The sequence below is a fragment of the Tistrella arctica genome (assembly GCF_039630945.1).
GTDB classification, from domain to species: domain Bacteria; phylum Pseudomonadota; class Alphaproteobacteria; order Tistrellales; family Tistrellaceae; genus Tistrella; species Tistrella bauzanensis.
The window spans coordinates 230,687-458,546 of sequence record NZ_JBBKTV010000002.1 but is presented as its reverse complement, the minus strand read 5'-3'; the positions used below and the strand labels follow the sequence as shown (position 1 = coordinate 458,546).

Sequence of the window (227,860 nt, the reverse complement as noted above, 5' to 3'; positions counted from 1 at the left end):
TGATTATATTGAAGACAGAAGCCTTGTCTGGAGCCCGTGCCATGTCTCGCACCACAACCATGACCGTCCGGCTCAGCGGCGCGTTGAGCGAGTTCGTCGCGGCGAATGTCGGCGAGGACGGATCGTATGAGAATATCAGCGAATATGTCCGCGACTTGATCCGGCGCGACAAGGAACGGGCGGAAGCGGCCGCTTTCGACCGCCTGAAGGCGGAACTGACCCGCGCCTTCGCCGCAGCGGATGAGAGTTACACGCCGCTCAGCGCCGCCGATGTCATCGCGCGCAACCAGACCGCCGAATGACGGTCCGCATCCAGGAGGCGGCATCCCTCCGGCTCGACGACATATACCGCTATACCCGCAGCCGCTGGGGCAAGGCGCAGGCCGATCAGTATATCACCGGCATGTTCCAGGCCTTCGAGGCGATCGAAAGCCATGGCGTCCGCTCGAAACCGGTTCCGGCCGAATTCGGCGTCGACGGCTATTATGTCCGGTATGAAAAGCACGTCGTGTATTGGCGGCGACTGCGCAACGGCGATATCGGCATCGTCACGATCCTGCATGAACGCATGCACCAGATGGCACGCTTCAGGGATGATGTGCCGGAGTGATCGTGAGCCCGACTGATGGTGGGCTCGATCAGTCCGGCTTATTCTTTCTCTGTCTCTTGCGCTCAAGCCATGAATGGCGGATGTCACCCTTGAAGGCGCCGATGAGCGATGCCCCGAGAACCGCGAGGATGCCGACGACGAGGTTCTCGCCAAGGATCGCCGCAATGCCGATGCTGATCAGAAGCAGGATGACGCCCGCCGTGAGGCGTGGCACAGATCGGCGTGTTACGGCAGACGGCATCGACATAGGCCTGCCAGATGCGTCTGACGCGTGACTGTGCTTCCGCCATGTCAGCCGGTCTCCACACCACGACCACGGAAAATGCGCTCCCCCACCAACACCAGCGCAAGCGCTGTCGGCAGGCCGATCGTCAGGCCGAGCAGGCCGGAGCCGGTGGCGAGGCGGGTGGCGTTGACGCAGGCGATCAGCAGCAGGCCCAGGGCAAAACCCAGCCGGGCGGCGCGACGGGCCGGGTTGCGGCGGGTGATGCGGGCCATGCGGCTGGCGAGCAGCCAGAGGGTCAGGAACCAGAGAAAACTGACGACCATGCCGGCCACAAGGGTTTCCCGTGGATAGGCGGTCTCTCGGGCGAGCGTCGGGCCCTGGATCAACGGCCAGTTGACCAGGGCGGTGGCCCCGGCGGCAAACCCGACCGCCAGGACGATCCGGCCGACACGCCGCCAGAGCGTGCGACGGCCGCGCTCGGCTGGGACAGGCATGGGCATGTGGTCTCCAACGGGGCTGAACGGCACGGAAAGCGGATATCGGCTGCGCCATCCTCAACCTGAAAGGGGATGCGGGCACGATATCCAACCGGTGCCGATCCGGTCAATATGCAAATGAGAATGAATTGCGCTATGTCATCCGCCGGGCCGGATCACCTGTCGAAGGTCCGGCCCGATCCGGCGCATGCCGCGCGCCGGCCCTGTCGGCGCAGATGGATGATCTGGGCGGTCAGGCCGATGACGAGAAGGACGAAGAGGCCGGCTTGTGCCCCCAGAAGAAGCGGCGCAGTCGGGTCGGTCACGATGGGGTGGCCGTCCGGAACCCGGCGCAGGGTTTCACTGACGGTCGGCACCATCAGCAGAAACGCCGTCAGGCTGAGGAAGACGGTCTCCAGATAAGTGCCGGCGCGTCCCAGGCGGGACATACGGCCGACGCCATAGCCGGCGAGCAGCAGCAGGATCGTTGCGGCACCGATGCCATAGCTCACCGGCTGATGCGCGACGAGAAACACCGTTGCCGCACCGATCAGCATCGCCACGAAATAAACCACGCCGGGGCCCGACCGGGGGACGATCCGTCCGTGGCGGGTGAACATGTAGATCGCCATCGGAATGGCGGGCAGGCTGCCAAGCGTATGCACCCAGCCAAGCGGTGAGATTCCGAACATCAGGGTCTCCATTGTGTTGATCATCTGCGTTGATCAGGTGCGGGGCCGGACCGGCCGCAACCGGTCCGGCGGTGTTCGGCTAGGACAAGCGGTCGACACATCCTTCATAGTTTGTCTACCTTCTAGTAGGAAGACAATCAAGCTTCTTGCGCCCGCCACACGACAAGCGGAGAGACCCGCGCCGTTCAGCCGAGCTCACCAAGATGCTGGCGGACCCATCCGGCCTCCTCCGAGGCCGTCCGCCGGAAGTGCCGCTTGAAGTCACGGCTGAACTGGGCGGGGCTGGCATAGCCGACCGCTGCGGCGACCTCGGCAATCGTCCCGTCCCGGCGCGCGATCATCAGCCGCGCCTCGTGCAGCCTGATCGCCTTCACATACTGGATCGGCGTACTGCCCGTCAGCGCCTTGAAATGGACGTGATAGGACGGAACGCTCATGCCCGCCTCGCTTGCCAGAGCGGCGACGGATATTCCGGACGCATAGTTTTCGCGCAGCCGGGCAAGGCTCTGCACGATCCTGCCGGACGGCCCCTGCTGCCGCAGGGCCCGGATCATCGCGCCGCCTTGCGGCCCGACCAGCACCCGATAATGCAGCTCGCGCAGGATGCCGGCACCCAGAACGGCACATTCGACAGGATCGCGCAACGCCCGCAGCAGACGCAGCACGACGGCCTCGATCTCCGGCTCCATCCGGCTCGACACCAGCGCCCGCGCCCTGCCCGCTGCCGGCTCGGCACGCAGCGCGCCCAGTTGCGGCGCGATCTCGGCGGCCAGTCGCATGTCGAACTCGACATAGACCGCGAGCAGCGGGCGCTCGGCACTGGCCATGGATTCCATCCGGAACGGAACCGGCACCGACACCGCCAGATAATGCGCCGCGTCGTAGAGATAGACCTCGCCGTCGAGAAGGCCCCGCTTGCGGCCCTGCAGCACGAACACCGCACCCGGCTTGTAGAGCACCGGGACATCGCGCAGCACCGCCTCGGTCCTGAGTATGCGGACCGTGTCGAGCCCTGTTGCGTTGTAGCCGTGGCTGGGCGCCAGACACCCGGCCAGCCCCACCAGCGCATGGCGCTCCGGCCGCTCATGCGTCGCATTCATAGGATCTGGCAAGATATTCAGACCTTCCGCAATGGCTGGCCGTCACTCTGAAGACTATCAATCATGGCACGGACGCATCAAAGAGAGGCGCAATCATGTCGGGCAAGACCATCTTCATCACCGGCGCGAATTCCGGCTTCGGCTTCGCGATCGCGGCGGCAGCGCTCCGCCAGGGCCATCAGGTCATCGGCACCGTCCGCTCGGAACCATCGCGGGCATCGCTTCTGGAGCGTTTGCCGGCAGCGCGGCCCGTGCTGTGCGACGTGACCGAGTTCGACCGGATCGCCGATGTGGTCCGGCAGGCCGAGGAGGATCACGGGCCGGTCGACGTGTTGATCAACAATGCCGGCTATGGTCACGAGGGGATTCTGGAAGAAACGCCGCTGGACGAGATGCGGCGCCAGTTCGATGTGAACGTCTTCGGCGCGGTCGCGGTCGCCAAGGCCTTCCTGCCGCGATTTCGTCAACGGCGCCGTGGCTTCATCGTCAATGTCACCTCGATGGGCGGCATGATCACCATGCCCGGCATCGCCAGTTACTGCGGCAGCAAGTTCGCCCTTCAGGGCATTTCAGAAGTCATGCGCGCCGAGATGGCGCCGTTCGGCGTCCATGTGACGGCGCTGTGCCCCGGCTCGTTCCGGACCGACTGGGCCGGCCGCTCGATGATCAGGACCGGGCGATCGATCGCCGACTATGACGCCCTGTTCGATCCGATCCGACAGGCGCGGCAAGCCAGAAGCGGCAAACAGCCGGGCGATCCCTGCAAACTTGCGGCCGCGGTTCTGGACCTGATCGCGTCCGACAACCCGCCGCCGCAGCTTCTGCTGGGCAGCGACGCCCTTGGTCTGGTGTCGGACAGGATCGAACGCCTGAAGCACGAGATCGCGGCGTGGGCGTCGGTTACCGTATCAACCGATGGCTGACCGCGGACCTACATCGCCCGACAAGGCTGATGCTTATAGCCGGCGCTCAACGCTCACATCCAGCGCAGCCGCGGCTTCAGAGAGTATCGGGGTGCCGGCATTGCCGGCACAGGTCACGGACATGGTGATCATGGCGCAGATCCTAGTTGTGCGTGTCGAACTCGGTCGCGATGGAGATGTCGCGCCAGGTGGCGATGTCGGCTTGGAACGCGGCCAGCTTGCGCGCCGCCAGCGCATGAGCGCCCGGCCCGATCGGGAGGTGCAGGGGCGGATGTTCGGCATCGACAGCCCGCAGCATCACGGCGACCGCTTTGGCGGGATCGCCGGCCTGCCGGCCGTTATTGGTCTGGCGATACCGCCGTCTCGCTTGCGCCGTTCCGGCATAAGCGGCGATCTCGCGCGCCGCCATCGCCATGGAGCGGCCGAGAAAATCGGTTCGGAACGGGCCGGGTTCGGCGATGATGACGCTCACGCCAAGCGGGCGCAGTTCATCGGCAAGTGCCTCGGACAGGCCTTCCACCGCGAATTTCGTGGCATTGTAGAAGCCGGAGCCCGCGGAGCCGGCGATTCCGGCACCGGATGAGAGATTGACGATGCGGGCACCTGCGCGCCTGCGCAGCGCCGGCAGGGCCGCCCGGGTCGTCTCGATCAGGCCGAAGACGTTCACCTCGAACATCGGTCGATATTCGGCGGGCTCGCCCTCTTCGATCGCGCCGATGAAGCCGAAGCCGGCATTGTTGACCAGAACGTCCAGCCCGCCGAATGCGCTTTCGGCCAGCGCCACGGCCCGCGCGGCCTCGCCGGCGCGTGTGACGTCGAGCGCCATGCCGCGCACCGTGTGCGGATAGCGCGCGCAGAGCGACTGCAAGGTATCGGTCGAGCGGGCGGTGGCGACGAGACGGTCGCCGCGCGCCGCGACGGCTTCGGCAAGCTCTCGGCCCAGGCCCGACGAGCATCCTGTGATCAGCCAGGTTTTCACGATGGTGTTCTCCTCCAACGTCCAGCGGGATGGGGAGACTTTAGACGATTGAATTTGTTCGGAAACTGACAGTACCGTACAATCTTCGTTCATTTTTGTAAGGGTGAGGCGATGGAATGGAGCGACGTCAGGATCTTTCTGGCCATAGCCCGGACCGGCACGCTGGGCGCTGCCGCCCGCGCGCTTCATCTGAGCCATCCCACGGTCGGGCGCCGCCTTCGGGCGCTTGAACAGGCAACCGGCCAGACGCTGTTTCAGAGAACCGCCGAGGGTTTCGTCCCGACAGACGAAGGACATGCCGTCATCGCGCTGGCCGAGCAGATGGAAGACGGCGCCCTGGCCATCGAACGGCGGCTGGCCGGGCAGGAGCGGGCCCTTCAGGGCACCTTGCGGATATCATCGGCCGACTGGTTCGGCGCCTATGTCCTGCCGCCGGTCATCGATGCGTATACGACAGCCTGTCCGCATGTCGATGTCGAGATTCTGACCGGCACACGCCTGTTCAGCCTCGCTCAGCGGGAGGCCGACATCGCCTTCCGGATCGTCCCGTTCGACAGCCCCGATATCATCCAGCGACGACTGGTCCGGCTGGCCTATGGGGTTTATCTGGCGGCGGACGCGCCCGAGCCGGTCTATGGCGACGGCGCCGGATTCCGGCTGATCACCCACGACACGTCGACGGGCCGGTTCCCGGATATCGACTGGCTGAAAGCGAGCTTCCCGAACGCGCGGCCGGTTCTGCGGTCGAACAATCGCAACGTCCAGGGGCGGATGTGCCGGCAGGGCATCGGCATCGCGGTGCTGCCGCAGGTCGCAGGCGATCAGATGACCGGCCTTCGCCGCCTCGATCTGCCGGCGGAGCCCCCCTCACGGGACATCTGGATGGGCTATCACCGGGATATGCGGCGCCTTCAGCGACTGCGCGCCTTCATCACCACGATAACCGATCACGTCGCGATCGCGCCGTTCCGGGCGGGGGCGCCGGATCAGGCGACGGTGCCGGCCGCATAGCGCGACGCGCCGTGTTAAGTCTCGGCGTGTATCGGCGCCGGCTGGAAAACCTGCTGCACCACATTTTCGCCCCGGCGCAACTGGACCTGACGATCGCCGACCGCTTCGGCAACCCGGTGCGCCCCCGGGAATGGTTTCTGGTGCCGCTGCCGGTGATCGACGATGCCGTGGGCCGCATCCGCGACGGCTCGATCACGGGTGTGGTCTATGATCCGGACACGGCCCGACTGGTCGCCACGGCACCCTGACCGGGGGCAATCGCGGCCTCGTCAACATGACAGAAAACGGGGCGGCAATCAGGCTTTGCCGCCCCGTTCGCATATCCAGCAGGCAGGATCAGGTCTGTGCCCGATCATCAGAGATCCGATGACATCGCCGGCCTGATCACGAAAAACTGTCGCCATCATCAGCGCCGACGGAGCCCAATGCCGTATCCTCAGCGGCCAGGCTGTCGAGCACAGGCATGTGCCAGACACGGCGATCGGTGGCGGCCAGAGGCGTGCCGGGCTGATACACCAGAGGATGGGTCTCGTTCATGATATCACGCTTTCTCGACAGTGGCGGATTTCCTACCTAGCGATATTTATCATCATACGATAGCAGGGTCTTGGGCTTTTTGACGAACCGGGCACGATCCTGTTATGTCAGGCCCACCCGATCAGGACGCCACCGCGTGAGGGGCTGGTGCGGCGCCGCCGTCGGAGGTGCGGGTGATATAGGCGCGCAGGCGGGCCAGACGGCTGGTCCAGTCGCGGTCCCAGGCCGCCATGATCTGATGGCGGGCGGTGTCGTCGTGGCCGTCCCAGCCGGTATGGTCGAGCAGCAGACGGGTGCCGTCGCCGGTCGATTCCAGCCGGATGTTCACCCGGGTCTGGCTGGCCCAGGCTTCATCGGAAAGTGCCAGTTCCAGCGCCGATGGCGGCGACCAGCGCAGCACCCGGCCGCGGATGTCGCGGCCACGGTCGCTGCCGTCGGCGCGGATCAACACGCCGCCGCCGGCACGCGGGGTCAGCGCCACGTGGCGCCCCCACCATGCCTCGATATGGCGCGCACCGGTAAGCACGTCCCAGACGCGGGCCGGGACAACGGGCAGATCTGTTTTCAATCGTATGATCTTGTCGGAAACCGTCACGAATATGACCTCCGGGCTGATGGCGCGGCAGGCGTCGGGGGTGTCACAGATGCGGCGGGCGGGGGCGCGCATCGCTGCGCCGCCCATGCCCCCGTCACCCGCGCTGCCGGCGGCCGGCGTGTGCCCGGCCGGGCAGATGCCGGATCATTTGCGCAGGCTGTCTCGCACGGTGTCCTTGGCCTTGCCGTATTCGCCCTGCACCTTGCCGGCAGTCTTCTCGCCGCGGCCCTCGGCCTCGGTCTGGCGGTCGCCGGTCACACGACCGGCAACTTCCTTCACCTTGCCCTTGGCTTCGCGAACGCCGCCTTCGATACGATCCTTGTCCATGATCAGACTCTCCGGGTTGTGGGGCCCGCCATTGGTGGTCGGGCCGGTGGGAGCGTCGGATGAACCGCCCGGTCGGGCGGCTCGTCCCGCTTCCCATCACAAGGTCGGCACGGAAGAGCCAATGCGCAAGCGGGTGGCGGACGAAGCCACGAAGCGCCCCCCATCCTGTCACAACCGCATCGCAAAACGCAGGACACGTCCGAATTAAGCCACGGCCACGCCCCGTCAGCGCCCGCACAGCACCTTCAGCGCCCGCCCAGAACTTTCAGCGCCTGAGCGGCGGCGGCGGTGCGGTTCTCCACCCCCAGCTTGGCGAAGATCCGTTCCACATGCTTGTCGACCGTGCGGGCGCCCAGTTCCAGGATCTCGGCGATCACCCGGTTGGGCTTGCCGTTCGCCACCCATAGCAGCACCTCGGATTCGCGCGCCGTTAAGCCGAAGGCCTCGCGCAGCAGATCCTCGTCGCGCACCAGCCGGCCCTCGGTCAGGCGCAGCAGGATTTCGTCGGGGCCAAGCCGGCCGATCAGGGTCAACTGAACGGCGCCGCCTGCCTCCACCGCCAGCGTCAACGGCGCCGCCTCGGCGGCACCCGGCACCGCCAGCCAGGTGGCGGCCTCGGGCCCCAGGCGGAAGCCGGCCGCCAGCCCCGCCGCCGGCCCCTGCCCCGGCGCGGCATTGCCGGCACAGGCGGGGAAAGCTGCCGCCAGCCGTGCCTCCGCCTGGGGCGTCGACCACAGCAGCCGGGCATTGCCATCCACCGCCAGCAGATGGCGGCCGGTGGCATCCAGCGCCGCCCGCGCGCTCTGCGCCAGCCGGGCATTCGCCAGATGGGTGCGGATGCGGGCGATCAACTCGTCGGGCACGATCGGCTTGGCGACATAATCCACCCCGCCGGCGGCAAAGCCACGCACCACATCCTCGGTTTCGGCCAACCCGGTCATGAAGATCACCGGCACATGGGCGACATGCGGCCGGGCCTTCAGCCGGCGGCAGGTCTCGAAGCCGTCCATGCCGGGCATCACCGCATCCATCAGCACGATGTCGGGCGTCACCCGTTCCATCAGATCCAGCGCCCGGCTGCCGGCGGCCGCGACCAGCACGGTCAGCCCCGCCGCCTCGATCGCGTCGGTCAGCAGGGCAAGCGTCTCGGCCCGATCATCGACCACCAGCACGATATCGCGCGGCCTCGTCATCATCATCCCCCGCTCTCCCGTTCCGCCACCGCCGGCGCCTGCGCCGGTGCCCCCGACCATTCCGCCAGCACCGCATCAAACCCCGCCAGTTCGAAGCGGTTCAGCATGGCGGTCAGCACCGCCGCGGTCTCCGCATGCTCGGGCATCTCGGCCGCCACCGCCTCCAGCCGCCGGGTCAGACCCCGGACATAGCCGATCTCGGCCAGCCGGCGCAGATCCACAACCACCCCCGGCGGCAAGGGTGCAAGCCTCGCCGCCGGGGGCAGCAGCACCGGCGCCGGCGCCACAGGCGGGACCGCGTCCGGCTCGTCCGGCATCTCGTCTGCCACCGCGTCATGCAGCCAGCGCAGGTTCAGCAGCCGGCCGATGGTGTCGATCAGCCGCACCAGATCGACCGGCTTTGGCACGAAGGCATCATGGGGCGGGGCCGCGTCATGCACGCCGCTGCGGGTGCCGGCCTGCATCGCCGCCTCGGCGCGGTCGATCAGCGCATCGGCCGACACCATGACGATGGCGGTGTGGTCGAGCCCCCCACGGCGCATCTCGCGCGCGGCCGTCCAGCCATCCATATCGGGCATCGAGATGTCGAGCAGCACCAGATCGGGCCGGAAGCGTTCGGCGAGCGCCAGCGCCGCCTCGCCATCGGGCGCGAACAGCAGCGTGAAGTCCAGCGGCGCCAGCAGATCGGCGATCAGCGCCCGGTGCGACGGGTCGTCATCGGCCACCAGCACCATGCGCCGGCGCCCGCCATAGCCGCGGATCGCGCCGGCGGGTATCGCGGTCTGCGGCGGCGCCGTGGTGCCATGCACGCCGGCATCCGACAGGAACAGCCGCACCCGGAACCGGCTGCCGCTGCCGGGCTGGCTGGTGACGGTGATGTCGCCGCCCAGAATCTCGGTCAGCAGCTTGGCGATCGTCAGGCCAAGGCCGGTGCCCGGCAACTCGCGGGCGCGCGCCGATCCGCCACGCTCGAACGGCTCGAACACCCGTGCGATATCGGCGGGCGCGATGCCGATGCCGGTGTCGATGATCTCGAAATCCGCCACCTGGCTGCGCCGGCGGACGCGGAAGGTCACCTGCCCCCGATCGGTGAACTTGACCGCGTTGGACAGCAGATTGATCAGGATCTGGCGCAGCCGCTTCTCGTCGGTCCAAACCTCCACCGGCGCACCGGTCGCGGGATTGCGGGCGATGTCGGGGCTGGCGTCATAGGTGAAGCCGATGCCCTTCTCGGCCGCCGCCAGCGAGAACATGCCGACCATCTGATCCAGGAAGTCACCCAGCCTGATCCGCTCGCGTGCCAGCGTGACGTGGCCGGCCTCGATCCGCGAGATATCCAGCAGGCCGTCGATCAATCCGGCCAGATGCTCGGCACTGCGCCGCACCACCCGCACCGCATCGCGTCGCGCCACCGGCATACCCGGGTCGCGCTCCAGAATCTGGGCATAGCCGAAGATCGCGTTCAACGGCGCGCGCAGTTCGTGGCTGATCCCCACGACATAGCGGGTCTTGGCCAGATTGGCCGCCTCCGCCGCTTCCTTGGCGCGCTGCAATTCGGCATCGGTCGCCTTGTGGGCCTCGATCTCTTCCAGCAGCAGCCGGGTCTGGCGGTTGCTCTCGGCCTGTGCCACCCGCCGGCTCTCCCGCGCCAGAACGAACAGCCACGCGGCAACCCCGGCGATGATCGACATCGCGGCGAAGGCCTTCCACAAGGTGCCGGCGGTATCGGGTGCCATGCCGCCGACCGGCGGGCCGCCGGACATCATGCCAGCAGGGGCCGCATCCAGATGCGCCTGCACCCCCACCAACGCCAGCGCCGCGCCGATCACCCCCAAAGAGACGGTTAATATGGTAATATACAACCCCAGCGGATGCAGGGTGCGGCTCTCGGCCATCCCCGGCAGCAGCCGGCGCAGCAGCCCCGCGAACTGGTCGGTCAGCCGGGCATCGGTCTTGCAGACATCATGACAGCGGGCGTCGAGCGAGCAGCACAGCGAACAGATCCGGCCGCCATAGGCCGGGCAGCGGGCCATATCCTCGGGCTCGAAACTGTATTCGCAGATCACGCAGGGCTGTGGCGCCGCGTCGTCGGGCACGTCGTCGGGCATGCGCGCCAGATAGTAGCGCCGCCCGCCCAGCGCCGCGATCACCGGCGCCGCCACCATCGGCACCCCCAGGGCGATGAAGGCCGCGAAGGGTTGAAGCGTATCGCCCAGCGCGCCGAAATGGCTGAGCATCGCCGCCAGAGCTGCCAATCCCATGGCCCCCAACCCCACCGGATTGACGTCGTAGAGATGCGCCCGGCGGAATTCGATGCGCTGCGGCGCCAGCCCCAGCGGCCGGTTGATCACCAGATCGGCGGTGATGCTGCCGACCCAGGCGATCGCCACGATGGAATACAGCCCGAGGATGTGCTCCAGCCCCTCGTATATGCCGAAGAACATCAGCAGCACGGCGATGGTGACATTGAAGATCAGCCACACCACCCGTCCGGGATGGCTGTGGGTGAGGCGCGAGAAGAAATTCGACCACGCGATCGACCCGGCATAGGCATTGGTGACATTGATCTTCACCTGCGCCAGCAGGATGAAGGCGCCGGTCAACCCCAGCGCCAGGGCCGCCTGATCAGTGCCGACCAGCTTGCCGAAGGCCACCAGATACATCCGCGTCGGCTCGTCGGCATGATCGGCGGGAACCCCGGCCTCCAGCGCCAGCACCGCCAGCAGCGAGCCGGCCAGCAGCTTCAACGCGCCGGGAATGATCCAGCCGGGGCCGGCGGCCACCATCGCCGCCCACCAGCGCAGATCGCCACGCCCGCGCCTGCGGGGCAGGAAGCGCAGGAAATCCACCTGCTCGCCGATCTGGCCGACCAGGGCGAACAGCACGCCCGATGCCGCCCCGAAGGCCATCAGGTCGAACCCCGGCGCCACGCCGCCCGAAGGACCGTCCGCCAGACCGCCGAAGTCCTGCCAGCGGCTGAACACATCCGGATCAAGTGCCGCGATGGCGATGAACGGCACCACCTGCAACACGATCCAGACCGGCTGGGTGACGTTCTGGAAACGGCTGATCAGGGTGATACCATGGGTGACGATCGGAATGATCGCCAGTGACGAGGCGATGGTGCCGATCCAGAACGGAATTCCGAACAGGTAATCCAGCGCCATCGCCAGAATTGCCGCTTCGATCGCAAAGAAGATGAAGGTAAAGCTGGCATAGATCAGCGAGGTGATGGTCGATCCGATATAGCCGAAACCGGCGCCGCGGGTCAGCAGATCGATATCGACCCCCCATTTGGCGGCATAGGCCGAAATCGGCAGGCCGGTCAGGAAGATCAGCACCACCACGGTCAGGATCGCCGCGACCGCGTTCTCGAAGCCATAGGCCAGGGTGATCGCGCCGCCGATGGCTTCCAGCGCCAGAAACGAGATCGAGCCCAGCGCGGTATTCGCCACCCGCCAGGCCGACCAGCGGCGCGCGCTCTTGGCGGTGAAGCGCAGGGCATAGTCCTCAAGGGTCTGGTTGGCGACCCATTGATTATACTGCCGGCGGACGCGAACGATGCGCTGCGGCGCGCCGGCACCGGCCGCACCCGATATCGGTGCCGCCCCGCCCGCGATCGTCTCCCGCCCCGCATCCGCCATACGCCCGCCTGTCCTCCCGCCTCTGCCCGCCCGCCCGGCCTCCCCGCCGGGCAGAGCGCCCCGGGGATCAGCGTAGCGGGCCGCAGGGACGGCTCCCATACGTTATTTCGCGTATGCAGGCGGAAACATGTTGCCGTGCAACATAAGCTGCACGGCTATGCCCGTCAGGGTTGCCGGGCCGAAGACGGTCATCATCTCCGGACCTCGATCTCCGATGCGATTGACTGAAAACGTCTACTTGCGGTAACTTTCATACGTAATTTGGTCAGAGTATGCCCGTGGCGCGTGAATGCATCGCGCTTCTCGCTCCGGCGATGATCGCTCTGGCAGACCGTCTGGGATGCTGGGCCGTCCGATTTTATCGAGAACAGCGATGCGGGCGCAGTTCCGGCTGGTTCAAAATTTCGACCAAAGGAATGAGCACGATGATGATCCGCGCCAAGGCGGTAGCCCTCGCGATTGCTCTGTTTGCTGCACTTCCCCAGCAGGGTTTCGCCCGCATCATCGACAATCCGCAGCCACAGGAAATCGACGTCATTTACAAGGTTCTTTCGGGAGCCTCATTTGATTTTGAAGCGGAAGCTCGAAAGTCGCGGATCTACATGCAGCGAACGAATTCGACAAGCCGGCCACCCTGCAGCAGGCGGTAGAGGAGTTGCGTCGTCAGTATCAGGGCGCCAAGGACATTACAGCCGTTAAAATGAGGCTTCGCGGAGCTTTCTCACAATATGATGCACAGCGCGGCGTCTACAGCTTCGACGTATTCAGGCCGGGCGTTCTGTTGACGCTTCATCGGCGTAATTTCGTCATCGAGAATGCCGACGCGTTCCGCGATTGGGCCTTGCCCGTCGAGGACGCCAAGGCAGTCCGTCAGAGAAACCCCAGCGGGAGCGTCGTCTACGAAATCGATCTGCGTCCGTTCGCGGTGTCCGACACTCAATCCAATACCATGCGCAGTCAGGTCATTGGATTGAAGGTGTTCACACCAGAGGGACAATTGCTCCACGAAGCGTCCCTCGCTCCATCAGAATATCGAGACCTTATTCGAAGCGGCGACACCGCAGATCAGCATCCACTGACGGCAGACATTCTGACACTGCAGGGGCTGAACCTGGGCGCCAGTCGCTCATATTTTGGGTAAGCGGATTAAATGGTTGATCTTACCTTTGCATGAGAGTGAGACAAACCGGCATCTCATCGGATTATCTGGTTGATGCTACACCTACTGCTGGTGCGTGTTTCCTTCGCTAATTCCAGCAAGGACCCCACACGCCTCAACTTCCCGGTCATTGTTGCAACTCGCTCTCAGTGAAACGAGTTGTTTCTCAAGCGCCTGCAGAGCGGTTATCTGCGACCGCACATGAGAGATGTGATCATCGAGCAAGGCGTTGACGGCGGTACAAGGCTGATGAGGGTCGTCCTGATAGCTCTGTAGTTTGTGAATCTCAGCCAGTGACAGGCCCAGGATTCTGCAGCGACGGATGAAGGCCAGCCCCTCACCATGCTTCTCGGTATAGACACGGTAACCGTTGTCCTGACGGCTAGGCGGCGGCAACAAGCCCTGCTGTTCATAGAAGCGGATCGTCTGTGTTTCGACCCCTACCAACTGCGCCAACTGACCAATACGCATCAGCCTCCTCCCCAACGGATTCTTTACTCTATTGACCTTATAGTAGCTTTATAGTTTTAAATGGTACCACAACATTGTTCAAGTGGAGTCGTATCATGAGCAAATCCTGTGGAGGCGCCCGTGGCGGTGATGCAACGTCCGCAGCGGATACCGATATACAGGCCTCCTCCGAAGCGCCGGTGAGATGGGTCAGCGTTTATGCCGTGCCGAAGATGGACTGTCCGTCAGAAGAGCGAATGATTCGCCTAGCCCTGAGCGGCTTTGAGGAGATTCGAGCGCTGTCCTTCGACTTGTCGAACCGCCGGCTGAAGGTCGTGCATGACGGCGAGGTCGAGCCCGTCACATCGAAACTGAAGACCTTGGGGCTAGGAGCCGCGCTTCAGGAAAGCGTTGCTGCAAATCCGGAGACCATCAAGGCCGCCGAGTTCTCGGCAGCTTCTGCTGAGCAAGAATCCGGGACCCTGCGCTGGTTGCTCGGCATCAATGCACTTCTGTTCGTGGTGGAAATTACTGCCGGTCTGATGGCTCAGTCAACTGGCCTCATTGCAGAGTCCCTGGACAATTTTGCTGATGCGGCAGTGTACGGACTCGCTCTTTATGCGGTTGGGCATAGCGTGAAAAGGCAGGTCCGTGTTGCGCACGTTGCTGGTGTGGTCCAACTGGTTTTGGCTGTTGGCGTACTCGTAGAGGTCGTGAGGCGCTTTGTATTCGGTAGTGAGCCTGAATCGCTGGTGATGATAGCCATCGCATTCGTCGCATTGATTGCCAATACCGCCTGTCTGCTGATGGTATCCAAACATCGAGGGGGCGGAGCTCATATGAAGGCTAGCTGGATATTTTCGGCCAACGACGTGGTGATCAACCTGGGGGTCATCACCGCCGGCGCCCTGGTCGCGTGGACCGGGTCCAATTATCCGGATCTGATTATCGGCACCATCGCGGGGGTCATTGTACTTAACGGTGCCAGACGCATTCTGGCGTTGAAGGGTTAAATAATGCTCATTATTGGCAAAAAGCTCTCGCCGTATGCCCTATTGTCCATATCGGGCCTGCTGGCAGCGTCTGATCAGGCTGTAAAGTGGCTGGTGCAGCAATCAATGGCCTATGGCGAGTATGTTTCGGTGACCCCGTTCTTTAACTGGGTGCACCTATGGAACACCGGTGCCGCATTCAGTCTTTTTGCGAATGGTGGAGGCTGGCAGCGCTACTTTTTTATCGGAATCGCGGTAGTGGTCTCGATTTTTCTGATCAACCTGATCCTTGAAAATCGTCATAAAGGAGAAGCCATCGCTTACAGTCTTATCCTCGGTGGCGCCATGGGCAACCTGATTGACCGGGTCTTTCGCGGCTATGTTGTGGATTCCTTTGATTTCTATTGGCGAGACTGGCATTGGCCGGCCTTCAACCTGGCTGATATTGCAATTGTCCTCGGTGCCTTACTTTTCGTTTCCAGCAGCTTGTTGGGTAAAAAAGCAAACACCAATGCCGAGCCGGATGGATCTGACTGACACCTACGCCTATACAACACCATGACCGAACTTCCCGACAACATCCTTCACCTGCCGCAATACCAAGTACTGGGCTGCAAATCAACCGACGACGAAATGCACTTCCAGGTGGACGTGCCCGATCCCATCGCCTGCGAGGAATGCGGCGTGCAGGGTGAGTTCGTACGGTTCGGCAAGCGTGACGTTCCCTATCGTGATCTGCCCATCCACGGCAAGCGGGTCACTCTCTGGGTGGTCCGCCGCCGATACACCTGCCGGGCCTGCAAGACAACATTCAGGCCCCAGCTACCGGAGATGGTGGACGGATTCCGTATGACACTGCGGCTGCATGAGTACGTGGAGAAGGAATCCTTCAACCACCCCTACACCTTTGTGGCGGCACAGACCGGCCTGGACGAGAAGACGGTGCGCGACATCTTCAACGCCCGCGCCGAGTTCCTGGGGCGCTGGCACCGCTTCGAGACGCCCCGCATCCTGGGCATTGACGAGCTATACCTGAACAAGCGCTACCGCTGCATTCTGACCAACATTGAGGAGCGAACCCTGCTCGACCTGCTGGCCACCCGCCGCCAGGACGTGGTGACCAACTACCTGATGAAGCTGAAAGACCGGCAGAAGGTCGAGATCGTCAGCATGGACATGTGGAACCCCTACCGGGCAGCGGTCAAGGCTGTGCTGCCCCAGGCCCGTATCGTGGTCGATAAGTTCCATGTGGTGCGCATGGCCAACGATGCCCTAGAGAAAGTGCGCAAGGGCCTCAGAAAGGAGCTGAAACCGTCCCAGAGCCGGACTCTCAAGGGAGACCGGAAAATCCTGCTGAAACGCGCTCACGAAGTCTCAGACCGGGAGCGCCTCATCATGGAGACCTGGACAGGCGCGTTCCCGCAACTGCTGGCCGCCTACGAGCACAAGGAGCGCTTCTACGGCATCTGGGACGCCACCACACGGCTCCAGGCAGAAGCCGCCCTGGACGAGTGGATAGCCACCATCCCGAAGAGCCAAAAGGAAGTCTGGAGCGATCTGGTCAGGGCAGTGGGAAACTGGCGCGAAGAGACCATGACCTACTTCGAGACGGACATGCCCGTCACCAACGCTTACACGGAGTCCATCAACCGACTGGCCAAGGACAAGAACCGTGAAGGGCGCGGTTACTCCTTCGAGGTGATGCGGGCACGAATGCTCTACACCACGAAGCACAAGAAGAAGGCACCGACTGCGAAGGTCTCTCCTTTCTACAAGAAAACCATCGGTTACGGACTGCCGGACTTCGCAGAGGAACTCAACTACGGAGTCGATCTATCAACCATCTGAGGGTGGTATCAGATTGATGGGGTGAAGGTGCCCCATCAACCATTAAATCCGTATACCCCATATTTTGAGCAGTGGGCCGCGGATAACAGCTACCAGACGAAGGACATGCTCGGACATACCCGCGTTGCCACAGGGGCGGACGCTATCGATTTTACTTTCAATCTGTCTGATTATAGCAGCTCTATCATCAGTGGCAGTCGTAATGTCGATAAGCCGGAGTTCAACATCTTTGGCCCGAAGCTCGATTGCAGGGCATCGAGCGGCCGCCTGGAGAGTTGCGGCCTCGTCTATTTCGGCCAGGACAAGAATGTCCAATCAGTCATGATCATGCAGTCGGCAGTCGGCGTGCAGCAGCAGCAGATCGTCGATAGCCTGACTGAACGGTACGGCCCACCGGCAGATCGCTTCCAGACCGTTCTTCTCGATCATTTCCGCGCCGAACAACTGGTGTGGGGCGTTTCCACCGACGGCTTGTCTGGCAAGGCATATCCGATGACGCAACTGTCGAAGAAACGCCATTGGCAGGTGGAAGCTGCGATCACGAAAATCGACGCACAGCGCCTTGTCGTCTTCGTCCAGCTCAATCGTATCGAAGCCGCCGGTGGCGCGGTTGCGGGAACGAACGGCAACAAGCCCCGCTTTTGATCGGAGCCGTTGCCGTCGATGTGGTCTCTGACCTTCGTTTCCTCGTCGCGTCCCATTGGACATGAGTCCGATGGATGTACGGGCCGCAGCAGGCAAGGCCTGCCAGGTCAATACAATCACAGACCAGCCAGAGCGCCGGCGCTGCCGCGGTCGAGGGCACCGCTGCGCAGGGTGAGCGCCATGGCGCCGGTAACCAGGATCGCGCCCACCCAGGGCGTGGCGCCAAGGCCCAATGTCGAGGTCACCACCAGACCGCCGACCCAGGCACCGATGGCGATGCCCAGATTGAACGCGGCGATGTTCAACGCCGAGGCGACGTCGACCGCGTCCGGACGATAGCGCCGCGCCAACTGCACCACATACAATTGTAGACCCGGCACGGTGGCGAATTGCAGAAAGCCCATCGCGGTCAGGGTGATCAGGATGGCGGGCTTGTTGCCGGCAGTGAAGGTCAGGGCCACCAGCACCAGCACCTGCAGGGCGAACAGCACCGCCAGCGCCCGGACCGGGTCGCGATCGGCGATCCGCCCGCCGACCAGATTGCCGACCGCGATCGCCGCACCATACAGCACCAGAATCAGGCTGACGCTGGATGGCTGAAAGCCGGTGATGTCCTCAAGGATCGGGGTCAGGAAGGTGAAGGTGACGAAGGTGCCGCCATAGCCAAGGGCGGTCATCGCGAACACCAGCAGCAGCCGGCCGCTGCCCAGCACACGCAGTTGGTCGATCAGCCGTGCCGGCGGCGCCATGCCGATCCCGCGCGGCAGCAGCAGCGCCACCCCGGCGAAGGCCACCACACCCAGCGCCGCCACCGCCCAGAAGGTCGCCCGCCAGCCGAAGCTCTGGCCGATCAGCGTGCCCAGCGGCACGCCGGTGACGATGGCGACCGTCAAGCCGGCAAACATCATCGCAATTGCCGAGGCGCGGCGGTTTTCCGGCACCAGACCGGCGGCGATGGTGGCGCCGACCGAAAAGAACACCCCATGGGCGAAGGCCGACAGCACCCGCGCCACCAGCAGCATCTCGTAACCGGGGCTGAGCGCGGCGGCGGCATTGCCGGCCACGAACAGGGCCATCAGCCCCAGCAGCAGGACTTTGCGCGGCACCCGCCCGGTCAGCGCGGTCAACACCGGCGCGCCGATGGTAACGCCAAGCGCATAGACCGATACGATCAGCCCGGCCAGCGGCAGGGTGATCTGAAGATCGCGCGCCACGGTCGGCAGCAACCCGACAATGACAAATTCGGTCGTCCCGATCGCATAGGCGGCGATCGTCAGGGCAAACAGGGCCAGGGGCATGACAGCCTCCACATCGTCCCACTCAGGCCCGTGATGGCCAGGCGGGACGTTCATTACGACATCAACGGATGCCGCAATCTGGACCTGTTATGCCTTGCACAAAATCCCGTGGATCGGACGATCATCTGTGATTTGAAGTCACGAGTAACGGCGCCACCACACCGGCCGTGTCATTGGCCAGCCGCGACGGCGCGCCGGTTATGACACCGCGAGAGGCCCGTCTTCCGTAGCGAGGCCGCCAACCGCCGTCTCGTCGGCAGGTAATGTGTCGAGTACAGGCTTGCGCCAGGATCGCCGCTCGCTCACAGGCTGAGACATCCGGGACTGCTGCAAAAGGGTCTTGTCCATGATGACATGGCCTCCATTCAGTGAATCATGTTACCCCTTGGCTTATACTATCAAGTCACGCCCGAGCGTGACAATAATAACGGCCGGTTGGGCAAATTGATCAACGGGCGGCTGGATCGTCGCGCCGACGGCGAACTGCGTCGGCATCACCCCATTGACCCGGGTCGAGGGGCAACAGACACTGTCTGCTATCGTGCCGCCTTATATCGTGCCGTCTCATGCCCATCTCATGAAGGTCGGATCATGACGCCCCCACCGGTTCCCGAGGCGACGGCGCGCGCGTGGTCGCGCCACACGACCACGGTGCAGGCGCGCCTGCTCGACATCCGGGCGATGATTTTCGCGGTCGCCGCCGAGACCGACGGCGTCGGTCCGCTGACCGAAACCCTGAAATGGGGAGAGCCCGCCTGGCTGACAGCGGCGAGCGGCAGCGGCACCACCATCCGGCTGGGTGTGCCGCGGCTGGCGCCCGATCATTGCGCGGTGTTCTTCAACTGCCGGACGACGCTGGTCGAGACCTTTCGCCAGCAGGTCGGCGACAGTTTCTCGTTCCAGGGCAACCGGGCGCTGATCATCGCGCCCGACGCGCCGCTGCCGGAAGGGCCGCTGGCGCTGTGTCTGCGCGCGGCGCTGACCTATCATCGCCGCGCAGCAGGCCGCCTTGCGACGTGACAGATCGTAGCGGCGGGCCACTTTGGCGCGACAGGCCGGTGCGGTGCCATGGATAGCGGGGCGCATGTCAAAGCAATACTCCAGAGGAAATTCCGTTCGCTCTGGCTCACGGAATTTCCTCTGGGACCGGATCAGGACATGCCGCTGCCGTCACCGCTGCCCGCTACGGAAAATTCCGTATCCTCAATGGTCAGGACATCGAGAACGGGCTTCTTCCAGAGCGGAGGCATATCGTCGCCTTCCCCCACGCCCATCGCCGAAATGGCCTTGTCGATGTACTGCATTGGGTGAAGCCTCCAAAAAGCTGCGCTGATGCTATTACGCTTGGACGAATTTTATCAGGTTCGGCGTGGAATGTTGAGCACGCATTTGCATGCCGGTGCACGGAAACTGCCGGCCGGCCATCGATCATTGATCCGGCTTCTGGTCCAGCAAACGCATCAGGCGTTCTGTCCACAACATTGCGGCACTGTCGCGCGCATGAAAGCCGTCGCGGAACTCGTCGTCGTCGGCGCTGTGGACAAGATCGATCGCCGCCACGCCATGTCTGGCGGCAAGAGCCCGCTCGGATCGCGGCCACATGGCCATCGCCGGCACGGCGCGCAAGACCTCGCCGGCCACCGGTGACTGGACCAGAACGACCTGTCCGCCCCGTGACCGCCACCGTTCCAGCGCCTGCGCCAGTTGCGTGAAGGCGGCCTCAGGGTCCGCCTCCGGATTGCCGGAATCCGCCGCCACCTGTCGGATCAATGTGGCGCGCGCCGCCGCCCTGTCGATCTGTTGCTCAACCGCGCCCATCTGCCGGCGCGTGACATATCGATCGAGATTGCCAAGAAGCAGACGACCCGCCATGACCGGCCGCATCAGAAACCGCATCACGCCGCCTGTCGACGGATCGGCGTAGCGGGGCGCGAGTTGCCAACCCTCCGCGCCCTCGACGAAAGCACCGGTCGCCGCCAGATGGCGCGGCAGGGTTAGAAGATCGGTCGGCTTGAAGGGTGGAAGATACACGGCGTAAAGACTGGCGACCGCCAGCCGGGTCCGCGCCGCCCGTTCCGGCGCAAGGCAGTTCGCCAGCAGATCGACGACGATGGCAAGCTCGGAGGCCCGTGTTCCGGGCAGGTGAATGAGATGCTGGTCGACCGTCGGCGCCAGAGCGGCCCTGTCCGCCGGCTTGTAGGCCGAGGCCCCCGACGCGCCCAGTACGATCATCTGGTCCCGGCGGCCAACATCGGTGCACAGCCAGTAGAGCGACCGGGCCACATGGGCGCGGGTATCGAGAAAGCGGTCGGCCGAGGTGTCGACGGGCAGCGCGCGGATCATGCCGCCGGCCACGGCCAGCATCAGCCAGAACATGCCCGTCGCGAGGGCAACCACCATCACCGGATGCCGGACAGGCCGGCGCGGCGGCTTAGAAGCGCGCATAGGTGAACTCCGGGATCGGCTCCACGCGCATCGATGCGATCAGAAGCAACACGCAGATCGCCGCGGCAAGCCCCAGACACGACCGCCAGTCAGCATCGATCCGCGCCGCCCATCCCTCAACCCGAACCGACAGATACCGCCAGACGATACCGCCCAGAAAGATCGCCGGCACCACGGGCACCAGAACCAGCAGAAACACCGGGCGCGGGGCCAGCGTCGGCGGCGGCGCATCGCCATAGAGCCACATATAGACGGCAACGAAGCTGGTCAGGAACAGATAGCACGCGATGGCCGAACCCGCCCGATACCAGGCCCGCCCCTTCAGCCGCTTCCAGGCCCCGGAGCCCAGCGCCGACCTCAGGCCCCAGCGCCAGGCGCGGTTCCAGATCATGCCGGCGCCGATCAACAACCCGATCGCCACGAAGTCCAGGCTGACGTCGTGCCACAATCCGACCACCACGAAGGTGACCAGCAGGCCGATCATGGCATGAACCTCCATGGCGCGGGCCGACGGCCAGCGCCGGCACAACGCCGTGACGACGGGCGTGAAGATATAATCCCTGTACCAGTCCGACATCGTGATGTGCCAGCGCGACCAGTAATCGAGCAGCGCATTGGCCCGGAAGGGATGGCGGAAGTTTTCGGGCAGCGACAGCCCCGCGAGCCGGCCCAGGCCGATCACGATATCCATATAGGCCGCGAAATTCAGATAGAGACGGATCGGGAACAGGGTCGCGGCCAACACCTGGAATGTCATCGTCACCAGTGCCGGGCCGTCGCTTCCCACGGCCGCGCCGGCAATCGCCATCAGGTCGACGCCCGCGACATTGCCGTCGGCCGCCTGTCTCATCAGCCAGTCCCGCGCCAGATCGATCAGCGGCAGCGCGATCAGGATCCTGGCATATCCGGCGGCGATCCGCCCCAGGGCGGCGACACGCGCGGCACCCTGGGCCGGCGCGCGCCGTTCAATGGCGTCGAGATGGTCTGGAAAGCGTTGCAGCGGCCCCGACAGGAAGGTCAGGAATGACAGGTTGACGTTCAGATAGTCGACAACCGTCACCCGTGGCATGCCCTTCGGGTCCACCGTCACGTCGATGAGGATATGGATCATCCGCGACAGCACATAGGCCAGCCCCAGAATGCCGACGATACCGATCAGGTCGGGATCGATCAGCAGAACGCCGCCGGCATGGACCGCCACGAATTCCGCCAGCAGCACGATCAGGCCCGGCACCGCCGCATACCAGCCGAACCGTCGTGCCGCCCGGGTCGCCACAAAGCCGGTCGCGACGAAGCCGGCCAGAAGCCATAACCGCGCGGGATCGAGCGACAGAGCCAGAAAAACGAGGCTGGTGGCCGCCAATATCAGCTTGAAGTGGCCGGGCCGCATCGGAATGGCGGCAAGCCCTGTGAACAGGGCGGCCAGAGCCAGGAAGACAGGCTGGAAGAAAAACATAGGCCCTCATCCTGACCGCTCGCACAGCCCGGCTTGTATTGTTGCCGGGCCAGGTCGGGAGCCTTATCATGCCCGCCGACACCCGTCCAGATTGGAGACGTCGACATCATGTCCCGCCTTGCACGCATCAAGGAAATCCTTGAAGAAACGCTCGACGTCGAAGACCTCGCCGTCACGCCGGAACTTTCCGCGGCGGATGTTGATGAATGGGACAGCCTCAATCACATCCGCTTCATCGTGGCGATCGAGGATGAGTACACGATAAAATTCACCACAAAGGAAATCGCCGACATGCGCAATATCGGCGATCTCATGGCCACGATCGACGCCAAGACCGGCGGATGACACCGATCACCGCGATCGTCAGCCCGGGCGGGTCGCGATGATCACGGTCGAGATCGTCGCCTTGATCCGCCGCGCCCGATCGAGGGTCACACCGGTCGCGGGCAGAAGATCCACACGGGTGACGTCGAGGCCCGAGGCGGCGGTCATCTCGACCACCGCCTCGGGGGTCTCGAACAGATAGATATGATCCGGCGCCGGGCTGTTGACCGGCACATTCAGGAACACACGCCCCCCCGGCGCCAGAAGATCGTGGATGGTCTCCAGCGCCAGATCGGGCCGTTCCAGATGCTCCAGAACCTCGCTCAGCACGATGTTGTCGAAGCCCGCATCCGGCCGCGCGTCCGGGTTGCCGATATCCACGGCCACAAGCGCCACCGGTTTTGTCAGGCCCAGACAGTCAAGCGCCTGGGCGCTGCGGGCAAGGCTGGTCGGGCTGACATCCCAGCCGGAGATGACGCCGCACGCCGGATCGGCCGCCGCCAACGCCAGCAGCAGCCCGTGCCCGGGTCCGATCTCCAGGTGGCGACAGCCAGGCCGGCTCCCCGCCAGGAAGACCGTGTGGTACAGCACGATCGCATCGGCATGATTGCGCCACAGCACCTGCGACAACAGAATGCCGTCCAGATACGGGCGCATCTCCTCAGGATCCGCATAGATAAGCGCCTCGACCTCGGCGAAACGCCGCAACCGATATCCACCTGTCCGGCGAAAATGAAGCTCCTCATCATTGATCATGCCGCACATCCGGCGATAACCGTCGGCAAAGCTTGCCAGCGACGCGCCACACATCGCGCGGATCGCCACCGCGACCGGGTCCAGCGCAACGATCCGCTCTGGCGTTTCCCCACGAAAGCGCCGATGCAGGAACCCCTCATGCCCGGGCCAGGCCACCAGCACGGCATCAACGAGTTCCGCGAGGGCAGGCGAGATGGTGGCAAGCTGAGCAAGGTTCATCGCGATCAGGGTCCAGTCGGTCCGGTGCTGCGTCACCCGATCATAGAGTACCGGCCCTCGACACAGAAGGACGGAGGATGACCCTCGACATCCTGCCATGGCTTCCCGCCCTGCCCGGTCGCCTGCGGCCGGAACTGGCATTGGTCGACGCAGCCGGCCATTCGCGGGGCGCAGGCCATTCACGGGCGGAAGGCCATTCGCGGGTGGAAGGGCTTCTCGCGCTCCGCCGGCTCGCCACCCACCGCCTGTCCCTGCCCCAGATGGCGCCGGTGGCCCGCCTGGCCGAGCGCTTGATCGGCGATGATGATCCAGCGCCCGTCTTCCGCGCGCTGCGGCTTGGCATCCTGTCCGACACCACCAGCGCGTTCCTGCCCGATGCGATCCGGGTCGCGGGTCTGCGTCATGGCCTCGACATCAGGGTGACGCCCGCGCCGGACGACCAGATACCGGCGACACTGAACGACCCGGCGGCCGCTTTCTTCCGTGCCGACCCGGAACTGGTCCTGCTGTCACTGGACCGGCGGCGGCTGCCCCACTGGCCCGGCGATGGCGCCCCCGACACATCCGACCATGCGCTTGACCGGGTTCTGGCGCATCTGGAGATGCTGCATGATCGCGCCGCCGCCACAACCGGCGCCACGATCATGGTCCAGACACTGCCACAGATGCCAGCAGGGCTCTTTGGCCATTTCGACCGGCGCATGGCAGTGTCGGCGCGCCGGCGCATCGATCAGGTCAACCAGTGGCTCGTCGACTGGGCGGAGGCCAACAATGCCATCCTGTTCGACCTCGCGGCTCTGGCCGAGACGGTGGGCACCGCCAACTGGCACGATCCGCGCGAATGGCACTGGTCGAAAAGCGCCATCTCAACCACGATGCTGCCGCTCTATGCCGATCATGTCGCGCGGATCGCCGCCGCGCGCGCCGGCCTTGCCCGGCGGTGCCTGGTTCTTGACCTCGACGATACGCTGTGGAGCGGTGTGATCGGCGATGACGGGCCGGAGGCAGTCGTGCTCGGTCAGGGCGACCCCGTGGGCGAGGCGTTCCTGTCGGTGCAGCGGATGGCGCTGGACCTGCGCCGGCGCGGCGTGGTGCTGGCCGTGTCGAGCAAGAATGACGAACATGTCGCCCGCGGGATGTTTCGCGACCATCCCGACATGCTGCTGCGCGAGAGCGACATCGCTGTCTTCGTCGCCGACTGGCGCGACAAGGCCACGCAGATCGAGGACATCGCGGCCCGCCTGGGATGGGGCGTCGATGCCCTTGTCCTGCTCGACGACAACCCGGCGGAGCGTCGGCAGGTGCGCGAGGCCCTGCCCCAGGTCGCCGTGCCCGAGCTGCCCGACGACCCGGCCGGTGTGCCCGACCGCCTGCTCGCCGCCGGCTATTTCGAGACGACCGCCGTGTCGGACGAGGATTACGGCCGCGCCGGGCACTATACCCGCCTTGCCCAATCCCGGCAGGCCCAATCCCGGCATATCGGCGCCGGCCATGTCAGGCTCGGCGGTTTTCAAGACTATCTGCGCGCGCTGGACACGCGGATCGACATGGCGCCTGTCGACGCCGCGTCACGTGGACGCGCGGCCCAGCTCATCAGCCGGTCGAACCAGTTCAATCTGACCACGAGGCGCCACGACGCGGCGGCACTCTCAGCGATGGAGGCGGCCGGGGATACGACCGCGTTCTGCATTCGCCTGCGCGACACCTTTGGCGATGCCGGCATCATCTCGGTCGTGATCTGCCGCGCCGCAACCGGCGAAGGCGCCACGCTGAGCTGGGCGATCGATACCTGGCTGATGAGCTGCCGGGTGCTGAACCGTCGGGTCGAGGCGGCGGTGCTGGCAAAGCTCGTGGACGTCGCGCGTGCCAAAGGCATCGCCACGCTCACCGGCCTGTATCTGCCGTCGGGTCGCAACGCCATGGTCGCCGGCCACTATGCGGCGCTGGGTTTCACAGCCGCGCCGCATGACGCATGGCCCCTCACGGCCGGCGCCCCGGCCCTGCCACCTGAGGCCACCGTCTGGCAATTGCGGGTGGCGGATCATGTGGTGCCGCCCGATCTGCCGATCACGATCAATGTGTGACTGGCAGTGCGTGACCGGCGGCCGGATCGCCGTCACGCGGTCATCTTCAACCGCGTCGGCGCCGGCTGACGGATCGCGGGCGGGTTCCTGTTGATCTGCGCGCGCCCGAATTCAAGCATACGCTGCATCTTGCGCATGGTGAACCGCTCGTCATTCAGCCATGACTGATAGGTGCGCGCCACATCCTCCTCATCAAGGAAGCGTCGCATCATCTCGTAACTGTTGACGATCCGCTGCGGATTGAACTGAACCTTCTGCAACCATTCAATCCGCAGCTCGGCGATATCGTCGGACGTCAGGGGAACCTTGTCCCGATCGAAGATATCGCCATAGAACACGAACGGATCCGTGGTGAACATGCGCGGCGTGGTGCGCATGCTGGTTTGTCCATCCAGACGCCGCGCCTGTTCCGGCGTGGGGTCCAGATGCGTCCACAGCAAGGTATCGCGGAACACACGCACAATATTCAATGTCGGATCGCACAGATGGTCGAAGGATGCGGCATAATCGATCGTCGCCCGCATCTCTTCCTTCGTCTCGGAGGGGAACCCGGCCATAAAGAACGTCGTGCAGATGAAACGCCTGGATGCGGCATCGATCATCTTCTGTGCGCGGTCGATCTTCAGATTCTTGCCGATGAAGCGTTGCAGCCTGGGCGTGACCGTCTCAACGGCCAGCGACATCATCACCGTGCCGGCGGCCTCGAACAGATCCAGCATCTCCTCGTCCATCTGATCGGCGCGCAGGCCGATCGGGAAATGCAGCCGCATGCCCGGCAGTTCCGCCGCGATCTTGCGCAGCACCGCCTTGGCGCGGGGCTGCGGGAAGTTGAAGATGTCGTCGACGAACATGAACGACGTGATGCCGTGGTCGTCGCGGCGCTTGCGCATCTCGTGGACCACCGATGCGGGTGAGCGCTGATGCGTCGCCTTCTCCGCCGCGATATGGCAATAGAAACAGCGATACGGGCAGCCGCGCGACGTCTCGATATAGCCGCAATGCGACGGCGGCACATGGGCCGCGTTGCTGATCCCGCGATACTGTTCAAGATCAATCAGGTCATAGGCCGGCAGGGGCACCGCATCCAGATCCCTGATCCGGACCCGCTTCTCGTTCCGCAGCGCCTTGCCGTCGACCAGGGCCGCGGTGCCGACCAGATCGACCGGCATCGGCTCGCCGCGGTTCAGGATGGTGAGCAGCGCCGAAAACGTCTCCTCGCCCTCACCGATCACCGCGAGGTCGATCTCGCCCGCCTCAAGCAATTGGTCATAGGCCGACGACACATGCGGGCCACCGCCAATGATCGGCCGGCCGGGCAGCGTCTGCCGGATGATCCGGCTGAGCGCCGAGAACTGGTCCCGAAAGAAGGACAGCGCGCGCAAGCCGATCAGATCCGGCTCGAACTCACGCAGGACACGCGGCAGGGCGGTTTCGTAATCGCGGCTGGTGAGTGTCTGAAAGATCCGGATTTCGGTGTCGGGGAATGCCTCGCGCGCCGCCGCGGCGATATACATCAGGCCCAGGGGGTGGCTGCCCCAGCGACTGGCCTGAAACGACTCTTCCGACGCATCGGCTGCAACGAGGAGAATACGACGGATCATGGTATGCAATTCCCTTTACGGTGCGCCCCACGCCGGCAAAACCGGCTTACTGTATTTTGGCTAAGCGTAGGCTGTATGGCCGGATACCGATAGGGATTTTGCGGCAGGAGGCCTGCACGAAACCTGTTTCGTCAATGGCGTCGGCCACGAGCCACGGTCCGGGCCGTGACAAATCGAAGCGGATGCCGATTTGGCGCCATCGCGGGATCGGGTGCCGTGGACAGCGGCACTGGTGGTGCTAGGCTGGTGATGCGGCTGTCATATCGGGCCGCCCGCGCCAAAATAGGGAGGCCCGCCATGGAGTTGTCCCGCGCCACTGAAGGCACGCTCACCCTGGCATTGTCCGAGCAGGAACTGTGTGTGATCCACGCCTGCCTTCAGGAATCGCTGACGGTGATCCACCCCTGGGAATACCGCCATATGGTCGGTGTGCCGGTGGAGACCGCGTCAGGCATCGCCGGCCGGCTGCATCATCTGATGCGCGTGGCGGGCATCGTCGACGGCCATGTCTGACACGGCCGACGCGGCCTCCATCCTGGGTCACGCGCCGGCGCAATCGGCGATCAGCCAGTCACGCAGCGCCTGAACCTCTGACGACGCCATGCGCGCCGCAGTCGCCACCAGATGATAGCCGGCGCCGGGGATCAGCGGGCCGAAGGGCTGGACCAGCACACCGCTGGCCAGTTCGTCGCGCAGCAGAATCAGGCTGCCGATCACCGCGCCCTCGCCGGCGATGGCCAGTTGCAGGGCATGGCTGTCATCGGTGAAGCGCAGCCCCCGGCCGGCGTCGAGCCAGGCTGCCCCCGCCAGCCGCCGCCAATGCGGCCAGCCGGGGGCATCGGCGCTCCGGTGATGCCAGTCGACATGCAACAGCGTGACATTGGCCAGATCGCGCGGGCATCGCAGCCCCAGCCTTGGGCTTGCCAGCACACCAAAGGCGTCATCGCATAAGTGATGTGACATCAGGCCTGGAAACGGGCCGGTGCCATAGCGCACCGCCGCATCGGCAGCACCGGTCTCAAGATCGGCGATCGCCTCGGTCGCCTGCAGCCGCAGGTCGATATCGGGATGGCGCGCGCGGAAACGGGCCAGCGCCGGGATCAGCCGCCGGCCGGTGAACAGGGTGGTCGCCGACAGGGTCAGCACCGGATGTGTCACCGGCGGCGGCCGCAGCGCGGCGACGGCAACCGCCATGCCGTCCAGCCCGTCGCGCACCGCCGGAAACAGCGCCAGCCCGGCGGCGGTCAGCGACACCCGCCGGACATGGCGGGTGAACAGCGCCACGCCCAGGCTGTCTTCCAGCAGGCGGATCTGATGGCTGATCGCCGTGGGCGTGACCGCCAGTTCGTCGGCGGCCTTCTGGAAGCTCAGCCGGCGGGCCGCGGCCTCGAAGGCGCGCAGGGCGCCCAACGGCGGCAATCTGCGCGGCGGCGGGGGGCGGCTATCCATGGCTGAATGCACATCATCTGTCTGGTGAGGGATCCGATTTTGTCGAGACCGTTTTATCAGCCTATTCCTTGCCCGTGAAGCCGACGCCGCATCAGGACGACTGATCCTGTCACATCCATGCGCGGCCATCACCCTCACGGAAAGGCCCCCTGTCATGGCTACCCTGCTTCAGATCGATGCCAGTGCCCGCGCCGGTCGCCCCAACGCCGACCCGTCGGGTATCGACCGGCATGGCTCCCACACCCGCCGGCTGACCGCGCGTTTCGCCGCCCGCTGGCAGGCCAGCCGGGCCAAGGACACCCTGCTCTACCGCGATGTCGCGGCAGAACCGCCCCGGCCGGTGGATGGCGCCTGGGTGGCCGCCGCCTTCACGCCACCTGCCACCCGCACCGCCGCGATGCGCGACGCGCTGGCCGAAAGCGACCGGCTGGTCGCCGAACTGCTCGCCGCCGATGTTCTGGTGATCGGCGCGCCGATGTATAATTTCGGCCTGCCCGCGCCGCTGAAGGCCTGGATCGACAATATCGTGCGGGTCGGCGTCACCTTCGGCTTCGATCGCGGCCGGGGCGCTGAGCCCTATTGGCCGATGCTGCCCCCCGGCAAGCGGTTGGTGATCGTCAGCGCGCGCGGGGATTTCGGCTATGACCCCGGCGGCCGCATCGCCCATCTGAACCATGTCGAGGGCGGGCTGGCGGCGCCGCTCGGCTATATCGGCCTGACCGATACCGCCGGTGTGGCGGTGGAGTATGACGAGTTCGGCGACGACCGGCTGCGCGCGTCGCTCACCCGCGCCGAGGCGGCGATCGACGCCCTGGCCGACCGTATGGCCAATGATACGCCCTGAGCCTGCCGACCAGACCCAGCCAGGGCTTGCCGTCGGCGCTGTCCCGTCCCATCATGCGCCGGTCCGGAGCCAGACGGCCCGCGACCGATGGCGTTGAGGAGGCGGTCCGCGCCCAAATGGACGATCCCATACCTGAGATGCCCACACCTGGCGTGACCGGCACCCCGGCCGGCGACCGCGACGGACCGTCGGCCGCCGCCGGCCGCGACTGGAGGCGGGCGCAGGCGGCACTCGACGACGATTTGCGCCTTCATCTGGCGGAGTTGGTGGCGGATGCGGCCGACGATCTGGCTGGTGATTTCTATCGCGTGCTGCTGGCCGATCCGGAGGCGGCACCGCTGTTGTCGCATGATCTGGTCCGCACGCGGTTGCGTGCCTCTCTGGCCGGCTGGCTGTGCCGTCTGTTCGCCAACGCCCCCCTGCCCGATTTCGACACCATGGCCGCGGGCCAGCGCCATATCGGCGAGGTCCATGCCCGGGTCCGCGTGCCGATCCATCTGGTCGGGCGCGGCGCGCGGCTGATCAAGGCCGGGCTGGCGGGCCGGCTGGCGGCGTCGCTGGACGATCGCGACCGGCTGGTTCAGGCGCTGATCCATATCGAGACGGTGATGGATATCGCCATCGAGCTGATGAACACCGCCTTCGTATCGGACCTGAAGCGCGAGACCCGCAACGAGGAAGCCTATCGGCTGTTCTTTCTGAGCCAGGATCTGACCCTTGAGCGGGAGAGCCAGCGCGCCGCCCTGCTGGAATGGAACCAGACCGTGCTTCTGGCGCTGGCCGGCGGCGCCCATGTCGCCGGTGCCGCGACCGGCACGACCCTGCCCGCGATCGGCCGGTCGGAATTCGGCCTGTGGTTCCATCATCGCGGCAGCATCATGTTCGAGGGCCTGCCGGTTCTGGACCAGGTGGCCCGGCTGATGCAGGCCATCGACGGCCGCGTTCTGCCGGACATCGATGGCGCGCGCGCCACCGGCGGCGATATCGCCGCCGGACTCGGCGCCCTACAAGGCGCGGTGGGCGAGATCCGCTTCGTGCTGAAACAGGCATTCGAGGGGCTGATCGGCATCGAGGCCGGCCGCGACGCCCTGACCCGCACCCTGAACCGGCGCTTCCTGCCCGCGATCCTGAACCGTGAGATCGCCCTGGCGCTGCGCCGCAAGCGCCCCTTCGCGCTGATCATGATCGATCTGGATCATTTCAAGGCGATCAACGACGCCCATGGCCACAGCGCCGGCGACGCCGCCCTGCGCCGCGCGGCCGAGACGATATTGGGCACATGCCGTGGCAGCGACATCGTGTTCCGCTATGGCGGCGAGGAATTTCTGGTCGTAGCGGTCGAGACCGATGATGCCGCCGCGCGCGAGATGGCCGAGCGCCTGCGCGCGGCCATCGCCGCGACCGACATCACCCTTGCCAGCGGCGCCCATATCGTCATCACCGCGTCGATCGGGATTGCGGTGTTCGATGGCCATCCCGATTACGGCCGGCTGATCGATGCCGCCGACCGGGCGATGTATGATGCCAAGCATGGTGGCCGCGACCGGGTCGTCTCGGCCCCAACCAGTCTCACCTGTCCTGAACCGGCACCGGCCACCACCGGCAGCGCCGCGCGATCCCCCGGACCAGTCCCCGCCCAAGGAGCGACCTGACATGTACCCGAATACGAGCCTCCACATCGACGGCGCCTGGACCGCCGGCAGCACCGGCTTTGACGAAGCGGTTCTGAACCCGGCGACGGCCGCGGAGATCGGCCGCGTCGCCCATGCGACCACCGCCGATCTGGACCGGGCGCTGGAGGCCGCCGACCGCGCGTTCAAGACCTGGCGCAAGGTTCCGGCCTATGACCGGTCGAAGCTGATGCGCAAGGCGGCCGGCCTGCTGCGTGAGCGCGCCGACAACATCGCCCGGATCATGACCCTGGAACAGGGCAAGCCCCTGGCCGAGGCCCGGGCCGAAACCATGGCCGCCGCCGACATCATCGAATGGTTCGCCGAGGAAGCCCGCCGCGCCTATGGCCGGATCGTGCCGCCCCGTTTCGCCGGCACCCAGCAATTGGTGACGCGGGAGCCGGTGGGGCCGGTCGCCGCCTTCACGCCGTGGAATTTCCCGATCAATCAGGTGGTGCGCAAGGTTTCGGCGGCGCTGGCCGCCGGCTGCACCATCATCGTCAAGGGCCCGGAAGAAACCCCGGCCAGTTGCGCCGAACTGGTCCGCGCCTATGTCGATGCCGGCCTGCCCGCCGGCGTGGTCAATCTGGTCTATGGCGTGCCGGCCGAGATTTCGGCCTATCTGATCCCGCATCCGGTGATCCGCAAGATTTCGTTCACCGGCTCGACCGCGGTCGGCAAGCAGTTGGCGGCGCTGGCCGGCCAGCATATGAAGCTGGCCACCATGGAGCTGGGCGGTCATGCCCCGGCGATCGTGTTCGACGACGTCGATGCCGGCCGCGTCGCCAAAGCGCTGGCCGCGCAGAAATTCCGCAATGCCGGTCAGGTCTGCGTGTCGCCGACCCGCTTCCTGGTCCACGAGGCGGTGGCCGACCGTTTCGTCGACGATTTCACCCAGGCCGCCGCCGCACTCCAGGTCGGCAACGGCCTGGACGACGGCGTGCAGATGGGCCCCCTGGCCAACAGCCGCCGGGTCGACGCCATGGAGGCGCTGGTCGCCGACGCGCTGGCCAATGGCGCCACGCTGCGCACCGGCGGCGAGCGCATCGGCAATACCGGCTATTTCTTCAAGCCCACCGTGCTGACCGGGGTGCCGCTCTCGGCCCGGATCATGAGCGAGGAACCCTTCGGCCCGGTGGTGCCGGTTGCAACCTTCAGCGATTACGACGCGCTGATCGCCGAGGCCAACCGCCTGCCCTATGGCCTGGCCGCCTATGCCTATACCAGCTCGGCGCGCACCGCCGCCAATCTGTCGGCCGATATCGAAAGCGGCATGATTTCGATCAATCAGGGGGCGCTGGCGCTGCCGGAAGTGCCGTTCGGCGGCATCAAGGAAAGTGGTCACGGATCGGAAGGTGGCAGCGAGGCGATCGAGGCTTATCTGAACACCAAGTTCGTGGCCCACAACACCGCGTTCTAAGGCCGCCCTGCCCTGCGGGGCGGCGATCCGGCGTGATGCCCGCCAGAGGAAATTGTTCTGCCGAGCATCTTCACCCGATCAGGTGGTTCCACCTGATCGGGATCTGCTCTCTGGCGGGCATCACGCCACCCCCTTAAACCGGAAGCCGTGCCGTCATGACCGATCGTACCGTTCTTCAGCCCGGTCCCGACCATCCGATCACCATCGAACCCGCCGCCGGCCGGGCGGTCGTCACCATCGCAGGCCAGGTGGTCGCCGACAGCCGCAAGGCGTTGTCGCTGCAGGAAGCCGGCTATCCGGCGGTGCTGTATGTGCCGCGCGCCGATGTCGACATGGCGGCACTCAGCCGCTCCGACCACACCACCTGGTGCCCCTACAAGGGTGAGGCGTCCTATTACAGCATCCCCATGGGCGGTACCGCCGCAACCAATGCGGTCTGGAGCTATGAAGCGCCCCATGACGCGGTCGCAGCAATCAGGGATCATCTGGCGTTCTATCCCGACCGGGTCGACGCGATCAGCCTGCGGGATGATGCCACGGACTGAACCATGATCGCAGGGCGCGCGGTTCAGCGGCGGGTTTTGCCGTTGATCTTGCGAGTGATTATCAATATCAATATGGATGTTCTGTCGCCGCCCAAGGATCACGGCCGATGCATCCAGCCCTGGACCCCGCCTTCAGCGGGCCGTTCGACCGCTTCCGCGGCATGGTCGCGGGGCCGGAGGACACGCGTCCGGCAGTGAGCGCCCGGGCGCTGATCGCGGACGAGGATCTGGGCGAGATGATGATCCGCCGCGCCGGCGGCAGTGCTGCGGCACCGGCGGCTCGGCGCGGTGCGGCATCGCTGTGGTCGCAATTCTATTTCGCGATCATCGCCGTGCCGGTGGTGGCCGGCGCCATGCTGGCCGGACGGCGGCTGGCGGTGGGGCTGGATGACGTGCGCTGGGTGATCGGCGATAACGGCCTGCCGGTGGCGATGCGGCTGGACGATCCGGGCGCCGCCCTGCCCGATCGCGATCCCCTGGGCGTGATCGTCGAGTTGATCGAAAACCATATGACGCCGCTGGTCGACACCGTCAGCCGCACCGCCCGGCTGGCACCCAGGCTGCTGTGGTGCAACGCGGCCGTGCGGCTGATCTGGGCGATGGAAACCGCGGCCCTTACCGTCAACGACACCGCCGCCAACGACACCGCCGACATTGCCAGCATCGCACAGGCAACGCGCCGGCTGCTGATCGAGGCCCCCACTTTGCCCTCCGGCGCCGCCAATCCGATGTTCGACATGCTGTTGCGGCCATCCAGCGGCGCCACCGCCAGCTATGCCCGCAAGGTCTGCTGCCTGCGCTATCTGATGCCCGGCGTGGCGGATTGCGGCGAGACCTGCCCGCTGCCGCCACGCAACCGCGGCTGAGCGACGGCGATGCCCTTTGCCGCTCCGGTCGCCTGACGGCATCTCGCGATACGGATCGATCAATGACCTTTACGGCGCGCGCGGTTCGGTTTATGCCCTGAACGGGGCAGACGAATGGCGGCGCATGACCAGGATACGGGCGACCGAGGGGCGGGAGACGGAGGGGCGGGAGACGGGCGGGCGGAAGACCGGGGGCCCGGACGGGAAGCCGGCCGCTGTGCCGCCCGGCAGCATTTCGGCCTATCTGGTCGCCGAGGCCCTGGCCGGCGCCCATCTGCGGCGGCTGGACACAGGACCGGTTCTGCGGGCCGCCGGCATCGATCCGGTGGCGTTGACGCGGCCCGGCGCCCGCGTGACGACCGATCAGTATGCCATGCTGTGGCGTGGCCTGACCCTGCTGCTGGATGATGAATTCTTCGCGATGAACCCAAGGCGGCTGAAACGCGGCAGTTTCGGCTTCATGTGCGCCGCCGCCCGCGAGGCGCCGGATCTGGCCGCCGCCTTCCGGATCATGACCCGGTTTCTGATGCTGGCCTTCGACGGCGTGGATCTGCGCCTGCTGCGCCATGGCGATCAGGCCGAGCTGGTGATGCGCGGCCGGCGCCCGTCGGCCACGGCAGCCGCGACGGAGTCGGCACAGCCCACCGATGCCGGCCCGCCGCGCGCCTTCGCCGATTTCACCATCTGGCTGATGCTGCATGGCGCCGCCTGCTGGCTGATCGGCCGGCGGATCGCCATTCAGCGCGTCGACATCCGGGCGAAGGCGCCGGTCTATATCGACGATTACCGGCGGCTGTTCTGCGATGATCTGCGCTTCGGCCAGCCGGTCAGCCGGCTGGTGTTCGCGGCCGCCCTGCTCGACATGCCGGTCGACCGGTCGCGCCGCTCGCTGACCCGGTTTCTGAAACAGGCGCCGGGCAATATTCTGGTGCGCTATCGCAACGCCGATGCCTGGCTGGTGCGGGTGCGCCACCAGCTGCGCGACCGCCACCCCGACGACTGGCCGGATATCGACCGGCTGGCGGCCGATTTCGGCGTGTCGACGGCGACCCTGCATCGCCGCCTGGCGGCGGAAGGCCAGAGCTATCGCAGCATCAAGGACGCGCTGCGCCTGGATATCGCCACAGAGGTGCTGCGCGACCCGGCGGCCAGCGTCGCCGATGCCGCCGCCGCCGCCGGTTTCGCCGACCCGTCATCCTTCCATCGCGCCTTCCGCAAATGGACCGGGGTCAGCCCCGGCCGCTATCGGCGCGACGGCGGCATCGTGGCACCATGAAGGCCATCCTGATCTATGCCCTGGCCGCCGCCGCCGAAATCGCCGGCTGCTTCGCCTTCTGGGCCTGGTCGCGGCTGGACGGGGGGGCACGGCTGGATCGCAGCGCCCTGTGGCTGGTGCCGGGCGTGATCAGCCTGATCGCCTTCGCATGGCTGCTGACCCGGGTCGACGCCGCTTTCGCCGGGCGCGCCTATGCCGCTTATGGCGGGATCTATATCCTGTCGTCGCTGATCTGGATGTGGGTGGCCGAAGGATCGCGCCCCGACCGCTGGGATGTGGCGGGCGGTGCCATGTGTCTGGCAGGCGCGGCGATCATCCTGTTCGCACCGCGCGGCCCCTGAGCGCGCACGACGCCTGGGCGCGCACGACGCCTGGGCGCACGCGGCCTTCTGCCGCAGGACGGCCGCCCATGTCGCATCGGAACCACGGCGCCCGGTCGCGCTCCGTAGCGATATCGCGCGGCATCGCACGCGCTGATCCCCGGCCACGACAAGGACTTACGCGCCAATCGCCGCGGCGGGTCTTGTCGGCATGCGGGCGCAGGCGATCGGCGACCGGGGACCGATCCTGCGACACTGGAACGCTTGAGCCCGCGCCCCGGCGGTGGTTGCATGGCCGCAACCGGATGCGCGGAAACATCGCCATTGCCGGAACGCTGGCGCGCGCAACCTTAACCCGCGTCACGTCGTTGGTTCCGTTGCGTCCATAAACCACCGAGATCGTCCGACAGGCCACACAAGACGCCTGCACCGGAAACCGTGTCCGAGGAGATGAGCCATGGCAGCCACACCAGCGAGGCCGATGGCCCGGCGACGGCGCCCCGGGGCCGTGCCGGCCAGCGGATGGGGAGGCACGCGTCATGTTTGAACAGGCAGACGCGGTGCTTCTGGCCCGCATCCAGTTCGCGTTCACCGTGTCGTTCCATTTCATCTTTCCCGCCTTCTCGATCGGCCTTGCCAGCTATCTGGCGGTGCTGGAGGCGTTGTGGCTGAAGACCGGCCGCGACGTCTATCTGACGCTGTTCAAATACTGGCTGAAGATCTTCGCCCTGGCCTTCGGCATGGGCGTGGTCTCGGGCATCGTGATGTCGTACCAGTTCGGCACCAACTGGTCGGTGTTTTCCGACAAGGCCGGCCCGGTCATCGGGCCACTGATGGCCTATGAGGTGATGACCGCCTTCTTCCTGGAAGCGGGCTTCCTGGGCGTGATGCTGTTCGGCATGAACCGGGTGGGTCGCGGGCTGCATTTCGTGGCGACCCTGGCGGTGGCCGTCGGCACCTTCATCTCGGCGTTCTGGATCCTGTCGGCCAATAGCTGGATGCAGACGCCTGCCGGATTCTCGATCAACGATGTCGGTCAGTTCGTGCCCGAAAGCTGGCTGGAGATCATCTTCAACCCGTCCTTCCCCTATCGTCTGGCGCACACGGTTCTGGCCGCCTATCTGACCACCGCCCTGGTGGTGGGCGCCGTGGGGGCCTGGCATCTGCTCCGCGATCGGGCCAATGAGGGCGCGCGGGTGATGTTCTCGATGGCCATGGGGCTGGTGATGGTGGCGGCGCCGATCCAGATCTTCGCCGGCGACATGCATGGCCTGAACACGCTGGAGCATCAGCCGGCCAAGGTGATGGCCATGGAAGGCCATTTCCAGAGCCATCGCGACGGCGCGCCGCTGATCCTGTTCGGCATTCCCGATCAGGAACGGGCGACGGTCGACTATGAAATCTCGATCCCCAAGGCGTCGTCGCTGATCCTGAAACACGATCTGAACGCGCCGCTCGACGGGCTGGAGACGGTCGACCGGGCGGACTGGCCCTATGTGCCGATCGTGTTCTGGTCGTTCCGGATCATGGTCGGGCTGGGCTTCCTGATGCTGGCCCTGGGCGGCTTGGGGCTGCTGGCGCGGCTGCGCGGCACCCTGCATCAGTGGCGCCCCCTGCACCGCTTCGCGCTGGTGATGGGGCCAAGCGGCTTCGTGGCGGTGATCGCGGGCTGGGTGACCACGGAAGTCGGCCGCCAGCCCTTCACGGTCTATGGCCTGTTGAGAACCGCGCAATCGGCCTCGCCACTGGATGCGCCGGCGGTGGCGGCGTCGCTGCTGGCCTTCATCCTGGTCTATTTCATCGTCTTCGGCGCCGGCACCATCTACATCCTGAAGCTGATGGGCAAGCCGCCGCAGATCACCGGCCCGGCCGGCGACATGGAAGACGACGCACAGCCGCCGGTACGCGCGGCCGGCATCACGCCAGCCAGTTCGGTCAGCCCCGGCCGGGCGATCGGCGGGCAGCACGGCACCCATGAAGGAGGGCCACGGCGATGACCGGTTTCTTCGACCTGCCGACCATCTGGGCCTTCGTCATCGCCTTCGCGGTGTTCGCCTATGTGGTGATGGACGGCTTCGATCTGGGCCTTGGCATCCTGTTCCCCGGCTTCGAGCCGGGGCCGGAGCGCAACCGGGTGATGAACACGGTGGCCCCCGTCTGGGACGGCAACGAAACCTGGCTGGTGCTGGGCGGCGGCGGGCTGATGGCCGCCTTCCCGCTGGCCTATGCCATCGTGCTGCCGGCGCTGTATGCGCCGATCATCGCCATGCTGCTGGCACTGATCTTCCGGGGCGTCGCCTTTGAATTCCGCTGGCGCGACCCCCGCCACCGCCGCACCTGGGACATCGCCTTCACCGCCGGATCGGTGGTGGCGACCTTCGCGCAGGGTGTGACGCTGGGCGCGCTGTTGCAGGGCATCGCCGTGGAAGGCCGCGCCTATGCCGGCGGCTGGTGGGACTGGCTGACCCCGTTCAGCCTGCTGGTGGGGGCAAGCCTGGTCGTCGGCTATGCCCTGCTTGGCGCCACCTGGCTGATCATGAAGACCGACGGCGTGCTGCAGTTGAAATGCTATACGCTGGCACGCAATCTGGGCATCGCGACCCTGATCTGCATGGCCGCGGTCAGCGCCGCGACCCCATTCCTGTCGGGCGCCTATTACGAGGCGTGGTTCGCATGGCCGCGGGTGCTGTTCACGGCGCAGGTGCCGCTGCTGGTGCTGATCTGCACGGTGGTGTTCTTCATCGGCCTGCGGCGCGGCTGGGAATTCATGCCGTTCCTGATGGCGCTGGCCTTCTTCACCCTGGGGCTGATCGGGCTGGGGGTGAGCATCTTCCCCAACATCGTGCCGCAGGCGGTGACCATCTGGCAGGCCGCCGCCCCCGATGACAGCCTGATCTTCATGCTGGTCGGCGCGGTGGTGCTGATCCCGATCATCCTGGCCTATACCGGCTATGCCTATTGGGTGTTCCGCGGCAAGACCGGCCATGAGGGGTATCATTGATGGCCGACAGGAAGACACGCCACGTGCCACATGCGCGGCAATGGCCCCGCGCACGGCAATGGCCCAGTGCCCGGCAATGGATCTGGTTCGTGGGGCTGTGGGCCGCCGGTGTCGGCGTGACCATGGCGGTGGGGCTGGTGATCAAGGCGTGGCTGGCCTGATCCCTCGCCCTGCGCGCTCTCTCCACCAACCTGCCCCTACCCTGCAAGCTCCACCAGCAGGGCCGCCAGAACCCGGGCGCCGGCGTGGATATCCGCCGGCGCCGCCCGCTCGGTGGGATGATGGCTGATCCCCTGGTGACAGGGGATGAAGATCATCGCCGAGGGGGCGACCGCGTTCAGATGGCGGGCGTCATGACCGGCCGCCGATGGCAGATCCATCGCGGCATGGCCCAGCACCGCGGCGATGTCGCGGGTGCGGCGGCGGAGGCTGTCGGGAAAGATCAGCGACGGCGCATCGACCAGCCGGTCGACCTGTACCGTACAGCCCTGGGCCAGTTCGGCACAAAGGCCGGCGACGGCATCGCCGAAGCGCTGCATCACGGCGGTGTCGAAATGGCGCAGATCGATCGAGAACACCACCCGCGCCGGCACCACCGAGGGTGCGTTGGGTGAGACGGTGAACCGGCCGACCGTGAACATCAGCGCATCATCGGCAGCCCGGGCGATGCCGTGCAGCCGCTGGACCATGGCGCTGGCGGCGATCAGCGCATCGCGGCGTTCGGCCATGGGCTTCGTGCCGGCATGGGCCTCCTCTCCGGTCACGGTGACGCGGAAGGTCTGCTTGCCCTGAATGCCGGTGACGGCGCCGATGGCGCAGCCTTGCGCCTCCAGCACCGGCCCCTGTTCGATATGGGCCTCGACATAGGCCTCGACCGGCATGCCCAGTTCGCGCACCGGCACATCGGGGAAGGCCGCGTTCACCTGTGCCAGCGCCTCGGCGACGCTGCAACCATCGGCATCAGTCACCGCCATAATTTCGTCCAACGGTCGCACGCCGGCAAAGGCTTCCGAGCCCATCATGCCGGGGGCGAAGCGCGAGCCTTCCTCGTTCATCCAGGCCACCGCCTCAATGCTGCGCCGGGGCTGATGGCCGCTGTCGCGGAGCGCTTCCAGAACCTCCATCGCCGCCAGCACGCCGAAGATGCCGTCGAACCGGCCGCCGGTGGGCTGGCTGTCCATATGCGAGCCCGACAGCACCGGCGGCAGATGCGGTTCGCGTCCCGCCAGCCGAAAGAACAGATTGCCGGCCGGGTCGGTGGCCACGCTCAGGCCGCGGGCACGGGCGATGGCGATCAGATGGTGGCGGGCGGCGATCTCTTCCGCCGACAGCGCCTGACGATCGACCCCGCCATCCTCGCGGGCGCCGAACCGGGCCAGGTCCATATGACGCTGCCACAGCCTGTCGGCCGAGACATGGCCGACCACGCGTTCCGCCGCCTCGGTGATCTGCTGCCCCACCGGCATCTGCTCATCTCCCTGCTCGCGGCGCCAATCGGTGCGGCGACGCCAGGCGTTGTCGTCATCATCGGATCCGGGCGCCGCACCGCCGCCGATCAGCCCGCCATCGCCCGCCATCATCGCCTCACGTGGTTTTCATGATCTGGCCAGCCTCGGCACGCGGATCGCGCGGCGTCCAGCGCCCGGCCTCGACCATGGCGATGAACTCGGCGAGAAGCTGGTTGAACAGCGCCGGTTCCTCAAGATTGAGCGTGTGGCCGGTCTTGGGCAGCACCGCCAGACCCGATGCCTGAAGACAGCGCTTCATGAAAATCCCCGGCTGAAGGCAGTGATCGTCTTCATCACCGACCATGATCAGCGCCGGCAGGGTGCAGGCGCGGATCTGGTCTTCCAGATCATAGATCGAGGGTCTCTGCGCCTGAACGCCGCGCATGGTGTTGGCGGCGCCGATGTCGGAATGCTGGGCCAGCCGGTCGGCGAAGGCCTGCCAGCCGCGCGGATCCTTGTTCTGGAACTGCACCCGGCTGGCGCCAAGCGCATAGGTCTTCGAGAACTCGACGGCACCGAGGGTGGCGAAGCGGTCGGCCACCTCCAGCGAGACGCCCCGGAAATAATCCTCATACTGCTTCTCGGCACCATAGCCGGCGCCGGCGATGGTCAGCGACAAGGCGCGCTCGGGTGCTGTGAGCCCGAAATGCAGGGTGGCGAAGCCGCCCATCGACAGGCCGACGATATGGGCACGCGCAATGCCCAGATGATCGAGCACCGCCAGCGCGTCGCTGACCGCGATCGCCTGCGAATAGGCGTCGACATCGGCGGGGATGTCGGATGGCGCATAGCCACGTGCCGAATAGGTGATGCAGCGATGCCGGCGGCTGAAATAGTTGAGCTGTGGTTCCCAGGCGCGGCAATCGCCGCCGAATTCGTGGATGAACAGGATCGGCGTGCCCGATCCCGCCTCTTCATAGTGAAGCCGGACACCGTCGGCGGCGGTTGCATAAGGCATGGGGGTCGTGAACCTCGGATGAGCGATGAACGCGGATCAGAACAGCGGCGGAATATCGTTGCGGCTGCGCGCCCGCCCGGCCATCTCGGGCAGCAGGGCACAGAAGGCTTCCATCCAGGCGACCGGCACGCTGGTCGAGACCTTGATGAAGCGGTCGCCGAAACGCGGGGTGTGATAGGCCCCCTGCCTGATCATGATGCCTGCGGTCTGGAATTCCGCAACCAGTGCTTCGGGGCGGATGCCGGCCTCGATGCATTCCACCACAACGAAATTGCCATGCGACGGATAGACCGGCATCGAAAAACCGGGCAACTGGTCGACCGCCTGCTTGATCAGATCCTGGTTGTGGCGCTGGATGCGCTGCACCTCGGCCATCCATTCGGCCTTGACCGACAGCCCGGCAAGGGCGGCGGCCTGGGCCACGACATTGGCGCCAAGCGGTGCCGTGGAGAACGGCGCGATCCTGTCCATCAGCGCCGGATAAGCGACCAGCGCGCCGATGCGCATGCCGGCCAGCCCCAGCCATTTCGAGAAGCTGACCACCGTCACCGCGCCTTCGGGATAGATCAGGCTGGCGGGGGTGTGGCCCTGGGCGAAATCGCGATAGGTGCTGTCATGGATGAGGATGGCGCCCACATCGCGTGCGATCGCCGCGAAGGCGCCGATCTCGTCGGCGGTATAGGTGATGCCGAGCGGGTTGTTGGGATCGACCAGATAGATGATCGCGGTGTTGTGGTCGACCTCGGCCGCCAGACGCTCAGGGCTGAGCCGGTAGTTGTAGTCCGGCCCCCAGATCGGGATCTCCACCACCTCGGCACCGGCCTGGGCTGCGAATTGCAGCGGCCATTTCCAGCCCGGATCGGTGGTCACGAAGCGGCTGCCGGGTTTGCAGAACACCCGGCAGATCAGCGCCAGTGCCGCGACCGCGCCATCGGTGACCAGGGCGCTGGCACCGGGCAGGCCCAGATCGGCGACGATGCCGGCGCGCAGCGCCTCAAGCCCGGCCGGCGGCGCATAGGCATGAAAGCGCTCGCCATCGATCGCCGCATGCATCGCCTCGGCAACCGCCGGATGCATCGGCACGTGATTGGTGTTCTGCCCCAGCCATTTCAGGTCCGCGTCGGCGAACAGCCGGTCGAAATAGGCGTTCTTGATGTCCAGCGTGCTCACGCCTCGATCTCCTCAAGGGCGCCGGCGACGGCGGCTGCCCCGCGACGGCCGCCATCCTTGATGATCGACCCGCGCGAGGCGATGCCGCCATCGATGGTCACGATCGTGCCACTGACATAGCCGGCGCGCGGCGAGGCCAGAAACACCATCAGATCGGCGACCTCTTCCGCCGTGGCCGGGCGGCCGCCGGGATAGCGGTCGAACAACTCGCGCCAGCGGCCTTCATCGCCGAACATGTCGACGGCGCGCCGCTTCATCAGCCGCACCATGCGGTCGGTTTCCACTGGCCCGGGGTTCACGCCCAGCACACGGATGCCGTAATCCAGGCTCACCCCGCCAAGCGCGCGGGTGAAGGCCATCAGTGCCGCATTGCCGGTGGAGCCGGCGATATAATTGGCATCCCAGTTCTCACCGGAATTGCCGATGTCGTTGATGATCACGCCATGGCCACGCGCCTGCATGCGGGCATAGACCACCCGGGTCAGCGACACATAGCCGAACACCTTCAGGTCGAAGCCGCGCCGCCAGGCGGTGTCGTCGACGGCGTCGATCGGGCCCGAGGGGATGTTGCCGGCATTGTTGATCAGGATGTCGATGTCGCCGGCGGCATCGGCCAGCGCCAGCATCTGCGCGTCGCTCGACAGGTCCATGGCGTGGATGGTGACCGAAACGCCGCATTCGGCCTCGATCAGCGCCTTCGCCTCAACCAGCGCATCGCCGGACCGCGCCGCCAGATGCAGGGTGGCACCCTCACGGGCGAAGCTCCAGGCGGCGGCAAGGCCGATGCCCTTTGATGCGCCGGTGATCAGAACCGTCTTGCCTTTCAGACCCAGCTCCACCGCTCAAGTCCCTCGCTTTTGTACGCAGCATGCGCGTCTATGAATGCAATATCGCTATTATTGTATCCGATAATCGGAATGTCAACCGCCGCCCTGTGCCGGACAGATCCTGCGCCGGGCGGCGGCGTGGTATCGGATCAGAGTTTCTTGTCGCTGGCGGGCACCTTCTCCCACACCGTTTCGTTGAAGGCGGCCTTCAGGTCGACCGGCTCCTTCAGCGCGCCGAAGCTGATCAGATCGGCCTGGACCTTCTCGATGCTGGCCATGTCGAGCGCGCCCAGGCCCTCTTCGGCGGCCCGGCCGGCGACCATCAGCCGTTCGATTTCATCGAGCATCAGCGCCTGATGGCCGCGCTCCAGCCCCTCGGACGCGGCCATGACGATGTCCAGTGCCTCATCCTTGTGTTCGAACGCGTATTTCCAACCTTTGAGTGTGGCGTTCAGGAAGCCCTGAACCAGCTCCGGCTTTTCGGCCAGCACCTTTTCCGAGACCAGAAAACTGTCCTGCTGGGTGGTGACGCCATAATCATCGGGCGTGAACACGGTCAGGTCATCGATGCCCTGAGCCTTCAGCGTGTTGAGTTCGTTATAGAAGGTGACGGTCGCCACATCGAACTGGCCATCGATGAACGGCGCCATGGTCACCGGCTGCGGCATGATCGTCAGCTCCGACTGGTCGATCTTGGCCGCCGCCAGCACCGAATACAGGGTGTATTGCGGGCCGGTGAACCAGGTGGCGACCTTGCGGCCCTTGAAATCCTCGATGGTCTTGATGCCGCTGGCGGCGCGGGCGACGAAGGCGAAGGGCGTCTTCTGCTGCGACATGCCGATGCACACCAGCGGCAGGCCCTTGGCACGCGCGTACAGCACAGCCTCGGTGCCGCTGCCAAGGCCGAAGGTATCGGCGCCCGATGCGACCAGCGCCTCGGCATTCAGATTGGGACCACCGGGATTGATGGTCATGTCCAGGCCCTCGGCTTCATAGAAACCCTTCGCCTTGGCGACATAGAAGCCGGCGAACTGGGCCTGGGGGAGCCATTTCAGCCGCACCGAAACCGCTTCGGCGGCGTTGGCCGGAGACGATCCGCCAAGTGATCCGCCAAGCGGCCCGACCACCGCCGCTGCCGCCAGACCGAGGGCGAGCAGCCCCTGTTTCGCAATCCGCATATACATGGGTTCAGCCTTCCGGAGCTTTTTTGTGTGCAAGGCGGGGGATTGGTGTGCATGAATGACCTAGCAATATGCATGCCATCATCTTCACAGCGGAAACCGGCCGGACATCCGACCATGCCACCGCCTCATATGGCCCATTTATTGGGCAATTCGAAATTCTGAGCACGAATTCGGCATTCTTGTATAATGGATGGCAGAGCCCGATCCCCACGCCCGCATCCCCATGGGAGATATCCGCCCCGATGTCCGCGACGGCACCTCTTCATCATCTGAGTCTGATCCGCCTGGCCTCCGAGATCCGCCATGGCGCCGTGTCGCCCGTCGATGCGGTTCAGGCGATGCTCGACCGGATCGCCCGCCATGACGGGCGCTTGCATGCCTACGCGACCGTCGATGCCGCCGGCGCCCTGGCCCGGGCCGAACAGGCGCGGGACGAAATCGCGCGCGGCCTGTGCCGCGGGCCGCTGCACGGCGTGCCGGTGGCGGTGAAGGATCTGTTCGACACCGCCGATATGCCGACCGAATTCGGCAGCCGGGTGATGCGCGGCCGCAGGCCGGCCACGGATGCCACCGTGGTGGCGCGGCTGCGCGCGGCGGGCGCCATTCTGCTGGGCAAGCTGACCCTGACCGAAGGCGCCTATGCCGACCACCACCCCGACGTCACGCCGCCGGTGAACCCGTGGGGCGCCGCCCACTGGACCGGCACATCCTCCAGCGGATCGGGGGTCGCCGTGGCCGCCGGGCTGATCTGGGGAGCGCTGGGCACCGACACCGGCGGCAGCATCCGCCTGCCATCCGCCTGTTGCGGCATCACCGGCATCAAGCCGACATGGGGCCGGGTCAGCCGCGCCGGCGCACTGGCGCTGGCGCCATCGCTGGACCATGTCGGCCCGATGGCACGCAGCGTTGCCGATGCGGTGGCGATGCTGGGGGTGATTGCCGGCCCCGACCCGCTGGACCTCACCGCCGCCCGCGATACCGTGCCGGATTATGCCGCCGAGATCGCCCGGCCGGTGCGCGGTCTGGCCATCGGCATCGACTGGCGGCTGCTGCGCGCGCGCGCCGATGATGCGGTGCTGGCCTCGATCGATCATGTGGTCGACGTCATGACCGGGCTTGGCGCCCGCATCGTGGATGTGCGCCTGCCTGAGATCGACCCGGTTCTGGAGGGCTGGGCCGTGCAATGCGCGGTCGAGGCCGCCATCGTTCATCGCGACGACTGGGCCACCCGCCCGGACGATTTCGGACCACGCCTGGCGGCGCTGATCGATCGCGGCCACCGCCACACCGCCTTCGAACTGGCCGAGGCGCAGGACCGCCGCCGGATCTTTGCCGGCGCCATGGAGGCGGTGTACGATGCCTGCGACGTGCTGCTGGTGCCGGGCCTGCCGGTGGCCGGCCCGACACTGGATCATATGGCGGGTCTGGGCGAAGACCCGGCGGCGATCCTGGCGATCGGCCCGTTCACGGCGCCCTTCGATGTGGCGGGCCAGCCGACGGTGACCGTGCCCTGCGGGATCAGCGCCGCCGGCATCCCGATCGGCTGCCAGTTCGCCGGCCCGCGCTTCGCCGAGGCCTTGGTCGCCCGCGCCGGCCATGCCTTCCAGACCGCCACCGACTGGCACACGCGGCGCCCCGCCGGCTTCGCCTGATCGCGTCGCGGCTTGACGGGACGCCATGGCTGATGCCAGGGTGGCCCGTCATTCAGGAGCCGCCCCCCGCGATGAGCACCACCAAAACCGCAGACAGATAAGCCGCAGCGACCCGTTCTTCCGGTTGTTGCGGCGCCCCCTTCCCCGGCCAGCGCCGCGCGTTTCCATGCTGCCATCGACGGGTCGGTGGCAGCTATCAAGGATATGGCGTGATGCGCGCGCATACCCCGCCGTGGCGGCTGTCGCTGACCACGACCGTTCTTCTGTTGTCGCCATTCGATCTTCTGGCCTCTCTGGCCATGGACATGTATCTGCCGGTGGTGCCGGTCATGGCCCAGGTGTTGAACACCGATGCCGGTACGGTCCAACTGACCCTGACCGTCTATCTGGTGCTGCTGGGTGCCGCACAACTGGTGTTCGGCCCGTTATCGGACCGGTATGGCCGCCGCCCGGTGTTGCTGACCGGCGCGGTGCTCTATGCCGGCGCATCGTTCGGGCTGGCCTTCGCCGATACCGGCGGCCTGTTCCTGGCGCTGCGCGTGCCGCAGGCGCTGGGCGCCGCCGCCTGTCTGGTGGCGGTGTTCGCCACCGTCCGCGACATCCAGGCCGATCGCCCCGATGGCGCCATGCTCTATGGCCTGCTGGGCGCGCTGCTGGCGGCGGTGCCGGCCGTGGGGCCGGTGCTGGGGGCGGTGGTCGACCATCTCTGGGGCTGGCGGGCGATCTTCACCGGGCTTGGCGGCGCGATGCTGCTGGCCGCCGCCGCCGCATGGCGGTTCTGGCCGGAAACCCGCATCCGCGTCACCCCCCGCCCCATCGCCCCCTGCCCCTGCCCCATCCCCCCCTGCCCACGGGGCCGCGCCATCCGCAATGCGCTGGCCCCCCTCTCGGGTCATCGGTTCTGGACCGGCACGCTGGGCTATGCCGCGGGCATGGGCTGCTTCTTCGTGTTCCTGTCGACAGCACCAGGATTGATGATCGGGCGTCAGGGCCTGTCGCCGATCACCTTCAGCCTGTTGTTCGGCACGGTCGCGGTGGTGATGATGATCACCGCCCGCCTGATCGGCCCACGGGTGCGGCATTGGGGCGCCATTGGCTGTCTGCGCATCGCCATGGCCTGCATCATCGCGGCATCGCTGCTGCTGACGATCGGCGAACTGGCGGCGCCGCACGCCGTGACGGCACTTCTGCTGCCGATGTGGCTGGCCGGCATCGGCATCGCCATCACCGCCACTGTCGCCCCCGGCATCGCGCTTCACGGCTTCGACCACATGGCAGGCACGGCGACGGCGCTGTATTTCTGTGTGGGCGGTGTGGTGCTGGGCGGCGTTGGCACGGCGATGATCGGTCTGTCTGCCGCCGGCACCGCCTGGCCGATCATCGGGTATGGCATCACCCTGCCGGCGACGGTGTGGTGTCTGACAGGACGTCTGTCACGCCGGCCGCAACACCCGGCCTGAACAGCGCCAGCGGCCGGATTTCATAGACCCCGGCACCATCGTCATTGGCGCGGGCAAGGTCGCGGGCGGTGGGCATCAGCCGCGCCACCGGTCCCAGGCGCCCCTGTGCGGCAAGCCCGTCTTCCACCGCCGCCAGCCGGGCCATGGTGCCCTGTTTCTGAACGGGGCTCCATGCGGCGACCGGATGGTGACCCGACGGTGCCGGGACAGTTTATGCAACCAGTTGCATGAATGCCGTGTCCCGGATAGGCTCAACGGCAACAGGTTCCAAGAAACCGTGATCCCGCGTTGATGAGGCAGGCCCGCCATGTACGACACCGAGGCAACCGGGGCGACGCCCCCCTCCCCTTCCACCACCTCCACCCCCTATCCCGCCATGATGGCGCCGCTGGATCTGGGCTTCACCACCCTGCGCAACCGGGTGCTGATGGGATCGATGCATCTGGGCCTGGAAGAAGCGCCCGACGGTTTCGCCCGCATGGCGGCGTTCTATGCCGAACGCGCGCGTGGCGAGGTGGGGCTGATCGTGACCGGCGGCATCGCTCCCAATGAACGTGGCCGGCCGATGGCGGGGGGCGCCATGCTGACCACGGCGGCCGAGGCGCGACATCATCGGGTGGTGACCGATGCGGTTCATGCCGAGGGCGGCCGTATCGCCATGCAGATCCTGCATTTCGGCCGCTATGCCTATCATCGCGATCTGGTGGCGCCGAGCGCGATCCGCGCGCCGATCAACCCGGCCCGGCCCCATGCGCTGACCGCGACCGAGGTTGAGCAGACCATCGCCGATTTCGTCCGCTGTGCCGCCCTGGCGCGCGAGGCCGGCTATGACGGCGTCGAGATCATGGGATCGGAAGGCTATCTGATCAACGAGTTCATCGCCGCGCGCACCAATCATCGCGACGACGACTGGGGCGGATCTTATGAAAACCGCATCCGGTTTCCGGTCGAGATCGTCCGGCGGGTGCGCGACCGTGTCGGCCCGGATTTCATCATCATCTACCGGCTGTCGATGCTGGATCTGGTCGAGGGCGGATCGACCTTCGACGAGGTGGCGATGCTGGCGCGGCACGTCGAGGCCGCCGGCGCCACCATCATCAACACCGGCATCGGCTGGCACGAAGCGCGGGTGCCGACCATCGCGACCCGGGTGCCGCGCGGCGCCTTCGCCTGGGCGACACAACGGCTGAAGGGTCATGTCGGCCTGCCGCTGGTCGCCACCAACCGCATCAACACGCCCGAACTGGCCGAAACGCTGCTGGCCGGGGGCGCCTGCGACATGGTGTCGATGGCCCGGCCCTTCCTGGCCGATGCCGCCTTCATGCGCAAGGCCCGCACCGGCCGCGCCGACGAGATCAACACCTGTATCGGCTGCAATCAGGCCTGCCTGGATCACACCTTCGGCGGCAAGATCACCTCATGTCTGGTCAATCCGCGCGCCTGCAATGAAACCGAACTGGTGATCGCACCCGCGACGGCGCCGAAACGGCTGGCGGTGGTGGGTGCCGGGCCGGCGGGTCTGGCCTTCGCCACCACCGCCGCCGAACGCGGCCATGAGGTGGTCCTGTTCGAAGCCGCCGGCGAGATCGGCGGCCAGTTCAATCTGGCCAAGACCATTCCGGGCAAGGAAGAGTTCCACGAGACCCTGCGCTATTTCCGGCGCCGGATCGAGACCAGCGGCGTGACCCTGCATCTGGGGCATCGGGTGAGCGTGGACGCGCTGATATCAGCCAGCTTCGATGCCGTGGTGCTGGCAACCGGCGTGGTGCCGCGCCAGCCTGCGATCGAGGGGCTGGACCATCCCAGGGTGCTGGGCTATCTCGACGTGCTGCGCGACCGCGCGCCCGTGGGCGAGCGGGTGGCGATCGTCGGTGCCGGCGGCATCGGCTTCGACGTCGCCGAATTGTTGAGCCACCCGGCGGGCGAGGGCCTGCCGGATATCGCCGCCTTCGCACGGGATTGGGGCGTGGATATGGACCCGGCCAGCGCCGGCGGCGTCACCAGACCTGCCCCGCAGGCCGCCGCGCGCCAGGTGCATCTGCTGCAACGCAAATCCGGCCGGCCCGGCGCCGGTCTGGGCAAGACCACCGGCTGGATCCATCGCGCCGCCCTGCAGGCCCGCGGTGTGACCATGACCGGCGGCGTCAGCTATCGGCGGATCGGCGATGACGGCGTCGAGATCGAGACCGGCGGCGCGCCCGCGACCATTCAGGCCGATACCGTGGTGATCTGCGCCGGCCAGGAGCCGGAGCGCAGCCTTGTGGCCGGCCTGGAGGCCGCCGGCTGCACCGTCCACCTGATCGGCGGCGCCGATCTTGCCACCGAGCTGGATGCCAAGCGTGCCATCGACCAGGGCACGCGACTGGCCGCCGCCATCTGACCCACAGACAAGAGACAAACCAAGGAGGAAGCACCCGTGACCACCCCGCATATCCCCAGTGCCGCCACCCCCGCCGTCGCCGCCAGCCTCGGCCTCTGGCATGAGATGATCGCCGCAGACGATCTGAGCCGGCTGCGCGAGATCGTGGCCGAGGATGCCATGTTCCGCTCGCCGATGGCCCATGCTCCCTATGCCTCGGCCGATGCGCTGGTGCTGGCCCTGACCACGGTGATCCAGGTCTTCAAGGATTTCACCTATCACCGCAGCTTCGTGTCGGATGACGGGCTGGACGTGGTGCTGGAATTCAGCGCCACCGTGAACGGCAAGTCGCTGAAGGGGATCGACATGATCCGCTTTGGCGCCGATGGCCTGATCCGGGATTTCGAGGTGATGATCCGCCCGATGAGCGGCATTCAGGCGTTGGGCGCCGAGATGGGCGCCAGAGTTGGCGGCAGCCTGCCGGCCTTCAAGGCCAAGGCCTGATCCCCTGCCCTGTCTACGATCCGGTCGAGGGCCGCTCCGTCGATGCGTCCACGGCCGGATCGCCCAGGATCTCCAGAGCTTCCGTACAGACGTCGATCCAGCTCCGCTCATGACGGATGCCGGTCTTCAGCACCAGATGGCGCAGCCGGCGCTCGCGGGATGCGGGCGCCGGCGTGAAATCGCGGGCCTCGATCGCGAGATAATTGGCCAGCATCTCGCGGTGAGATGCCAGACGTTGGCGCAGGTCGTCCGGCAGCGCGGTATCACCGAGCACCGCCGCCGCACGCAGCCGCACCATCAATTCATCACGCAGCGGCTTCGGCGCGGATCTGTCCTCCACCCAGCGCTTCAGCTCGGCGCGCCCCGCCGGCAGAACCCGATAGTCGCGGCGGCGGCCCCGGCCGCTGTCGGGCTCCATCGATCGTACCCAGCCCGCGGCTTCCAGCCGCGCCAGCTCACGATAGATCTGCTGATGGCTCGCCTGCCAGAAATAGCCGATCGACCGGTCGAAACGGCCGGCCAGTTCCAGGCCGGATCCCGGCCGTTCGATCAGGGCTGTCAGCAGCGCGTGGGGAAGTGACATGGGCTGGGCGATGACTTTCCTGGCAAGGGGCGCGGCCACTCTCCACGGCGGCAGGGCCGGCTGTCAAGACGCAAGCACGGCACCTGGGCCGGCATGATATGACGCCGTGACAAGTTCTGACGTCTGACCGGCAAGGCGGCGCTGAAGTTGATACGCCTGCCCCTGCTCTGCTGAGCGCGGCCTCAATGATATCGGATTATCGGGCACTGACGGCGTCTTGCATCGCCTTCACTGATCGAGGGCCTGACCCGCGCCCATCCCATTGGAGATGGTAGCGAGCGATCGGCCCGGAACGCTGAAGCTGATACGGCATCGCCGCGCTGAAGCTGATACGGCCCGGCTGGCGATTCGTACGGACCGCGGCGTGGCCCGTATGACCGTGGCCGATGGCGCCGCGTTTCGACTTCAGCGTTCATACCGGCGGCGCTCGTCCGACAGAGCACGATGATCCGCTGCGATGACGGCCGGGCCGGTTCATGCTAACGTATCGACTTCAGCGACAGGCTGCCGGGGGATCACGCGATGACCAGCGACCATTCGGAACCGACACCCACCGACCCGACGATGATGAACGCCACCAGCCCGGCCGCACAGGCAGCAGGTCTGCGACGGGCCGGCGTGACGGATGCAGCGACGATCACAGCATTGACCGACGCCGCCTATCGGCCGTGGATCCCGATCATCGGCCGCGAGCCCGGACCGATGGGCGACGACATCGCGGCTTTGCTGTCCGCACCCGGCACGGAGGTATGGATTGCCGATCTGGCCGCCGGACCGGGCGAGATACCGTCCGACGACGGGCCAGGGCAAGCGGCAGGGCGGGCAGCGGGGCTGGTGGTTCTGATGTCTGAACCGGATCATGTGTTGCTGCACAGCGTCGCGGTCGCACCCGTCGCTCAAGGCACCGGGTTGGGGCGCCGGCTGATGCGTTTTGTCGACGGCCGCGCCCTGGAACTAGGCCAGACCCAGATCCGGCTCTACACCCATGTGAAGATGGCGCGCAATATCGTGCTCTATGGCAGGCTGGGCTATCAGGAAACCGAGCGCCGGGTCGACGAGGGCTTTTCGCGCGTCTTCATGACCAAGCAGATCGGCTGAACCCGCCGGCCTGTATCGACTTCAGCGTCGACGGCACCGGTGCGGAGTTACATCGGCGCCGGTATATCGTTACGACTTCAGCGTATACCCGCAGCAGACGGCAGCCCCGCTCACGCCACCTCGGGACCAAGAAGCTGGTCGATGTGGCGACGCAGCGTTGCCAACCGTTCCCGCTCCGCCCGGCTCAACGGCGCATCACGACGCGCGGCGGCTTCAAGTGCTGCCGAAACCCGGTCGAGCTGGCGCAGAACCAGACGCGGTGGCGTCGGCTCCGCCGGCCCGCTCGGGGTCTCCGTATCGACTTCAGCGTCGCTGGCGGTGACAAGGGCGCTGTCCTCCGCGCGGGCAAGCTCGTCCTCGGCCCTGGCCGCACGCAAGGCCCTGACGGTCAGCCGGCCTTGAAATGCCAGCGCCACCAGACGATTGCGCACCACCGGGCTTTCGATCCGCGCCAGTTCGACCAGCACATTCTTCGACAGCGCCAGTTCGGACGTCAGAACGGCATTCAGCAGATCGTCGGGCAGGGTCAGGATGCGCAACACGCCGCTGATCTCGCTTTTAGCCTTGCCCAGCACGCCCGCCGCTTCCGACTGGCTCCAGCCGCGGCCTTCAATCAGCCGGGCCAGCCCCCTCGCCTCGTCGATCGGCGACAGATCGACCCTCTGCAAATTCTCGATCAGCGCTGCGATCTCAGGATCGGATTCATGCTCGATGGCTAGAAGCGCCGGCCAGCCGTTCTGCACGGCCGCCCGATAGCGTCGCTCGCCGGCAACGATGATGAAGCGTCGACGATCGCCCGGATCCCGCCGAACCAGGATCGGCTGCAACTGGCCGTGTTCGGCCATGGTGCGCGCCAGCTCGGTGATGGCGTCGTCATCGACATATTTACGGGGCTGTTCCGGATCGGGCGACACCCGGTCGATGGCGAGTTCGAAGGTATGGCGAAAGCGGCTGCTCTCGGTCACCAGCGTGTCGGATGCGTCGGCGATCATGCCGCGCACGGCGCCGAGGATCGGGGAGGGAGCCTTGCGTCGTGGCGCCATCAGACCTCTTCCTCCTCAAGACCGGCATAGGCCTTGTCAACATCGGCGCGGGGCAGGGGCGCATCGCCGATGATCCCTTCCGCCAGCCTCAGATACACGGTGGTGGCGACGCTGGATGGCGAGGCTTCCAGCGCGATACGGCCATTGCGGGCCGCATGGCCGAAGACGGCGCTGTTGGGCACCGGCTCCAGAACCGGAGCGATATCGCCCATGGCGGCGACCAGATGCGCCAGAACCTCGCGGTCGACCGATTTGCGCCGGCCATATTGCGTCGGCAGAATACCGGTCAGCCGCAGGGCCGGGTTCAGGCGGCGCTGGACCTTGTTGATCGTGCCCAGGATCAGGCCGACGCCCATGGTGTCATAGGGCTCGGTGCGCACCGGGATGAACACGTCATCGGCCGCGGCCAGCGACATCCAGGTCAGCATACCCAGATTGGGCGGGGCATCGATCACGATGAAATCATAGCGGTCGCGAACCTCGTCGAGCGCCTCGCGCAGCGAGATGTCGAAACCCGGCTCGCGGCGGCCATCGGTTTCCGACAGGTCGATATGGCTGGCGGCCAGATCGCAGAGCGGCGCGCGATCGGGCATGATCTCCTCGCCGGCACGGATGATGATCCGGCTGATCGGCGCATCGCCCAGAATGACCTGCGCCATGGTCTTGCCCTGACGATAGGCCTCGACGGCGCCCTCGGCGAGCAGGGCGACGGTGGCGGTCGCCTGCGGGTCCATATCGACCAGCAGCACCCGGTGATCGCCACGACTGAGCGCGTAGGCCAGATTCAAGGCGCTGGTGGTCTTGCCGACGCCGCCCTTCTGATTGGCGAAGACGATGGTTCGCGCCTCGCGGCCACGCCCTTCAACCAGGCGGCTGAGTGCCATCGACACGTCGGCCGGGATCGGGTCGCGGCCATTCTCCCACCGCGAAATTTTGGGCTTGTCATAGCTGCGCTGCAGCATGCGATTGAGGGCTTCCTTCAGATCAGCCTGACTGAAGCGTAGCTGCTGGCGCAGTTCGCGCATGCGTTCGCCATTCATCGGCAGAGCCTCATCAGTCTGTCTTTCAGGGAGTGGATCTTGGGCCGGGCCTGTGGATGCCGGACATAATGATGCGGATCAGGCCGTGGCGGTGTCGCCTGATCGTCATCCGGACACAGAATGACATGGCGGCGATCAACGCATCAATAGCGAAGTTGATGGTTGACTGGGATTCGGAGCGGGCGCGAGGGCCTCTGGTGGCTTGGCCGGCGAGATCGATGATCACGCACCGTTACATCTTCAGCGTTGGAAAGGCCGGGATCGGGATCGATCGGCGTTGTGGCGCCTGGGCGTATCAACTTCAGCGTAAGGTGGCCGGCGATCGCTGTATTCCGCAGAAATGCGGCAGCATCGACGCTGAAGTTGCAACGCCTGGACCGCTTGACAGCGCTGTGGCGGTTTGGGGAGCGTTACAAGATCAGCGTTGGAAGGCTGGATGCTGTCAGGTGCTCCACCGTATCAAACTCAGCGACACATCCGTCTCCGACCTGGGGACAGATTTTTGCGCAGGTGTGCGACCGAGAGGGCAGCAGGGTGGTGTGGACAAACATGGCTGGCCTCTTTTTGACTGGCAATACAGGCCGTTGTGGCAGATGGCTGTGATGCCGGTCGAGATTGAAGCGGCGGGCACCGGCCGCAGGCGAACGCGTCCTATCAGGTTTAGAAGAGCTATAGGATCTAGTCTCTATAGGAAGGGGTGTCGACTTCAGCGTGGATAACTGCGGCCGGCGTCGCGACTTCAGCGCTGCCGGCCGGGCGGGGCGTATCGAGATCAGCGTTGGCGCGTATCATCATCAGCGTTGGCCGCATGCCGGACCGCCAGGCGTTACGAGTTCAGCGTGGAAAAGCGCGGATAACCGCGGGTCACCGTCGGTCCGAGGCTCGCGGCGGCTCCCTGAGTGTTGCAACAACGCTGAACTTGATACGCAAAGCGATTGCGGCCCATGATGCGGCCTGTGGCGACATCGCCGCCAAGCCTATGATACGGCGGCAGGAATGGCGAAAGGTTCCGGATCGGCACGACCGGCCGGCAGGCGTCGCTGAACTTGCAACGGATTCGTGCCACATGAGGGCGGCCGCGCGCCGCGCGGTCTTTCCTGAGGCAGCAAAGCGTGTACAGTCGGATCGTGACGGATCAGGCATGAAATCGTCTGCCATTGACGGCAGGCATAACCGTGTCCGGAGGCGGGTGCACGCCTTGGAAACGAGCCCGGAGGTCGAGATGGCGGACGTGCATCAGCAGCTCATGCTCCACGGCCTGGATCAGGTCATGGCCACGGCCGACAGCGCCGCCGAACGGCGGCGGGTGCGCTGGGCGCATGAGATGATGTCGCTTGAGCACGAGACGATCAATTATCTTCATTCGGGCTTCGCTCAGGCGGCATTGCCCCATCGGGAGCCAAAGAACCCGCTGGAACCCTGGGTCCGCCGCAACGGCGCCTATCAGCTGATCATCCGGCCGGGTATTCTGCCGCTGAAGGACAAGATCGTCGACATCGGCGTGCCCTATGGCACGAAGGCGCGGCTGATCATGATCTATTTCCAGACCGAGGCGGTGCGCAGCCAGAGCCAGGTGGTCGATCTGGGGCCGACCATGGCCAGTTGGCTGCGCAAGATGGGGCTGTCGACATCGGGCGGCCCGCGCGGATCCTATGCCCCGGTGCGCGAACAGGCGCTGCGGATTGCGCGATGCGAATTCACCATGCGGTTCGAACGCGGCACCGCCGAAGCCCGGCTGGCCGACCAGCGGATCGTCGACGGCATGGATCTGTGGCGCGATGACAGCGACGCCGAAGACCTGTTCCGGACTGGCGGCGAATGGGTGCGGCATGTGAAACTGTCGGAGGCGTTCTATGAACACCTGATGGAACACTCGGTGCCGCTGTCGGAAGAAGCCATCGCCCGGCTGAAGCATTCCAGTCTGGCGCTTGATCTGTATGTGTGGCTGACCTATCGCCTGCACGCGCTGAAGCGCGAGATTACCGTTCCCTGGCACGCCCTGTCGGATCATTTCGGCAGCGAGAGCGGCCATCGCGTGCTGGCCTTCCGGCTGAAGGAAGTGCTGAAGGACGTGGTGGCGGTGTATCCTGAGGCCAATGTCGAGGCCAGCGGCCGAGGACTGGTGCTGCGGCCGTCGAAGCCGTCGGTGGCGGTATCGAGCGTGGCCGTGAAGCTGCCGGGCCGGCTCCGGCGGGCCTGATCCGCGCCCCTCCCGCGCGCCGTGGCCGTGTGATCCGGCCGTGTGATCCGGGCGGCACGGTTCCCGGTTCTGACATCTGAACGGCAAGGGCGGCGCCGCCCGCCCATCCGCCGCCGATCGCCCAGCCGCCGATCGCCGCCGCCGGCTTCAGCGCAGGCCTGGCAGATCGATGACCACCCGGGTCACGGCTTCATTGGCCCGCAACGTCATGCGGCCCCCATGAAGCTCCACCAGATCCTGTACCAGCGGCAGATCGATGCCGGTGCCGTCGCGACGATGGATGGTGGGATCGGTCAGCCGGGCCATGTCGCCCCCTGACGGATCATCGGCCAACGCCAGACAGCCATCGGTTTCAACCACGATCCGGCAGGCGCCCGTGCCCGGGCACGGAAGGCTGTCGCCTGTACCCGGTCGCTGCGGGTGGTCGTGGTCGGCGGTGCCGGCTTCTGTGTCGGCCGGCCGGCTGATGATCAGGCGAACGGTGCCACCCGGCAGGGCCGCGTCGATGGCGTCGATCAGCAGCCGCGTCAAGGCGCGGGGCAGGGCATCGGGATCGGCGCGGATCTCGGTCAGCTCCGGCGCAGCCTCCAGGCTGAAATGAACCCCGCCCTGGCGGGCCAGCTTGCGTGCGGCGGCAACCGGATGCCGCACGATCTCGGCCAGCGGACACAATCGGGCGCTGACATCGAAGCCGCCGGTTTCGATCCGCGCCAGATCGAGCAGATCATCCACCAGCCGCAGCAGGTGCAGACCGCTGACATGAATGTCGTTGACATATTCCATGTAGCGATCGATGGCGGCCGGGCCCAGCGCCTGATAGCGGATCAATTCTGAAAAGCCGATGATGGCGTTCAGCGGCGTGCGCAGTTCATGGTTCATGCGGCCCAGAAAATGGCTGCGGGCCGTGGCCGCGGCCGCTCTCTGCCGGCGCGCCTCCGCCATGTCGGCCGACCATTCGGCCGGCTGACCGGGCAGGGGGGTGGCCATAGGGTTCTGGGCGGCGATCAGCCCGATGGCGATGCAGAGATCTTCCCATGCCTCGGTCGCGGCGGCAACGGAGGCGGCATCGGGGATGGTCGCCCAACCGAAGACGGCGATCACATCGTCGGCATCCAGGCACAGCGCCGTGGCGTCGGGCGTCATCGGCAGGCACAGATTGCGTGGCACGCTCAGCCCGGACAGAATTACCGGTCTGCCGGTGATGTCGCGGATCATCCAGCTTGGGGGACGAAAGCCGCCATCGGCACCGGAGGTCGATGGTGGTTCGGCATGGGCCACCGGTTCGAGCCGGCCGCCGGCCAGCCTGCGCAGCACCACCACCTGACGGGCACCGGCACGCGTGGCCAGGCTGTGGACAAGACCCCGCAGGGCCGCCGGCGTGGTGGACATCGCCTGCGGTGTCATCCGTCTGACCCTTGCGGCCGCCTCGGGCGAGCCGGTGGCGGTATCGGGGGTGTCGGGGTCATCATGCTGTGGCACGCGGCTCATCAAAACGTTCCGACTGCTCATTCTTTGGTTCCGGCACCAGATCTTGCCACTTCCATTTCGTCGAGCGCGTCCATTCGCCGATAAAACGGATAAAATACACGACATAAAATATATAAATGCCATGTATATTCAAATCTGCCCGATTCGGGTCAGGTATCGAGTGGTTCCCTAAAATATGTCGGATCTCTATCCTTGTCTTCATATGATTTAATCTGCTTGGATACCCATCGGCCTTTGTTCAAATCCTGGCGGATGTAGGGGCGGCGGCCCACCGCATATCGGTATGACGTCGGGCCACCGCCGCTTGGCGCCAGACGCGGGCGCGGCTATGATCGGGGCGATGCTCACCCGTTCCGGACGATTGCCCAGATGACCACCGATCCCTCCGCCGCGCCGCCGGCGGATGCCGCCCATATGCCCACCAAGGCGCCGGCCCTGTCGGTATGGCGCCAGCGCCTGATTCTGATCGAAGCGGGGCTGGGGCTGGCGGCGGCGGTTCTGTCGGTGAAGCTGATCCCGTTCCGGCGCCTGGCGGCGTGGTCGTCCCGGCCGCTGCCCTCGGGCAAGGCAATGCCGCCGGTGACGGCGGATCCCGACACTCTGAAGGCGGATCCGGATTTCCGGACGGCGTGGCAGACCGGGCGTCTGGTCGCCATCGCGGCGCGGAAGGTGCCGTTCAAGGCGGTGTGTCTGCCGCAGGCGCTGGTCGGCCAGGGCATGCTGCGTCGTCGCGGCGTGCCGACCGAGATCGTCTATGGCGTGAAGCGCCAGGCACCCGGCGGTGGCATCGAGGCCCATGCATGGCTGGAGTATCGCGGCCAGGGCTTTCTGGGCCATGAGGTCGCCCCGGCGCATACCGAGATTGCGCGCTTCCCCGAAGGCGCCGGCGGCCGACCGCGCGGATCTGCCAAGGGCGAGGTGAAGCCGGGTTGACATCGACAGGCCCGAGCGGCCATGATCGATGCATGATCACGCGATATCGGGTGCCCGACGGCGCCCACGGCCGGCACGCGCTGCCTGCCGCCCGCCAGCAGCTTCGACTTCTCCGCCCGGCCTCCTGAGAGGCCGGGTTGTGGGTGCTTTGCACCGCCTGAGCTGTCGTTTCGCTGTTGGCCTTTGATCGTTATGTCCCCGATGATGATGCCTGAACCGGCCGGCCCCTGGCCGGCTGTCGCCATGTCCCGACGCATGGCCGTCGCCGATTATCTCTGCCGTTTCGATCTGGTGCTGCGACTTATCGCCGGCGGCACGCGCTGACGGCCGCCCCGCCGCCCGCCGATGCCCGCCCGACAGACATCCACACCGCCGCCCGCCGCCGATATGGCGGCGGCGCCTGTCATGGTTCCCGGGCCGTCACCGCGCGGCCCGGATGCGAGACTGATCCAGATCATGTTGCAGATGCCTCAGACCAAATACCGCCCGGCGCCGGCCATGGACATGGCCGACCGCCAATGGCCCGCGCGCACCATCACCAGCCCGCCGCGCTGGCTGTCGACCGATCTGCGCGACGGCAATCAGGCGCTGATCGACCCGATGAGCCGTGCCGCCAAGCGGCGGCTGTTCGATCATCTGGTCAAGATCGGCTTCAAGGAAATCGAGGTGGCGTTTCCGGCGGCGTCGGAGACCGATTTCCGGTTCGTGCGCGACCTGATCGAGCAGGACGCCATCCCCGACGACGTCACCATCCAGGTGCTGACCCAGTCGCGCGATGACCTGATCGTCCGGACCTTCGAGGCGCTGGCCGGGGTGCCGCGCGCGACGGTGCATCTGTACAACGCCATCGCGCCCGCCTTCCGGCGGGTGGTGTTCGGCGGCGGCGTCGCCGAGGTGACGGCGCTGGCGGTGGCCGGCGCCCGCCGCATCCTGGCGGAAAGCCGGCGCTATCCCGATACCGACTGGACCTTCCAGTATTCCCCCGAAACCTTCAGCAGCACCGAGCCGGACGTGGCGCTGGCGGTCTGTGCCGCGGTGCTGGATGTCTGGCGGCCGACGCCCGACGCCAAGGTGATCCTGAACCTGCCGGCGACCGTCGAGGTCTCGACACCCAATGTCTATGCCGATCGTATCGAGCATTTCTGCCGCCATGTGCCGATGCGCGACAGCGTGGTGATCAGCGTCCATCCCCATAACGATCGCGGCACCGGGGTTGCCGCCGCCGAACTGGCGGTGCTGGCCGGCGCCGAGCGGGTGGAGGGCTGCCTGTTCGGCAATGGCGAGCGCACCGGCAATGTCGATCTGGTGACGCTGGCCCTGAACCTGTACAGCCAGGGGGTGGCGCCGGGGCTGGATTTCAGCGACATCGACGCCACGGTGGCGATCGCGGCCGAGGTCACCGGCCTGCCGGTGCATCCCCGGCACCCCTATGCCGGCGAGCTGGTGTTCACGGCGTTCTCAGGCTCGCATCAGGACGCCGTCCGCAAAGGCTTCGCCGATCGCGACCAGCGCAATGATCCGGTCTGGGAAGTGCCTTATCTGCCGGTCGATCCGGCCGATCTGGGCCGGTCCTATGAAGCGGTGATCCGGGTCAACGGCCAGTCGGGCAAGGCCGGTGCGAGCTGGATTCTGAGCCGGACGCACGGATTGGAACTGCCACGGGCCGTCCAGGTGGATTTCGCCCACCGCCTGCAGATCATCGCCGACCGCAGCGGCCGCGAATTGAGCGGCGGCGATATCTGGGCGGTGTTCGCCGAGGCCTATGTCACGACCACGCCGTCAGCCCTGGCCGCCGCTGCCGCCAGCGCCGCGGTGGTGACGGCGGCGGAGGCCCATATACGGCCGGGCGTGGCCGGGCGCGGCGCGGATATGGCTGCCTATGTCACCGTCACCGACGCCGATGGCGGCCAGGCCTTTGGCGTGGGTTTCGGTGCCGACCGTGCGGCAGCGCTGGCCGCCGCCGAGGCGGCGGCACTGGCGCGGCTGTCTGGCTGACCAGTCCGGTCAGGCCTTGGGCTGGTCAGCCACAACGGCCTTTGGCCGGGTGGCCAGGCGCTGCAACTTTTCGTAGCGCTTGGTCAACCGGTCGCGGCGCAGCTTCGACAGATGCTGGGTCCAGAAGATCCCGTCCAACTGGTCGATTTCATGCTGCAGGCAGACGGCGAGCAGGCCATCGGCCTCGGCCGTCTCCCACGCGCCGTCCAGATCCTGCCAGCGCAGCCGGATGCGCGCGGGGCGTTCCACCTCGTCGCTGACACCGGGCATCGACACGCTGCCTTCCTCGTGCACCACCCAGTCATCCGACGACCATTCGATGATCGGGTTGACATAGGCGCGCACGCCCACGGGATCGTCCTCAAGCTCGATCACCACGATGCGCTGCAGGATGCCGACATGGGCGGCGGTCATGCCGATGCCGGGCGCGGCGCGCATGGTATCGACCAGATCGATGGTCAACTGGCGCAGGGCGTCGTCGAAACGCTCGACAGCTGCGCAGGGCATGCGCAGTCGCGGGTCCGGCACCTTGATGATCTCGCGCAGGCTCATGGGATCCGGCTCCTTCTGGCGGGGGCAGCCCTCGGGGGTGCGAGGGGGCACCCACCCGGTGTGCCACCGGATCGCCGTGGGTTCAATCATCTTGTGTCGCTGGATGCCGCGCCTTATGCAGCCGGTGTCTTATGCAGCCGATGTCTCATGCGGACAGGGTGGCGGTCGCGGGTCTGCCCGCCCGTGGCAGAGGGCCGCCGCCGCCGAAACTGTGCCGCCAGGCCGATGGGCTGGTGCCGGTGACACGGGTGAAGCGGTTGCGGAAGGTGACCGCGCTGTCGAAGCCGGCATCGGTCGCGATCTGTTCGATCGATCGTGTGGTGGTTTCCAGCAGATGCTGGGCGCGACGGATGCGGGCGGTCAACACCCATTGCAGCGGCGTGGTGCCGGTCTGTTCGCGGAAGCGGCGGGCCAGATTGCGCGGGCTCATCGCGGCACGCGCGGCGATGATCTCGACCGTCAGCGGGTGGTGGAGGTTGGCGGTCATCCAGGCCAGCAGCGGCGCCAGCCCGGCCGAGGATGCCGGCGGCTCGTGCAGGATGAACTGCGACTGGCCGCCGGCGCGTTCCAGCGGCATCACCGCGTCGCGTGCCGCGGCGGCGGCAACCGCAGCACCCCAGTCGCGCCGCACCATGTGCAGGCACAGATCCATGCCGGCGGCGGCACCGGCCGCGGTGAGGATCAGGCCATTGTCGACATAAAGCGCCGCCGGATCGACCCGCACCGCCGGATAGCGCGCCGCCATCAATGCCGATGCCTGCCAATGGGTGGTGGCGGCAAGTCCGTCGAGCAGGCCGGCCGCGGCCAGAACGAAGGCGCCGGTGCACAGCGACGCCAGCCGCGCGCCCCGGGCGGCCGCCGCCTGAAGGGCCGCGATCGCCGCCGGTGGCACCGGGGTCTGCGGCGTGTTGACGCCCGGCACCATCACGGTGTCGGCATCGCGCAACCCGTCGAGCCCGTGGTGAACACAGAGATCATAAGCCTGGGCGCGGATGCGCGGCGCCACACCGCAGACCCGCAGTTGATAAGGCGCGCTGCCATCGGTCAGGCGGACACGGCTGAAAATCTCGCACGGGGTGGCGAGATCGAAGGGCACGACATCGTGAAGGGCGAGCACGGCAACCAGATGGGGCATGGCATGCAGGCTGCCGCGCCGGCGGCCTGCCGGTCAAGATCCCGCGACTGGCGCTTGGCTGAATTTGAACGGAGATTGGCATTTCCGCCACTGGTACGGCGCGGACGCCCGGGGCATCGTTGCCGCCGATGACATCGACCCTGATATGTGGAGGACGGGACGGATGATGGTGGCGGCATCGGCGGGCGATCTGCGCCGCCTGCGTCTGGCATCGATGATCGAGGGCACGACCCTGGTGCTGCTGATCTGCATCGCGGTGCCGCTGAAGCATCTGTGGGGTATGCCCGAGGCGACGCGGATCATGGGGCCCATCCATGGCCTCGCCTTTCTGGCCTATCTGTGGGTGCTGACGACGGTGCTGTCGGCCGGGAGCTGGCGGCGGGTCGAGGCCGTGTGGCTGGTTCTGGCGGCGTTCATTCCTTTCGGCGCAATCGCGGTCGCCATTCTCTTGCGGCGCAAGGGGGGCTGAATGCTCTATGCGGTTGTGAAGGCGGCGCATCTGCTGGCGGTTTTCGCGCTGATCGCCGGCATGCTGGCCAATGCGCTGGTGCTGCGCATGGCGACGACGATGTCATCGCGGCAGCAGGCCGCGCCGATGCTGGCGACAATGACAGCCTGGGACAGCCGCGTCACCGGACCGGCGCTGGGCCTGACCTGGCTGTTCGGGCTGTCGCTGGCGGTGATGGGCGGCTGGTTTCCCGATGCCTGGCTGATGGTCAAGCTGGTGGCGGTGCTGGGGCTGTCGGCCCTGCACGGCATGCAGGCCGGCAGTCTGCGCCGTTTGGGTCGCGATCAGGCGCGTGAGGATCAGGCGGCGTTGTCTCCGCCACCGCCCTTGCGCCACGCGGCGGCCGTGATGGCGGTTCTGGTGGCGGTGATCGTGGTGCTGGTGATCATCCGGCCGTTCTGACCGCCTCGGCTTCGGTGTCGAAGCGGGCGCGGGCAGCGTTGATGTCCCCATGCATGGCTTCGGCCCAGCCGATCAGGGCGACCAGCGGCCCCTGCAACGACCGACCCAGCGGCGACAGCCGGTATTCCACGCCGGGCGGCTTGGTTGGAAAGACATGACGGGTGATCAGCCCGTCGCGTTCCAGGTCGCGCAGGGTCTGGGTCAGCATCCGCTTCGAGATGTCGGGGATGTTGCGCCGGATCATGCTGAAGCGCAGCGGCCCATTGGCCAGCGCGATCAGAATCAGCGTGCTCCACTTGTCACCCAGCCGGTCGAGCACGTCGCGCACCGGGCAGGTGGCGGGATTGAGGCGCACGGTCTGCCAGTCGCTGAAACTGGCCGCCAGGCTGGCGCCATCATCGTTGGGCACGGCCGGGGCCGATGCGGTGGCTGGACGGGCGAGCTGTGCTGACGCGGCGGACATCGGCTGGTCCTCGTGGTGAGGTGGTTCTGGTCGTCAGGTGGTTCCCTGGGCGTTACCTTGTCCCTGAAACCTGCCTCCTTACGCGGGCTCCAAGCGGTCTCTATCATAGACCTTGACCCGATGATGAACCAAGGCAGGATCGCACCCGATGTCCACCACCACCCCCCGTCTGCTCGTGACCGGCGCCGGCGGCCAGTTTGGCCGGCGCGTCGTCGAGCTGCTGCTCGATGCCGGCACCACCAATCTGGTCGCGGCCAGCCGTGATGCCGCCAAACTGGCCGACCTTGTCGCCCGTGGCGCCGAGGCCGTGACGGCCGACTTCAACGACACCGCGTCGCTGGATGCGGCCTTTGCCGGCATCGACCGGCTGCTGATCGTGTCGACCGACGCGCTGGGTGAACCAGGGCTGCGGCTGCGCCAGCATCAGGCGGCGGTGGCGGCGGCGGTCCGCGTCGGCGTGTCGCATATCGTCTATACCTCGATGCCCAATCCCGAACCGGCGTCGCCGATCGGCTTCGCGCCCGATCATCATCAGACCGAGCTGGCACTGGCCGCAAGCGGCGTGCCGCACACAGTTCTGCGCAATGGCTGGTATATGGAGAATCTGGTCGCGTCGCTGCCGCATGTGCTGGCGACCGGCACCTGGTGCACCTCGGCCGGCACCGGCCGCGTGGCCCATGTCGCCCGCGCGGATGCCGCCCGCGCGGCCGCTGCGGCGCTGACCGCGGCCACCGGCACCGCCACCCATACCATCACCGGCCCGACCGCCTATACGACCGACGAGGTCGCGGCGATCGCGTCCGAGGTCTTCGACCGGCCGATATCGGTGGTCCAGGTCAGCGACGAGCAACTGGCCGGCGGGCTGGCGGTCGCCGGCATGCCGCCCTTCGTGGTCGATCTGGTGGTGTCGTTCGACGCCAACACCCGTGCCGGCCGGATCGACATCGTCACCGATGCGGTCGAACGGCTGACCGGGCAGGCGCCGCAGACACTGGCCGCGTTCTTCGCGGCCAATCGCGCGGCGTTTCTGCCAGAGGCCTAGCCACTAGAGACGGGCGGGCCGGACGGTGGCACACTGCCGCCCGCCCGTCCCGCGCGTCGCCTGGCCCTTTGGCCTGCAATCGTGTGATGACGGCATGCTGTTCCCGAGGTGCCGGCGATGTCGCGATCAGAACGCCTGCTCGACCTGTTGCAGATCCTGCGCGGCCATCGCCAGCCGGTGAGCGGACAGGTGCTGGCCGACCGGCTGGGGGTCAGCATCCGCACGCTGTATCGCGACATCGCGACCCTGCAGGGCCAGGGCGCCGACATTCAGGGCGAAGCCGGGCTTGGCTATGTGCTGAAACCGGGCTTCATGCTGCCGCCGCTGATGTTCACGGTGGATGAGATCGAGGCCCTGGTTCTGGGCGCGCGCTGGGTGGCGCGGCGCGGCGATGACCGGCTGGGGCAGGCGGCGTTGTCGGCGCAGGCCCGGATCGCCGATGTGCTGCCACAGGCGCTGCGCGACGAGATGGCGGCATCGGCGCTGCTGGTCGGGCCGGGACCGGGGCCGGCCGCGGTCATCGATCCCGCCATGATCCGGGCCGCGATCCGGGCGGAGCACAAACTTGCGATCCGCTATGGCGACGCCGCCGGCGCGCTGAGCGACCGGGTGATCTGGCCGTTCGCGATCGGCTTCTTCGACCGGGTGCAGGTGGTGGTGGCCTGGTGCGAGTTGCGCGACGGCTTCCGCGTGTTCCGCATCGACCGCATCAGCGCCTGTTCCGATATGGCGACCCGATATCCGCGGCGCCGGCAGGCGCTGCTGAAAGCCTGGCAGATCGAGCGCGACATCGCGCCGCCGCCGTGACGCTCCGGCCCTGATCGTCCCGCTGTGCCGATATCACACCCGTGCCGCTGCTGCCGGAAACTGTCAGGGGGGGGCGGCTATGATCCGGTCATCGCCCACATGACCGGAGATGAAGACCGTGGCAACCCCGACCCATCTGCTGCTCTATGTCGACAATGCCGCCGCCAGCGGCAGGTTCTATGCCGATCTGCTGGATCTGACACCGATGGACGTCTCTGACACGTTCGTCCTGTTCACGCTGCCGAGCGGGATGTTCCTGGCCCTGTGGTCGCGGGACGCCGTGTTGCCAGCCACGACCACGACCGGTGGCGGCACGGAAATCCTCTTCCGCGCGCCGGATCATGCCACCCTTCAGGCGATGCATGACGATTGGGCAGCCCGTGGCATCGCGATTATTCAACCGCCGACCGATCAGGATTTCGGCCGCAGCTTCGTGGCCACCGATCCTGATGGCCATCGCCTGCGGGTGATGGTGCGGTCGGCCTGACGTCAGAACTCGGCCAGACCGGGAGGACGCTACACGCGGCGCCGCTATCCGGCGGCGTCGCGGCTGTGGTCGAATTGTGCCGCCGCCGCCAGCGCGTCGGCGGCATGTTCGGCCGAGGGGGCGGCTTCCTCGGGCAGATCGGTGGTTCCCGACATCGCGCGGGCGACGATCGTCATGTAGATCCGCTCAATCTCGGGCGGCAGGGGCCGCACCGACGCGCCGTCGACGCAATACCGCGCCAGCAGGAATTCCCGGGCGCCCATCAGCATATAAGCCATCGGCTCAAGATCCTCGGGGGTATAGCCCGGCAGTTCGCCACCGGCATGGGCGCGGCGCAGGGCGCGGACATAGCCGGTGGCCAGATGGTCATAGAATTCACGATGGGCATTGGGCGCGAAGAACTCGGCCTCGTTGGTCAAGCGGTGCAGATAGGGGTGGGTCGACAGATAGGCGAAATTGGCCTCAAGCCCGATCCGCTCACGTTCCAGCACGGTGCGGGCCTTGCCGGTGCGGCCGCGGATGAAATCGAGCATCCGGCGGCCCAGGGTCGGCAGCAGGCTGTCGAACAGCGCCTGACGGTTTTCGAAATGCAGATAGACCGAGCCATGGGCGATGCCGGCTTCCTCGGCGACGCGGGCGATCGAGGTCTTGTCATAGCCCTTGTCGCCGATGGTCCGGGCGGCTGCCTGGATCACCTTTTCGCGCACCACCTCCGCACGTTCGTTGCGCCTGCGCCCCGCCATGTCTTCCGGTCCCTCATCTCTGGAATGGTCGGCCCGCCCGGGATGGCGATCCGCTCCGGATCACGACCCGTCCGGCTGCGCCGCCACCAGCTTGCGGATGATATGCTTCTGGATCTTGCCCGACGCCGTGCGGGGGAAATCGTCGACCCATTCGATCCGTTCCGGTAGCTTTTGCCGCGCCAGGCCCCGCGATGCAACAAAATCGGCGATCATATCGCGATCCGGCAGCATTTGGCCGTCATGGGTGGCGTCGCGGGCGGCGTCCGTGGGGATCAGCCAGGCGCAGACACCCTCGCCGAGCCGGGCATGGGGCATGGCCACGACGGCGGCTTCCCGCACCAGCGGGTGTTCGTGCAAGGCGTCCTCGATCTCCTTGGCCGACAGGTTCTCGCCGCCGCGGATGATCAGATCCTTCTTGCGGCCGGTGATCACCAGCCGGCCGTCTTCGGCGACGGTGCCAAGGTCGCCGGTGCGGAAGTAGCCGTCGGCATCGAAGGCCTCGGCGGTGGCGGCCGGGTCGGTATAGCCACGGAACAGGGCCGGGCCGCGCGCCACGATCTCACCCTCGGCGCCCGCCGGCACGGGCTGCCCGGCCTCGTCGACCACCCGCACCTCCCAGTCATAGACCGCGCCATCGCTGGTGGCGGCGGCCTCGGCCGATGCCGGGTCGGTGCCGGGATAGCCCTGGGTGATCATCGGGCATTCGCTGGAGCCATAGACTCGAAAGGCCGCGAGGTTCGGCATCGCCTTGCGGGCGCGCCTGACCACTTCGGGCGGGACGGCGGCACCGCCACAGGCGAAGATCTTCAGGCTGGTGGCGACGGGTGGCCGGCCGGCGGCGCGCGCCGCCTCGGCGGCGGCGGTCAACTCCTGCAGGAACGGCGTGGCGCCGATCATGAAGGCCACGTCATGATCGGCGATCAGCTCCAACGCCTGCGCGCCATCCCAGCGCTCCATGAACACGGTGCGGGTGGCGTGATAGAACGGCAGTTCCATGCCATAGGAATAGCCGGTGACATGGGTGACCGGCGACGGCATCAGCAGCACGTCGCCGGCGTGGATATCCCAGGCGCGCATCGAACTCATCAACGCCCGGCGCGAGGTCTCGTGGGCATAGAGCACGCCCTTGGGCCGGCCGGTGGTGCCGGAGGTATACATCACCATCTTCAGCGACGAGGCATCGGCGCCGACCAGATCGGGCGCCAGGTCGGTGACCACGCGATCGTCGTCAGCGCCGTCGTCGCGGGGAGAGCCGTCGCGGGAGGGGCCGCCGGTCCAGTCGTCCCAACTGTCGCAGCCATCCGCCGTGCCGCGCACGGTGATGATCCTGTCGAGCGATGGCAGGCCGGGCTTCAGCGCCACGGCCATGGCGGCATAGTCGAAATTGCGCCAGCGCGCCGGCAGGATCAGCAGGCGGCTGCGGGCATCGTTCAGGATGAAGCCGACCTCGCGATCGCGATAGATCGGCACGATCGGGTTGATCACCAGCCCCGCCAGCGAACAGGCAAGGTTCAGCACCACCGCCTCGTCCCAGTTCGGCAGTTGAAAACTGACCACCGCGCCGGGGGTGAGCCCATGCGCCCGCATCCGCCGCGCCAGCCGCACCGCCCGGTTCCAGATCTGGCCGAAGCTCAGGCCGCCGGTCTCGGTGACGCAGGCGATGGCGTCGGGCGTGGTGGCCGCGCGGTTGCGGGCATCATCGGCCAGCGTGCGGCCGGTCCACACGCCGCTGGCCCGGCGGCGGGCGGTTTCATCGGCGGTGAAGCGCAGGCGGAAGCCGCTTGGGTCGTCGATCAGCGTTGCGGAGGGGGGCGACATGGCGGACATGGGCGGACATCCTGAGGCGGGGGCGCGGTCAGACGGCAAGATAGCGGGTCTTCAGCGTCGGATCGGCATCGAAGCCGGCCCAGTCGCCGGAATGAACCAGTTCACCGCTGTCGATCAGATGCAGGGTATCGGTGACGGCGCGGGCAAAGGACAGGTTCTGTTCGGTGACCAGCACGGTCAGGCCGTGATCGCGATGCAGCCGGCGGATCTCGGCCGCCATCTGGTCCACGATCACCGGCGCCAGCCCCTCGACCGGTTCATCCAGCAACAGCAGCCGTGGCCGGGCGATCACGCCCCGCGCCACCGCCACCATCTGCTGCTGACCGCCTGAGAGCGCATAGCCGGCGCGCTCCGCGAACGGCACCAGGGCGGGGAACAGATCCCAGATCTCGTCCATGGTCATCGGCTTCACGCCCGGGCGGGCGGCGTGCACGCCCAGCGCGATGTTCTCGGCCACGGTGATATGCGGAAAGACCCGCCGGTCTTCCGGCACCAGCATCAACCCGGCGCGGGCGCGGGCATCGGCGCCGAGGGCGCGGAGGTCGCGGCCATCCAGGCTGATCCGGCCCGCGACCAGTTTCGGGCCGGCATTCAGGATCGTCTTCAGCACCGTCGATTTGCCGGCGCCGTTGCGGCCCAGCAGCGCCACGGCGGCGCCGTCGGCGATGGCAAGGTCGATGCCGTGCAGGACGACCGCGTCGCCATAGCCGGCATGGAGTGCGTCGATGCGCAGCAGCGGATCAGCCATGGCCCAGATAGACCTCCTTGACGATGGGATCGTCGCGCACGTCGGCAGGCGCGCCGGTGGCGATGACGGCGCCGTGATGCAGCACGGTCAGCCGCTGGGCAAGGCCGAAGACCACGCCCATGTCGTGTTCGGTCAGCAGGAAGGCCAGACCATGGGCGCGCTGGGTGTCGGCGATCAAGGCCGCCGCATTGCTGCGGTCGCCCGGCGACATGCCGGCGGTGGGCTCGTCCAGCATGATCAGGCGCGGGCGCAGCGCCAGACTCATCGCCAGTTCCAGGCGCTTCTTGTCGCCATGCGACAGCAGCTTCGCCGGCCGGTCGGCCTGATCGCCAAGGCTCAGCCCGTCGAGCAGGTGGCGCGCCTCGGTCATGGTCGAGGCGCGCGGGTTGACCCGCAATGTCAGGGCGAAGCCGCCGCGCGCCCGGCGCTCCCGCGCTTCCACCGCCACGATCAGGTTTTCGATCGTGGTCATCTCGCCGAAGATCCGGGCGACCTGGAACGACCGGCCGATGCCGCGCCGCACCCGCTGCCAGCCGGCCAGCCGGGTGACGATATCGGCGCCCAGCCGGATCTCGCCCCCATCGACCGGGAATTCACCCGACACCGCCTTGAACAGCGTGGTCTTGCCGGCGCCGTTGGGGCCGATCACGACATGGGCCTCGCCCTCGGCTACATCGATCGACACGTCGTGCAGCACCTGGGTCTTGCCATAGAACTTGACCAGTCCGCGGGCCGAGAGGATGGGGGTGGCGGTCATGGCGTCTGCTCCTGTGGGCGGCCGGCGGCGGGCGACGGTGTCGCCGCCGATCGTGCGGCGACACGCCCGCGCAGCTTCATCACCAGCCCCATCACGCCGCCGGGGATGGCCAGCACCACCGCCAGCAGCATCAGGCCGGTGGTGATATCGGCGATGCCATGCATGGTACGGGTGGCATATTCGACGGCGCCGAACAGGATGGCGCCGACGGCGGGGCCCCAGAAACTGCCGGCACCGCCCAGCAGCGCATACAGCACCGGCCGGGTCGACTGGCTCCAATGGGCAAGTTCCGGCGTTACGATCTGGGTCCAGGGCGCGAACATGGCGCCGGCGAAGGCGCTGGCGGCGCCCGAAATCGCGAAGGCGATCAGCCGGTGGCGGTCGACATCCAGGCCAAGGAAGGCGGCGCGGACCGGATCCTGACGGATGGCGCGGAAGCTGCGGCCCAGCACGCCGTGCCCCGCCCACCACAGCGCCGCCGAGGCAAGCCCGCAGCCCACGATCATCGCATAGTAATAGGCATCGCCCCGGGTGAGATCGATGGTGATCACGCCAAGATCGATCACCGGCCGGGTGATGCCGACCAGCCCGTCATTGCGGCCCAGCCAGTCGGTCTTGGTGATGATCACATGCACCAGTTCGGCGAAGGCCAGGGTGAGCACGGCGAAATAGATCCCGCCGGAGCGGCGCAGCGCCACCAGACCGAAGATGATGGCGGCCAGGGCCCCCAGAAGGGTCGCGATCAGCAGCCAGCCCAGGAACGGTCCGCCGCCAAGCTGTTGCGGCCCAGCCGCCATGGTATAGGCGCCGACCGCGAAGAACATCGCCTGACCGAAGGACAAAAGGCCGGCATAGGCGAACAGCAGGTTCCAGGCCTGCGCGAAGACGATGTTGACCAGCGTCAGACCGGCCAGGAACACCAGCCCCTGGTTCAGCACGGCGGGCGCCAGCGCGAACAGCACCATGCCGAGCGCCAGCGGCCACAGCGCCAGCAGGGTGGTGCCGCCGGTACCGGCGGCTTTTCGAGTGCGATCGGGTGTCATCATGCCACCTGTGCCTTGCCCATCAGGCCCTGCGGCCGGATCAGCAGCACGGCCGCCAGCGCGATGAAGAAGAAGATGCCCGGATAATCGGGCACGAACACCGTGCCGAAGCTCTCGATCATGCCCAGCATCACCGCCGCGATCGCGGCACCCCGGATGCTGCCCATGCCGCCGACGATGATCACCCCGAAAGCCTGAAGCAGAAACACCCCGGCAAGGCTTGGCGACAGGCTCTGATTGGCGGCGAGCAGCCCGCCCGCCAGGCCGGCCAGGCCGAAGGCGATGACCACCGTCACCATCAGCACCCGGCCGACATTGATGCCCAGCAGCGTCGCCATCCAGCTATCCATGGCAACGGCCCTGATCAGCTTGCCGAAGCTGGTGCGTTCCATCAAAAGGTCGAGGCCGATGAAGGTGAGGATGCCGCAGACGATCACGAAGATGGCGAATTCGGGCATGATCATGTCGCCCAGGAACAGGGCGCCGCCAAGCTCGGCGGGGGTCGGCACCGACATGAAGTTCAGGCCCCAGATCAGCTTGACCGCGCCGTCGCAGACCAGTAGCAGGGCGTAGGTCGCGATCAGCACATAGGCGTCCTCCACGTCGCGCAGGCGACGGAAGATGGCGAAATCGGCGGCGACGCCCAGGGCCGCCACCGCCATGCCCGAGGCCAGCGCCACCACCATATACAGCCACAGCGGCACGGCGCCGCCGCCCAGCAACTGCATCAGCGTGAAGGCGATATAGGCGCCGATCATGAAGAACCCGCCATGGGCGAAGTTCAGGATGTGCAGGATACCGAAAATGAGCGTCAGCCCGGCGGCGACCAGAAAGGTCGCGGCAGCCCAGGACATGCCGTTGAACATGATCAGCGCCAGATCGGCGAGGGTCATCATCGCCTCCATGGGTGTGGCCGTCCGCCCGGCTTGAGCGATCGGACGACCACGGGATCGAACGGAAGACAAAGGACAGCCGCCGGAACACGGCGTTTCACCGGGGAGGCGCGATCACACAGGCCGGCCCGGCGGCTGCCAAGGTGCTCTCAAGGGGAGGCTGAGAGCAATCCTGTCGGCGGGATCAGAGCGTCTTCAGCTCCAGCTTCTCGCCCGGACGCGGCGGCTCGACCACGCTGTCGCCGGGCACCGAGATATAGTCGGTGACCTCGAAACCGTCGGCGCTGCCGGTCTTGGGCTGGATGCGCATGGCTTCGGCGTTCTTCACCGCCTGATTGTCTTCGGCGCGGAGCGTCCGCTTGCCGGTGGCGGTGTCGAAGGTCAGCCCCTTCAGGGCGGCGATGATCGCGGCCGCCTTGGTGTCGCCGCCGGTCTTCTCGATCGCGGCCTTGTAGGCATAGACCGCGGCATGGGCTTCCGCCGCCCAGCCCATCGGATAGTGGTTGCCGGTCCGCTCGACATAGGCGTTATACAGGTGATCCGACATCGGATTGCCCTGATTGGCCTTGAAATACCAATGGGTGCCGGTCCAGGTGTCGGGGGTCTGGTCCTTCATGGCCAGCGGCACCAGGAATTCATTGGCCGAATCGACCAGAACCTTGGTCTTGTCGAACAGGCCGAAGGGCCGGGCCTGCTGATAGAGGGTGACGGCATCGCCGCCATAGGCCGAGGTGTACAGGCCTTCGAAGGGCTGGCGCATCGCGGCGGCGATGAAGTTCTTATAGTCGCCGGAACCATAGGGGATCAGGATCGGGCGCGAAATCTCGGGCTGCTTGCCGGTGACCTGGGGGAACACGGTCAACATGGCGTCGACGAAGATCGCCCAGGTGGTGCGGCCATATTCGTGATCCGGGATGATGCCGCCCCAGCTCGTGATATTGGGATAGCGCTCGGCGATCATCCGGATCAGGCCGTATTGCCGCGAATAGGGGCTGTCGCCGATGCGGAACACATGCGGGTTATAGCCTTCATGGTTCAGCTTTTCGGTGCCGGCGCCGCAGGTGAGCACCACGCCGCCGGCGGCCTGCATCAGCGGCCCCATGGCCAGCGCCACCGGTGAGCCGATGGTGCCGAGCTGAAGGTTCACGCCCTGGCCCAGCAATTCACGCGCGGCCACCGTGGCGGCGGCCGGATTGGCCTTGCTGTCGCGCATCTCCAGCGCCAGCGGCCGGCCGTTCACGCCACCATCGGCATTGATCTTCTCGATCGCGATTTCGGCGCCATGGCGCACGAAGCTGCCGATCATCTCCTGCGCGCCCGACAGTGGCGTCACCAGGCCCAGCGTGATCGGGTTGTCGGCGGCGCGCGCGCCGGGGATCCACAAGCGGCCGAGCGGCGCCAGTGCTGCGGCTGCGGCGGTGCTCTTCAGCAATGTGCGGCGGCTGAACCGGTAGCCGTCATTCGAACGGGTCATCGTCGTCTCCTCCCAATGGCATGGGTAGCGGTGCCGTTATCGGCCGGGGCACGGGTTCCGTGGGGCCGGCGTGTCGGTCTTGCCGCGGCTATGTCATGCCTGTCGTGCTGTTGTCGATACGGGGCTGGTGTCGGGTGTGGGGTCGGTTTCGGGTGTGGGGTTGGGCGCCATTGCCAGGGCATAGCAACGGCGAAGCTCGGTCTTCAGCACCTTGCCCAGCGGATTGCGGGGCAGCGCATCGGTGATGAAGATCCGGCGCGGGGTTTCATAATCGGCCAGCACCGCGCGGGCGGCGGCGGTCAGCCGGGCAATGAACTGCTGGTCGGTCTCGTCGATGGCGGGCGCAGGCTCATGCGTCCGGCCGCGGACGATCACGGCGGCGACATCCTCGCCCAGCCGTGGATGGGGCAGGGCGATCACCGCCGCCTCGAACACGCCGGGCACGCGGTGCAGAACCTCTTCCACCCGGCGCGCGGCGATTTTCAGCCCGCCCCGGACGATCACGTCTTTCAGGCGATCGAGATGATGAAGGTGGCCATCGTCATCGATCATTCCCCAGTCGCCGGTGCGCACCCAGCCATCGCACAGCGTGGCGGCGGTCGCCGTGGCATCGCCGTGATAGCCGGCCATGTTGGCGGGGCTGGCGATCTCGATCTCGCCGGGCCGGCCGGCCGGCTGTGGCCGGCCCGCCTCGTCGGTGATCCGCACCCGGCACAGCGGCATCGGCCGACCGACCGACCCCGGATGGCTCAGCACCTCATCCGGTTGCAGCATGGTGCCGGTGGGGCCGGTTTCGGTCATGCCGTAATTCTGGCGCTGGTCGACATCCGGGAAGCGTTTGGCCAGTGCGATCACCGCTTCTTGCGGCATGGCGGCGCCGCCATAGTTCCAGATCCGGATGCTGGACAGGTCGGGCGCATCGTCGCCGCGGCGTTCCAACGCATCCAGGATATACAGATAGCCCGATGGCACCGACAGCAGCACGGTGCTGCGGCGGGCGGCGATCCGGTTCAGGATCGCGTCGGCATCGAAGGCGGGCTCCACGATCATGGTGGCCCCGGCCCAGAGGGCCGCCAGCGGGTTGAAATGCACGCCCGAACTGGTGAAGAACGGCACCGCGTGATGGTGGATATCGCCGGGGCCGAGCGTCAGCGCGGTGCCGAAGATGGCGCCGGTCGCCACGGCCGACCCTTGGGTGTGCACCACGGCCTTGGGCCGGCCGGTGGTGCCGGAGGTGAAGATCAGATCGGCGGTATCCGATGGCGTCGGCGCGGCCCAGGACTGCCCCGAGACGGCGTCACCGGCGGCCAGAAGAGCTTGCAGGCCGTCCGCGGCCGCGGCATCCACGCAGACGAACCCGCGCCCGCATCGCGCACGGGCGGCAGCCAGACGCGGCATCAGCGCGGTTTCGGCGATCACCATCCGCACATCGGACAACGCCAGGGCATGGTCCAGATCCTCGTCGCCATAACGCGGGTTCAGGGGCACGAGTACGGCGCCGAGCCGCGCCGCCGCGAACTGCACCAGATGCGCCTCGGTGATCGCCATGTTGGTGGCCAGCACCCCCAGCGCCTCGCCCGGCCGGATTCCGGCTTGATACAGGCCGCGTGCGAGCACAGAGGAGCGGGCCGCCATCTCGGCGAAGCTGGTGGTGGCAAGGCCGTCGGGGTCGGCCGGCATCAGCACCGATGGTGCCACCAGCATGGGGCCCGCGCCGAAGCGCGCCGCCTGCCGGTCCAGCAGGCGCGCAAGCGTGCCCGTCTCGGCGATCGCGGCCATGAGGGCTGCGTCGAGGGCGGGTCCGGTTACGGTGGTGTCGGCCTGTGGGTCGGTCATGGCGGGCACTCCGGCGGGGGCGCGTCGGGTCGGATAACGGGGTGTGGTCAGCGGCCGGTGAAGACCGGCTTGCGCTTGTCGCGGAAGGCGGCCACGGCTTCCTTATGGTCTTCGGTCAGGTTCGACATGCTTTCATAGCCGATGCAGGCATCCATCATCGAATGGGCGAGCTGCTTCAGCGCGATGTTGGTTGCGGTCTTGGTCCAGCGGATCGCCTTGGTGGCGCCGCCGGCCAGCCGGTCGGCCAGGGCATAGACCTCGGCATCGAGCTGGTCGGCCGGCACCGCACGGTTGATCAGGCCGATTTCGGCCGCACGGGGGGCTGTCAGCAGATCGCCGGTCAGCAGGAATTCCTTGGCGCGGGCAAAGCCGATCAATTGCGGCCAGATCACCGCGCCGCCATCGCCGGCGACCAGCCCCACCGACACATGCGGATCGCCGATCTTGGCCTTGTCCGACGCGATGATGATGTCGCACATCAGCGCGATGGTGGCGCCAAGGCCGGTGGCATGGCCGTTCAGCCGGCAGATCAGCGGCTTTTCAAGATCGAGCTGGCTGAACACGATGCGCTTGGCCTCGACGCCGGTGCGCTCGAACTCGCCGGGCACGTCGATATGCTCCTGCATCCAGTTGATGTCGCCGCCGGCGCAGAAGGCTCGGCCATGGCCGGTCAGCACGATGATGTCGCTGTCGGGATCATGGGCCGCATCGGTGAACACCCGCGAGAATTCCTCGTGCAGTCGGGCATTGACCGCGTTCATCGCCTCCGGGCGATTGATCGAGATGGTCAGCACGCGGTCGCGGCGATCGAAGGTGAAGCACTCGTAATCGCGGAAGGCGAAGGGGCGGGGGCCGGCTGAAGCGTCGGTGGTCAAGGCTTGGGTTCCTCCGTGGCGGATGCGGGCGGTTCGGGTGCCGCCGCGTCATTGTTCGCGGTTTCGGTGATGGGGCGGATCACGGGCCGGCGCTCAGGCGGCGGCATTGCTCTGGTCTGAGAGGGCGATGAAGCGGTCGAGATGCAGGTCGTTGCCGCCGAAGCCGGCCGCGATCACCTTGATGCGCTTGAAGCCGTGGCCGATGATCAATTCGTCGGTCATGCCGATGCCGCCGTGAAGCTGGATCGCCTCGCGTCCCACCTGCATGGCCAGTTCGGCCACATGCAGTCGTGCCGCCGATACCGCGCGACCGCGCGCCTGCGGCTCATCCCCCGCCGATGGCGCGCCGATCAGGGCGACACTGGCCATGATCACCATCGACCGTGCTTCCTCGCAGGCGATATGCATGTCGGCCAGACGGTGTTGCAGAGCCTGGAACTTGCCGATCGGCTGGCCGAACTGATGGCGGGTGCGGGCATAATCCAGTGTCGCGTCCTTCAGCCGCTCCATCACCCCCAGCGCCTCGGCGAGTTCGGCGGTGATGGCGGCGTCCAGCCGGCGGGCGAGGGCTGTGGTTGCGGCATCGCCGCGCAGCAGCAGGGCGCCGGCGGGCAGGGTCGCGCCTTCGAAGGCGATCTCGGCCGCGCGCATGCCGTCGAGCGTGGGATAGCCGGTGCGGTTGATGCCGGGCGTGGTGGCGTCGGCCAGGAACACCAGCGCCTCGCCATCCGGGCCGGTGGCAGTGACGATCAGATGATCGGCCTCGGCGCCGGCGCGGACCACGGTCTTCGTGCCGTCCAGCCGCCACGTCCCGGCTTCGCCGGGTGTCGCGCGGGTGGTGCGCGGCGCCTGCGGGTCGCGCAGGCCGGGTTCGTCATGGGCGAAGGCTGCGATCAGGTCACCGGCCGCGATCGCCTGAAGCCGGGGATCGTCGCCGGCGGCGGCGCTGTCGAGGATCAGCCCGGCCGCGATCACGGCGGTCGACACATAGGGCTCGGTCATCAGCCCGCGACCGATCTCCTCCATCACGATCATGGTCTCGATCGCGCCGCCGGCGCTGCCGCCGGCCATTTCGGGCAGCGCGACACCCAGCCAGCCCATCTCGGCCATGGCGGCCCATGCCGCGCGATCAAGGCCGGTCGCGGCGGCGGCCTTGCGCCGCTGAAGATCGTAGCGCTCATCGACCCAGCGGCGGGCCATGTCGCGGAGCATCGATTGTTCGTCGGTGTAGCGGAAATTCATCGGGAGCCGCCCTTGTCCGTCAGAGCCCGAGGGCGTGCTTGGAGAGGATGTTGCGCTGAACCTCGTTGCTGCCGCCCCAGATGGTCGGCGCGCGATGATAAAGGTATTCAGCCAGGATGCCGGCGGCGCCATCGGGTCCGATCTCGATACCCTCGGCCTCGGCCTCAAGCAGCCGGACATCGAACGGCACGCCATAGAGGCCAAGCACATCGGTCGACAGCTCGGTCACCGCCTGCAGCAGCTCGGTGCCGCGGATCTTCAGCAACGATGCCTCGGCGCCGGGGGATGCCCCCTCCATGGCCGCATCCAGCATGCGCAGCGTGGTCCATTCCAGCGCCATGATCCGGATCTCGATCCGGGCCACACGGTCGCGGAACCGCGCGTCATCGGCCAGCACACCCTGGCCGTTGGCATGGGGCAGGCGGGCGGCGGTGCGGCGCAGCTTGGCCAGCAGGCGGCGGGCCTTGCCGGTCTCGGCCGACAGCATCCGCTCATGCCCCAGCAGGAATTTGGCGTAGGTCCAGCCCTGGTTCTCGGCGCCGACGCGCTCGGTCACCGGCACGCGGACGTCATCAAAGAACACCTCGTTCAGATGGTGGGCGCCATCGATCGAGATGATCGGCCGCACCGTCACGCCCGGCTGCTTCATGTCGAGCAGCAGGAAGGAAATCCCCTCCTGCGGTCGGGCGGCACCGGGATCGGTGCGGGCCAGACAGAACATCATGTCGGCCCAATGGGCCATGGTGGTCCAGATCTTCGAGCCGTTGACGATGTAATGATCGCCGTCGCGAACCGCCCGGGTCTTCAGGCCGGCCAGATCGGACCCGGCGCCCGGCTCGGAATAGCCCTGGCACCAGAACACGTCCGACGACAGGATGCCGGGCAGGTGACGGGCCTGCTGGTCCTCATTGCCATAGGTGAAGATCACCGGGCCGACGTAATTGACCCCGAAGGGCAGCAGCCAGGGCGCGCCGGCGCGCGCGGTTTCCTCCTGAAAGATATAGCCCTCGACCGGCGACCAGTCGCAGCCGCCCCACGCCTTGGGCCAGAAGCCGGCGATCCAGCCGCGGTCATACAGGATCTTCTGCCAGCGGATATGATCGTCGCGGGTCAGGTGGCGGCCATCCAGCACCTTGGCGCGGATGTCGTCGGGCAGTCGCTCTTCACAGAACCGCCGTACCTCGTCGCGGAAGGCCCGCTCTTTGGCCGTGAACTCGGCGTGCATGCCTCGCTCCGAATTGATTAATGATTCATCAGTCACCATTGTTGTCGTTGAAACCGCGCGTATGCGCAAGATGAAATCTCATGCTGCGACGCAAAAGAAATTATGAGAATAATTGTGCGGCGCGACGGTGGCGGAGCGGCATCGGTGGACGATACCACTCCGCCGGGGGCGCGGTCAGATGGTCTGGCCGCCCGACACCTCGATCCGCTGGCCGTTGATCCAGCGGTTGTCGGCCGACAGCAGGCTGGCAATCATCGGGCCGATATCGTCGGGCACGCCGACGCGGCCCAGGGCGGTCATATCGGCGAACACCTTGTTGAGATCGGGCATGTCGCGGACGGCACCGCCAAGGAAATCGGTCTCGATCGCGCCCGGCGCCACGGTGTTGACGGCGATGCCGCGGCTGCCCAGTTCCCTGGCCAGATAGATGCCGAGCACCTCGACCGCCCCCTTCATCGCCGCATAGGCGGCAAAGCCGGGATAGGAAATGCGGGTCAGGCCGGATGACAGGTTCACGATCCGGCCACCATCGGCAAGCATCGGCAGCAGCGCCCGGGTCAGAAAGAACACGCCTTTGAGGTGGACGTTCATCAGGTGATCGAACTGCGCTTCGGTGGTGTCGGCGATCAGGGCCATGTCGCCATGGCCGGCATTGTTGACCAGATGGTCGAAGCTGTCGCGCTGCCATGTCGCGGCGAGTGCTGCCCGAAGCCGGTCTGCGAACGCCGCGAAGCCTGTGACGTCGCCGACATCGAGTTGCAGGGCCAGCGCCTTGCGACCCATGGCCTCGATCCCGGCGACCACGGCCTCGGCCTCGTCGGCGCGGCTGCGATAGGTGATGATGACGTCGCCGCCCTTGCGGGCGATGTTCAGCGCCGTGTTCCGGCCCAGCCCCCGGCTGGCGCCGGTGACGATCGCGATCCTGGTCATTGACCCGTCTCCGTGGTTTGGTGATGGGCACAGTATCGGTTCGGCCGGTGGGGTCGGGTTGCCGGAAGCTGGACGTTGTTTGCCTGATCCTGCAAAATCGCGGCGTGTCAGATGCGGGAGGCCCGGCAGATTCGGAAGGCCTGTCACATGAAGGATCGTGCCGTGACCGCAGCGCTTCTCGATGCCGTGCGCCGCCATGCCGAGGCCCATGCCGACCGGTCGGGCATCGCGCGGACCCCCGTTCCGGGGCTGACGGCGATCAGGGCCGCGGCGCGCACCGCGCTGGATTATGCCATCGCGCGACCGCTGGTCTGCCTTGTTCTGCAGGGCACCAAACAGGTCACGACCGGCAGCCGGTCGTTCACCTTCAGCGCCGGCGATCTGCTGCTGATCACCGCCGACGTGCCCACCGTCAGCCAGATCACCCGCGCCAGCGCCGGCATGCCCTATGTCTCGCTGGTGATGGACCTGGACGCGGCGGCCATCGCCAGCCTGGTGCCCGAGATGGCGCCCCAGGCCGCCGCCGATCATCATGGCGCCGTGATGATCGATCCGACCGATGCCGAGGTTGCCGATGCGGCGCTGCGGCTGATGCGGCTGATCGAGCGCCCGGCATCGGTGCCGGTTCTGCAGGCGCCGCTGGTGCGGGAGTTCCATTACTGGCTTCTGGCCGGGCGCCATGGCGCGGCCATCCGGCGGCTTGGCCTGCCCGACGGCCATGCGCAACGGGTGGCGCGCGCGGTGGCGCTGCTGCGGGCCGATTATGCCCGGCGCCTGCCGGTGGAGCGGCTGGCGGCGGCGGCGGGCATGAGCGTGTCGTCGTTCCACCGGCATTTCCGGGCCGTCACCTCTCTGACGCCGCTGCAGTTTCAGAAACAGCTCCGGCTGATCGAGGCCAGACGGATGATGCTGGCGGATGGCGTGAATGCCAGCGAGGCCGCGTTCCGCGTGGGGTATGAAAGCGTGCAGCACTTCACCCGCGATTACGGCCGGATGTTCGGGCTGCCGCCGGCCCGCGACATGGCGGCGATGCGCGACCGGCTGCAATCGGCGGCGTGACGGCGGCGAGCCGTCAGCCGGCGGTGTGTGCGGCCCCCGATCCGGCCACGCGCGGCCAGCCATCATCGTCGGCGCGGGCGTCGAAGCCGGCGCGGGCGGCGTTCACCTGGATGCAGATCTCGGGCGTGTAGCCGGCATCGTCCGGCACTGGCGGCATGGTGGCGGGAACCGGTTTCAAAAAAGTGCCTCCTTTCGCGGGTGATCCATAGCCATCAGGCTGTGATCCATCGATACACCGCAATCCGGGAGCGGACATGATGATTTCTGCAACAAGTAAAGTTGCCCTGGTCACCGGCGGCAACAAGGGGATCGGCTTCGAGATCGCGCGGTCTGGCCGCCGGCGGTGCCGGCTTTGCCTATAACGCCTCGAAAACCGCGCTGAACGCGTTCACGGTGCTGCTGGCCAAGGAACTGGCGCCGGAAGGCTTCAAGATGAATGTAATCAATCCGGGCTTCACCGCCACCGACATGAACGGCCATACCGGCACGCGCGCGGCGGCGGATGCCGCCGGCACGGTCTTGCGCTGGGCCCTGATCAGCCCCGACGGCCCGACGGGCGGCTTCTTCACCGAGGGCGGTCGGGTGCCGTGGTGACCAGCGGCTTCCGCCGAATGCCGATCCGTTACCAGACGCCGGTATTGGGCATCGATACCCAGGGCTCGGCCGGCGCCAGAGCATTGCCCTTCTGCAGCAGTTCGACCGAGATCAGGTCGGGGGAGCGGACAAAGGCCATATAGCCGTCGCGTGGCGGCCGGTTGATGGTGATACCGGCCGCCATCAATCGGGCGCAGGTGGCATAGATATCGTCGACCTGGAAGGCGAGATGGCCGAAATTGCGCGCGCTGCCATAGTCTTCCGGATCCCAGTTATAGGTCAACTCGATCAGGGGCGCGGTCTCCTCACCCGTGGTGATGTCGTCGGGTGCGCCCAGAAACACCAGGGTGAAGCGCCCGGCCTCCGATTCCTTACGGCGCAGCTCACGCAGGCCCAGATGAGTGCAGAAGAAGGCAAGGGTGGCATCCAGGTCGCGGACGCGGATCATGGTGTGCAGAAAATGCATGGCGGAGATCCCTCGGCATGGGGTCGATGATGGCGCAGCCGGATCAGGCGCCGGCAGCCTCGCGGGCGATGCGGGCGATTTCGGCCTCCATCTCGGCATGAAAGCCGTCGCGCGACCACAAGCGATCGTCGCCCTCGGCATAGGCTTCGGCGTTGCGGCGATAGAGGAAGGCGTTCAACCGGTTGGCGGCGCCGTTGTCGCGGGTGCGCACCACCTTGGCCGGCGTGCCGACCACGATGGAGTTCGGCGGAATGATCGTGCCTTCCTTCAGGCAGGACTGGGGCGCGATGATCGAATTCTCGCCGATCACGCAGCCATCCATCACCGTGGCGCCGATCCCGACCAGAACATTGTCGCCGATCTGGCAGCCATGGATGGTGACATGATGGGTGATGGAGCAGTTGCGGCCGACATGGGTGCCGGTATGGGACCCGACATGGACCATGACGAAATCCTGAATGTTGGAGTTCTCGCCGATGACGATGTCGAACATCTCGGCGCGGAACACCACGTTCATCCACACCGACACGCCGGCCTTGAGCGTGACCTTGCCGAAGATGGCGGCCGAGGGGTCGATGCGTGCCGTCGGGTCGACGACCACTTGGGCGCCGATCCGCAGACCGGCGGCCCGTGCCGCGGCGATATCCGCTCCACTGAACATGCGTACTGACCTTTCGCGTTCCGTCTGTTGCAACCTCCACCCCGGCGACACTCTGCCGATACGCGCGGCGATCTGCAACCGGCGCCGCTGCCGTCAGTCCGGTTCCTGGTCCTGGCAGGTCGTGGCGGTGGTTCCGTCGACGGTCCAGTTCGCTGCCCGGCCCTTGCCACGCAGGCTGTGGCCCGCATCGGCATAGCGGAAGCCCGAGCCGGAGACGCGTTGCGGCAGAACCACGGTTCCGCCGGTCGACGTGGCCACCGTGGCCGTCTCGCCCTGAAAGCGCACGTCGAGCACGCTGCCGTCATCGCAGACATAGCGGGCGGTGAAGATCTTTGGCGCCGATGTGGCGGTATCGGTGACCGAGACCGGGCGTTCCGCGCAGCCACTGAGGATGGCGGCACCGATGACCAGGCCGCCCAGAATCGGGCCCAGGTGATGCCTGGATCTCATCTGTCTCTTCCGATGGACTCAAAAGGGGGCCGTCGACGATCAGGCCTTGCAGGCCACCGGTCTGCCACTGCCGACAGTCCAGATCGCCTGATCGACGCTCTGTTGCAGGCTGTGGCGGTTGGTTGCATACAACCTTACGGAGTCGCTGGTCTGCAACGGCAGGATCAGCTGTTCGCCGTCGCCGGTGCGGATGACGGCCTGCTCTGGTTCGAACCGCACGTTCAACGTGCTGCCATCGCCACAGCTATACGATATCGACCAGGGCCCGGCCCTGGGTGCGACGTTCGAGGTGTCGTAGCGTTCCTTTCCGCAGGCCGCAAGTGCGACAAGGAGAAGAATACTGACTGCTAAGGGTGCCGTCCGCCGCATCATTGGCCTCCGTGTCGGGATTGTTCCCGAACCCCAAGAAAGCACTGTTTCGGCGACAATCGCCAGCACGATCCGATGAACTTGGCAAAAAGAAGCACAGTGCCGGCGGTCTTGCGCCGGCACTGTGATAACGTCAGTACAAGGTCGCCAACGCCTCGCGGCCGAAATTCATCAATTCATCATTGCGTCCGGCGCGGATCTTTTCAACCCAATCGGGATCCTGGAGCAGCGCACGACCGACCGCGACCAGATCGAACTCGTCACGGGCCAGCCGCTCGATCAGCCCGTCGAGTGACGCGGGCTCCGACCCCTCGCCACGGAAGGCGGCGACGAATTCACCCGACAGCCCAACCGAGCCGACGGTGATGGTCGGCCGGCCGGTGAGTTTGCCGGCCCAGCCCGCGAAGTTGAGATCGGAACCGTCGAATTCGGGCTCCCAGAACCGGCGCTGCGAGCAATGGAAGATGTCGGCGCCCGCCGCGGCCATCGGCTCCAGCCAGGCGGCCATCTCGGCCGGCGTTTCCGCCAGACGCGCCTTGAAATCCTGCTGCTTCCACTGCGACAGCCGGATGATGACCGGATAGCCTGGGCCCACCGCCGCCCGCACCGCTTTCAGAATCTCCACCGCGAACCGGGTCCGTTCGGGCAGAGTGCTGCCGCCCCAGCGATCGGTGCGCTGGTTGGTGCCGGCCCAGAAGAACTGATCGATCAGATAACCATGGGCGCCGTGCAATTCCACGGCATCGAAGCCCAGCCGCTTGGCATCGGCCGCTGCCTGCCCGAAGGCGGCGATGGTGTCGGCCACGGCGGCATCGGTCATCGGTTCAGCAAACTGCTTGCCCGGCGACGACAGGCCCGACGGGCTGTCGACCGGCCCCGGCGCCTTCCAGTCGGTCTGGGTGTTGCGCGCCGATCCGACATGCCAGAGCTGCGGCGCCATCAACCCGCCCGCCGCATGCACTTCGTCGATCACATGCTTCCAGGCGGCCAGTTCCTCGGTGCCCCAGAAGCGGGGCACGTTGGGATCGTTCAGCGAGGCGGGGCGATTGATGCCGGTGCCTTCCGACACGATCAGCCCGACACCGCCCTCGGCACGGCGCCGGTAATAGGCGGCGACCTGGGCGGTCGGCACACCGCCCGGCGAGAACGACCGGGTCATCGGCGCCATGACGATGCGGTTCGGCATGTGCAGGGGCCCCAGATCGAAGGGGCGGAACAGAAGATCGGTCGCGGCCATGCGGGTATCGCTCTGTGTGGGGAATGGGGTGCGGCGGCGGGTCTGCGGGGTGGTGTCGCGGGATCAACGAGCAGAGGACTTCCGGGATCAGAGGAATTCCGGGGTCAGAGGAATTTAGGCTCGGGCCACCACGGATAGACATCGGGCATGTCGGCGGAAACCGTGTTCGGGAACTGCGCCGGGCGCTTTTCCAGGAACGCCTTGATGCCTTCCTCGACATCGCTGCTGCGACCGCGGGAGACGATCGCGCGGCTGTCGATGCGGTGGGCGGCCATCGGATGGTCTTCGGCCTGCAGGCGCCACAGCATCTGTCGGGCCATGGCCACCGAGACCGGCGCCGCATTGTCGGCGATTTCACGCGCCAGCGCACGGGCCGCGGGCAGAAGATCGTCGGGCGCGTGCACCGATCGCACCAGGCCGCGCGCCAGGGCCTCGTCGGCATTGAACACGCGGCCGGTATACACCCATTCCAGCGCGGTCTGCATGCCCACCAGCCGGGGCAGGAACCAGGATGACGCGGCTTCCGGCGTGATGCCGCGACGTGCGAAGACGAAGCCGAAGCGGGCATTGCTGGCCGCCATGCGGATATCCATGGCGAGCTGCATGGTGGCGCCAACCCCGACCGCCGCACCGTTCACAGCCGAAATCACCGGCTTCAGGCTGTCGAAGATCCTGAGCGTTACCTGGCCGCCGCCATCGCGGTGCACCCCGGCGACCTGATCGCGGTTGCCGACCCGCTTGTCGAAATCGAAGGTGTCGCCGCCGCTTTCGAGATCGGCCCCTGCGCAGAAGGCGCGGCCGGACCCGGTGACGATCACGGCGCGGACATCGTCATCGGCATCGGTCACGTCGAACAGCCGCAGCAGATCATCCATCATCGCGCCGTTGAAGGTGTTCATCTTCTCCGGGCGGTTGAATGTGGCGGTGGCGATACCGTCCGCGACGGCATAGTCGAGGGTTCTGAACGCGGGCTGCTTGGGATCGGCGGGCATCGGGCGAACCTCCGGTGGTTTCTGGGGCATCAGCGACAGCCCGGCGCCGGTGGTCTGCGCCACCTGAAGCCGGCCGTGCCATCGTGACCCGCTTATGCCCGGTCCGACAAGACAATTCGAACGTTCGTTTTACTGCGCGGAAAATCATGGCGCGGAAAATGATCGCACGCAATCGATTACAGCCGGATGGCGTCGAACATCGTCTGAAGGTCGGGGGCCGCGGGCAGGGCGCCGGTGGCGGCGATCAGCACCAGCGCGCCCTGGCCATCATGGCCGATGCCACGGCCGGTCTTGCCGAGGGCAGGGGGGGGGCCGCCGAGGGCAGGGGCGGTGTCGCCGATGGGCGCGGCCAGCGGCGTCAGGCGCCAGCGGCGGCCGACCATCTGCACCACGGTGGCGGCCGGCCGGCCGTCGGCGCCGGCCACGGGTAGAACGCCCTTCACCCGCAGCACCCCCGGCGGCAGGGCGGTCAGCGCCGCCAGCAGCCGCCCCCGGTCGACCGGGCCGCGACTGGCCCAGCTCCAACTGCTGAAACGCGCATCGGCCTGATGGTCGATATCGTCGTCGGGCAGGTGCCGCGCCGCCGCCGTGCCCGCAGGCGGGCTAAGGCCGCCGCTGGCGACCAGGGCCGCGCCGAAGCCGCCATCATCCGGCGATGCCGCCGAGGCGGGGCTTGCGATCATCGCCACGCCCGGTGCCGCCCGGGCGATGGCGGCCTGGGCCTGGGCAAGCCCGGCCGGGTTCACCAGATCGGTCTTGGTCAGCAGGATCAGATCGGCGCGCGCAAACTGCCGGATCAGCGTGTCGCCCACCAGCCGGTCGGCCAGCAGCCCGGCTGCGGCCGAGGCATCGGCCAGGACCACCACGCCATCGATCAGAAGCGTCGGCTCCAGCGCCGCAAGCTGCGCCACACGCCGCGGATCGGCGACGCCGCTGGTCTCGATCACGATCTGATCGGGTGGGATGCCGTCGTCGCCGCCCTCGGCAAGTGCGGTCAGGGCGGCATTCTGGTCGGCGGCCGGGCCGCAGCACATGCAGCCATTGGTCAGGGTGATCATACGGGTGTCGCGGCGCCGGATCAGCGCCGCGTCGATGTTGATCGCGCCGAAATCATTGACCATGATGCCATAGCGCCGGTCGCCACGGGCCAGCAGCGCGTTCAGCAGCGTGGTCTTGCCGGCGCCCAGAAATCCGCCCAGAACCGTGACCGGTATCGGCTGCCGCGCGGTCATGAGCCCGGTGCCGGGAACACGCGGCCGCCAACGACGGTGGCATGCACGCCCACATCCTTCAGCGCCATCGGCTCCATCGTCAGCGGGTCGTCGTCGAGCACCGCGAAATCGGCGTATTTGCCGACATCGATGCTGCCGATCAGATGATCGAGCTTCATGGTATAGGCAGCCCCCAGCGTGACGGTGCGCAGCGCCGCTTCAACCGGAATGCGTTCTTCGGTGCCGAGCAGGGCGCCGGAGGCGGTGAGCCGATTGACCGCGCACCAGGCGGTGAACAGCGGCGCCACCGGCGTGATCGGCGCGTCTGAGTGCATCGAGAACGGCACCCCCAGCCGGAGCGCGGTGCCGCAGGGATCCAGCCGCTCGGCCCGCACCGGGCCCACGGTCTGGGCGGCATGGGCGTCGCCCCAGTAATAGATGTGGTTGGCGAAGATGTTGCAGCAGATGCCCAGCGTCTTCATCCGCCGCAGCAGCGCTTCATCCAGCATCTGGGCATGTTGCAGGGTGTGGCGATGATCGGCGCGGGGCGTGCGGATCAGCGCCGCTTCGATGGCATCGATGGCAAGCTCGCTCGCCTGATCGCCATTGGTGTGGATCTGCAGATGCGCGCCGGCGGCGTGATAGGCGTCCACCACCTGCATCACATCGGCCGGCGCCATGTACCACATGCCATTGGGCGCGCCGTTGTGATAGCCGGGCCAGCGCAGCCGGGCGGTGAAACCCTGGATCGAACCGTCGACCACCAGCTTGACCAGCCCGAATTTCAACCGGTCGGTGCTGGCGCCGGCCAGAACCTTCCAGCGCGCGACGCCGTCGTCCAGGCTGTGCATGCGTTGCGCCAGCGCCGGCGCCAGCCTGATCGGGAAATCATCGGCGCCGGTGACCGTCGTCAGCACCTCGACCGCCTCGGCCCCAAGCTGGTTCAGAAGATCGGTGCAGGTGGTGACGCCGCTGGCGCGGGCGATATCGGCGAAGCGGCGCAGAACCCGTTCGTCGGCGGCGCGCAGCAGCGGCACCCCGTCGATCTTGCTGCGCACCCAGCCCATCGCCTCCGGGCCCAGCAATTCGCCGGTCAGCCGGCCGGCTTCGTCGCGCACCAGCCCGTCGAGATCGGTATCGTCGCGCAAGCCCACCAGATCGAGTGCGGCGCTGTTGACGTTGAGGATATGGGCCGAGGCATGCAGCACCAGCACCGGCCGGGTGGTCGACACCCGGTCGAGGTCGCCGCGGGTCATCCGCCGGCCATCGAAATAGATCGGATCGAAGCCCCAGGCCGACAGCGCCTTTGCCGGATCGGCCAGCGCCGCCGCCTCGGCCGCCAGCACCTCGACCACAGCATCGATGCTGGTCAGGCCCGGCCAGACCCGGCCATCGGGGCCACGGCGATCGAAGAAGCCGACATAGCGGTCGTCCCAGACCATGCCTTCGAAGACATGGGCATGGCCCTCGACGAAGCCCGGCATCAGCACCTTCGAGGCGAAGCGGTCATCGAGACGGGCCGGCCCGAAGGCGGTCAGCATCGTCTCGTCGCCCATGCCCAGGATGCGGCCGTCGCGCACGGCCACATGGGTGGCGAACGGTCGATAGCCGTTCAGCGTGATGATCCGCTTGGCCTGGAAAACGCTGACCGGCATGGTTGTGATGCTCCCTGATCGCTGTAGCCTGATTGCCCTGGCCTGGTCGCTCTGGCCTGGTCGCTCTGGCCTGGTCGCTCTGGCCTGGTCGCTCTGGATTGGACGGGCTTGTGGAACCGATGCCAGATGGTGCGGCGGGTGCGTGGACGGGCACAGGGCCACCACAGCCGCATCGACCGGGCCAGGACCGGCCAGGATCAAAAAAATCGATGATGCAACACCATTACACGGCGAGGCGATGTGCGATACAAGGGCATTCTACCCAGGCGGCCGGAGGATGTGATGCCGATGCGGTTATCCTTGACCTTACAGGCGGCGGCCGGCCTGGCACCGGCCATCTTGGCCCAGTCGATCGACCCGATGTGGCCCTGTGGCGGTGCGGCGCCGCACCGCAGGATGAACAGGTCGGCAACCGGAACCGAAAGGCAGGACCGGCATATGCATTTCCACCGGAGCTGTGACGGGCGGCGCCCGTGCAGGGCATCGGCCACAGGTGGCGCAGATGCTGGCTGACTGGCTGGATCCGGCGCTGCTGGCGCCGGGGCTGACCGCACAGGATCTGTTCTGGGCGGGACTGGCCGTGTTCGGCGCGGCGGTGCTGCGCGGCTTCACCGGCTTTGGCTTCGCCCTGGCGGCGGTGCCATTGACCAGCCTGGTTCTGCCGCCTGAGGTGGTGGTGCCGGTGGTGATGGTGGTGCAGCTTATCATCGGCACCGGCGACGCGGTACGGGAACGCCGCGCCGTCGACCGCGGCGTCATCCTGTGGCTGACCGTGGGGGTGGCGCTGGCGACGCCGCTTGGCATGTGGCTGCTGGTCTGGCTGCCGCCCGCCACCACGCGGATCGCGATCGGCGGGGTGGTGTTGCTGGGGGTGGCCGCGTCGTGGCGGCCGCCGGATCTGGGAGATCTGGTGCGGTTGCGATCGGTCAGGATCGGCGTGGGAGCGCTGGCCGGGCTGTTTACAGGGCTTGCCGCCATGCCGGGGCCGCCGGCGGTGGCCTATATGCTGGCGGCCGAACGCGATCCGCGGGTCATCCGGGCCACGCTGATGGTGTTCTTCTTTTTCACCGCTGTCGCCGGAACGATCAGTGCCTGGGGAGCAGGGCTGATCGGGCGGACGGAGCTGGTGCTGACGGCAATCTCGCTGCCGTTGGTGATCGGCGGCAGCGCGATCGGGGCGGCGTTGTTCGGGTTGGGGGCCACGCGGTTCTATCGCCCGGCGGCGCTGATCATCCTGCTGGCGACCGGCCTGACCACGATCATCCGCGAGATCGTGATCTATTGAATGGCGGCCATACCGCCGGCGGGTGAATGGCGGCCAAGCCGCAGGCGGGCCTGCCACCAAGGGAGGCATGAGGGGGACAAGATGCGTATCTTGAAGACGGCCGCGATCGCGGCGATGACGGCGTGGCTGGCAGCGGGAACGGCGGTGGCCGAACCCAAGCCCGGCGGCGAGCTGGTGATTGCATCCAGCCAGGTGCCGCGGCACTTCAACGGCGCGGTGCAGTCGGGGATCGCCACGGCCGTGGCGTCGACCCAGATCTTTGCAAGCCCTCTGCGGTTCGACGACCAGTGGAACCCGCAGCCCTATCTGGCCAGATCCTGGGAGGTGGCGCCCGACGGGTTGTCGGTGACCCTGCATCTGGTCGAGAACGCGGTGTTCCACGACGGCCAGCCCGTCACCTCGGAAGATGTCGCCTTCTCGATCGGGGTGATCAAGGCGAACCACCCGTTCCAGACCATGCTGGCGCCGGTGGACACGGTTGAAACACCCGACGCGCACACCGTGGTGATCCGGCTGTCGAAGCCGCATCCGGCGCTGCTGCTGGCGATGTCGCCGCCGCTGATGCCGATCCTGCCCAAGCATATCTATGGCGACGGTCAGGACGTGAAAAGCCATCCGGCCAATCTGGCGCCGATCGGCTCCGGCCCGTTCAAGCTGACCGAGTACAAGCAGGGCGAGTATTTCGTCCTTGAGAAGTTCGACAAGTATTTCATGCCCGGCCGGCCCTATCTGGACCGGATCGTGACCCGGATCGTGCCCGACGAGAACAACCGGCTGATCATGCTGGAACGCGGCGAGACCGGCATGCTGAGCTATGTGTCGGGCGTGCGCGAGATCATGCGCATGAAGAAGATGGACAATGTCGAGGTCACGGCGAAGGGCTACGACGCCATCGGCCCGATCAACTGGCTGGCCTTCAACACCGGCAAGCCGCCGCTCGACAATGTGAAGGTCCGCAAGGCCATCGCCCATGCCATCGACCGGGGCTTCATCCTGGACAAACTGATGGGCGGCACCGCGACGCCGGCGCTGACCCCGATCATGCCCGGCACGCCGTTCTATACCGATGACGTCGAAAAATACCCCTATGATCCGGCCGCGGCCGAAGCCCTGCTCGACGAGGCCGGCTTCCCCAAGAAGGATGATGGCAGCCGCTTCACCCTGACCATCGACTATATCCCGAACAGCAACGACCAGCAGCGCAACCTGGCCGAATATATCCGCCCGCAGCTTGCCAAGGTCGGCATTACGGTGGTGGTGCGCGCGGCCCCGGACTTTCCCACCTGGGCGCAGCGTGTCGGCAGCCATGATTTCGACCTGACCATGGATCAGGTGTTCAACTGGGCCGATCCGGTGATCGGTGTCGACCGCACCTATCTGTCGAGCAATATCCGCAAGGGCATCATCTGGTCGAACACCCAGCAGTACAAGAATGCGCGGGTCGACGAGATTCTGGCTGAGGCGGCGAGCGAGATGGATGTGGAGAAGCGCAAGGCGCTCTATACCGAATTCCAGAAGATCGTGGTCGACGACGTGCCGATCCTCTATGTCAACGCCATCCCCTATCACTCGGCGTTCGACAAGCGGCTGCGCAACACCCCCACCACCATCTGGGGTCCGTCGTCGCCGATGGACGAGATGTACTGGGACAAGTGATCGCGCCGGCGGGGGCGCTGCCATACCGGCATGCCCCCGCCCGCCCGGACCTTCAGGAAGACGGGATATCCCATGACCATCGCGTTCGGCCTGCTGCGCCGGATCCTGAATGCCTGCCTGTTGCTCGCGATCGTGGTGGCGTTGAACTTCACCCTGATCCATGCGGCACCGGGCGACCCGGCCGAGGTGATCGCCGGCGAGATGGGTGGCGCCACGGCCGAGATCCTGGCCGAAATCCGCGCCCGCTATGGCCTGGATCAGCCGTTCACCGTGCAGCTCGGGGCCTATTTCGGGCGGATCATTCAGGGTGATTTCGGCTATTCGTTCTATTTCAACGAACCGGTTCTGTCGCTGATCCTGCAAAGGCTGCCGGCAACGCTGTTGCTGGTGAGCGCGGCACTGGGCCTGTCGGTGATCGTGGGTGTGGTGATGGGTGTGATCAGCGCCCGGCGGCCGCGCCATATCTTCAGCCATATCGTGACCGCGATTTCGCTCGCCGGCTATTCGGCGCCGGTATTCTGGACCGGCCTGATGCTGCTGCTGCTGTTCGCGTCTCTGTGGCCGATCTTCCCCACCTCGGGCATGTCGCGGGTGGCGGCCAGTTACGGCCCCTTCGGCTATGTGCTGGACGTGGCCCACCACCTGATCCTGCCGGCGGCGACGCTGGCCATCGTTTATGTCGCCCAGTACAGCCGGTTGTCGCGCACCGCGATGATCGATGCGCTGGATGCCGACTATGTCCGCACCGCCCGGGCCAAGGGGCTGGGCGAGGGGCGGGTCGTGTTCAAGCACGCGCTGCGCAACGCGCTGATCCCGGTGGTGACCGTGGTCGGCCTGCAATTCGGCCAGCTCTTCGCCGGCGCCGTGCTGGTGGAAACGGTCTATGCCTGGCCGGGCATGGGACGGCTGGTCTATGAGTCGATCCTGCGGCGCGACTATCCGACGCTGCTGGGTGTGCTGTTCTTCTCGGCGGTGCTGGTGATGGTCGTCAACATCCTGACCGACCTCGTCTATCGCCTGATCGATCCCCGCATCCGGACCGGTGGCTGATGACCATGACAGATCGCACCACGCCCGCCGCCGCAACCGCCGTGCCCGCCGCTCCCGACGTGCCCGCCGCCGTCTCACCCACCCGCGAGATGCTGAAGCGGATGGTGACCCATCCATCGGGGCTGATGGGCATGCTGCTGCTGACGATCCTGATCGCCGGCACGATCTTCGGGCCGATGATCTATCAGGTCGATCCGTTCGAGATCGCCGGCATCCCGTTCTGGCCGCCCGATGGCGATGCGCCGCTGGGCACCGATTATCTGGGGCGCGACGTTCTGGCCGGGCTGCTCTATGGCGGCCGCGCCACCCTGGCGGTCGGCGCGGTTGCCGCGCTGATTTCGGTGGTCATCGGCGTCACGGTCGGTGCTGTCGCCGGCTTCTTCGGCGGCATCGTCGATGCGGTGCTGATGAAGCTGACCGAGGTGTTCCAGGTGCTGCCGGCGCTGTTGTTCGCCATGGTGCTTGTGGCCCTGTTCGGGGCCAGGCTCGACATCATCACCATGGCGATCGGCGGGGTGAGCTGGACCCAGACCGCGCGGCTGACCCGGGCCGAGTTCATGCGCATCCGGGGTCTGGAATACGTGAAGGCCGCGACCACCGGCGGCGCCGACAGCCTGTATCTGATCCTGCGCTGCATTCTGCCCAACGCGCTGCCGCCAATTATCGTGTCGGCGACGCTGGCGATCGGCGTGGCGATCCTGTTCGAGGGCGGGCTGAGCTTTCTGGGGCTCGGCGATCCCAATGTCATGAGCTGGGGGCTGATGATCGGCCAGAGCCGCAATTACCTGCTGGACGCCTGGTGGTCGGTGACGGCGCCGGGGGCGGCGATCTTTGTGGCGGTGCTGGCGGTCAGCCTGATCGGCGACGGCATCAACGACGCGATCAACCCGCGTCTCAGGCGGAGGCGCTGACATGACGGCTGCTATGGCGGTGCCTGATCAGATGACTGCGGGCGCGGGCACGGGGCAGGGCACGGGCGCGCCGGTGCTGGAGATCGACGGCCTGACCGTGACGCTGGATCAGGGCCGTGGACGGGCACCGGTGCCGGTGCTGGAAAATCTCGGCGTGTCGGTGGCGGCCGGGCGCACGGTGGCGCTGGTCGGTGAAAGCGGCTGCGGCAAGAGCATGACCGCGCTCGCGATCATGGGCCTGCTGCCCGAAGGCTTCCGGATCGCCGGCGGTCATATCCGGCTGGCGGGCGAGGACATCACCCATGCGCCGGGCCGGCGGCTGCGGCGGCTGCGCGGCAACGCGATGTCGATGATCTTTCAGGAACCGATGACCGCGTTGAACCCGGTCTATACTGTCGGCGACCAGATCGGCGAGGCGTTGAGCCTGCATCAGGGGCTGGGGCGGTCCGAGGCGCGGGCGCGGGCGATCGAGATGCTGCGCGCGGTGCAGATCCCGGCGGCGGAAAGCCGGGTCGACAATTATCCGCATCAGATGTCGGGCGGCATGCGCCAGCGGGTGATGATCGCCATGGCCCTGGCCTGCCGGCCGAAGCTGCTGATCGCCGACGAGCCGACAACCGCCCTGGACGTGACGGTTCAGGCCCAGGTCTTCGATCTGTTGAAGCGGCTTCAGGCCGAGAACGACACCGCCATCGTCATGATCACCCATGATCTGGCGGCGGTGGCCGATATGGCCGACGAGGTGGCGGTGCTCTATGCCGGCCGCTGTATCGAGCGCGGGCCGGTGGCCACCATGCTCGAACGCCCCGGCCACCCCTATACCCGCGGGCTGATCGCCTGTGTGCCGCATCTGAAACTGGGGGCGGCGGCCGCCGCCGAGCCTGAAATGCTCGACGACATTCCTGGTCTGGTGCCGCCGCTGGGCCAGCGGGCCGCCGCCTGCTGCTTCGCGCCGCGCTGCCGCCACGCCGCGTTGGCGTGCACCACACGACCCCAGCCACCGCTTGAGGCGGTGTCGGCCGGCAGCCGCCATGCGGTTTCGTGCTGGCGGCGCGAGGAGATCGGCGCATGACCATGATGACCGCAGCGAACGGCCCGGCTGTGGCCAGGACCGCGCCTCTGCTTCAGGTCGACGATCTGAAGGTGCATTTCCCCGCCGGCCGCAAGGGCGCCTTCGGGCCGCATCGGGTGGTGCACGCCGTCGACGGCGTCAGCTTCACCGTGCCCCGGGGCGGCACCTTCGGGATCGTCGGGGAAAGTGGATCGGGCAAATCGACCACGGCTCTCGCGGTGATGCGGCTGGCGCCGGTGAGCGCCGGGCATATCCGGCTGGGCGACCAGCCCTTGTCGGAGCTGTCGGGCGCGGGCTTGCGCGCGGCGCGCCGCGATGTGCAGATGATCTTTCAGGATCCGTTCTCGTCGCTGAACCCGCGCCGGCGGGCGGCCGAGGCGATCCGCGAGCCGCTGGACCGCCTGGGCATCGGCACGCCGCGCGAGCGGGCGGCGCGGGTGGCATCGCTGATCGACGCGGTGGGCCTGCCGCAATCGGCCGGCGGGCTGTTTCCGCATCAGTTCTCGGGCGGGCAGCGCCAGCGGATCTGCATCGCGCGGGCGCTGGCCTCATCGCCATCGCTGGTGGTGTGCGACGAGGCGGTGTCGGCACTGGACGTGGCGATCCAGGCTCAGATCCTGAACCTGCTGCGCCGGCTTCAGCACGAGTTGGGCCTGACCTATGTGTTCATCTCGCATGATCTGGGCGTGGTGCAGCACATCTGTTCCGAGGTGGCGGTGATGTATCTGGGGCGCATCGTCGAACGCGCGCCGACCACATCGCTGTTCACCCGGCCGCGGCATCCCTATACCTGGTCGCTGATGTCGGCTGCCGCCCCGGCCGGGCCGCTGCGCGACGAGCTGAAGCGGCGCTTCCTGGTGGTGGGCGAACCGCCAAGCCCGATCGATCCGCCGCCGGGCTGCCGGTTCGCCGGCCGCTGCCCGTTTGCCGATGACCATTGCCGCACCGAAACCCCGCTGGAACGGGCGATGTCGCCCGGCCATTACGTCGCCTGCCACCATGCCGAGAAGATCGACGGGCCCACGATCTGAATGCCCACGATCTGAACGCCGGCCCGCCTGGCCGTTGGCCCGCCTGAATGGCGGTCAGCGCCCCCGCGCCGGCACCACCAGCGCGTCACAATCGATCGCGGCCAGAACCTGGCGGGCGGCGCTGCCCATCACCGCCTCGGCCAGAATGCCATGGCCACGCGTGCCGATGGCGACCAGATCGGCATCGAGCGCGGTGGCCTGATCGGGCAACACCGTCGCCGGCGTGCCAGGCGCCGTGATGCGCGCCATGCGGTCACGCAAGGGTGCGGCGATCGCCAGCCCGTCGATGAACCGGTCGAGGGCCGGGCCGGCCTCGTCGGCCTCGGCGGGGTCATGAGCATGGACGACCGTTATGCGGGCTGTGGCGAACAGCGCCAGCGCCGCCTCCACCGCATGGCGGGCGGGCTTCGAGAAATCGGTCGCGATCATCAGGTGCTGATAGGGGCCGGTCACCCGCCGCCGCACCACCAGAACCGGTGCCGGTGCCCGCCGCAGCAGCCGATCAACCGTGTCGCCCAGCAACAGCAGGCCGTGCGGCTCGGCGCGGGCGAGCCCCGTGACGATCACGTCGTTCCCCTCACGATCGGCCAGATCGGCGATCACATCGGCCGGCACGCCTTCCTCGATCCGTGTGGTGATGCTGAAGCCCTGGGCGGCCGCGCCATCGAGCAGCCCGGCCGGGAGGTCCGCCGCCAGCCGGGCCGCCGCCGCCCGCATCTGCTCTTCGGCCGACCCCTCGGCGCCGCTATCGGCTTCCGCGACATGCAGGATAGTCAGGCGGCCGCCGGTCTGGCGCGCCAGAGCCACCGCCCGGTCCAGCGCCCGGTCGGTCCGGCCGGTGATGTCGGTGGCAAGCAGGATGTTCGGCGCTGCGGGCGGGGCGGGGGGCATGGCTGGTCTCCGGGACGCGCGGATGGATGGATGGCCAGCCCTATTGAAACGCGGGTGGGCGGTGAATGCCAGCGGTGTCCTGTCAGACGTCACGGCCGAAATGCACCGCCAGCCACACCGTCGGCTCGCGGTCATCGGTCCAGGTGACCCGATGACGCAGCCGGGCCGGCAACAGGATGTGGTCGCCGGGGCCCAGCACGGTCTCGCCCTGGCCTTCGATCAGCAGCCCGGCGGAGCCTGTCAGCAGCACCACCCATTCATCCCAGCTCTGGTCGTACCATTCGCCCTCCGGGGTCGATTGTCCCCATGAGACGATGCGTTCCACCCGCACGCCCGGGCGATTGAGAAGCTCAGTGAAAACTTCGTCCACGGCACGCGGCGGCAGGGGTGAGAGCAGGTTCGGCATGGGTGGTCTGATCATCCGCTGAGAGTGAAGGGTGGCCCGAACCGGGCCTGATACCAACCCCCACAGCTTAATACGCGCGGCCTTCGACCGACATGGTTGATCGCGCGCCCGGCGAATGCCGGATCACTCGGGCGGGCCGATCAGCAACAGCCGGGTCGGGCCGGCAACCGTCGCCGCATGGTTGGTGCCGGCGGGGATCAGCGCATGCTCGCCTGGTCGCAGCACGCGTTCGGTGCCATCGATCCGGGCATGCAGTTCGCCCGACAGCACCACGACCAGTTCGGCCCCCTGGGCGGTATGGGCCGGAATGGCGCCGGTGACGTCGGCCTCGACCACCAGCAGATCGCCGATCCGGCCGGTAATGCGGCCATGGAATCCGGGCATCTCGATCACAGCACCGGTCGCGGCTGGCATCAGCGGCTTTCGGGCGGTGATCAGATAGCCCACCGCCCTGACCGGGCGCGCGGCGCCGGGCACCAGCCCCACCGTCCGCAGCCAGTCGGCCAGCGCCTCTGGCGCATCCAGGCGCATGCGAGACGCCACCGGGCCGAAATACCGCTTCAGAGCGGCGGCCTGTTCGGGCGGGGTGGTGACGATGGCAAGCCGGCCGCCCGGTGCCAGCACCCGCGCCATCTCGGCGACGGCCGCCTGTGGATCGGGAAAGAAGAAGAAGGCGTTGAGCGTTGTGACGATGCTGAAGGCGCCATCTGGAAACGGCAACCGGCCGACATCGCCCTGGCACAGCGTCAGCCGCCCGGCGGCACAGGCCGCGGCATTGCGCCGGCGGCTTTCACCGACCATGTCGGGCGAATGATCGAGCCCGGCCGCGCTGGCACCAGTGTTCAGCACCCGTTCAAGGAAGACACCACCGCCGCAGCCCAGATCGAGCAGGCGATCGTCGGGTGTGGGGCCGAGGGCATCCAGGGCCATGTCGAAGCTGGTCTTGTGACCGGCGGGATGGCGATAGAGCAGCCGGCCGATCATCCCGCCGGGGCGGCGGGCGATGCGGTCGACCAGCCGGTCCATGAAGGTCGCGCTCATGGGTCAGGGCCTTTGTCGAGACGATGGGAGCAGGTGATGTCGGACGGTGATGTCAGCCGGGCATGCGGCGCAGCATCAGGGCGATGACCGCGATGCCGGCAAGACTGGCCAGGGTGATGGCCGACAGCGCGCCGGCATAGCCCGCGGCCGCCGCCAGCGTGATCGCGACACTGCCGGTCATGGTTTCGCTGAACACATGCACGGCCTGGGCGACGGTGACGTCGGTGCCGGTCTGGTCGCCACCGGCCGCGAAGCGCATGATGACGGTGGAGGCCGCGACCGAGGCGACACCGCCGCCCAATCCCAGAACCAGGGCGGCCGGCAGCACGCCCGCGAGCGTGGCCGCCGTGATTCCGGTCACCGCCAGTGTCCACAGCAGCAGACCGACGATGGCGATGGCGAGGCCGCCGGCCAGGGTGCGGCCGGTCCCGAAGCGGCGGATGGCCTGCGCGGCCAACGGGCATCCCAGCGCCATCATCGCCAGACTGCCGGCGATGCCGACCAGCCCGATCCGGCCCAGCGCCATGCCGGCATCCGACAGCCACAGCTTCGACAGAGCGAGCCCGCCGGAATAGGGCAGGCCGAAGAACAGTGCCGCCGCCAGCAATGCCCAGCCGCCGGGGCGGCGGAAATAGCCGCCGACCCGCGCGGGCGCCGCCGCTGGCCGCGCGGAGGCGGGCGGCTCGGCCCAGCTCAGCACCGGCGCCAGCCCAGCCAGCAGCAGCACGGCGGCAAGGCCGATCGCCATGCCCTGGCCCAGATGGCCGGCCAGCCACAGCAGGCCGGGGCCGCCGATCATCACCCCGGCCATCATGCCGCCGGCCTGAAGCGCATTGGCGGTGGCAAGCCTGCGGCCGCGCAGCCGCTCGGCGGCAAGGCCGTCGGTGGCGATGTCCTGGGTGGCGGCGGCGGTGGAGGCGATCAGGGTCATGGCGACGATCCACAGCGCCATGCCGGCCGTCGCATCGATGACGGCAAGCCCGGCCATGGACGCGGCCAGGACAAGCTGCATCGGAATGATCCAGGCGCGGCGGCGGCCGATCCGCGCGCCGCCGTGATTGTCGACCAGCGGCGCCCAGAGCGGTTTGAGCACCCAGGGCAGGCCGGCCAGTGGTACCCAGGCGATCACCGCAAGCGGAATGCCGGCTTGACGCAGCAGCACGGGCAGGGCTTCGAAGGCGAAGCCGATCGGCAGGCCCTGCGCCAGATAGAGCGCGCCGATCAGGATCAGGCCGGGTTCGGCGCCGGAATCGGTTGCTCTGATTGTCCGCGACCGCATGGCGTTCACCACCGCGCGGTCAGTTGCAGGCCGAGCGAACGGCCGCGACCGGCAACGCCGATATCGGTGCCGCCCATCTGGTAGTAATAGGTCAGATAGTCCTCGTCCAGCAGGTTGCGCGCCCACAGGGTCGCCGCCCACGGGCCGGTGTCGAAGCCGATCCGGCCGTCGACCAGATGGGTATCGCCCTGGCGATAGCTGCCCGATGGCGTGAAGCTCATCGACGAACGCCACGCATAGTCGATGCCGGCGATCAGATCGACGCCATTGCCGGCCGGCCGGCGCAGATCGGCGCCCAGCGCCAGCGTGTGTTCGGGCGCATAGGGCAGGTCGCGGCCGGAATAATCGGTGCCCTGGACCGTGTCGATGAAATCATCGAAATGCGCATCCAGATAGCCATAGGCAAGACGAAGCCGCACGGCATCGGTCAGTTGCGCCCGGGCCTCGACTTCGGCACCTTGCGAGGTGGAACGGGCGGCATTGCGCAACACCCGGGTCAGCGGGCTGGTATAGATCACCACCTGCTGATCCTTCCAGTCGTTGTGAAACAGCGTCACGTCCACCGCCAGCCGGTCGTCCAGCCACAGCGTCCGGGCGCCCAGTTCCCAGGTCAGCACGGTTTCCGGATCATAGCGGTTCACCCCGCCATCCAGTTCGGGATAGGGGCTGATACCGCCGGATTTGAAGCCGCGGGCGACGCGCGCGAAGGTGGTGATGCCCTGGGGGCCAGGGCGCCAGCGGATGGTCATCTCGGGTGAGATGTCGTCGAAATCGGCCTTGCCCGACACATCCAGCGGCCCCCCCATCATCCAGTTGCCCGACGGGCTGGTGATTTCGGAACTGGTACGCTTCCATTCGCGGGTGTAGCGCAGCCCGGCGGTGACATCCACCGATGGCAGAACCCGCAACCGCGCCTCGCCGAAACCCGACGCGGTGTCGGTGGTCTGGTCGAAGGCGCTCCGGCTCCAATCGGCGTTTGGCACGGTGGTCAGGTCATAGAACTGCGCGCCGCTGAAATCCTCGCGCATGTAGAACAGGCCGGCGGTCCAGCCCAGCCGGCGGCCATCCTCGGGGCTCGACAGGCGCAGTTCCTGCGAGATCTGGCGCTGCTCCTCGGTCTGGGCCTGGACGTAATAGGGCAGGCCGGTGAAATCGCCGTCGAGCACATGGTCCATGTCGTGGCCGCGGATCGCGGTGATCGACCGCAGCACCACGCCGCCCGCATCATGGGTCAGCGTCGTCGATATGCCGGCGCTGTCGAGGCTGCGCCGGCCCTCGGTGTCGTGGGTGGAGCGATGGTCGAAGGCCTGCGACAGGGGCGCATAGGCCAGCCCGCCATCATCGCGGTCGCGGGTGACGTCGGCCCGGATCACAAGGTCGATTGCATCCCCCAGCATGCCGGCGAGGGCGACGCGCGCCGCCCGCCGATCGGCGCGGCCAAGGCGGGCGCCGCTGGCGTCGTCGCGGATGAAGCCGTCATCGCGGGTGAGCGAGACCGTTGCCCTGACCGCAAGGTCGCCGGCGGACCGCTCCATCAGCGGGGTATCGAGGGTGGCGCGCAGACCCAGCCGCCGATCGCTGCCGAGGCCGGCCGTGGCCGACAGGCCTGGATCGGCACCCGGCACCGGCGAGATCAGATTGACCGCGCCGCCGATGGTGTTCTTGCCATAGACGGTCGACTGCGCGCCGCGCACCACCTCCACCCGGTCCAGATCCTGAAACGCGGTGGGATAGCCGTTCGGGCGGGCGATATAGACGTCATCGACGAACAACCCCACCCCCGGTTGCCGGTCGACGCCGCCATCCATGCCCAGCGAGCCGATGCCGCGGATGGTCAGCGGGCCGCCCTGAAGGCTGAAGCTGGTGTTCGGCACCAGCTTTGCCGCATCGTCGAGATCACGGATCGCGGCCTCGCCCAGATGATCAGCCCCGATGACGGTGACGGCCACCGGGCTATCCTGAGTGGTTTCGGTGCGCCGCCGCGCGGTGACGGTCAATGGTTCCAGTGTCGATACGCCGCGTTCGGCCGGCGGGGCATCCTCGGCCAGACCGATGCCGGGCGATGCGGGCACGGCGGCCAGGCAGGCTGCGCCAGCCAGCAGGCCACGACGCAGGATGGAGAGGGCGGTCGAGGTCATGTCGGGTATCCCGCGAGGTCACTTGCGAATGGCTCGCATTCAACGCTCACGGCGACCTGACGGCAATAGCCCCGGCTTTCGCGATCCGGACTGACGCATGCGCATTCCGGGCTGGGCGCTCAGATCTGTTGGCGCAGCGCCGTGGGCACGACGCCATGATGGCGGCGGAAGGCGGTGGACAGATGGGCGGGGCTATAGCCGACCCGCCAGGCCGCCTGCGCCACGCCCAGGCCCTCATCCTCGATCAGCCGGCGGGCCTCTTCCAGCCGGCGGCTCTTGACGAAGGCATAGACCGGGCTGCCGAACAGCAGACGAAAGCCCTGGCCGAGCTTGCGGGTGTTGAGCCCGACCATCCGCGCCAGCATGGGAACGTCGGGCGGTGCTGCAAGATTGCCGAGCAGGATGTCGCGCGCGGCATGCAGCCGCTCGATATCGCCGGCAGAGAGCCGGGCGGACGGGGCAACAGTATCGGCATCGCCGATCGTGTCGAGCGCCAGCCCCAGCAGATGCAGGGCCATGGCGGTCAGATGCAGGCGCCGGCTGGCTGGCGGACCGGACGTGCCCAGCATCCGCCAGATCAGGGCCATGGGCAGGTCCACCACATGCGTGCCATCGGATTGCGGGCCATCCGGTCGCCCGGCGGTCAGCCGCTCGACCTCCGGCCCCAGAAGATCGGCAAGGGCGTCGGGCTTCACGCGCAGAAATACTCCCGCGACCATGCCGTCGCCGGTGGCGGTATGGTGGCTGGGAAACGGATCGGCGCTCCAGAACCGCGCCGCCATGCCCGGCGCCCAGGCGGCCGGCTGGCGGTCGATGGCGACGCTGCCCTGCGCCAGCGTCCCCAGCCACAATCCGGGGGCGACGGTCGATGTCCAGCACGCGCCCTGGTGGATGGTGGTCCGGTACAGAAAGATCTCCAGTCCCGCCGCCTCGATGATCTCCATCCGCGCCTCCCGCTACCAGGTCTCCGGTGAGCGTATCGCAAATGAGAGTTATTCGCATACAAGATCTTCCGCCGGCTATGCCGTGGCGAGCGCGTCATACACGGCCTTGCGCAGCGCCTGTTCGCGGTGATCGGCAAAGGGCAGCACGCCCAGGCGGTTGGGAACATAGGCATATCCGATGCCATGCTCCGGATCGCAGAAGCCGAACGATCCGCCGAGCCCGGCCATGCCGAAGGCACCGGCCGTGGGGCTGAAGCGGAAGCTGGCGCCGGGCCGCATGAAGCCCAGATTCCACAACAGGTCGATGCCGAACAGCCGGTCGGCGGGGCCGCCGGGCGGTTTGGCGGGCGGGCTGGACATCTGCTCCAGAAGCGCCGGGGCGATGCCCAGAGCCTCGCCGCCGGTGGCCAGACTGCCATAGATGGCGGCGATCCCCCGGGCGGTGGCGGCGCAGTTGGCCGAGGGGAAATCATGCCGCATCCAGTCGCGGTCGTTGACGTTCAGATCCGGCATCTCGCGGATCGCACGGTGCAGCAGCGACACCGGATTATAGACCTGGCATTGCAGGGCGAAGGGCGCGTGCAGCAGCCCGCTGCGCAGCCCGGCGGCCGAGGGGCGCGAAATCCGCGCCAGCCGGTCCTGCGGCAGGTCGTCGGACAGGCCGAAATGGACGTCGACGCCCAGCGGCCGCGCCACCTCGTCGGCGAAGAACTGGCCGAAGGATCGGCCGCCAGGGTCGGTGCGCCGGATCAGCTCGGCCAGCAGACTGCCGAAACTGCCGATATGATAGCCCCAGCGGCTGCCTGGCCGCCACAGCGGCACCATCTCTTCCAGGATGGCGGCCATGCCGCCCGGATCGGCCAGATCCTGGCGGGTGACGGTGCGGCCGAACAGCACCAGCCCGGCCTTGTGGTCGAGCACGCAGCGGAGGGTGATGGTGTCTTTGCCATGGCGGGCAAAGCCCGGCCAGATGTCGGCGATCGGCGCGTCCAGCGCCAGATGACCGCGTGACACCGCCACGGCGCAGGCAATGGCGGCAAGGCCCTTGCCGGTCGAGTACACCGGCACCAGCGTGTCCTGCTGCCAGGGCTCGGCGGTGCGGCGATTACGGCTGCCGCCCCACAGATCCACCACCTTGCGGCCCCGATGATAGACCGAGACCGCGGCGCCAAGCTCGCCGCGGCTGGTGAGATTGTGCCGGAAGATATCGCGCAGGTGCTGAAACGCGCCGTCGGTGGTGCCGTGTATGGTGGGGTCGCTGGCCATGCTTGTCCGATCATATGCCGGGGACGGGCGGATACCGATCGATGCATGGTGCGCCGCACCATGCCTGCGGCGCAACCCGCGCGTATGGTCCATGCCCGTCCGGAACACCGCGACGTCTGCCTTGTTGAGCGGAGAGGTATCTTTCCGACAGCACGAGGCAAGCATGAAGGCTCTGACCTGGCACGGCAAAGGCGATATCCGCTGCGAAAGCGTGGCCGACCCCGCCATTCAGCATGGCCGCGACGCGATCATCAAGGTGACGTCCTGCGCGATCTGTGGATCGGATCTGCATCTGTTCGACGGGGTGATGCCGTCGATGGAACATGGCGACGTGGTCGGCCATGAAGCGATGGGCGAGGTGGTCGAGGTCGGCCGCGACAACAAGGCGCTGACGGTCGGCGACCGGGTGGTTGTGCCGTTCACCATCGCCTGCGGCGACTGCTTTTTCTGCAAACGCGGCTTTCATTCCGGGTGCGAGCGGTCTAATCCCAACAAAGCCGATGCCGAGAAGCTGTGGGGGCATTCGCCGGCCGGGCTGTTCGGCTATTCGCATCTGCTGGGCGGTTATGCCGGCGGACAGGCGGAATATCTGCGCGTGCCCTATGCCGATAGCGGCCCGGTGAAGGTGCCCGAGGGGCTGGATGACGAACAGGTGCTGTTCCTGTCCGACATCTTCCCGACCGGATATATGGCGGCGGAGTTCTGCAATATTCAGCCCGGCGACACGATTGCCATCTGGGGCTGCGGCCCCGTGGGCCAGATGGCGATCCGCAGTGCTTTTCTGCTGGGCGCCGGCGCGGTGATCGCCATCGACGCGGTGCCGGAGCGGCTGGATCTGGCCCGGGCCGCCGGCGCCTGGACGCTCGATTTTACCGAGGAGGACGTGTACGACCGCATTCAGGATCTGACCAAAGGCCGCGGCGCCGACGCCTGCATCGACGCGGTCGGCACCGAGGCCAGCGTGGCAAGCGGGCTGGATGCCGTGGTCGACCGGCTGAAGGTGGCGACCTTCATGGGCACCGACCGGCCGCATGTTCTGCGCCAGGCCATCCAGTGCTGCCGCAATTTCGGCACGGTGTCGATCGTGGGCGTCTATGGCGGGCTGCTGGACAAGATCCCGATGGGGTCGGCGATCAATCGCGGCCTCACCTTCCGTATGGCGCAGACGCCGGTGCAACGCTATCTGCCGATGCTGATGGACCGGATCGTGGCGGGCGATATCGACCCGTCCTTCGTGATCACCCATCGCGCCACGCTGGAAGACGGGCCCGATCTGTACAAGACCTTCCGCGACAAGACCGATGGCTGCATCAAGGTGGTGATGCGGCCGTAAGCCCGATCCAGGCCAGAAACCCGATCCCGTCCAGAAAAAAGCCAGCCCCCGCATCGTGGAAACGCGGGGGCTGGCCTCGTCGGGGCGGCGACCCTGGTCGGGCCGCCGGGCACGCTATCAGCTGTGATAGGCGGCTTCGCCATGGCTCGACAGGTCGAGGCCCTCGGCTTCCGATTCCTTGCTGACCCGCAGGCCGATGATCAGGTCGACGATCTTGTAGAGGATGATGCTGCCGATGCCCGACCACGCGATGGTGACCAGAACCGCCAGGATCTGGGTCCAGACCTGATCGGCCATGGTGACGTCGTCGGCAAAGCCGATACCGCCGAGCGAGGCGCTGGTGAACACGCCGGTGCCGATGGCGCCGATGACGCCGCCGACGCCATGGATGCCGAACACGTCCAGGCTGTCGTCATAGCCGAACTTGTTCTTGATCACGGTGACGAAGAAATAGCACACCGCGCTGGCGATGACGCCGAGCACGATGGCGCCGACCGGGCCGATCAGGCCGGCGGCCGGGGTGACCGCGACCAGACCGGCGACGATGCCCGAGGCACCGCCCAGCATCGAGGCCTTGCCGCGTGCCAGGGATTCGATGACCACCCAGGCGACCAGCGCGCCGGCCGTGGCGGTGAAGGTGTTGATCATGGCAAGCGCCGCGCCGCCATTGGCTTCAAGGTTCGAGCCGGCATTGAAGCCGAACCAGCCGACCCACAGCATCGAGGCGCCGACCATGGTCAGCGTCATCGAATGCGGCGCCATCATGTCGCGGCCGAGACCGGCACGCTTGCCGACCATGATGCAGCCGACCAGGCCCGCGATGCCGGCATTGATGTGCACGACCGTGCCGCCGGCGAAATCCAGCGCGCCCCAGGCGAACAGCAGCCCGTCGCTGTCCCACACCATATGGGCGATGGGGAAGTACACGAAGGTGACCCACAGAACCACGAACACCACCACCGCCGTGAAGCGCATGCGCTCGGCGAAGGCGCCGACGATCAGCGCGGGGGTGATGCAGGCGAAGGTCATCTGGAAGCAGATGAAGACGTATTCGGGGATGACCACGCCATCGGTGAAGGTCGCGGCCATGCTGTCCATGGTGACGCCGGCCAGGAAGGCCTTGTCGAGCCCGCCCCAGAACAGGCTTGGCGCATCGCCGAAGGCCATCGAATAGCCCCAGAGCGTCCAGACGATGATCACCACGCCGGTGATCATGGTGCACTGCATCAGTACCGACAGCATGTTCTTGGCACGGACCAGACCGCCATAGAACAGCGCCAGGCCCGGCAGGATCATGAACAGAACCAGGATGGTGGAGACCATCATCCAGGCGGTATCGCCCTTGTCCATCGTGGCGGCTGCGGCGGCATCGGCCACGGCGGGGGTTGCGTCCTGCGCCCAGGCCGGCAGTGCCGACAACGCCAAGGCAGAGCCCGCGGCAAGAAGGGTTCTAACGTGCTTCATTACTATCCCCTGGTCCTCTAGGAACGGCTTGATCCAGAAGCGTCGATTGCGCGGTCTCGTCAGCGGGCAGCGCAGGCCCGAATCTGGCCGGGCCGGTGCTAAGCAATCTCCGCGCCAGTTTTGGGGATATGGCCAAGGCTTTGATATGATGTCATAAAAAAAACGACGACAGAGATCTGCCGTCGCTCAATATTTAAACAGTCGCCTAAATTCAAGGCATCGGCGCCTGACGGCGCCACCGCGTCAGGGCTTTGCCGCTGTCAATCGTGCCCCCACCGGCACAAGAGCCCCCACCCGGCACAGGAGCCCCAACCCGCCTCAGAGAAAATGGCGCGCGTCAGGCGGTGCCGCGGATCGGATAGCCCTTGGCCTGAACGAAGCTGATGCCGCGCAGCAGGGCAGCGAGATCGGGGCGCGCGAAGGGCGCGTTCGAAATGTCGACGATCTGCACCGCGCCGTCGGGGTTGATCACGAACACGCCCGGCTCGGCAAACGGGCGGTCGGTTTCCTGGGACGAGCGCGGCGCCGAGACATACAGGCCCAGACCCCGCATCTGATCGGGGGTCAGGTCATAGCCGACCGGGAAGGTCCAGCCCTGTTCCGAGGCTTCGGCGACGGCACGATCGGCCGGGTCGGCCGACAGCGCCGCCACGGCGATACCGGCCTCGGCAAAGGCGGGCTTCAGCTCTTCCAGCGTCTTCAGATAGGTCTTGCACAGCGGGCAATGGGCGCCGCGATAGACCACCAGCATCCGCCAGCCGGTCATGGCCGCCGGGTTCAGGCGGCCGCCATCGGTCTGCGGCCAGTCCATGGCGGGGAAGGCCATTCCGGGAAGAGCCCTCCCGGGAAGGGCCCTCCCGGGAGGGGCCGTGATGTTGGTTTCGGTCGGATCTGACATGCGAGGGCGCCTCGTGACCATCTGCCCCGGCGCCCGTTGCGCCGGGGGTATGGCTGTGAGGCTGGCCGCTGGCCCTGCCGATGTCAACGCGACCGCGCCTCGGCGCGGATCACATCTTGGTGAGCGGCCGGCGGTGCCGGTCACACCGGCCGGTCGGTGCCCTTGATGGTGGCGCGGTGCATGATCCGGCGATACTTCACATCGTCATAGGGCGTCGCCTTGTGCATGGTGCAGCGATTGTCCCAGATCAGCAGATCGCCGTCCTGCCATTGATGGCGATAGACGAAGGCATCGGACACCGCATGGCTGTTCAGGGTATGCAGCAGCGCCGCTGATTCGTCCGCCGGCAGGCCCTGGATCTCCTTGACGATGTCCTCGCCGACATAAAGCGACAGCCGGCCGGTTTCCGGATGGGTGCGCACCACCGGATGCACCACATCGGGCGTGGCCGCGATCTGGGCGGCGCTCAACGGTTCGCGATCGCCGAAGGCCTTGTTGTAATAGCCGCTATAGGAATGCACGGCGGTCATGTTGCGGATCCGCGCCTGCAATTCCGGATCCAGTGCCTCCCAGGCGGCATGCATCGATGCGAACAGCGTGTCGGCGCCTTCGGGCGGGCATTCACGGGCATAGAGCACCGATCCGAAGCAGGGGATGTCCAGATAGGACCAGTCGGAATGCCAGTTCCAGCCCTCCTTGTGGTTGCCGATGCTGCGCCCGGCTTCCTTGACGTTCGACAGCACATAGATTTCCGGATGCGCGGTCGTCAGGTACTGGGTCAGCACGTGGATCTGAAGGTCGCCGAAATAGCGCGAGAACGCGACATGCTGGGCCTCGGTCAGCGACTGGCCACGCAGCAGCAGCACCGAATGGGTGTTCAGCAGGTCGCGCAGCCGCACGACCTCGGCATCGGAAATCGGTGCCGAGGCATCGACACCCAGAATCTCGACGCCGATGACGGGCGAGAGTTCCCTGATCTCCATGGGGCTGGTCCTTCTGTCGAAACGATAGGGCGTGGGGGGGAGGGGTTTAGGGAGAGCGGGCGGTCAGTCGGCATAGCCGGGGGCAAGCGCGTCGAGCATGCGGATGAAGCCGGGCCATTCCCGGAAGCCCGGCCGCTTGATGTCGCCGGCGAATTCGGTGAACTGGCGGGCGGCCTTTTCGCAGACCTCGTGCGGCGGCAGCACCACCGGCCGGCCGGATGCGGCGGCAGCCGCCTGGGCCTGCAACTGGATGCGGGCGGCGCGCTCGAAGTAATAGGCCAGCATGAAGGCCTCGGGCACTGTCTGGCCCACGGTCAGAAAGCCGTGATTGCGCAGCAGCAGCACCCGGTGATCGCCGATATCGGCCACCAGCCGCTCCTGCTCCTCCAGATCCAGCGCCACACCCTCATAGGCATGGATGCCGATGCGGTTGTAGAAATGCATCGCGAACTGGCTGAGCGGCAGCAGCGCTTCCGGCAGCGCCGACACCGCGGTTGCGGCGTCGGAATGGACATGCAGCACACACATCGCGTCGGCGCGCGCCCGGTGGATGGCGGCGTGGATGACGAATCCGGCGCGGTTCACCTCGCCCGGCGTGTCGCAGATCTTGGTGCCGTCCAGATCGATCCGCAGCAGTGACGACGCGGTGATCTCGCGGAAGAACCGGCCGTAAGGGTTGATCAGGAAATGGTGACCGGATCCTGGCACCCGCGCCGAGATGTGGTTGTAGATCAGGTCGTCCATGCCGAAATGAGCGACCAGCCGATAGCAGGCGGCAAGCTGGCGGCGCAGATCGGCCTCGGTCCGCGGGCTGTCGGGCATGTCAGGCAGGGGGGCTGTCATGATCGTCTGTTCCTTGCGGGTTACTGCCACCAGACCAGCTTGCGGTCCACCCAGACCAGCAGCAGATAGAGCACCATGCTGGCCACCGACGAGGTGAGCACCGCCGCCCAGACCAGCAGGAAATCGACCTGTTGGGTTGCCTGGAAGATTACCCAGCCGATGCCGGAATAGGCGCCCAGCATCTCGGCGACGATGGCGACGATGATCGCGCGGACCACCGCGACCCTGAGGCCGTTGACCATCGACGGCATCGCCGCCGGCAGCCGCAGCTTGCGCATGATGGTGACCGGGCCGGCGCCGAAGCTGCGCATCAGGTCGATGGCGCCCTGTTCCGGGCGCTTCAGGCCGTGGATGGTGTTGATCAGGATCACGAAGCCCACGGCCAGCGTGACCATGGCGATCTTGGATGCCGGGCCGATGCCCAGCCAGATCAGGGCCAGCGGCGTATAGGCCACCACCGGCACCGAGTTGATCGCCACCACCACCGGCATCAGCACCCGTTCCAGGGGCGGCATGAACACCATCAGCATGGCCAGGGCGACGCCGATGGCGGTGCCGAGCGCATAGCCGGAGCCCGCCTCGTAGAGCGTTGCCTGAAGCGCCACCAGCATCCGCGGCAGGTCGTCGATGGTGGCGCCGAAGATCGCTGTCAGCGACGGCAGCACGAAGGGCTTCACGTCGAAGAACCAGATGGCGCCTTCCCAGATGATCCCGATCGCCGCCAGCCCCAGCACGACGGGCAGCACCCGTTCGCGCAGCAGCGTGAGTGAGGCTCGCCCAGGTTGTGACCTCAGTCCTGACGCCACCATATGAACCTCCTTTCGAAGAACGCCACCACCGCATACAGCGCCGAGCCCAGCAGCCCGCAGGCCAGGATCAGCGCCCACAGCCGGGGTACCGCCTCGGTGTACATCGCCTGGATCAGCATGACGCCAAGCCCGACGGTGTCGCCGAACCATTCACCCACGATCGCGCCGATCAGGCTGAGCGAGATGCCGAGCCGCAGGGCGACCGCGATCACCGGCAGGGCCGAAGGGAAGCGCAGCCGGGTGAAGATGGTCCATTCGCTGGCGCCGAAGCTCTTCATCAGCGACACCTTCTGCGGATCGCAGGCAAGCAGGCCGCGATGGGTGTTCACCGTGACCGGGAAGAAGGTCAGGTAGAAGGCGATGATCACCTTGGCCAGAATGGTGTTGCCGAACCAGATGATGATCAGCGCGCCGAAGGCGATGACCGGAATGGTCTGCGACACCACGAACAGTGGAAACAGCGCCCGTTCGAGCCCGCGCGAATAGGCGAAGATCACGCCGCAGAAGATGCCGAACAGCGATCCGGTGACGAAGCCCAGCGTGGTTTCGACAAAGGTGCGGCCAACGCTGCGCATCAGATAGGGAAACACCGACCAGGCATCGGCCAGCACCACCGACAGCGGCGGGAAGAACGAGGCCGGCACATCGAAGCCGCGGGCGATGCCTTCCCACAGCACGGCCAGGGCCAGCATGGTCAGGACCGGGCGTCTGAGGCCGATCAGCGGTCCGCGCAGACGGGCGGTAATGGCCATCACGCGTCCCCGCTTTCGGGCATGAAGCTCTTGCGGGCCTCTTCCTCGATCGCATCCAGCAGGCGGCGCTTGATGGCGATGAATTCGGGCGAGGTGACGATTTCGGGATCGCGCGGGCGGGGCAGGTCGATCACCTCGTCGCATTTGATCGTGCCGGGGCGGGCGGTCATCACCACCACCCGGTCGCCCAGGAAGATCGCCTCGTCGATGTCATGGGTGATGAACAGCACCGTGCGCTTGTAACGCGACCAGATATCCAGCAGCCAGCGCTGCATCATCGCCCGGGTCAGCGCGTCGAGCGCGCCGAACGGTTCGTCGAGCAGGATCATGTCACGCTCGAACAGAAAGGTGCGCATCAGGGCGACGCGCTGGCGCATGCCCCCCGACAACTGGTGCGGATAGTGTTTCGCAAAGCCCTTCAGGCCGAAATCTGGCAGCATCTCCAATGCCCTGGCCCGTGCCTTGGCGCGTGGCACACCTTCGACCTCAAGCCCCAGAATGGCGTTGTCGATGACATTGCGCCAGGCGAACAGCAGGTCACGTTGCGGCATGAACGACACCTTGCCCAGCAGCGCGCCGTCGGCCATCGGCCGGCCATGCATCAGGATCGAGCCGTCGTCATCGCCGGGCAGCAGGCCGCCGACCACGTTGAACAGGGTGGATTTGCCGCAGCCGGACGGCCCGACCAGGGTGACGAATTCGCCGTCGCGGATCTTCAGGTTGACATTGGAAACCGCGGTGACCTGCGACGGGCCGTCACCGAACCGCTTCCACAGATTGACCAGTTCCAGAAGCGGCGGCTTCTCCCCCGCCGCAGCCGTGGCTGTGGCGGGGGCGGGGCGGGTGGCCAGGAGATCGCGGGGGGAAACCGGCATCTTGCGCCCTTCCGTTCTCAGAGCTTCTTGTCGTCGACGGGGGCCTTCTCCCAGAAGGACGGGTCGAAGGCGGTCTTCAGATCGACCGGGTTCTTCATCACGCCGGCGGCGAGCAGGATGTCGTGCTGCTTCTGAAGCGTGTCGTAATCGATGAAGAACATGCCGTCGCTGGCGCCCTTGCCGGCGATCATCACGTCCTCGATGGTGTCGATCATCGCTTCCTGATGCTTGCGATCCATGCCCGGGTCGACCTTCAGCAGAATGTCGACCGCCTCGTCCTTGTGCTGAAGGGCATATTTCCAGCCCTTGACCGTGGCATCGAAAAAGCCCTGCACCAGTTCGGGCTTGTCCTTGATGGTCTCGGCCGTGGTGATCAGCGTGTCGCGCTGCACGACGATGCCGTAATCATCGGGCTGGAAGATCTTGAGATCGGTCAGGCCGCGGGCCTTCAGCGTGTTCAGCTCGTTATAGAGTGTGGCTGTGGCCACATCGACTTCGCGGTCGATGAACGGGTTCATCGACACCGATTGCGGCATGATGGTGAGGTCGCTCTCGGTGATGCCGGCGGTGGCCAGCATCGCCTTCAGGGTGTATTGCGATCCGGAATACCAGGTCGAGACCTTGCGGCCCTTGAAGTCTTCCAGCGTGTTGATGCCGCTGTCGGGATAGGTGACGAAAGCATAAGGCGTCTTCTGATGGGCGACGCCGATCGCCACCAGAGACATGCCCTTGTCGACCGCCGCCAGATGGCTTTCCACACCGCCGCTGAGGCCGAAGGTGTCGGCGCCCGAGGCGACCAGCGCCTCGGCATTCAGGTTGGGGCCGCCCGGATTGATCGTCAGGTCGATGCCCTCGGCCTCGTAGAAGCCCTTGGCTTTCGCGACATAGAAGCCGGCGAACTGTGCCTGCGGCAGCCATTTCAGCCGCAGCGAGGCCTTTTCGGCCGCGGCGGCGGCATCGGCGCCGCCCAGGCTGGCGGCGGCCAGCAGGGGGGCCGCCACCGCCAATGCGGCGATCGCCCGGCCTGCGGACCGGGTCCGGGCCCTGATCCGGCCGGCGCCGCTGGCACCGTCTGCGAAGATGGGTGCGAAAGCCATGTCAGTTGGTCTCCTCAAGCGTCCGGGGGCGTTCTCGGGGCCGATGGGCGATGACATCGACGGGGCGGGCAGATTGTGTATCGACGTATGTTCGATCACGGGTCCGGCACATGCGATGTCATGCAGTGCCGGCCAAGGCCGTTGCAACGCCCGTGCCAAGCGCCGGGCACTGTGACAGCCGGATGACGTCGCGGCCGGGCTGTGCGATCCTGTGGCCAGCGGTTCCGCCGGATACAGGCTGTCTCATTTCTGTCGTAATCCTAGCGCTGCGGATGCGCGACTGCCAGTCTCTGTATGCAAGATTGGCGTGAGGCGCATAATTTTTGCTCAGAAATCTGGTTTATGGCCTATTAAATGGGCAAACAGCCGGCTGTGGCGTCAAAACAGGCAGGGTGGATCGTGCGGGTTCTCGACAGGAACCCGGTCATCTGATACAAAAGGCCAGGATGTGCATGCAGGAGACGCGTCATGGCTGATGGAATGACGACCGGCGACGGGGTGGGGCTGCCTTTCACCGCCGATGAGCGCGCGCAATACCGCAGCATCCGCGAGAGCGTGGCCGAGGATTACGTCATCCAGGAGCGCCATATGGCCCGGCATCGCCAGACGACGCCGGATCTGTATCTGCGGCTTCTGGCCTCGCTGTCGACGCCGCATCTGGGCTTTCCGATCGACCGGCTGGAGCACTCGCTGCAAACTGCCACCCGGGCGCTGAAAGACGGGCGGAACGATTTGTATGTCTTCGCGGCGCTGTTTCATGACGTGGGCGACGCGATCGCCCCCGCCAACCATCCAGAGGCCGGTGCCGCCATGTTGCGGCCCTATCTGACCGAGGATCTGTACTGGATGGTCCGCCATCACGGCTCGTTCCAGGGCTATTACTATTGGCACTTCCTGGGGCGCGATCGGCATGCCCGCGACCGCCATCGCGATCATCCATGCTTCGGCATGACCGCTGAGTTCTGCGAACGCTATGACCAGACATCCTTCGACCACGACTACCGGGCGCTGACCCTGGGGGATTTCGAGCCGCTGGTGCGCGATGTGATGTCCCGGCCGCGCAATCTTGTCCCTGAATGAGTGGCGTCCCGGAACGCGTGGGGCATACCGGAATAGGCGGTGGCCTGCGGCAAAAGCGACATCGGCATGCGGATAGGGCTGTTCTGCGTGCAGCAGCGCCCGGAAACCGGTATTGTCTGCCGCAGAATGACGCGGCCGGCGCTTGTCAACCCGCGGTGCCGCCGCGACACCCATCACGATCGCAATCCATCACCATAGCAAACCGAGCAGGCCGACATGAAGATCAAGACGGTGCCCGTGGTGACCGAAACCCGCGCCGAGAACCTGCGCCGCAGCCTTGAACAGCAGATCGTGCGCGGTGAGCTGCGGCCCGGCGACCGGCTGGACGAGGTTGAATTGGCCGAGCGGTTCAATGTCTCACGCACGCCGGTGCGTGAGGCGCTGCATGCGTTGGCCGCGGGCGGGCTGATCGAGATGCGCTCCCGCCAGGGGGCGACGGTCTCGACCGTGTCGATCTCGATGCTGCTGGAAATGTTCCAGATCATGGCCGAGCTTGAGGGCTTGTGCGCCAGCTTCGCCGCCCGCAGGGCCAATACCGCACAGCGCCGCAACCTTCAGGCCATTCACGAACGCCTGGTCCGGGTGATCCAGGATGACGAGCCCGAGGTGTTCTATGAGGTGAACCGCGAATTCCACGAGGCGATCTATGACGCCTCGAATTCCGAGTTCATCGCCGAACAGACCCTGGCCCTGCGCAACCGGGTGTCGCCCTATCGCCGCTATGTCACCTTCCTGCCCGGCCGGATGGGTGCCACCCTGGACGAGCATGAACGGGTGTTGAACGCGATTCTGGCGGCGGATTCAGCCGGCGCACAGGCGGCGATGCGCGACCACGTCACCCTGCTTGGCGATAATCTGACTGATTTTATCGCGGCGATCCCGCCCAGCGTGCTCAAAAGCGCCTGATCTGCATACAAAAATGCGGATGCCCCTGCGGTCCGGCGGTCATATCCGGACCAGACGGGGACATCCGCATTTCCCGGATGCTGGACAGCCGGCCCGTTGAAATGGCCCGGCCCTGTCGTCCATCGCGGCCCTGTCATCCATCGCGGGCGGTGCGCACCCGCGATGCGGCCAGGCACCGTGGCGGTCAGCGGACCAATACCCGCCAGACAGCCATGGTTACAGGCAGCCATGGTCATCGGCACCCGAGACCCCGACCGCGGCATCGCCGGCGGCATGGAGGTTCGGCAGTGCTGTGCCCGTCATGCCCCGAACCCGGGCCTGCGTCTCGATCGCCGGCCCGCCCTGAGGGTGAAACGGGGCTCCAGTTACCTTGACAGCACAATACGGTGCAATACGCCGCGGCGCATCAGCAAAATTGCCTCAGAAGGCCTCCCGGGGCGCGTCGGTCTTCGGACCGACGATCCCGATCAATGTTTCGGCCAGCAAACCCGACGACAGACCATTGGCCACGACCTGCCGGGTTCCAGCATCCTGAGCGTGCCGATCGGGGCGCTCGGCTGATCGAAATCAGATGGAGAGGAGACGGCAAGGGCCGGAGCGGTCAGGCGTTGCCGTCGTGATGGTCGGCCCGATCGCGCAGATCGAAGCCCCGCTCTCGCTTCGGCGCGACATCTTTTCGGCCCCGACAAAGCCAGCAGGAACAGGGGCGGCCATGTGTCGAGGCGACCTTGCCGACCGCACGTGGTGACGGAGCGTCGTCGGTAGGGCCGTGCGTCCACAGCGTCATGACCCGGCGGGCCCGCGCCTTCATCCGCTCTGCGTCCTGTCTGCGTCGCGCCCGCATGGTTGCGCTCCGTTCAACCAGTCCATGATGCTGAAACACCAGGACGTCTCAATCCCGATACCACCAGTCTTATAGACTGTTGCCGGCACAACGGAAAGCCGTCAGCGGGTCTGGCCGGGATGTCGTGACGGTGGTGCTCGATCGAATCGCATCGCCATCTCGCAGCCTTCGGCTCCGATGCGCGGCGGTGTGCAGAGCTGCCCGTGCAGCGACACGACGATCTCCGCGCCGCGCAATGTCCAGCCCTGCGCATTGCCGCCCCATGCCACCGCATGGCCCTCGGGGCCCGACAGCCAGACGGTGACCGGGCATCCGGCGGAGCCGCAGAAAAGGCTCCAGGCATTGACGCATTCCAGCCCGGCCAGATCCGTGATGTAATCCGGCTGGCCATCGCCATTGAGCTCGGTCTGCGTCAGATATGGCGGATAGCCCGGCGGCGTCAGGCCGGCGCCGGGCATCGTCAGGCCTGAAAGATTTGGCGTACCGCCGACATCTTTGCAGGCAGCGATCATCTCCAACGTGACGATCCGGATGTCCGGCGGCATATCTGCAAACGCGGGGTACGCCGCCATCGTCAGACCGCAGGCCAGCACGAGGGCGCCGAGCCGTTGTGGTCTCCGCCGGACATGGGGGCACGCAACAGCCATCGGATCAACCCTCCCGCCTTAGCCCATGAACTTGGCGCCCATGAAGATCGTGTTCAGCCGGGCCTGCGCCTGGGGTCGCAGGCCATAGATGACGTGCTGGTTCGAGACGTCGAGCAGGATGACGCCGGCGATCATGCCGGCCAGATCCGACCACAGCCCGAAGATGGCCCAATCCGGCCGTGGGCGCCAGCGCTGCCGCTCGACCAGATCGCCGAATGGCACCAGCAGGAACAGGCCCGGTGCTTCGGCACCATCAAATCGGTACGGGAGGCCCTCGACATCGGGCCGGGGGCGAGGCGTTTGGTGATGCCTGGCCGGCTGACGGATCGGTTCCGGCCTATTTGAACAGGTCGTTGAGGTTGCCGCCGGGAACTGTGGTCTGGGTGGGCGGTGCCACTTCGATCCGCACCGATGCCGGGTCGACGAGAAATTCCGTCGTCGACTGAAGCACCAGCCGGGGAAAGGCCATGACCAGCGCGAGGACGACGGCGTTGATCGCGATGAAGGCGAGCGCGCCGAGATAGATCTCGGATGTCGCAATGCCGGTGCGGGTGTCGCCTGCGCCGAGGCGGCGTCGTGGTGCGACCGAGCGCAGATAGAACAGCGCGAAGCCGAAGGGCGGGGTCAGGAACGAGGTCTGCAGGTTGATCGAAATCAGGATCGCGAACCAGACCAGATCGATGTCGAAGGCCATCGCCGTCGGGATCAGAAGCGGGATCACGATGAAGGCGATTTCGAAGAAGTCGAGAAAGCAGCCGAGGATGAAGATCACCACCATGCAGAAGATGATGAAGCCGATCCGCCCGCCCGGCAGCGACGACAGGATGTCGTGCAGCCAGGCGTCGCCGTCGAGGCCATAGAAGGTCAGGCTGAAGACCCGCGCGCCGATCAGGATGAACATGACGAAGGCCGCGAGGCGGGCGGTGGTCTCCACGGCGTCGATCAGCACCGGGACGGTGAGCCGCCGCTTGATCAGCGCGATCGCCAGCGCGCCGACGGCGCCCATCGATCCGCTCTCGGTGGGCGTCGCGATGCCAAGAAAGATGGTGCCGAGGACGAGGAAGATGAGCCCCAGAGGCGGCACCAGCGCGAACACGGACTGGCGCGCCAGTGGCGTGAGCAGGTGCCCGCCGGTCGCCACGTCGGCAAGCGCGATCGCAAGCACGAAGACGCCGCCGGCGGTTGCCGCGGCAACGAGCCGGGGCTCGTCGCGGAGCCCGGCGAACCCGACATGGTAGAGTGCGATCGCAAGCAGGGTGGCGGCGGCGAACACGCCGATCAGGGCCAGGTAGTCTGCCGGGCGGGTCTGGTTGCCGGCAATGGCGGGCATCAGCCGGGGAAACAGAACCGCCAGCGCCGCGATATAGGCGAGATAGAGCCCGACCATCAGCGCGCCGGGCACGATCGCGCCCAGATAGATGTCGCTCACCGGCTGGCCCAACTGGTCGGCCATCACGATCAGGACGAGCGAGGGCGGAATGATCTGGGAGAGGGTGCCGGAGGCGGTGACCGCGCCGGCCGCCACCGAGGGGCTGTAGCCGTTGCGGAGCATGATCGGCAGCGAGATCAGGCCCATGGTCAGAACCGAGGCGGAGACAACGCCGGTGGTGGCGGCAAGCAGCGTGCCCACCAGGATCACCGCGTAACAGAGACCGCCGCGCAGTTTGCCGAACAGGCGCCCGACGACGTCGAGCAGATCTTCGGCGATGCCGGATTTCTGCAGCACGGCGCCCATCAGGGTGAAGAACGGGATGGCGAGCAGCGTGTCGTTGCTCAGCGTCCCGTATACCCGGTCCGGCAGCGCCTGCAGCAGCGACCAGGACAGTGAGATCGTGTCGGGTGCCAGGTGGGACAGCTCGACGCCGATGGCGAAGAAGAGAAGGCCACCCGCCGCCAGCGTGAACGCGACGGGGTAGCCGAGCAGCAGCAGCCCCATCACCGTGACGAACATGATGGGAGCGATGTTCTCTGCAATCAGCGCAAGCATCGGGCCTCGCAGACGGTGTGAAGGCGTGGGCGCCGGCGCGCGGTCACGGCGCGTCTTCGGGCATCGGACCCTCGACGATCTTGCGGATGATGGTGGCGATGGCCTGCAGCGCCAGGGCCACGAAGCCTGCGAGCACCACGGCACGCATCGGCCAGATAAGCAGGCCGCCGGCGTTCAGGGAGACCTCGTTCTGCGCGAACGAGCGTGCGAAATACGGATAGCTCAGCCAGACCATGACCACGGTGAAGGGAAGCAGCATCACCAGATGGCAGGCGATGTCGATCCAGTGGCGGAGCCTGAGCGGGAAACGGCTGGAGAGGATGTCGATGCGGACATGCTCGTTGCGCTGGAGCGTCCATGCGGCGGCGAACATCACCACCGTCGCGAACAGATACCACTGGAGTTCCAGCATGCCGTTGGAGGACAGGCTGAATGCCTTGCGGGAGATCGCGTTTCCCGCGCTGACGAGCACGGCCGCCAGGGTCATCCAGGCCGAAATCCGGCCGATCACCCGGTTCGACGCATCGATCATCCGTACCACGGCCGGAATGCGCGCATTGGCCATCGCTCAATCCAGCCCGGGCATGCCGACATAGCCGGGCAGCGCCTTCACGCGCGCCACCCAGGCTTTCACATGCGGCGTCGGGTCGAGGCTGAGCCGGGCATCGCCGCAGAGTGCGACATACGGAAAGCAGGCGAGGTCGGCGATGCTGGGTCGGACGACCAGCCATTCCCGACCGGCGAGATGGCTGTCGAGCACGGCGAGCACCCGTGCGCAACGGGCGTTCAGGGCCTGAATGTCGCCATCCTCGCCGATCAGGTGGTAGAGGCGCGCCGGCTGCAGGCTGGCCGCGATCGGAAAGGCCGCGAATGCCAGCCACCGGACCACCTGGGCGGCGTTCGGGGCCTCGGTCGGAAACCAGTCCGGCCCATATTTTCGGGCGAGGTAGACCAGGATCGCCTGACTGTCCGGGATGACCTCGGTGCCGTCTTCCAGCACCGGGATTTCAAGCAGCGGGTTCAGGCGTTCGAAGCCGACACCGATATGGGCATGGTTGACGACATCGATGAAACGCGTCTCCGCCTTCAGCCCGAGCATCGACAGGAGCATGCGGACCTTGTGGCAATTGCCGGAGAGGGGATGGTCGTAGAGGATCATGGGCACCGGCTCCACCAGGGAAAGCGCGCCGCGCGGGAGCAATCGCCCAGGCGGCAGGCGGCCGCTTTCGTTCACGCGTTCAGATGCGGGAATGGCGGCGACCATCCATGTGGACGAATGGCCGCCGGACTAAGCGGGATACCGGGCCAGCGGAAGCCGGCGGTCTAGCGGCCCCGGTTGGCGACGATGAAGTTTTCGGCCGCGAAGTCGTTCACCGAGCCCCAGAGCAGTTGTTCGTCGAGGAATGCCTTCCACGCCGTGTGGACGCGGCCGAAGGTTTCGTCCGTCGCCGACTGGTCGGCGAGGAGCCGGGCGGTGGCGGTCTGCATCGCCGTCATGATTTCCGGCGTCCACGACTTCAACTGCACACCGCTGGCGACCAGGCGGCGCAGCGCGCCGATATTGCGCTGGTCGTATTTGGCGAGCATGTCGGTATAGGATTCAGCGCAGGCGCTTTTCAGGATCTGCTGGAAGGTGGCCGGCAGTGCTGCGAAAGCCTGGCTGTTGGCGAGGAAGCAGAGCGACGCCCCAAGCTCCAGCACACCAGGGCCATAATAGTATTTCGCCACCTTCTGGAAGCCGAGCTTCTCGTCGTCATAGGGGCCGACGAACTCGACGGCGTCGAGGGTGCCGCGCTCCAGCGCCGAATAGAGGTCCGATCCGGGGATCTGCTGGGGCACCGCCCCAAGGGCGGCGTAGATCTGGCCAAGATAGCCGGCGGCACGGATCCGCAGGCCCTTCAGGTCGTCGACGCTCTCGATCGGCTTGCGGAACCAGCCGCCCATCTGGGCGCCGGTGTTGCCGCAGGGGAACTGTACCGCGTTGAACTGGCCGTAAAGCTCGGCCATCAGGTCATAACCGCCGCCATATTGCATCCAGGCCATGTGCTGGCGCGGGGTCATGCCGAACGGCACCCCGGTGTCGAAGACCAGGGCCGGCATCTTGCCGAGATAGTAGAAGCCGGCGGTGATGCCGCATTCGACCGTGCCGGCCTGCACGCCGTCGAGGATGCCCAGCGGCGGCACGATCTCGCCCGCCGCATAGGGCGTGATCTCGAACTGGCCGTCGGTCATGGTGGCGACCCGCTCGGCGATGAAGGCGCCGGCGCCGTACACCGTGTCGAGCACCTGCGGGAAGGAGGACGGCATCCGCCACCGCACCTTGGTTTGTGCCCGGGCGATCGCGGGGGCGGCGAGCGCGCCGCCGGCTGCGGTCGCGGCGAGGGCGCCCTTCAAGACGTCCCGTCGGTGCATGTTCAGCCCTCCGCTCTGGCATATTTGCTTATGAGGCAAATTGTTGCCTTTTGAACAAATCAATGTCAACAGCGATCTCGACCCGATTTAAAGACCTGATCATGTTCGCTTCGAAAGAGGGGGCGCCTGTGGCATGCGGGTGGACAGACAGAGGGTGATACCTCATAGTCGTCGCTCAATAGGCAACACGTTGCCTGTCTCGATGGTCTGATCAGAGAGGCCGTTGCCGCGACTGGGGAGCGAATTTATGGGGGCTGTCGTCGGGTTGCATCTGGCGCCGCGATCCTTCCTGCCAATGAAGGCGCAAGAGGAACTTGTGCTCGTGGCTGGCAGGGGGATCGTCGGCGACCGGTACGAGAAAGGTGAGGGGTTCTATTCCGACCGTCCGGAGGAGGGCCGCCAGGTCACCCTGTTCGAGGTGGAAACGCTGGAGGCGCTGGCGCGCGATCATAAGATCCGCATGACGATGGGCGATCACCGGCGCAACATCACCACCCGGGACGTGCCGCTGAACCATCTGGTCGGGCGCCGGTTCCGGATCGGCGAGGCGCTGCTCGAAGCCACCCGCCTCGCAACGCCGTGCCGGCATATCGAGCAGATCACCGGCCTTGAGGTCTTCACGCCGTTGCTGAACCGCAGCGGTCTTCACGCGAGAATTCTGACCGGCGGCACCGTTCGCATGGGCGACGTCGTGGAGATCCTGACATGAAGCTCATCCATCACGTCACCACGACCGTCGTGGACGTCCGTCGCGAGACGTCGCGGATCACGGTCTATGAACTGGCCGACCCCGATGGCTGGGACCTGCCGCCCTTCACGCCGGGATCTCATATCGACGTGTTCCTGGATGACCGCACAGCGCGCCAGTATTCGCTATGCGGACCGTTCAGCCGCCCGGACCGCTACCGGATCGCGGTTCAGCGGGAGGATGCCGGCCGCGGCGGCTCTCGGGCCATCCATGAGGGCTGGACGCTGGGGACGATCGTGCCGGTCTCGCTGCCCCGCAACACGTTTCATATGGACCATGGTCATATGGGCGACGGCGCCGAACACCGGATCCTGGCGGCGGGCGGCATCGGCATCACGCCGATCATTGCGATGGCCGAGGCCCTTGCCGGCAGTGGTGCAAGCTTCGAGCTTCACTATGCCGCGCGGTCTCCCGAGGAGGCGGCCTTCCGCGATGCGCTTGAGGGCGGGCCGTTTTCCGATCGGGTGACGTTCCATTATAGCGAGGGGCAGCACGGCAAGGGCCATGGCGGCAAGAGGGCCGGCCGGCTCGACCTGTCGGGACTCCTTGCAGCGGCCGCGCCCGGCACGCACAGTTATATCTGCGGGCCGAAGCCGATGATCGACGAGGCCAGGGACTTCGCCGACGCGACCGGCCGCGACGACATCCACCTGGAGCAGTTCGGGGCGCATGCCACGATCACGCCCGGGGCCGAGACGGCCTATACCGTCGATCTGGCCCGCAGCGGCGGCAGTGTCGAGGTCGCCGTCGGACAGACCATGCTGGAAGCCTTGCGTCAGGCCGGGGTCGAGATCGAGGCGTCCTGCCATGCGGGGGTCTGCACGTCCTGCAAGACGCGCTATCTCGCGGGCTCGCCCCTGCACAAGGATCTGGTGATGTCGCCCGCGGACCGGAGGGAATTCGTGACCCCCTGCGTCTCTGAAGTCATGGGCGCCCGCATCGTCCTCGATCTCTAGTTCATCGATATGTCGGCATGTGGGAGCGGACATATCAGGCGGGGTCAATGACCGAGGCAGTCCGGCTTCATCGAAGCCATCCGGATGGGGAGCGTTAAGAGATGACCAGGCACATCTTGCATGTCGACCGGACCGTTCGTCTGGCCGATGCCGCCCATGAAGGGCATAACCGGTGGCATCCGGACATCAGGCCGATGGCATGCGTGCGCGATGGCGACGAAGCCGAAATCCATACCCGGGATTCGTTCGATTGCCAGATCTGCCGGTCGATGACCGGCGCGGATCTTGCCGGCGTCAGCATCGGTCGCGCGCATCCTCTGACCGGTCCGGTTTTCGTCGAAGGGGCGATGCCGGGCGATCTGCTGGCGGTGGATATCCTTGATATCCACGCGCATAACGAGGGGTTCACCGTGATCGCGCCGGGTTTCGGCTTCCTGCGCGACAGGTTCACGGCGCCACATCTCGTTCATTGGCAGATGGCCGACGGCTATGCCACATCGCCGCAGATGCCGGGCGTGCGGATCGAGGGCAATCCCTTCTTCGGCGTGATGGGGCTTGCGCCGTCCAAACCGCTTCTCGCCACCATCCTTGAGCGCGAGCAGCGTTTGCACGACAAGGGCGGCGCCGTCTTTCTGCCCGATCCGGATGGTGCGGTGCCGGCCTTCGACGACGCGCTGCGCACGATCCCGCCCCGCGAGATGGGCGGCAATCTCGATATCAAGCAACTCACCAAAGGGACAACGGTCTATCTGCCGGTCTATGCGGAGGGCGGGCTGTTTTCGGTCGGCGACGCCCATTTCGCTCAAGGGGACGGCGAATCCTGCGGCAGTGCCATCGAGACCTCGGCCATCCTGCATGCCCGTTTCAGGGTGCTGAAAGGCGAGGCGGCGCGTCGGGGGCAGAAGGATGTGTCCTTCGGCAACGAGACCGCGCCGAGGCCCCCGCTTGACCCGTCGACCCGGTTCTATGCGACCACCGGCACCTGCATTCGCGACGACGGAGAGAACCTGTCCGAAGATCTGACGCTGGCCACCCGGAACGCGCTGTTGAACATGGTCGATCATATCTGCGACCGCTATGGCTTCACGCCCGAGAATGCGATCTGCCTCGCCAGCGTCGCGGTCAATCTGAGGATCAGCCAGATCGTCGACGTGCCGAACGTCACGGTCTCGGCGTTTCTGCCGCTCGATATCTTCGACTGAAGCGTCAGATCCGGTTCATATGTCGCCCGGACCTGACAGATGACGGCATGATTATGCCGGCCGCCACCGCCCTGCCAGTTGCAGGGCGGTGGCGATACCGGCAAGGGTCAGGCCAAGAGCGGTGACCGCCGTCCAGCCGCCACGGCTCCAGGCTTCGGTGGCCGCGGCGGAACCACCGGCGCCGCCCAGGAACATGGCGCCCATGAAGATGGTGTTGAGCCGGGCCCGCGCCTCGGGCCGCAGGGCATAGATGATGTGCTGGTTCGACACCAGCGCGCTTTGCACCGCGAAGTCGAGCAGGACGACGCCGGCGATCATGCCGGCCAGATCCGACCACAGCCCGAAGATGGCCCACGACACCAGCGTCAGCACGGCGCCGGTCAGGATGACCGGATGCGGCCCGCGGCGATCGGCGATGCGGCCGGCGATGGGGGCTGCCAGAATACCGACGGCGCCGACCACGCCGAACAGGCCGGCGACATCGGCACCCAGGCCGAATTGCGGTGCCTGAAGACGCAAGGCCAGGATGGTCCAGAAGGCCGAGAAGGCGGCGAACAGCAGGGCCTGGGTGATCGCGGCGCGGCGCAGGGCCGGGAATTCGTGCCACAGATGCAGCAGCGACCGGATCAACCCGCCATAGCCGAGCCCGCCGGCCGGGTGGCTTTTCGGCAGGCGGACCGCCAGCCAGCCGGCCATCCCCAGCGCCAGCGGCACGCCCAGCCAGAACATCGCGCGCCAGCCGGCATGGCTGCCGACGATGCCCGCCACCGTCCGGCTGAGCAGAACCCCGCAGAGCAGCCCCGCCATCACCGTGCCGACCGCGGCGCCGCGCCGTTCCGGCGCCGCCAGATGGGCCGCGAACGGCACGATCTGCTGCGCGGCGGTTGCGGCCACGCCGATTGCCAGCGATGCGATCACGATCAATCCGGCGGTGGGGGCCAGCGCCGCCGCCACCAGAGCCACCGCCAGCCCCAGGAACTGCACGACGATCAACCGCCGCCGCTCGACCAGATCGCCCAGCGGCACCAGCAGGAACAGGCCCAGCGCATAGCCAAGCTGGGTGGCGGTGGGCAGCAGGCCGATGGTGGCGCCCGGAAAGTCGCGTTCCATGATGCCCAGCATCGGCTGGTTGTAATAGATGTTGGCCACCGATACGCCGGCGCCGATCGCCATGGCGAGGCTGAGGCCCCGGCTGAGCCCGGCGGTGGTGGCCGAGGCCGCCGTCCCCGTCGTCGCTGTCGCCCTTGTCGTCTCTGTCGTCCCGGTCATCGTCGTCATCTTCCGCTTCCGGCAGCCATCGCCGCCTGTCGGATGACGATACGATCCTATCGATATAGTCTGTAGTCAGAGCTTCAAATAGGCCGGCATAACGAAAGACGATATGATGAACCTGGGCGACGTCGCGGTTCTGGTAGAGGCGGTTCATGGCGGCAGTCTGGCGGGTGCGGCCAGACGTCTGGGGGTGGCGCCGATGGTGGCGTCGCGGCGGCTGGCGGCGCTGGAAGACGAACTGGGCGTGCGTCTTGTTCACCGGACCACCCGCGCATTGTCGCTGACCACCGCCGGCGAGGCATTCTTTCCCTATGCCGAGGCGATGCTTGAGAACGAAGCCGACGGACGGGCATCGGTGAGACCATCGGATGCCGGCGCGTCGGGTCTGCTGCGGGTCACGGCATCGGTGCCGTTCGGGCGCAAGGTGGTGACGCCGATGATCGCCGGCTTCCTGACCGCCAATCCGGAGGTGCGCGTCGATCTGCTGCTGTCGGACAGCGTGGTCGACATCGTGGCACAGGGCGTCGACCTGGCGCTGCGCATCGCGCCCTTGCGTGACAACACGCTGGTCGCCCGCCGGCTGGCGCCCAATCCGCGCGCGCTCTATGCCGCCCCCGGCTATGTCGCCGCCCATGGCGCGCCGGGCCGGATGGCCGATCTGACCGGGCATGTCTGCCTTGCCCTGACCGATACCAGCCACTGGCAGTTCCAGTGCAATGGCGAGACCACACGCCAGCGGATCACGGGCCGCTTCACCGCCAGCTCGATCGACGCCCTGCACCGGGCCTGCCTCGACGGCATCGGCATCGCCCTGCTCTCGGCCTGGAACACCGCCGATGATGTATCGGCCGGCCGGCTGGTCGCGCTGCCGCTGGCCGATGCCGAGCCCGAGCCCTGGGCGATCTGGGCGGTCTATCCCACCAGCCGGTTCGTGCCACCCAAGGTGCGGCTGTTCGTGGCGGCGCTGGAGCGGCATCTGGCGACGGTGACAGGGCAGGCTGTGCCATGACATCCGTCCGGGATGGCATCCGTCCGGGCCTGCCCATGAAAACGGGGGCCATCGTTGCCGATGGCCCCCGTCTCACGACATCCCCTTCCCCCGAAGCGGATGATCAGCTCCTGTTCCGACGCTCACTGCTTGGCGTTGGCGTCGGCCCAGCTCTTCACCAGCTCGTCATAATTGACGGTCTGGGGCTGTTCCTTCTCGTTCTCGATCTTCATCTGCGGCGCGATGGTGCCGTTCTTCTTCGCCTGTTCGTTCCAGTAGGCGAGATCATGTTCCTCGTTCAGCTTGGGACCGAACTCGCCCTGAACGCCGGCGCGTTCCAGGCGGCTCATCACCTTCTCCTGCTCCTCGCACAGCGAATCCATCGCCGCCTGCGCGGTCTTGGCGCCGGACGAGGCATCGCCGATCGCCTGCCACCAAAGCTGCGCCAGCTTGGGATAATCAGGCACATTGGTGCCGGTGGGGGTCCACTGGACACGGGCCGGCGAGCGATAGAACTCGACCAGACCGCCCAGTTCAGGCGCCCGCTTGGTGAAGCTGTCGTGGCGGACCGAGGAATCGCGGATGAAGGTCAGGCCGACATGGCTCTTCTTCACGTCGACGGTCTTCGAGGTCACGAACTGCGCATAGAGCCAGGCGGCCTTGGCGCGATCGGTTGGGGTGGAGGTCATCAGCGTCCAGGAACCGGTGTCCTGATAGCCGAGCTTCATGCCGTCCTTCCAGTACACGCCATGGGGCGAGGGCGCCATGCGCCATTTCGGCGTGCCGTCCGCGTTCACCACCGGCAGGCCGGGCTTCACCATGTCGGCGGTGAAGGCGGTGTACCAGAAGATCTGCTGGGCGATATGGCCCTGCGCCGGAACCGGGCCGGATTCCGAGAAGGTCATGCCCTGGGCCTCCGGCGGGGCATAGGCGTTCATCCAGTCCAGATATTTCTGGATCGAATAGACCGCGGCCGGGCCGTTGGTGTCGCCGCCACGCGCGACGCAGGAACCGGTCGGCTGGCTGTTGTCGTTGACCCGGATACCCCATTCGTCGACGGGCTTGCCGTTGGGCAGGCCCTTGTCGCCATTGCCGGCCATCGACAGCCAGGCATCGGTGAACCGCCAGCCGAGGGACGGGTCTTTCTTGCCATAATCCATATGGCCATAGACCTTGCGGCCATCCTGCTCGCGCCCGGTGAAGAACTCGGCAATGTCCTCATAGGCCGACCAGTTCACCGGCACGCCCAGCTCGTAGCCATACTTCGCCTTGAAGTCGGCCTTGTTCTTGGCGTCGTTGAACCAGTCATAGCGGAACCAGTAGAGGTTCGCGAACTGCTGGTCGGGCAGTTGATACAGCTTGCCATCCGGCGCGGTGGTGAACGACTTGCCCATGAAGTCGTCGATGTCGAGGCCCGGATTGGTGACGTCCTTGCCTTCGCCCGTCATCCAGTCGGTGAGGTTGCGGACCTGCTTATAGCGCCAATGGGTGCCGATCAGATCCGAGTCGTTGACCCAGGCGTCGTAGAGATTCTGACCCGTCTGCATCTGGGTCTGGATCTTCTCGACGACGTCGCCTTCCTGGATCAGATCGTGGCTGAGCTTGATGCCGGTGATGGCCGTGAAGGCCGGCGCCAGCACCTTGCTTTCATACTCATGGGTGGTGATCGTCTCGGAGACCACCTTGATCTCCATGCCCGCGAACGGCTTGGCCGCGTCGACGAACCACTGCATCTCCTTTTCCTGGTCGGCGCGCGAGAGCACCGACTGATCGCCGATCTCCTTGTCGAGAAAGCTCTTCGCCTCCTCCATCCCGGCCCAGGACGGGCCGGCTGCCAGCAGCAGCGCGAAGGCCGCCGTGGACGCCATAAGATGCTTACGCATGTGGTTCCTCCCTCTTGATCAGCCGCGGACACCAGCAATGGGTGCCCGTCATTGCAGGCAAGGTTTTGGTCGTTGGTTCAGGTCGTCGGTTCAGGTCTGGCACGAACGTCCGGACAGGCGGTCCGGTTGGGGACCGCCGGCACGAAACGAAAGATCTAGACGAAGCGGAAGACCAGGACGGCATACACGGCCGAAATCAGGGTCGCCCACCACAGGCTGGCGCCACCGGCCAGGCCCAGCCACGCCAGGTGGATGAAGGCACTGCCCAGCAGGCTGACGAACAGCCGGTCGCCGCGGGTGGTTTCGAAGCGCAGAACGCCCACCCTGGGGCTGCCGCCCGGCCGGGCGTATTCCCACACCGCCATGCCGGCCAGGAAGGTGGCGATGGCGATGAAGAACAGGGCGGTCGGCCAGGTCCAGGCCATCCACGAGAAGTCGAGGCTCATCCCGGGTGCTCCCTCAGACGCGGCCCAGGGCGAAGCCCTTGGCGATGTAGTTGCGCACGAACCAGATCACCAGCGCGCCGGGGATCAGGGTCAGCACACCGGCGGCGGCCAGCAGGCCCCAATCCATGCCGGATGCCGAAACGGTGCGGGTCATGGTGGCGGCGATCGGCTTGGCATCGACCGTGGTCAAGGTCCGTGCCAGCAGCAGTTCCACCCACGAGAACATGAAGCAGAAGAAGGCGGCGACGCCGATCCCGCTGGAAATCAGCGGCAGGAAGATCCGGCCGAAGAAGCGCGGGAAGGAATAGCCGTCGATATAGGCGGTCTCGTCGATCTCCTTGGGCACCCCCGACATGAAGCCTTCCAGGATCCACACGGCCAGCGGCACGTTGAACAGGCAATGCGCCAGCGCCACGGCGATATGGGTGTCGATCAGCCCGAAGGCCGAATAGAGCTGGAAGAAGGGCAGGGCGAACACCGCCGGCGGCGCCATGCGGTTGGTCAGCAGCCAGAAGAACAGGTGCTTGTCGCCCAGGAAGCGATAGCGCGAGAAGGCATAGGCCGCCGGCAGCGCCACCGACACCGACACCACCATGTTGATCACCACATAGGTGATCGAATTGATGTAGCCCGAATACCACGAGCTGTCGGTGAAGATGATCGTATAATTCCTGAGGGTCGGCTCGTGAGGCCATAAGGTCATGCCGCCGATGATCTCGGCATTGGTCTTGAAGCTCATATTCACGAGCCAGTAGAGTGGCAGCATCAGGAAGATGATGTACAGAACCGGCACGGCCCAGGACCAGCGGGACTTGGTGCCCCGTTTGCGCATGCGGCGGGCGATCTGGTCGTCACGGGCGGTATCGGTGGCCACGGGGGCGGTGGCGGCGCGCGGCATCGGCGTCGTCGTCATGTCACGTCCTCGCGTCGTAATTGGTCATCACGGTGTAGAACACCCATGACAGCAGCAGCACGATCAGGAAGTAGACCAGCGACATCGCGGCGGCGGGGCCAAGGTCGAACTGGCCGATCGCCATCTTCACCAGATCGATCGACATGAAGGTGGTGGAATTGCCGGGGCCGCCGCCGGTGACCACGAAGGGCTCGGTATAGATCATGAAGCTGTCCATGAAGCGCAGCAGCACGGCGATCAGCAGCACCCGGTGCATCTTGGGCAACTGGATGTAGCGGAAAATCGCCCAGCGCGAGGCGCCATCGATCTTGGCCGCCTGATAATAGGCATCGGGGATGGAGACCAGACCGGCATAGCACAGCAGCACCACCAGGCTGGTCCAGTGCCAGACATCCATCACGATGACCGTCACCCAGGCCGAGGTCGGATCCTGGACATAGTTATAGGATATGCCGAGCGCTTCCAGCGTATGGCCCAGCAGGCCGATATCGGTGCGCCCGAAGACCTGCCAGATGGTGCCGACGACGTTCCATGGCACCAGCAGCGGCAGGGCCATCAGCACCAGACAGACCGGAACGCCCCAGCCCTTTTTCGGCATGTTCAGCGCGATGACGATGCCCAGCGGCACCTCGATCGCCAGGATGACCAGCGAGAAGATCAGGTTGCGGACCATCGAGTCCCAGAACCGCTGCGAGTTCAGGATCTCTTCGAACCATTCGGTGCCGGCCCAGAAGAATTCATTGCGGCCGAAGGTGTCCTGGACCGAATAGTTCACCACCGTCATCAGCGGGATCACCGCCGAGAACGCCACCAGCACCAGCACCGGCAGCACCATGAACCAGGCCTTGTTGTTCCAGGTCTTTTCCATGGGGTCAGGCTCCTGTGGCGGCGGGCGGGGTGGCAACCCGCCAACTGTCGGCATAGAGGTTGATGCCCTGCGGGTCGAACAGCACCCGCGGTTCGGCCGGAACTGTGTCGTCCTCCGGCAGCACCGCCGCGATCTCCAGCCCTTCCACCAGGGCACGGACGATGCGGTGGCGGCCGATATCCTCGACCTTGATGATCCGGGCGGGCATGCCGGTGGTGCCCAGGCGGACATATTCGGGGCGCACGCCAAGTTCCAGCACGGCGCCGGCCTTCACGCCCGGCGCGCCGGGCAGACCGATGATCTGGCTGCCCAGATGCGCCACCTGTCCGTTCACCGTCACCGGCATCACGTTCATGCCGGGCGATCCGATGAAATAGCCGACGAAGGTATGGGCCGGGCGTTCGAACAGTTCTTCGGGCGTGCCGATCTGCACGATCTCGCCCTGATACATCACCACCACCTTGTCGGCGAAGGTCAGCGCCTCGGTCTGGTCGTGGGTGACATAGATCATGGTGAAGCCGAAGCGCTTGTGTAGCTGCTTCAACTGGGTGCGCAGCACCCATTTCATATGCGGATCGATCACGGTCAGCGGTTCGTCGAACAGAATCGCGTTCACGTCCGACCGCACCAGACCCCGACCCAGCGAAATCTTCTGCTTCTGATCGGCGGTCAGCCCGCGCGCCTTCCTGGCGGCACCATCGGCCAGGTCGATCATGTCGAGGATTTCACGCACCCGCGTGTCGACCTCGCGTTCCGGAACGCCCCGGTTGCGCAAGGGAAAGGCCAGATTGTCATAGACCGTCATGGTGTCGTAGACGACCGGGAACTGGAACACCTGGGCGATGTTGCGTTCCTCGGTCGACAGATCGGTGACGTCGCGGCCGTCGAACAGGATGCGGCCTTCCGACGGTCGCAGCAGCCCTGAAATAATGTTCAGCAGCGTGGTCTTACCGCAGCCTGAAGGCCCCAGCAGCGCATAGGCGCCGCCATCGTTCCAGCGATGATGCACTTCCTTCAGCGCATAATCGGCATCGGTTTTCGGGGCCGGGCCATAGGCGTGGCGGATATGATCGAGGTCGATACAGGCCATGGGTCTCTCCCTCGCTCAGCCGGCACGGATGTTGACGGCGGGGGCATCAGCGGTGGCCCCGGCTCGGGCATGTCCGCCCACCGCCTGGCCGGCCGCGTCGAAGATCATGATGTGCCGCGGGTCCAGGAACACCTCGATCGGGTCGCCGATCTGATGATCATGGATACCGGGGGCGATCATCACCCAGCGCTCGCCGGCGAAATCGAGATGCACGAAGCTCTCAGACCCGTTGAACTCGGTGACGAAGGCCGTGGCCTGGAAGGCAGCGGCATCCGGGCCGGGGCGCCTGGCCACCAGATGATGCGGTCGAAACCCTGCCGTGTAGCGGCCATCGGCCAGCCCCGACAGGCCAACCGGCAGCCCGAGCGGCTGACCGCTGCGATCGAGGGTGAAGTTCGGCCCGCGTTTGGTGATCGACAGGATGTTGAGCGGCGGGTCCGAAAACGTCTGGGCGGTGATCAGATCGGCCGGGCGGCGGAAGACCTCGATGGTGGGGCCGAACTGGGTGATGCGGCCTTCCGACAGTGTAGCGGTGTTGCCACCCAGCAGCAGAGCCTCGGATGGCTCGGTGGTTGCATAAACGAAAATCGCGCCGGATTCGGCGAAGATCTTCGGCAGTTCGGTCCGAAGCTCTTCGCGCAGCTTGTAGTCCAGATTGGCCAGCGGTTCATCGAGCAGCACCAGACCGGCCTTCTTGACGATCGCGCGGGCAAGGGCCGTCCGCTGCTGCTGGCCGCCCGACAGGCTGAGCGGCGCGCGGTCCAGATAGGGCGTCAGCTTCAGCAGTTCGGCCGCCTGGCGCACCTCGCGGTCGATGGTGGCGCGGTCGGCGCCCGACAGCTTCATCGGCGAGGCGATGTTCTGATACACGGTCAGCATCGGATAGTTGATGAACTGCTGATAGACCATCGCGATATGGCGCTTCTGCACCGGCACGCCGGTCACATTGCTGCCATCGAACCACACCTGGCCCCGGGTGGGGCGGTCGAGCCCGGCCATCAGCCGCATGAGGCTGGTCTTGCCGGCAAGCGTCGGCCCCAGCAGCACGTTCAACGTGCCCCGCTCCAGGGCGAGCGAGACATCCGCGACATGGATGTCGTCCCCCACCTGCTTGCTCACGCCCTTCAGTTCAAGCATCGCGCTGTCCCATCCTCCCGGATCTGCGGTGTCGTCTGGCCATGTCGCCGGCCCCCTGCCATCAACTCGGCCATCACGGCCGCGCAGCCGGCATGTTCGGCGGCGGTCATGTGCAGGCCGTGTTTGGTGCGCCGCCACAGCACGTCATCGGCGGTGCGCGCCCATTCGTGGTCGATCAGATAGCGAAGCTCCGCCTCGGTCATGCCGGCACCGACATGGCGGCCCAGATCCGCCATCGACCGGGCATCGCCCAGGATCATCCGCGCCCGTGTGCCATATTGCCGCACCAGTCTGCGGCCAAGTGTCGCATCCAGGAAGCGGTAATCCGCCAGCAAGGCGCGAACCGCATCGTCATAGCCGGTGGCTGGAAAATCGCCGCCCGGTAGCGGGGCCTCGACGGTCCAGGCCAGCCCGCGGTGGCCCAGAAAACCCTCGATCTTCTCAAGCGCCGATTCCGCCAGCCGCCGATAGGTGGTGATCTTGCCGCCGAAGATGTTGATCAGCGGCGCGCCGCCATCGGGGCCCGCCTCGGCCTTCAGCACATAGTCGCGGGTGGCTTCCTGTGCCTTCGATGCGCCGTCGTCGAACAGCGGCCGCACGCCGGCATAGGTCCAGACGATATCGGCGCGACGCACCGGCTCGGCGAAATATTCACTGGCGGCCGCACACAGATAATCGATCTCGCCTTTGGTGATCGCGATCGTCTGCGGGTCGCCGGTGAAGTCCTGGTCGGTGGTGCCGATCAGGGTGAAGTCGTCTTCATAGGGAATGGCGAAAATGATCCGGCCATCCCGGTTCTGGAAGAAATAGGCGCGGGGGTCATCGAACTTGCGTCGCACCACGATATGGCTGCCCTGAACCAGCCGGACATTGTGCACGTCGTTGCGCGACAATGTTCCGGTGAGCACCTGATCGACCCAGGGACCGGCGGCATTGACCAGCAGGCGGGCGGTCAGCTCGCGGCGATCGGCGGGATCGGTCAGGCTTTGCAGTGTGACGATCCAGTGCCCGGCGTCTCGCCGCGCCGCCACTACCTTCGTGCGGGTGAACACCCGGGCGCCGCGCTCGGCGGCGTCGATGGCGTTCAGCACCACCAGGCGCGCATCGTTCACCCAGCAGTCGGAATATTCGAAAGCAGTTCGGAACAGCGGCTTCAATGGTTTCGCGGCGGGATCGGTTCGAAGATCCAGCGTGCGCGTGGCCGGCAATTGCCGGCGGCCGCCGATATGATCATAGAGGAACAGGCCCAGGCGCAGCAGCCAGCGCGGGCGCAGGCCCTTGTGATGCGGCAGCACGAAACGCATTGGCCAGATGATGTGCGGGGCGTTTCGCCACAGCACCTCACGCTCCATCAGCGCCTCACGTACCAGCCTGAATTCATAGAATTCCAGATAGCGCAGGCCGCCATGGATCAGCTTGGTGGACCCTGACGAGGTGCCGGAGGCGAGGTCGTTCATTTCCGCCAGCGCCACCGAAAACCCACGGCCCACGGCATCGCGGGCAATGCCGCAGCCGTTTATGCCGCCGCCGATGACAAAGATGTCATGGACCGGATCGTCCGCCACCAGTATCCCTCCCCAGGCTTTCGCAATGCAGCATTCTATGTGCTGTTCGAAAGTCTGTAGAGGTTATTGCGAAACAAATACGAATGTCAAACGAAAGAATGCACCCCAACCTCTCCCACGACCCCAAGCCGCCGGTTACGCGCCGCGGCGTATGGTGAACCAGGGATGGGGAAGCTTGCGGGCCGCGCGGCCCGCGGCGTGTTAGCCTGCGGCCGCGAACTGCCCGTCGGCCATGTGCAGCACCTGATCGGCCGTCTCCAGCAGCGCCGGGCGATGGGTGATCACGATCACCGTGGCCTCGCCCTTCAGGGCGGTCAGCATAGTGCGGATGCCGGCCTCGGTCGCTGTATCCAGCGCGCTGGTGGGTTCGTCCAGCAGCAGCAGCCTTGGCCGGCGCAGCAGGGCGCGGGCCAGGGTCACCCGCTGGCGTTCCCCCCCCGACAGGCGGTTGCCGCGATCGCCCAGCGGCGTGTCCAGCCCTTGCGGCAGCCCGGCAAGCACCGGGGTCAGGCCCGCCAGATCCAGCATGCGGATCAGTGTTCCGTCATCGACTGGATGGCGATCGGGGTCTGCCGACCAGATCAGATTGTCGCGCAGGCTGGCATCGGTAAGGAAGGGTTCCTGCGGCACCCAGCCCACCTGCCGCCGCCAGCTTGTGGCCAGCGCCTCGTCGAGCGGCGCGCCATCGATGCTGACCACGCCGCGATCCGGCGGCAGCAGGCCCAGCAGCAGGTCGATCAGCGTGGTCTTGCCGGCGCCGGACGGGCCGACCACGGCGGTGATCCGCCCGGCGGGGAACACGGCGCTGGCGCCGTTCAGCACCATCTGGCCCGCCGCTTCCGCCTCTCCCACCGTTTCTCCATCCATCGCTTCTAGCCCGGCGGCATCGGATCGGGTCGGGATATCGGACCGGGTTGGGGCATCGGGCTGGGCATGGGCATCGGGCCGGTGCGCCAGGAACACGGCGTCCAGTTGCAGGCGCGGCGCATGGTCGGGCACCGGCATGGCCTGCGGCAGATCGGTGGTTGGGTCGGCGGTGCCGTTCAGCCGCCGTTCGGCTGCCTCCAGCGCCACCAGCGCCGGCAGCATATGGGCGACACGCTGGGCGGATTGCTGGAATTCCTGTGCCATCGGCAGCAGCCGGGCGCAGATCACCGCCAGCAGGATCAGTTCCGGTCCCGGCAGTTTCAGCCCCAGCGCGCCGATGATGATCAGCACCGCCATGGCGATGGCGCCCACCGACTGCATCACCATCCGCGTGGTGGCGCTGTCGCGGATGAAGGTCAGCATGCCAAGGCCGGTATCGCGCAGCGCCGACGCCGAATTCCGGGCATGCCGCAGCTCCACCCCCTGGCCCTTGGCGGGCTTCAGGCCATCGAGGAAGTCGCGGACCTCGCGCGCGGCAACGGCATGGCGGGTGCTGAGCATGGTGCCCTGCTGAAAGCTGGCCCTCGACCGGCGCCGCACGACCATGGCGCTGAAGCCGCCGATCAGCAGCGCCGCCAGCGTCAGCGGCGGGCTGATCCAGGCCGCCACCGCGATCTGGGCCACGGCCATCACGGCCAGTGCCGGCAGGCGCAGCAGCATCGTGATGCCGTTGGAAATCCGGTCGACCTCGCCGGTCAGCAGGCCCAGCAGGCGGCCGCGCGGTTCGCGCGCCAGAACCCTCCATGGCGCGCGGGCGGCGGCACCGAACAGGCCGGCGCGCAGATGGGCCGCCATATCGACGCTGAGGTGAAACCCGTGCACCTCACGCGCGCGCAACAACAGGCCGCGCAGCAGGGTGATGCCCACGAACACAACCAGCACCGCGACCAGTGCCTGCGCCGGGCTCAAACCGCCCAGAAGCCGGTCGATCGCCGTCCAGCCGCTGCCGGTTTGGCCGCCGGCCGCGGTCGACGCGCCGTCGGTGCCCGGAAGCTGGATCATGCGCAGCAGCGGCAGCAGCAGCGCCAGGCTCAGGCTCTCCGACACGGCGGCGGCGACCTGAAGAATGGCCAGCCGTGTGATCCGGCCGCGCCCGCCGGCCGCGATCAGGCGGCTCAGCAGGCGGCGGAAGGCGGGGCCTGCGGTCATCGCCGCCATCCGATCCGTCGGCCGATCTGATGGCGGGCATAAGACAGGCCGCGCAGGGCCGGATGCATCCACAGCAGGCCGTCCGGCAGCGTGCTCCGATCCATCAGGGTCGGGTCGTTGAGCTGGCTGATCAACTGGCTGACACGATATCCCGGCCCCGTACGCAGCCGGTGACTGTGCAGGGTCATGCGCAGGGCAAAAGCGCGATCATGGGCCAGGCCGATGACCGAGGCATCCGGATGCGCCAGGGCATCCAGCGCGAAGCCGTCCAACGACGGCACCCGGCGATCGGCGGCGATCCGCGCCGTTTCGGAAGGATCCAGCGGGATCGAGAAGAACCGCACCGCCAGCGACAGGGCGTGGTTCAGGACCGGCAGCACCCCCAGCCTCCGCGCAAGCTCGGCCGCGGCCAACCGGTCGGCGAGCGGAGCCGCTGCCGCGACAGCGGCGAAATCAGCCACCCATTTCAGGCGGAACCAGCCGTGATTGGCGCCGTGCATGGCCAGATAGACCAGTTGCTGAACATCACCAATCACCGGAATGGCGGTGCCGTTCAGGCTGTCCATACGCCGCGCCGCCCACAGCGCCTCGAAGTCGAGCGGCAACAGGCGCGGATTGTCGAAGATGCGCCAGTGACACTCGATCATCGGACCCTGGCCGCGGTCGTGGGCCAGGAAGGCCGCGTCCTTGCGCCAGCGTCGATGATAGGCCAGCCGGGCGGGGCTGAGATCGGGCGCGGGACGGATACGGTAATAGCCATTGGCCGCGATCACCGCTTCGGCATCGTCCAGCCGGGCCGGGTCGACCAGAATATCGAGGTCATTCGACAGCCGCAGTTCCGGCCGTGCCATGAACCGCCGGCCGACCATCGGCCCCTTGATCGACATTGCCCGCAGGCCGGCGGCCTCAAGTGCCGCCATCATCCGTTCCAGCACCGCAAGCTGCGTCGACTGGATGCGCACGGCCAGCATGACCGCGCGCACGAGGTTCCGGCGCAGATCCTCGGGCAGTGCGGCGTCCTGGCGATGCAGCAATGCCGGGGCGGCGAGCGCCTGTATCCGATGACGGCTGAGCAGACGGGCGGTTTCGCCCCAGTCGGCAAGCGGACCGCTGGCATCAAGTGCGATGTCCGGCGCGACCTCGGCAAGAGGGCCACCAACGCCGCGCGCGACCGCCGCTGCCAGGCCGGCCAGTGCCGGACTGATCAGATCATCACCCATCACGGCCTCGCTGCTCACTGCTGTTGTTGCGGCGCACTTTGGCGCAAGCGACGGATCAGAGCAAGCGATGCGGCAGGCATGATGGTGACGACAGGTAATGCCCGACCACGTCTTGACGCCCCAGTGGCCGAGTGGCCGCGTATCCGCGGCCGCTTCGAGAGGATGCCCCCACGGACGGGCACATGTCGGTAATGACAGTGTGTTTCCCGGCGTCGCGCCACCCTTGTCGGAGGCAGGGCAGACCAGGCGTGGATGTTCACAGGCTGCGATCGAGCGAGCAGCCGGACCACGGGCACCTGAGCACAGCCCCGTCGATTCCGGATATCGGCGGATCATCTGCCCAGGCGCAGGATGGTTCTGACGAAAATGTTATCAACTATAGATGACTTATCTTGACTGAAAAATGAATCTAAAGTTGAGTTTCATTCTGACACAACCAAACATAATCGGCTCATCTGAGGGAGGGAAACAAATGCCTGGGGATACGCCGCACGCAGCGGTGGCGGAGGATATGCAGGCCGCCATCGTCACATTCATATCGCAGCTTTTCGCGCCTGAAGGCATTGAAATCAGGGGGGATGGCACGCAGGTGACGCTGCTCCCGGAGGGTGGGCACACCGTCAAGTACTGGGACGCCGGCCGGATGCCGAACGAGGGAGGCCCGTCCGAGAAATTCGAAGGCGGCGAGCATACCGCCATCGGCGATCAGGTCGTCCTGTACTTCTCGCCCACCGATCCTGGCACCCCGGCCTGGCAGATGCCCCTGCGCCTGGCCAACGGGCTTGCGTTGACCTATGGCCAGATCGTGGCGCTGGGTGGCGATTTCTATGGGCTTCCGGACCAGCCGATTTCGGACGGCGTAACGCCCGACGACCGCATTGCCCGTTTCACCGAAGCCTTCAATTCGCTTGCGGTGAAGGCATCGTCGCACGATGAGGCTCTTCAGATCCTGCGGGTCATGCAGACCGAAATCGACGCGGCGCAGAAGGCGGTACGCGACGGGCTTGAGCCGCATACGGCCTATGATGCGCTTGGCGACACCTTGTCGAAGGAATGGAACAAGATCACCGGCGGTGGCACAATTCTGCACCCGCTGGGCCGCTATCTGAAACTGGCACTGACCAATTGGGACCATTTCGGCGTCTGGGCGGTGTCTGCATATACGGCGGGCCATACCGCGGCCTTGCGCCAGGCCGTCGTCGCCGGCCGCACCGGCCGCCGCGAGGATCTGGTGCTGGCCTATGCGATGAATGCGTTCGCGGACCACTACCTCTCGGACCTGTTTTCCGCCGGCCATCTTCGCACGCCCCGGCGCCAGCTCTATTACGGCGTGGTCGGCGGGCGTTACCTCGGCTCGCAGCTTGCGCGTTACATGCACGACGAGGACTGCAAATTCGGCCTGAACGTGCAGAATGCCACGGGCGACCGGTGGCGGGCCTATGGCGATAAGCGTTATTTCGACACGCTCGACGTGGGCAACCGCAATCGCGTGAACTTCACGGTGCAGGCCTCGGCGGATGAAATCTGGGAAGCCTGCAACAATGGCAGTGCCGTAGGGCCGCAGGATTTCGCGGCGCTCAGCCTGATCCCCGATCTCACAGCCGTCATCAATCATCTTAATCCAGACAACTATGCGGCGCTCTTCTATGCCGGCGACAATACGATTTATTGCCGCAACACGCTCGCGAACCTGAACGACCACAGTTGGACAACGGTCTGGGTGGGTGCCACCACTGCGGCAAAACTCGCTCTGTACAAGCCGAACAACCCGACCGGCTATCTCGATCCGCCGACGACGGCGCCGGTTCTGGATCCATCCGGCTGGCAAAGCCGGACGCCGGTTCCGCCGCAATGGATGGACGGCCGGCGGGTGCGTTATGCGTTCAGTTGGACGAACGATCTGAACGAGTCCTATATCGGCCCCTGGTCCGACTGGATCACTTTGCAGGGTCAATATTTCCCGACGCTGATCGTGCCTGTTGATCCAACGGGCAGAGCGGCCGGTCGCAACGTGTTTCGACAGTTCGAGGGCGGTTTGCAGGAGCAGGCAGGGTCGATCGACGACAATGTCTCGACCCGCTTCGTCGACAACGCCGACATGCCCTGAAGAAGCCGACATGCCCTGAAGAATAAGGAGCTATTCACGATGTCTCTTACCGTGACCGTTCTCGATGCCGACGGCGATGCCGTCTCCGATCTTGCACTCGAACTGCTCTCGGCAGGCAGCCCTGTCTCTCGTGCCACGACCGACGGGGCGGGCAGGGCCACCTTTCCCGTCGCGCAGACGCCCCCCGCACCGCTCGCCATTCGCGCGGATGCCAGCACAACGAATTGACCCGGGAGCATAGGACATGACCACTGTTTCCGCTGTGCCGATCGTCGATGATTCGATCAGCATGACCTCCAACAAGCTCAGTGCCCAAACCCGGATCAATACCCGATATTTCCTACAGATGATGCGGGCCGGAGACCGGGTGGGTGTGGTGGCCTATTCCCGCGAGGCGTGGAATCTCTACGCTCCGCAGGGCGCGCTCGCGACGGTCGACCAGAACAAGACCGTGACCAGGAAGGCCAGTGAAAGCCTGGGGACCCTCAAATTCGACGGGCCGTCGACGGCGATCGGCCTGGGCCTGCAACAGGGGCGAAGCCTGCTCGACAGCGCGCCAGACCCGAAGGCGTGCGTTCTGCTCTCCGACGGCGAACAGAACTACGGGCCGAATCCGACGGATGTACTGCCATCCTATCGCGTGATGACGTGCGCGATGGGCGCCAGCTCCGACGAGGGATTGCTCCAGGAGATCGCCACGAAAACCGGCGGCCAATATTTCCTGGCGCTGCATGGCAGCGACATGGGCAAAGTCTATACTCAGATCCGCGGCGCGACCAGTTCCGCATCCGTGCTTGCAAACGATCTTGAGACGATCGACAGCGACGACTTCCGTCTGGTGTCGGTGATGATATCGCAGACCGACGGCGCCAACCAACTCGCCGCGGTGTGGAACGACGAAAGCATTGCCTATACCCGCTCGACGCCCTATGGCAAACAGATCGCGATCACCCTGGTTGATCCCAACGGCAACGTGTCGGATATCGAGCCGGACGTGGTCGGCGACGGCTATGTGATCTTCGATCCCGGCTCGCTCGCCGCAGGTGAGTGGAACATCCAGTTCGAATATGCCGGAAACGGTGTCGATGTCGACTCGCTTGGGGCGGCGCTGCTCTATCCGGGCCAGTCGCAGCGTTCTCTGGCAGCAGCTTCGCCAATCGACGTGGTCTTCCGGATTCCCCGGATGATCAAGGCCGGCGAGCCCATGACATTTGAGGTGGATGTCGTCGAAGGCGGGCAGCCGGTTCGCGGTGCGCTGGTCCGGGCGGCCGTCTCGCGGCCCACCACGACGATCGACGAAGCTCTGGAACGTTATGACGACCAGTTGGGCGCGGTGGCATTGCCCAAAGGGGTGGCGCCGGGGCGGCGCGGCGAACGGGTGCTCCGGTTGTCGGCCCTGCGTCAGAAACTTCTGCCCGAGATCGACATCCTAGCCTATCGGCGATCGCTGGTGTCGCTGGCCGAACATCCCCTCGGCTATGTCGGACGCTTGACCGAGACCCGGCGCCCTGGAACCTATAATGTCGAGTTCACCGTGACCGGCGAAAGTCCTGTCGCCGGCCTGTTCCAGCGGACCTGGCTGGCCTCGGTCGTGGTCAATGGCTGAACATCCACGGCCGTTTCGACGGAAAGGTCTTCATCGCCGGCTTGTCCGCGGTGGCGGTGAAGCCTTTCGCCGATCCGCCATGATTGCAGCCGGCGCCGCAGACATGGGAGGTACGGCGCGGTTCGTGCGATGCGCGTTCGTTGGTGGCGTGGGCAGCCAGCGATGCCTTTGACATGCCGGCGAGGCGCGGGGCGGTGATCCGGCGCGGGGCGGCGGCGCCGCAGCGCGGGCAGGTGCCGTGGGCGGCTGCCTCCGCCATCGGGCGGAAGGCATCGAAATCGGTGTCGCAGGCGGTGCAGGCGTAATCATAGAGCGGCATGGGCGGGTATCCCCTGTCGAAGAAGGCGGCGGCGCCGACCCGCATCCGGGGCCGGTGCCGCTTCGGTCAGTCTGTGTTGGTCAGGCCTTGTCCTTCCAGAAGGCGATCGGCAGTTCGGCGCCCTCGACCGCCTTGAACGGGCCGGCTGCCGTGGGCGAGGGGTCGAAATCGAAGATCTCGGTGGGCAGGAACAGGGTGGCGCAGGCATTCGGCACGTCGACCACGCCCGAAATCTTGCCCTCGATCGGCGCGGTGCCCAGGATGGAATAGGCCTGACCGCGCGAATAGCCGAATTTGGTCAGGTATTCGATGGCGTTCAGGCAGGCCTGGCGATAGGCGATGTGGACGTCGAGGTAATGCTGTTTGCCGGACTCGTCGACCGAGATACCCTCGAAGATCAGATAGTCGTTATAGGTCGGCTTGATCGGGCTGGGCTTGAACACCGGATTCTTGATGCCGTATTTGGCCATGCCACCCTTGATCAGATCGACCTTCAGATGCGCCCAGCCCGGCATCTCGATGGCGCCGCAGAAGGTGATCTCGCCATCGCCCTGGCTGAAATGCAGGTCACCCATCGACAGGCCGGCGCCATCGACATAGACCGGGAAATAGATCTTGCAGCCGCGCGACAGATCCTTGATGTCGCAATTGCCGCCATGTTCGCGCGGCGGCACGGTGCGGGCACCGGTGGCGGCGGCGGCTTCCGAGGCCGATCCCTTCAGCCGGCCCATATGGGCGGTGGGGGCATAGGGCAGGTTGGCGAGGCCGGGCACGCGGGTCGGGTCGGTGTCGAACAGTGCCTTTTCGCGGACATTCCACTCATCGAGCAGCTTGTGCGAGGGCAGGCAGCCGATCAGGCCGGGATGGATCAGCCCGGCGAAACGCACGCCCGGAATATGGCGTGATTTCGCGAACAGGCCCTCGAAATCCCAGATCGACTTGCGGGCATCGGGGAAGTGCTCGGTCAGGAAGCCGCCGCCGTTTTCCTTGGCGAAGACGCCGTTGAAGCCCCAATCGGCGCCGGGCAGCGTGCCGATGTCGAGGATTTCCACCACCAGCAGGTCGCCGGGTTCGGCGCCCTTCACACCCACCGGCCCCGACAGGAAATGAACCTGCGACAGATCGACGTCGCGGACATCGGCGGCGTCGTCGTCATTGTTGATCTGGCCACCGGTCCAGTCGAAGCATTCCAGCTTGAAGTCGTCGCCGGGGCTGACCCAGGCGACCATCGGAATATCCGGGTGCCAGCGGTTATGAACATTCTCGTTGTCATAAGCCGAGCTGGCGAGATCCACCTTGACGAGCGTTTCGGTCATGCGGGCGCTCCGTATCTGTCGGATTGCGGGATGAGTTGCGTGTGAGGGGTGGCGGAAAACTGTGTGGAAGGATGTGCGGACGAACCGGGCCGGCTCAGACCGACAGGTAGGCGGAAATCCGGGCCTCGTTCACCGCGTCGCGGCGGTCTTCATGAACCAGCCGGCCGTTCTCGATCACCAGGAAGCGATCGGCGGTGTCGAGCGCGAAGCTCAGCACCTGTTCCGAGACCAGGATGGTCAGGTTCATCATGTCGCGGATCTCGCGCAGTGACCGGGCCATATCCTTGATGATCGAGGGCTGGATGCCCTCGGTCGGCTCGTCGAGCAGCAGAACCGAGGGCTCCGCCACCAGGGCGCGGGCGATCGCCAATTGCTGCTGCTGACCGCCCGACAGATTGCCGCCCCGGCGGCGGCGCATCTCGTGCAGCACCGGGAACAGGCTGAAGATATCGTCGGGAATGCGGGTGCGGCCACGGGCGACCAGGCCGGTGCGGATGTTCTCCTCCACCGTCAGGGCGGGAAAGATCATCCGGCCCTGGGGCACGAAAGCGAGGCCATGGCGCACCCGTTCATAGGGTTCGGTGCCGGCAAGCTGGGTGTCGCCCAGCCGGATCCGGCCGCCGCGCGTGGGCAGGATGCCGATCAGCGACTTCATCAGTGTGGTCTTGCCCATGCCGTTGCGGCCCATGATCGCCACGATCTCACCCTTGGCCGCCGACAGGCTGAGCCCATGCAGCACTTCCGACTGGCCATAGGCGACGGTCAGGTCATCGACAGTCAACATCAGCGGTCTCCCATCATCATTCGGACATGAAGCAGGTTTCGGTACGAGCGATCCAGATTGCGCCCGGCGTGCAGAATGGCCGGCGTGATCAATGTCCGAGATACACTTCGATGACCTTCGGATCGGACTGGACCTTGTCGATATCGCCTTCCGACAGGATCCGGCCCTGATGAAGCACCGTGATCTTGTGGGCGATGTCCTTGACGAAGTTCATGTCGTGCTCGATGACGATCACCGAGCGGTTGCGGGTGATGCGGTTCAGCAGATCGGCGGTCTTGACCCGCTCGGCGACACTCATGCCGGCGACCGGCTCGTCGAGCATCATCAGCGCCGGGTCCTGGATCAGCAGCATGCCGATCTCCAGCCACTGTTTCTGGCCATGGGCGAGTTCGTCGCCGCGCCGTGTCAACTGATCGGCCAGGAAGATTTCCTCGGCGATCCGGGTCACCCGGTCCACCACCGCGGCATCGCGGCGGAAACCCAGCGCCTTGAACACATGGCGGGTGCCGGGAATGGACAGTTCCAGGTTCTCGAACACCGTCAGGTCTTCATAGATCGACGGGGTCTGGAACTTGCGGCCGACGCCTGAGCGGACGATTTCGTGTTCCGACATCTTGGTCAGTTCCCGGCCCTCGAACCGGATCGAGCCAGCGGTGGCGCGGGTCTTGCCGCAGATCAGGTCGAGCACCGTGGTCTTGCCGGCGCCATTGGGGCCGATGATCACCCGGATCTCGTTGCGATCGACATAGAACGACAGGTCGTCGACCGCCTTGAAGCCGTCGAAGGATACGGTCAGCCCCTCGACCGCGAGCAGGAAGTCGTTATTGGTGGCGGCGACACCGGTTGCGATGGCAGCGTTCATGGCAAAGGCTCCTTCACTCGCCCGGGGCCGGCGCCGTGGGGCCGGCCGGCTCCGTGGCGGACGGTTTGCGGCTGATCAGGCGGATCAGCGATGGCTGGACATATTGCTGCCAGAGCCCGGCCAGACCCTGCGGGAAGGCCACGACCACGCCGATGAACAGAGCGCCCATCGCGAACAGCCAGAGTTCGGGGAAGCTTTCCGAGAACACGGTCTTGGCGTAGTTGACGATCAGCGCGCCATAGGCGGCGCCCAGCAGCGACAGCCGGCCACCCAGCGCGCAGAACACCACCATCTCGATCGAGGGCACGATGCCGACGAAGCTTGGTGACATGAAGCCGACCTGAAGCGTGAACATCGCCCCGCCGATGCCCGAGAAGGCGGCGGCCACGCAGAAGATGAAGGTCTTGTAGGCGGCGACGTCATAGCCGGTGAACCGCACCCGGTCCTCCTTGTCGCGCAGCGCCACCAGGATGCGGCCGATCTTGCCGTTCTTGATGAACTGGCCGACCAGGATCACCGCGATCAGCAGGGCGCCGTTCAGGTAATAGAGAATGTATTTGGCGCTGTCGTCGCGGATGTCCCAGCCGAGCAGGGTCCGCAGGTCGGTGATGCCGTTGATGCCGCCGGTCAGGCCCTGCTGGCCGACGATCAGGATGGTGAGGATCGAGGCCACGGCCTGGGTGATGATGGCGAAATACACGCCGCCCACCCGGCGCTTGAACAGCATGGCGCCCAGGATGTAGGCGAAGATGGTCGGCAGGGCGACGATGGCGATGATGGTGAAGCCCAGATTGTGGAACGGTTCCCAGAACCAGGGCAGTTGGGTGATCTGGTTCCAGTCCATGAAATCGGGAATGCCGGGGGTGGACTGGATGGCGGTAGCCTCGGGCGAGGACGCCTCAAGCTTCAGGAACATGGCCATGGCATAGCCGCCCAGGCCGAAGAAAACCCCCTGGCCCAGCGACAGCACGCCGCCAAGCCCCCAGCACAGCACCAGCCCCACCGCCACGAAGGCATAGGTCAGGTATTTGCCGACATTGTTCAGCCGGAACAGGTCCAGCGCCGCCGGCAGCACCAGCAGGATCAGAATGGCGAAAATCAGCAGGCCGATCATGTCGCGCCGGGTGCCGAACATCAGCGCCAGCCGCGACGGCGTTGGGATGGCGGGGGCGGTTGCCCCCGGATGAAGGGTGCTCTGGCTCATCGCGTCAGGCCTTCCGCACTTTGAGGACGAACAGGCCCTGCGGGCGGATCAGCAGGATCAGGACCACGACCAGCAGCGTGAACACCTTGGCCATGCTGCCCGACAGGAAGAATTCCAGCGTCGACTGCGACTGCGAGATGGTCAGCGCCGATGCGATGGTGCCAAGCAGGCTCTGCGCGCCGCCGAACACCACCACCAGGAAGGTGTCGACGATATAGAGCTGGCCCGAGGTCGGCCCGGTGGAGCCGATCATGGTGAAGGCCGATCCGGCGACCCCGGCGATGCCGCAGCCCAGCGCGAAGGTCATGGCGTCGACCCGGCGGCCGTTGATGCCGGCGGCACCGGCCATCACCCGGTTCTGGGTGACCGCGCGCACCTGAAGCCCCCAGGACGAGCGGAACATCAGCAGGAAGACGATGCCGGAAATCACCAGGGTCAGCGCCATCACGAACAGGCCATTGATCGGCACCTCGATGGTGTCGGACAGCGGCAGCGCGCCCATCATCCAGTCGGGCAGCGACACGCCGACCTCGCGGGCGCCGAACACCAAGCGATAGGTCTGTTGCAGGATCAGCGACACGCCCCAGGTGGCGAGCAATGTATCCAGTGGTCGCTTGTACAGATGGCGGATCAGCGCCCATTCCATCAGCAGGCCCAGAGCACCGGCGGTGACGAAGGCAACCAGCATCGCCACGAAGAAATATCCGGCGAACAGGCCCGGAAAGTATTCGGCGGTGATCGTCGAGGTGAGATAGGTCATATAGGCGCCGAGGATCATGAACTCGCCATGCGCCATATTGATGACGCCCATCTGGCCGAAGATGATCGCGAGGCCCAGCGCCATCAGCAGAAAAACCGAGAAGAGGATCAGACCGGCGAAACCCTGCATGGCCAGGATCGAGACCAGTTCTGACGCCGTGTAGCCGTCGAACATGCGGCACCTCCCGAGCGAGCGGCCGGCGCATCCGGGTCAACGGGCGCGCGGCGCATCGTGGTGGCAAGGATATGGAGGAACGAGAGGGGGCAGGTCGGGTGCTGAAGATCGGGACGGCACCGGAGCGGCGCCCGAGACGGGGTGGCGCCGGAGACGGGAGGCAACCGGGGAGAGGCCGCCCGCGTCGTCCGGCGCCTGCCGGCCGCTTACTGATAGCCCTTGGGGAAGGGGTCGGGCTCCATCAGCTCGGCGGTTTCATACAGCACCTCGAACTGGCCGTCGGGCTTGGCCAGGCCGATCCGGGTCTTGCTCCACAGATGGTGGTTGGGGTGGATCTTGACGTAACCTTCGGGCGCCGTGGTCAGCTCGATGCCGGGGGATGCCTCGCGGACCTTGTCGACGTCGAAGGAACCGGCCTTTTCGACCGCGGCCTTCCACAGCCAGGGGCCCAGATAGGCGGCCTGGGTGACGTCGCCGATCACGATGTCTTTGCCCCACATCTCCTTGAACGCCGCCACGAAGGCTGCGTTGTTCGGGTTGTCGAGCGACTGGAAGTACTTCATCGAGGCATAGGCGCCGGCGATGTTCTCGCCACCGATGCCCAGCACTTCATCCTCGGTCACCGAGATGGTCAGCAGGGTCTGCTTCGACAGGTCGACACCGGCCGCCTTCAACTGCTTGTAGAAGGCGACATTGCTGCCGCCGACAATGATCGCATAGATCACATCGGGCTTGCGCAGCTTGATCTTGTTGATCGCCGAGTTGAACTGGGTATGGCCCAGGGCGAAATATTCCTCGCCCAGCACCTTGGCGCCGTTCATCTCGATATGCTTGCGGGCGATCTTGTTCGAGGTGCGCGGCCAGATATAGTCGGAGCCGAGCAGATAGAAGCTCTTGGCGCCTTTTTCCTTCATCACCCAGTCGATGCCGGCCAGAATCTGCTGGGTGGCTTCCTGGCCGGTGTAGAAGACGTTGGGCGACTCTTCCAGACCCTCATAGAAGGTCGGGTAATAGAGCAGGCCGTTTTCCTTCTCGAACACCGGCAGCACCGCCTTGCGGCTGGCGGATGTCCAGCAGCCGAACACGGCGGCGGTCTTGTCGCTGACCAGCAGCTTGCGGGCCTTCTCGGCGAAGGTCGGCCAGTCGCTGGCGCCGTCTTCCTGCACGACCTTGATCTGGCGACCAAGAATGCCGCCCGATGCGTTGATCTGGGCGATGGCCAGCTTTTCGGCCTGCACCGACCCGGTCTCGGAAATCGCCATGGTGCCGGTGACCGAGTGCAGGATGCCGACGGTGACCTCGGTATCGGTGACCGCGAGCCCGGTGGTGTTCACCTCGGCGGTGGGCGGTGCAGCATGGACGGCGCCGGCAAGACCTGCCAGAGCCCCCACGGACGTCATCACGGACACGGCCACAGCAGCGGCAAGCCGCTTCAGGCCGAACCGGGGCGCGTGGCCCGTTGAATGGGTCAGGGTCATGTCCCCTCCTGATCGATGGAGCCTCGGGACACGGCCGCCGGGGGAACGGTCCGCATCGCGCCATCAGATGGTCGGGGATTTGCTGCGCTGCGGAAATACGGGGGGTTGCGTACGTGGGATTGCGGAGGGGGCACAAATCCGCTGATATAGGTGAACTCATATGTTCCTGTGTTAGCGGCCTTGGCGTACGCCTCGTGAGGATCGAATGCAAACAGCGAATTTCAGCATCTCCGAGGTGCTTCGACGCGCTCGTGAGAAATCATTGACCATACCTCAGTTTCAGCGGGCATTTGTCTGGCGGGATAGCCAAGTTAAACTTTTGATCGATTCGATGTCGCGGTCGTATCCGATCGGATCAATTTTGCTCTTACCACGATCTCCATCCATTAATCTCAGTTCTAGAAGCATCCAAGCCGAGATAAGGGATGGAGTTCCTTCTGCAGACCATACAAGAATAGAAAATACTGAAGATGATCTTTCAAACGATCAATATTATATTCTGGATGGGCAGCAGAGGGTAACTTCTGTTGTCCGCGTATTTATGGATGCGCACCCGAAGAAGAGTTATTATTTTGATATAAAAAGCCTCGCCAATGATTATTTTAACGAAGATGAAGGAACAAAATGGATAGTTGTACGGCAGAAGGGGAAAGTAGAAACAGACCGAAAAGAAAATGGGCGCCTATTGCGATCGGACGTCATACTTGATCAGGCAAAATGTGATATATTCGTCTCGGAGTACATAGAGGATTCTCCAGAAGATTTTCCGGAGTTCGGCGGTGATCGTTCCAAGGCAAGGATGGCTGCCGCTAAAGTTAAAGGTATATTTGAACGTCTCAGAAATTACCAGTTGCCCGCTGTTACAATTGAACGTGACGCTCATATCGAGAGTGTCTGTCGAATTTTCGAGACCATTAACTCGACGGGAACACGCCTCACAACGTTTGATCTATCTGTCGCGACGTATTACCCACAGCCTGATCTGCGAGCGATGTGGGATAATGCCAAAGAAGAATTTCCAGTTTTGAGGGAGTTCGAGGTTGATGGTGAGCGAGTCCTTCAAGTCATTTCGCTTATCTCCTCCGAAAAATATCCCCAAGTTTCACGAAGCAAGCTGCTCACGATTGAACGTAGCGCTATCGAGGCATATTGGCGGACGGCCATTCAGAATTTGGCGTCGGCTTATGAATGGGCAAAGTATAATGGGGCTCGCCCGCCCAGTCCTCCCAGCCACAACATCCTGACGGCGATCGCCGCCATGATGGCGCTCACCAGTCCCGAGCGAAACTCCGTCTTCGACAATAAGAACGCGATCCTACGAAAATGGTATTTCTGTAAAATTCTTCAGCAAGGAGCACGGCAGGCTGGTAATTACAAAATGGGATTGTATTATTCTGAATTGAGAGAATACGTTAAATCGAATGTTCTCCCTGAATTTGACCGTGTTCATCTTAGCGTCGACAAGATCGTAAAATTATATCAGGGCGCGGACGTTAGGTATAAAGGGTTGCAGTCGCTTCTGTTTTCATCTATCCGGACAGATATGGTTTCAGGCGATCATCTGAAGCATGATGAACTTGAAGAACATCACATCTTCCCGCGGGCCATTCTCAAAAAGAACGGCTACGGTAATCATTCGATTGATTCTATTGTGAATAAGATACCCATCAATAAGACCACAAATCGCATCATCAGTGACAGGTCGCCATTCGAATACTTCAAAGAGTGCCTGTCCAATGCCAAGGCTCACGGAACGGTCGGCCAGTTCTCCGAAAATATGAAATCATGTCTGATGCCGGGGGATCCCACGGCACCGGATTGGCTTGACCAGTTCAAAGTTGAAAACTACGACCTGTTTCTCAGAAATCGCGCGCAGATGATCATTGAACGGCTGCATCTGGTGATCGGCGATGCCTACTCTGATGTGGTTGAGCCTGGTGCAGACGATATGGACGAGGATTGAGGTAACAGGGAAACTGGACGCCTCGAAAAACCGTCGCACTATCGGCGTTGCCATGCTTCCCTTGCCCTGACTGCGGAGGGTGACATTGGATGGGCGGGCAACCTGGGCTATTCGATCGTCAGGAGCGTGACGCCGAACTGGAGCGCTACGACCGTTCCAGGGCCAGTCGGCAGGTCGGCGACCGGGGCCCACTGTTTCCATTTGCGACGGTCTTCTGGTTGATCCTGTAGCGCTGGGCCAGACCCCTCTGGCTCTCTGGGCTATGCTGTATCGCTCGACGGACCGCCTCTGTCGTCGTGCCGCATCCATGGAGAACCTGACCCATAGCGCATCCTTCCATTTCTGCGAAAAGACTGCACTATCAAAGCTGGGGAGGACTATTCATCTGGCCCGGCAACCAGATGCTCAGTTTCAACCCGCTGAGCATGTTGGTCGCTCGTATTGTGCCGCCGTGCTTATGGATGATTGTGCGTGCTATCGAGAGTCCGAGGCCCACATTGCCGGTTTCCGTGTTTCTGGCTTCGTCGACCCGGAAGAATGGCTCGAAGATGTCGTCGAGCATCTCATCCGGTACACCCGGCCCCTCGTCGACGATCTCGATCGAGACGCCATCGTCGTCTGTATAGACCGTTAGTTGGGCTCGACTTGCGTAGTTCACGGCGTTTTCGAGCATATTCCGAATGGCACGTCGCAATGAGACGGGTCGACAGAGGTATATGTGGGTGTGCAGATCGGTCGAAAAAGCGACCCCTGGAGGCGGGAACTCTCTAGCGAGATTCGAAAGGGTCTCGACGAGATCGATCGTTTCACTTTTCTCTTCCTGGACGTCCTGTTTGGCAAAAGCCAGACAGCCTTCGACCATCGAGGCCATGTCCTCAAGCGTCTGGATCATCTCGGACTTCAGTTCTGGATCTTTGATGAATTCCACTCTCAATCGCAGGGAGGTGATGGGCGTCCGCAGATCATGGCTGACGGCCGCCAGCATTCTCGTTCGGTCGTCGACAAATCGGCTGAGACGTTCCTGCATGGTGTTGAACGCCGTTGTCGTGGATTTGAGCTCGTCAGGCCCCTTCACCTCAACGTAGCCGACGGCCTCACCTTGACCAAACCGTTCGGCGGCCAAAGATAGTGTCCGCAACGGCGCCGTGATGCGTTTGACGATGATCGTGACGATCAGCAAGATCCCAACGAGCGTGAGGGCAGCGGACAGAATGACTGGTAGAAGGATCACCAGTTCATCCACCGGCGACAAGACTCTGGCGTTGAGCCACTCCGTCTCATTCAATGGTATCGAGACGTAGTCAATCGGACAGGCGCTTCCTTGATTGGATTGCTCTGCTAAAACAAGGCAGTCCTCGAGTCTCTCCGCGAACCAGAATTCCCATATACTCAAAGGCGGTACGGTATTATCCGTGGCGAATATAGGCCTTCCAGAGAGAATTTCGGGCATGCTGACAATACTGTCGTCCGGGAGATCGAACCTGGTTTGAGTAAGTGGTCGATCTTCAATAGAGAACCGAATATCCGGATCGCTTGCCGCCCGTATGAGTCGCTCGCGTTCGGTACCCGATGTCGTACGCCCAATTTCATAAGCGGTAGCGACCTCCTCGATGATCATTCTGATCTGTTGTTCTTGAATACGTTGATCCGTTTTAACATAGAAGACGGCGAGGATGATAAATTGCGACAGCAGGACAGTTCCGATGATAAGAATCATCAATTGACCCGCAATTGTGGTGTGAAGCTTCCTCATCGGCGGGCCACGTCCAAAGTGAACATATAGCCACCACCCCAGACCGTTTTGACGATTTCCGGGTTCTTGGGGTCCACTTCGATTTTCTTGCGAAGCCTGCTGACCTGGTTATCTATCGACCGATCGAACACAGTGGCGGCGCGACTACTGACCATATCGAGCAACTGATCGCGGGACAGAACCATCTTCGGATGGCTGAGAAAGGTCATTAAGAGCCTGAACTCCACCGTGCTAAGCGCCGTTTCCTGGTCGCCGCTCTGCTTCTTGAGAACCTGCCGGTCCACGTCCAGGACCCAGGGCCCGAAACCGATCTGGCCCGCTTCAATTCCTGAATATTGCTTCGGTAAGCTATTTGCGCGTCGCAGCACGCCTTTGATCCGCGCCAGGAGCTCGCGTGGATTGAATGGTTTGGTCAAGTAATCATCCGCGCCGATCTCCAATCCAACAATTCGGCTGGTCTGGTCGGCAACGGATGTCAGCAGAATGACCGGTATGTCACGTGTTTCTCGTATACGCCGGCAGATTTCCAACCCGCCTTCGCCAGGCATCAGGATGTCGAGAACGATCAGGTCGATCGACGCAGCTTTAATGACAGTATCCATTTCCGCGCCATTGGCGGCCATAGACGCTCGAAACCCGTTCTCACCCAGATACTTCGCCAAGGGCTCCCGGATGCTCCTGTGGTCGTCGACGACCAGGATGTGAGGATTCTTCGACGGCATGGCGTTCAAATCTCCAATCCCCTCAATGCTTCGCGCTACCGAACATGCGGATAATCGATTTTGCCGCGTTGAACAAACAGGAAAGTGTATAAAAGTATGTCAACGCTCTTCCCTGGTATATTTTTATACAAATTCGTCCAAAATATTATGCCGTTGCTTACGATGACATCAGCATCTTGTATGTGATGGGCGGTTTGCCGGCGACGATGGCGAGGCAGGTGCAGCCGCTCGTCCTCGACGCCTGTCCCATGGTTCAGTCCTCCTTGCCAAGACTAGCATGAAAAGAAGGTTAAGAGGACAGCTCACCAGAGGCCGACCCAAGCACAGAAGCGCTGTCACACTTTTTTACAACTTGGCGTCTTTTCTGGCATGCGGGTGTGAAACCTCGCCTCTAGGCTACCCGACATCGAACCATGAAGGTCTCGGACATGTGCGACATGGTATATCGCAACGGGATTGTGGCGGCCGGGGACGAATGGGAATTCGAGGCCGGAGGCGGCGTGGGGCGGCGAAAGCTGAACCCAAACCGCACAACGCAGCATCGGAGTAGACACTGACATGAAACCGATCGAAAAGCCCCGGAAGAGCCTGGTGATGGGGCGCCGCAGTTTTCTGGGTGGCGCGGCTGCACTTGGTGTTGGTGTCGGATTGTCCGCACCCGCCATTATCACTCGCGCCGCCGCGACAGAGGCTTCGGTCATCGCGTTGCGAGACCAGGACCTGCCCTTTATCGCCACGGAAGAGACCTATACGACCGACGAACTGATGGCGCTGAACGCGATCAACGATGATCACGTCGAGTACCTCAAGGAAACCGGTCTTGCCGAACTCGGCCCTGGCCGCATTGGCGCAATGGATAAGGCGGGGATCAACGTTCAAATCCTCTCCGCCCATACGCCGGGCGTGCAGAATCTCGCCGGCCAGGAAGGCATCGATTTTGCGTATCGTCTCAACAAGATGATTGCCAATGGCCCGATGGCCACCTATCCGGGGCGGTTCCAGGCCTATGCGACCCTGCCGCTGCGGGATCCGGAGGCATCGGCGGACGAACTGGAACGTGCCGTTCGGGAAGATGGCTTTCTGGGCGCCATGACCAATGGATTCGTTGGCAAGAAATTCCTCGACCACCCTGATTTTGAGCCCGTTCTGGCGCGTGCCGAGGCACTTGGTGTGCCGATATACCTGCATCCAGGCTTCCCGCCTGATGACGTCTTCGAAATTTACTACCGCATTACGCGGCCAGAATATAACGAAGAGTATCAGGATTACATTTTCAGTGGTTCAGGGTATGGCTGGCATCAGGAAGTCCTTACTCAATGCCTTCGATTGATCGTGACCGGGGTTTTCGACAGATTCCCCAAACTGCAGATCATTATTGGACACATGGGAGAAGGGCTTCCGTTTTACTACGAGCGTATTGTGGGAGATATGAGTGAGGCGACCGAAAATTCGCTAAATAAGCCTGTCGGTCAATATTTTAATGACAATTTCTGGTACACGACCAGCGCATTCTTCCAGGATGAATTGCTTCATCTTTTGCTGAAATACATCAGTGTGGATCGGGTGATGTTTGCAACCGATTACCCGTTTGCAGACATGAAGCAAGGAACCGACTGGTTTCGGGCGGTGGATCTGCCACGTGAGGCCAAGGAAAAAATTGCATTCCGAAACGCGGAAAAGCTGTTCGGCATAAAGGTCTGACGCATCCGCGCGGATCGCTCGACATTGAACCATGAATGGCAAAATGGAAGGTCTCGAACATGAGCGACATGGTTTATCGCAAGGGCGTCGCAGCAGGACTGCTGATGGCGACCGTTGCATTCCCCGGGATTGCGTCGGCGGGGGACAAATGGCAGTTCGAGGTCGGAGGCGGCGTGGGATATGAGTCCAAGTACGAGGGCTCCGATGACATGGAGGTCATGTTCCTGCCCGTCCTGGGCATGACATGGAACGACAGGGTTTACCTTACGACGGCAGATGGATTGGGCGCCGTCGTTTACGACAACCACGATTTTACCGTGGATGTCAGCCTCAACTATGAATGGGGGCGCGACGAAAGCGATAGTTCCGACCTGAGGGGGCTGGGTGACGTCGATGGCGCACCAACGCTGAATTTGAGCCTTGAGTATGACGTCGGCCTCGTCACCCCGTTTGTCGAACTGACCCGACATCTCGGAGGGACCGACTCACTGGAGGTGTCCTTCGGTGTCGAAACCATGATCCCCGTCAGTGCCTTGAGGGGCGCAAGCTATGGATCACATCTGGCGGACGTAGACGACGAGAGCGAGAATGGGCCAGCTATCCTGGCCGGAATTTCCACGACGTGGTCGGATGACAAGTACATGGATAGCTACTTCGGTATCAACCCGGCGCAGTCGGCGCGCTCCGGCCTGGCGCGGTTCAACCCGCAGTCTGGCTTTAAAGCCGTCGGTGCGGAGCTCGGCTTCGTATATCCCGTCTTCGAGAACTGGGAGATTCTCACGATGATCGAATATTCTCAAGTGATCGGCGACGCGGCGGATAGCCCGATCAGCAAGGACGATAGCGTTCTCTTTGGCGGGATGACCGTCTCCTACAAATTCTGAGCGATTATTGTGTATCAACCCTCATTGTCGAGGCAGGCGAATACCCGCTCCCCGTCATGTCGTCGAGCAGGCCGGCGCCGGTTGGATGCCAGCCCAGCGATTGCTGCGTGATCGTGCTTGAGACCGGGTTGTCGAGCGATACACACGGGGTGAAGCCAGCCGATATAGGCCGCGGCGTCGGCGGGGTTAAGGTGGCGGACCAGGAAGCCTGTCTCGCGGGCGAGGGCGATCAGGGCCGGTACGCCGTGGTCGTCGGCGCCGTGGACCGTGAGGGGAAGCCGGATGGCGGCGGTCCGGCGGCAGGGTCGCTCTGACGCGGGATAACCTGTTCGGCTTGCCATGCATGCCGTCTTCAAGGTCAGGGCCATCGCGGTCACCATAATTACGGCTTTCTTCTTGCAGATGTATCCGAAACGATCTGGTTCAATATAAATGACGCTTTGACCCATATCGCAAAATTCGGATGAAATTATCTGAAGGGGACTTGATATATCGACCCCTTTGAGGGGCTCTGCTGTTGCCGTGCTGCTTAAATACGGAGGTGGTCCCGTCCGGCCCCGTGGCTGTCAGCCATAATTGTGTTTATGTATGGTGGCCGGGGGACGTCGTCTCCCGCTGCCGCGTCGGTTCAGGATCGTTGCTGTCGACGGCCTGCCCTTGGGCTGAAGGATGTATCCACGGCGCGTCAAGTGTTTCTGGCGTGGTTGACGATACACCAGGATGCCACACAGCCCGGTTCTGTCATTGCGATCCTGTATTCAGGTTGATAATAATCTGTAGCGATTGACAGGGGCCGCGCGGAGGAGAAAGTGATATGGCATCCGGATCAACTGTGGCGGCCAATACTGTGGTGACCAGGATCGATCATTGTCTGGCGATCGAGGTCGATCATGAATATGTCATGATGGATGTCGAGAGCGGCGTATACTTCGGATTGGACCGGATCGGCACCGATATCTGGAACCTGCTGGAAAATCCAAGACGTGTCGCCGATCTGTGTGCCGAGCTGGAGCGACGCTATGCGGCCCCGCTCGACGTGATCACCGCCGATGTCTGTGCCCTTCTGGACAGGCTGATCGATGAAGGACTGGCCAGCGTCCAGGCATGAATGCCGGTATGGAGATCGCGGTGATGCACCATTATCGTCTCGGCGGCTGGCATCTGGCGTCGGAGGTTCAATGGCCGAACCTGCTGCCATGGCCTGTGTCGGACGAGAGGCGGGCCGATATCGTGGTCCGGCTGGGAGATGTTGCCCCGCCCACCCCGCCTGTCCGGCTTGAGCGGGACCGGATGACCGTTGGCGCCGATCATCGGATTGTGTTCGACGTGCCGGCGCTGGCGCGATTCGGCATGAGCGGCGGTCATGAGGTGGTGATCGAACCCGTGCCGGGCGCCCCATGGCCGGACATTCAGACCTGCCTGTTCACGCCGGTGCTGGGGGCGATCTGCCATCAGCGTGGCCTTGTTCCCCTGCATGGCGCCGGTTTGAGGACAAGGGCCGGCGCGATCGCCATCGTGGGTCATGCCGGGGCAGGAAAGTCCACGACCATCACCGCGCTGGCGCAGCGCGGCCATCGCATCCTTGGAGATGACCTGCTGGTGGTCGACCCGGGAACCATGCGCGTTCAGCCATCATTTCCCAGCGTCAAGCTGTCAAGCGGTAGCTGCGCCGCGCTGTCGGTCGATCACAGCGGTCTCGAACCGACCATGCGCGGTCAGGACAAGTGGCATGTGCCGGTGCGGCAAGCCTTTGATCCGGATACGACCCACCTGACAGGTGTCATCCATCTACAGCACGACCCGCGCGCCGCCCGCCCGCGTCTGACGCGGCTGGCGCCGCTTCAGGCGACCGTCGTGATTTACGCCATGGTTCACCGCGCTTATCTGTCGGGCCAGCCCGGCGGGCAGGAGCGCGTGCTCGCGACGGCGGCACGACTGGCCCGGCGCCTGCCCGCCTGGCAATTGAGCCGGACCGGTGATCTCGCCGATCTGCCGTCGCTGCTCGGCCTGATAGAGGATCTGGTCGCGGCCGACGGCCTGGCGGGCGATCAATCGCCCGGCGGATGATGCGGCGTCTGACAAGAGCCTGGTTCATCCAACGGCCAGACACGAAAAAAGCAGGGCGCCCGTCACCGGTCTCCCTGCTTCCCGCATCTACCTGGACGTCCTGATTCTGGCCCGGCGTCCCGATTCTGGCCCTGCGCCCCGGCCCGACATCCCGATTCTGGCCCGGCGCCCCGATGCCAGTCGGCATGCGCGCCGTTAACAGGACGACGTCAATATGCGACGTTGAAAAGGCCACCGATCGGCAAAGCCTGAACCACCTCGTCGACAGCGACCTTGGTCAAGACCGGCGGGCTCCAGGCGGCGCGCTCGTCACGATCGACCTCGTCGTTCCGGATGTCGTTCATGGATGGTCCCCATACTGATAATATTGCAGGTGTATTCAGTAAAATGTGACCGATGTCCCCCAGGGGTGTCAAGTCTCGTCATCTCCCATGATCTCCTGCCACGCCTCATACGCCGCCAGCACCGCCCGCGACTGGGCGTCATGGGCCAGACGGAAGGCATCGCCATAGACGGTTTCATCGGGGTATTCGGTGATCAGGGTGACGGCGGGGGCCTGGGTGGCGTGTTCCGAGACCATGCAGGGGATGCCGTCGATGACCTCGAAATCCAGCCGGCCGGCATGGAACTCGTAGAGGGCGATCTGGCGGGCGTTGAGGGCGGCGAGGGCGGGGATCTGCGCCAGCGCCGCCGTCACCCGGCCGAGCAGGCGGCGGGCGCGGGCATCCCAGCCGGGATGATGGCGCAGGATCAGGAACAGGCCCTTGGGCACCGTCCACATCTCGAAACCGCGCGGGATGTAACCGGTCAGCGGCCGGGTCCATTCATGCGACGGATAGCCATGCAGGTTCAGATGCAGATCGGCGCCGCTGAGGGCGCGGGCCTCGGCGCGGATCGCCGCCTCATAGGGCAGGACATCGGCGCGGCGGTATTCCAGATCGTCGCCCAGCGCCGTATAGCGCGCGGCATGATGCATGTGGCGCGGCTGACTGCGGGCCAGACGGCGGTGCAGGGCATAGCCATCGGGGTTCTCGACCGGCGCGATGGTGACATGTGCCGCCGGCCGTTCGGCCAGCAGGGCGGCGGCGCGGAGCGCGCCGGCAACGCCTGAGACCTCGTTGGCATGCTGGCCGCCGCTGATCATCACCGGATGGTCGCTGCCGGCGATATAGCGCGCCGGCACCGTCCGGCCGGCGCGCGAGCCGGCGGTGAATACCCGCCCGCCGATGCGGTCGAGTTCGGCGCGGATCTGCGCCATGCCGAAGGGCGCGTCGGCACCGTGCAGCGGCTGGTCGGGCCAGTCGGCCTCGCCGGTGTCGAGGGGCCGGGTCTCGATCCGCAGCCGGACGGTATCGCCGGCGCGGATATCGGGCAGGATCTGGCCGGGCTGGATGTCGCGGGCGCCGACCGGCCGACCGGTCCGGCGCTGGATATGCTCCAGCACCGAGAAATACAGCTCTTCGTGCAGCGCTTCATGCAGGCTGACCGCTTCCTCGCCGACCGGCAGCACCATGTCGAGGCCGGGCAGATCGACGCGGATCTCCAACGCTTCGAAGAACGGTTCGTCCTGGCCCCAGTCGTGATCGGCGATCACCGCCATGGCGCGGTGGAACAGGGCCTCATACTCGGTTGGCAGGCGTTCGTCGATCCGCCGGCCATCGGGATGGCTGACACGCAGCCAGCCGGTCGGCGACAGCCGCATTTCGCCCAGATGATCGGGCGCCAGATGGTTGGGCGCCGGCACTTCAAGCACGGTCACCGTGCCGTCGGCCGCCGCCAGCCGCAGCCGATAGCGGATCGGGCCGGAGGCCGGCTGAATATCGGGGGTGAAGGTGGCCACAGCGTCGCCCAGCATGCCGGCCAGCGGATAGGCTTCCAGCCGGAAGCGGTTGTCGCCCGCCGGCGCCACCACCGGATAGGTGACGTCGACGCGCGCGAACGGCCCGGCCGCGCGCGGATCTTCCATGAACAGGCCGATCAGCGGCTTATAGGCCGGGTGCAGCCGGGCGGTGATGCCGGCGGCCCGGAACCGCGCCTCGGCCGCGCGCCGGGACGCCGTGTCTTCGAACAGCCAGGCATCGAGCGTCGCGCCCTGCCAGTCGGGCGTGGCATAGCGGGCGAGCAACCGGTCGAGCGTGCGCGCGAAACTCTGATCGATGAGCAGGGTCATGGGGTGTGATATCCGTCAGGCCTGAGTACGGCCGGTGGGGTCGAGCCGGTCGCGCAGCCAGTCGCCCAGCAGGTTGAGGCCCAGCACGGTCAACAGGATGGCGAGACCGGGAAACACGCTGACCCACCACGCGTTCTGCAGATAGGTCCGGCCGTCAGCCAGCATGCCGCCCCAGCTTGGAATGGTGGGATCGACACCCAGCCCCAGGAAGGTGAGCGAGCTTTCCAGCAGGATGTTGGTGGCGACATTCAGCGTCATCAGCACCACCACCGGCCCTGCCAGATTGGGCAGCAGATGGATGAACAGGATGCGGATGTCGCGCACCCCGATGGCGCGGGCGGCATGGATGAATTCGCGGTCGGCGAGCGACAAAACCGAGCCGCGGACCAGCCGCGCATACTGCACCCATTGCGAGGCGATCAGCAGAATGATGGTGTTGACGAGCCCGCCACCGACGATGGCGATGAAGGTGATGGCCAGCAGAATGAAGGGCAGCGCCAGTTGCACATCGGCGAAGCGCATCACCACCATGTCGGAAATGCCGCGGTAATAGCCGGCGATCAGCCCCATCACCACGCCGATGATCACGGCACCGGCCACCGAGGTGAAGCCGACCAGCAGCGAGATCTTGCCGCCGTTCACCACCCGCGCCAGCACGTCGCGGCCCAGCGGATCGGTGCCCAGCGGATACACCCAGCTCTGGAAGGGCAGGGTCAGGCGGGCCATCAGGTTGATCTTTTCGCCACCATCGGGAAACAGCAGCGGCGACAACAGGACCAGAGCGGTCATGCCACCGGCCAGGATGAGGCCCAGAACCAGTTCCAGGCCTGGGCCGCGACGGGTCTGCGGACGGGCGCTTGCCATGGCGGACCTCCTAGCGGGTGCGGATGCGCGGATCGATCAGCCCGTAGGCGATATCGACCAGCAGGTTGATGGCGACGATCAGCAGCGCCAGAACGGTGATCACCGCCTGCAACACCGGATAGTCGCGGCCGGCGACCGCGTCGAAGGCGAGCGTGCCCAGCCCCGGCCAGTTGAACACCCGTTCGATGACCACGATGCCGCCCAGCAGGCCGCCGAATTGCAGGCCGAAATAGGTCACCAGCGGAATGGCGCAGTTCCGGAGCGCGTGTTTGTAGAGCACCGTGCGTTCGCTCAACCCCTTGGCGCGGGCCACCTGCACATACTGGGCGCGCAGGGTTTCGAGCATGGCGGAGCGCACCAGCCGGACATTGGTCGCGGTCAGGATGATGCCCATGGTGACGGCGGGCATCACGAAACTGGCGATGCCGTCCATGCCCGATGGCGGCAGCCAGCGCAGCGTGATCGAGAACATCAGCACCAGCATGATCGCCAGCCAGAAATTCGGAAACGACAGCCCGGTCAGCGACAGGATGCGGATCACCTGATCGACACCGCGTCCGCGATTGACGGCGGCGTGGATGCCGAGCGGGATGGAAATGGCGATCGACACGATCATCGAGGTGAAGGCCAGCGCCAGCGTTGCCGGCAGCGCCTTGGCGATCAGCAGCGACACCGAGGTGCCGCCCAGAAAGCTGCGCCCCATATCGCCGGTGAACAGCCCGGTGACGAAATCGAGATATTGCGACAGGAAGGGCTCGTTCAGGCCCAGCGCCTGACGGATGTTGTCCAGATCCTCTTGCGTCACGCTGCCGGCACCCTGCGACAGCATCAGCGCCGGGTCACCGGTCAGGCGGATCGCGAAGGACACCGTCAGCGTGACGGCGAAAAGGACGAATGCCGCCTGAAGCAGGCGCTTGAGCAGAAAGCCGGCCAAGGGGCAGCCTCCGGACGGATGAGCGGCGGCCCATCCGCCAGGGGCGGGGGCACCTGGCGGATGGATCAAGGGAGATGGGTGGTGGCGTCGTCGCGTCAGTCGACGGTGACGTCGGTCAGGCGGATGCGGTTGTCCGGCGGCGCGACGAAACCCTTGACCCGCTTCGAGACGCCGAAGATCTCGTTCAGATTGAACAGCGGCATCTCCAGCGCCCGGTCGGCCGCATAGGCGGCGATGCCCTGCAACACCTTCTCACGCGCCGCCGGATCGGTCATCGAGCGCTGACGCTCAAGCAGGGCGTCGAGCTTCGGGTCGGAGTCATAGGGGTTCCAGCGTTCGCCGGTGTGGTACATCAGATAGGCGGTGTTGTCGTAATCGAGCGTCCAGCCACCCCATTTCTGCTGGAACATCGCGCCCGACCTGCCCTGCGGGATGATGTCGTTCAACAGGACATTGGTCTCGTAGGGCTTGATGGTGGCGGTGACGCCGACCATGCCCAGATAACTGGCCACCGCCTGCGACACCTCGGCGAAGGTGGCGTCGTTGCCGCGGATGTCGATCTGGACCGCGGCCCCCGGAGCCACGCCGGCCTCCTTCAGCAGCGCCTTCGCCGCCTCGGGGTCATAGGGCAGCGGCTTCATCGCCGGGTCGTAGCCGAACGACAGTTCCGACTGGAAGCTGGCGATCTGGCTGGCCTGCCCGCCCAGAATGGCGTCGATGATCGTCTTGCGGTCGACCGCCATGATCAGCGCCTTGCGCACCCGCTCATCGGCGGTGATGCCGTCGCGGGTGTTGAAGCGCAGCGCATAGACGGTGGGGCTGGTGACGCTCACCACCTCAAGCCTGTCATCGGCCTTGATGGTGTCGACCATCGAAATCGGGATGGTCGGCGGCACGACGATATCGACCCGGCCGGCCTGCAATTCGGCAACCGCGGTCGCCGGCTCGGGGATGAAGCGATAGGTGACGGTGTCGAGCTTCGGCGCGCCGCCCCAATGATCGGCGAAGGCTTCCAGCGTCACCGAGACCTTGGGGTCATAGGCGGTCATCCGGAACGGGCCGGTGCCGACCGGGTTGGCGTTGACATGGGCCTCGTCGTGCTCCGCCACATATTTCGGCGGCATGATCATCGCGCCATAGCCGGAAAGCTTGGTCAGCAGCACCGGATCGGGCTGCTTCAGCACGAAATCGACCGTATAGTCGTCGATGATGTTGATCCGGTCGATGACCGTATAGTTCGAACGCTGCGGCCCCTTCTTGCCATCTTCGCCCAGCAGGCGGTCGAAGGTGAACTTCACCGCGTTCGCGTTGAACGGCTCGCCATTGTGGAAGGTGACGCCCTCGCGCAGCTTGAAGCGCAGGCGCTTGCCTTCGTCCAGCACCTGCCATTCGGTGGCCAGCGCCGGCTGAAGCTTCAGGTCGGGGCCGCGATAGACCAGACCGTCATAGATGTTGGTGGCGACCGACGACCAGTTCACCAGGAAGGTATCGATCGGATCCCAGCTTCCGGGATCCTGCGGCGAGGACAGGGTCAGGCTGCCGGCCGCCTGGGCGCCGGCGGCCATGCCGAGCGGCAGCATGGCGGCCAGCGCCGCCGTCAGCAGCAGACGCTTCGTGGTCTGGGGGTGTTTCATGATCGTCTCCACCTTGGGTGCGTGGATGTGGGCCTCGATGTCAGGGCGGGGTCTTGGGATCAGGATCAGGTCGCGGCCTGCGGTCCTGATGCAGCCGGTCTTCATGTGGCCGGTCTTGATGCAGCCGGTCTTGATGCAGTCTGGGCCACCATGTGGTCGGCGGCCACGGCCTGAAGTTTCACGATGTCGGGCAGATCGCCCACACGGCGCACCGGGCTCGGGATCTCGCCATCGAGCATCGGCCGGTCGGGGCGCCGGGTCGGGTCGGCCACCGGCACCGCCGACAGCAGCTTGCGGGTATAGGGGTGCATCGGGCGCTCGAACACCGCGGCGCGGCTGCCAAGCTCGACGATCTGGCCCAGATAGAGCACGGCGACGCGGTGGCTGATCTTTTCCACCACTGCCATGTCATGGCTGATGAACAGATAGGCGAGCCCTTCGTCGGCCTGCAACTCCATCAGCAGATTGATGATCTGGGCCTGAACCGACACATCCAGCGCCGACAGCGCCTCGTCGGCGATGATCAGCTTCGGCCGGGAGGCGAGCGCGCGCGCGATGCAGATCCGCTGACGCTGCCCGCCCGAGAATTCATGCGGATAGCGCCCGGCGACGGACGGGTCCAGCCCGACGCGTTCCAGCAACGCGCCGACGCGCGAGCGGATTGCGGTGGCACCGTCGATCAGGCCGTGGGTGGTGATCGGCTCGGCGATCGAGAAGCCGACCGTGCGGCGGGGGTCGAGCGAGGCGAAGGGATCCTGGAAGATGTATTGCACATGCCGGCGCAGGCGCCGACGCTCGGCGGCCGACATCGCCGCCATCGACCGGCCTTCAAACATCACCTCGCCGCCGGTCGGATCCTGAAGCTGCTGGATGGTGCGGCCGATGGTCGACTTGCCCGACCCGCTTTCACCCACCAGCGACAGGGTCTCGCCCGGCCACAGATCGAGATCGACCGCCTCGACCGCATGGACGCGGTGGGTGACCCGGCCCAGCAGGGTGCGCTTCACGTCGAACCGGGCTTCCAGATTGCGCAGGGTCAGGATCGGCGGCTGATCGTAGCGGGCGGTGTTCTGCACGGTTTCAACCCCCACCACGCGCGACTGCTCGCCATCCATGATCGTCAGCGGCAGGCGCTTCGGAAAGGGTTCGCCGGTCATCGAGCCCAGCGCCGGCACAGCCGACAGCAGGGCGCGGGTATAGGGATGCGCCGGCCGCGCGAAGATGTCGGCCACGGCACCCTCCTCGATCTTGCGGCCGCGCCACATCACCACCACCCGGTCGGCGATCTCGGCCACCACGCCCATATCATGGGTGATGAAGATCACCGCCATGCCCAGCGTCTTCTGAAGATCGCGGATGATGGTCAGGATCTGGGCCTGGATGGTAACGTCCAGCGCGGTGGTGGGTTCGTCGGCGATCAGCAGCTTCGGCCGGCAGGCCAGGGCCATGGCGATCATCACCCGCTGGCGCATGCCGCCCGACAATTGATGCGGATAGCGCTTCAGCATCGCCGCCGCGTCGGGCAGCCGCACCATGTCGAGCAGCGCGCGCGCGGCGGTGAGCGCCGCCGGTTTCGAGCTGCCTTCATGCAGCATCAGCACCTCGGCGATCTGGTCGCCGATGGTGAAGACCGGGTTCAGCGAGGTCATCGGCTCCTGGAAGATCATCGCGACATCCTTGCCGCGGACCTTGCGCATCTCGTCGGCGCCAAGCTGCGCCAGGTCGACCTGCCGGCCGCCGGCATCGAACAGGATCCGGCCCTGGTCGATGGTGCCGTTCATATGGTCGATCAGCCGCATGATCGCGAGCGAGGTGACCGATTTGCCCGAGCCGCTTTCGCCGACGATGGCAAGGGTGCGGCCCGCCTCGACCGTGAACGACACGTCATCCACGACCCGGCTTGTGCCGAAGCGGACGCTGAGCGAGCGCACGTCCAGAAGAGGATCCCGGCTGGAATGCGGCATCTGCGCTCCCGTGTCTGCTGCCAATCCGGGCCGCGCGCCCGGCTGCGCGGCACCGTCTCCCCAGACGGCGCCTGCCGGTGTCGTATTTGACACCGTATTGCGACAAAATTATTTTTCCGACATTTTGTCAATAAATTATTGTCATCCTGTCGCATACACGACGCCACCAGACGCCATGGCCGCCGCAGCCCTTGAAGCGGTGGCCGGATCGGGATCGGCACGGTCATTGCCAGAGCCGTCGCCAAGGCAGTTGTCTATGGGCGCCGATCGCGACATGATCACCGGCAACACCGACAACCGACGCCGGGGATCCCGTTCCGCATGCCGATCAGCGCCGACAGCCTTGCGATGCAGCTTCGCGACAAACCCCTGCCGCTTGTCCGCCTGGCGGCGGTGCTGTGGGCGAAAGGCAAGAAAGACGAGGCGCAGGCGGCCTGTCTTCACGCCCTGGAGGTTGGCGCCGATCAGCCCGAGGTGGTGATGCTGGCGCGGGATCTTCTGGCCCGCGACGTACCCAAATGGCATTTCGCCATCGTGCGCGATCAGGTGCGCAATGATGCCTATGAGGCGGCGTTGAAGCGGGCGGTCGGGCCGGAAAGCCATGTGATGGAGATCGGCACCGGCAGCGGCATTCTGTCGATGATGGCGGCGCGGGCCGGCGCAGGCCGGGTGACGACCTTCGAGATGAACCCGATGGTGGCCGATGCCGCGCGCCGGATCATCGCCCGCAACGGCCATGACGACCGCATCACCCTGGTGGCGAAGAAATCCTCCGATGCCCTGGTGGGCGAGGATGTCGATGGTCGGGCCGATATTCTGGTGCAGGAGATCATCTCCAACGATCTGCTGGGCGAGGCGGTGCTGCCGGCGATCGAGGATGCGACCAAGCGCCTGCTGAAGCCGGGCGCGCGGATGATACCGGCGGTGGTCGCGGCACAGGTGGCGCTGATCGACGATGAGGATGCCGGCCACCGGCGGATGGACACGGTGTCGGGCTTCGACCTGTCGGATTTCAACCATCTGGGCGTGCCATTCTATCGTATGTCATCGGATCGCAAGGGATTGTCGCTGCGCAGCGAACCGGTCGAACTGATGCGCTTCGATCTGCAATCCGGTGGTCCGTTTCCGTCCAGCCGCACCACGGCGACCCTGACCGCCAATGGCGGGCGGGTGACCGGCATCGTCCAGTGGCTGAAGATGGACATGGACGACAAGGGCGACCTGATCTACGAGAACCGGCCGGGCGCCGGCGTCAGGTCGTGCTGGGCGGTCAGGATCTTTCCGCTGGACCAGCCCCGCGATCTGGCGCCCGGCACGACGGTGCGGATCGGCGCGCAGCACGACCGCAACACGATCATGATCTGGTGCGACGGCATGGATGCGGCCGCCGCCACCACCGCTACCGCTACCGCCACTGCGGTCGCCTGAACCGCCGGCAGCCGGCAGCGGGGGTTTTGAGCGAAGGAGTGCCCGTCCTGTCCGATGGCTTCTTCGACGGCTTCACGCTTGAGCATATCCCCCTGCCCGATGCCACGCTGCGCTGTCGCCATGGCGGCAGCGGGCCGCCCTTGCTGCTGCTGCACGGGCATCCCCGCACCCATGTCACCTGGTGGCGTGTGGCGCCGCTGCTGGCGCGGCATTTCACCGTCGTCTGCCCGGATCTGCGCGGCTTCGGGCAGTCGTCGAAACCGGCGGACAGCCCCGATCACGCCGGCTCGTCGAAACGCGCCAAGGCCCGGGACGGCATCGACCTGATGCGGGCGCTGGGGCACGACCGGTTCGCGGTGGCCGGTCATGATCGCGGCAGCTATGTGGCTTTCCGGATGGCGATGGACCATCCGGATGCGGTGACGCGGCTGGCGGTGCTCGACGGCGTGCCGATCATCGAGGCGCTGGAGCGCTGCGATGCCGGCTTCGCGCAGGCCTGGTGGCACTGGTTCTTTTTCGCCCAGCCCGACAAACCGGAACGCGCCATTCTGGCCGATCCGGATGCCTGGTACGGCCTGGACCCGTCGGTCATCGGCCCGGCGGCCTATGAGGATATCCGCCGCGCGCTGCACGACCCGGCCACCGTGCATGCGATGGTGGAAGACTACCGCGCCGGGCCCGGCATCGACCGCGCGCATGATGCCGCAGACCGGGCCGCGGGGCGGCGGCTGCGCTGCCCCACTTTGTGCCTGTGGTCGTCGCGCGACGATCTGGAACGGCTCTATGGCGATGTGCTGGCGGTATGGCGGCCCTGGGCGCCGGATCTGCGCGGCCATCCGATCGAGAGCGGCCATCACATGGCCGAAGAGGCGCCGGAGGCGCTGGCGGCGGCCCTGATCGCCTTCTTCAGTGGCTCGTTACCAGCCTGATCTGATCAACTGCCCGGGCCGGTCAACCACCCGGGCTGGGTCGGGCCGCCCGCTGGGCTTCGGCCAGGGCCGCGGCCAGCCGCTGCACACCTTCGCCGATCCGGTCTGGGCCGATCGACGACAGGCCCAGGCGGATGTGGTCGTGGCCCGGCGGCGGCGCCGCGAAGAAGGCCTGCCCGCTTTCGAACAGCACCCCCCGGCGCCGCGCCGCATCGCCAAGGCCGGCTTCGGCCAGGCCATCGGGCAGGCGCAGCCAGATGCTGGACCCGCCGGTGCTGGGCGGGCGGACGACATCGGGAATGTGCAGGTCCACCGCCCGCGTCGCCACGTCCCAGCGCTGCTTCATGCTGACCCGCAAGGTGCGCACGAGGCCCTGATAATGGCCTTCCGCCAGGAAGATCGCGGCAGTGCGCTGGTTGTTGAGCGGTGCGGTGCGGTGCATCAGCCGGCGCAGGGCGCGGGCCTCGGCGATCAGCGGTGCCGCGCCGACCATGAAGCCCAGCCGCACCCCCGGCGCCAGCACCTTCGACAACGACCCCAGATAGATCACCCGCCCGGTGCGGTCCATGGATTTGAGCGAACGGGCATCGGCCTCGAACCGGGTCTCGCCCTCGTAATCATCCTCGATCAGCAGCATATCGTCGCGGATGGCGCGGGCCAGCAGGGCGCGCTGGCGCGGTTGCGGCATCGTTACCATGGTCGGGCAGTGATAGGAGGGCGTGACCACCGCCAGGGTCACGCCGTCGAGCGCCGTGCCATCGGGGTCGATGCCGCCGTCATCCACCGGCAGCAGCCGTACCGAGCCTTCGGCAAGCGCGAAGATGTTGCGGGCGTCGGGATAGCCCGGATCCTCGATGCCGACGACATCGGCCGGGCGGACCAGCAGGCGTGACAGCAGATACAGCCCGTGCTGCGAGCCCAGCGTGATCAGGATCTCGTCGGCGCGGGCATAGATGCCGCGGGCCGGCAGAATGTGGCGGCGGATCTGCTCGATCAGCAGCGGATCATCGTCGACGATCTGATCGGCCGCCCAGTAATTCACCGCCGAGCGCCCCAGCGCATCGCGGGAGCACTGCCGCCAGACCGCGATCGGAAACAGATCCTGATCGACCTGACCATAGATGAAGGGATAGGGATAGCGCTGCCAGTCGCGGGGTTTTTCGATGTTGCGCAGCCGGCCGGGCTGCATGGTGAAACGCTGGATCCAGACCGGCCCGGCATCGGGGTCGCGATCATCGGCGGGCACATCCCCCGTGTCATTGGTGGCGGCCGGCGCCATCGGCGCCGACGGCAGCGGATCGCTCTCGGTTCCCGGATGATCGGCGACGAAATAGCCGCGCCGTTCGGCCGAGACCAGATAGCCGCGCGCCACCAGATCATCCAGAACCGCTGTGACGGTGTTGCGCGCGATGCCAAGCTGCGTGGCCCAGCGGCGCGAGGGCGGCAGCTTCTGCCCGGCGGCCAGCCGGCCCTCGGCGATGGCCTGAACGACCGCCTGACGCAGTGATGCCTGGATGGTGGTGCCGGGATCGCGGATGAGATTGAGCAAGAGCGGGCGCCGTTCTGTGGTGACGGGTCGGAAGATGCGGGTTGCATCCGAAGCACGGACCATACCAATCGGGGACAATGGCCGCCAACGGTCAGTCCGCCGGGACCAGCCGGGTATCGATTGCGCCGGTCTGCCTGTTTTACGGTCACCCGGCGGGATGACCTGCGCAGGCGTGGGGCGGCGCGGGCCGGTCCGGGGGCGGCGATGATCCGGTTCTGGCCCGATGGCTTCGCGCCGGCTGGCTCTACTGCGCGGGCACGGCGCATGGTCTGCTCGCACCTGGCCGAACAGTCCCACAGGCCGGAACAGAGCGAGAGAGGCGATGCCCGATACCGTCACCGCGCCCCAGCCCCATGACGCCGCTCAGAACAGTCTGGATCTGAGCCATCACTGGATGCCCTTCACCGCCAACCGTGCCTTCAAGGCGGCGCCGCGCATCATCACCGAAGCCCACGGCATCTGGTACCGCAATGATCGCGGCGACCAGTTGATCGATGGCCTGTCGGGCCTGTTCTGCACGCCCGCCGGCCATGGCCGACGCGAGATCACCGAGGCGGTGACCGCACAGCTTGGCCGGCTGGACTATGCCCCGCCCTTCCAGTTCGGCACCCCCGGCGGCTTCGCCGTCGCCACGGCCCTGGCCCGGATCCTGCCGGATGGCATCGACCGGGTGTTCTTCGCCGGCTCCGGCTCGGAAGCGGTGGAAACCGCGCTGAAGATCGCCATGCTCTATCACCGCCGTCGTGGCGAGGGTCAGCGCCAGCGGGTGATCGGGCGCGAGAAGGCCTATCATGGCGTCAATCTGGCTGGCTGGTCGGTGGGCGGCATGGTGCGCAACCGCGAGATGTTCGGCCTGGGCATGGCCGGCGTCGCCCATATGCGCCACACCCATATTCCCGAGAACCGTTTCGTGCTGGGTGAGGGCGCGCATGGCGCCGATCTGGCGGATGATCTGGAGCGGGCGGTGGGCCTGTACGGCGCCGACACGATCGCTGCCTGCATCGTGGAGCCGATTTCAGGATCGATCGGGGTGCTGGTGCCGCCGCAGGGCTATCTGGCGCGGCTGCGCGAGATCTGCGACCGCCATGGCATTCTGCTGATCTTCGACGAGGTGATCACCGGCTTCGGCCGGACCGGCAAGGCCTTCGCCGCCCAGTCCTTCGGCGTCACCCCCGATATCATCACCATGGCCAAGGCGATCACCAACGGCACGGTGCCGATGGCGGCGGTCGCCGCGTCGCGCATGGTCTATGACACCATCGTCGAGGACAACCCCTCGGGCATCGAGTTCTTCCATGGCTATACCTGGTCGGCGCATCCGGTTGCCTGTGCGGCTGCCCTGGCCAGCCTGAAGATCTTCCAGGACGAGGCGCTGTTCGACCGCGCGGCGGCCTTGTCGCCGCATTTCCTGGACCGGTTGGGCCGGCTGCGCGCCCATGGCATCGTCGAGGATATCCGCGGCTACGGCATGCTGGGTGCTGCCGATCTGGCGGCCGGCGCCACCATGGGCGCGCGTGGCTTCCAGGCCCTGACCGCGTTGTACGATGCCGGTGCGATTGTGCGTATCACGAACGACACGCTGATCTTCGCGCCGCCCTTCGTGATGGAGCCCGCCGATCTGGACCATCTGTTCGACACGGTCGAGAAAGTACTGGCCGGGTTCTGACCGGTATCCAGGGACGATTGTACGTCAGGGTCTTTGTATCTCAGGGCATGGTCAGGACCAGCCGTCCATTGACCATGCCCGCCCGCAGCCGGGCCAGGGCGGTGTCGATATCGTCGAAGGCCATGGTTTCGATGTCGGCGCGGACATGGCCGCGCAGGGCGAAATCCACCGCTTCCTGAAGATCCGTGCGGGTGCCGACATTCGAGCCGCGGATCGATCGCTCCCAGTTCGAGATCGCGGAAATCGACACCCGGATGGTGTCGCGGTCGCCGCCGGGCAGGCCGATGAACACCACCGTGCCGCCGGGCCTGACCATGGCCAGCGCCTGTTCGAAGGCGCGCGGTGCCGTGGCGGTGACCAGGGCCGCATGCACACCGCCGCCGGTTGCGGCGATCAGTGCCGCGACCGGATCGGGGCCGGCGGCATCGATCATCCGTTCGGCGCCCAGCCTGTGCGCCTGGGCCAGACGATCGGCCGAGACATCCACCGCCACCGGCCGCAGGCCCATGGCACGGGCATATTGCACGGCGACATGGCCCAGACCGCCCACGCCGATCACCGCCACCATCTGCCCCGGCCGGGCTTCCGACCGCTTCAGCCCGCGATAGGTGGTGACGCCGGCGCACAGCACCGGCGCCAGTGCCGCCAGATCGGCGCCGGCCGGCAGCCGGGCCACGAAATCGGCCTCGGCCACCATGTATTCGGCATAGCCGCCATGGCCGCTGAAGCCGGTGGCCCCGCCTTCGGGGCAGATCGTCTCCATCCCCGCCAGACAGAAGCCGCACCGGCCGCAGGCATGGGCCATCCAGGGCACGCCTGCGGCATCGCCGATCGCCAGCCCCGACACGCCCGATCCCAGCGCCACGACATGGCCGGTGACTTCATGGCCGGGGATCAGCGGCAGCAGTGGCGGCGTTCCCCAGTCGCCGTCCACGATGTGCAGGTCGGAATGGCAGACGCCACAGGCGGCGACCCGGATCAGCACCTCGCCGGCCGCGGGCACCGGCCGCGCGATCTGGCGGAACCGCAGCCCCTGGCCGGGCTGATCCAGTATGGCTGCGCGCATCATGGTCATTGGTTTCGTGCCTCCGCCTGGTGCCTGCTCGACGATCGGGTGCCGCTGCCGGGCCCGCCGCTCAAGCAGACCGCAGCCACAGCCCGGTGTAAAACAGGAAAGCCGCCGGTTCCGGTATCTGGAATGCCGATGGGACCGGTCATCCAGCCGGCCGTACCGATGGCGGCCGGCCGGCCCATGGCGCCGACGGGGACGGCTGGCACCATCCGGCCGGACGGGGAGCCAGAATGCGATCGGCTTTTCCAATAGCGCAATCCGGGATTTTGAATTGGTCACGGGCCGCTGGCGGGTTGCAGGCTGATGGAGCGTGCCGGCCGGGTGCCGGCCGTGCAACAGCGGCCCGGCGATCGCGGGTCAGCATCCGCAAGCGGGGAACCAGCGCCCATGATCACGATCACGGCCATCATCACCGTCACGCCGGGCAGCGACGCGCTGATGGCGGCGGAGCTTCTGAAGGTGGCGGCGCATGTCCGGGCCAATGAGCCCGACACCATCGATTTCTTCATCAGCCAGTCGCGGGACAATCCCTGCCGGTTCACGACCTATGAACGGTTCACCGATGCGGCGGCGATGGACCGGCATAATGGATCGGAGGCGGTGGCGGTGTTCTTCGCCGCGGTCAAACCGCATCTGGCCGAACCGGTCATCCTTGAGACCTGCACCGAATTGTCGGCAACGTGAAGGATCACGCGCATGTCCGCCGACCTGAAGACCACGGAATACTGGACCGCTCTGGCCCGGAGCCTTCGCCCCGACACCGGGCTGTTCATCGACGGCGCTTTCGTCGATGCGGCGGATGGCCGCCGGTTCGAGACGATCAACCCGGCCGATGACAGCGTGCTCGCCACGGTGGCCCGTGGCGGTGCCATCGATATCGACCGGGCGGTGGCCTCGGCCCGCCGCGCTTTTCGAACCGCACCCTGGGCACGGATCGCGCCGCGTGCCCGCATGGCCGTGCTTTATCGTTTCGCCGATCTGATCGAGGCGCATGCAGAGGCATTTGCCGTGCTCGATGCCCAGGATATGGGCAAACCGATTGCCGAGATGCTGACCATCGACGTGCCCGGCAGCCTTGCCTGTTTCCGGTTCATGGCCGAGGCGGCGGACAAGATCACCGGCATGACCACGGCGACGGGCGAGGATGCCCTCCATTACATCCTCAGGCAGCCGCTGGGCGTGGTCGGCTGCATCGTGCCCTGGAACTATCCGTTGATGATGGCGGCCTGGAAGATCGCGCCGGCCCTGGCCGCGGGCAATGCCGTGGTTCTGAAACCCGCCGAACAGTCGCCGTTGAGCGCGCTGCTGCTGGGCCGGCTGTTCGTCGAGGCCGGCGGACCGCCCGGTATTCTGAATGTCGTGCCAGGTTATGGCGAAGAGGCGGGGCAAGCGTTGGCCCGTCATATGGATGTCGACAAGATCGCCTTCACAGGATCGGGTGAAGTTGGCGGGTTGATGATGGTTTATGCCGGCCAGTCAAATCTGAAGCATGTCTCGACGGAATGTGGCGGAAAGTCGCCGCATGTCATCATGGCCGATGTCGAAGACCTTGAGGCAGCGGTGAATACAGCGGTCGCCGGCATCTATGGCAATCAGGGCGAGGTGTGCAGCGCCGGCTCGCGCATCCTGGTGGAGCGGGCGATTCTGGGCGATGTGGTCGAGGCCTTCACGGCCCGCACCCGCGCCACGGTGCGGATCGGCAACCCGCTGGACCCGGCGACCACGCTGGGGCCGCTGGTCACGCGCAGCCACCAGAAGCGGGTGTTGAGCTATATCGACATCGGCCGCGACGAGGGCGCGCGGCTGGCCTTCGGCGGCGCGGTGCCCGCCGGCCATAACAGCGGCGCCTGGGTTGAGCCGACCCTGTTCGCCGATGTGGGCAATGGCATGCGGATTGCGAGGGAGGAAATCTTCGGCCCCGTCGGCGCGGTGATCGGCTTCGATGGGCCTGACGAGGCTTTGCGGATCGCCAATGACACGGTCTATGGCCTGGCCGCCGGTGTCTGGACGCGTGATCTGGGCAAGGCGCATCGCTTCGCCGCCGGTGTCGAGTGCGGGATGGTGTGGGTGAACGGCTATATGAACGGCGACATGACCCAGCCCTGGGGCGGCTGGAAGCAGACCGGCAATGGCCGCGACAAATGTTTCGACGCCATTGTCGCCCATACCCAGACCAAGAGCGTGTGGGTGACGCTGGGATGAGATCCGGCTGACAGGAAGTCAGCTTTGTTGTGAAAGCATGCCGACCAGCATGGACCTGTCGTTTCGGCATATCCGGTATTTCGTGGCCGCGGCGGAAGCCGGATCGGTAACGGGGGCGGCGGCGCTGGTGGGGGTGTCGCAATCCGCCGTGACTGAAGCGATCAAGTCGATCGAGCATCAGTTGGGGGTGCCGCTGCTTCAGCGCCACCCGCGCGGTGTGTCGCTGACCCATGAGGGCCACCATTTCCTGCGCCATGCCCATGCGATGATCGAGGCGCTGACCGCCGCCGGCCGCACCCTGTCGGCGGCGGGGCGGGCGCTCACCGGACGGCTGGGCGTGGGGGTGTCGCCGATGGTCGCCGGCTATTTCCTGGCCGATCTGCTGGCCCGCTTCCGCCGCACCTTTCCGGGCATCGAGGTCATGCCGTCGGAGGATCGTCGCAGTTTCATCGAGCATCTGCTGATCAATGGCGAGCTGGATGTGGCGATCCTGGTGGTGTCGGATCTTGAAGAGAAGGCGGCCCTGGCCTTCGAGGTGCTGGCCCGCTCGCAGAACCGGCTGTGGCTGCCGCCCAATCACCGCTTCCTGAAGCGCGACCGGATCAGCCTGTTCGATGTCTGCCAGGAACCGCTGATCGTGCTGACCGCCGATGATTACGGCGACAGCCTGACCCGGATCTTCCGGCGGGCCGGGCTGATGCCGCGGGTGCTGTTCCAGACCGGATCGGTGGAGGCGGTGCGCAGCATGGTGGCGACCGGCGCCGGCATCGCCATCGCCCCCGACATCGCCTATCGCCCCTGGTCGCTGGAAGGCGACCGGCTGGAGGTGCGCGGCATCGCCGATCCGCTGCCGGCCCTGGATGTGGGGGTGGTGTGGCGGCGCGGGCTGGAGCGCGCGGCGGCGGTGGATCATTTTCTTCAGTCCTGCCGGCAGGGGCAGCGCCCCGGCCATCGGGCGGCGGATTGAGCGGGGGGCGCACGGCCATGTACGATCAGCCCAGGCACGATCAGCCCTGGCACAACGCGCCCGGCACGGCCGGACAGGCCGGCACCGACCTGCTGATCGGCGGTCGGCTGATTGCGGGTGAAGGGCCGGAGCGGGTGGTGATCGACCCGTCGACCGGGCTTCAGATCACCAGCCTGCGCGATGCCTCGCTGGTTCAGGTGGACGAGGCGGTGGCGGCGGCCATGCGCGCGGCACCGGGCTGGGCCGGGCTGACACCGGCCGCGCGAGCCCGGATGCTGCTGGCGATCGCCGATGTCATCGACCGTCAGGCGCCGGTCCTGGCCGCGATCGAGGCGCGCAACTGCGGCAAGCCGCTCGGCGCGTCACGCGATGGCGAACTGCCGCGGGCGGCGGATGTCTTCAGGTTTTTCGCGGGCGCCGCGCGTACCCGCCAGGACATGGCGGCCGATGCCTATCTGCCCGGCCGCACCAGCATTCTGATGCGCGAACCGCTGGGCGTGGTGGCGGCGATCATCCCCTGGAACTATCCGCTGATGATCGCGGCCTGGAAGCTGGCGCCGGCGCTGGCCGCCGGCAACACCGTGGTGCTGAAGCCCGGCGAGGAGGCGCCCCTGTCGCTTCTGACACTGGCGGCGATGCTGGCCGACATCCTGCCCGCCGGGGTGCTGAACGTGGTGGCGGGCAGCGGCGAGGCGGTGGGGCAGGCGCTGGTGCGCCATCCGGGCGTGGCGCTGGTCACGGTCACCGGCGATCTGGTCACCGGGCGCAAGGTGCTGGATGGGGCGGCATTCGGCGTGACGCGCAGCCTGCTGGAACTGGGCGGCAACGCCCCGGTGATCGTGGCCGAGGACGCCGATATCGACCGGCTGGTGGCCTGTGTCCGCCGGGCGGGGTTCTATAATGCCGGCCAGGACTGCACGGCCGCGGCGCGGCTGTTCGTGGCGCCGGGCATCCACGACCGGCTGGTCGAGCGGCTGGTCGCGGCGGTGTCGACCATCCGCGTCGGGTCACCCTTCGATCCGGTCACCGAGATGGGGCCGCTGATATCGCCCCGCCAGCGCGACCGCGTCGCCAGCTATGTGGAACGGGCGCGGGCATCGGGCACCGCCACGATCGCGACCGGCGGCGCATCCATTGCCGGCAATGGCTGTTTCTATGCGCCGACCGTGATCGTGAATGCCGCCCCGCAGGACGAGATCGTGACCCGCGAAGTCTTCGGGCCGGTGGTCACCGTCACGCGCTCGGCCGATGTGGATGAGGCGCTGCGCTTCGCCAACCGATCGGAACATGGCCTTGCCGCATCGGTGTGGACCCGCGATATCGGCCGGGCCATGGCGTTCGGGCGCCGGCTGGATTATGGCTGCGTCTGGATCAACGATCACATGGTGTTTCCGGCCGAGATGCCCCATGGCGGCCGGCGCCGGTCGGGCTTCGGCTATGACATGTCGGTGCATGCGCTGGATCAATATTCGGTGGCCAAGCACATCCTGCTCAACGAGGATGTTCCGTCATGACGCAGCAGACGGGCAGGGGAGGGCCGCGGCGGCGATCATGCCTGCATCAGGGCATTCAGGGCATCGGTCAGCCGGTCCAGCCCTTCAGGGCTGAGGGCGGCTTCCAGGCGGGCCTGCTGGGCTGCCAGGATCGGCTGGACGCGCTGCCACGTTTCCTGGCCGCGCGGCGCCATGAAGATCAGCACCCGCCGGCGGTCGTCGGGGTCGGGGGCGCGGAAGACCAGCGATTGCGACACCATCCGGTCGATCATCTTGGTCATGGTCGGCGGATCGACCAGCACCGCATCGGCCAGGTCCGACATCGGCCGGCCCTGGGTGTCGTCGAGCAGGCCAAGCACCCGGGCGGTCGACAGGGGGATCTTTTCGGGGCGCAACGCCTCTTCCAGCTCGCGTTCGAGCGAGCGGGTGGCGCGGGCCGTGATATAGGCGATGTGATGCTCGATGGACGGCGGCACGAAGACGCTGCAACCTCGATTGCGGGGGCGGGAGGACGGCTGGACGACGCGTGGTGGACCGATGACCAGCCGGCAGGCCGGATCATTTATCCGACGCGCAGTGGTTTAGGCAAGCGACGGACATGCACGAACGGGGAAAGGGCGGGGATCGAACGGCGCCGACGACGACCAGGACGGGTGCACCCGCATGTCGGATAACCGCCGCTGACGACACCCCGGCCTTGTGCCAATCCAGGGAGAGGCTTTGATGAACATCGGACTTCTGATCCAGCGCCAGGGCCCGGCGGGTATCTGGGGGCCATCCTGCGAAACCAGCGCCCGGCTGGCCGTGGCGGAAATCAACACCGCCGGCGGCATCGGCGGCCGCGAGGTCGCGATCGACATCTTCGATGCCGGCCTGCCGCCCGAGCGTATCGCCGCGCAGATCTCGGGCGCGATCGCCGCCCGCACCATCGACGCGGTGGTGGCGATGCATCCGAGCGACCTTCGCGCGACGATGGCGGCCACGATCGCCGGCCGCGTGCCCTATGTCTATACGCCGCAATACGAGGGCGGCGAGCGGGCGCCGGGGGTGTATACCATCGGCGAGACCAGCCGTGAGCTGCTGCCCCCGGCCATGGCCTGGATGGGGGAACGAGAGCGGGTGGAGCGCTGGTTCATTCTGGGCAACGATTACGTCTGGCCCAGGCGATCGGCGGTGCTGGTCAAGGCGATCGCCGGGCGGATGGGCGCGCGGGTGGTGGGGGAGCGCTATGTTCCCTGGATCCATGGCGATTTCACCGCCGAACTGGATGCCATCCGCGCCAGTGGTGCCGATGGCGTGCTGCTGCTGCTGCTGGGCGAAGACGCGATCAGCTTCCATCGTGCCTTCGGCGAGGCCGGCCTTGCCAGTGCCGCGAGCCGGTTGTGCATGGCTTTCGACGAGAACCTGCTCTATGCCGTGGGGGAAGAGAACACCGAGCGGCTGTTCAGCGTCTCGGGCTATTTCTGCAACCTCGACACCGCGGCCAACAACAGCTTCCTCGACAGCTATCAGGCGATGTTCGGCCGACGGTCGCCGGTGCCCAACATGCTGGGGCAGTCGTGCTACGAAGGTGTGCACTTTCTGAAAAGCCTGATCGACACCGCCCCGGTCAGTGGCGGACTGACGCGGCGGCGCGACCGCTTTCATCTGGCGCATCGATCGGCCCGCAGCCACGACGCCATGGCCGGGCCGCTTGCCGTTCATCTGGCGACTGTACAAGGCATTGATTTCAAACATATCGCCTCGTTCTGACCGTGCCCTGGCCGCCGGGCCGGATTGCGGGAGCATCAGAGAGGCCGGTCGGGGATCGCACCAGGACCGGCCTCTGATCATCTCTCTTTTTTGCGGCGCATCATATAGTTGACTTTTCAACACTGACGAATTCAAATACCTGTAATGACGTCGTCGCGACGGGGAGCGTCGGAGACGGCCATTGGCAGGGAGCAGCCGACCTATGTCCAAAAACCGGACAGACCTCACCAACCGGGGCGCCGCATCGGGCAGCGTCACCCGCAGAACCTTTCTCCGCAGCACGGCGCTTGCCGCCGGCGGCCTGATCGCGGCACCCGCGATCATGCGCCATGCGGCACTGGGCTCGGACGATCCGATCCTGATCGGCAGCCTGCACGACCAGTCGGGCGCGGTCGGCACCTCGGGCGTGCCGATGGTGCGGGCGCTTGAACTTGGTATCGAGGAAGTGAACGCGGCGGGCGGCGTTCTGGGCCGGCCGCTGAAGCTGGTGCATTACGACACCCAGTCGAACATCCAGCTCTACACCCAGTATGCCCAGCAGATCGCGCTGAAGGACAAGGTGGCGGTGGTGCATGGCGGCATCACCTCGGCATCGCGTGAGGCGATCCGCCCGGTCTTCGGGCGCTACAAGACGCTGTATTTCTATAACACCCTCTATGAGGGCGGCGTCTGCGACCGCAACGTGTTCTCGACCGGCACCACCCCGGCCCAGACCGTTGAAAAGCTGGTGCCTTACGCGCTGGAGCGCTGGGGCAAGAAGGTCTACATCCTGGCGGCCGACTATAATTACGGCCAGATCACCGCCAAATGGATGGAGAAATACACCCGCGACAATGGCGGTGAGGTGCTGTCGGTCGACTTCTTCCCGCTCGACGTGACCAATTTCGGCTCGACGATCAGCAAGATCCAGCAGGCCAAACCCGATGTGGTGTTCTCGGCCCTGGTTGGCGGCAATCACACCGCCTTCTATCGCCAATGGGCGGCGGCAGGGCTGAAGGGCTCGATCCCGATCGCCTCGACCACCTTCGGTCTGGTCAACGAACTGGCGGCGCTGGAAGCCTCGGAAAGCGACGGTATTATCAGCGGTTACGGCTATTACGAGGAACTGACCACGCCGGCCAGCACCAAATTTACTGGCGCGCTGAAAGAGAAATTCCCCGGCATCCCCTATATCAGCGAACTGGCGGCCTGCACCTATGAAGGCTTCCATCTGTGGGTCGAGGCGGCGAAGAAGGCCCAGTCGATCGACCGGATGAAGGTCACCGAGGCGCTGGAAGAGGGCATGAGCTTCGACGGTCCGACCGGCACGGTCACCATCGATCACAAAACCCATCACACCGTGCGCAACGCCTTCCTGGCCGAAGCCAAGGAAAAGCTGTGGAGCGTGGTCGGCAGCTATCCCGACCAGCCGCCGGCCGATACCGCGGCGGTGTGCGACCTGATCGCCAACCCCCGCGATACCAAGCAGTACGTCATCTCGCTCTGACAGGGGACAGGCTCATGGATCTCGCAGCCGTCCTGACCCTGGATGTGCTGAACGGCATCGCCTCGCTGATCCTTCTGTGCACGGGGCTCGCCGTCATCTTCGGGATGATGAAAATCATCAACCTTGCCCATGGCGAATTCCTGATGCTGGGTGCCTATGCCACGGTGGTGGCGGTGGATAGCGGCATCAATATCTGGATCGCCATGCTGGTGATCTCGCCGGTCTTCGTGGGGTTGGTCGGGCTGGTGGTGGAGCGCACCTTCATCCGCCTGCTCTATGGGCGGCTGGTGGATTCGATGCTCGCCACCTGGGGCCTGAGCCTGTTTCTCGTGGGCCTGATCACCACCATCTTCGGCAACACGATCAAAAGCGTGCCGTCGCCGCTTGGCGGTTTCACCATCGGCGCCTATCGCAGCAGCCAGTACACTGTGTTTCTGGTGGTGGTGGCGGCGCTGCTGCTGGGCGGATTGTGGCTGCTGATGCGCCGCACCCGCTTCGGGCTGATCGCCCGCGCCACCATGCAGAACCCCGACATGGCGGCGGCCATGGGGGTCAGCCCGCCCAAGGTCTATATGGCGACCTTCGGGCTGGGGGCCGCGATCACCGGCCTGGCCGGCGGCCTGCTCGCCCCCGTGGCCGGCGTGCTGCCCACCATGGGCGCCGCCTATATCGCCAAGGCCTTCATCACCGTGGTGGCGGGCGGGGCATCGGTGATCACCGGCAGCGCCACGGCATCGGGGCTGTTCGGCTTCATCAATCAGTCCGCCTCGTATCTCACGACCCCGGTGATCGGCGAGGTGTTCCTGTTCGTGTTCGCGATCGTGCTGATCCGCCTGTTGCCCCAGGGCATCTCGGGACGCTTCTTCAGGGGGAGCCTCTGACCCATGCCCACGCCAAACGCAAACCTGACCAATGCGGGCCTGACCAGTGCGGGCCTGACCCATGCCAATCTGGCAAAAGCTGCCCAGACCCTGGGCATCGTCGCCGCCGCTGCCCTGGTCGTGTTCATGCCGATGATGGTCGAGCTGTTCGACCTGATGCAGTACACCATCTTCGCGGTGATGGGCATTCTGGCGCTCAGCCTGGGCTTTATCTGGGGCTTCGGCGGCATCATGTCCTTCGGCCAGACCGCCTTTTTCGGTCTGGGCGCCTATACCTTCGCCGTCACCGCCATCAACACCGATGGCGGCTGGTCGGCGGTGGCGCTGGCGGTGCTGGTGCCGGCGGTGTTCGCGGCGGTGCTCGGCTATTTCATGTTCTATGGCCGGATCAGCGACGTGTATCTGGGCGTGATCACGCTGACGGTGACGCTGATCCTGTTCAACGTGGTCAACAGCACCGCCGGTGACGCCTATACCATCGGCGACGCGCCGCTTGGCGGGTTCAACGGCATCCCGGCGGTGCCGGGGCTGTCGATGCCGGGAAACCCCGACTATTTCTTCGGACCGGAGGAGAACTGGTATCTCTCGGCCGGGTGTCTGCTGCTGGTCTATCTGCTGCTGAAGGGCGTGCTGCGCACCCATTTCGGCCGGGTGGTGGTGGCCGTGCGCGAGAACGAGACCCGGGCCGCGCTGCTTGGCTATGACCCGCGGATCTACAAGCTGCTCGCCTTCGTCATCGGCGGCGGCGTGGCGGGGCTTGCCGGCTGCCTGTTCACCAATTGGGGCGCCTTTGTCAGCCCGACGGTGTTCAGCCTGTCGACCGCGGCGCAGATCATCATCTGGGTGACCATCGGCGGGCTCGGCACCCTGCTGGGGCCGGTGATCGGCTGCTTCCTGATGCAGTATCTGATCCTGCAGATCGGCACCCAGCAAAGCTTCAATGCCGATCTGGTAATGGGCGCCATTCTGCTGGCCTTCGTGCTGGCGATGCCGATGGGGCTGGTGCCGATGGCGCGGCTGCTGGCCTGGCGGGTGATCGAGCGGCTGTGGCCGGCCGGCGCCGGCGGCCGGGACGCCGACACCGCCGATGCCGCGCCCGATGCCCGCATGGCCGAGGGGGCGAAGTGACATGACCATCCAGGACACCACCGCCGCCGACGGCATCCTGCTTCAGACCAGCAATCTGACCATGCGCTTCGGTGGCGTGGTCGCGGTCAGCGATGTCAGCCTGACCCTGCGTGAATTGGAACTGCGCTGCCTGATCGGCCCCAACGGCGCCGGCAAGAGCACCTTCTTCAAGATGCTGACCGGCCAGTTGAAGCCCAGCACCGGTGCCATCAGCTTCCGCGGCGCGCCGATCGCCGGCGATGATCCGCATGCGATCGCGCGGCGCGGCATCGGCATCAAGACCCAGGTGCCGAACGTGTTCGATGGCTTGAGCGTGCGCGAGCATATCTGGCTGGCGGCGCGGCGCCAGCATCTGGACCGGCGGGCCAACGACGTCGTGGCCTCGGTGCTCGACCGTATCCGGATGACGCATCTGGCCGGCGCCCAGGTTGGGCGTCTGTCCCATGGTCAGCGGCAATGGGTGGAGATCGGCATGGTGATCGCCGGCGATCCGGACCTGATCCTGCTGGACGAACCGGCGGCGGGCATGACCCATGACGAGGTTCTGCGCACCGCCGAGATCATCCGCGATATCAACCAGACCAAGGCCTTGATCGTGGTCGAGCACGACATGCAGTTCATCCGGATGATCGCCAAGACCGTGACCGTGTTCAATCAGGGCGCCGTGCTGGTGGAAAGCACCGTCGATGCGGTGCTGGCCGATCAGCGGGTGCGCGACGTCTATCTTGGCAAGAAGGTGCATTGAGATGGCGGAGCTGTTGTCGGTTCAGGGGCTGCGGTCGGGCTATGGCCGTATCCCGATCCTGATGGGCATCGATTTCACCCTGGCGCCGGGGGAGTTCCTGGGGATTCTGGGCCATAACGGCATGGGCAAGACCACGCTGATCCGCAGCCTGATGGGCTATCTGCCGGCCACCGCCGGGCGGATCACGCTCGATGGCCGCGACATCACCGGTGCCAAGCCGGCGCAGAAGGCCGCCGCCGGCATCGGCTATGTCCCGCAGGGCCGCCAGATCTTCCCCGATCTGTCGGTGTTTGAAAATCTGCGGATGGGACAGGCCGGAAAGTCGCGTGAGGACAAGGCGGTGATCGACCAGGTGCTGAGCCTGTTTCCGCGCCTGACCCGGCTGCTGGACCGGCGCGGCGGCGCGCTGTCGGGCGGCGAACAGCAATTGCTGGCGCTGGCCCGGTGCCTGTGCACGCAACCCCGCATCATTCTGCTCGACGAGCCGACCGAGGGCATCCAGCCCAACATCCTGGATGAGATTGTGGAAACCCTTCAGGATCTGCGCCGCCAATCGGGTATCGCGATGATCCTGGTCGAACAGAACCTGGAATTCCTGACCGCCCTCTCGGACCGGCTGCTGATCATCCAGAAGGGGGTGATCACGGACGAGGTCTCGCCGGAAATGATGGCGGATCCGGAGCGCATTGCCGACTTTGTCGGCATGCACGCGTGAAGACCGACGACTTTGTCGGCATGCACGCGTGAAAGATCGACCTCGACAATACCCACAAGGCCCCCGCCAGACTTTCAGTGAGACGACCGGGCCCGACACGGGTGGCGCGACCAGCAGGTTCGCGCCACGACACCCAGCCTTTGACCTTTTCGTCCCCAGCCTCTGGCTTCATGTTCAAGGACAACGGAGACAACCATGTCCGTCACCCGCCCCAATGTCGACCAGTTGACCGATCTCGCCGCCGGTCTCGGCATCACGCTGAGCGCCGCCGAGGCCGCCGAATATCTGACCCTGATGGAGGGCAATTTCGCGGCCTATGATCTGATCGACGCGCTGCCCGACAACATTCCGGTCGTCACCTATCCCCGCACCCCCGGCTATCGCCCGACGGGTTCAGAGAACAAGTACAACGCCTGGTATGTGAAGTCGGAGGTGAAGGGTGCGGCCAGTGGCAAACTTGCCGGCCGCACCGTGGTTCTGAAGGACAATGTGGCCCTGGCCGGCGTGCCGATGATGAACGGCGCCTCGACGCTGGAAGGTTATATTCCGGCACTCGACGCCACCATCGTCACCCGCATGCTCGACGAAGGCGCCACCATCGTCGGCAAGGCGACCTGCGAATTCTTCTGCCTGTCGGGTGGCAGCCACACCTCGCAGCCCGGCCCTGTGCACAACCCCTACAAGTATGGCTATTCCGCTGGCGGATCGTCTTCGGGTAGTGCCGCGCTGGTCGCGGCGGGCGAGGTCGACATGGCGATCGGCGGCGATCAGGGCGGCTCGATCCGCATGCCCTCCTCACTGTGCGGCCTGTATGGCATGAAGCCCACCCATGGGCTGGTGCCCTATACCGGTGTGATGCCGATCGAGGCCACGATCGACCATACCGGCCCGATGACCAATTGTGTCGCCGACAACGCGCTGCTGCTGGAAGTGCTGGCCGGCGCCGACGGGCTGGACCCGCGCCAGTATGCGCCTGTCACCGCCGTCTATACCGAGGCGCTGGGCAAGGGCGTCGCGGGCATGAAGATCGCGTTGCTGAAGGAAGGCTTCGAGGTCGCCAATGGCGATCCGGCGGTGTACGACAAGGTGCGGGCGGCGGCCGAGAAGCTGGCGGCACTGGGTGCCGAGATCACCGAAATCTCGATCCCCGAGCACTTCACCGCCGCCGCGATCTGGGGGCCGATCGCGCTGGAGGGCCTGCAGTGGCAGATGATGCACGGCAACGGTATGGGGATGAACTGGAAGGGCCTGTACAATGTCGGCCTTCTGGACGCCCATGCCGGCTGGCGGCAGCGGGCCGACGAGTTGTCACCGTCGCTGAAGATTTCGATGTTCATCGGCGAATACTTCATCCAGAAGTATAATGGCCGCTTCTATGGCAAATCGCAGAACATCGCCCGGCTGGTGAAGGCGGCCTATGACGCGGCCCTGGCCGAATACGACCTGCTGCTGATGCCGACCTGCCCGATCGTCGCGCCGGAACATCCCGGCCCCGACGCCTCGCTGACCGAATACATCACCAAGGCCTTCGCGGTGCTGGGCAACACCCAGCAGTTCGACGTGACCGGCCACCCGGCGATGACCGTGCCCTGCGGCCTGATCGACGGTCTGCCGGTGGGCATGATGCTGGTCGGCAAGGATTACGACGAGAGCACCATCTATGCCGCCGCGGCCGCTTTCGAGGGCGTCGGCGACTGGAAGACCTTCTGATCGGGTGACGACGTCTGGCGGCGGTGCAGCCAGGTATGACGGAGCACGACGACCGCCAACGAAGACAGGAAACAAGGGCCGCTTTTCAGGCGGCCCTTGTTTCTGTGCACATCCGGGCGCGGAAATTCTGGTCGTCTCTACTGCGGATCGGCGACCCGCTTGTACAAATGCCCAAGCAGTTCCGCGAAGTCTTTCGGATTCCGGGCATCCATGAGGACTTCGAATGTCTTCTGAAGATCCTGCTCCTGCTGGTGGAGCAGCGGACGCAGCGTGTTGAGCAGGCTTGCACCCTTATGGGTCAGCAGCACCTTGACGCGGCGGCGGTCGGCCGGATCGGCTGCCCTGTAGACCAGGCTGTCGGATATCATCCGGTCGACCACCTTGGTCAGCGTCGAGGCATCGACAAGAACAGCCCTGGCGAGTTCAGACATGCTCAGTCCTTCGCCTGTATTGTCGAAGGCCAGGGTCTGAAGCACCCGAAGCTGATCCACAGGCAGCTTCATTGGCCGCAGATTTTCTTCCAGGTCGCGCTCAAGCTGCCGGTTCAGGCTGGCTAAAAGAAACCCGATATTTGTTTGAAGCGTGTCGCCGGACATCATCATTTCCTCATCGCTTCCCGGCGGAGCCGAAAGAGTGCAGTCATATCAGAACAGCGGGCATATCAGAACAGCGGGCATATCAGAACGACGGGCATTCCGGGATGGGGCGGATCAGGAGATGTCCACAGCCACCTGCCTGTGTTTCGATACCAAAAAACCGGCAGCCCGTCAGCAATCTCCGCTGTCGAGCGGCTGCGGCAAAAGGCGCGTCCTTTGTCTGCCGTGGGGTTCTGGAGATATCAGAAGCGGGCAATGATCGCGAAGGACATGCCATCGGCTTCAGCGATATAGACCGGCAGGCGCCGTGCCAGATTGCTCATGCTGGTGTCGAAGCGCGCCGATCGATACGCCACCTGGTTCATCGGCAGATGCAGAAGGCGTTGCGGATCGGTCGTCTCACCCATCTGAAGCAGACCGAGCGAAAAGCTGATGCCTTCATAACACGACTGGCCGTAGAAATTCGGAATCGGCGCATAGCTCCCGAAGGATGACCAATAACGTTCCATGAAGGCCGTATTGGGTGGCGTGCGGGATGCGGCGAAATAACAGGCGCCTGCATAAAGTCCCTCCATGGCAGCGGGGGCGAGACTGGTCAGAACGGTTTCGTCTGTGGCGATGGCGCATCGCGGGATCAGCGCCGCAAGTCCGGCGTCACCATAGGCCCGATAAAACGGAATACCCTGATCACCGACCAGGAAACACAGCACCACATCCGGCTTTGTTCTCCGGATGTCTTCGATGGCGCGTTGATCCCAGATGTCGGAGGCGTTCAGCGGGCGCGCCAGCATACCGACCACATGGCCACCGGTTGTCGAGATCATCCGGCCGGCCATCGGCATGCTCCGCCGGGGCCAGCGATAGTCGCTGCCGATCAGGAAGAAGCGCCGGGCGTGGAAGCGCTGTTCGATCCAGGCGAGCATGGGTGGGATCAGATGATCATCCGTGGAGCTGACCGCGATTGTCGGCTCGGGCTCGTCCCTCTCATAGTTCGGCGTATAGATGAACGGCACGCGCCCGGCCACGGCAAATGATATGGCGCGCCGCGCATTGGAGGCGACCATTGCCACAATTGCCGATACGCCGTCGACATCGATGAGATCACGCGCAAGTCGCGTGGCCGATGCCGGTTCCCAGCCGGCATCGCGGACAACCAGATCAATTTCGGCGCCGCGAATACCGCCGGCTGCATTGGCCTCGGCTGCGCCGAGAATTGCACTGTTTATGCAGGACGGAGCCCAGACGCCGGTTGGCCCGCTCTGAGAGATCAACAGGCCGATCTTGATCTTTGTCATCAGCGTTGCCCCCTGAGAGTCCAGACAGCATAGGAATGACGCGAATCCTCATCAAGAGACATCGGTCTGCGACGCCGCCGGCACGTCCGGCGATCGGTACGGATAGAAATATATTTCCTTTGCAATAATGTCATCTGACAATTACGAATAAGACAGTACCTGATGAGAGCGGGGCTTCCGTGACGTGTGGGATGAGCGCGTCCGGGCGCCAGCCACGGCGAATGCCCCCAGACAGGTACGACTCACCGACATGCATGGCAGGAGGCGGAACGATGCATATCGAACCGGGCATTGTTGATGGTGCGAAGATCATTCTGAGTTACGGGACGGCTGCGGGGGCCGGACTGGTGGCATTGAAGGCCGGACGTGACGATGTCATGAGGCGTGGCGCGACGTCGTTCGCGGTGCGCGGCGGTATTGCCCGTCATTGTTCTGGGGCTTTTTCAGGTGTTGCCGCATCCGCCTGTGGGTGTGTCGGAGGTGCATCTGATCCTTGGATCGACCTTGTTTCTTCTCTTCGGCGCGGCGCCGGCGGCAATCGGTCTCGCGCTGGGTCTGCTGGTCCAGGGGGTGGCTTTCGCCCCGTTCGATCTGCCGCAATACGGCATGAACGTCACGACGCTTCTTGTGCCACTGTTTGCGCTGTCTTACGTCGCCGACCGGCTGATTGCACCTCAGACGCCCTATGTCGACCTTGGCTATCGTCAGGTGCTGGCCTTGTCGGTGACCTATCAGGCCGGCATCGTCGCCTGGGTGGCCTTCTGGGTGCTCTATGGCCAGGGCGTCACCATGGCCACGCTGCAATCGGTCTCTGCCTTCGGGGCTGCGTATCTGGCGGTCATCCTGGCCGAGCCGCTGATCGATCTGGGCGTGCTGGCCATCGCGAAGTCCATGCGGGGCGGCCTGGTCCTGGAGCGCCGGCTGCACGCTTCAGCATGACAAAGGCGCTTGCTGGCAGCAAGAGCCTGTCTGCACGCCTTGGGATGGTCTCGCGACGAGAAGGACATGATCGATGAATGGCATTCATGATCTCGGTGGCATCGACGGCATGGGACCGGTCGGGCCGACAGGTTGGGAGCCGCCCTATCATGCGGCCTGGGAAAAGGCGGCCTGGGCGCTGTTTCCCTTTGCCGCCCGCGCCGGCATGTTCGGGCTGGACGAGTTCCGCAGGCATCTGGAGAAGATGCATCCGCTTCATTACCTGACCGCCTTCTATTACGAACACTGGGTCGAGGCGGTGGAGCGGATCGGCACCGAGAAGGCCTATTGGTCGCGCGGGGAACTCGACAAGCGGATGGCCTATTATCTGGACTATCCGGATGTGCGCCTGCCGCCCAATGATGATCCAGCCCTTGTCGATTTCGCCGAGTGGGCGGTCAAGAACGGCTTTCCCGCGGCGCGCGACGTTGGCCACGAGCCCAAATTCGCGATCGGCGACAGGGTGGTGGTCGACGCCTCCGTGCCCCGCCATCACCACCGACGGCCGCGCTACACGATGGGCCGTACCGGCGAGATCGTGATGTATCACGGCGCCCATGTCTTTCCCGACACGACCGGCAATGGCCAGGGTGAGACGGCCGAGCATCTCTATACGGTGCGGTTCACGCAGGCCGAGCTTTTCGGATCGGCGTATGCCGACCCGAATGCCTGCCAGCATACCGATATGTGGGAACCCTATATCACGCGCGCACAGTCCTGAGGGGTAGGCAGATGACCCGTGTCAATCTCGTTCACACGCCGCGCACCGAAGAAGAAATCACCGCGCGCGTCAAAGCCATCGAATCGATTCTGATCGAGAAAGGATTGATGTCGGAAGCCGGCGTCGACCGGTTCGCCGAAATCTACGAACATGAAGTCGGGCCCAACCTTGGCGCCCAAGTGGTGGCCAAGGCCTGGACCGATCCAGACTTCAAGGCACGTCTGCTGAAGGACGCCACGGAAGCCTGCGCGGAACTCGGGATCGGCGGGTTGCAGGGCGAGCATATGATCGCCGTCGAGAACACGCCGGCCATCCACAACGTCGTCGTGTGCTCGCTGTGCTCCTGTTACCCGTGGCCGGTGCTGGGCCTGCCGCCGAACTGGTTCAAGTCGATGCCCTATCGGGCGCGGATCATCCGGGAACCGCGGCTCTGTCTGAAGGAGGATTTCCGGCTCGACATCCCGGCCGAGACCGAGATCCGGGTCTGGGATTCGAATTCCGAGATCCGCTATTGGGTGATCCCGCAGCGCCCCGACGGAAGCGAAGGGATGAGCGAAGACGCGCTTGCCGGCCTGGTCACGCGGGATTCGATGATCGGCACCGGCCTGACGCGGACCGCCTGACGCCGGCGTGAAGAATGACAGGCGTGAATAAGGAACCGGATATGCAGCCTGTATCGATGACCTGCGGTACCGACCTTGCCACCATCCTGCGGCAGCGCGAAGGGCAGGCCGCTTTCGACAAGCCCTGGGAATTGCGCATTTTTGCCGTTGCTGTCGCCGCCTGCAACGCGGGGGAATTCGGCTGGGATGAATTCCAGGAGGCGCTCACCGATGCCATCCGCCACTGGGAGGCGGCCAACCCCGACTTTTCATCCGAGGACTGGAACTATTACGAGCATTTTGTGACGGCGCTTGAAGTCGTACTGGCGCGTCATGACAGACTGTCGACCGACAATCTCGACGATCGTGCGAGAACCATCCTCGACACGCCGCCGCACAAGCATCACGTCGCCCGATACGACCCGATCACGGTAGACGCCGCCGCGATCTGATGCGGTGAGGCAGGCCTGGCTTCGGCATCCTGTCGGAGACGACGGCCACGACAGCAGATCCCGATCAGGGGGAGCCACCTGATCGGGATCTGTATGCTCGGCCGCACCACGCCTTTAGATCAGTGATTTCCTCGGCGGCAACCGTACCGTCGACACGCGCCAGAGCGGCCAGGATAACCGCTTCCGAGTCGACCGATCCCCACATATGACGCGAGCGAACTTCTGCCGCCGGCTCCTTTCTGCGCGTCGACCAGGCAGGCCCAGAATCCGCTGAAGGAACAACGGGACGTCATCGAAGACGTCGCCGTCGAAATCGATGCAGCACGTGATCTGGTCGACCCGGAACTGCCGGACGCCGCGGCATTTGTGGCAGCGGGCCTGAAGACACGGGCACTATCGGCTGCAACGGTGCAAAGACGCATATGACGCCAAAGCGTGTGACTGCTTGATATCCGCCGGTCAGGTCAACCTGCCGGCGGTGTTTGTCGGGACTGCATTCACGACCACACGACGCGGCCGCCCTCAGGCAATCACCAGATAGACGATGATCATCGCCAGCACCGCCAGCCCCAGGCTGATCGTCAGGATATAGCGGACGCGGCCGGTGGTGCGGGCCTGGCGGGCCTCGGTCCTGGGCATCACCGGCGGCGTGCCCGTGGGGTCGGGGCGGGCATCGGGGCCAGGGGTCGCGGTTGCGTCGACATCGGGATGGGGACCGGGGGTGATGCCGTCGCCGGTGCGGCGGTCGTTCTGATTGTCCGTCATCCTGTGTCCTCTCGGCTGTGGGATGGGGCCGGTGCGCGGCCCCATCAGGGCGATGAAACGCCGGTGGCGCGCAAAGGTTCCCGCCGAAGGCCCGTGGATGACCGGGGCGGATCATTGAACGCCTGGCCTCCGTGCGTGGCGACAGGCGCCGCTTCCCGCTTGACGCGGTCGCCGAGGTCGCCGATATTAAATTCAAACAAACGTATGAATAATTTTCTGGGGCAAGACAGCTTGCCGGTCCGGCCGTTCGAAAGAGTGCAGCATGCAGTTCGATCACAGCCCAGAGGTGGAGGCGCTGCGCCAGCGTCTGCGCGATTTCATGGACCACTATATCCTGCCGGCCAATGCCGCGTTTCATCATGCCATCGCCGCCGGCAACCATCCGGTGGAGCTGATCGAGCGGTTGAAGGCCAGGGCCTGGGAAGCCGGGTTGTGGAACATGTTCCTGCCGTCGCTCGCCGACGACCAGCCGGGCCTGCGCCTGTCGAACCTGGACTATGCGCCCTTGGCCGAGATCATGGGGCGGGTGCCGTGGTCGGCCGAGGTGTTCAATTGCGCGGCCCCCGACAGCGGCAATATGGAATTGCTGCAATTGTTCGGGACGCCCGCGCAGAAGGCCCGCTGGCTCGATCCGTTGCTGACCGGCGAGATCCGCTCGGTGTTCTGCATGAGCGAGCCGGATGCGGCCTCGTCGGACCCGACCAATCTGGCGACCACCATCCGCCGTGACGGGGATGATTATGTCATCGACGGCCGGAAATGGTTCATCACCGGCACGCGCCATCCGAAACTCAAGGTCGCGATCGTGTTCGGCATCACCGACCCCGATCCGGCGGCGGCGCGCCACCGGCGGCATTCCTTCGTCATCGTGCCGATCGACCAGCCGGGGGTGAGCATCACCCGCGACATCACCCTGATGGGCGCGCATTCGCCCGAGGGGCATGGCGAGGTGGTGTTCCGCGGCGTGCGCGTGCCCGCCTGCAACCTGATCGGCGAGGAAGGATCGGCCTTTGCCATTGCTCAGGCACGGCTTGGGCCGGGGCGGGTGCATCATGCCATGCGCAGCATCGGCCAGTGCGAACTGGCGCTGGAACTGATGACCGAACGGGCATTGGAGCGCCGGGTCTTCGGCCAGCCCCTGGCTGAGCGGGCCAATATCCGCGACTGGATCGCCGAAAGCCGGATCGAGATCGACCAGTGCCGCTTGCTGGTGCTGCATGCCGCCTGGCTGATGGACGCCAAAGGCAATGCCGCCGCCCGTACCGCGGTGTCGGCGATCAAGCTGGCCAGTGCGCGCCTGCAGACCCGCGTCGTGGACCGGGCGATGCAGGTGTTCGGTGCCGCCGGCCTGTCGCCCGACACGCCGCTGGCGGCCTTGTGGAACTGGGGGCGGGCGCTGCGTGTGCTCGACGGGCCGGACGAGGTGCATCTTCAAACCGTGGCCCGCGCCGAACTGGCGGCGGCACGGGCGGCGACCGGCCGCAACGCGCTGCATTTCGTGGCGCCGGCTGTCTGATCCGCCCGGCGGCACAGGTTCTGCCCGGCGGCGCCGATGGCGACGACAGCGCCGGTCAATCGGACTGGAGCGAGGGGTGTGCGTCCAGCCAGCCGACCAGTTCGACATCGAACTGGTCGGGCTCTTCGAAGAAGGGCGCATGGGCGCTGTGTTCGAAGACCCGGATGGTGAGATCGGCGAAGCGGTCGCGCACCACCTCCCACAGCCAGGCCGGGGGCACCAGATAGTCGTGCCGGCCCAGCATCAGCAGCACCGGCACCGCCAGCCGGTCCAGCCCGCGGGTGATGTCGATGTCGCGGAACACCGTGCCCCAGACATGGTCGAACATCGCCATGTTGGTCTCCACCCCCGCCCACAGCCGGGCGGCATCGAAGGTCGGATCGAACCACGCCTTGGGGCCGGTCAGCAGGCAATAGCTGATGAAGGCACGCGACGGATCATCGGCGATCGCCGCCGGCAGCCGCGCCAGATTGGCCGCCAGCAACGCCTTGCGGTGGGGGCAGGCGGTTTCGGCGAAATGGCGCTCGCCCGCCTCATGCGCCGCCACCGAATAATCGGGGCTGAGACAGGCCATCACCACATGGGTGACGGCATCGGGATAGGCCTTGGCGTATTCCAGCGCCAGAAACCCGTGGCCCGAATGGCCGAACACCGCCACCTGCCCCAGGCCCAGACGCAGGCGGACAGCCTCGACATCCCCCAGCAGCCTGTCCAGCGCATAGGCGGCCGGATCGGTGGCATGATTGCCCGGCGCGAAGCCGCGATGGTCGACGAACACCAACTGCATCTTCTGCCGCAGGGTGGCCGGAAAGCTGCGGGCATAATACAGGGCCGAGCCGATCACCAGCAGCACCGGCCGGCCGGGCGTGTCGCGGCCTTCGATGCGCACCTGAAGGGCGAAACCATCGACCGTCACCAGACGGCTTTCGGGGGCGGGCAGGGCGGCTTCGTGAGACATGGCGTAACGACCGGCGCTGGTGGTTCAGAAGCGCTGTGTACAGGTGAAACAGCCGGATGATCCTAGAACCGTAACGCGAACAAATAAAGAACATTCTGTCCGCCGGTTGCAGCTTTGCCGCGCGCCGCCCCCCCTGCGCGCGCCCTCCCTTTATGTCGCCGCCCCGCCCGGTCAGTCGACGGTGAGCACGATCTTGCCCTGAATGTGCCCTTCCCCGGCCCGCTCATGGGCCTTGCGGGCATCGGCGAGCGGATAGCTGCTATCGATGACGACGCGGAAGGTGCCGTCGTCGAGCAGGTGGGCGAGTTCCGCCAGTTGCGCGCCGTTGGAGCGGACCTGGGTGGTCGACACCGTGACCCCCAGCGCGCCTGCCTCGTCCGCACCGGAAAAGCCCAGCGGAAAGATCGGGAACAGGGCGCCGCCGCGTTTCAACAAGCGCAGGAAGCGCCCAGTGGTCGGGCCACCAAGCGTGTCGATGACCAGATCGACATCGCGGATGATGTCCTCGGGGGCGGTTTTCCTGTAGTCGATGACGTCGTCGACGCCGAGCTCGCGCAGAAGTGCCTCGTGTCGGCCCGATGCCACCGCGATCACCCGCGCGCCCTTCCATCTGGCGATCTGCACGGCGAAATGCCCCACGCCGCCGGCGGCTCCGTTGACGAGAACGGTCCTGCCCTCCAGCGGCACCGGCTCATGCTTGTGGGGTTGAAGCGGGTTCGGCTCATCATGCCCGAGGTCGATCATGAACTGCCAGGCGGTGAGCAGCGACATCGGCGCGCCGGCGGCGTGCAGGTGATCGATACCGGCCGGCTTCACGGCAAGGTCCGACACCGGCACGCTGACATATTGGGCATAGGCCTTGCTGTCCCCGAACACGCCTTCCGGAAAACGCACCATCGCATAGACCGCGTCGCCGACCGAGATGCCGGTCACGTCGTCGGCGACCGCCTCGACCACGCCTGAAATGTCGGTTCCTGGAATGATCGGGAAGGCGTGCGGCGGCCGCCATTCCGGGGGCAGCGTCTTATATCCGTCCCGCAGATACCAGTCGGGGGGATTGAGGCCGACCGCATGCACACGGACGCGGACATGACCGGGCGTCAGATCGGGCATGGGCGCATCCTCGTAGACCAGCACCTCGGGGCCACCGAATGCGTGCAGGCGCACGGCCTTCATCATCTCTCGCGACATCGATGTCGTCCTCCACAGCGTGATGCGTCGCCAGCAATGGCGACAGCGACCATATGTTCCCGGACATCTGAATTGATAATAGCCGTCGCTTTCGCTTTAATAATGCCATGAAGGAACAAATGGGATTGGAGCGGCTGGCGGGCCTGATCGCCTTTGCCAGAGCCGGGTCGATGGGCAGCTACACGGCCGCTGCCCGGTCGCTGTCGATCACCCCCTCGGCGGTGAGCAAGAGCGTGCAGCGGCTGGAGCAGCGCCTGGGGGTGTCGCTATTCACCCGCACCACGCGCTCGTTGACGCTGACACCCGAAGGGCGCGATCTGCATGAGCGTGCGCTGAGGCTGTTGCGGGATGCGGAAGACATCGAGCAGATGGCCATCACCGCACGCTCGGAACCTTCCGGCACCTTGCGGATCGCAGCGCCGCTGCCGATCGGGATCCATGTGATCGCCCCCGCGCTGCCGGCTTTCCGCAGACGCTATCCCGCGGTGACGGTCGATCTGCGGCTCAACGATCAGATGGTCGATCTTATCGAGCACCGGATCGATATTGCGGTGCGGATCGGCGAGCTGGCGGATGGGCGGCTGCTGTCGCGCCGGCTTACCCCGCACCGGCTCTGTGCCTTCGCATCACCGGATTATCTGGCAAGACGTGGCACGCCGGTGCACCCGAACGCCCTGGCGGGGCATGACACGGTCAATCTCCGTTACCAGAGCACCGGGCAGGTGTTCCGCTGGCCGTTCCGGATCGGCGGGCAGGTCGTCGAGATCGTCCCGCAATCCGGACTCGTCGTCGACGCCAGCGATGCGCTGATCGCAAGCCTCGCGGCCGGTGGCGGCATCGGCGTCTGTGCGACATTCATCGCGGCGCCCTATGTGGCGCGGGGCGACCTGGTCCCGATCCTGTCCGGATTTGCCGTCGACCGCGACAACATTACGGCCCTCTGGCCGGAAAGCCGGCGGGCGAACCCGGCGGTGCGGGCGTTCCTGGCGGTGTTGCACGAGATTTTCCACGACCGCATGACCGCTGCCGCCGCGCTGTCGCTTTGATCAGCCCGGCCCGTGACATTTGCATATTGCGACGTGATTGACGGCGGATTGATTTGGGTCAAGTCGCCCCGGTACCGCCGGCTCTAGCATCACTTGACTGGATGTTCGACGGGAACCGGCAAGGCGCCATGAACAGCAGCGCTGTTTCCGACTGCGTCTGACGGCCCTGCTCGGCAACGCGTCGTGCGGGCGTGTCCGGCGCTCCGGCAGATGGACGTTAAGCGAAGGAACGCGCATATGAGCGTCACCGAAACGGCGACACCGCCGGCATCGGACGGGAAACCGTCCCGAAAGCTCGGTCTGGTGCCTCTGATCGCTCTGGTCGTCGGGTCGATGATCGGCGGCGGCGTCTTCAGCCTGCCCCAGAACATGGCCAAGGGCGCATCGCCGGGGGCGGTCATCATCGGTTGGCTGATCACCGGCATCGGCATGCTGGCGCTGGCCTTCGTCTATCAGGGCCTGTCGACCCGCAAACCGGCACTCGATGCCGGCCCATATTCCTATGCGCGTGCGGGCTTTGGCGACTTCATCGGTTTCAACAGTGCGTGGGGCTACTGGCTCAGCGCGTGGCTGGGCAACGTGTCCTATGTCGTGCTGATCTTCGGCGCGCTCAGCTATTTCTATCCGGCCTTCGGGGCCGAGGGGAACACGGTGCAGGCCATCATCGGCGCATCGGTGGTTCTGTGGATCACGCATGCTCTGGTCCTGCTGGGCATCCGGCAGGCGGCGATCATCAACGTTATCACCACCCTCGCCAAACTGGCGCCGATCGCGCTGTTCATCGTGCTGGTGGCGATCGCGTTCAACATGCCGACATTCAGCATCGACATCTGGGGCCTGGAGACGCCTGATCTGGGCGGCATCATGGCGCAGGTCAAAAGCACCATGCTGGTGACACTCTGGGTCTTCATCGGGATCGAAGGCGCCAGCGTCGTCTCGGGCCGTGCCGCGACGCGCGCCGATATCGGCCGCGCCACGATCATCGGCTTTGTCCTGGCGCTGTCGATCTATCTGTTCGTGTCGCTTCTGTCGTTCGGCGTGATGACCCAGCCGGAACTGGCCGGGCTGCCGGCTGCCGCCTCGATGGCCAATGTGCTCGAACAGGCGGTCGGTCCCTGGGGTTCGATCGTGGTGCGCATCGGGCTGGTCATCTCGGTTGCGGGCGCATTTCTGAGCTGGACCCTGTTCGCCGCGGAAATCCCCTATCGCGCCGCGAAAGAAGGCATGCTGCCGGCAGTATTCGCCAAGGAGAACAGGAACGGCTCGCCCGCCGGCGCGCTGTGGATCACCAACATCTTCGTGCAGATCTTTCTGATCGTCACACTGGTCGCCAACTCGACCTATCTCGCGCTGTTCTACATCGCCTCGACGGCGATTCTGGTGCCGTATGTGCTGTCAGGCGCCTATGCCTTCAAACTGGCCCTGAGCGGCGAGGGCTATGCCGCGGGCGAACGGCGCGGGCGCGATATGGTCTATGGCGCGCTGGCCACGGTCTATGGCGCATGGCTGGTCTATGCGGCCGGCCCCGCCTACCTGCTGATGTGCGCCATCCTCTATGCGGTCGGTGTTCCGATCTATTGGTATGCGCGCTCCAGACGGGGCGAAAAGGCCTTTTCCGGCATCGAAGCCCTGATCGGCATCGGCATCGTCATCGCCGCCGGCATCGCCGCCTATCAGATGTGGACGGGCGCGATCAGCGCGCTGTGACCCCCGACATCCTGGAGTGATGAAATGACCACGCCCCCGAAACTTGGTGTCCATTCTGAAACCGGCAGATTGCGGCAGGTCATTGTCTGCCGCCCCGGCCTTGCCCATCGGCGCCTGACGCCATCGAACTGCCAGGATCTGTTGTTCGACGATGTTTTCTGGGTGAAGCAGGCGCAGAAGGATCATGACGTGTTCGCCGGGCTGATGCGCAACGAGGGCGTCGAGGTGCTGGACGTCAACAACCTGTTGGCCGAAACCCTCGACATCGCCGAGGGGCGCGCCTTCGTGCTGGATCATCGGATAACGCCGGATCATGTTGGCGTCGGCATGCAGCCCGAACTGCGTGGCTGGATGGATACCCTGCCGGGCGCCAAACTGGCCGAATACCTGCTGGGCGGGCTGGCGGCCGACGACCTGCCCTTCGAACCCCACAACCTGTTCGGCAGCTACCTGGGCCATCACGGCTTCATCCTGCCGCCACTGCCCAATGCGCTGTTCACCCGCGACAACTCGGCCTGGATCTATGGCGGGGTGACGGTGAACCCGATGTACTGGCCGGCGCGGCGCCCGGAAACGCTGCTCAACACGGCGATCTATCGGTTCCACCCGAAATTTGCCGGCCAGGTCACCATCCATTGGGGCGATCCCACCCGGGACCACGGGCTGGCGACGCTGGAAGGCGGCGACGTGATGCCGGTCGGCCGGCGCACCGTGCTGGTGGGCATGGGGGAACGCTCGTCCCCGCAGGGGATCGGTCAGTTGGCCGAAGCGCTGTTTGCCGATGAGGTCGTGGATCGGGTGCTGGCCTTCCGCATTCCAAAATCGCGCGCGGCCATGCATCTCGATACCGTCTTCACCCTGTGTGGCGGCGATGTGGTGACGACCTTCAAGGAAGTCGCAGACGAGCTGGTCTGCTATGACATCCGGCCCGCCGAAGGCAAGGCGCCGCTGTCCTTCCGCCATGACCCGCGCCCGATCTTCGACATCGTGGCCGAAGTGCTGGGCTATAAAAAGCTGCAGATCGTGCCCACCGGTGGCAACACGGAAGAGGAACGGGCGCGCGAGCAGTGGAATGACGGCAACAACGTGCTGGCGCTGCGCCCCGGCGTGGTGGTGGGCTATGACCGCAACGATGATACCAACGCGGCACTCCAGGCGGCCGGGATCGAGGTTCTGGCCATGCCGGGCGCGGAACTGGGCCGTGGCCGTGGCGGCGGGCATTGCATGAGCTGCCCCACCATTCGCGACGCCGTCTGACCTGAAAGGATTGCCCCCATGGCCTTCAATCTGAAAAACCGCAGCCTGCTGACCTTGCGTGACTACACCCCGCGTGAAATCGCCTTTCTTCTGAAACTCGCCGCCGACCTGAAGACCGCCAAATATGCCGGCACCGAGGTGCCGAGATTGCAGGGCAAGGACATCGCCCTGATCTTCGAAAAGGACTCGACCCGCACCCGTGTCGGGTTCGAGGTGGCCGCCTATGATCAGGGCGCACGCGTCACCTATCTGGGCCCGACCGGCAGCCATATCGGCCACAAGGAATCGGTCAAGGATACCGCACGGGTGCTGGGCCGGATCTATGACGCGATCGAATATCGCGGTTTCGGCCAGGACATCGTCGTGGAGCTGGCGAGATATTCCGGGGTGCCGGTCTATAACGGGCTGACGAAGGAATTCCATCCCACTCAGATCCTGGCGGATTTTCTGACCATGCAGGAGCATGTCGACAAGCCGCTGCATCAGGTGTCTTACGTGTTTGTCGGCGATGCGGCGAACAACATGGGCGACAGCCTGCTGATCGGCGGTGCCAAGATGGGCATGGATGTGCGCCTGTGCGCGCCCCGCGAATGCTGGCCCGGCCAGGCGATCCAGGACGAGGCACAGGCCCTGGCCCGGGAGACCGGCGCGCGGATCCTGATCAGCGACGATATCGACACGGCGGTCAAGGGCGTCGATTTCGTCTACACCGATGTCTGGGTGTCGATGGGTGAACCGAAAGAGACATGGGCGGAGCGGATCAGGCTGTTGACGCCCTATCAGGTGAACGCGCCCATGATGGCGAAGACCGGCAACCCGCGGGCGCGGTTCATGCATTGCCTGCCGGCCTTCCACAATACCGAAACCACGGTCGGCGCCGAGATCGAGGCCACCTATGGCATCAGCGCCATGGAGGTGACCGAAGAGGTGTTCGAAAGCCCGGCCTCGATCGTCTTCGATCAGGCGGAGAACCGGTTGCACACCATCAAGGCGGTGCTCGTCGCCACGCTGGGGGCCTGAGATGCTGGTTGTGGCGGCATTGGGCGGCAACGCCCTGCTGAAACGCGGAGAGCCACTGACGGCAGAGGCGCAGCGCGCGAATGTGACGCGCGCGGCCGAGGCTCTGGCTGGCGTGGTGCGGGCCGGGCATCGCCTGGTCGTCACCCACGGCAACGGGCCCCAGGTCGGGCTGCTGGCCCTGCAAGGCGCGTCCTACAAGCCCGACGAGGCTTATCCGCTGGATGTGCTGGGCGCCGAGACCGAGGGCATGATCGGCTATATGATCGAGCAGGCGCTGGAAAACGCCCTGGATCACGACCGGCCGGTGGCGACCCTGCTGACGCAGGTTGTGGTCGATCGCACCGATCCGGCCTTCGGCAAGCCGACCAAGTTCGTCGGGCCGGTTTACGACCGGGACGAGGCCGAAGCCCGGGCCAGGGCCGCGGGCTGGGCGATTGCCGCCGACGGTGCCAAATGGCGCCGTGTCGTGGCATCGCCCAGACCCGTCGACATTCCCGACCTGCGGGTGCTGAACCTGCTGCTGGATGCCGGGGTGATCGTCATCTGTGTCGGCGGTGGCGGCATTCCCGTCATCCGCCGCGACGATGGCAGTCTGATCGGGATCGAGGCGGTGATCGACAAGGACGCGGCCAGCGCCTTGCTGGCCCGGCAACTGGGCGCGGACGCGCTGTTGCTGCTGACCGATGTCGATGCCGTCTATCGCGATTTCGGCACCGAAAAGGCAGCACGGATCGGCGATCTGACACCGGCCGCAGCCGATGCGCTTGGCGCCCCCGCCGGCTCCATGGGCCCGAAACTCGCCGCCGGCGGCGACTTCGCCCTCACCGGCGGTTTCACCGGCATCGGCCGGCTGGAGGACGCCCTGGCCATTCTGGATGGCAGGGCCGGCACGCGGATCACAAGCGCGGTGTCGCGCTGACGGCCTTCCTGCCCGACCGTTTTGGATGATCGGGCAAAGCCGCGCCGTCTGCCGGAAACCGTGCCGCGACGCCTGCGACCACATCGTCGACGATGTCCTGCAAGGCCCGGGGCGGGCTGCCATCGCGTGCCTGGATCGAGATGCCCTGCATGACGGCGGCCAGATGGCGCGCCAGTTGCCGGATCTCGTCGGTGCCGGCAAAGGGCTGGAGCGCCTCGGCGATCCGTTCGCGCATGGCATCGCGACGGGCGGCCGCGTCACGGGCGAGCGAGGCATGCTCAGGGTGACAGGTGATCATGCCGCTTGAGATCATGCAGCCAGGTTCAAGCGCGGGGTCGGTGACGGATTTTACCGCCTGTTCCAGCAATGCCCGCACCGCCCCGGCCAGCGACGTCGCCGACCGGATGGCCGTCATATCCAGCCATCCGACCGTCTGCTCATAGCGCAGAACCGCTTCCCCATAGAGCGCCGCCTTGCTGCCAAAGGCGGCATAGAGGCTTGGCGGCGCGATGCCGATGGCTTTCGTGAGGTCGCCGATCGACACGCCGTCATAGCCGTGCCGCCAGAACAGCCGCATCGCGGTCTCGATCGCCTTGTCGCGGTCGAAACTCCAGGGGCGGCCACCACGGGGTTTCACATCTCGTTCCATAGCGGGCATTAAACAACCCTTGACACCGCACGTCAAGTCGGTTGAATAGCAATCGCTAAACAACATGGAGCGGCAGGCATGACCCCCTCAAGACGCAGCTTCCTCGCCGGCTCGGCCGGCCTCGTCGCCCTGGCGGTGGATGCCGCCTATGCGCCGCGGCGCGCGCATGGCGCATCTGCGGCGGGTGCCGCAGACAACGCGGCGCCAGCCCCAAATGCCGATCGGGCATTTGTGGCGGCGCGTCAGCCGTTCACCATCCGCTCGGCCGATGGTGTGATGCTGGCGGGAGAGGCGCAGGGCGACAGTCAGGCGCCAGAGATCCTGTTCATCCACGGCCTGCGTCAAAGCCGCCTGAGCTGGGAGAAGCAGTTTGCCGATCCCGCGCTGGCCGGCTTCCGGCTGGTCGGCTTCGACCTGCGCGGCCATGGCGATTCCGACAAGCCCGCGTCGCTCGATGCCTATCGGGATGCCGATCGCTGGGCGGATGACGTGGCCGCCGTGATCGCCGCAACCGGGCTTCGCCGACCGGTGCTGGTCGGCTGGTCCCTTGGCGGCTATGTGGCCGGCGCGTACTTGCGCAAATATGGTGGCGCGCAGATTGCGGGCATAAACCTGGTCGATGCGGTCGTGCGGCTGTCGCCGGATCTGCTGACCGGAGAGGCCGGAGATTTCAGCCGCACCACCATCTCGCACGATCTGGCCGAACGCACCGCGGCCACGGCCGATTTCCTCGCCGCCTGCTTCCATCGCCAGCCGACGGAGGTGGAGATGCGGCGCATGCTGGTCGTCAACGGCATGACCGCCCGTGCCGTCAACGAAGGCTTCATCAAGACGACGACCTTGGATCTTGAACCCGTCTTCAAAGCCTATGCCGGCCCTATTCTGCTGACACACGGCATTCACGACCGGCTGGTTCATAGAGCGATGTCGGAACTGATCACCGCCGGTCACGCCAACAGCCGGTTGTCGCTGTTCAACGAGAGCGGACACAGCCCGTTTTACGAAGAGCCGGTCCGGTACGGGCAGGAACTTGCCGCGTTCGTCACAGCCGCGTACCGGGGGTGAGGAGAGGCGGTGGCGCGCGGCTATCCGCCGGCCGCCCGCGTCGCATAATCCACGCCCGACAGCAGCAGCAGGATCATCAGCCAGACCAGGGCACCCACCGCCGCCAGCCGCAACAGGCCGCCTTCCTGGCGCAGATGCATGAACACCCAGAAGATGATCGCCGCTTTGGCGAGCGCGATGCCGATGGCGGCCGCAATGCTGAACGGCCCCGACAGCACGAAACTGGCGGCGATGGTCAGCCCCAGCAGCGCCACCAGCGCCGCCCAGGCCAGAAGGAGTGAACCGGCGCCGTGCCGGGCGGTGTCGTGCGATGTGGTGTCCTGGTCGGGTCTCCGGGTCATGGCATCACCGTGCAAGGTACAGAACCGGATAGAGGAACACCCAGATCACATCGACCAGATGCCAGTAGAGCGCCGTCACCTCCACCGTGACGATGCGGCCGGGCAGGGGCAGCATGCCCCGCCTCAGGCGCAGTGCCATCCAGGCCAGCAGCAGCACGCCGATCGTGACATGCACCGCATGCAGGCCGGTGGCGATCAGATAGGCGTTCATGAACAGATGCTCGACCGGCCCTGAGAACCGGGTCGGCACCGACACCGCCGGCAGCAGGCCGTCGGCGGCCTCGATGCTGTATTCGTAGGCCTTGATGGCCAGGAACACGATGCCCAGAAGTGCCGCCGTGGCCGACCAGCCGGCGGCCGCTTGGCGGCGGCGGGCGCGGGCCGCATGCACCGCCAGCGCCACCATCAGGCTGGATGTCAGCAGCACCAGCGTGTTCAGCCCGCCGATCCACAGATGCAGCCGCATCGATGCCGCGACCACCTCGGCCGGGTGCAGGCGGCGCATGACGAAGATCACCGCGAACAGGCCGCCGAACAGCATGATCTCGCTGGCCAGGAACACGAACATGCCCATCATGTCGGCGCTGTGCTGCTGGCGCGGGCGGCCATAAGGGTCATGCAGGTCGACGCGGCGGTCAGCCATGGCGGGCATCCCCGGTATCCGTGTCGCCTGGCGCCTCGTGTTCGACCTCGTAATCATAGGGCGGGCGGGTCACCACCGGCAGGGTGGCGAAATTATGCTTGGGCGGCGGCGATGGCACCGTCCATTCAAGGCCCGTGGCGCCCACCGGATTGGGGCCGGCCGGCGCCCCATAGCGCATGGAATAAAACAGATAGGTGAACGGCAGCACATAGGCCACCGCCAGTATCCCGGCGCCGGCCGACGACATCACATGCAGCACCTGGAATTCCGGGGCATAGACGTGATACCGCCGGGGCATGCCCAGATAGCCCAGAATGAACTGCGGAAAGAAGGTGAGGTTGAAGCCCAGAAAGATCAGCACCGCCGAGAACCGCCCCCAGACCACCGACGATCGCCGGCCGATCATCTTTGGCCACCAGAAATGCAGCGCGCCGAAATAGGCCGAGACCGTGCCGCCGACCATGATGTAATGGAAATGCGCGACCACGAAATAGGTGTCGTGGACATGCACGTCCACCGCCAGCATCGCCAGCACCAGACCGGTCAGCCCGCCGACCACGAACAGACCGATGAAGCCCATGGCGAACAGGAAGGGCGGGTCCAGCGAGATGTGGCCCTTGTACAGCGTCGCCGTCCAGTTATAGACCTTGATGCCCGATGGCACCGCCACCACCAGGCTGAGAAAGGAAAACACCGCGCTGGCATACATCGACTGGCCGGCCACGAACATGTGATGGCCCCAGACCAGAAAGCCGATGATCGCGATCGCGATCGAGGAACCGGCCACGAAGCGATAGCCGAAGACCGGCTTGCGCGCCGCCGCCGCGATCAGCTCGCTGACCACCCCCAACGCCGGCAGCACCATGATGTAGACCGCCGGATGGCTGTAGAACCAGAACAGATGCTGATAGAGCAGGGGATCGCCGCCAAGCGCCGGATCGAACACCCCCAGCCCGAACACCCGCTCGGCCGCGATCAGGGCCAGCGTGATCGACAGCACCGGGGTTGCCAGAACCAGGATCAGCGCGGTTGCGTAATGCGACCAGACGAACAGCGGCAGCCGCCCCCAGGTCATGCCCGGACAGCGCAGCTTGTGCACCGTGACGATGAAATTCAGCCCGGTCAGGATCGACGAGAAGCCGACGATGAACACCGCCGTCGCCGCCAGCACCACATTGCCGTTCGAGAACATCGATGACAGGGGCGTATAGAAGGTCCAGCCGGTATCGACGCCGCCGGTGATCAGCACGACCACCGTGAACATCCCGCCCAGAATATAGATATACCAGCTTATCAGGTTCAGCCGCGGGAAGGCCAGATCGCGGGCGCCGATCATCAACGGGATCAGGAAATTGCCGAAGGTGTTGGGGATCGACGGGATCAGGAAGAACCAAACCATGATCACCCCGTGCAGGGTGAAGGCGCGGTTATAGCCCTCATTGGTCAGCAGATCGCCTTCCGGGGTCAGCAGATCCACCCGCAGCAGGGCGGCGGCGGCCCCGCCGATGAAGAAGAACATCGTCACCGAGATCAGATACAGGATCGCGATCCGCTTGTGATCGGTGGTCAGCAACCACGAGCGCAGCGTATGGCCGGCGCGCAGATAGCTGACCCGCTCGTCGCCGGTCTCGGCGTCGCCGGTTTCGGCGTCACCGGTCTTGGGCCAGCCGCGCACGCGGCGGTCATCGATGGTCGTGGTCCTGTCGGTCATCGGCCCTGCTCCACGGGGGGCCGCCCGCCGGCGGGGTGGTCGTCGGCGGGCGACTGGCTGGATGGCGGATCATTGGCGAGCGACTTGATATAGGCGACGAGCTGCAACACCTGGGCTTCGTCCAGAATGTTGCGGAAGGTGGGCATGATCCGCGGATAGCCGGCGGCGATCTGCGCTTGCGGCAGCAGAATGCTGTCGCGGATATACTGGTCGTCGGCGGTGACCACGCTGCCGTCATCCAGCGGCACCGGCCGGCCATAGAGCCCGGCCAGGGGCGGCGCATGCACGGTGGCCGCCGCACCGTGGCAGCCGCTGCACCCGGCACGTCGAAACAGCGCCGCCCCCTGTGCCGCCAGTGAGCGGTCGACATCGGTTTCGGCGAGCCAGCGGGCATAATCGGCCGGCGCCATCACCACCAGCCGCCCGCCCATGGTGGAATGGTCGGTGCCGCAGAATTCGGCGCAGGTCATGACATAGTCGCCCGGCTTGTCGGCCGTGAACCACATGCTGACATAGCGGCCCGGCACCACATCGCGTTTCAGGCGCAGCGCCGGGACATACAGGCTGTGGATCACATCCTGTGACGCCATCGTCAGCCGGACCGGCTGGCCCGCCGGCACATGCAGTTCGTCGATTTCCCGCTGACCGCCCGGATGCTGGAATTTCCACATCCATTGCTTCGCCTCGACCTGAATGTCGATGGCGTCGTCGGGTGGATGATAGATGTCGACATACAGCGAGGTCGCCCAGACGAAGAACACCACGATCAGGACGAAGGGGATGATCGCCCACGAGACCTCGATCCAGACATTGCGGTTGATCGGGTGACGGCGGTTGGCGGCGCGGCCACGGCGATAACGCAGCGCGAACACCACCATCAGCACGAAGACCGGCAATGACAGCGCCGCGACCAGCAGCGTGAAGCCCAGAACCAGAAGGTCCACCTGGCCGGCATGGGCCGATGCCTCGCCGGCCCAGCGGGTGAACAGATCGCCGATCATGCGCCGTCCTGCCCGGCGCCAGGCGCCTTGTGCGCGCGCAGCCGTTCACGCAGCAACGCCAGCCCGATCCATCCGGCGCCACCCGCGGCCACGGCGCCGCCCGCGATCCTCAGCAGGGCCCAGATGATCGATCCATATTGGCCGGTTTCGGGATCGTAGTGATAGCAGAGCAGCAGGATCTGGTCGCCCCAGTCGCCCAGCCGGCCGTCGCCGGCCTCGGTCAATGCCAGCCGCAGATCGGTCGGCTCCGGCGTCACGCCATACAGCCAGCGGTCGAGCCGGCCGCCGCCGTCCAGAACCGCCACCGCCGCGACATGGGCGTACTGGCCGATCTCGTCATCCCAGGCATAGCGATAGCCAAGCGCATCGGTGATGGCGGCGATCATGTCGGCGGTGCCGGTCAATCCATGCAGGCTGGCCGGTGGCAGATCGGGAAAGCTGCGGCGCAGGGCATCCAGCGATGCCCGCGCGGCATCGGGGCCTTCACGCGGATCGATGCCGAAGGCCACGATCTGGAAATCCTGTCCGGGGCGGTAATCCTGTGCGGCGATGGCACGCATCAGCCCCGACAGGGTGACGCCACAGATGTTCGGGCAGTCGTGCAGCACCGGGGCCAGCAGCAGGGGCTGGCCATTGCCGATCTGCCCCAGGGTGACCGTGGCGCCGGTCTGGTCGCGAAATGGCAGATCCATCGGGATGCTGGCGCCGGGCTTCTGGTCGATGCCGGCGCGACCGAACGGATCGAAGGCCCGGGCACCGCCAATGCCGCCGCCAATGCCGCCGGCCAGGATGACCAGGATCAGGGCAAGGCTGCGCATCATGGCCGGGATCCTTCGCTGGCGGGTCTATTGGTGACGGGTGCTTCCGTGGCTGGTCCTTCGGTGGCGTCCGGGTCGGCATGTGCGGCCGGGGGCGGCGGGCCGCCGGGGCTGTCGGGCCAGCCGCGCGCGGCCATCAGCGCCATGGCCCGCTCGATCGGGATGGCGGCGCGGCCGGCCGCGCGATCGATCCAGCGATAGCCGCTGATCCGCTCACGCGCGGCGGCCTCGATCGCCGCGCGATCGGCCGAGGGCGCGTTCTGAAGCCGTGGCGCCGATGGCGCGCGATCGGTGGCGACCAGGGCCGATCGCGCGGGCGGTGCCCCGTCATCGACCAGGGCGATGACGGCCACGACGATGCCGATCGACAGCGCGATGCCGGCGAACAGCCCGACGACCGCATAGACCACCTTGCGCGGCGCCACGTCGCGCCGTTCGTAATCGCGTGCGCCACCCGTTCCGGACTGCCGATGCGCGGTCATGATGGCGTCTCCCGCGTCTGACGTTGCCTCTCCGCCCATCGCCGGGCGGGCGCACAGGCGGCCAGGCCGATCAGGCCAAGGCCGGCGACCGACGACACCAGCGCCACCACAGCCAGGGTTTTGGCCTCGCCGGCCTCCGGCACCACCAGCCAGATCATTTCCACCAGCTTGCCTGCGAAGATCAGGCCGCACAGGCCCGCCAGCCAGCGGCGGCTGTGGCGGATGGGAGGGAACAGCAGCAGGAAGGCGGGCCCCATATGCAGCGCGATCATGGTCTGGCTGGCCACGGCCCACAGCCCGCTATTGCGGTGCTGATACCAGCGGGCGCCCTGGGGCAGGTTGCCCGACCAGATGATGAAATACTGCATGAAGGCGAAATAGCCCCAGAACAGCATCATCGTCAGCATCAGCCCGCCCAGAATGCCGGTATGCCGGCCGCCATCGCCCGACAGCAGCCGCGCCGACACCATCGCCAGCAATGCCGTGGTGATCTGGTTGGCCAGGATATACAGCCCGAAGCCCGATGCGTGAAAATCGGGATCCAGCGACATCAGCCAGTCGACCGCCATGGTCGTGTCCAGCAGCACGAAGCCGATCAACCCGGCGGAGGCCACCGCTTTCGGCCGCCCGCGCCCCGTCAGCAGCAGGGCCGCCAGTCCGATCGCCACGGCAAAGAACACCACCGTGCGCAGGCTGAAGGTCCAGCGATCGAGATAGGCCGCCCGATAGGCGGTACGGGCGGTTTCATCCGCCCCGCCGCTGCCCGCCCAGTCATACAGCGCCGGCAGGCCGATCAGCACCGGCAGCGCCGCCACCGCCGCCAGCGGCAGCAGCAGCAGGGCCGCTTCGCCCGGTTGGCGCAGGGTGTCGCGCCACGGTCCCGGCAGCAGCCGCATCATCATCACCAGCGCCAGCGCGCCGATGGGAACCCCGCTCCACAGCGCGAAGCCGCCGAGCCAGCCGACAAGGGCGGCGCGCGGGTCGGCGATGGTCAGCAGCAGCGCCACCGCACAGCAAGCGGCACCCGCGATGGCCGCGACCGGCCGGCGATCCCATCCCCGCCGGCTCATCGTGGCACCCCGGCATCGGTCGCGATGCCCGTGCCCGTGCCCGTGCCCGTATCCGTGCCGCTGGCGTCGAGCGCCGCCAGGTCTTCGGGCGACAGCTCGGCTGCGTCGGCATTCTGGCTGAGTTGCAGGGCGTGGATATAGCCGGCGATCGCCCAGCGGTCGGCCGGGGCCACGCGGTCGGCATAGGAGAACATCACCCCATAGCCGTTGGTGATGACGTCGACGACATAATGCGACGGCGCGCCGCGCAGCCGGTCGCTGTGGAAACTGGGCGGCTGGGGAAACCCGCGCGCGGGCACGGTGCCGCGGCCATAGCCGGATGCGTCGTGGCAGGGCACGCAATAGATCTGGAACCGGTCGCGGCCCCGCGCCAGAAGTGCCGCCGTCATCGGCGGGCGCCGGGTCAGCGCCGCGTCCAGTGCCGCCGCATCGCGCGCGACCGTGCCATCAGGGGGCGCCTGCAACGATTTGCCATCGGCGAACAGGGTACTGGCCTCGGCGGAGTCATAGCGCGGCTGGTGGTTCATCTCGTCGCAGGACCACAGCGTCAGCGCCAGCACCACCCACAGACCGGCACGCATCACCCACAGACCGGCACGGATCATTCCGGTTCCTCCGTGTGCTCGACCAGGGAAATCGCCACCGGCTGCAACCCGTCGAGGAAGGCGCGGGTGTGGCCGGGGTGGAACTGGTCATCGTCGCCGAAGATCACCAGGAAAAATTTATCGGAACTGGCCAGGTGGAAATGGTCGACGCTGAAGATCGGATGATGCAGGCGCGGCAGATGGTTGAGGATCAGCATGCCGCCGATCGAGAACAGAACCGCGAACAGAACCGTCAATTCGAAGGTGATCAGCATGAAGGCCGGCGGCGCCAACAGCGGTCGGCCGCCGATATCGATCGGGTAGTCGAGATTGGTCCAGACCTGCATGCCATAGCCCAGCGCCGCGCCGAACAGGCCGCCGGCGAGCGTCAGCCAGGGCACGCGGTTCTCGGTGAAATCCAGTGCGTCGGTGAGTTCGGCGATCGGGAACGGCGTATAGGCATCGATGCGCCTGAAGCCGGCGTCGCGGGTCTTGTGCACCGCGTTCACCAGATCCTCGGCGCGGTCGAATTCGGCGACGATGCCGAAGGCTTCGGTATGCGGGGTGGGTTCGCGCATCAACCGCCCCGCTCTTCGAACAGGGCTTCCTTGACCTCGAAGGACGAGATTACCGGCAGGACGCGCACGAACAGCAGAAACGGCACCAGGAACACGCCGAGCATGCCGGCGAACAGACCCCACTCCCAGAGGCTGGCGTGATACGCCCCCCAGGACGAGACCAGGTAATCGCGATACAGCGCGGTCACCAGCAGCATATAGCGTTCGAACCACATGCCGATGGTCACCGACAGCGCGATCAGGAACAGTGCGACCGGGTGGCGCCGCACGCGGCGGACCCACAGCAATTGCAGCGGCACGAAATTGGCGATGATCGCGCCCCAATAGCTCCAGGCATAGCTGCCTCCTGCGCGGTCGGCCAGGGTGGCGAGTTCGCGATGCTCGCCCGCATACAGCACGTCGAATGCCTCGGCCCAATAGCCATAGGCGGTCATCATGCCGGTCGCCAGGGTGAATTTGCCCAGCAGATCCAGATGGCGTGGCGTCACCAGATCGCCCAGGCCCAGCGCATGGCGCAGCACCACGGCGATCATCGCCACCACAGCGAAGCCCGAAAACGCGGCGCCGAGCACGAAATAGGGCGGAAACACGGTGGAGTTCCAGCCGGGGATCGGGCCGGCCGCGAACAGCAGCGAGATTTCGGAATGCACCGACACCACCAATGGCACGGCGATGGCCGCGGTCAGGCGATAGGTCTGGCGCCAGCGCGCCCAGTGCCGCGCCGAGCCGCGCCAGCCCAGCGCGAACAGGCCATAGAGCACCTGTGGCAGCCGCTTGCGGGCACGATCGCGGGTCGAGGCCAGATCGGGCACGATGCCGATATACCAGAACAGCACCGACACGGTCAGATAGGTCAGCACCGCGAAGAAATCCCAGGCCAGCGGGCTTTTGAACTGCGGCCAGATGTTCATCACATTGGGATAGGGCGCCATCCAGTAGAAACGCCACGGCCGGCCCAGATGCAGGATCGGATACAGGCCGGCGCAGATCACCGCGAACAGGGTCATCGCCTCGGCGAAGCGGTTGAGCGCGTTGCGCCAGTGCTGGCCCAGCAGCAGCAGCAACGCGGAAATCAGCGTGCCGGCGTGGCCGATGCCCAGGAACCAGACATAATTCGAGATCGCGAGCCCCCAATTGACCGGGATGTTGTTGCCCCAGACCCCGACGCCCTTCCAGAACAGCATGCCGGCCGAGACCAGGAACAGCGCCAGCAGGCACAGGGCCACGCCGAAGCAGATCCACCAGGCGCCGGGCTTCGGATAGGCCACCGGTATGCGGGTGATTTCCTCGGTGATGCCGGCATAGCGGTCGGTCATGACCGGTCGTCCTCCGCATGGGCGCGCGACGGCTCGATCCGGGCCAGATAGGTGGTGCGCGGCCGGGTGCCGGCCTCTTCCAGAAGGCTGTAATCGCGCGGGCCGGCCTTGCGGCGGCTGACCGCGGTATCGGGGTCGGTGACGTCGCCGAACACGATCGCCCGGGTCGGGCAGGCCTGCTGACAGGCGGGCACGACCTCGCCGTCGCGGATCGGGCGCCCATCCTTTTTGGCCTCGATCCGCGCGGCGCTGATCCGCTGGATGCAATAGGTGCACTTCTCCATGACGCCGCGGTCGCGCACCGTGACGTCGGGATTGCGCATCGCCCGCACCGGTTCCGGATCGTCGCCGGTATAGTCGAACCAGTTGAACCGGCGGACCTTATAGGGGCAAAAGGACGAACAGGTCCGGGTGCCGATACAGCGGTTGTAGACCTGCAGGTTCAGCCCGTCGCTGCTGTGGACCGTGGCGTTCACCGGGCAGCCCATCTCGCACGGCGCCTGTTCGCAATGCATGCAGGGCACCGGCTGAACATACATGCGCGGGTCTTCCGGCGCGCCCTCGTGATAATGGTCGACGCGCAGCCAGTGCATCTCGCGGCCTTCGGCGACCAGATCCCGGCCCACCACCGGCACGTTGTTCTCGGCCACGCAGGCGACCACGCAGGCATTGCAGCCGATGCACAGATCCAGGTCGATCGACATGCCCCAGGACGGGCTGCCACCCGTCGGCTGCGGATACAGGCTGGGCGGCACCGCCTCGGGCACGGCCTCGGGCTTCGGCGGCGGCGCGTCGGGGGCGGGCACCGTGCGGACGAAATCATAGCCGTCCATCGCCTGATGGCGCTGGGTGGTCGCCAGCCGGTGCCGGACATCCTCAGCCGTCACCTCCACCCGGCCGACATGCCATGGCCGGTCATGTCGCCGAAGCCGGAAGGCGTTATAGCCAAGGCCGTCGGCGATGCGGCCCGGCGCGCTGCGGCCATAGCCGAGCGTGGCGGTCACTGTCCGCGCCGCTTGTCCCGGCAGCACCCAGGCCGGACCCGACACGGCGGCGCCGTCATCCGTCTCCACGCGCAGCCCGTCGCCGGTCGCGATGCCGCGTTCGGCCGCCAGCGCCGGGCTGATCATCAGCACATTGCCCCAGGTCAATTTGGTGTGCGGCTTGGGGGTTTCCTGAAGCCAGGCGTTCTCGGCATAACGGCCGTCCCAGATGGTGGGATCGGGGCGCAGTTCCAGATGCAGCCCAGAGGCATCGTCGACTGCCGACATGTTGCCCGCATCCAGTCCGTCGGCGGCGGCGATGCCGTCGGGCATGACCGGGGGCGCGGCGCTGCCGGCGACGAAACCTTGCAGCAGCGCATCCTGCCAGCGCTGGTCGAAATCGGGGCCCCAGGCCGCCCGCCATGTATCCTGCACGACGGTACGGCCGCCGCCGGCGGTGCCGGTCGGCCCGCCCTGCAATGCCGCGACGACGACGTGAACCGACCGGACATCATGGAAAGGCCGCACCAGCGGCTGCACGATGCCGGCTGTGCCATCGACCGCCCGGCCGTCGCTCCAGGTTTCCAGATCGTGTTCCAGCGGCAGGTGCCAATGGCAGAGGGCCGCGGTTTCATCGACATGCAGGCCGGCATGGATCCGCACCGGCACGGCCTCCATCGCGGCGACGAACCCCAGATCGGCGGGTGCCGTATAGGCCGGATTGGCGCCGATGATCGCCAGCGTGCCAACCCGGCCCGCCGCCATGTCGCGGGCCAGCGTCGCGAACGATCCGGCGCCGTCGGGTGGCGCGGCGATCACCGGACGGATCAGGCGCAGCGTGGTGCCGATCGCCCCGATATGCCGGTTGATCAGCAGGCCCAGCGCCTGGATGGCGACCGGCTGGCGGGCGCCGACGCAGACCACGGCGCGGCCACGATGACTGCGGATACCGGCGACGGCCCCCGCCACCCAGCGGCGTTCCGCGGCCGTGAGGGCAGGGGCCTCGATGCCCGGCAGTCCGAGGCTGGCGGCAAGGGCGGTGGTGAGCGCGCCGATCCGGGCGCTTTCGGCGATGAGCCGTTCGTCGGCCATCAGGCCGGTCAGGGTGGGGCTCGCCTCGGCCACATACAGCGCCGCGTCGCCGTCACCGGCCTGCCGGGCCAGCCGGCGCATCGACCAGCGCCGGCCATGCACGGCCTGGCGCGGACCGGGCCCCAGGATATCGTCGTCCAGATCCACCACCATGCCGGCCAGATCCAGGCGCAGATCAGGGTCGAGCGGCTGGCCGAAGGCCCGCTGCGTGGCGGCATGACGGCTGTCCTCGGCGGCAGGTTCCAGCACATGCCAGCGTGCCCGCGGCCAGCGGCGCATCATGGCGCCGATCTGGCGGCGCAGCGTCGGTGACGAGACGGCGCCGGTCAGCAGGCGGAATCCGGCACCGCCGCTGGCATCCAGAGCGGCGGCGCGCGCGGTGGCGGCGCGCTCGACCGCCTGCCAGGTGGTCGGTCCGCCCAGTTCGCGGGGCACCGTCGACCGGTCCGGATCATAGAGGCCCAGCAATGCCGCCTGCATGAACGGGTCGGTGGCGCCGCCGGTCGCGGGATGCCGGTCATTGCCTTCCAGCTTCACCGGCCGTCCGACATGGGTTTTGCCCACCACCGGCTGAAGATAGCCGGCAAAGCCGATGCCCGTTGCGTAATAGCGTGGCACGCCGGGCGTGGTGAACTCCGGTGCGGTCACATAGGGCATGGCGGTCTCGTCCGCCTCGGTCTTGCAACCGGTCAGGCCCGCCAGCGCCAACGACGCGCCCATCAGCTTCAGCATCGACCGTCGGTCGATGTCGGAGGCGGCGGCCACGCGTGACAGCAATTCAGGATCGACCACCCGGCGCAGAGCCGGCGTTTCGGTCAGGTCATCCAGACCGCGCCAGAAGTCGCGGCCGGTTCTGCCGGCGAGCCTTGCGCGGATGGTCGTGACATCGTCTGACCTGTGGTCTCGCATGATCTCACCTGTGACAGATACCGCAGTCGTCGAGCTTCGAGGGTTGAATGCCATAGAGCCTGACCATCATCTGGCCATAGAGGGCATGGCGTTCCGGGTGCTGGTCCCAGTCCGACCAGTCCATGCGCGTGACCTGGGCCGGCGGCCGCAACCGTGGTGCCGGATTGCGGTGGCAATCCAGACACCATTCCATCTGCAGGGCCTGCGCGCGCTTCATCAGCGGCATCTGGTCGACCCGGCCATGACAGGTGACGCAGGGCACGCCGCGATCGAGATGGATGGCATGATTGAAATAGACGTAATCCGGCACCCGCGCGACCCGTTGCCAGGCGAGCGGCGTGTCGCGGGCCAGGCTTTCCCGCACCGGCGCCAGCATCGGCGCACCGGTCCATAGCTGCGAATGGCAGGTCATGCAGACATGGGTCGGCGGCAGGCCCGCTTCGGCGCTGGTCTCGACGCTGGTGTGGCAATACCGGCAATCGATGCCCAGCCCGCCCACATGATGTTCATGGCTGAATGGCACCGGCTGGTCGCGCACCCAGCCGACCAGGGTGGCATAGCTTGATTCCATATAACCGCCGACAAGAAGCCCCGCGCCCAGACCGGCAAGCAGCAGCACCAGCAGCGCCGCGCGCAAGCGCGTATCGGCCGTTGCGGTGAAGATCTGTGACACGGATCTCGCCCCCCTTTCCGCCCGGTTCCTGGCCGCGCTCCGTGCATCATCAATGGGTGCCGCCGCAGAAAGTTCCGACCGGATGGCCAACCGATGGCGCATCAACCTGTGCAGCCGTGGCTGAGGGAACGCGAGCGGGGGGCAGGGCCTTATATCCGGCACTCTCCGTGGCCTTGGCACACGCGCCATCAAGATCCATCACCGGAAGGAGCCCCAGCCCGTGCTGTCGCTGTTCGAACTGATGGCGAGCCTGTTGACGATCACGGCCGGCTTCGCCTGGATCAACCACCGCCTGATCGGCCTGCCGGAGAATATCGGCCTGTTGCTGATGGGGCTCGGCGCCTCGTTGATCCTGATCGCGATCGAGCTTCTGTTTCCAACCACGACCATCTACCGGTCGGTCTCCGCCATGATCGGCCAGATCGATTTCTATGAAGCGGTGATGCACGGCATGCTCGCCTTCCTGCTGTTTGCCGGCGCACTGCATGTCGATCTGGACCGGTTGCGCCGGCGTGCGCCGGCGATCGGGGTTCTGGCGACGGTGGGCGTGCTGATCTCGATGGCGATCGTGGCGACCGGGCTGTGGGGGGCCGGGCAGGTGTTGTCGCTGCCGCTGGCCTTCAACTGGTGTCTGGTGTTCGGCGCGCTGATCGCCCCCACCGATCCGGTCGCGGTGCTGACCACCCTGAAGACGGTCGACGTGCCGCAATCGCTGGAAACCGACATGTCGGGCGAGGCGCTGTTCAATGACGGCGTCGGCGTGGTGCTGTTCACGATCGCGGTGCAGTTGGCGGCGGGTGGCGGCGACATGGGGCTGGTCGAGGGGCTGGACCTGCTGGTGGTGGAAGCGGGGGGCGGTGCGCTGCTGGGGTTGGCGACCGGCTATGTCGCCTTCGTCGCCATGCAGACGATCGACGACTACCCGATCGAGGTGATGATCTCGCTGGCACTGGTGACCGGCACCTATGCGGTGGCCGACCGGCTGGGGATGAGCGGGCCGATTTCGGTGGTGGTGGCCGGGTTGCTGATCGGCAATCACGGTGCCGCGCACGCGATGAGCGACACCACCAAGCGCTATGTCTTCGGCTTCTGGACGCTGATCGACGAGATTCTGAACGCGGTGCTGTTTCTGTTCATCGGGCTTGAGGTTCTGGTGTTGAACTTCGATCCGGATTTCGGCTGGATCGCGCTGATCGCGGTGCCCCTGGTGCTGGCGGCGCGCGCGGTGGCCGTGGCGGCACCGGTTGCGGTGCTGGATCGTTGGCAGCCCTTCGCGCGCGGTGCCGTGCCGGTGCTGATCTGGGGCGGGGTGCGCGGCGGCATTTCGGTGGCGCTGGCGCTGTCGCTGCCCGACAGCCCGGCCCGGCCGCTGATCCTGGCCGCCACCTATGCGGTGGTTCTGTTCACCGTGGTGGTGCAGGGGCTGACCGTCGCCCGGGTGGCGCGGCGGATGGCGGGGCGGCCGCCGGCCGGTCACGACCATGGCTGATGCGTCACATCCTCTCTTTGACGCCGCGCTTCAGCAGCCACCAGTTCGCCGGATAGCTGGTCAGGAAGCCCACCAGCATCGCGATCTGCATCATGAACCAGAATTCGGGCGTCGCCACCTCCAGCCGCATGCCGATCCACTGGCGGAAAATCAGAAACTGGGCCACGGCCATGAAGCCATACATGCCCACCTGCCAGGCGGTCAGCGACAGGGCATCGGCCTTCACCGCCTGGATCAGCCCCTGACCCACCGACAGATCCCGCATCGGCTTGATGGTGAAGTACTGGAACATCACACCCAGGAAGAAGGCGAAGATATAGTCGAGGATCCACACCGCGAACATCTTCTCGGCGAACAGCCCCTGCCAGCCGAACCAGATCGCCACCGCCGGCGCCGCCACCGCCAGCCATTCGGCGGCGATATCGCCCAAGGTGCAGCCGCTGCCGCAATGGGCCGCCCCTTTGGCCACTTTCACGGCAAACGGCGTGTCGCGCATATGGGGCGGATCTTCGCCCTTGTCCTTCGCGGCCATCACCCTGGCACGGGTCGCCAGCCGCCCGAAACGGCGATAGCCCCACAGCGTGATCACGGTGCCGAACAGCGCCGTCACCGGCCAGACGACATTCATGATCGCCATGTGTTGCGGATGCCGGAACTCGTCGACGGCAATGCCGATGGCGATAACCGCGCCCAGCACAAGGGCCGCGATCGCCAGGATGTGAAGCCAGGCCGGAACCATGGGCGGACCTCCATTCGCAATGAGACAAGACCCGCCGGCGCAGGTCCGGCGGGTCTTGTCTCAACGGAGGGATGCCGCCGCTGTTCCGATGGCGGCGGTTGCGGATGGCGCCGGCGGCGCTATTGCATCAGCGCCGGCAGGAACAGCACGATGTCGGGAAACGCGATCAGCAGCAGCACCAGCACCAGATCGGCGACCAGGAACCACATGATGCCCCTGAAGATCTGGCTGGTGGTGACCAGATTGCCGACCACCCCCTTGATGACGAAGACATTCATTCCGATCGGCGGCGTGATCATGCCGATTTCCAGGAACTTGGTCAGCACCACGCCGAACCAGATCAGGCTGAAACCGGCGGCGTCCATGATCGGCAGCACGATCGGCATGGTCAGAAGCATCATGCCCATCGGTTCAAGGAACATGCCGAGCAGCAGATACATCACCGACACCGCCAGCAGCAGCAGGAACGGGTTGGCGCCGATCTCGATAACCATCTCCGACAGCCAGCTACCGGTGCCGCTGAGCGCCAGGAACCGGCTGAGCAGGCTGGCGCCGATGGCGATGATCAACAGCGCGCTGGTGGTCATCAGCGTTTCAAGCGCCGCGGTGCGGAACATGGTCCAGTTGAAGGTGCGCTTGACGATGGCTACCACGCACGACAGAAACGCGCCGACGGCGCCCGCCTCGGTGGGCGTGAACAGCCCGCCGAACAGGCCGCCGAACACGCCCAGCATGATCGCCAGAACCGGCCAGGTGTCGCGCAGCGCCTCAAGCTTTTCTGACATCGGAACATGTTCGCGCACCTGCGGTGCCAGCGCCGGGTTCAGCTTCACCCGGATCAGGATGACGATGATATAGCCCAGCGCCGTCAACAGGCCGGCGACGATGCCGCCCAGGAACAGCGCCGTCACCGGCACCTGCGCGATCACGCCGTACAGGATCATCAGGATGGATGGCGGGATCAGCGCGCCGATGGTGCCGGCGGCGGCCACCGTGCCGGTGGCAAGCTCGGCGTCATAGCGATGGCGCATCATCTCGGGCACGGCAATCCGGCCCATCGCCGCCGAGCAGGCGACCGACGAGCCGGTGACCGCCGCGAACCCGGCCGAGCCGAACACGGCGGCGATGGCAAGCCCGCCCGGAATGCCCGACATCCACACCCGGGCGGCACGGAACAGCCCTTGAGTCAGTTGCGCGTGATAGCAGATAAAGCCCATCAGCAGAAACACCGGCACCGAGCTCAACACCCAGTTGGCGGCGAACTGATAAGGGATCAGGCCAAGCGAACTCCAGGCGATCTTCCAGCCCAGCAGATACCAGATGCCGCTGAACGACACCCCGATCAGCGCCATGCCGATCGGCACCCGCAGCGCCAGAAGGACAAACAACAGGCCGATGCCGGCCAGACCGGTGCCGACATCGGTCATGCGTCGGTTTCCTTGCGGGCTGTGGGGTGGGCGTTGGTGACGACGTCATCGGGCATGGCGTTGCGCAGTCCCGACGGGCCGCCGGTGATGCTGAGATACAGTTTGTAGAGCACCACCGCGGTCATCAGACCGGTGCCGACCGGCAGAATGTAATAGGACGGCCAGATCGGGATCTTCCAGCCTTCCTGGATCACGAAGGTGCCGACCGCCTGCTTCTTCATCGCCTCAAGAAAGGACTGCCGGGTGATGGCGGCGAAGACCAGCGCCGAGAACACATATGAGAAGCCGCGCAAGGCGCCCTGCATGCGTGTGGGCATCAGTTCGGTGACCACCTCGACCGAGATATGCTTGTCTGCTTCCTCGGCATAGGCGAGCGGCAGGAAGGCGACGACCAGCATGTAGAAATTGCTGACGGCGGCGATGGTGCCGGGCAGGGTGATGCCGAAGATGTTGCGGACCACCACGTCGATGGTGATGTGCAGCATCATCAGCGTCACCGCCAGCACGCCCAGAACCGTGGTGAAATGGATCAGACGCGACAAACCGCGTCCCAACGCCTGCATCGGGCGTGTCTCCCCGTCATCGGGTGGCGGGACTGGCAAAGGCAATGGCCGGCCGGGGTGCGCGGTGCATGACCGCGACCGCGCGCCACCGGCCGGCCAACATGCCCTGGCGATCACATGCCGTAGGTCTTGGGGTCGATCTTCGACACGACCTCGGTCCAGTACAGCTCCGCCAGCTCGTCGGGGCCCGAGACGCCCTTCACCAGCCCGGCCCACTTGTCGAGCAGCGGCTTGAAGGTGTCGATCGCCTTCTGCGGCTCGGCGACGCCGAAGTTCTTGGCATAGAACTCGGCGATCGTCTTCATGTCTTCCGTGACGAAGTCGTTGGTCGCCTTGACCAGCGCCGGGTCGGCCTCATGAATGCGGATGCCTTTCTCGGCCGCACGCTTCAGATCACGGCCTTCGAAATTGACATACTGCCAGGCGGCATGGGCCTGCATCGTGGTGCCGGCGCGCAGCAGGGCGGCGCGCTCGTCATCGGTCAGCGACTGCCAGGTGTCGGTGTTTATATTGGTGATGGTCGACGCGCCGAACACGCCGCCGGGGACACCGGTGGTGATGTCGGTAACGGCATCGATCAGCGCCAGACCCGACAGTTCCGGGGCGGAGATGATCGCGCAGTCGACGGCGCCCTGGGTCAGCGCCTCGAAAATCTCGTTGCCGGGCATGGACACGGCCGTGGCGCCCATGCTTTCCGACCAGCGGCGCCAGTTCTGGCTGCTCACCCGCATGCGCTTGCCCTTCAGGTCGTCGGCGGTGGTGACGGCCTTGTTGCACAGCAGCATGTAACGGGTCGACGCCGCCGTGCCGGTGAACACCTGGTTCTGGCTGGCCAGATCGTTCTGGCATTCCGGGCAGTTCAGATAGATGTATTCCAGCATGGCGCTGGAGAAGATCAGACCATCGCGCCCGCCCGTGTCCATCAGGTTGAGCAGCATGGTCAGATCGCCGGCGAGATTGATGTTCGGGAACTCGGCCGGGGTATAGGCGGTCAGCACATAGCCGATATCGACCAGCCCGTCGCGGACACCGCCCGGGGTTTCGGCCAGGTTAAGCAGCGACAGCGGGAACACCTTCACCGACAGGGTGCCCTTGCTCAGCTCGGCGACCTTCTTCGCATAGACGTCGGCGGCGATGGTGGATGCGGTGTTGGCCGGAAAGCCGATGGCATAGCGCAGTTCCTTGGCATCGGCGGTGGCAGTAAAGCCGGCGCCGGCCATCACGCCGGCCGCCACGGCCATGGACATCAGTCTCTTGGCGAACGTCATCGTGGTCTTCCTCCCGTTGGATCTTATTGTCTGGTTTTCTTGGTTTGTCTTGTTATTTTCGGCGCATGTCCGTGCGGGGGCGGCCGCGCATCGGCCGACCTCTCGTCACGTCTGCGGCCGTTGATCAGGCGGTCGCCGCCTCGAAATGATCGGCGAATTTGGTGCGCAGCTCGGTCTTGCGGACCTTGCCGGTCGCGGTCATCGGCATCTCGTCCAGGAAGATCACCAGCTTCGGTACCTCGAAGCCGCCCAGATGCTTGCGGCAATGCTCAAGGATGCTGTCCCCGGTGGGGTCGGTATCGGGCTTCGGCACCAGGAAGGCGGTGACAGCTTCACCCCAGCGGGCATGGGGCAGGCCCACGACCACGGCGTTCTGAACGTCCGGATGGCCCAGAAGCACTTCCTCGATCTTGATCGAGGGCACGTTCTCGCCGCCGGACTTGATCATGTCTTTCTTGCGGTCCAGGAACAGCAATTCGCCGTCGTGGTCGATCAGCCCCAGATCGCCGGTGTGGTGCCAGCCATGCAGCCGCGCGGCCGTGGTGGCCTCAGGCTGCTTGTAATAGCCCAGCATCACATTCGGGCCGCGATGCACGATTTCGCCGATGGTGCCACGCGGCAGGATGTTGCCGTCATCGTCCATGATCGCCGTGTCGTTGACCACATTGGACTCGCCCCAGTAATTGCCGAAGCGGGCGAGCGCCCGGTCGGGGCGCGACATCACGGTCGAGGGGTACATCTCGGTCTGGCCGCTCGACAGGCGGAAATCGGGGCAGAACTCGTTGACCAGCCGGGTCATCAGCGGCTCGGGCATCGGCGCCATGGCATAGACGCACATGCGCAGATTGACATCGCGCTGCTTGCGCAGCGGATGGTCCAGCACCGCGCGATACATCAGCGGCAGGCCGACCATGATGTTGATCTTCTCGGCCGCCATGCCCTCGATCAGCGCGGTGGGGTCGAAGCCGCGCATCAGCAGCATCTTGGCGCCGACCAGCATGCCGGTCAGCATCACCACATGCTGGGCACAATGGAACATCGGCAGCACGGCGGTGACGCCATCCTCGCGCCCGATCTGCCATTCCACGCCGTTGCTCATCGTCGCCATCACCACCGACAGGTGGCAATGCATCACGCCCTTGGGCCGCGAGGTGGTGCCGCTGGTATACATGATCAGCGCCAGATCGCGCTCGTCGATCTCGACCACGGGTTCGGTCGCGGCCTGGCCGGCGATGGCATCGGCGAAACCGGTGCCGGGCAGGGCGCCGGCTTCAATCCCGCTGCCGGGCACCGAGATCACCGTCATCGGCACGGCCAGCCCCGCCAGCATGTCGGCCATTGCCGGCTGTGCCGCCAGCACGTCGTCGACCACCACATGGCCCACGCCGGCATGGCGCAGGATATAGTCGATATCCTCCACCGCCAGCATCGCATTGGCCGGCACCCAGACCAGGCCGGCCTTGTGGACACCAAAGATGACCGGCAGGAAATCGGTGCTGTTGGCGCAGATGCAGCCAACCTTGTCGCCGGTGGTCAGGCCCTGGGCCAACAGGAAATTGGCATAGCGGTTGGCCGCGTCGTCGAGCATGGCATAGGTGGTGCGGCGGTCGCCTTCGACGATCGCAACCCTGTCGGGGTGGCGCTGTGCGGTGCGGCGCAGAATGTCGCCGATTGCCACACGGCCGATATTTCCCGGCCCGGCAACGCCTTCGATCACGCGCTGCGTGCTGGTGGTCATGGCGGTGTTTCCTCCCTGGCGGCGCCCGTCGGTTCAGTCTCGCGGGCGCTCTGGTCATTCAGTCAGTCGGTCGGCGATGATGGGTGCGATGGGTGATGCCGGTGGGGTATCAGGCGCTCATGGCCGGTCCGTTCCGGATCTGGCCGTCCCCGTCTTTAGAGCGGGGATCGTGGGTGTGAGCGCCTCTGGTTTGCAGCCGGGTGGAGGGATGGGCGATGCCGGGTCAGGCCCCGGCGACCCAGGCGGGTTTGCGCTTGTCAAGGAAGGCGGCGACACCTTCCTGGCCTTCGGCGCCACGCAGGCAGCGGGCGAATTCGGCCGAGGACTGATCCAGAAGATCGGGCAGGGGCGTGGTCCTGCCGGCCATCAGCAGTCGTTTGGTGGTGGCGTTGGCGCCTGGCGCGCAACGCCGGATGTCGCCGAGCAGACGATCGAGCCGGGCATCGAGTGCGGCGGTGTCGGCCACGACCTCATGCGCCAGCCCGATGCGTCCGGCCTCGGTGCCGTCGAAGCGCATGCCGGTCAGCGCCAGCCGGCGGGCCTGCGAAATGCCGATCCGGGCGGCCACGAAGGGCGCGATCTGTGCCGGCGGAATGCCGAGGCCGGTTTCCGACAGGGCGAAGCGCGCATCGCCTGTGCAGATCATCACGTCGCCGATGCAGGCGAGGCCCAGTCCGCCACCAAAGGCCGCACCTTCAACGGCGACAACAACTGTTTGGGGCAGGGCTTCGACCCGCAACAGAAAGCTGCCGAAGCGGCGGTTGTCGGCCATGATCGGGTCGGGCTGGCCGGCGGCGGGCTTCGGTGCCCGGAACGCGGCCATGAAGCCCTTGATATCGCCGCCGGCGCAGAAGGTGCCGCCGGCGCCGCGGATGACCAGCGCGCCGACCTCCGCGTGATCTTCCAGCCAGGCCACCACCTCGATCATCTGGCGGACCAGTTCATGGGTCATGGCATTGCGGACATCGGGCCGGTTCAGGGTCAGCTTCAGGACCGGGCCATCAAGATCGAGCAGAAGGTCGGGGCAGATCGGCAGTCGTGACGTCGTCATGTGATGGCCCCGATCAGCTTGCGGCACGCGGGGGCAGGATGCCCATGCCTTTGGCGATGATGCCCAGCATCACCTCGTCGGCGCCACCACCGATCGAGGTCAGGCGGCCATCGCGATACAGACGCGTCACCTCGGTCTCGTTCATGAAGCCCATGCCGCCCCAGTATTGCAGGCAGCCATCGGCGATTTCGCGGGTGAAGCGGCCGGCGCAGAGCTTGGCCATCGAGGCCAGATGGGTCATGTCCTCGCCGGCGACATAGCCTTCGACCGCGCGATAGATGATCGACCGCAGCAACTCCACCTTGGTCTGAAGTTCCGCCAGCTTGAAATGCACGACCTGGTTGTCGAGCACCGGCTTGCCGAAGATCTTGCGTTCACGGGTATAGGCGATGGTGTCGGCGATGGTGCTCTCAAGCAGGCGCAGGGAACAGGCCGAGCCCCAGATGCGCTCTTCCTGGAACTGCTGCATCTGATAGACGAAGCCCATGCCCTCATCGCCGATCCGGTTGCGCTGCGGCACGCGCACGCCCTCGAAATGGATCTGGGCGGTATCCGACGCGCGCATGCCCATCTTGTCGAGCTTGCGGGCGATGGTGACGCCCGGCGTCTTCATCGGCACGCAGATCAGCGACTTGTTGCGGTGCGACGGGCCGTCGCCGGTATTGGCCAGCAGGCAGATCCAGTCGGCCTGGGTGCCGTTGGTGATCCACATCTTGCCGCCGTCGATGATGTAGTCGTCGCCATCCTTGCGCGCGCGGGTCTTGATGCTGGCGACGTCGGATCCGGCGCCCACTTCCGACACGCCGATGCAGGCGACCCGATCGCCGGCGATGGATGGCACCAGGAATTCGCGGCGCAACTCATCAGATCCGTGCTTCGTCAGCGCCGGTGTCGCCATATCGGTCTGAACACCGATCGCCATCACCACCGATGGTGAGCGCGCGGCGCTGAGCGCCTCGCAGAAGGCCAGTTGATAGGTGTAGTCAAGGCCCAGGCCACCGAATTCCTCGGGCTTGTTGATGCCAAGGAAGCCCAGATCGCCCATCTTCTTGAACAGGTCATGGGCGGGGAAAATACCCGCATCATCCCATTCCTGAACGTGTGGGTTGATTTCCGTTTCCACGAACTTCGTCACTGAACGCATCATCTGCCGATGCTGCTCCGTGTAAAGCATGTGCCTCAAGCTCCTCAGGTCGTCCTGGCGCGTGGCGGTCGCGCGGGACGGTGTTGTTTTTGGGGGGAGGGCGGTCGGGCGCGGTGACGAGAGGATGGAGAGGCCCTGTGAAGCCGCCGCTTGCCTTATATGCCCTTATATCTAACAATAGGCATTGACTGGCGAGGTTGTAAAGTCTTCGTGCGCGTCGATCGCATGACAGTCGGGGATCGTGTCGCGACGCGCAGAGTGTTATGTTGCGCCGCAAGCGGCCTCACGGCCGGACTGTTGCAGATGCGAAGTGAAACCGGCCTGCCGATGCGGCCGGATGCGACCGGCGGGAGTACGGGTGTGATCAATGACACGGCGTTCCGGATGCAGAGACTTGGTGCGGGGCGCGTTGCTGACGACAGCGACGATAATGACCGCGTCGCTTTGTATGTCCGGCTGTCACGCATCTTCCGCGACCGCATCCGGTCGGGCGAATGGGCGCCGGGGGACAAGCTGCCGCCGGTACCGGAGCTGTGCCGCGATTTCGCCGTGGCGCCGATCACGGTTCGGCAGGCGTTACGGATGCTGGCCGACAAGGGGCTTCTGGTCGCGATCCGTGGCAAGGGCACCTTCGTGACCGAGGGCCAGCAGGCGGCGGTCGATGATCCGGAGCTGCGGCGCGCGATCAATGACCGGCTGGATCTGACCCCCGGCCAGGGCATCCGGGTGCTGAAGCGTGAAATGGACGTGGCGCTGCCGTCGGATCTGGCCGCGGTCGATGGCCGGCCCAAGCGCGCTTATGTCAAGATCACCAAGATCCACCTGTATAACGAGACGCCCTTCGCGCTGATGGACGTCTATGTCGACGCGGTCGCCTATCGTCTGTTCCCGCCGGACTCGGAACACAATGCCAAGATGCTGCGGATGCTGACCAATCATGGTCGCGAGAAAATGGGCCGATCGCGACAGATCATGACCATATCCCACGCCGATCAGGCGGTGGCGCGGGCGCTCGATTACTCAATGGGCGGCGTCATGGTGAAGATGATCTCCACCATTCTCAGCGAGGATGGCGAGGTCCTGATCGCCAACAACGCGCTGTACCGGGGCGACATGTTCGTGATGGAGCATGTCGATCAGAATGTCGGCGTGCCGAGCATACCCGATCCGAGCCGGTCACCGACCCGCGGTGGTCACTGAACTGCCGCCGACGTCCGGCGCCATCCCGGTTGCACCGCACCCGACGACAGCAGGCGATCGGCGGCGCGTTCGGCCGACAAATCGTCTAGAAACCGGGTGAGCCGCATGTGATGCGGTATCAATGCCGCCAGCCGCGCCGCCTTGACCTGCATGGGCCTCTGCAGCCCCAGGCGGACGGCGATCCCGGGTCGATAGATCGCGTTGCGCATCTCGATCGCGGCGCCGAGCCCGCGCAATGGGAACAGCCCTTCACCGGCCGGATCGTCGCATCGATCCAGGTGAACCACGGCGGCAAGCGGCAGCGGCTGGCGCACGAACCGGTGGTCGACCGGCACCTGAAACTTGGTCAGGTCGCCGATGCACAGATCCAACGCCGTGGTATCGATCTGCCGGCGGTCGGCGGCATCCTGCCACAGCCGCATGCGGGGATAGGCGGGCCATGCCCGGCAGCATCCATCGTCACCGATGCGGAGCATCGTCAGATCATCGGCCAGCATGCCCAGGCCGCGGGCGACCAGGCTGGCGGCCAGGGTCGATTTGCCGGCACCGGAGGCACCGGTGATCGCAACGGCCCGCTCGCCGATCTGCAGGCAGGCCGCATGCAGCACGATCTCGCCACGCTGATGGCACAGCGCGCCCATGATGATGCCCAGCAGATAGGTGCGGATGTCCACGGCATCGATGTCGGTCTCGGGTGACACCACGATCTCGCAGCCGCCTGCGACCAGAACCTCGCCGCAATCCTTCAGCCGGATCAGAACCCGGCCGTCTGCGACCTCGACCGTGCGAAAGGGCGGGTTGCCGGTCGCATCATGCGCCGTCTCGTCGTGCGTCGCCTCAAGTGCACGAGGCACCGGGCCGACGCGGATAATGACATCCGGCTGATGATCGGCGGGACCAGTCCAGACCGGGACTTCCGGCAAGGGGATCTCGGACCGGATATGCCAGCCGAACAGTAGACGGTCCTGCGTCACGATGGCGATGCCCCCTGCGGCCGCTGATCTTCAGGCTAAGTGATACGGTGCGGCATTCATCGACCGCAAGGGGGACGGTGTAAAATCGCGCTAGTTGCGCGCTAGGCGATGGCGGCGCAGTTCCAGCCGGCCGATCTGATTGCGATGGACCTCGTCGGGGCCATCGGCGATCCGCAGCAGGCGGGCGGTGGCATAGGCGGCACCCAGGCCATAATCATTGGTCACGCCGGCGCCGCCGAACAATTGAATGGCCATGTCGATCACCTTGCAGGCCATGTTGGGCACCGCCACCTTGATCATCGCGATCTCGGCGCGCGCGGCCTTGTTGCCCACCGTGTCCATCATCCAGGCGGCTTTCAGGGTCAGCAGCCGCGCCTGCTCGATCATGATCCGGGCATCGGCGATCCGTTCCAGCGTCACCGTCTGTTCCGAGACCGGTTTACCGAAGGCGACCCGTTCATCGGCGCGCCGGCACATCTTTTCCAGCACCCGTTCCGCCAGGCCGATCAGGCGCATGCAATGATGTATCCGGCCCGGGCCCAGGCGCCCCTGCGCGATCTCGAACCCCCGGCCCTCGCCCAGCAGCATGTTCGCGGCCGGCACCCGGACATTGTCGAACCGCACATCCGATGCCCGGTCGGGCATGCCATAGAAGCCGAACACCGGCAGCGGCCGCAGCACGGTGATACCGGGGGTATCCATCGGCACCAGGATCATCGATTGCTGGCGATGGCGATCGGCATTGTCGGGATCGCTCTTGCCCATGAAGATCAGGATCTTGCAACGCGGATCGGTGGCGCCGGTCGTGAACCATTTATGGCCGTTGATGACATAATGGTCGCCATCGCGGTGGATATGGCTCTCGATATTGGTGGCATCCGACGAGGCGACTGCCGGCTCGGTCATCGCGAAGGCCGAGCGGATCCGGCCATCCAGCAGCGGCGTCAGCCATGCCTCTTGCTGTTCGGGTGTGCCATAGCGTGCAAGCACCTCCATATTGCCGGTATCGGGGGCCGAGCAGTTGAACACTTCGGGCGCCAGATGCGACCGCCCCATCACCTCGCAGAGCGGCGCGTATTCGGCATTGCTCAGCCCGGCACCATGGGCGCTCTCGGGCAGAAACAGATTCCACAGGCCGGCGGCCTTGGCCAGCGGCTTCAGCTCCTCTACCACCGGCTGAACCTTCCACGGGCCCAGCTCCTCGCTTTCGCGATAGTATCGGTCCTCATTCGGATAGATATGGGCGTCCATGAAGGCTTCGAGCCGGGCCTTGATCTCGGTCAGACGGGGGGAGTGGTCCAGAAGCATGGCAGGCCTTCCTGTCGAGAGGCGTCGCGGCGGCGTGATGGGCGAATAAGCGTGCTGGCCGCTTGCAGTCGTGTAATACCTAATGATAGGTATATAGAAAATGCGCACCGGCACAATCCGGAACCGCGCCGGTGCCGGCGTTTTCGCTGCGGCACCGGTCCTTTTTGCCCGGGCGCCAGACGATACCCCCCAAAAACAAGGCCGCATCCGCCACCCCGCGCGGACATCCGGCCGGACATCATGTGGAGAGATTGCGGCCATGAGCGACAGGATCGTGCGGATCGGTGGAGCATCGGGCTTCTGGGGTGACAGCGCCGTCGGCGCGCCGCAACTGGTTCGGCATGGGCAGATCGACTATTTGGTGTTCGATTATCTGGCCGAACTGACCATGTCGATTCTGGCCACGATGCGGTCAAAATCGCCCGATCAGGGCTATGCGACCGATTTCGTCGACATTGCGATGCGTGCGGTGATCCGCGATGTCGCCGCCAAGGGCATCAAGGTGTTGAGCAATGCCGGCGGGGTCAATCCGCGGGCCTGTGCAGCCGCCCTGGCGAGGCTCGCCGACGAGGCCGGCGTCGCGTTGAAGATTGCGGTGGTCGAAGGCGACGATCTGTTGCCGCGGACCGAGGCTCTGCGCGCGGGCGGCATGACCGAGATGTTCACCGGGGCACCGATGCCCGACAAATTGATGAGCGCCAATGCCTATCTGGGCGCGCTGCCGGTGAAAGCCGCCCTCGATGCCGGTGCCGATGTCGTCATCACCGGCCGGTCGGCCGACAGCGCGCTTGCGCTCGGCGCGCTGATGCATGAATTCGGCTGGGCTGTGGACGACTACGATCGTCTGGCGGCCGGCAGTCTGGTCGGGCATATCCTGGAATGCGGCTGTCAGGCGACCGGCGGTCTGCATACCGATTGGGATCTGGTGCCGGACTGGGCCGGGATCGGCTATCCGATCACCGAATGCGCCGCCGATGGCTCGTTCGTCGTCACCAAGGCGCCCGAAACCGGCGGCCTTGTGGTGCCGGCGGTGGTGGCTGAACAGATGCTTTACGAGGTCGGTGATCCGGCGGCCTATCTGCTGCCGGACGTGATCTGCGATTTCACCGCCGTGACCATGGAGAGTGCGGGCCCCGACCGGGTGCTGGTGCAGGGTACGCGCGGCCGCGCGCCCACCGACAGTTACAAGGCCTCCGCCACCTATATGGATGGTTGGCGCGCGGTGGCGCAGTTGACGATCATCGGCATCGATGCGGTCGCCAAGGCACAACGGACAGCCGATGCGATCCTTGAACGCACGCGTCAGATGCTCCGCCACAGCAACCTGCCCGATTATCGCGCGACCCATACCGAAATTCTGGGCGCAGAGTCGATGTACGGGCCGCACGGTCGTGCGTCTGCCGCCCGCGAAGTAGTGATGCGTCTGGCTGTCACCCATGACGACCGTAAGGCTCTGGCGATGTTCGCGCGGGAAATCGCGCCGGCCGGCACGTCCTGGTCGCCGGGCACGACCGGGGCAGGGGGGCGGCCGAAGCCATCACCGATCGTGCGGCTGTTCTCGTTCCTGATGCCGAAGGCGGATGTACCGGTGACGGTGACGCTGGGCGACAAGACAATGCCGGTCGCGATTCCCGCCGGCAGTGCTGGTGGCGGTGCCGCTCTTCAGGCGCCGGAACCCATGCCGGCCGCCGATCCGGTCGCGGCCGATGCCACGGCGGCGATGGTCGGCGTGCCGCTGGTGTCGCTCGCCTATGCGCGCAGCGGCGACAAGGGGGATAGTTCGAATATCGGCATCATCGCCCGCGACCCCGACTTTCTGCCGCTATTGCGCCGCGATCTCACCCCCGCCCGCGTGCAGGCCTATTTCGCTCATCTGCTGGCGGCCGACAGCACCGTGACGCGGTTCGAGGTGCCGGGCGTGAACGCGGTCAATTTCCTCCTCACCCGCGCATTGGGTGGCGGCGGTATGGCCTCGTTGCGGAACGACCCGCTGGGCAAGGGCTTCGGGCAGATGCTTCTGGACATGGTTGTGGATGTGCCGGCGGATTGGCTCGATCATCCTAAGCTGCGCAAGCCGGCGGCCTGATCCTTCTTCATGTCTG

The 227,860-nt window shown here is 65.9% G+C and carries 215 protein-coding genes and 4 pseudogenes; 89 read left to right on the top strand and 130 right to left on the bottom strand.

Annotation, left to right across the window (positions count from 1 at the left end):
• The first annotated feature begins 41 nt into the window (after positions 1-41).
• On the top strand, positions 42-302 hold the full coding sequence (locus WG924_RS06060; RefSeq protein ID WP_345932272.1) for a ribbon-helix-helix domain-containing protein: 261 nt from the start codon (positions 42-44) through the stop codon (positions 300-302).
• Positions 299-610, top strand: a complete 312-nt coding sequence (locus tag WG924_RS06055; protein ID WP_345932108.1) for a type II toxin-antitoxin system RelE/ParE family toxin — start codon at positions 299-301, stop codon at positions 608-610. The genes WG924_RS06060 and WG924_RS06055 overlap by 4 nt, the downstream gene beginning before the upstream one ends.
• A gap of 28 nt (positions 611-638) precedes the next feature.
• Here the strand turns inward: WG924_RS06055 and WG924_RS06050 are convergent, their stop codons facing one another.
• The 4 genes from WG924_RS06050 to WG924_RS06035 all read right to left on the bottom strand — a co-directional run bounded on the left by WG924_RS06050 (position 639) and on the right by WG924_RS06035 (position 3,104).
• The gene (locus tag WG924_RS06050; protein ID WP_345932107.1) at positions 639-824 is read right to left on the bottom strand and encodes a hypothetical protein; all 186 of its coding nucleotides are present in this window, start codon (positions 822-824) and stop codon (positions 639-641) included.
• 77 nt (positions 825-901) lie between these two features.
• A complete protein-coding gene (locus WG924_RS06045) occupies positions 902-1,330 on the bottom strand; it encodes a hypothetical protein (RefSeq protein ID WP_345932106.1) in 429 nt (142 codons plus the stop codon).
• A gap of 158 nt (positions 1,331-1,488) precedes the next feature.
• Positions 1,489-2,004 carry a hypothetical protein gene (locus tag WG924_RS06040; RefSeq protein WP_345932105.1) on the bottom strand — a complete coding sequence of 172 codons (516 nt, stop codon included), beginning with the start codon at positions 2,002-2,004 and terminating at the stop codon, positions 1,489-1,491.
• A gap of 185 nt (positions 2,005-2,189) precedes the next feature.
• Entirely contained in the window at positions 2,190-3,104 is a 915-nt protein-coding gene (locus WG924_RS06035) for an AraC family transcriptional regulator (protein WP_345932271.1), read from the bottom strand.
• A 95-nt stretch (positions 3,105-3,199) separates the two neighbouring features.
• Between WG924_RS06035 and WG924_RS06030 the strand changes: the two genes are divergently transcribed.
• The gene (locus WG924_RS06030; protein ID WP_345932104.1) at positions 3,200-4,027 is read left to right on the top strand and encodes an oxidoreductase; all 828 of its coding nucleotides are present in this window, start codon (positions 3,200-3,202) and stop codon (positions 4,025-4,027) included.
• Positions 4,028-4,169: 142 nt separating this feature from the next.
• Here WG924_RS06030 and WG924_RS06025 read toward each other — a convergent pair whose 3' ends face one another.
• The gene (locus tag WG924_RS06025) at positions 4,170-5,006 is read right to left on the bottom strand and encodes an oxidoreductase (protein WP_345932270.1); all 837 of its coding nucleotides are present in this window, start codon (positions 5,004-5,006) and stop codon (positions 4,170-4,172) included.
• Between the two features lie 111 nt (positions 5,007-5,117).
• On the opposite strand from WG924_RS06025, the gene WG924_RS06020 reads away from it, so the two are divergent.
• A complete protein-coding gene (locus WG924_RS06020) occupies positions 5,118-6,017 on the top strand; it encodes a LysR family transcriptional regulator (protein ID WP_345932103.1) in 900 nt (299 codons plus the stop codon).
• 23 nt (positions 6,018-6,040) lie between these two features.
• Positions 6,041-6,265, top strand: a pseudogene (locus WG924_RS06015) (GIY-YIG nuclease family protein); the annotation flags it as partial.
• Between the two features lie 136 nt (positions 6,266-6,401).
• Here WG924_RS06015 and WG924_RS06010 read toward each other — a convergent pair.
• From WG924_RS06010 to WG924_RS05990, 5 genes are all read right to left on the bottom strand, one after another.
• A complete protein-coding gene (locus WG924_RS06010; protein ID WP_345932102.1) occupies positions 6,402-6,554 on the bottom strand; it encodes a hypothetical protein in 153 nt (50 codons plus the stop codon).
• Positions 6,555-6,675: 121 nt separating this feature from the next.
• Positions 6,676-7,122: an SRPBCC family protein gene (locus tag WG924_RS06005; RefSeq protein WP_345932101.1), complete on the bottom strand. Its 447-nt coding sequence runs from the start codon at positions 7,120-7,122 to the stop codon at positions 6,676-6,678.
• A gap of 171 nt (positions 7,123-7,293) precedes the next feature.
• Positions 7,294-7,476, bottom strand: coding sequence for a CsbD family protein (locus tag WG924_RS06000; RefSeq protein ID WP_345932100.1), 183 nt, complete (start codon positions 7,474-7,476; stop codon positions 7,294-7,296).
• 245 nt (positions 7,477-7,721) lie between these two features.
• Positions 7,722-8,675 (bottom strand): response regulator, encoded by a 954-nt coding sequence (locus WG924_RS05995; RefSeq protein ID WP_345932099.1) that lies wholly within the window; start codon positions 8,673-8,675, stop codon positions 7,722-7,724.
• On the bottom strand, positions 8,672-12,313 hold the full coding sequence (locus tag WG924_RS05990; RefSeq protein ID WP_345932098.1) for a hybrid sensor histidine kinase/response regulator: 3,642 nt from the start codon (positions 12,311-12,313) through the stop codon (positions 8,672-8,674). Before WG924_RS05990 ends, WG924_RS05995 begins: the two co-directional genes overlap by 4 nt.
• Before the next feature lie 278 nt (positions 12,314-12,591).
• Between WG924_RS05990 and WG924_RS05985 the strand changes: the two genes are divergently transcribed.
• Both WG924_RS05985 and WG924_RS05980 read left to right on the top strand, forming a co-directional pair.
• A complete protein-coding gene (locus WG924_RS05985) occupies positions 12,592-12,963 on the top strand; it encodes a hypothetical protein (protein WP_345932097.1) in 372 nt (123 codons plus the stop codon).
• Positions 12,964-12,968: 5 nt separating this feature from the next.
• The gene (locus WG924_RS05980; protein ID WP_345932096.1) at positions 12,969-13,454 is read left to right on the top strand and encodes a hypothetical protein; all 486 of its coding nucleotides are present in this window, start codon (positions 12,969-12,971) and stop codon (positions 13,452-13,454) included.
• A gap of 81 nt (positions 13,455-13,535) precedes the next feature.
• Here the strand turns inward: WG924_RS05980 and cadR are convergent, their stop codons facing one another.
• Positions 13,536-13,943: a Cd(II)/Pb(II)-responsive transcriptional regulator gene (gene cadR / locus WG924_RS05975; protein ID WP_285275807.1), complete on the bottom strand. Its 408-nt coding sequence runs from the start codon at positions 13,941-13,943 to the stop codon at positions 13,536-13,538.
• A gap of 95 nt (positions 13,944-14,038) precedes the next feature.
• On the opposite strand from cadR, the gene WG924_RS05970 reads away from it, so the two are divergent.
• The 4 genes from WG924_RS05970 to WG924_RS05955 are packed head-to-tail and all read left to right on the top strand — an operon-like array spanning position 14,039 to position 17,407.
• Entirely contained in the window at positions 14,039-14,935 is an 897-nt protein-coding gene (locus tag WG924_RS05970; protein WP_345932095.1) for a cation efflux transmembrane domain-containing protein, read from the top strand.
• Between the two features lie 3 nt (positions 14,936-14,938).
• The gene (gene lspA, locus WG924_RS05965) at positions 14,939-15,451 is read left to right on the top strand and encodes a signal peptidase II (RefSeq protein WP_089140475.1); all 513 of its coding nucleotides are present in this window, start codon (positions 14,939-14,941) and stop codon (positions 15,449-15,451) included.
• 21 nt (positions 15,452-15,472) lie between these two features.
• The gene (locus WG924_RS05960; protein WP_132705916.1) at positions 15,473-16,762 is read left to right on the top strand and encodes an ISL3-like element ISPpu12 family transposase; all 1,290 of its coding nucleotides are present in this window, start codon (positions 15,473-15,475) and stop codon (positions 16,760-16,762) included.
• Positions 16,763-16,783: 21 nt separating this feature from the next.
• Complete coding sequence (locus WG924_RS05955) at positions 16,784-17,407, top strand: hypothetical protein (RefSeq protein ID WP_345932094.1); 624 nt, start codon at positions 16,784-16,786, stop codon at positions 17,405-17,407.
• A gap of 116 nt (positions 17,408-17,523) precedes the next feature.
• Here WG924_RS05955 and WG924_RS05950 read toward each other — a convergent pair whose 3' ends face one another.
• On the bottom strand, positions 17,524-18,705 hold the full coding sequence (locus WG924_RS05950; RefSeq protein ID WP_345932093.1) for an MFS transporter: 1,182 nt from the start codon (positions 18,703-18,705) through the stop codon (positions 17,524-17,526).
• A gap of 591 nt (positions 18,706-19,296) precedes the next feature.
• Between WG924_RS05950 and WG924_RS05945 the strand changes: the two genes are divergently transcribed.
• Positions 19,297-19,725 carry a DUF1801 domain-containing protein gene (locus WG924_RS05945; protein WP_345932092.1) on the top strand — a complete coding sequence of 143 codons (429 nt, stop codon included), beginning with the start codon at positions 19,297-19,299 and terminating at the stop codon, positions 19,723-19,725.
• Positions 19,726-19,856: 131 nt separating this feature from the next.
• On the opposite strand, the gene WG924_RS05940 is transcribed toward WG924_RS05945, so the two are convergent.
• From WG924_RS05940 to WG924_RS05930, 3 genes are all read right to left on the bottom strand, one after another.
• On the bottom strand, positions 19,857-20,009 hold the full coding sequence (locus WG924_RS05940) for a hypothetical protein (protein WP_345932091.1): 153 nt from the start codon (positions 20,007-20,009) through the stop codon (positions 19,857-19,859).
• 124 nt (positions 20,010-20,133) lie between these two features.
• Positions 20,134-21,150: a hypothetical protein gene (locus WG924_RS05935; RefSeq protein ID WP_345932090.1), complete on the bottom strand. Its 1,017-nt coding sequence runs from the start codon at positions 21,148-21,150 to the stop codon at positions 20,134-20,136.
• Positions 21,137-22,606 carry an MBOAT family O-acyltransferase gene (locus WG924_RS05930; RefSeq protein ID WP_345932089.1) on the bottom strand — a complete coding sequence of 490 codons (1,470 nt, stop codon included), beginning with the start codon at positions 22,604-22,606 and terminating at the stop codon, positions 21,137-21,139. Before WG924_RS05930 ends, WG924_RS05935 begins: the two co-directional genes overlap by 14 nt.
• 108 nt (positions 22,607-22,714) lie before the next feature.
• Between WG924_RS05930 and WG924_RS05925 the strand changes: the two genes are divergently transcribed.
• On the top strand, positions 22,715-22,951 hold the full coding sequence (locus WG924_RS05925; protein WP_345932088.1) for an acyl carrier protein: 237 nt from the start codon (positions 22,715-22,717) through the stop codon (positions 22,949-22,951).
• Between the two features lie 18 nt (positions 22,952-22,969).
• On the opposite strand, the gene WG924_RS05920 is transcribed toward WG924_RS05925, so the two are convergent.
• Positions 22,970-23,941 (bottom strand): class I SAM-dependent methyltransferase, encoded by a 972-nt coding sequence (locus WG924_RS05920; RefSeq protein WP_345932087.1) that lies wholly within the window; start codon positions 23,939-23,941, stop codon positions 22,970-22,972.
• Between the two features lie 41 nt (positions 23,942-23,982).
• Between WG924_RS05920 and WG924_RS05915 the strand changes: the two genes are divergently transcribed.
• Complete coding sequence (locus WG924_RS05915; RefSeq protein ID WP_345932086.1) at positions 23,983-25,989, top strand: HAD-IIIC family phosphatase; 2,007 nt, start codon at positions 23,983-23,985, stop codon at positions 25,987-25,989.
• A 32-nt stretch (positions 25,990-26,021) separates the two neighbouring features.
• Here WG924_RS05915 and WG924_RS05910 read toward each other — a convergent pair whose 3' ends face one another.
• Positions 26,022-27,590 carry a B12-binding domain-containing radical SAM protein gene (locus WG924_RS05910; RefSeq protein ID WP_345932085.1) on the bottom strand — a complete coding sequence of 523 codons (1,569 nt, stop codon included), beginning with the start codon at positions 27,588-27,590 and terminating at the stop codon, positions 26,022-26,024.
• Positions 27,591-27,887: 297 nt separating this feature from the next.
• Here WG924_RS05910 and WG924_RS05905 point away from each other — a divergent pair, with 297 nt between their 5' ends.
• A complete protein-coding gene (locus WG924_RS05905) occupies positions 27,888-28,103 on the top strand; it encodes a hypothetical protein (protein ID WP_345932084.1) in 216 nt (71 codons plus the stop codon).
• Between the two features lie 27 nt (positions 28,104-28,130).
• Here the strand turns inward: WG924_RS05905 and WG924_RS05900 are convergent, their stop codons facing one another.
• Positions 28,131-29,039, bottom strand: coding sequence for a LysR substrate-binding domain-containing protein (locus WG924_RS05900; protein ID WP_345932083.1), 909 nt, complete (start codon positions 29,037-29,039; stop codon positions 28,131-28,133).
• A gap of 154 nt (positions 29,040-29,193) precedes the next feature.
• On the opposite strand from WG924_RS05900, the gene WG924_RS05895 reads away from it, so the two are divergent.
• The 10 genes from WG924_RS05895 to WG924_RS05850 all read left to right on the top strand — a co-directional run bounded on the left by WG924_RS05895 (position 29,194) and on the right by WG924_RS05850 (position 39,142).
• A complete protein-coding gene (locus WG924_RS05895) occupies positions 29,194-29,883 on the top strand; it encodes an FMN-dependent NADH-azoreductase (protein WP_345932082.1) in 690 nt (229 codons plus the stop codon).
• 137 nt (positions 29,884-30,020) lie between these two features.
• Positions 30,021-31,535, top strand: a complete 1,515-nt coding sequence (locus tag WG924_RS05890) for a diguanylate cyclase (RefSeq protein ID WP_345932081.1) — start codon at positions 30,021-30,023, stop codon at positions 31,533-31,535.
• A 1-nt stretch (position 31,536) separates the two neighbouring features.
• Positions 31,537-32,973, top strand: a complete 1,437-nt coding sequence (locus WG924_RS05885; protein WP_345932080.1) for an NAD-dependent succinate-semialdehyde dehydrogenase — start codon at positions 31,537-31,539, stop codon at positions 32,971-32,973.
• A 155-nt stretch (positions 32,974-33,128) separates the two neighbouring features.
• The gene (locus tag WG924_RS05880) at positions 33,129-33,518 is read left to right on the top strand and encodes a DUF427 domain-containing protein (protein ID WP_345932079.1); all 390 of its coding nucleotides are present in this window, start codon (positions 33,129-33,131) and stop codon (positions 33,516-33,518) included.
• Between the two features lie 107 nt (positions 33,519-33,625).
• On the top strand, positions 33,626-34,384 hold the full coding sequence (gene fhuF / locus WG924_RS05875; RefSeq protein WP_345932078.1) for a siderophore-iron reductase FhuF: 759 nt from the start codon (positions 33,626-33,628) through the stop codon (positions 34,382-34,384).
• Positions 34,385-34,601: 217 nt separating this feature from the next.
• A complete protein-coding gene (locus WG924_RS05870) occupies positions 34,602-35,660 on the top strand; it encodes an AraC family transcriptional regulator (protein WP_345932077.1) in 1,059 nt (352 codons plus the stop codon).
• On the top strand, positions 35,657-36,001 hold the full coding sequence (locus WG924_RS05865) for a YnfA family protein (protein WP_345932076.1): 345 nt from the start codon (positions 35,657-35,659) through the stop codon (positions 35,999-36,001). Before WG924_RS05870 ends, WG924_RS05865 begins: the two co-directional genes overlap by 4 nt.
• A 518-nt stretch (positions 36,002-36,519) precedes the next feature.
• Positions 36,520-37,977: a cytochrome ubiquinol oxidase subunit I gene (locus WG924_RS05860; protein ID WP_345932075.1), complete on the top strand. Its 1,458-nt coding sequence runs from the start codon at positions 36,520-36,522 to the stop codon at positions 37,975-37,977.
• Positions 37,974-38,981: a cytochrome d ubiquinol oxidase subunit II gene (gene cydB, locus WG924_RS05855; RefSeq protein ID WP_345932074.1), complete on the top strand. Its 1,008-nt coding sequence runs from the start codon at positions 37,974-37,976 to the stop codon at positions 38,979-38,981. The genes WG924_RS05860 and cydB overlap by 4 nt, the downstream gene beginning before the upstream one ends.
• Positions 38,981-39,142, top strand: a complete 162-nt coding sequence (locus WG924_RS05850; protein ID WP_345932073.1) for a DUF2474 domain-containing protein — start codon at positions 38,981-38,983, stop codon at positions 39,140-39,142. The genes cydB and WG924_RS05850 overlap by 1 nt, the downstream gene beginning before the upstream one ends.
• A 36-nt stretch (positions 39,143-39,178) precedes the next feature.
• On the opposite strand, the gene WG924_RS05845 is transcribed toward WG924_RS05850, so the two are convergent.
• The 5 genes from WG924_RS05845 to WG924_RS05825 all read right to left on the bottom strand — a co-directional run bounded on the left by WG924_RS05845 (position 39,179) and on the right by WG924_RS05825 (position 44,628).
• Positions 39,179-40,558 carry a M20 family metallo-hydrolase gene (locus WG924_RS05845; protein WP_345932072.1) on the bottom strand — a complete coding sequence of 460 codons (1,380 nt, stop codon included), beginning with the start codon at positions 40,556-40,558 and terminating at the stop codon, positions 39,179-39,181.
• A 7-nt stretch (positions 40,559-40,565) separates the two neighbouring features.
• Positions 40,566-41,447 carry an alpha/beta fold hydrolase gene (locus WG924_RS05840; protein ID WP_345932071.1) on the bottom strand — a complete coding sequence of 294 codons (882 nt, stop codon included), beginning with the start codon at positions 41,445-41,447 and terminating at the stop codon, positions 40,566-40,568.
• A 36-nt stretch (positions 41,448-41,483) separates the two neighbouring features.
• A complete protein-coding gene (locus WG924_RS05835) occupies positions 41,484-42,617 on the bottom strand; it encodes a pyridoxal phosphate-dependent aminotransferase (protein ID WP_345932070.1) in 1,134 nt (377 codons plus the stop codon).
• Positions 42,614-43,456 (bottom strand): SDR family oxidoreductase, encoded by an 843-nt coding sequence (locus WG924_RS05830; protein ID WP_345932069.1) that lies wholly within the window; start codon positions 43,454-43,456, stop codon positions 42,614-42,616. Before WG924_RS05830 ends, WG924_RS05835 begins: the two co-directional genes overlap by 4 nt.
• A gap of 137 nt (positions 43,457-43,593) precedes the next feature.
• On the bottom strand, positions 43,594-44,628 hold the full coding sequence (locus tag WG924_RS05825; protein WP_345932068.1) for an ABC transporter substrate-binding protein: 1,035 nt from the start codon (positions 44,626-44,628) through the stop codon (positions 43,594-43,596).
• A gap of 242 nt (positions 44,629-44,870) precedes the next feature.
• Between WG924_RS05825 and WG924_RS05820 the strand changes: the two genes are divergently transcribed.
• Together WG924_RS05820 and cml are read left to right on the top strand one after the other, a co-directional pair.
• Complete coding sequence (locus WG924_RS05820) at positions 44,871-46,280, top strand: amidase (protein WP_345932067.1); 1,410 nt, start codon at positions 44,871-44,873, stop codon at positions 46,278-46,280.
• Between the two features lie 212 nt (positions 46,281-46,492).
• Positions 46,493-47,740 carry a CmlA/FloR family chloramphenicol efflux MFS transporter gene (gene cml / locus WG924_RS05815; RefSeq protein WP_345932066.1) on the top strand — a complete coding sequence of 416 codons (1,248 nt, stop codon included), beginning with the start codon at positions 46,493-46,495 and terminating at the stop codon, positions 47,738-47,740.
• On the opposite strand, the pseudogene WG924_RS05810 reads toward cml, so the two are convergent.
• Positions 47,673-47,921 (bottom strand): annotated as a pseudogene (locus WG924_RS05810) (hypothetical protein); the annotation flags it as partial. The gene cml and the pseudogene WG924_RS05810 overlap by 68 nt on opposite strands.
• Positions 47,922-48,116: 195 nt before the next feature.
• Here WG924_RS05810 and WG924_RS05805 point away from each other — a divergent pair.
• Together WG924_RS05805 and WG924_RS05800 are read left to right on the top strand one after the other, a co-directional pair.
• On the top strand, positions 48,117-50,120 hold the full coding sequence (locus tag WG924_RS05805) for an oxidoreductase (RefSeq protein WP_345932269.1): 2,004 nt from the start codon (positions 48,117-48,119) through the stop codon (positions 50,118-50,120).
• A 36-nt stretch (positions 50,121-50,156) separates the two neighbouring features.
• Positions 50,157-50,603, top strand: coding sequence for a nuclear transport factor 2 family protein (locus WG924_RS05800; protein ID WP_345932065.1), 447 nt, complete (start codon positions 50,157-50,159; stop codon positions 50,601-50,603).
• Positions 50,604-50,616: 13 nt separating this feature from the next.
• Here WG924_RS05800 and WG924_RS05795 read toward each other — a convergent pair whose 3' ends face one another.
• Positions 50,617-51,186 (bottom strand): PadR family transcriptional regulator, encoded by a 570-nt coding sequence (locus tag WG924_RS05795; RefSeq protein WP_345932064.1) that lies wholly within the window; start codon positions 51,184-51,186, stop codon positions 50,617-50,619.
• Between the two features lie 522 nt (positions 51,187-51,708).
• Here WG924_RS05795 and WG924_RS05790 point away from each other — a divergent pair.
• On the top strand, positions 51,709-52,284 hold the full coding sequence (locus tag WG924_RS05790; protein ID WP_345932063.1) for a GNAT family N-acetyltransferase: 576 nt from the start codon (positions 51,709-51,711) through the stop codon (positions 52,282-52,284).
• A 110-nt stretch (positions 52,285-52,394) separates the two neighbouring features.
• On the opposite strand, the gene WG924_RS05785 is transcribed toward WG924_RS05790, so the two are convergent.
• Entirely contained in the window at positions 52,395-53,327 is a 933-nt protein-coding gene (locus WG924_RS05785; RefSeq protein WP_345932062.1) for a ParB/RepB/Spo0J family partition protein, read from the bottom strand.
• Entirely contained in the window at positions 53,327-54,367 is a 1,041-nt protein-coding gene (locus tag WG924_RS05780) for a ParA family protein (protein ID WP_345932061.1), read from the bottom strand. Before WG924_RS05780 ends, WG924_RS05785 begins: the two co-directional genes overlap by 1 nt.
• Before the next feature lie 1,198 nt (positions 54,368-55,565).
• Here WG924_RS05780 and WG924_RS05775 point away from each other — a divergent pair.
• On the top strand, positions 55,566-56,567 hold the full coding sequence (locus WG924_RS05775) for a replication protein RepA (protein WP_345932060.1): 1,002 nt from the start codon (positions 55,566-55,568) through the stop codon (positions 56,565-56,567).
• A 147-nt stretch (positions 56,568-56,714) separates the two neighbouring features.
• On the opposite strand, the gene WG924_RS05770 is transcribed toward WG924_RS05775, so the two are convergent.
• The gene (locus WG924_RS05770) at positions 56,715-58,055 is read right to left on the bottom strand and encodes a sensor histidine kinase (protein ID WP_345932059.1); all 1,341 of its coding nucleotides are present in this window, start codon (positions 58,053-58,055) and stop codon (positions 56,715-56,717) included.
• A 369-nt stretch (positions 58,056-58,424) separates the two neighbouring features.
• On the opposite strand from WG924_RS05770, the gene WG924_RS05765 reads away from it, so the two are divergent.
• Together WG924_RS05765 and WG924_RS05760 are read left to right on the top strand one after the other, a co-directional pair.
• Positions 58,425-58,988: a lasso peptide biosynthesis B2 protein gene (locus WG924_RS05765; protein ID WP_345932058.1), complete on the top strand. Its 564-nt coding sequence runs from the start codon at positions 58,425-58,427 to the stop codon at positions 58,986-58,988.
• 456 nt (positions 58,989-59,444) lie between these two features.
• Entirely contained in the window at positions 59,445-60,983 is a 1,539-nt protein-coding gene (locus WG924_RS05760; protein ID WP_345932057.1) for a 2-isopropylmalate synthase, read from the top strand.
• Positions 60,984-60,992: 9 nt separating this feature from the next.
• Here the strand turns inward: WG924_RS05760 and WG924_RS05755 are convergent, their stop codons facing one another.
• Both WG924_RS05755 and WG924_RS05750 read right to left on the bottom strand, forming a co-directional pair.
• On the bottom strand, positions 60,993-61,535 hold the full coding sequence (locus WG924_RS05755; RefSeq protein WP_345932056.1) for a peptide deformylase: 543 nt from the start codon (positions 61,533-61,535) through the stop codon (positions 60,993-60,995).
• A gap of 145 nt (positions 61,536-61,680) precedes the next feature.
• Positions 61,681-62,670, bottom strand: a complete 990-nt coding sequence (locus WG924_RS05750) for a GlxA family transcriptional regulator (protein ID WP_345932055.1) — start codon at positions 62,668-62,670, stop codon at positions 61,681-61,683.
• Positions 62,671-62,833: 163 nt separating this feature from the next.
• Between WG924_RS05750 and WG924_RS05745 the strand changes: the two genes are divergently transcribed.
• Together WG924_RS05745 and WG924_RS05740 are read left to right on the top strand one after the other, a co-directional pair.
• Positions 62,834-63,139, top strand: coding sequence for a DUF3817 domain-containing protein (locus WG924_RS05745; RefSeq protein WP_345932054.1), 306 nt, complete (start codon positions 62,834-62,836; stop codon positions 63,137-63,139).
• A complete protein-coding gene (locus WG924_RS05740) occupies positions 63,140-63,580 on the top strand; it encodes a CopD family protein (protein ID WP_345932053.1) in 441 nt (146 codons plus the stop codon). It begins immediately after the preceding gene.
• Here WG924_RS05740 and WG924_RS05735 read toward each other — a convergent pair.
• Complete coding sequence (locus tag WG924_RS05735; RefSeq protein WP_345932052.1) at positions 63,564-64,043, bottom strand: winged helix-turn-helix transcriptional regulator; 480 nt, start codon at positions 64,041-64,043, stop codon at positions 63,564-63,566. The genes WG924_RS05740 and WG924_RS05735 overlap by 17 nt on opposite strands.
• A gap of 148 nt (positions 64,044-64,191) precedes the next feature.
• Between WG924_RS05735 and WG924_RS05730 the strand changes: the two genes are divergently transcribed.
• The 3 genes from WG924_RS05730 (at position 64,192) to WG924_RS05720 (ending at position 66,379) form a co-directional block, all read left to right on the top strand.
• Complete coding sequence (locus WG924_RS05730) at positions 64,192-65,085, top strand: NmrA family NAD(P)-binding protein (RefSeq protein ID WP_345932051.1); 894 nt, start codon at positions 64,192-64,194, stop codon at positions 65,083-65,085.
• Positions 65,086-65,202: 117 nt separating this feature from the next.
• Positions 65,203-65,892 (top strand): helix-turn-helix transcriptional regulator, encoded by a 690-nt coding sequence (locus tag WG924_RS05725; RefSeq protein WP_345932050.1) that lies wholly within the window; start codon positions 65,203-65,205, stop codon positions 65,890-65,892.
• Positions 65,893-66,001: 109 nt separating this feature from the next.
• Positions 66,002-66,379 carry a VOC family protein gene (locus tag WG924_RS05720; RefSeq protein WP_372044726.1) on the top strand — a complete coding sequence of 126 codons (378 nt, stop codon included), beginning with the start codon at positions 66,002-66,004 and terminating at the stop codon, positions 66,377-66,379.
• Between the two features lie 44 nt (positions 66,380-66,423).
• Here WG924_RS05720 and WG924_RS05715 read toward each other — a convergent pair whose 3' ends face one another.
• The 12 genes from WG924_RS05715 to WG924_RS05660 all read right to left on the bottom strand — a co-directional run bounded on the left by WG924_RS05715 (position 66,424) and on the right by WG924_RS05660 (position 79,972).
• The gene (locus WG924_RS05715; protein ID WP_345932048.1) at positions 66,424-67,122 is read right to left on the bottom strand and encodes a TetR/AcrR family transcriptional regulator; all 699 of its coding nucleotides are present in this window, start codon (positions 67,120-67,122) and stop codon (positions 66,424-66,426) included.
• A 60-nt stretch (positions 67,123-67,182) separates the two neighbouring features.
• Positions 67,183-68,949, bottom strand: coding sequence for an AMP-binding protein (locus tag WG924_RS05710; protein ID WP_345932047.1), 1,767 nt, complete (start codon positions 68,947-68,949; stop codon positions 67,183-67,185).
• 28 nt (positions 68,950-68,977) lie between these two features.
• Positions 68,978-69,697, bottom strand: a complete 720-nt coding sequence (locus tag WG924_RS05705; RefSeq protein WP_345932046.1) for an ABC transporter ATP-binding protein — start codon at positions 69,695-69,697, stop codon at positions 68,978-68,980.
• On the bottom strand, positions 69,690-70,454 hold the full coding sequence (locus tag WG924_RS05700) for an ABC transporter ATP-binding protein (RefSeq protein WP_345932045.1): 765 nt from the start codon (positions 70,452-70,454) through the stop codon (positions 69,690-69,692). Before WG924_RS05700 ends, WG924_RS05705 begins: the two co-directional genes overlap by 8 nt.
• Entirely contained in the window at positions 70,451-71,500 is a 1,050-nt protein-coding gene (locus WG924_RS05695) for a branched-chain amino acid ABC transporter permease (protein WP_345932044.1), read from the bottom strand. The genes WG924_RS05700 and WG924_RS05695 overlap by 4 nt, the downstream gene beginning before the upstream one ends.
• The gene (locus WG924_RS05690; RefSeq protein ID WP_229708088.1) at positions 71,497-72,402 is read right to left on the bottom strand and encodes a branched-chain amino acid ABC transporter permease; all 906 of its coding nucleotides are present in this window, start codon (positions 72,400-72,402) and stop codon (positions 71,497-71,499) included. Before WG924_RS05690 ends, WG924_RS05695 begins: the two co-directional genes overlap by 4 nt.
• 172 nt (positions 72,403-72,574) lie before the next feature.
• Positions 72,575-73,864, bottom strand: coding sequence for an ABC transporter substrate-binding protein (locus WG924_RS05685; RefSeq protein ID WP_345932043.1), 1,290 nt, complete (start codon positions 73,862-73,864; stop codon positions 72,575-72,577).
• A gap of 93 nt (positions 73,865-73,957) precedes the next feature.
• Complete coding sequence (locus tag WG924_RS05680) at positions 73,958-75,700, bottom strand: class I adenylate-forming enzyme family protein (protein WP_345932042.1); 1,743 nt, start codon at positions 75,698-75,700, stop codon at positions 73,958-73,960.
• A gap of 47 nt (positions 75,701-75,747) precedes the next feature.
• Positions 75,748-76,575, bottom strand: coding sequence for an enoyl-CoA hydratase/isomerase family protein (locus WG924_RS05675; protein WP_372044725.1), 828 nt, complete (start codon positions 76,573-76,575; stop codon positions 75,748-75,750).
• Between the two features lie 93 nt (positions 76,576-76,668).
• Entirely contained in the window at positions 76,669-77,817 is a 1,149-nt protein-coding gene (locus tag WG924_RS05670) for an acyl-CoA dehydrogenase family protein (protein ID WP_345932041.1), read from the bottom strand.
• 19 nt (positions 77,818-77,836) lie between these two features.
• A complete protein-coding gene (locus WG924_RS05665) occupies positions 77,837-79,042 on the bottom strand; it encodes an acyl-CoA dehydrogenase family protein (RefSeq protein WP_345932040.1) in 1,206 nt (401 codons plus the stop codon).
• A gap of 174 nt (positions 79,043-79,216) precedes the next feature.
• On the bottom strand, positions 79,217-79,972 hold the full coding sequence (locus tag WG924_RS05660; protein ID WP_345932039.1) for an SDR family oxidoreductase: 756 nt from the start codon (positions 79,970-79,972) through the stop codon (positions 79,217-79,219).
• Between the two features lie 162 nt (positions 79,973-80,134).
• Between WG924_RS05660 and WG924_RS05655 the strand changes: the two genes are divergently transcribed.
• On the top strand, positions 80,135-81,031 hold the full coding sequence (locus WG924_RS05655) for an AraC family transcriptional regulator (protein WP_372044724.1): 897 nt from the start codon (positions 80,135-80,137) through the stop codon (positions 81,029-81,031).
• 13 nt (positions 81,032-81,044) lie between these two features.
• On the opposite strand, the gene WG924_RS05650 is transcribed toward WG924_RS05655, so the two are convergent.
• The gene (locus WG924_RS05650; RefSeq protein ID WP_345932037.1) at positions 81,045-81,209 is read right to left on the bottom strand and encodes a hypothetical protein; all 165 of its coding nucleotides are present in this window, start codon (positions 81,207-81,209) and stop codon (positions 81,045-81,047) included.
• A 101-nt stretch (positions 81,210-81,310) separates the two neighbouring features.
• Between WG924_RS05650 and WG924_RS05645 the strand changes: the two genes are divergently transcribed.
• Positions 81,311-81,625 (top strand): SDR family NAD(P)-dependent oxidoreductase, encoded by a 315-nt coding sequence (locus tag WG924_RS05645; RefSeq protein WP_345932036.1) that lies wholly within the window; start codon positions 81,311-81,313, stop codon positions 81,623-81,625.
• A gap of 28 nt (positions 81,626-81,653) precedes the next feature.
• On the opposite strand, the gene WG924_RS05640 is transcribed toward WG924_RS05645, so the two are convergent.
• The 8 genes from WG924_RS05640 to WG924_RS05605 form a co-directional block, all read right to left on the bottom strand.
• A complete protein-coding gene (locus WG924_RS05640) occupies positions 81,654-82,091 on the bottom strand; it encodes a VOC family protein (protein ID WP_345932035.1) in 438 nt (145 codons plus the stop codon).
• A 43-nt stretch (positions 82,092-82,134) separates the two neighbouring features.
• Positions 82,135-82,752, bottom strand: a complete 618-nt coding sequence (locus WG924_RS05635) for a gamma carbonic anhydrase family protein (protein WP_345932034.1) — start codon at positions 82,750-82,752, stop codon at positions 82,135-82,137.
• Positions 82,753-82,845: 93 nt separating this feature from the next.
• Complete coding sequence (locus tag WG924_RS05630; protein ID WP_345932033.1) at positions 82,846-83,202, bottom strand: MliC family protein; 357 nt, start codon at positions 83,200-83,202, stop codon at positions 82,846-82,848.
• Between the two features lie 39 nt (positions 83,203-83,241).
• A complete protein-coding gene (locus WG924_RS05625) occupies positions 83,242-83,571 on the bottom strand; it encodes an MliC family protein (RefSeq protein WP_345932032.1) in 330 nt (109 codons plus the stop codon).
• A gap of 133 nt (positions 83,572-83,704) precedes the next feature.
• Positions 83,705-84,808, bottom strand: a complete 1,104-nt coding sequence (locus tag WG924_RS05620; protein ID WP_345932031.1) for an NADH:flavin oxidoreductase — start codon at positions 84,806-84,808, stop codon at positions 83,705-83,707.
• A gap of 104 nt (positions 84,809-84,912) precedes the next feature.
• On the bottom strand, positions 84,913-85,800 hold the full coding sequence (locus tag WG924_RS05615) for a crotonase/enoyl-CoA hydratase family protein (protein ID WP_345932030.1): 888 nt from the start codon (positions 85,798-85,800) through the stop codon (positions 84,913-84,915).
• A 176-nt stretch (positions 85,801-85,976) separates the two neighbouring features.
• Positions 85,977-87,032 (bottom strand): CobW family GTP-binding protein, encoded by a 1,056-nt coding sequence (locus tag WG924_RS05610; protein ID WP_345932029.1) that lies wholly within the window; start codon positions 87,030-87,032, stop codon positions 85,977-85,979.
• Positions 87,029-88,666, bottom strand: a complete 1,638-nt coding sequence (locus WG924_RS05605; RefSeq protein WP_345932028.1) for an amidohydrolase — start codon at positions 88,664-88,666, stop codon at positions 87,029-87,031. The genes WG924_RS05610 and WG924_RS05605 overlap by 4 nt, the downstream gene beginning before the upstream one ends.
• A gap of 502 nt (positions 88,667-89,168) precedes the next feature.
• On the opposite strand from WG924_RS05605, the gene WG924_RS05600 reads away from it, so the two are divergent.
• The 6 genes from WG924_RS05600 (at position 89,169) to WG924_RS05575 (ending at position 95,671) form a co-directional block, all read left to right on the top strand.
• The gene (locus WG924_RS05600; protein WP_345932027.1) at positions 89,169-89,951 is read left to right on the top strand and encodes a sulfite exporter TauE/SafE family protein; all 783 of its coding nucleotides are present in this window, start codon (positions 89,169-89,171) and stop codon (positions 89,949-89,951) included.
• Positions 89,952-90,032: 81 nt separating this feature from the next.
• Entirely contained in the window at positions 90,033-91,607 is a 1,575-nt protein-coding gene (locus tag WG924_RS05595; protein ID WP_372044723.1) for an ABC transporter substrate-binding protein, read from the top strand.
• A 72-nt stretch (positions 91,608-91,679) separates the two neighbouring features.
• Entirely contained in the window at positions 91,680-92,657 is a 978-nt protein-coding gene (locus WG924_RS05590) for an ABC transporter permease (protein WP_345932026.1), read from the top strand.
• Between the two features lie 5 nt (positions 92,658-92,662).
• Positions 92,663-93,568: an ABC transporter permease gene (locus tag WG924_RS05585; RefSeq protein WP_372044744.1), complete on the top strand. Its 906-nt coding sequence runs from the start codon at positions 92,663-92,665 to the stop codon at positions 93,566-93,568.
• 13 nt (positions 93,569-93,581) lie between these two features.
• A complete protein-coding gene (locus WG924_RS05580; RefSeq protein WP_372044743.1) occupies positions 93,582-94,640 on the top strand; it encodes an ABC transporter ATP-binding protein in 1,059 nt (352 codons plus the stop codon).
• On the top strand, positions 94,637-95,671 hold the full coding sequence (locus WG924_RS05575) for an ABC transporter ATP-binding protein (RefSeq protein WP_372044722.1): 1,035 nt from the start codon (positions 94,637-94,639) through the stop codon (positions 95,669-95,671). The genes WG924_RS05580 and WG924_RS05575 overlap by 4 nt, the downstream gene beginning before the upstream one ends.
• A 54-nt stretch (positions 95,672-95,725) precedes the next feature.
• Here the strand turns inward: WG924_RS05575 and WG924_RS05570 are convergent, their stop codons facing one another.
• From WG924_RS05570 to WG924_RS05540, 7 genes are all read right to left on the bottom strand, one after another.
• Entirely contained in the window at positions 95,726-96,562 is an 837-nt protein-coding gene (locus WG924_RS05570) for a universal stress protein (protein ID WP_345932024.1), read from the bottom strand.
• Between the two features lie 82 nt (positions 96,563-96,644).
• Positions 96,645-96,968: a cupin domain-containing protein gene (locus tag WG924_RS05565; RefSeq protein ID WP_345932023.1), complete on the bottom strand. Its 324-nt coding sequence runs from the start codon at positions 96,966-96,968 to the stop codon at positions 96,645-96,647.
• A gap of 123 nt (positions 96,969-97,091) precedes the next feature.
• Positions 97,092-98,009 (bottom strand): methyltransferase domain-containing protein, encoded by a 918-nt coding sequence (locus WG924_RS05560; protein WP_345932022.1) that lies wholly within the window; start codon positions 98,007-98,009, stop codon positions 97,092-97,094.
• A 52-nt stretch (positions 98,010-98,061) separates the two neighbouring features.
• Positions 98,062-99,288, bottom strand: coding sequence for an MFS transporter (locus WG924_RS05555; RefSeq protein ID WP_345932021.1), 1,227 nt, complete (start codon positions 99,286-99,288; stop codon positions 98,062-98,064).
• A gap of 5 nt (positions 99,289-99,293) precedes the next feature.
• The gene (locus WG924_RS05550; RefSeq protein WP_345932020.1) at positions 99,294-101,426 is read right to left on the bottom strand and encodes a TonB-dependent receptor; all 2,133 of its coding nucleotides are present in this window, start codon (positions 101,424-101,426) and stop codon (positions 99,294-99,296) included.
• 119 nt (positions 101,427-101,545) lie between these two features.
• The gene (locus tag WG924_RS05545) at positions 101,546-102,370 is read right to left on the bottom strand and encodes an AraC family transcriptional regulator (protein WP_345932019.1); all 825 of its coding nucleotides are present in this window, start codon (positions 102,368-102,370) and stop codon (positions 101,546-101,548) included.
• Positions 102,371-102,445: 75 nt separating this feature from the next.
• Positions 102,446-103,636 carry a serine hydrolase domain-containing protein gene (locus tag WG924_RS05540; RefSeq protein ID WP_345932018.1) on the bottom strand — a complete coding sequence of 397 codons (1,191 nt, stop codon included), beginning with the start codon at positions 103,634-103,636 and terminating at the stop codon, positions 102,446-102,448.
• 163 nt (positions 103,637-103,799) lie between these two features.
• Here WG924_RS05540 and WG924_RS05535 point away from each other — a divergent pair, with 163 nt between their 5' ends.
• On the top strand, positions 103,800-104,969 hold the full coding sequence (locus WG924_RS05535; RefSeq protein ID WP_345932017.1) for a zinc-dependent alcohol dehydrogenase: 1,170 nt from the start codon (positions 103,800-103,802) through the stop codon (positions 104,967-104,969).
• 117 nt (positions 104,970-105,086) lie between these two features.
• Here the strand turns inward: WG924_RS05535 and WG924_RS05530 are convergent, their stop codons facing one another.
• The 8 genes from WG924_RS05530 to WG924_RS05495 all read right to left on the bottom strand — a co-directional run bounded on the left by WG924_RS05530 (position 105,087) and on the right by WG924_RS05495 (position 112,690).
• Positions 105,087-106,433 (bottom strand): ammonium transporter, encoded by a 1,347-nt coding sequence (locus tag WG924_RS05530; protein WP_345932016.1) that lies wholly within the window; start codon positions 106,431-106,433, stop codon positions 105,087-105,089.
• A gap of 337 nt (positions 106,434-106,770) precedes the next feature.
• On the bottom strand, positions 106,771-107,259 hold the full coding sequence (locus WG924_RS05525) for a peroxiredoxin-like family protein (RefSeq protein WP_345932015.1): 489 nt from the start codon (positions 107,257-107,259) through the stop codon (positions 106,771-106,773).
• A gap of 212 nt (positions 107,260-107,471) precedes the next feature.
• Complete coding sequence (locus WG924_RS05520) at positions 107,472-108,314, bottom strand: TauD/TfdA dioxygenase family protein (RefSeq protein ID WP_345932014.1); 843 nt, start codon at positions 108,312-108,314, stop codon at positions 107,472-107,474.
• 63 nt (positions 108,315-108,377) lie between these two features.
• Positions 108,378-109,157, bottom strand: a complete 780-nt coding sequence (locus tag WG924_RS05515) for a class II aldolase/adducin family protein (protein WP_345932013.1) — start codon at positions 109,155-109,157, stop codon at positions 108,378-108,380.
• 20 nt (positions 109,158-109,177) lie between these two features.
• A complete protein-coding gene (locus WG924_RS05510) occupies positions 109,178-109,966 on the bottom strand; it encodes an ABC transporter permease (protein WP_372044720.1) in 789 nt (262 codons plus the stop codon).
• Entirely contained in the window at positions 109,948-110,718 is a 771-nt protein-coding gene (locus WG924_RS05505; protein ID WP_345932011.1) for an ABC transporter permease, read from the bottom strand. The genes WG924_RS05510 and WG924_RS05505 overlap by 19 nt, the downstream gene beginning before the upstream one ends.
• Positions 110,718-111,593 (bottom strand): ABC transporter ATP-binding protein, encoded by an 876-nt coding sequence (locus WG924_RS05500; RefSeq protein ID WP_345932010.1) that lies wholly within the window; start codon positions 111,591-111,593, stop codon positions 110,718-110,720. The genes WG924_RS05505 and WG924_RS05500 overlap by 1 nt, the downstream gene beginning before the upstream one ends.
• Before the next feature lie 17 nt (positions 111,594-111,610).
• The gene (locus tag WG924_RS05495; protein ID WP_345932009.1) at positions 111,611-112,690 is read right to left on the bottom strand and encodes an ABC transporter substrate-binding protein; all 1,080 of its coding nucleotides are present in this window, start codon (positions 112,688-112,690) and stop codon (positions 111,611-111,613) included.
• A gap of 468 nt (positions 112,691-113,158) precedes the next feature.
• Between WG924_RS05495 and WG924_RS05490 the strand changes: the two genes are divergently transcribed.
• Both WG924_RS05490 and WG924_RS05485 read left to right on the top strand, forming a co-directional pair.
• Complete coding sequence (locus WG924_RS05490) at positions 113,159-113,770, top strand: HD domain-containing protein (RefSeq protein WP_345932008.1); 612 nt, start codon at positions 113,159-113,161, stop codon at positions 113,768-113,770.
• Positions 113,771-113,986: 216 nt separating this feature from the next.
• Complete coding sequence (locus WG924_RS05485) at positions 113,987-114,676, top strand: GntR family transcriptional regulator (protein WP_345932007.1); 690 nt, start codon at positions 113,987-113,989, stop codon at positions 114,674-114,676.
• 216 nt (positions 114,677-114,892) lie between these two features.
• Here the strand turns inward: WG924_RS05485 and WG924_RS05480 are convergent, their stop codons facing one another.
• The 7 genes from WG924_RS05480 to WG924_RS05450 form a co-directional block, all read right to left on the bottom strand.
• A complete protein-coding gene (locus tag WG924_RS05480) occupies positions 114,893-115,069 on the bottom strand; it encodes an FAD-binding protein (protein WP_345932264.1) in 177 nt (58 codons plus the stop codon).
• A gap of 552 nt (positions 115,070-115,621) precedes the next feature.
• Entirely contained in the window at positions 115,622-116,113 is a 492-nt protein-coding gene (locus WG924_RS05475) for a hypothetical protein (protein ID WP_345932006.1), read from the bottom strand.
• Positions 116,114-116,185: 72 nt separating this feature from the next.
• Positions 116,186-116,389, bottom strand: coding sequence for a hypothetical protein (locus WG924_RS05470; protein WP_372044719.1), 204 nt, complete (start codon positions 116,387-116,389; stop codon positions 116,186-116,188).
• Positions 116,390-116,504: 115 nt separating this feature from the next.
• Complete coding sequence (locus WG924_RS05465) at positions 116,505-118,154, bottom strand: TRAP transporter large permease (RefSeq protein WP_345932005.1); 1,650 nt, start codon at positions 118,152-118,154, stop codon at positions 116,505-116,507.
• 43 nt (positions 118,155-118,197) lie between these two features.
• Positions 118,198-118,719 carry a TRAP transporter small permease subunit gene (locus tag WG924_RS05460; protein ID WP_345932004.1) on the bottom strand — a complete coding sequence of 174 codons (522 nt, stop codon included), beginning with the start codon at positions 118,717-118,719 and terminating at the stop codon, positions 118,198-118,200.
• A 3-nt stretch (positions 118,720-118,722) separates the two neighbouring features.
• The gene (locus WG924_RS05455) at positions 118,723-119,313 is read right to left on the bottom strand and encodes a glutathione S-transferase family protein (protein ID WP_345932003.1); all 591 of its coding nucleotides are present in this window, start codon (positions 119,311-119,313) and stop codon (positions 118,723-118,725) included.
• A 164-nt stretch (positions 119,314-119,477) separates the two neighbouring features.
• Positions 119,478-120,566: a TRAP transporter substrate-binding protein gene (locus WG924_RS05450; RefSeq protein ID WP_345932002.1), complete on the bottom strand. Its 1,089-nt coding sequence runs from the start codon at positions 120,564-120,566 to the stop codon at positions 119,478-119,480.
• 247 nt (positions 120,567-120,813) lie between these two features.
• On the opposite strand from WG924_RS05450, the gene WG924_RS05445 reads away from it, so the two are divergent.
• The 3 genes from WG924_RS05445 (at position 120,814) to WG924_RS05435 (ending at position 123,472) form a co-directional block, all read left to right on the top strand.
• Positions 120,814-121,275, top strand: a complete 462-nt coding sequence (locus WG924_RS05445) for an MOSC domain-containing protein (RefSeq protein WP_345932001.1) — start codon at positions 120,814-120,816, stop codon at positions 121,273-121,275.
• The gene (locus WG924_RS05440) at positions 121,272-122,270 is read left to right on the top strand and encodes a PDR/VanB family oxidoreductase (RefSeq protein ID WP_345932000.1); all 999 of its coding nucleotides are present in this window, start codon (positions 121,272-121,274) and stop codon (positions 122,268-122,270) included. Before WG924_RS05445 ends, WG924_RS05440 begins: the two co-directional genes overlap by 4 nt.
• 101 nt (positions 122,271-122,371) lie before the next feature.
• Entirely contained in the window at positions 122,372-123,472 is a 1,101-nt protein-coding gene (locus WG924_RS05435) for an acetamidase/formamidase family protein (RefSeq protein WP_345931999.1), read from the top strand.
• Positions 123,473-123,523: 51 nt separating this feature from the next.
• Here the strand turns inward: WG924_RS05435 and WG924_RS05430 are convergent, their stop codons facing one another.
• Positions 123,524-124,741: an MFS transporter gene (locus WG924_RS05430; protein ID WP_372044718.1), complete on the bottom strand. Its 1,218-nt coding sequence runs from the start codon at positions 124,739-124,741 to the stop codon at positions 123,524-123,526.
• A gap of 115 nt (positions 124,742-124,856) precedes the next feature.
• Here WG924_RS05430 and WG924_RS05425 point away from each other — a divergent pair, with 115 nt between their 5' ends.
• On the top strand, positions 124,857-125,753 hold the full coding sequence (locus WG924_RS05425) for a LysR family transcriptional regulator (protein WP_345931998.1): 897 nt from the start codon (positions 124,857-124,859) through the stop codon (positions 125,751-125,753).
• Positions 125,754-125,875: 122 nt separating this feature from the next.
• Here the strand turns inward: WG924_RS05425 and WG924_RS05420 are convergent, their stop codons facing one another.
• The 9 genes from WG924_RS05420 to WG924_RS05380 form a co-directional block, all read right to left on the bottom strand.
• A complete protein-coding gene (locus WG924_RS05420) occupies positions 125,876-127,615 on the bottom strand; it encodes an ABC transporter substrate-binding protein (protein WP_345931997.1) in 1,740 nt (579 codons plus the stop codon).
• Positions 127,616-127,770: 155 nt separating this feature from the next.
• Positions 127,771-128,061 (bottom strand): DUF2160 domain-containing protein, encoded by a 291-nt coding sequence (locus WG924_RS05415; RefSeq protein ID WP_345931996.1) that lies wholly within the window; start codon positions 128,059-128,061, stop codon positions 127,771-127,773.
• A gap of 13 nt (positions 128,062-128,074) precedes the next feature.
• Entirely contained in the window at positions 128,075-128,959 is an 885-nt protein-coding gene (locus WG924_RS05410; protein ID WP_345932262.1) for a carbohydrate ABC transporter permease, read from the bottom strand.
• A 16-nt stretch (positions 128,960-128,975) separates the two neighbouring features.
• A complete protein-coding gene (locus WG924_RS05405; protein WP_345931995.1) occupies positions 128,976-129,842 on the bottom strand; it encodes a carbohydrate ABC transporter permease in 867 nt (288 codons plus the stop codon).
• A 4-nt stretch (positions 129,843-129,846) separates the two neighbouring features.
• A complete protein-coding gene (locus tag WG924_RS05400; protein WP_345931994.1) occupies positions 129,847-130,932 on the bottom strand; it encodes an ABC transporter ATP-binding protein in 1,086 nt (361 codons plus the stop codon).
• Between the two features lie 15 nt (positions 130,933-130,947).
• Positions 130,948-132,069 carry an ABC transporter ATP-binding protein gene (locus tag WG924_RS05395; protein ID WP_345931993.1) on the bottom strand — a complete coding sequence of 374 codons (1,122 nt, stop codon included), beginning with the start codon at positions 132,067-132,069 and terminating at the stop codon, positions 130,948-130,950.
• Positions 132,057-133,634 (bottom strand): glycerol-3-phosphate dehydrogenase, encoded by a 1,578-nt coding sequence (gene glpD / locus WG924_RS05390; RefSeq protein ID WP_345931992.1) that lies wholly within the window; start codon positions 133,632-133,634, stop codon positions 132,057-132,059. Before glpD ends, WG924_RS05395 begins: the two co-directional genes overlap by 13 nt.
• Positions 133,635-133,835: 201 nt before the next feature.
• Positions 133,836-135,710, bottom strand: coding sequence for an ATP-binding cassette domain-containing protein (locus WG924_RS05385; RefSeq protein WP_345931991.1), 1,875 nt, complete (start codon positions 135,708-135,710; stop codon positions 133,836-133,838).
• On the bottom strand, positions 135,707-136,930 hold the full coding sequence (locus WG924_RS05380) for a nucleotidyltransferase family protein (RefSeq protein ID WP_345931990.1): 1,224 nt from the start codon (positions 136,928-136,930) through the stop codon (positions 135,707-135,709). Before WG924_RS05380 ends, WG924_RS05385 begins: the two co-directional genes overlap by 4 nt.
• A gap of 472 nt (positions 136,931-137,402) precedes the next feature.
• Between WG924_RS05380 and WG924_RS05375 the strand changes: the two genes are divergently transcribed.
• From WG924_RS05375 to WG924_RS05365, 3 genes are read left to right on the top strand one after another with little or no spacing between them, the layout of a single operon-like run.
• Positions 137,403-139,037 carry a phospholipase gene (locus WG924_RS05375; protein WP_372044742.1) on the top strand — a complete coding sequence of 545 codons (1,635 nt, stop codon included), beginning with the start codon at positions 137,403-137,405 and terminating at the stop codon, positions 139,035-139,037.
• A gap of 39 nt (positions 139,038-139,076) precedes the next feature.
• Positions 139,077-139,265 (top strand): hypothetical protein, encoded by a 189-nt coding sequence (locus WG924_RS05370; RefSeq protein ID WP_345931988.1) that lies wholly within the window; start codon positions 139,077-139,079, stop codon positions 139,263-139,265.
• Positions 139,266-139,281: 16 nt separating this feature from the next.
• Entirely contained in the window at positions 139,282-140,643 is a 1,362-nt protein-coding gene (locus tag WG924_RS05365; RefSeq protein WP_345931987.1) for a VWA domain-containing protein, read from the top strand.
• On the opposite strand, the gene WG924_RS05360 is transcribed toward WG924_RS05365, so the two are convergent.
• From WG924_RS05360 to urtA, 7 genes are all read right to left on the bottom strand, one after another.
• Positions 140,633-140,962, bottom strand: coding sequence for an FmdB family zinc ribbon protein (locus WG924_RS05360; protein ID WP_345931986.1), 330 nt, complete (start codon positions 140,960-140,962; stop codon positions 140,633-140,635). The two genes, WG924_RS05365 and WG924_RS05360, sit on opposite strands and share 11 nt — an antisense overlap.
• 80 nt (positions 140,963-141,042) lie before the next feature.
• Entirely contained in the window at positions 141,043-142,278 is a 1,236-nt protein-coding gene (fmdA, locus tag WG924_RS05355) for a formamidase (protein ID WP_345931985.1), read from the bottom strand.
• A 94-nt stretch (positions 142,279-142,372) separates the two neighbouring features.
• Positions 142,373-143,062: an urea ABC transporter ATP-binding subunit UrtE gene (gene urtE, locus WG924_RS05350; protein ID WP_345931984.1), complete on the bottom strand. Its 690-nt coding sequence runs from the start codon at positions 143,060-143,062 to the stop codon at positions 142,373-142,375.
• An 88-nt stretch (positions 143,063-143,150) separates the two neighbouring features.
• The gene (gene urtD, locus WG924_RS05345; protein WP_345931983.1) at positions 143,151-143,924 is read right to left on the bottom strand and encodes an urea ABC transporter ATP-binding protein UrtD; all 774 of its coding nucleotides are present in this window, start codon (positions 143,922-143,924) and stop codon (positions 143,151-143,153) included.
• Positions 143,925-143,937: 13 nt separating this feature from the next.
• Complete coding sequence (gene urtC, locus WG924_RS05340) at positions 143,938-145,059, bottom strand: urea ABC transporter permease subunit UrtC (RefSeq protein WP_345932261.1); 1,122 nt, start codon at positions 145,057-145,059, stop codon at positions 143,938-143,940.
• A gap of 73 nt (positions 145,060-145,132) precedes the next feature.
• Positions 145,133-146,062 carry an urea ABC transporter permease subunit UrtB gene (gene urtB / locus WG924_RS05335; protein ID WP_345931982.1) on the bottom strand — a complete coding sequence of 310 codons (930 nt, stop codon included), beginning with the start codon at positions 146,060-146,062 and terminating at the stop codon, positions 145,133-145,135.
• A gap of 206 nt (positions 146,063-146,268) precedes the next feature.
• Positions 146,269-147,462, bottom strand: coding sequence for an urea ABC transporter substrate-binding protein (gene urtA, locus WG924_RS05330; protein ID WP_345932260.1), 1,194 nt, complete (start codon positions 147,460-147,462; stop codon positions 146,269-146,271).
• A gap of 283 nt (positions 147,463-147,745) precedes the next feature.
• Between urtA and WG924_RS05325 the strand changes: the two genes are divergently transcribed.
• On the top strand, positions 147,746-149,503 hold the full coding sequence (locus WG924_RS05325; protein ID WP_345931981.1) for a GmrSD restriction endonuclease domain-containing protein: 1,758 nt from the start codon (positions 147,746-147,748) through the stop codon (positions 149,501-149,503).
• 158 nt (positions 149,504-149,661) lie between these two features.
• Here WG924_RS05325 and WG924_RS05320 read toward each other — a convergent pair.
• The 3 genes and pseudogenes from WG924_RS05320 to WG924_RS05310 form a co-directional block, all read right to left on the bottom strand.
• A pseudogene (locus WG924_RS05320) lies at positions 149,662-149,828 on the bottom strand (IS481 family transposase); the annotation flags it as partial.
• Between the two features lie 36 nt (positions 149,829-149,864).
• Positions 149,865-151,256: an ATP-binding protein gene (locus WG924_RS05315; protein WP_345931980.1), complete on the bottom strand. Its 1,392-nt coding sequence runs from the start codon at positions 151,254-151,256 to the stop codon at positions 149,865-149,867.
• The gene (locus WG924_RS05310) at positions 151,253-151,978 is read right to left on the bottom strand and encodes a response regulator (RefSeq protein WP_345931979.1); all 726 of its coding nucleotides are present in this window, start codon (positions 151,976-151,978) and stop codon (positions 151,253-151,255) included. Before WG924_RS05310 ends, WG924_RS05315 begins: the two co-directional genes overlap by 4 nt.
• A gap of 558 nt (positions 151,979-152,536) precedes the next feature.
• Between WG924_RS05310 and WG924_RS05305 the strand changes: the two genes are divergently transcribed.
• From WG924_RS05305 to WG924_RS05290, 4 genes are all read left to right on the top strand, one after another.
• Complete coding sequence (locus WG924_RS05305; protein ID WP_345931978.1) at positions 152,537-153,679, top strand: amidohydrolase family protein; 1,143 nt, start codon at positions 152,537-152,539, stop codon at positions 153,677-153,679.
• A gap of 59 nt (positions 153,680-153,738) precedes the next feature.
• A complete protein-coding gene (locus tag WG924_RS05300) occupies positions 153,739-154,563 on the top strand; it encodes a MipA/OmpV family protein (protein WP_345931977.1) in 825 nt (274 codons plus the stop codon).
• An 814-nt stretch (positions 154,564-155,377) separates the two neighbouring features.
• On the top strand, positions 155,378-155,671 hold the full coding sequence (locus WG924_RS05295; protein WP_345931976.1) for a PqqD family protein: 294 nt from the start codon (positions 155,378-155,380) through the stop codon (positions 155,669-155,671).
• 23 nt (positions 155,672-155,694) lie between these two features.
• Positions 155,695-156,630, top strand: coding sequence for a phosphoenolpyruvate carboxykinase (ATP) (locus tag WG924_RS05290; RefSeq protein WP_345931975.1), 936 nt, complete (start codon positions 155,695-155,697; stop codon positions 156,628-156,630).
• A gap of 209 nt (positions 156,631-156,839) precedes the next feature.
• Here WG924_RS05290 and WG924_RS05285 read toward each other — a convergent pair whose 3' ends face one another.
• From WG924_RS05285 to WG924_RS05260, 6 genes are all read right to left on the bottom strand, one after another.
• A complete protein-coding gene (locus WG924_RS05285) occupies positions 156,840-156,974 on the bottom strand; it encodes a hypothetical protein (RefSeq protein ID WP_345931974.1) in 135 nt (44 codons plus the stop codon).
• Positions 156,975-157,042: 68 nt separating this feature from the next.
• Positions 157,043-158,800: a M14 family metallopeptidase gene (locus tag WG924_RS05280; RefSeq protein WP_345931973.1), complete on the bottom strand. Its 1,758-nt coding sequence runs from the start codon at positions 158,798-158,800 to the stop codon at positions 157,043-157,045.
• Between the two features lie 15 nt (positions 158,801-158,815).
• Positions 158,816-159,664, bottom strand: coding sequence for an ABC transporter permease (locus tag WG924_RS05275; RefSeq protein ID WP_345931972.1), 849 nt, complete (start codon positions 159,662-159,664; stop codon positions 158,816-158,818).
• A gap of 10 nt (positions 159,665-159,674) precedes the next feature.
• The gene (locus tag WG924_RS05270; protein ID WP_345931971.1) at positions 159,675-160,598 is read right to left on the bottom strand and encodes an ABC transporter permease; all 924 of its coding nucleotides are present in this window, start codon (positions 160,596-160,598) and stop codon (positions 159,675-159,677) included.
• 95 nt (positions 160,599-160,693) lie between these two features.
• Positions 160,694-162,232, bottom strand: coding sequence for an ABC transporter substrate-binding protein (locus tag WG924_RS05265; RefSeq protein ID WP_372044717.1), 1,539 nt, complete (start codon positions 162,230-162,232; stop codon positions 160,694-160,696).
• 101 nt (positions 162,233-162,333) lie between these two features.
• Positions 162,334-164,196 carry an ABC transporter ATP-binding protein gene (locus tag WG924_RS05260; RefSeq protein ID WP_345931970.1) on the bottom strand — a complete coding sequence of 621 codons (1,863 nt, stop codon included), beginning with the start codon at positions 164,194-164,196 and terminating at the stop codon, positions 162,334-162,336.
• Positions 164,197-164,517: 321 nt separating this feature from the next.
• Between WG924_RS05260 and WG924_RS05255 the strand changes: the two genes are divergently transcribed.
• Both WG924_RS05255 and WG924_RS05250 read left to right on the top strand, forming a co-directional pair.
• Positions 164,518-165,624 carry a class I SAM-dependent methyltransferase gene (locus tag WG924_RS05255; protein ID WP_345931969.1) on the top strand — a complete coding sequence of 369 codons (1,107 nt, stop codon included), beginning with the start codon at positions 164,518-164,520 and terminating at the stop codon, positions 165,622-165,624.
• Between the two features lie 47 nt (positions 165,625-165,671).
• Positions 165,672-166,553 carry an alpha/beta fold hydrolase gene (locus WG924_RS05250; protein ID WP_372044741.1) on the top strand — a complete coding sequence of 294 codons (882 nt, stop codon included), beginning with the start codon at positions 165,672-165,674 and terminating at the stop codon, positions 166,551-166,553.
• Positions 166,554-166,575: 22 nt separating this feature from the next.
• On the opposite strand, the gene WG924_RS05245 is transcribed toward WG924_RS05250, so the two are convergent.
• On the bottom strand, positions 166,576-168,102 hold the full coding sequence (locus tag WG924_RS05245) for an aminotransferase-like domain-containing protein (protein ID WP_345931967.1): 1,527 nt from the start codon (positions 168,100-168,102) through the stop codon (positions 166,576-166,578).
• Positions 168,103-168,424: 322 nt separating this feature from the next.
• Here WG924_RS05245 and aptA point away from each other — a divergent pair, with 322 nt between their 5' ends.
• Complete coding sequence (aptA, locus tag WG924_RS05240; RefSeq protein ID WP_345931966.1) at positions 168,425-169,768, top strand: omega-aminotransferase AptA; 1,344 nt, start codon at positions 168,425-168,427, stop codon at positions 169,766-169,768.
• Between the two features lie 40 nt (positions 169,769-169,808).
• Here aptA and WG924_RS05235 read toward each other — a convergent pair whose 3' ends face one another.
• Positions 169,809-170,843, bottom strand: a complete 1,035-nt coding sequence (locus tag WG924_RS05235; protein ID WP_345931965.1) for an alcohol dehydrogenase catalytic domain-containing protein — start codon at positions 170,841-170,843, stop codon at positions 169,809-169,811.
• Between the two features lie 384 nt (positions 170,844-171,227).
• On the opposite strand from WG924_RS05235, the gene WG924_RS05230 reads away from it, so the two are divergent.
• The 4 genes from WG924_RS05230 to WG924_RS05215 are packed head-to-tail and all read left to right on the top strand — an operon-like array spanning position 171,228 to position 175,523.
• Positions 171,228-171,524 carry a putative quinol monooxygenase gene (locus WG924_RS05230; protein ID WP_345931964.1) on the top strand — a complete coding sequence of 99 codons (297 nt, stop codon included), beginning with the start codon at positions 171,228-171,230 and terminating at the stop codon, positions 171,522-171,524.
• A 12-nt stretch (positions 171,525-171,536) separates the two neighbouring features.
• Complete coding sequence (locus WG924_RS05225; RefSeq protein WP_345931963.1) at positions 171,537-173,042, top strand: aldehyde dehydrogenase family protein; 1,506 nt, start codon at positions 171,537-171,539, stop codon at positions 173,040-173,042.
• A 49-nt stretch (positions 173,043-173,091) separates the two neighbouring features.
• Positions 173,092-174,009 (top strand): LysR family transcriptional regulator, encoded by a 918-nt coding sequence (locus tag WG924_RS05220; RefSeq protein WP_345938082.1) that lies wholly within the window; start codon positions 173,092-173,094, stop codon positions 174,007-174,009.
• Between the two features lie 17 nt (positions 174,010-174,026).
• Positions 174,027-175,523 (top strand): aminobutyraldehyde dehydrogenase, encoded by a 1,497-nt coding sequence (locus tag WG924_RS05215; protein ID WP_345931961.1) that lies wholly within the window; start codon positions 174,027-174,029, stop codon positions 175,521-175,523.
• Between the two features lie 35 nt (positions 175,524-175,558).
• On the opposite strand, the gene WG924_RS05210 is transcribed toward WG924_RS05215, so the two are convergent.
• Positions 175,559-175,978, bottom strand: a complete 420-nt coding sequence (locus tag WG924_RS05210) for a MarR family winged helix-turn-helix transcriptional regulator (RefSeq protein WP_345931960.1) — start codon at positions 175,976-175,978, stop codon at positions 175,559-175,561.
• 247 nt (positions 175,979-176,225) lie between these two features.
• Here WG924_RS05210 and WG924_RS05205 point away from each other — a divergent pair, with 247 nt between their 5' ends.
• The 7 genes from WG924_RS05205 (at position 176,226) to WG924_RS05175 (ending at position 183,919) form a co-directional block, all read left to right on the top strand.
• On the top strand, positions 176,226-177,254 hold the full coding sequence (locus WG924_RS05205; protein WP_345931959.1) for a substrate-binding domain-containing protein: 1,029 nt from the start codon (positions 176,226-176,228) through the stop codon (positions 177,252-177,254).
• Positions 177,255-177,456: 202 nt separating this feature from the next.
• Positions 177,457-178,740, top strand: coding sequence for an urea ABC transporter substrate-binding protein (locus WG924_RS05200; RefSeq protein ID WP_345931958.1), 1,284 nt, complete (start codon positions 177,457-177,459; stop codon positions 178,738-178,740).
• Between the two features lie 14 nt (positions 178,741-178,754).
• Positions 178,755-179,621 carry an ABC transporter permease subunit gene (locus WG924_RS05195; RefSeq protein ID WP_188582008.1) on the top strand — a complete coding sequence of 289 codons (867 nt, stop codon included), beginning with the start codon at positions 178,755-178,757 and terminating at the stop codon, positions 179,619-179,621.
• 3 nt (positions 179,622-179,624) lie between these two features.
• Positions 179,625-180,749 carry an ABC transporter permease subunit gene (locus WG924_RS05190; RefSeq protein ID WP_345931957.1) on the top strand — a complete coding sequence of 375 codons (1,125 nt, stop codon included), beginning with the start codon at positions 179,625-179,627 and terminating at the stop codon, positions 180,747-180,749.
• Position 180,750: 1 nt separating this feature from the next.
• Entirely contained in the window at positions 180,751-181,494 is a 744-nt protein-coding gene (locus tag WG924_RS05185) for an ATP-binding cassette domain-containing protein (RefSeq protein ID WP_345931956.1), read from the top strand.
• Position 181,495: 1 nt separating this feature from the next.
• On the top strand, positions 181,496-182,209 hold the full coding sequence (locus WG924_RS05180) for an ABC transporter ATP-binding protein (RefSeq protein ID WP_345931955.1): 714 nt from the start codon (positions 181,496-181,498) through the stop codon (positions 182,207-182,209).
• 195 nt (positions 182,210-182,404) lie between these two features.
• Entirely contained in the window at positions 182,405-183,919 is a 1,515-nt protein-coding gene (locus WG924_RS05175) for an amidase (protein WP_345931954.1), read from the top strand.
• A gap of 137 nt (positions 183,920-184,056) precedes the next feature.
• On the opposite strand, the gene WG924_RS05170 is transcribed toward WG924_RS05175, so the two are convergent.
• Together WG924_RS05170 and WG924_RS05165 are read right to left on the bottom strand one after the other, a co-directional pair.
• On the bottom strand, positions 184,057-184,515 hold the full coding sequence (locus WG924_RS05170; protein WP_345931953.1) for a MarR family winged helix-turn-helix transcriptional regulator: 459 nt from the start codon (positions 184,513-184,515) through the stop codon (positions 184,057-184,059).
• Positions 184,516-184,757: 242 nt separating this feature from the next.
• Complete coding sequence (locus tag WG924_RS05165) at positions 184,758-185,810, bottom strand: substrate-binding domain-containing protein (RefSeq protein WP_345931952.1); 1,053 nt, start codon at positions 185,808-185,810, stop codon at positions 184,758-184,760.
• A gap of 272 nt (positions 185,811-186,082) precedes the next feature.
• Between WG924_RS05165 and WG924_RS05160 the strand changes: the two are divergent.
• The 4 genes and pseudogenes from WG924_RS05160 to WG924_RS05145 all read left to right on the top strand — a co-directional run bounded on the left by WG924_RS05160 (position 186,083) and on the right by WG924_RS05145 (position 188,563).
• A pseudogene (locus tag WG924_RS05160) lies at positions 186,083-186,749 on the top strand (energy-coupling factor ABC transporter permease).
• A 73-nt stretch (positions 186,750-186,822) separates the two neighbouring features.
• Positions 186,823-187,509, top strand: coding sequence for a nitrile hydratase subunit beta (gene nthB / locus WG924_RS05155; RefSeq protein WP_345931951.1), 687 nt, complete (start codon positions 186,823-186,825; stop codon positions 187,507-187,509).
• Between the two features lie 11 nt (positions 187,510-187,520).
• Positions 187,521-188,132, top strand: a complete 612-nt coding sequence (nthA, locus tag WG924_RS05150) for a nitrile hydratase subunit alpha (protein ID WP_345931950.1) — start codon at positions 187,521-187,523, stop codon at positions 188,130-188,132.
• A gap of 41 nt (positions 188,133-188,173) precedes the next feature.
• A complete protein-coding gene (locus WG924_RS05145; RefSeq protein ID WP_345931949.1) occupies positions 188,174-188,563 on the top strand; it encodes a nitrile hydratase accessory protein in 390 nt (129 codons plus the stop codon).
• 522 nt (positions 188,564-189,085) lie between these two features.
• Here the strand turns inward: WG924_RS05145 and WG924_RS05140 are convergent.
• On the bottom strand, positions 189,086-189,328 hold the full coding sequence (locus WG924_RS05140) for a hypothetical protein (protein ID WP_345931948.1): 243 nt from the start codon (positions 189,326-189,328) through the stop codon (positions 189,086-189,088).
• A 262-nt stretch (positions 189,329-189,590) separates the two neighbouring features.
• Between WG924_RS05140 and WG924_RS05135 the strand changes: the two genes are divergently transcribed.
• Positions 189,591-190,844 carry an acyl-CoA dehydrogenase family protein gene (locus WG924_RS05135; RefSeq protein WP_345931947.1) on the top strand — a complete coding sequence of 418 codons (1,254 nt, stop codon included), beginning with the start codon at positions 189,591-189,593 and terminating at the stop codon, positions 190,842-190,844.
• 55 nt (positions 190,845-190,899) lie between these two features.
• Here WG924_RS05135 and WG924_RS05130 read toward each other — a convergent pair whose 3' ends face one another.
• Positions 190,900-191,802, bottom strand: a complete 903-nt coding sequence (locus tag WG924_RS05130) for an alpha/beta fold hydrolase (protein WP_345931946.1) — start codon at positions 191,800-191,802, stop codon at positions 190,900-190,902.
• Positions 191,803-191,973: 171 nt separating this feature from the next.
• Positions 191,974-192,993 (bottom strand): NADP-dependent oxidoreductase, encoded by a 1,020-nt coding sequence (locus WG924_RS05125; protein ID WP_345931945.1) that lies wholly within the window; start codon positions 192,991-192,993, stop codon positions 191,974-191,976.
• Positions 192,994-193,100: 107 nt separating this feature from the next.
• On the opposite strand from WG924_RS05125, the gene WG924_RS05120 reads away from it, so the two are divergent.
• The 5 genes from WG924_RS05120 to arcC all read left to right on the top strand — a co-directional run bounded on the left by WG924_RS05120 (position 193,101) and on the right by arcC (position 198,942).
• Positions 193,101-194,039, top strand: coding sequence for a LysR family transcriptional regulator (locus WG924_RS05120; RefSeq protein ID WP_345931944.1), 939 nt, complete (start codon positions 193,101-193,103; stop codon positions 194,037-194,039).
• 237 nt (positions 194,040-194,276) lie between these two features.
• Entirely contained in the window at positions 194,277-195,746 is a 1,470-nt protein-coding gene (gene arcD, locus WG924_RS05115) for an arginine-ornithine antiporter (RefSeq protein ID WP_345931943.1), read from the top strand.
• A gap of 24 nt (positions 195,747-195,770) precedes the next feature.
• Positions 195,771-197,003 carry an arginine deiminase gene (locus tag WG924_RS05110; RefSeq protein ID WP_345931942.1) on the top strand — a complete coding sequence of 411 codons (1,233 nt, stop codon included), beginning with the start codon at positions 195,771-195,773 and terminating at the stop codon, positions 197,001-197,003.
• 18 nt (positions 197,004-197,021) lie between these two features.
• Positions 197,022-198,023, top strand: a complete 1,002-nt coding sequence (argF, locus tag WG924_RS05105) for an ornithine carbamoyltransferase (RefSeq protein ID WP_345931941.1) — start codon at positions 197,022-197,024, stop codon at positions 198,021-198,023.
• 1 nt (position 198,024) lies between these two features.
• Positions 198,025-198,942 carry a carbamate kinase gene (arcC, locus tag WG924_RS05100; RefSeq protein ID WP_345931940.1) on the top strand — a complete coding sequence of 306 codons (918 nt, stop codon included), beginning with the start codon at positions 198,025-198,027 and terminating at the stop codon, positions 198,940-198,942.
• Here arcC and WG924_RS05095 read toward each other — a convergent pair.
• Positions 198,920-199,591: a TetR/AcrR family transcriptional regulator gene (locus WG924_RS05095; RefSeq protein ID WP_345931939.1), complete on the bottom strand. Its 672-nt coding sequence runs from the start codon at positions 199,589-199,591 to the stop codon at positions 198,920-198,922. The two genes, arcC and WG924_RS05095, sit on opposite strands and share 23 nt — an antisense overlap.
• A 78-nt stretch (positions 199,592-199,669) precedes the next feature.
• Between WG924_RS05095 and WG924_RS05090 the strand changes: the two genes are divergently transcribed.
• Positions 199,670-200,656, top strand: coding sequence for an alpha/beta fold hydrolase (locus WG924_RS05090; protein ID WP_345931938.1), 987 nt, complete (start codon positions 199,670-199,672; stop codon positions 200,654-200,656).
• A gap of 20 nt (positions 200,657-200,676) precedes the next feature.
• Here the strand turns inward: WG924_RS05090 and WG924_RS05085 are convergent, their stop codons facing one another.
• The 12 genes from WG924_RS05085 to WG924_RS05030 are packed head-to-tail and all read right to left on the bottom strand — an operon-like array spanning position 200,677 to position 212,857.
• Positions 200,677-200,997: a cytochrome C oxidase subunit IV family protein gene (locus tag WG924_RS05085; RefSeq protein ID WP_345931937.1), complete on the bottom strand. Its 321-nt coding sequence runs from the start codon at positions 200,995-200,997 to the stop codon at positions 200,677-200,679.
• Positions 200,998-201,001: 4 nt separating this feature from the next.
• Positions 201,002-201,640 carry a cytochrome c oxidase subunit 3 gene (locus WG924_RS05080; protein ID WP_345931936.1) on the bottom strand — a complete coding sequence of 213 codons (639 nt, stop codon included), beginning with the start codon at positions 201,638-201,640 and terminating at the stop codon, positions 201,002-201,004.
• A complete protein-coding gene (locus WG924_RS05075) occupies positions 201,633-203,351 on the bottom strand; it encodes a cytochrome c oxidase subunit I (RefSeq protein ID WP_345931935.1) in 1,719 nt (572 codons plus the stop codon). The genes WG924_RS05080 and WG924_RS05075 overlap by 8 nt, the downstream gene beginning before the upstream one ends.
• Positions 203,348-204,352, bottom strand: a complete 1,005-nt coding sequence (gene coxB, locus WG924_RS05070) for a cytochrome c oxidase subunit II (RefSeq protein WP_345931934.1) — start codon at positions 204,350-204,352, stop codon at positions 203,348-203,350. Before coxB ends, WG924_RS05075 begins: the two co-directional genes overlap by 4 nt.
• Entirely contained in the window at positions 204,349-205,173 is an 825-nt protein-coding gene (locus WG924_RS05065) for an SCO family protein (protein ID WP_345931933.1), read from the bottom strand. Before WG924_RS05065 ends, coxB begins: the two co-directional genes overlap by 4 nt.
• Positions 205,170-205,652 (bottom strand): hypothetical protein, encoded by a 483-nt coding sequence (locus tag WG924_RS05060; protein ID WP_345931932.1) that lies wholly within the window; start codon positions 205,650-205,652, stop codon positions 205,170-205,172. Before WG924_RS05060 ends, WG924_RS05065 begins: the two co-directional genes overlap by 4 nt.
• Positions 205,649-206,722: a hypothetical protein gene (locus WG924_RS05055; RefSeq protein ID WP_345931931.1), complete on the bottom strand. Its 1,074-nt coding sequence runs from the start codon at positions 206,720-206,722 to the stop codon at positions 205,649-205,651. The genes WG924_RS05060 and WG924_RS05055 overlap by 4 nt, the downstream gene beginning before the upstream one ends.
• On the bottom strand, positions 206,719-207,327 hold the full coding sequence (locus WG924_RS05050; RefSeq protein ID WP_345931930.1) for a c-type cytochrome: 609 nt from the start codon (positions 207,325-207,327) through the stop codon (positions 206,719-206,721). The genes WG924_RS05055 and WG924_RS05050 overlap by 4 nt, the downstream gene beginning before the upstream one ends.
• On the bottom strand, positions 207,324-207,884 hold the full coding sequence (locus WG924_RS05045; protein ID WP_345931929.1) for a DUF3341 domain-containing protein: 561 nt from the start codon (positions 207,882-207,884) through the stop codon (positions 207,324-207,326). The genes WG924_RS05050 and WG924_RS05045 overlap by 4 nt, the downstream gene beginning before the upstream one ends.
• A complete protein-coding gene (gene nrfD / locus WG924_RS05040; protein WP_345931928.1) occupies positions 207,884-209,200 on the bottom strand; it encodes an NrfD/PsrC family molybdoenzyme membrane anchor subunit in 1,317 nt (438 codons plus the stop codon). Before nrfD ends, WG924_RS05045 begins: the two co-directional genes overlap by 1 nt.
• A complete protein-coding gene (locus WG924_RS05035; protein ID WP_345931927.1) occupies positions 209,197-212,184 on the bottom strand; it encodes a Fe-S-cluster-containing hydrogenase in 2,988 nt (995 codons plus the stop codon). The genes nrfD and WG924_RS05035 overlap by 4 nt, the downstream gene beginning before the upstream one ends.
• A gap of 4 nt (positions 212,185-212,188) precedes the next feature.
• Positions 212,189-212,857, bottom strand: a complete 669-nt coding sequence (locus tag WG924_RS05030; protein ID WP_345931926.1) for a cytochrome c3 family protein — start codon at positions 212,855-212,857, stop codon at positions 212,189-212,191.
• A 223-nt stretch (positions 212,858-213,080) separates the two neighbouring features.
• Between WG924_RS05030 and WG924_RS05025 the strand changes: the two genes are divergently transcribed.
• A complete protein-coding gene (locus WG924_RS05025; RefSeq protein ID WP_345932258.1) occupies positions 213,081-214,346 on the top strand; it encodes a cation:proton antiporter in 1,266 nt (421 codons plus the stop codon).
• Between the two features lie 4 nt (positions 214,347-214,350).
• On the opposite strand, the gene WG924_RS05020 is transcribed toward WG924_RS05025, so the two are convergent.
• The 7 genes from WG924_RS05020 to WG924_RS04990 all read right to left on the bottom strand — a co-directional run bounded on the left by WG924_RS05020 (position 214,351) and on the right by WG924_RS04990 (position 222,306).
• Positions 214,351-215,085, bottom strand: coding sequence for a DUF4396 domain-containing protein (locus tag WG924_RS05020; RefSeq protein ID WP_345931925.1), 735 nt, complete (start codon positions 215,083-215,085; stop codon positions 214,351-214,353).
• Between the two features lie 119 nt (positions 215,086-215,204).
• Entirely contained in the window at positions 215,205-216,512 is a 1,308-nt protein-coding gene (locus tag WG924_RS05015; protein ID WP_345931924.1) for a TRAP transporter large permease, read from the bottom strand.
• Positions 216,509-217,075, bottom strand: a complete 567-nt coding sequence (locus WG924_RS05010; protein ID WP_345931923.1) for a TRAP transporter small permease — start codon at positions 217,073-217,075, stop codon at positions 216,509-216,511. Before WG924_RS05010 ends, WG924_RS05015 begins: the two co-directional genes overlap by 4 nt.
• Before the next feature lie 113 nt (positions 217,076-217,188).
• Complete coding sequence (locus tag WG924_RS05005; RefSeq protein WP_345931922.1) at positions 217,189-218,343, bottom strand: C4-dicarboxylate TRAP transporter substrate-binding protein; 1,155 nt, start codon at positions 218,341-218,343, stop codon at positions 217,189-217,191.
• A gap of 124 nt (positions 218,344-218,467) precedes the next feature.
• Positions 218,468-220,081 carry an AMP-binding protein gene (locus WG924_RS05000; RefSeq protein ID WP_345931921.1) on the bottom strand — a complete coding sequence of 538 codons (1,614 nt, stop codon included), beginning with the start codon at positions 220,079-220,081 and terminating at the stop codon, positions 218,468-218,470.
• A 223-nt stretch (positions 220,082-220,304) separates the two neighbouring features.
• Positions 220,305-221,132: an enoyl-CoA hydratase/isomerase family protein gene (locus WG924_RS04995; RefSeq protein ID WP_345931920.1), complete on the bottom strand. Its 828-nt coding sequence runs from the start codon at positions 221,130-221,132 to the stop codon at positions 220,305-220,307.
• Between the two features lie 13 nt (positions 221,133-221,145).
• On the bottom strand, positions 221,146-222,306 hold the full coding sequence (locus WG924_RS04990) for an acyl-CoA dehydrogenase family protein (RefSeq protein WP_345931919.1): 1,161 nt from the start codon (positions 222,304-222,306) through the stop codon (positions 221,146-221,148).
• 273 nt (positions 222,307-222,579) lie between these two features.
• Here WG924_RS04990 and WG924_RS04985 point away from each other — a divergent pair, with 273 nt between their 5' ends.
• Positions 222,580-223,476 (top strand): GntR family transcriptional regulator, encoded by an 897-nt coding sequence (locus WG924_RS04985; protein WP_345931918.1) that lies wholly within the window; start codon positions 222,580-222,582, stop codon positions 223,474-223,476.
• Here WG924_RS04985 and WG924_RS04980 read toward each other — a convergent pair.
• Positions 223,470-224,450 (bottom strand): HPr kinase/phosphorylase, encoded by a 981-nt coding sequence (locus WG924_RS04980; protein ID WP_345931917.1) that lies wholly within the window; start codon positions 224,448-224,450, stop codon positions 223,470-223,472. The two genes, WG924_RS04985 and WG924_RS04980, sit on opposite strands and share 7 nt — an antisense overlap.
• Before the next feature lie 90 nt (positions 224,451-224,540).
• Complete coding sequence (locus tag WG924_RS04975; protein WP_345931916.1) at positions 224,541-225,758, bottom strand: acyl-CoA dehydrogenase family protein; 1,218 nt, start codon at positions 225,756-225,758, stop codon at positions 224,541-224,543.
• 259 nt (positions 225,759-226,017) lie between these two features.
• On the opposite strand from WG924_RS04975, the gene WG924_RS04970 reads away from it, so the two are divergent.
• A complete protein-coding gene (locus tag WG924_RS04970) occupies positions 226,018-227,844 on the top strand; it encodes an acyclic terpene utilization AtuA family protein (protein WP_345931915.1) in 1,827 nt (608 codons plus the stop codon).
• The last annotated feature ends 16 nt before the right edge of the window (positions 227,845-227,860 follow it).

Excerpts from the sequence above, each read along its gene's own strand:
- WG924_RS04995 (WP_345931920.1), bottom strand. The coding sequence starts at position 221,132 with ATGACGACGTCACGACTGCCGATCTGCCCCGACCTTCTGCTCGATCTT.
- WG924_RS05310 (WP_345931979.1), bottom strand. The coding sequence starts at position 151,978 with ATGCCGTCGAAGAATCCTCACATCCTGGTCGTCGACGACCACAGGAGC.
- WG924_RS05765 (WP_345932058.1), top strand. The coding sequence starts at position 58,425 with ATGACCACCGATCCCTCCGCCGCGCCGCCGGCGGATGCCGCCCATATG.
- nthA (WP_345931950.1), top strand. The coding sequence starts at position 187,521 with ATGACCCGTGTCAATCTCGTTCACACGCCGCGCACCGAAGAAGAAATC.
- WG924_RS05960 (WP_132705916.1), top strand. The coding sequence starts at position 15,473 with ATGACCGAACTTCCCGACAACATCCTTCACCTGCCGCAATACCAAGTA.
- WG924_RS05300 (WP_345931977.1), top strand. The coding sequence starts at position 153,739 with ATGAGCGACATGGTTTATCGCAAGGGCGTCGCAGCAGGACTGCTGATG.
- WG924_RS05120 (WP_345931944.1), top strand. The coding sequence starts at position 193,101 with ATGAAGGAACAAATGGGATTGGAGCGGCTGGCGGGCCTGATCGCCTTT.
- WG924_RS05380 (WP_345931990.1), bottom strand. The coding sequence starts at position 136,930 with ATGGGTGATGATCTGATCAGTCCGGCACTGGCCGGCCTGGCAGCGGCG.
- WG924_RS05425 (WP_345931998.1), top strand. The coding sequence starts at position 124,857 with ATGAACCTGGGCGACGTCGCGGTTCTGGTAGAGGCGGTTCATGGCGGC.
- WG924_RS05915 (WP_345932086.1), top strand. The coding sequence starts at position 23,983 with ATGACCCTCGACATCCTGCCATGGCTTCCCGCCCTGCCCGGTCGCCTG.
- WG924_RS05055 (WP_345931931.1), bottom strand. The coding sequence starts at position 206,722 with ATGAGCCGGCGGGGATGGGATCGCCGGCCGGTCGCGGCCATCGCGGGT.
- WG924_RS05180 (WP_345931955.1), top strand. The coding sequence starts at position 181,496 with ATGGCGGAGCTGTTGTCGGTTCAGGGGCTGCGGTCGGGCTATGGCCGT.
- urtE (WP_345931984.1), bottom strand. The coding sequence starts at position 143,062 with ATGTTGACTGTCGATGACCTGACCGTCGCCTATGGCCAGTCGGAAGTG.
- WG924_RS05565 (WP_345932023.1), bottom strand. The coding sequence starts at position 96,968 with ATGCCGAACCTGCTCTCACCCCTGCCGCCGCGTGCCGTGGACGAAGTT.
- nthB (WP_345931951.1), top strand. The coding sequence starts at position 186,823 with ATGAATGGCATTCATGATCTCGGTGGCATCGACGGCATGGGACCGGTC.
- WG924_RS05850 (WP_345932073.1), top strand. The coding sequence starts at position 38,981 with ATGGCCGACAGGAAGACACGCCACGTGCCACATGCGCGGCAATGGCCC.
- WG924_RS05555 (WP_345932021.1), bottom strand. The coding sequence starts at position 99,288 with ATGCGGTCGCGGACAATCAGAGCAACCGATTCCGGCGCCGAACCCGGC.
- WG924_RS05860 (WP_345932075.1), top strand. The coding sequence starts at position 36,520 with ATGTTTGAACAGGCAGACGCGGTGCTTCTGGCCCGCATCCAGTTCGCG.
- WG924_RS05795 (WP_345932064.1), bottom strand. The coding sequence starts at position 51,186 with ATGTCACTTCCCCACGCGCTGCTGACAGCCCTGATCGAACGGCCGGGA.
- cydB (WP_345932074.1), top strand. The coding sequence starts at position 37,974 with ATGACCGGTTTCTTCGACCTGCCGACCATCTGGGCCTTCGTCATCGCC.
- WG924_RS05465 (WP_345932005.1), bottom strand. The coding sequence starts at position 118,154 with ATGCTTGCGCTGATTGCAGAGAACATCGCTCCCATCATGTTCGTCACG.
- WG924_RS05580 (WP_372044743.1), top strand. The coding sequence starts at position 93,582 with ATGGCGGTGCCTGATCAGATGACTGCGGGCGCGGGCACGGGGCAGGGC.
- WG924_RS05135 (WP_345931947.1), top strand. The coding sequence starts at position 189,591 with ATGCAGTTCGATCACAGCCCAGAGGTGGAGGCGCTGCGCCAGCGTCTG.
- WG924_RS05400 (WP_345931994.1), bottom strand. The coding sequence starts at position 130,932 with ATGGCCTGTATCGACCTCGATCATATCCGCCACGCCTATGGCCCGGCC.
- WG924_RS05790 (WP_345932063.1), top strand. The coding sequence starts at position 51,709 with ATGACCAGCGACCATTCGGAACCGACACCCACCGACCCGACGATGATG.
- WG924_RS05435 (WP_345931999.1), top strand. The coding sequence starts at position 122,372 with ATGACCAGGCACATCTTGCATGTCGACCGGACCGTTCGTCTGGCCGAT.
- WG924_RS05900 (WP_345932083.1), bottom strand. The coding sequence starts at position 29,039 with ATGGATAGCCGCCCCCCGCCGCCGCGCAGATTGCCGCCGTTGGGCGCC.
- WG924_RS05325 (WP_345931981.1), top strand. The coding sequence starts at position 147,746 with ATGCAAACAGCGAATTTCAGCATCTCCGAGGTGCTTCGACGCGCTCGT.
- WG924_RS05505 (WP_345932011.1), bottom strand. The coding sequence starts at position 110,718 with ATGGCCATTACCGCCCGTCTGCGCGGACCGCTGATCGGCCTCAGACGC.
- WG924_RS05935 (WP_345932090.1), bottom strand. The coding sequence starts at position 21,150 with ATGCGCGCTTCTAAGCCGCCGCGCCGGCCTGTCCGGCATCCGGTGATG.
- WG924_RS05640 (WP_345932035.1), bottom strand. The coding sequence starts at position 82,091 with ATGCATTTTCTGCACACCATGATCCGCGTCCGCGACCTGGATGCCACC.
- WG924_RS05725 (WP_345932050.1), top strand. The coding sequence starts at position 65,203 with ATGTCGCGATCAGAACGCCTGCTCGACCTGTTGCAGATCCTGCGCGGC.
- WG924_RS05185 (WP_345931956.1), top strand. The coding sequence starts at position 180,751 with ATGACCATCCAGGACACCACCGCCGCCGACGGCATCCTGCTTCAGACC.
- WG924_RS05375 (WP_372044742.1), top strand. The coding sequence starts at position 137,403 with ATGCCTGGGGATACGCCGCACGCAGCGGTGGCGGAGGATATGCAGGCC.
- coxB (WP_345931934.1), bottom strand. The coding sequence starts at position 204,352 with ATGATCGGCGATCTGTTCACCCGCTGGGCCGGCGAGGCATCGGCCCAT.
- WG924_RS05805 (WP_345932269.1), top strand. The coding sequence starts at position 48,117 with ATGATGGCGCCGCTGGATCTGGGCTTCACCACCCTGCGCAACCGGGTG.
- WG924_RS05220 (WP_345938082.1), top strand. The coding sequence starts at position 173,092 with ATGGACCTGTCGTTTCGGCATATCCGGTATTTCGTGGCCGCGGCGGAA.
- WG924_RS05660 (WP_345932039.1), bottom strand. The coding sequence starts at position 79,972 with ATGACCAGGATCGCGATCGTCACCGGCGCCAGCCGGGGGCTGGGCCGG.
- WG924_RS05045 (WP_345931929.1), bottom strand. The coding sequence starts at position 207,884 with ATGCGCGAACCCACCCCGCATACCGAAGCCTTCGGCATCGTCGCCGAA.
- WG924_RS05625 (WP_345932032.1), bottom strand. The coding sequence starts at position 83,571 with ATGCGGCGGACGGCACCCTTAGCAGTCAGTATTCTTCTCCTTGTCGCA.
- WG924_RS05785 (WP_345932062.1), bottom strand. The coding sequence starts at position 53,327 with ATGGCGCCACGACGCAAGGCTCCCTCCCCGATCCTCGGCGCCGTGCGC.
- WG924_RS05755 (WP_345932056.1), bottom strand. The coding sequence starts at position 61,535 with ATGAGCCTGCGCGAGATCATCAAGGTGCCGGACCCGCGACTGCGCATG.
- WG924_RS05710 (WP_345932047.1), bottom strand. The coding sequence starts at position 68,949 with ATGTCCGCCATGTCGCCCCCCTCCGCAACGCTGATCGACGACCCAAGC.
- WG924_RS05500 (WP_345932010.1), bottom strand. The coding sequence starts at position 111,593 with ATGCCGGTTTCCCCCCGCGATCTCCTGGCCACCCGCCCCGCCCCCGCC.
- WG924_RS05065 (WP_345931933.1), bottom strand. The coding sequence starts at position 205,173 with ATGATGCGCAGCCTTGCCCTGATCCTGGTCATCCTGGCCGGCGGCATT.
- WG924_RS05525 (WP_345932015.1), bottom strand. The coding sequence starts at position 107,259 with ATGGCCTTCCCCGCCATGGACTGGCCGCAGACCGATGGCGGCCGCCTG.
- urtD (WP_345931983.1), bottom strand. The coding sequence starts at position 143,924 with ATGAACGCTGCCATCGCAACCGGTGTCGCCGCCACCAATAACGACTTC.
- WG924_RS05890 (WP_345932081.1), top strand. The coding sequence starts at position 30,021 with ATGCCCACACCTGGCGTGACCGGCACCCCGGCCGGCGACCGCGACGGA.
- WG924_RS05605 (WP_345932028.1), bottom strand. The coding sequence starts at position 88,666 with ATGCCGGTCAGCGTTTTCCAGGCCAAGCGGATCATCACGCTGAACGGC.
- WG924_RS05195 (WP_188582008.1), top strand. The coding sequence starts at position 178,755 with ATGGATCTCGCAGCCGTCCTGACCCTGGATGTGCTGAACGGCATCGCC.
- WG924_RS05170 (WP_345931953.1), bottom strand. The coding sequence starts at position 184,515 with ATGTCCGGCGACACGCTTCAAACAAATATCGGGTTTCTTTTAGCCAGC.
- WG924_RS05215 (WP_345931961.1), top strand. The coding sequence starts at position 174,027 with ATGTACGATCAGCCCAGGCACGATCAGCCCTGGCACAACGCGCCCGGC.
- WG924_RS05145 (WP_345931949.1), top strand. The coding sequence starts at position 188,174 with ATGCAGCCTGTATCGATGACCTGCGGTACCGACCTTGCCACCATCCTG.
- WG924_RS05735 (WP_345932052.1), bottom strand. The coding sequence starts at position 64,043 with ATGTCCGCCGCGTCAGCACAGCTCGCCCGTCCAGCCACCGCATCGGCC.
- WG924_RS05970 (WP_345932095.1), top strand. The coding sequence starts at position 14,039 with ATGAGCAAATCCTGTGGAGGCGCCCGTGGCGGTGATGCAACGTCCGCA.
- WG924_RS05700 (WP_345932045.1), bottom strand. The coding sequence starts at position 70,454 with ATGACCGCCACCCCCATCCTCTCGGCCCGCGGACTGGTCAAGTTCTAT.
- WG924_RS05715 (WP_345932048.1), bottom strand. The coding sequence starts at position 67,122 with ATGGCGGGGCGCAGGCGCAACGAACGTGCGGAGGTGGTGCGCGAAAAG.
- WG924_RS05825 (WP_345932068.1), bottom strand. The coding sequence starts at position 44,628 with ATGTATATGCGGATTGCGAAACAGGGGCTGCTCGCCCTCGGTCTGGCG.
- WG924_RS05865 (WP_345932076.1), top strand. The coding sequence starts at position 35,657 with ATGAAGGCCATCCTGATCTATGCCCTGGCCGCCGCCGCCGAAATCGCC.
- WG924_RS05365 (WP_345931987.1), top strand. The coding sequence starts at position 139,282 with ATGACCACTGTTTCCGCTGTGCCGATCGTCGATGATTCGATCAGCATG.
- WG924_RS05360 (WP_345931986.1), bottom strand. The coding sequence starts at position 140,962 with ATGCCGCTCTATGATTACGCCTGCACCGCCTGCGACACCGATTTCGAT.
- WG924_RS05530 (WP_345932016.1), bottom strand. The coding sequence starts at position 106,433 with ATGAAGCACGTTAGAACCCTTCTTGCCGCGGGCTCTGCCTTGGCGTTG.
- WG924_RS04970 (WP_345931915.1), top strand. The coding sequence starts at position 226,018 with ATGAGCGACAGGATCGTGCGGATCGGTGGAGCATCGGGCTTCTGGGGT.
- WG924_RS05450 (WP_345932002.1), bottom strand. The coding sequence starts at position 120,566 with ATGCACCGACGGGACGTCTTGAAGGGCGCCCTCGCCGCGACCGCAGCC.
- WG924_RS06010 (WP_345932102.1), bottom strand. The coding sequence starts at position 6,554 with ATGAACGAGACCCATCCTCTGGTGTATCAGCCCGGCACGCCTCTGGCC.
- fhuF (WP_345932078.1), top strand. The coding sequence starts at position 33,626 with ATGCATCCAGCCCTGGACCCCGCCTTCAGCGGGCCGTTCGACCGCTTC.
- WG924_RS05095 (WP_345931939.1), bottom strand. The coding sequence starts at position 199,591 with ATGGAACGAGATGTGAAACCCCGTGGTGGCCGCCCCTGGAGTTTCGAC.
- WG924_RS05060 (WP_345931932.1), bottom strand. The coding sequence starts at position 205,652 with ATGACCGCGCATCGGCAGTCCGGAACGGGTGGCGCACGCGATTACGAA.
- WG924_RS05075 (WP_345931935.1), bottom strand. The coding sequence starts at position 203,351 with ATGACCGACAGGACCACGACCATCGATGACCGCCGCGTGCGCGGCTGG.
- WG924_RS05520 (WP_345932014.1), bottom strand. The coding sequence starts at position 108,314 with ATGGAGATCAGGGAACTCTCGCCCGTCATCGGCGTCGAGATTCTGGGT.
- WG924_RS05590 (WP_345932026.1), top strand. The coding sequence starts at position 91,680 with ATGACCATCGCGTTCGGCCTGCTGCGCCGGATCCTGAATGCCTGCCTG.
- WG924_RS05720 (WP_372044726.1), top strand. The coding sequence starts at position 66,002 with ATGAAGACCGTGGCAACCCCGACCCATCTGCTGCTCTATGTCGACAAT.
- WG924_RS05315 (WP_345931980.1), bottom strand. The coding sequence starts at position 151,256 with ATGAGGAAGCTTCACACCACAATTGCGGGTCAATTGATGATTCTTATC.
- WG924_RS05020 (WP_345931925.1), bottom strand. The coding sequence starts at position 215,085 with ATGGTTCCGGCCTGGCTTCACATCCTGGCGATCGCGGCCCTTGTGCTG.
- WG924_RS05385 (WP_345931991.1), bottom strand. The coding sequence starts at position 135,710 with ATGACCGCAGGCCCCGCCTTCCGCCGCCTGCTGAGCCGCCTGATCGCG.
- WG924_RS06040 (WP_345932105.1), bottom strand. The coding sequence starts at position 2,004 with ATGTTCGGAATCTCACCGCTTGGCTGGGTGCATACGCTTGGCAGCCTG.
- WG924_RS05015 (WP_345931924.1), bottom strand. The coding sequence starts at position 216,512 with ATGACCGATGTCGGCACCGGTCTGGCCGGCATCGGCCTGTTGTTTGTC.
- WG924_RS05200 (WP_345931958.1), top strand. The coding sequence starts at position 177,457 with ATGTCCAAAAACCGGACAGACCTCACCAACCGGGGCGCCGCATCGGGC.
- WG924_RS05750 (WP_345932055.1), bottom strand. The coding sequence starts at position 62,670 with ATGCCCCATCTGGTTGCCGTGCTCGCCCTTCACGATGTCGTGCCCTTC.
- WG924_RS05560 (WP_345932022.1), bottom strand. The coding sequence starts at position 98,009 with ATGAGCGCGACCTTCATGGACCGGCTGGTCGACCGCATCGCCCGCCGC.
- WG924_RS05940 (WP_345932091.1), bottom strand. The coding sequence starts at position 20,009 with ATGCAGTACATCGACAAGGCCATTTCGGCGATGGGCGTGGGGGAAGGC.
- WG924_RS05010 (WP_345931923.1), bottom strand. The coding sequence starts at position 217,075 with ATGCAGGCGTTGGGACGCGGTTTGTCGCGTCTGATCCATTTCACCACG.
- WG924_RS05410 (WP_345932262.1), bottom strand. The coding sequence starts at position 128,959 with ATGCCGCGCGCCGCCACCGCCCCCGTGGCCACCGATACCGCCCGTGAC.
- WG924_RS04975 (WP_345931916.1), bottom strand. The coding sequence starts at position 225,758 with ATGCTTCTGGACCACTCCCCCCGTCTGACCGAGATCAAGGCCCGGCTC.
- WG924_RS05665 (WP_345932040.1), bottom strand. The coding sequence starts at position 79,042 with ATGCACGCCGAGTTCACGGCCAAAGAGCGGGCCTTCCGCGACGAGGTA.
- aptA (WP_345931966.1), top strand. The coding sequence starts at position 168,425 with ATGCCCGATACCGTCACCGCGCCCCAGCCCCATGACGCCGCTCAGAAC.
- WG924_RS05550 (WP_345932020.1), bottom strand. The coding sequence starts at position 101,426 with ATGACCTCGACCGCCCTCTCCATCCTGCGTCGTGGCCTGCTGGCTGGC.
- WG924_RS05110 (WP_345931942.1), top strand. The coding sequence starts at position 195,771 with ATGACCACGCCCCCGAAACTTGGTGTCCATTCTGAAACCGGCAGATTG.
- WG924_RS05845 (WP_345932072.1), bottom strand. The coding sequence starts at position 40,558 with ATGGCGGGCGATGGCGGGCTGATCGGCGGCGGTGCGGCGCCCGGATCC.
- WG924_RS05540 (WP_345932018.1), bottom strand. The coding sequence starts at position 103,636 with ATGGCCAGCGACCCCACCATACACGGCACCACCGACGGCGCGTTTCAG.
- WG924_RS05445 (WP_345932001.1), top strand. The coding sequence starts at position 120,814 with ATGGGGGCTGTCGTCGGGTTGCATCTGGCGCCGCGATCCTTCCTGCCA.
- WG924_RS05125 (WP_345931945.1), bottom strand. The coding sequence starts at position 192,993 with ATGTCGCGAGAGATGATGAAGGCCGTGCGCCTGCACGCATTCGGTGGC.
- WG924_RS05285 (WP_345931974.1), bottom strand. The coding sequence starts at position 156,974 with ATGAACGACATCCGGAACGACGAGGTCGATCGTGACGAGCGCGCCGCC.
- WG924_RS05760 (WP_345932057.1), top strand. The coding sequence starts at position 59,445 with ATGTTGCAGATGCCTCAGACCAAATACCGCCCGGCGCCGGCCATGGAC.
- WG924_RS05635 (WP_345932034.1), bottom strand. The coding sequence starts at position 82,752 with ATGTTCAGTGGAGCGGATATCGCCGCGGCACGGGCCGCCGGTCTGCGG.
- WG924_RS04985 (WP_345931918.1), top strand. The coding sequence starts at position 222,580 with ATGCGAAGTGAAACCGGCCTGCCGATGCGGCCGGATGCGACCGGCGGG.
- WG924_RS06055 (WP_345932108.1), top strand. The coding sequence starts at position 299 with ATGACGGTCCGCATCCAGGAGGCGGCATCCCTCCGGCTCGACGACATA.
- WG924_RS06000 (WP_345932100.1), bottom strand. The coding sequence starts at position 7,476 with ATGGACAAGGATCGTATCGAAGGCGGCGTTCGCGAAGCCAAGGGCAAG.
- WG924_RS05000 (WP_345931921.1), bottom strand. The coding sequence starts at position 220,081 with ATGACCACCAGCACGCAGCGCGTGATCGAAGGCGTTGCCGGGCCGGGA.
- WG924_RS05695 (WP_345932044.1), bottom strand. The coding sequence starts at position 71,500 with ATGATGACACCCGATCGCACTCGAAAAGCCGCCGGTACCGGCGGCACC.
- WG924_RS05535 (WP_345932017.1), top strand. The coding sequence starts at position 103,800 with ATGAAGGCTCTGACCTGGCACGGCAAAGGCGATATCCGCTGCGAAAGC.
- WG924_RS05035 (WP_345931927.1), bottom strand. The coding sequence starts at position 212,184 with ATGCGAGACCACAGGTCAGACGATGTCACGACCATCCGCGCAAGGCTC.
- WG924_RS05990 (WP_345932098.1), bottom strand. The coding sequence starts at position 12,313 with ATGGCGGATGCGGGGCGGGAGACGATCGCGGGCGGGGCGGCACCGATA.
- WG924_RS05370 (WP_345931988.1), top strand. The coding sequence starts at position 139,077 with ATGTCTCTTACCGTGACCGTTCTCGATGCCGACGGCGATGCCGTCTCC.
- WG924_RS05090 (WP_345931938.1), top strand. The coding sequence starts at position 199,670 with ATGACCCCCTCAAGACGCAGCTTCCTCGCCGGCTCGGCCGGCCTCGTC.
- WG924_RS05880 (WP_345932079.1), top strand. The coding sequence starts at position 33,129 with ATGACCGATCGTACCGTTCTTCAGCCCGGTCCCGACCATCCGATCACC.
- WG924_RS06035 (WP_345932271.1), bottom strand. The coding sequence starts at position 3,104 with ATGAATGCGACGCATGAGCGGCCGGAGCGCCATGCGCTGGTGGGGCTG.
- WG924_RS05265 (WP_372044717.1), bottom strand. The coding sequence starts at position 162,232 with ATGAAACACCCCCAGACCACGAAGCGTCTGCTGCTGACGGCGGCGCTG.
- WG924_RS05740 (WP_345932053.1), top strand. The coding sequence starts at position 63,140 with ATGCTCTATGCGGTTGTGAAGGCGGCGCATCTGCTGGCGGTTTTCGCG.
- WG924_RS05930 (WP_345932089.1), bottom strand. The coding sequence starts at position 22,606 with ATGTTTTTCTTCCAGCCTGTCTTCCTGGCTCTGGCCGCCCTGTTCACA.
- WG924_RS05610 (WP_345932029.1), bottom strand. The coding sequence starts at position 87,032 with ATGACCGCGCGGCAGCCGATACCGGTCACGGTTCTGGGCGGATTTCTG.
- WG924_RS05950 (WP_345932093.1), bottom strand. The coding sequence starts at position 18,705 with ATGCCCCTGGCCCTGTTTGCCCTGACGATCGCCGCCTATGCGATCGGG.
- WG924_RS05290 (WP_345931975.1), top strand. The coding sequence starts at position 155,695 with ATGCACCATTATCGTCTCGGCGGCTGGCATCTGGCGTCGGAGGTTCAA.
- WG924_RS05630 (WP_345932033.1), bottom strand. The coding sequence starts at position 83,202 with ATGAGATCCAGGCATCACCTGGGCCCGATTCTGGGCGGCCTGGTCATC.
- WG924_RS05885 (WP_345932080.1), top strand. The coding sequence starts at position 31,537 with ATGTACCCGAATACGAGCCTCCACATCGACGGCGCCTGGACCGCCGGC.
- WG924_RS05440 (WP_345932000.1), top strand. The coding sequence starts at position 121,272 with ATGAAGCTCATCCATCACGTCACCACGACCGTCGTGGACGTCCGTCGC.
- WG924_RS05910 (WP_345932085.1), bottom strand. The coding sequence starts at position 27,590 with ATGATCCGTCGTATTCTCCTCGTTGCAGCCGATGCGTCGGAAGAGTCG.
- WG924_RS05690 (WP_229708088.1), bottom strand. The coding sequence starts at position 72,402 with ATGGAGGCGATGATGACCCTCGCCGATCTGGCGCTGATCATGTTCAAC.
- WG924_RS05080 (WP_345931936.1), bottom strand. The coding sequence starts at position 201,640 with ATGGCTGACCGCCGCGTCGACCTGCATGACCCTTATGGCCGCCCGCGC.
- WG924_RS05225 (WP_345931963.1), top strand. The coding sequence starts at position 171,537 with ATGTCCGCCGACCTGAAGACCACGGAATACTGGACCGCTCTGGCCCGG.
- WG924_RS05925 (WP_345932088.1), top strand. The coding sequence starts at position 22,715 with ATGTCCCGCCTTGCACGCATCAAGGAAATCCTTGAAGAAACGCTCGAC.
- WG924_RS05780 (WP_345932061.1), bottom strand. The coding sequence starts at position 54,367 with ATGAATGGCGAACGCATGCGCGAACTGCGCCAGCAGCTACGCTTCAGT.
- WG924_RS05415 (WP_345931996.1), bottom strand. The coding sequence starts at position 128,061 with ATGAGCCTCGACTTCTCGTGGATGGCCTGGACCTGGCCGACCGCCCTG.
- WG924_RS05430 (WP_372044718.1), bottom strand. The coding sequence starts at position 124,741 with ATGACCGGGACGACAGAGACGACAAGGGCGACAGCGACGACGGGGACG.
- WG924_RS05545 (WP_345932019.1), bottom strand. The coding sequence starts at position 102,370 with ATGGAGATCATCGAGGCGGCGGGACTGGAGATCTTTCTGTACCGGACC.
- WG924_RS05140 (WP_345931948.1), bottom strand. The coding sequence starts at position 189,328 with ATGACGGACAATCAGAACGACCGCCGCACCGGCGACGGCATCACCCCC.
- argF (WP_345931941.1), top strand. The coding sequence starts at position 197,022 with ATGGCCTTCAATCTGAAAAACCGCAGCCTGCTGACCTTGCGTGACTAC.
- WG924_RS05615 (WP_345932030.1), bottom strand. The coding sequence starts at position 85,800 with ATGCCCGCCGATCCCAAGCAGCCCGCGTTCAGAACCCTCGACTATGCC.
- WG924_RS05305 (WP_345931978.1), top strand. The coding sequence starts at position 152,537 with ATGAAACCGATCGAAAAGCCCCGGAAGAGCCTGGTGATGGGGCGCCGC.
- WG924_RS05460 (WP_345932004.1), bottom strand. The coding sequence starts at position 118,719 with ATGGCCAATGCGCGCATTCCGGCCGTGGTACGGATGATCGATGCGTCG.
- WG924_RS06045 (WP_345932106.1), bottom strand. The coding sequence starts at position 1,330 with ATGCCTGTCCCAGCCGAGCGCGGCCGTCGCACGCTCTGGCGGCGTGTC.
- WG924_RS05995 (WP_345932099.1), bottom strand. The coding sequence starts at position 8,675 with ATGATGATGACGAGGCCGCGCGATATCGTGCTGGTGGTCGATGATCGG.
- WG924_RS05255 (WP_345931969.1), top strand. The coding sequence starts at position 164,518 with ATGCCGATCAGCGCCGACAGCCTTGCGATGCAGCTTCGCGACAAACCC.
- WG924_RS05395 (WP_345931993.1), bottom strand. The coding sequence starts at position 132,069 with ATGCTTGAACTGAAGGGCGTGAGCAAGCAGGTGGGGGACGACATCCAT.
- WG924_RS05190 (WP_345931957.1), top strand. The coding sequence starts at position 179,625 with ATGCCCACGCCAAACGCAAACCTGACCAATGCGGGCCTGACCAGTGCG.
- WG924_RS06020 (WP_345932103.1), top strand. The coding sequence starts at position 5,118 with ATGGAATGGAGCGACGTCAGGATCTTTCTGGCCATAGCCCGGACCGGC.
- WG924_RS05770 (WP_345932059.1), bottom strand. The coding sequence starts at position 58,055 with ATGAGCCGCGTGCCACAGCATGATGACCCCGACACCCCCGATACCGCC.
- cml (WP_345932066.1), top strand. The coding sequence starts at position 46,493 with ATGCGCGCGCATACCCCGCCGTGGCGGCTGTCGCTGACCACGACCGTT.
- WG924_RS05205 (WP_345931959.1), top strand. The coding sequence starts at position 176,226 with ATGAACATCGGACTTCTGATCCAGCGCCAGGGCCCGGCGGGTATCTGG.
- WG924_RS05235 (WP_345931965.1), bottom strand. The coding sequence starts at position 170,843 with ATGACCATGATGCGCGCAGCCATACTGGATCAGCCCGGCCAGGGGCTG.
- WG924_RS06060 (WP_345932272.1), top strand. The coding sequence starts at position 42 with ATGTCTCGCACCACAACCATGACCGTCCGGCTCAGCGGCGCGTTGAGC.
- WG924_RS05485 (WP_345932007.1), top strand. The coding sequence starts at position 113,987 with ATGAAGATCAAGACGGTGCCCGTGGTGACCGAAACCCGCGCCGAGAAC.
- nrfD (WP_345931928.1), bottom strand. The coding sequence starts at position 209,200 with ATGACCGACCGCTATGCCGGCATCACCGAGGAAATCACCCGCATACCG.
- WG924_RS05165 (WP_345931952.1), bottom strand. The coding sequence starts at position 185,810 with ATGACAAAGATCAAGATCGGCCTGTTGATCTCTCAGAGCGGGCCAACC.
- WG924_RS05130 (WP_345931946.1), bottom strand. The coding sequence starts at position 191,802 with ATGTCTCACGAAGCCGCCCTGCCCGCCCCCGAAAGCCGTCTGGTGACG.
- WG924_RS05295 (WP_345931976.1), top strand. The coding sequence starts at position 155,378 with ATGGCATCCGGATCAACTGTGGCGGCCAATACTGTGGTGACCAGGATC.
- urtC (WP_345932261.1), bottom strand. The coding sequence starts at position 145,059 with ATGTTCGGCACCCGGCGCGACATGATCGGCCTGCTGATTTTCGCCATT.
- fmdA (WP_345931985.1), bottom strand. The coding sequence starts at position 142,278 with ATGACCGAAACGCTCGTCAAGGTGGATCTCGCCAGCTCGGCTTATGAC.
- lspA (WP_089140475.1), top strand. The coding sequence starts at position 14,939 with ATGCTCATTATTGGCAAAAAGCTCTCGCCGTATGCCCTATTGTCCATA.
- arcD (WP_345931943.1), top strand. The coding sequence starts at position 194,277 with ATGAGCGTCACCGAAACGGCGACACCGCCGGCATCGGACGGGAAACCG.
- WG924_RS05515 (WP_345932013.1), bottom strand. The coding sequence starts at position 109,157 with ATGACAGCCCCCCTGCCTGACATGCCCGACAGCCCGCGGACCGAGGCC.
- WG924_RS05620 (WP_345932031.1), bottom strand. The coding sequence starts at position 84,808 with ATGGCCGCGACCGATCTTCTGTTCCGCCCCTTCGATCTGGGGCCCCTG.
- WG924_RS05570 (WP_345932024.1), bottom strand. The coding sequence starts at position 96,562 with ATGCCCCCCGCCCCGCCCGCAGCGCCGAACATCCTGCTTGCCACCGAC.
- WG924_RS05230 (WP_345931964.1), top strand. The coding sequence starts at position 171,228 with ATGATCACGATCACGGCCATCATCACCGTCACGCCGGGCAGCGACGCG.
- WG924_RS05685 (WP_345932043.1), bottom strand. The coding sequence starts at position 73,864 with ATGACCCGTTCGAATGACGGCTACCGGTTCAGCCGCCGCACATTGCTG.
- WG924_RS05005 (WP_345931922.1), bottom strand. The coding sequence starts at position 218,343 with ATGACGTTCGCCAAGAGACTGATGTCCATGGCCGTGGCGGCCGGCGTG.
- WG924_RS05670 (WP_345932041.1), bottom strand. The coding sequence starts at position 77,817 with ATGAATTTCCGCTACACCGACGAACAATCGATGCTCCGCGACATGGCC.
- WG924_RS05275 (WP_345931972.1), bottom strand. The coding sequence starts at position 159,664 with ATGGCAAGCGCCCGTCCGCAGACCCGTCGCGGCCCAGGCCTGGAACTG.
- urtB (WP_345931982.1), bottom strand. The coding sequence starts at position 146,062 with ATGTTCGACGGCTACACGGCGTCAGAACTGGTCTCGATCCTGGCCATG.
- WG924_RS05745 (WP_345932054.1), top strand. The coding sequence starts at position 62,834 with ATGATGGTGGCGGCATCGGCGGGCGATCTGCGCCGCCTGCGTCTGGCA.
- WG924_RS05595 (WP_372044723.1), top strand. The coding sequence starts at position 90,033 with ATGCGTATCTTGAAGACGGCCGCGATCGCGGCGATGACGGCGTGGCTG.
- urtA (WP_345932260.1), bottom strand. The coding sequence starts at position 147,462 with ATGACGTCCGTGGGGGCTCTGGCAGGTCTTGCCGGCGCCGTCCATGCT.
- cadR (WP_285275807.1), bottom strand. The coding sequence starts at position 13,943 with ATGCGTATTGGTCAGTTGGCGCAGTTGGTAGGGGTCGAAACACAGACG.
- WG924_RS05050 (WP_345931930.1), bottom strand. The coding sequence starts at position 207,327 with ATGATCCGTGCCGGTCTGTGGGTGATGCGTGCCGGTCTGTGGGTGGTG.
- WG924_RS05705 (WP_345932046.1), bottom strand. The coding sequence starts at position 69,697 with ATGGCTGATCCGCTGCTGCGCATCGACGCACTCCATGCCGGCTATGGC.
- WG924_RS05490 (WP_345932008.1), top strand. The coding sequence starts at position 113,159 with ATGGCTGATGGAATGACGACCGGCGACGGGGTGGGGCTGCCTTTCACC.
- WG924_RS05895 (WP_345932082.1), top strand. The coding sequence starts at position 29,194 with ATGGCTACCCTGCTTCAGATCGATGCCAGTGCCCGCGCCGGTCGCCCC.
- WG924_RS05455 (WP_345932003.1), bottom strand. The coding sequence starts at position 119,313 with ATGATCCTCTACGACCATCCCCTCTCCGGCAATTGCCACAAGGTCCGC.
- WG924_RS05495 (WP_345932009.1), bottom strand. The coding sequence starts at position 112,690 with ATGGCTTTCGCACCCATCTTCGCAGACGGTGCCAGCGGCGCCGGCCGG.
- WG924_RS05405 (WP_345931995.1), bottom strand. The coding sequence starts at position 129,842 with ATGGAAAAGACCTGGAACAACAAGGCCTGGTTCATGGTGCTGCCGGTG.
- WG924_RS06030 (WP_345932104.1), top strand. The coding sequence starts at position 3,200 with ATGTCGGGCAAGACCATCTTCATCACCGGCGCGAATTCCGGCTTCGGC.
- WG924_RS04990 (WP_345931919.1), bottom strand. The coding sequence starts at position 222,306 with ATGCTTTACACGGAGCAGCATCGGCAGATGATGCGTTCAGTGACGAAG.
- WG924_RS05840 (WP_345932071.1), bottom strand. The coding sequence starts at position 41,447 with ATGCCTTATGCAACCGCCGCCGACGGTGTCCGGCTTCACTATGAAGAG.
- WG924_RS05600 (WP_345932027.1), top strand. The coding sequence starts at position 89,169 with ATGCTGGCTGACTGGCTGGATCCGGCGCTGCTGGCGCCGGGGCTGACC.
- WG924_RS05680 (WP_345932042.1), bottom strand. The coding sequence starts at position 75,700 with ATGACCGACCCACAGGCCGACACCACCGTAACCGGACCCGCCCTCGAC.
- WG924_RS05945 (WP_345932092.1), top strand. The coding sequence starts at position 19,297 with ATGACGCCCCCACCGGTTCCCGAGGCGACGGCGCGCGCGTGGTCGCGC.
- WG924_RS05730 (WP_345932051.1), top strand. The coding sequence starts at position 64,192 with ATGTCCACCACCACCCCCCGTCTGCTCGTGACCGGCGCCGGCGGCCAG.
- WG924_RS05585 (WP_372044744.1), top strand. The coding sequence starts at position 92,663 with ATGACAGATCGCACCACGCCCGCCGCCGCAACCGCCGTGCCCGCCGCT.
- WG924_RS05575 (WP_372044722.1), top strand. The coding sequence starts at position 94,637 with ATGACCATGATGACCGCAGCGAACGGCCCGGCTGTGGCCAGGACCGCG.
- WG924_RS05420 (WP_345931997.1), bottom strand. The coding sequence starts at position 127,615 with ATGCGTAAGCATCTTATGGCGTCCACGGCGGCCTTCGCGCTGCTGCTG.
- WG924_RS05820 (WP_345932067.1), top strand. The coding sequence starts at position 44,871 with ATGTCCGCGACGGCACCTCTTCATCATCTGAGTCTGATCCGCCTGGCC.
- WG924_RS05905 (WP_345932084.1), top strand. The coding sequence starts at position 27,888 with ATGGAGTTGTCCCGCGCCACTGAAGGCACGCTCACCCTGGCATTGTCC.
- WG924_RS05085 (WP_345931937.1), bottom strand. The coding sequence starts at position 200,997 with ATGACCCGGAGACCCGACCAGGACACCACATCGCACGACACCGCCCGG.
- WG924_RS05510 (WP_372044720.1), bottom strand. The coding sequence starts at position 109,966 with ATGGTGGCGTCAGGACTGAGGTCACAACCTGGGCGAGCCTCACTCACG.
- WG924_RS05175 (WP_345931954.1), top strand. The coding sequence starts at position 182,405 with ATGTCCGTCACCCGCCCCAATGTCGACCAGTTGACCGATCTCGCCGCC.
- WG924_RS05260 (WP_345931970.1), bottom strand. The coding sequence starts at position 164,196 with ATGCCGCATTCCAGCCGGGATCCTCTTCTGGACGTGCGCTCGCTCAGC.
- WG924_RS05280 (WP_345931973.1), bottom strand. The coding sequence starts at position 158,800 with ATGACCCTGCTCATCGATCAGAGTTTCGCGCGCACGCTCGACCGGTTG.
- arcC (WP_345931940.1), top strand. The coding sequence starts at position 198,025 with ATGCTGGTTGTGGCGGCATTGGGCGGCAACGCCCTGCTGAAACGCGGA.